Origin of the sequence: Hymenobacter aranciens (genome assembly GCF_030580865.1) — a bacterium.
In the GTDB taxonomy this organism is placed as follows: domain Bacteria; phylum Bacteroidota; class Bacteroidia; order Cytophagales; family Hymenobacteraceae; genus Hymenobacter; species Hymenobacter aranciens.
The window spans coordinates 286,416-517,101 of sequence record NZ_JAUQSY010000001.1; the positions used below are offsets into that span (position 1 = coordinate 286,416).

Genomic DNA, 230,686 nt, shown 5'->3' on the forward strand with positions numbered 1-230,686 from the left:
CGCTGGACCGCTTCCTATTCTTCATGGCCAAGAATGCGCTGCAGTACGAGCCGCCGCTTACGTCCATCCTGCGCAATATCCGCACCTTCACCCAGGGCGACCAGCAGGTGTTCGACCTCAAGCGCGCCATGTCGCCCATCGTCGACGGCGTGCGCGTGTACGCCCTACGCCACCAGGTATTTGCCACCAACACCGGCGAGCGGCTCAGCCGCCTGGCCGCCCTGGGCGTCTTCAGCGACAAGCAGGTGCAGGAGCTGCGCCAAGCCTACTACTACCTCATGGGCATGCGCCTGCACAAGCAGGCCCGCCAGCTCATCGACGACCGCACCGCGCCCACCAACTACCTCGACCCACACTCGCTCACGCAGGTGGAGCAAGTCACGCTAAAGGAGATTTTCAAGGTCATCGCCGATTTTCAGCTCAAAATCAAAGTCGGCTTCACCAAGTCATTGTAGCCGCTAGGCTAAGGTAGTACGAACCGCTGCGCGGAATTTGTACTACCACCTGCCCCAAACGCAAAAAAACCCGAACCATTGGCGCGGGTCTTTCTGAGCTATGAAAACAAACTTAGCCATCGGCCGGCGCGGCAGCCCTAAAGCGGGGCAGTCGAGCGCCTGCGCCAACCGATAACCGTCCGAAAGTTGGGAATTTCTGGTGCGAAGAGAAATTTCTTTCGGCGAAAGCGGCTCTTTTGCCGGTGAATGGCGATTTCAGCCAAGCCACCGAAATAGTACCCTGCCGATTTCGAGCCTTACACCAGGTTCAGGCGGCCTAGTAAGCCGGCCTTGTACGAGCTGCCAATCGGCACCTGCACCGGGGGGCGGTTGGCCCCCGCTTCGCGCACGGCATCAAGCAGGGCCGTGTCGGCCTCGATGCTCATAATGCGGTCCAAGCGCACGATATACTTGCGGTGGATGCGGGCAAAGTCGTGGCTAGGTAGCTTGATTTCCATGTCCTTCATGGTGCTGTACACCGTCAGTCGCTCGCGGGTAGTGTGAATGTTAACGTAGTCGCCGAGCGCCTCGATATACTGAATGTCCGCCGTCAGCACGCGTATCAGGCGCTGCTCCTGCTTCACGAAAATCTCGTTGCGGCTGCCGGTGTAGGTGGCTTCGCCGGCATTGTTGGCCATGCGAATCACCCCTTCCAGCTTCTGCCGCTCCTCATCAAGCTGAATGCGAGCGCGGCGCAGCTCCAGGTGGCTCATCACCTGCCGGGCCAGAATGTTCAGCGCCTCACGCTGCTCCTCGGTGAGCACGCGCGGCACCGTGTCGATGGTGCAGAGCGCGCCCAGCGGCTGGCCCTCGGCCGAGAGCAGCGGCGCCCCAGCGTAAAAGCGGATGTGCGGGTCGCCGGTCACCAACGGGTTGTCGGCAAACAGCGGGTCGCGCTGCGCATCGTTGATTTCGTAGAGGTTGGGCACCAGCATGGCGTGCTGGCAGAAGGCGTTCTGCCGCGGCGATTCGCCGGGCGCGAGGCCAATCTGCGACTTCAGCCATTGCCGGTTTTTATCGATAAACGAAACCGCCGCCATCGGCGTGCCGCAGATGAAAGCTGCCAGCTGCGTCAGTTCGTCGAATATCTGCTCAGGGTCAGTATCGAGGATTTGGTAGGAGCGGAGGGCATCCAGGCGTTCGGTTTCGTTCACGAGCCGGGTGGTGCGGCGGGGGCGGCCAACAGGGCGGGGTGTGTTCACAGCAGAGAGAAAAGAGCTTTTGACCGAGACAAATAAATAATCTCCAGTCGAAACCATGAAAAGGTAAACAAAGCTAAAAAAGTTGACATTGTCACCCGAGGCCCTGCCGTTCAACAGGGCCGGATGCTCGCCGAAAGCCCTTTTCAGCCCAGCGAACCAATGAAACTACCAGCTTTTGCCGAGAAAAAAAAGTTCGCTGGCCGATTCCCTACCAATTCTTCATGTTCTTTAAAAGTGAACACCGGGTATCTTTGTTACTCCGAAAGCACGCCGGTTCCGTATATCCTGCTTTCTCATCCTCTAAAGAGCCGCCCGGCTCCCCGCTTCATGCTCCATTCCCTGTTTCTGATTGGCAGCTTCGGTACCACCGAAATTCTACTCATCATTTTTGTTATCGTGCTGTTGTTCGGCGCTAAGCGTATCCCGGAGCTGTTCCGCGGCATGGGCCAGGGCGTGCGCGAGTTTAAGGACGCCACCAAGGAAAACCAGCCGCAGTATCGCGACCCCGGCACGCCGCCCGCGCCCCAGCCGCCTTACCAGCAACAACCTTACCAACAGCAGCCCCCGCAGGCGCCCTACCAGCAACCCACCAATCCCGGTGAGTCGCAAACGCCCCGTGTCTAATTTTTTATTCGTGATTGTGGGGTAGAAACCAACTGCGGCCCGGTCGCCTAATTTCTGCCAGCCCACACATCCCTAAAATCCTTTCGTTATGCATACTCCTTTCGTGCTTTTCCTGGGCGACATCGGCGGCTCCGAGCTGATGCTCATCATGGTTGTTATCCTGATTTTTTTCGGGGCCAATAAAATTCCGGAGCTGGCCCGGGGCCTCGGCAAAGGTATCCGCGAGTTCAAGGATGCCAGCAACCAGATTCGCAACGAGTTTGAGCAGTCCGGCAACCAGCCCGCCCCGCAGCAGCAATATGCCCAGCCCAACCCCTACGTGCAGCCCCAGCACCTCAGCGCGCCCATCGAGCCGCATCCCGTGGCCCATGCTGCCCCCGAAGCAGAGGTCGCTCCGCCCGTAGCTCCGGCTCTGCCGCCTAACTTAGCCCCCGAAGGCACGCAGCCCCGGCAACCTTACGTTCCCGCTGCCGCCTCGCCATCTCCCGACGCCTAATCAAGTCTTTTTCGTTTGAAGCGTTTTAATTCACTTACCGAAGTTCGCAGCGAGCTGACCACAGGCACTCTAACCTGTCGTCAGCTCGTTGAGTATTACCTGGACAGCATCGAGCGCCAGAACCCCACCCTCAACGCCTTCCTGGAAGTGTGGCCCGAAGAGGCCCGCGCCCAGGCCGAGGCCGTGGATGCCAAGCTGGCTGCCGGTACCGCCGGTCCGCTGGCCGGCATGGTCATCGGCCTCAAGGACGTGCTGGCCTACGCGGGGCACTCGCTGCAAAGCAGCAGCCTGATGCTCGACGGCTTCAAGTCGCTCTACACCGGCACCGCCGTGCAGCGCCTGCTCGATGCCGATGCCATCCTCATCGGCCGCCAGAACTGCGACGAGTTTGCCATGGGCGGCTCCAACGAAACCTCGTATTTCGGCCCCGCCCGCAACGCCGCCGACCCCAGCCGGGTGCCGGGCGGTTCGTCAGGCGGCTCGGCCGTAGCCGTGCAGGCCGATATGTGCCTGGCTTCCATCGGCTCCGATACGGGCGGTTCGGTGCGCCAGCCGGCCGCGTTCTGCGGCGTGGTGGGTTTCAAGCCTACTTACTCACGCATCTCGCGCTACGGGCTGGTGGCCTTCGCCTCGTCGTTCGACCAGATTGGCCCCATCACCCGCTCAGTAGCCGATGCCGCGCTGCTGACCGAAATAATGGCCGGCCCCGACGGCATGGACAGCACCGCCAGCCAGCGCGAAGTGCCCGCCTACAGCCAGCTGCTGCAGCCCGCCGAGCAGTACCGCATTGGTTACATCGCCGACGCCATCGACAACGAGGGGTTGAACCCCGAAATCCGCCAAGCGCTGGAAGCCCAACTCGACGTGCTGCGTGGCCAAGGCCACGTAGTAGAGCCGGTTGATTTTCATTACCTCAATGAAATGATTCCGACTTACTACATCCTCACTACCGCCGAGGCCAGCTCCAACCTCAGCCGCTTCGACGGCGTGAAGTACGGCTACCGCGCCCCCGACGTGACGGACCTGGAATCGCTCTACAAAAAGAGCCGCGCCCAGGGTTTCGGCGCCGAGGTGCAGCGCCGCATCATGCTCGGTACCTTCGTGCTCAGTGCCAGCTACTACGACGCTTATTACACCAAAGCCCAGCGCGTCCGTCGCCTCATCAAGGAGAAAACCGATGAGCTGCTGCGGCAGTACGATTTCTTGGTGCTGCCCACCACACCCACCACGGCTTTCAAAATAGGGGAGAAGCAGGACCCAGTTTCAATGTACCTAGCGGATATTTTCACCGTGCAGGCTTCGCTGGCCGGCGTGCCCGCCATCTCGGTGCCGATGGGTGAGGATGCGATGGGCCTGCCGATTGGCCTGCAGGTAATGGCTGGCGCCTTCCGCGAAGCGGAGCTGCTGGCCTTCGCTAGCACGCTGACGGAAGAGGTAGTAGCCTAACTGTCATGCTGAACGCAGTGAAGCATCCTTTCACGTTGGAACGATTGAGTTAGTGCTCCATTCGACCGCGAGAGGATACTTCACTGCGTTCAGCATGACAGTTTTAGATTAACTGTTTGACTTCCCGACAACCTTCTTGCTACCAAGCCGGTAATACACGCTGAAAATCCTGTCGCTCCGTTGTGAGCGACAGGATTTTTTTGGCTTTTTCCCTCAAACCTCTACAAGTTGTTGAACTAGTCCTTACCTTAGTGCTATGGAGCAACAGTTTAAGAAGTCTGCATCATCCCGTATTGGCCGTTTTTGGCCGGTGCTGGCGCTGCCGTTGGCACTGTTGAAGCCCATTGTCGGGCAGGCGCAGCAGTTGCCGCCGCCCGACTCGGCGGGCACCGCCAGCCCACAGCTGCCTGTGCTTGGCGACAGCCTGCGCGTGCAGCTGGAGTACAAGCTCGACTCGCTGGCCGCCGTGCCGCTGGCCCCGAGCGTAGTTGACTCGGTGCGGCTGGAGTGGCTACGCACGCCGCCCACGCTACGCGACCTTGTGGGCGACCGCATCGGCTGCTTTGAGACGGACGCGCCGCACGCCTTCAACGGCTCGGTGATGGCCTACGTGACGCTCTTCACGGCGCGCAACCGCTCTTACATGCAGCGCGTGCTGGAGCGGGAGCAGTTCTACTTCCCGATTTTTGAGAAATACCTGGCGCAGTACAACCTGCCCATCGATTTGAAGTACCTCGCCGTGGTGGAGTCGGCGCTGATTCCGACGGCCAAGTCGCCGGTGGGTGCGACCGGGCTGTGGCAGTTCATGGGGCCGACGGCCAACGACCTGCGCCTGAAGCGCGACGAATGGCTGGATGAGCGCATGGCGCCCGAAAAAGCTACTGAGGCGGCCTGCAAGCACTTGCGCTACCTCTACGGCGTGTTTCACGACTGGGAGCTGGTGCTGGCGGCCTACAACTGGGGCGCCGGCAACGTGCAGCGCGTGATGAAGCGCACCGGCAAGAAGAACTTCTGGGAGCTGTATCCCAATATGCCCGCCGAAACGCGCAACTACGTGCCTACCTTCACGGCCATCATGTACAGCATGAAGTACGCCCGGGAGCACAACCTGCACTCCGACAAGCTGAAATACCAGTACGCCGAAACCCTGGACACGCTGGGCCTGCGCGGTCAGGCCTTCGACCTGCGCCGTCTCAGCCGCGCCTGCGGCTACGCCGATTCGAGCTTCCTGACACGCTACAACCCGGAGCTGCGCCGGGCGGGCCTGCCCGCCGGCTACCGGCCCTACGTGGTGCGCTTCCCGGCCGCCGCCCGGCCGCACCTGGAGGGCGTAGACCGCGCTACGCTGCTTGGCTTCTGCCAGCCGGCCGCTGCCCTGCCGCAGCCATTGCAGCCGCTGCCCCCGCGCCTGGCCGGGGTCGAGCCGTTCCCGACGCAGCAATACCTGGCCGCTACCGCTGGCCCGCGTGCCGAAGCCGCTGCCGCCGCGCCGCGCTTCCGCCGTGTGAGCCACACCGTGAAGCGGGGCGAAACGCTGGCCGCAGTGGCCGAAAAATTTGAGGTAAGCCAAGCGAAGCTGCGCCGCTGGAATGAGCTGCCGAAAGGCCGCGCCCTGAAACCGGGCCGCAAGCTGGTGGTTTTCGTACCGCTGCCAACCGAGGCTGTCCCTACCAAAGCTTCTATCGAAACGGCCGCTGTTACGGCCGCGCCGGTTCCGGCGTCGGTGCGCCCGGTGGCCAATGACGAAGATGCCGCGGCCCGCCGCGAGCTGGCCGCCGCCAATGCCCGCGAAGCCGCCCGCCTTACGGCGCTGGCCGAGCAGGAAAAGCGCCAGGCGGCTCGCTTGGCAATGCTACAGCAGCGGCAGGAGAGTTTGCGCAAAGCTGCGGCGGCTAAGGAGGCGGTAGCCGCCCGCACCCGGCAGGCGGCCGAAGAAAAAGCGGCCGCGCAGGCGGAGGCTGTGGCGGATAAGGAGGCCAATGTGACCGCCAATGTGACTGCTGCAGCAGAGAGGACCCGCAAAGCTGCGGCCGAGGCTGCGAACGATGCCGATAACGCGCCCGCCGAAAATCCGGCCACTTACGTAGTGCGCAAGGGCGATAACCTGACTAAAATTGCCCGCGAATACGACCTGACCATTACACAAATCACCGCCTGGAATCAGCTCGATTCGGAAAACGTGATACCGGGCCAGAAGCTGCTACTGCACGCGCCGGCTGAAAAAGGAGTTGATGCGGAAGCACCGCATAAAGCGGCGAAGGTGGCGGCGGCGCCTCGGGATACCAAACCAGTAGCCAAAGCCGGCAGCAACCGCGCCCCGGCCGAGAAACCCAGCGCCAAAACTCACCTCGTGCAGCCCGGCGACACACTGTACAACATCTCCCGTCGCTTCAAGGTGAGCGTGGCCGAGCTCCGCCGCCTCAACAACCTCGCCAGCGACGAAGTGAAGCTCGGCCAGAAGCTGCTGCTGCCGCAGGGCTAAGAAACCCGTACATTTGCCAGCGCTGCGCCCCACCGGCCGCGCACGAAGGGCCGACTCGTTTCGTGAGAAACGGCGGCTTTTTGTTTTTCTGGTCGTGCTTTGGGCATGCCGCCTTCCGCTTTCAAAATTCCCATGCTGAAAATCAACACCCAGGACGCGCTCAACTACCACTCGCAGAGCCCCGCCGGCAAAATCGAAGTGGTGCCTACCAAGCCCGTCAGTACCCAACTCGACCTGGCCCTGGCCTACTCGCCGGGCGTGGCCGAGCCCTGCAAAGCCATTGCCGCCAACCCCGACGACGTGTACAAATACACCGCCAAGGGCAACCTGGTGGCCGTTATCAGCAACGGTACGGCCGTGCTGGGACTGGGCAACATCGGACCGGCTGCCAGCAAGCCGGTAATGGAGGGTAAAGGGGTGCTGTTCAAGAAATTCGCTGGTATCGACTGCTTCGACATCGAAATCGACGCCAACGACCCCGACGAGTTTATTCGCATCGTGAAGTCGCTGGAACCCACCTTTGGCGGCATCAACCTCGAAGACATTAAGGCGCCGGAGTGCTTCCGCATCGAAACCGAGCTGCGGCAGAAGATGAACATCCCGCTGATGCACGACGACCAGCACGGCACGGCCATCATCACCTCGGCCGCGCTGCTGAATGCCCTGGAAATCGTTGATAAGAAGATTGACGAAATCAAACTGGTGGTGAGCGGCGCGGGCGCGGCGGCCATTTCCTGCCTGCGGCTGTATCTGGCGCTGGGTTTGAACAAGGATAATGTGGTGGTATTCGACAAGGATGGCATCATCAACGAAGCTCGTACCAACCTGGACCCCATTCAGATGCAGTTTGCCACCAAGCGCAGCATCACCACGCTGGATGAGGCGATGGAAGGGGCCGATATGTTCCTGGGCCTCTCGGCCGCCAAAGTGCTGCCGGCGGGCTTGCTGCTGCGCATGGCCGACAATCCGATAGTATTCGCCCTCGCCAATCCCGAGCCGGAAGTGAGCTACGAACTGGCTACCAGCACCCGCGCCGACCTCATCATGGCTACGGGACGCTCCGACCATCCCAACCAAGTTAACAACGTGCTGGGCTTCCCCTATATTTTCCGGGGCGCGCTCGATGTGCGTGCTACTGAGATAAATGAGGCCATGAAACTGGCGGCCGTGCATGCCTTAGCCGCGCTGAGCAAGGAGGCCGTGCCCGAAATGGTGAACAAAGCCTACGGCGACAACACCCTGGCTTTTGGCCCGAATTACCTGATTCCGAAGCCGCTCGACCCGCGACTCATCACTACCATCAGCCCGGCCGTGGCGAAGGCGGCGATGGAAAGCGGCGTGGCCCGCCAGGCCATCACCGACTGGGCGGCCTACGAAGACCAGCTCCGCGCCCGCCTCGGCGTAAACCAGAAGCTGATGAACCGCATCACCTCGGCTGCCCGCTCGAACCCGAAGCGCGTGGTATTTGCCGAGGCTGATAACTACAAGATTCTCAAGGCTGCCCAGATTCTGCTGGATGAAAACATTGCCCAGCCTATTCTGCTGGGGCCGCACGATAAAATCCACGCCATCGCCCGCGCCAACAGCCTCGACCTGGAGGGCTGCGAAATCATCAACATCCTGCAGGAAGACGCCAAGCGCGATGCCTACGCCCAACTGCTGTACCAGAAGCGCCAGCGCCGCGGCATGACGCTCTACGAAGGCCGACGACTGATGCGCGAGCGTAACTACTACGCCGCTATGATGGTAGAAACCGGTGAAGCCGACGCCTGCATTACCGGTCTCACAAAGGATTACGGCAAGAGCATCATTCCCTCGCTGCAGGTAATCGGCACCGAGGAAGGCACGAAGCGCGTGTCGTCGATGTACATCATTCAGCACAAAAAGGGCCCGTATTTCTTTGCTGATACCACGGTGAACATCAATCCCACGGCCGAAGAAATGGTCGAGATTATCGGCCTCACGGCCAGGGCCGTGCGCTTCTTCGACGCCGAGCCGCGCATTGCGGTGGTCAGCTATTCCAACTTCGGCTCGAACCCGGGCGAGCTGCCGGAAAAAACCCGGCGCGCCACCGAGCTGGCCAAGGCCAAGTACCCCGACCTGCTGATTGACGGCGAGATGCAGGCCAACGTGGCCTTGAGCCCGCACCTGCTACAGGAAAACTACGATTTCTCACCGCTGGCCGAAAAAGGCGCTAACACATTGATTTTTCCCAACGTAGAGTCGGGTAACATTGCTTACAAGGTGTTGCAGGAAATCGGCGGCGCTGAGGTAATCGGACCCATTCTGATGGGCATGCGCAAGCCGGTGCACATTCTGCAGCTGGGGGCCAGTGTGCGCGAAATTGTGAACATGGCTGCCATTGCGGTGGTCGATGCACAGTCGCCTCGCAAGGCGCTGTAACTCGAAACTCGGTTTCCGCGACGAGTGCAGCGAGTTCAATCGTTAGCACTCGTCAGCACGAGGCAGAACCCGCGTTGCTCATCGCAGAAACGGAGTTTCGCACTACAAAACCCTCTCCGGCGCGATTATTGCCCCGAATACTCACAACTTCTTCATAAAACCAAAGAAATTAGCGCCAGAAGCTAGTAGATTTGGGAGTGAAAATGAGGGCCGCCGGTGTTACTTCCGGTCGGCACCTTGCTGGCTGCTACGTTTCCAATATTGAGTTCATGATTGCCTACCTCGACGGTAAACTTGCCTATAAAGACCCCACGCTCGCCATTATGGACGTGCAGGGCGTGGGCTACGAAGTGAAGATTTCGCTGGCCACTTATTCAAAGCTACCCGGCGAAGGGGAAAAGGCAAAAATCTATACGTACCAGCACATTAAGGAGGACGGACAGGCGCTCTACGGCTTCCTCGACCCGAACGAAAAAGTGCTGTTTATGCACCTGATTTCGGTGTCGGGCATCGGGCCGGGCACGGGCATCGTGATGGTGAGCAGCATGAGCGTGGGCGAAATCCGGGAGGCCATTGTGAACGAGAACGTGCGTGCCATCCAGAGCATCAAGGGTGTGGGGCCGAAAACGGCGCAGCGCGTGATTCTGGAGCTGAAGGACAAGCTGCGCAAGGATGAACTGCTGGCCAAAGCCGGCGTGGATACCGTGCCGCTGGCCCGCCAGCACAATACGCAGCGCGCCGAAGCGTTACAGGCACTCGTAACGCTGGGCTTTGCCCGCAATGCGGCCGAGAAAACGCTGGACCAGATTCAGCAAAAGCACGGGAAGGAGCTAAGCGTGGAGGAATTGATTAAATTTGCTTTGAAGTCGCATTGAGTCCAACGCGCAGATTATTACAAGCTGCGCAATGCAAATTCAGGCAAACAGGAGTACGGATGAGCTTGGGGAAAAACCGTGGCGGCCGCCCGTTGGGCGGCGGGCCGGGGTTGGTTTCCAGTCCGATAAAGCAGTTGCACCTTGTTTTAAAACCGAAACTTATTGACCAACAGCTACTAATCTGCTTTAAGTTTTAACTGAATTCTGCTTGAAATCCGGTCAGAAGTTTATTCCTGCGTCCGTAGTGGTAGTGGCCTCCCTGCTCGCGTGGTGGGCCCAGGCGAGTCCGGCTTTGCGCTCGGGCAGCCTGCTGGCCGGATTGCGCCCCAGCCGCCTGCTGCTGGCCGATACCCCGCAGCCTGTCGCGGCCGATACCGGGCGCTACAAGCCCAGCCGCCGGCCCAGTGTGCGGCCGAAGGACCGGCCGGGCAGCCGGTTTTCGACGCAACGGCGGCGCTCACCGCTGGTATTGCCTCTGCCTACTAACGTAAAGGAGAACATAACGTTTGACGACAGCCTGAAATCTTTCAACGTAGAGGAGAAAGTAGGTAAGGAAATCGACTACCGCGACCCCAGTATTCTCACCTACAAGGAGTATGAGGAGTTCCAACGCCGCGAGGCTATTCGCAGCTACTACCGCGAAAAAGCCAACGGCGGCATTGCCGGCCCGGCCGCCGCTGCCGGCACAGGCCAGGCCCAGCGCCTGATTCCCAAGATTTACCTCGGGCCGATGGCTAACCGCATTTTTGGCGGCAGCTACGTGGATATCCGGCCGGCGGGCTCGGTAACTATCAAGCTGGGCTGGCGGCAGAATACCAACGAAAACCCGGCGCTGACGCTACGCCAGCAGAGCGTGGGCGACTTCCTGTTCGAGCAGAACATGAACGTGAACCTGACCGGGCAGATTGGCACCAAGCTCAAGCTGGTGTTCAACTACGACACCAAGGCCTCGTTCGACTTCGAAAACCAGATGAAGTTCGATTACGCGGGCGAGGAAACCGACATCATCCGCAAGCTGGACCTGGGCAACGTGAGCCTGCCGCTGACCAACTCGCTGGTGCAGGGCGCTCAAAACCTGTTCGGTATCAAAACCGACCTGCAGTTTGGCCGTCTGGCCGTGACGGCCGTGGCCGCCACCGTGCGCGGTACCACCGATGAGGTGCGGGTGCAAAACGGGGCGCAAAGCCGTCAGTATGAGCTAAAAGCCAGCCAGTACGAGCGCGACCGGCACTATTTCCTGAGCCAGTTTTTCCGCGACCGCTACGACCAGGCGCTGCGCAACCTGCCCACCATCCAGAGCGGCATCGAGATTCGCAACCTGGAGGTGTACGTGACCAACGACAACCGCACCACCGATAATCTGCGCAACGTGGTGGCTCTGACGGATATCGGCGAGCCTTTCCGGACGTATCAGGGCCGGCTGCTGCGTGCTGGTGCGACCACCCGCACGGCGGCTTCGAACGATGCCAACCTGCTGTATCCCACGCTGTCCACCGCCGGCGACCAGGCCCGCGACAACCTGACCGTGGATACTTATCTGCAGACGGGCAACGCGGCCATTCCGCCGCTGGTGAAAAACGTGGACTTTGAGCGCATCCGGGCGCGCAAGCTGGAGGCCCGTGAGTATACTTACAATGCGCAACTGGGATACATCTCGCTGAATACGGCCCTATTGCCCGACCAGGTGCTGGGCGTCAGCTTCGAGTATCTCTTCAACGGCCGCACCTATAAGGTGGGGGAAATCCAGAACGACTACGCATCGCGGGGGCAGGACCAGGTGATTTTCATGAAGATGCTGAAGGCTACCAACCCCGGCATCGGACTGGCCGACTCGACTAAAAACCGCGCGAATAAAAACCTGCAGACCGGCAACACGCCGACCTGGGATTTGATGATGAAAAACATCTATCCCCTGAATGCCTCGCAGCTGAACCGCGACAATTTTCAGCTGCAAATCATTTATAAAGACGACGTAACCGGCGTCGACTTGATTTCGCTGAAGGAAGGCGGGCCGCTGATTGAGAACCTGCCGCTGGTGCAGGTGCTGAACCTCGACAACGTAAACCCCAACAACGACCGCAACCCGGACGGCAACTTTGACTACTTCCCGGGCATCACTATCGACCCGGAGTTGGGAAAAATCATTTTCCCCAACGTGCAGCCCTTCGGCTCGTTCCTGCGAACGCGCTTTAATAATGCCAATGACGTAGCGAAATACGTTTATTCGGAGCTCTACAACCAAACGCAGAGCGACGCGCAGCAGCTACAGGAAAAAGATAAGTTCTTCCTGCGAGGGCGCTTTCAGGCTACGGCTACGGATGAGATTAACCTGCCGGGTATCGGTATTGCGCAGGGCTCGGTGCGGGTGCGTTCCGGCTCAACGCTGCTGACGGAAGGCGTCGATTATCAGGTGTTTTATGACCAGGCAAAGGTGAAAATCCTGAACCCGGCCTACCTGAACTCGGCCAATGAGCTGCGGGTGGAATTTGAGAAAAACGCGCTGGTGCAGGTGCAGCCCCGCCGCCTGCTGGGCCTGCGCATGGACTACAAGCTGAACAAGGACGTGAACATCGGGGGCACGTTTTTGCAGCTGTTGGAGAGCCCCGCGCCGGGCATCAACCGCGTGAATATCGGCGACGAGCCAGCCAACAACGGCATTGTAGGCCTCGACGGCTCGATTCGGAAAGACAGCCGGGTGCTAACCAAGTACCTCGACAAGCTGCCGCTGATTTCGACCAAGGAAATTTCGACTATTGCCTTCAGCGGCGAGTTTGCGAAGCTGCTGCCGGGCCGTTCGCAGCTGGGCAATGGCGAGAACGGCGTGTCGTACATCGACGACTTCGAGAACTCGCGCACGCCCTACACGCTGGGCGGCCTGACTTCGGTGCAGGCCTGGCGGCTGGCGGCCACGCCGTCGGTTATCTCGAATGCGCCAGGCCTGGGCGTGAACGACCGGCGCGCCAAGCTGGCTTGGTACACCGTGGACCAGACCTACTACACTGGCGGCCCGAGCGTGCCCGGCAACATCGGGGCCAGCGACCTGCTGAACCACTACACCCGCGGCGTGCCACGCAACGAGGTGTTTCCGACCAAAGACCTGGGGGCCACCGGCAACGGCTACGAATACAGCTTCGACCTGGCGTATTTCCCCGGCGAGCGGGGGCCGTACAATTACAGCCCGAATGTATCGGCTGATGGCAAATACCTGACCAATACAGACCTGTTTGCCAATTACGGCGGCATCAGCCGGGCCATCACCTTCGATACCGACTTCGACAACGCCAACGTGGAGTACTTGGAGTTCTGGCTGATGGACCCGTTCATCAAAACCAATAACCCCACTAACAATAATACCAACGCCGACATCAACGACTCGGAGAACCCGGCCCAGCCGACCGACGCCACGGCAACGGGCGGCGACCTCTACATCAACCTCGGCAACGTGAGTGAGGATGTGCTGAAAGACAGCAATCAGCATGAGTTTGAAAATGGGCTGCCCGTGCCGGGCGAAGACCCGGCCGACGTGACATTGCCGACTATCTGGGGCCGGGTGACCAAGCAGCAGTTCCTGACTGACGCCTTCAATGCCTCGAATGGCGCCCGCGAGGCGCAGGACGTGGGCCTGGATGGTTTCAACGACACCGACGAGCAGGCTTTCTTTGCGGGGGTATACGGCGGTTTCAACGACCCTTCGGCCGACGACTTCCGCCACCATCTCGACAGCTTTTACGACACCAACGTGCCGGGCGGCGCCAAAATCCTGGGGCGTTACAAGAACTTTAACGGCTACGAGGGCAACTCCCGCGATGGCGGCACGCTGAGCACAACGCCCTACCCCGACAAGGAAGACCTGAACCGCGACAACGTGGTGCAGGACGTGGAGCGCTACTACGAATACCGCGTGCGGCTCGAAAATCGCCCCGAGAACTTCCAGGTAGGCCAGAATTACATCATCGACCAAGTAACCAATGAGGTGAACGGTGATAAGGTGACCTGGTACCAGTTCCGCATCCCGATTCGGGAAAACTACACGGTACGCGGTAATAACAACCAATCATTTGGCTTCAAGTCGATTCGCTTTATGCGCATGTACCTTACCGGCTGGGAGCAGCCGGCGGTGCTGCGCTTCGTGCAGCCGCAGTTTGTGGCCAACCAGTGGCGCCGCTACCTCTCCAAGATTGTGGACCCCACCAGTGATGCCGGTCTCAACACCCCGACCGATGCTGATGCTTTCAGCATCTCGACGGTGAGCATTGAGGAGAATGGTACGGGCGGGGCGACGAACGAAATCCCGTACGTGTCGCCGCCCGGTATCTCCCGCGACACCGAGTACGGCTCCAGCAGCACCTCGCGCCGCCTGAACGAGCAAAGCCTGCGCCTGTGCGTGACCAACCTGCACGATGGCTACGCCAAAGCAGCATACAAAAACCTTACTCTGAACCTGCTGCGCTACAAGCGGCTGCGCATGTACGTGCACGGCGAATCGGAAGACGGCAGCACCAAGAGCGGCGACGTACGCTACTTCGTGCGCATCGGCACCGACTACACGCAGAACTACTACGAGTACTCGCGGCCGCTGGTGATAACGCCGGTGGGCGTGGCGGGCACCGAGGGCTCGCGCGAAATCTGGCCCCAGGAAAACGACATTGACGTTGAGTTCAGCGAGTTTATCAATGCGAAGTCGGAGCGGAATAAGGCGCAGTGGCCTTTCCTGCAGCCCTACGTTAAGACGCTGGCCAACGGGGCCACCATTACGATTGTGGGCAACCCCGACTTTTCGGCCGTGCAAGGTTGCATGATTGGGGTGCTGAACCCAGTATCGTCGCCGAAGGAAGATAAGAGCTTGTGCATCTGGGCGAATGAGTTTCGGGTATTTGATTTTGAGCAGGACGCCGGCTATGCTGCCACGGCCCGCCTCAATGTGAAGCTGGCCGACCTGGCCAACATCACGGCCACGGGCAGCTTCACCAGCATCGGTTTCGGCGGCTTGCAGGACAAAGCGCAGGCGCGCTCGACCGACGACGTGTTCCGGGGGGATTTGCAGGCGACGGTGGCGGCCGAGAAATTCCTGCCGCCTGCCCTGAACTTGCGCGTACCCGTGCTGCTGCAGTATGGCCGCGAATCCCGCAAGCCGAAGTACGACCCGCTCGACCCCGATACTGAACTGAGCAAAAGTCTGGAAAAATTTGAGGGTAGGGACGATGACCGGGCTGCGTACGAGCAATTAGTAGTGGACCGCACCACCAGCCGCAGCATCTCGGTGCTGAACGTGCGTAAGGAGCGCAGTGCCACCGCTACCGCCAAGCCCAAGCCCTGGGACATCGAAAACGTGGCCCTGAGCTACGCCATCACCGACCGTCTGCACACCGACATTCGCACCCAGCGCGACTACTCCCGGTCCTACACGGCGGCGCTGGCCTACGTCTACCAGACTTCGCCGAAGAACTACACGCCGCTGAGCAAAATCAAGGCTCTGGATAACCCGTACCTCAAGATTTTTCAACAGGTTAATTTCACGCCGCTGCCCTCGCGCTTCTCCTTCCGCACCGACCTCGAGCGGACTTACAACGAGCGATTCCTGCAGCGGGTGCTGGAGCCAGGCCAGCTGCCCAGCACGGCAGGTATTGCCGGCGTGTTCCAGAAGAATTTCATCATCAGTCGGATTTATGATTTGAAATGGGATTTGACCAAGAGCCTGATTTTCGACTACACTGCCAATAACCGCGGCGTGGTTGACGAAGGCGCCGGCTCTTCACTCGACAACAGCCCCGAGGGGGTTCGCAACCGCAAGCTGCTGCGCGATAACCTGCTGCGCGGTGGCCGCACTACCAACTTTACTCAAACGGCGGCCCTGACTTACCGCCTGCCACTCGACAAGTTCCCGCTCACCGACTGGCTGAGCGCCGACACCCGCTACGCGGCCACTTACACCTGGCAGGCCGCCTCCACGGCGCTACGGGCCCCCGCCTATCCGGTGCCGACGGGTATTGAAGAAAAGGACACGGCCACCACCAAGCTGGAGCTGGGCAACACCATTCAGAACAACGCCGAGTTCAGCGCCAACGGCCGCATCGACCTGGTGAAGCTTTATAACAAGGTGAAGTTCCTGAACATCATCAATAATGCGCCTGCGGGTGGTGGGCGTGGCAATGCCGGCCGGGCGTCTGCCCCGCGTAACGAAATATCGGCGGTGGGCCGCAATGGCGAAGCCCAGCGCTCCCGCTCCGAAGCCAAGGCCGACACCGTAAAAGACAAGTTGCGCCTGGTGAAAGCCGTGCTGCGCTCGCTGATGACGGCCCGCTCGCTAAACTTCACCTACACCCGCTCCAACGGCACCCTGATGCCAGGCTACATGCCCAAAACCAAGCTCTTCGGCTTCAACGACGGTTTTACGGCGCCAGGGCTGCCGTTTATCCTGGGGCAGCAGTACGAGTTGGGTGAGCTGTACCAGCTAGCCAACAGCCGCGGCTGGTACACCGACAGCAGCCACTACCTCAACACGCCCTTCAGCTCGCTACTCACCGAGAACCTGACCTTGCGCACGGCGCTGGAGCCATTCCGCGACTTCAACATTCAGCTCGACGCCCGGCGGCAAAAGTCGCAAAGCCAGGAAGCATATTACCGCAACCAGGTGAATGAGAATACGCTCACGGTTGAGCATGACGGTGATGGTCGCACGCTACTGGCCCCCACGCAACAGCTGGGCACGGGCTCGTTCAGCGTGTCCACTATCACCATCCAAACCCTGTTTGGCGACCTGGGGGCCAACGGCGAAACCTCGAAAGCCTTCGACCGCTTCGTGCAGAACCGCCGCGCGGTGCAGGAGCGCCTGGGCGCCGCCAACTACCACCTCGGCAACTACAGCTACAACTCGCAGGAAGTGCTGGTGCAGAGCTTTATCGATGCCTACCACGGCCGTTCCTCCGATAGCTACAAAGCGGAGAAATTTAACCCCTTCAAATCGATACCGCTGCCCAACTGGCGCGTCGATTACAACGGGTTTGCGCAGCTGGCGTTCGTGAAGAAGTATTTCAGCTCATTCACACTCAACCACGCCTATTCGTCCGTGTACAGCGTGGGTAGCTATAGCACTACTTCGCTCTACGACGCTGAGCCGAACTTACCTAATTTGGTCAACGCCGACGGTATTTTCGTGCCCTACTACGTGGTGGGCCAGATAAGCATCGCCGAACACCTGTCGCCGCTGATTGGGGTGAATTTTCAGACTACCAACAAAATCACCGGTCGCGCCGAGTACCGCACCGACCGCGCCCTAGCCCTGAACACCACCAACGCCCAGGTAACCGAGCTGCACACCACCGAGCTGGTCATCGGTTTCGGCTATGCCACCAACAGCCTGAAGCTACCCTTCCGGGTGGGCGGCGAGCAGCGCGTGCTGAAAAACAATCTCACCGCCCGCCTCGACCTCAGCATCCGCGACAACATCACGGTGCAGCGCAGCATTGAGGACGTGGTGAACCCCTACGAGGCTACCGACGCCACCCCGGCATCCGTAGGCCGCGGCACCAGCCAGATTACCAACGGCTCGAAGCAATTCCAGCTGCGCCCCACCATCGACTACCTGCTGAACACCCGCCTGAACCTGCAGCTCTATTATAGCCAGACCATCAGCACGCCACGCATCAGCAACGCCTTCCGCAACTCCACCACCGAGGGGGGCATCCAGCTCCGCTATAGCTTGGCCCAGTAGGGGTAGGCGGCGAGAGGGGAAGTAGGCAGCAGGGATTTCGCCGAAAGTCTGAAAGGCGGTAAACTTCTGCGTATTTTTGACGCACCAACACCCCTCACACCCCAATACTCTTACCCTCGCACCCCATGAACCTCCCCGCTACCCTGCGCTACACCAAAGACCACGAATGGATTCGGGTGGAAGGTGACGTTGCCTACGTTGGCATCACCGACCACGCCCAGAAAGAGCTTGGCGACATCGTGTACGTCGATATCGACACCCTCGATAAGGATGTGGCCCAGCACGAAGTATTCGGCACCGTGGAGGCCGTAAAAACCGTTTCGGACCTCTTCAGCCCCATCACCGGCACGGTGCTGGAAGTAAACGAAAAGCTGGCCGACGCACCCGAAACCGTCAACTCGGACCCCTACGGCGACGGCTGGATGGTGAAAATCTCCATCGCCAACCCCGCCGAGCTCGACGAGCTGCTGACCGCCGAAACCTACGGCGAGCTGGTGGGCGCCTAGTTTTTAGTTGTCAGTTGTTCATTGTTCGTTGTCAGAATAATGCACTTGTTCACAATTCTGCAATGCCAACAACTGACCACGAACAACTGCCAACTAAAGCTAAATCCTACGCCGCCCTGCCGCTTGGCTGGGCGGCGTTGTTGCTTTATCTGACCCTGGCTCCGGCCGACAAGCTGCCCCCGCAGCCCCACTGGCAGCTGCTGAGCTTCGATACCTTCGCCCACGCGGCGTTTTTCGCAGTGCAGGCGGCGCTGACGTGGTTCTCATTGCGCCGGCAGCGGCGCTGGCCTGTGCTGGCCCGCCACGCCGGCTGGGCGGTGCTGCTGGGCTGCACCGCCTTCGGCGCTATCATCGAAGGCCTACAGATGGTGCTGCCCTTCAACCGCCACGGCGAGTGGAGCGACCTCATCAGCGACTCGCTGGGCACGGCCGTGGCGCTGGGGCTGTGCTATGCGGCGGCGCCGGCTTTGCAGCGGCGCGGGTGGGTGCTGGGGTTGGCTGGGCTGCTCATGATTACGGGAGCGCAGGCGCAGGATATGCCGCGGGTGCGGAAGACGATTGAAACGCTGGCGTCGCCCCAGATGCACGGGCGGGGGTATGTGCAGCAGGGTGATAAGGTGGCGGCCGCATATCTGCGCGAGCGATTGAGCAAACTGCAGCTACAGCCGCTGGCGCTGGACTATGCGCAGCCATTCGTGTTGAATGTGAATACTTTTCCTGCAGGAGTAGCTCTAAATCTAAACCATAATCCATTTCCTCAGCTCGGGCCCACGAAGCGGCTGCGGCCTGGCATCGACTTTATTGTTTCTCCCGCTTCGGGCAGTGGATTTTTGACCAAACTTCACCATTTGCTGTACCTCGACAGCATCATAGTGAATAACCAGATTGAGGTTCGGGCCTTTCTCCTAGGCAGTCAGGAACCATGCACGGTGGTGCTGCTCGACCACTATGTGCAAAACGCCGCTAAATTACCCGCGTCAATTGCCTCGCGTCTTGATTCAGTAAGCGCAGTAATCCGAATTGTACCTAAGCTAACGGCTTCGCTATCGCCTACTCAGGTCCGGAAGCAGATGCAATTGGAAGCGCTGCCTCATCCGTTGTTGAATACCAGCAAGGCCGACAATAGCCTGCACGCCTATGGCGCCGAAGTGCGCGTCGACGCCCAACTCCAGCGCAACTACCAAACCCAGAACCTCGCCGCCATCGTGCGCGGCACGGCGCAGCCCGATTCTTTCCTCGTCGTGTCGGCCCACTACGACCACCTCGGCATGATGGGCAAAAACGTGTACTTCCCCGGCGCCAACGACAATGCCAGCGGCGTGGCTATGCTGCTGGAACTCGCTGCTCATTACGCTAAGCCCGAAAACCGGCCCGCCTGCTCTGTAGTGTTCCTGCTTTTCGGGGCTGAGGAGGCCGGGCTGGTGGGCTCGCAATACTTCGTGGCGCACCCGCTGGTGCCGTTGCGCAACATCAAATTCCTGCTGAACCTCGACCTGCTGGGCTCCGGCGAGCAAGGCGCCACGGTGGTCAATGGCCGCATCCACGAAGCCGCTTTCCGCCGCCTCACGGCTCTCAACGATGCTCACCACTACCTGCCCGCCCTCGGGGCTCGCGGCAAAGCCGCCAACTCCGACCACTACCCCTTTTCGGAAGCGGGCGTGCCGGCGTTTTACATGTATCTGCGGGGGGCCAGCAAGGCCTACCACGACGTGAACGACACACCCGCCACGCTGACTTTGGCGGGGTTTCAGGGGGCATTTGGGTTGGTGCGCGACTTTTTGAACGAGTTGGGCGCCCGGCCCGAACGGTAGCCTATAAATGACAACGCACAAAAAAGCCCCGCTTCGGTTGAAGCGGGGCTTTTGTTTGTATTGGATAATCAGCGCTTAGCCGTTGTTGGCTTTCAGCGACAGCATGATTTGCTTGGCCACCGGCTCCCAATCGGGCTTCTGGCGGTCGGCGCAGTTGAAGGTGCAAATCATCAGCTTGCCGTCCACGTCGGTGAAGAACACCAGCGTATAGACCTCGTGGCCCATTTCAGGCTTCATGAACTCAAGGTAGCCCACCTTGCGGTTGTTGATGTGCTTTATGCCATCGCCAAACCAGGTGGCATCCTTGAACTGCTTGTGGTAGGTTTTGGCGAACGAGGCGGCGTAGATTTCTACCATGTCCTGGTCGGCTTCGTTCTCGCTGTAGTTGAAGGCGAGGCTGACGAGGTTATTGTTGGTGAAGATGACGCTGGGGCGGCTCTGGGCTTTCGCGTAGGCGAAGTCCATCTGCTGCTCGCTCATTACTTCGAAGCCTTTGGGAATCAGAATTTCAACCCGCTCGCTGAGTACGCGCTTTTTCACCAGCTCAATCTCAGCCATGGGGCGGGCCGCCATCAGAAACAGGCCCATCAAACAGAGTAGTAAGGTAGATTTCATGTCGATAACGGATAACGTTGTGGGTGGTGGATATGAATTTGATGGGCCCAAGTTAGGTACAATAAACGAAGTACCAAATTTTAGGTGACACGGATTGCAGTTTTTTTTCGACTAATGTCGGAACACTGATTTGGGCGGGGAAATAATGCCTTAATACTCGTTGCTTTACAAATTTACGCCCAATTGCTGAATTGGCTTTTGAAAACTTCGCTCAGCGACTAAAAATTGCCTTTCAACGCGCATAAATTGCCGTTAAAGTCCTAAAAACGGCCAAAAAACTTTCGGAGAAGCCGTAATAGTCGATTACTCGCAGGCTTGGGACTTACCGTAGTCCGCCAGCTAGAGAATATTATTGAGCTGTTCCTTGATTTTTTCCAACTCTTCCTTCATGCCCACCACGAGGTGCTGCACGGTGGCATCGTTGGCCTTCGACCCAATAGTATTGATTTCGCGGCCGATTTCCTGGGCCAGGAATCCGAGCTTCTTACCTACGGCCTCGTCGGGCAGGTGGATTGCCTGCTCGAAGTAATTGAGGTGGGCCGCCAGCCGCACCTTCTCCTCGGCGATGTCGAGCTTCTCAATGTAGTACAGCACCTCCTGCTCGAAGCGCGTGGCATTGAACTGCTCGTGGCTGCTGAGCTCGGCCAGGTGGCCCTGCAGGCGCTGGCGCACGTGCGCGATGCGGGTGGGGTCGTGCTGCTCCACGGCGGCCAGCTGCTGGCGAATGGTGGCCACGTAGCCCAGAATTTCGAGCGTGAGGGCGCGGCCCTCGTCCTGCCGGAACTGCTGGATGGCGGCCTGCGCTTCCAGCAGCAGCGGCAGCAGCTCGGCCCAGGTGACTTCCTCGGCGGGCTCGGCGGCGGCCTCGGGCCCGGTGGGGATGATGCCGGGCAGGCGCAGGGCGGCCAGCAGGGTTTCCTCGCCGGTGGGCAGGTGCAGCGACTCGGCCACGGCCTTCAGTTCGTGGTAGGCGGCCAGCAGGGCTTCCTTATTGATGGGAGCCGCCACGCGGGCGGCGAGGGGCCGGGTGAAGTCGACGTTGAGGTTGATTTTGCCGCGCAGCAGGCCCTTAGCCAGTAGGTTGCGGATTTCGAGCTCCTGCGGCTGCAGAAAGCGCGGCAGGCGCAGGCTGAGGTCGAAGGTTTTGGAATTGACGGATTTCAGCTCGACGCTGGCGGTGTAGGTGTCGGTTTCGCGGTGGGCCTGGCCGTAGCCGGTCATGGAAATGAGCATGGGAAGCAGTTCGAAAATGGTAAGCTGAACGGGCTACAAAGAACGTCATGCTGACCGCAGGGAAGCATCTCGTCTGGGGTAGTAATTCAGACGATTGAAATTACTGCTGCGGGCGAGATGCTTCCCTGCGGTCAGCATGACGTTCTTTTTTGACCTGCCCGCCGGCAAAAAGGGCGCAAAAGTAGCCGCCGCCGCGCAGCCGAAAAACTCATTTTCAGGACCGTAACAATAGCATAATACAGGGGCTATGTTGCCGTAATAGGCCCCGGGTAATTTTGTCGGGTCAAACTAATATGCAGCTTTTATGCGCGTTGCCTTACTCGGGTTCTTTGTATTGTGGATGAATGCTTTTGCCTTCGGGCAGCAAGGCAAGCTGGTGGGAAAGGTGACCGATAAAAAGACCAAAGAGGGCGTTATCGGCGCCACGGTGCTCGTGACGGGCACCACCCAGGCCGCCCCGGTAGACCTCGACGGCAGCTACTCGCTGCCGCTCGATGCCGGCACCTACAGCATCACCATGACCTACGTGGGCTTCAAGCCCCTGACCTTCCCCGGCATCGTCATCCGCAGCGGCCAGACGACCACGCTCGACGCCGCGATGGAGGAAAACGCCACCTCGCTGAACGAAGTGACCGTGACCGGCGTGAAGCAAACCGGCACCGAAGTAGCCCTGATTCAGGACCTCAAGAAGAGCGAAGTGGTGGTGAGCGGCATGAGCAACGACCAGATTGTGAAAACCCTGGACCGCGACGCGGCTGAGGTAGTAAAGCGCATTCCGGGCGTGACGGTGCAGAACAACAACTTCATCGTCATCCGCGGCCTGGCCGAGCGTTACAACACGGTGCTGCTGAACGACGCCCTGACGCCGAGCGCCGAAGTGGATACCCGCTCGTTTTCGTTCGACATCCTGCCGAGCTCGGTGATTGACCGGGTGCTGATTTTCAAATCGGGCGCACCGGAGCTGCCGGGCGAGTTTGGCGGCGGCGTGGTGAAAGTGTACACCAAGAACTCGGTGCTGGAAAACTCGACCAGCCTCTCGGTATCGGGCTGGGCGCGCAGCACCAACACGTTTAAGGGCGACTACCTGAGCACCAACCACAGCTCGACCGACTGGCTGGGCTTCGACAACAACCAGCGGGCCCTGCCGGACGCCCTGGCCGGCCTGGAGCGTAATAAAACCCTGAACGCCGAGCAGATGAACTCGCTGCGCCAGAGCGGGCAGCTGAAGAATGAGTTTCTGCCCACCAGCATCACCTCGCGGCCCGACCTGCGTATCTCGCTGGGTTTGAACCGGAAGTTTGAGGTAGGGAAGGCGTACGTGAGCAACGTAACGTCCATCTCCTACTCCAACACTCAGGAGCAGTACACCTCGCAGCGTCAGCGCTACACGTTCGACTACAAAACGGAAATTGCCAAGCCGGCCGACCAGCGGGCCGCGCCCAGCTCGCTGTATGAGTTCACCGATACGCGCAGCCTGTCGGCGGTGCGCCTGGGCGTGATTCACAACTACCAGGTGCGCCTCAATGACCATAACCGCCTGGAGTTCCGCAACTTTTTCAACCAGTACGGCACCGACGAAGTGGTGAACCGCCGCGGCCTCATCACCGATGGCGGCGACAAGCGCGAGCGCGACGACTACGCCCTGCACTACCAGAGCCGCAGTATCTACTCGGGCCAGCTGGGCGGCAGCCACGAGACCGGCAAAGACGGCCGCACCTCGCTGACCTGGGCCGTGGGCTACAACTACGTGAACCGCAACGAGCCCGACTACCGCCTCAACCAGCAGGAGCGGGTGGTGGACGAGGAAAACCCCCAGCCGTTCCGCGTGATTCGCGGCCAGGGCCTGGTGAGCTCCAGCTCGCGCTTCTACTCGAAGCTGACGGAGGACACCTACATGGCCAGCGGGCAGATTGAGCGCCGCCTGCTGAACCGCCGCGACACCATCAGCGCCAACCAGATAAAGCTGCGGGCCGGCTTCTACGCCGAGGAAAAGCAGCGGGACTACGACAGCCGCTTCTTCAACTACCTGCCGGTGAACGAGGCGACCTACGACCCCAACATCGCCAACCAGCCGCTGAGCACCATCTTCGGCGACAACAACCTGGAGCCGCTAAGCAACCCCCGGCCCATTCCGGGTACCACCAACCGCTACTACAGCGGCCTGAACCTGGTGGAAGGCACCAACCCCCAGGACCGCTACGTGGGCAAAAACCGCCTGGTGGCCGGCTACGTGGGCACCGTGATTCCGTTCTCGGACAAGTTTAACCTCTCGGGCGGGGTGCGCGTCGAGTACAACCGCAAGACCCTGACCTCGGGCGACGCCACGGAAACGCCTTACAAGGAGGCCCGCACGTTTGCGCTGCCGTCGTTCAACGCTACTTATAACTTCAACGACCGTAGCCTGCTGCGGGCCGGCGGCAGTATGTCGGTCAACCGGCCGGAGTTCCGCGAGGTGGCCAGCTTCACGTACTACGACGTGAACAACAACCTGTTTATCTCGGGCGATACTTTGCTGCGCACGGCCAAGATTTACAACGCCGACCTGCGCTACGAGTTCTACCCCACGCGGGCCGAGATGATTTCGGTGGGCGTGTTCTACAAGAACTTCCGCGACGCCATCGAGCAGGTAACGGCCTCGACGGCCAACGGCGAGGTGAACCTGACCTACCAGAACGCCCCCAAAGCCTACGACCTGGGCGTGGAAGTGGAAGTGCGGAAGTCGCTGGTGGGCCTGACCGAAAGCCAGTTCCTGCAGCACTTCAACGTGGTGCTGAATGCCTCGTTCATCCACAGCCGGGTGCAGCTGGATGCCAACGACCCGCGCAACAAGGGCTTTGCCCTGCCCAACCGCGCGCTGCAGGGCCAGTCGCCCTACGTGGTGAATGCCGGCCTGTTCTACCAGGACACCGAGCGCGGCTGGCAGGTGTCGGCGCAGTACAACGTGATGGGGCCGCGCATCACCTTCGCCGGCGACCTGGAGCAGAACCCGACCATCATCGACATGCCGCGCCACGTGGTGGACCTGGCCGTGACCAAAAGCGTGGGCTCGCACCTGGAAATCCGGGCCGGGGTGCAAAACCTGCTCAACCAGGAAGTGCGCATGTACTACGACTTCGACCGCAACGGCAAAATTGACTCTAACGAAGAAGGCAAGGCCTTTGCCCGCTACAAGCGCGGGGTGTACTCGACGCTGGGCCTGACCTACCACTTCTAAAATAACGGGAGGCCGGCTGCCTCATGACGCGCCCCCATTTCTGCGGCCCTGGTCGTGGAAGTGGGGGCGCTGCTTATTCGGTGGGCGGGGGCGTCAAACGGCGGGTGAGGTAATACAAAGTTCACACTCGCGTTGCCCAAACATAACGCAGAAAGCGTCGGACCGGGCCTTCTGATTCTGACCTTTGTACCCGTATTCTACACCCCTCAATACCCATGAAAAAGATTGTACTCTCGGCGCTGGTGGCGGCTATGACTCTGGCAACGGCAACGCCGTCGGCGATGGCGCAAACGGTATGCCCGGCCGCGCCGGCCCCGGTGGTTATTCCGGCCAGCACCATCACTACCAACACCACCTGGACGCGCAATAACATCTATCTGCTCAACGGTTTTGTGTACGTGGAAAGCGGCGCGACGCTCACCATCGAAGCCGGCACCGTTATCAAGGGCGACCTGGCCAACAAGGGCACGCTCATCATCAAGCAGGGCGCCCGCCTCAATGCCATCGGCACGCCCACGCAGCCCATCGTATTCACCTCGAACCAGCCGGCGGGCTCGCGTGCGCCCGGCGACTGGGGCGGCATCATCCTGGTGGGGAATGCGCCTACCAACCGCACGGCCGTGACCAGCGTGGAAGGCGGCGTGGCCGCAACCTTCGGCGGCCCGAACGCCAACCAGCCCAACGACAACTCGGGCACGCTGCAGTACATCCGCATCGAGTTTGGCGGCGTGGCCTTCCAGACCAACAGCGAAATCAACGGCCTGACGATGTGCGGCGTGGGCGCCGGCACTACCATCGACCACATTCAGGTGTCGAGCGGCGGCGACGACTCCTTCGAGTGGTTTGGTGGCACCGTGAACGCGAAGTACCTCATCTCGCTGGGCACGACGGATGACGACTTCGACACCGACTTCGGCTACACCGGCCGGGTGCAGTTTGGCCTGTCGGTGCGCAACCCCGACCGCGCCGATACCGGCCCCAGCGGCGAGTCGAACGGCTTTGAGAGCGACAACGATGGCACCGGCACGGCGGCCACTCCGCTCACGGCCCCCGTGTTCTCCAACATGACCGTGCTGCTGCCCAACACGACCACCCCGGCCTCGCCCTTCAACACCGCCAGCAGCGCCCTGATTCGCCGCAACTCGGCCCAGAGCATCTTCAACACCGTGCTGGCTGGCCGCCCCTACGGCCTGACGCTGAACAGCAACTCGACCAACCTCACGACGGCCAACGCCAATAGCGGCCTGCTGTCGTTCGAGAACAACGTGCTGGCCTCGATGGGCAGCTACGGCCGCCGCGCCGCCCGCGTCACCACCAACAGCGGCACCACGGCCGGCTTCAGCATCAACACCTTTGCCAGCAGCACCGGCAACGACACCACCCGCGCCTACTCGGCCCTGGGGCTGAATGCCGACAACCTGAACTTCAACGGTACCTGCACGAACGCGCCCTGCGCCCCCAGCTTCGCCCTGCCCGCCGGCTCGTTCCTCACCACCGGCGCGGCCTTCACTAATGCCAAGCTGACCGGCGCCGGCAACGGCGGCGCTAACAGCACCTTCACCGTGGTAAACTACCGCGGGGCCTTCGGCCCGGCTGGTACGCCCGAGGGCAACTGGGCCACCGGCTGGACCAATTTCAACCCGCAAATCACCTGCTACAACGTGGCCGGCCAGACCCTGAGCAACCGCGACGTGGTAAGCCTGCCGCTGGAGCGCCTCACCGTGTCGCCGAACCCCACGGCCGGTGCCGCCACGCTCTCCTTCGACCTGCAGCGCAACACGGCCACCACGGTGCGCGTGTTCGACGTAACCGGCCGCGAGGTGGCCGTAGTGGTAGCCAACAAAGTGCTCAACGCCGGCCCGCAGGCCATCAACCTGCCCGCCGACCTGCGCGGCGGCGTGTACGTGGCCCGCATCACCACCGGCGAAACCAGCCAGTCGGTGCGCTTCGTGGTGGCCAAGTAGGCTTCTTTCACTCGATTTTCCGGAAAGCCGGCTCCCGTCGTGGGGGCCGGCTTTTTTGTACCCCACCCCCGGCCCCTCCCCTTCGGGAGAGGGGAGCCAGTCATGCGCAGTCCGGAATCGTCAGGCTCCCCTCTCCCGAAGGGGAGGGGCCGGGGGTGGGGTTGCGCGCTAGTCCCGACCTTTGCCTCTTCACTTAGCCCGCCCGCTTGAACCCGCCCCGCGTTTTAATGCTGCCCAAGTGGTACCCCAACCGCTACGACGACCAGGACGGCGACTTCGTGGGGCGGCACGTGGCGGCCATTGCCGCTCACGGCGGGGCCGAAGTGGCGGTGCTGTTTGCCGCCGTGGCTCGCGGCCCGCTGCCGACGCTTATTGATGAGGAAGCCGACTTCACCGGCCCCTGGCCGGTGCTGCGCTACTACTACCGCGCCGCCCCCACTGGCCTGGCGCTGCTCGATAAGCCGCTGAAACTGCTGCTGTATTGCTGGTGTCTGGCCCGGGGCTACCGGCGGCTGCGGCAGGGGTGGGGGAGGCCCGACTTGGTGCACGTGCATGTGCTGCTACGCACCGGCCTGTTTGCCTGCTGGCTCAAGCTGCGGGAGAAAATCCCCTTCATTATTACGGAGCACTGGACGCTATACCTGCCACCGCGCTCGGCTGGCATCGGCCGCGTACGGCGCTGGCTGACGGCCGCCGTGGTGCGGCGGGCGGCGGCGCTACACACGGTTTCTATCAACCTGCGCGAGGCAATGGCGGAGTTGGGCGCGACTAATAAACACTCGGTCGTGATTCCGAACGTGGTCGATACCGAGCTGTTTCACCCGCCCGCGCAGCCGGTCACGGCGCCCATTTTGCTCAACGTGGCGGCTTTCAACGAAGCAGCCAAGAACCTGCGCGGCCTGCTGCGCGTGGTGGCCGAACTGCGCGCCACCGTGCCGGGGCTGCGGCTGCGCATTGCCGGCTACGGCCCCGATGAAGCGCTGGTGCGCGCCTACGCCGCCGACCTGGGCCTGCTGGCCGATGGCACCGTGACCTTCCTCGGCAAGCTGGACCACGCCGCCGTGGCCGCCGAGATGCGACGCGCCGCCGCCTTCGTGCTGTTTTCTAACTTCGAAAATCTGCCCTGCGTGCTCATCGAAGCCCAGGCCAGCGGGCTGCCGGTGGTGGCCACCGACGTGGGCGGCGTGCACGAGCTGATGCCGCGCCAGAGCAGTTTCGGCCAGCTGGTGCGGGCGGGCGATGAGGCCGCTTTGGCCGCCGCCCTCACCGCCCGGCTCACGCCGCCCATCGTCAGCGCCTTGGCTCTGCGCGAAAGCACAGTGCAGCACTTTGGCTACGTGGGCGTAGGCCGGCAATTCGGCGAACTGTACCGGCGGGTGCTCACGCCCCCAGCCTCCTAAACCATGCTCAAGCGCATTCTCCATCATTTTGCGGCCCGGGTGCTCACGGCGGGGCTCAGCTTCGCGGTGGTGTGGCTTACGGCGCGCTACCTGGGGGCGGCGGGGCGCGGGGCGGTGAGTCTGTTTGTCACCGATGTGTCGGCCCTCATCCTGTTCAGCGGGCTGGTGGGCGGCTCCTCGCTGATATACCTGGTGCCGCGCCGCAACTTCTGGCACCTGCTGCTGCCCGCCTACGCCTGGGCCGGGGTGGTGAGCGTGGTGGGCGCGGGCGCGGTGGCCCTGCTGCGGCCGGTTTCGGCCACCTACGCGCTGCACGTCGGGACCGTCACGCTGGTGCAGATTCTGTTTTCCATCAACACCTTTCTGCTGCTGGGGCGGCAGCGCGAGCGGGCTTTCAACGGACTGATGGCCCTGCAGGCGCTGCTGCTGGCCGGGGCGCTGGCGCTGGCTTTTGGGCCGCTGCACTGGCAGGCGGTGGAGGTGTTTTACTACGCCAACTACCTGGCCTACGGCCTGCCGCTGCTCCTGAGCTTCGGCCTGCTGCTGCGGCTGCCCGATGCCTGGGTGAGCCGCCGGGCGCGCCGCCGGGTGGTGGCCCGCGAGCTGCTGCGCAACAGCCGGGGCGCCCACCTCGCCAACATCCTGTCCTTCGCCAACTACCGCCTCAGCTACTACGCCGTGGCCCATTTCGCCGACATCCGCGCCCTCGGCATCCTCTCCGTGGGCGTGGCACTGGCCGAGGCCATCTGGCTGATTCCGCGCAGCACCGGCCTCATTCAGTACGTGGCCCTCGTCAATGCCCCCGACAAGCGCGAGCAAACCCACGCCGCTTTCCGTAGCAGCCGCCTTACGCTGCTGGCCACGCTGGCCGCCGTCAGCACGCTGGCCGCCGTGCCGGGTGCGTGGCTGGCCGCCATCTTCGGGCCTGAGTTTGGCGCGGCGCGCTGGGTTATTCTGTGCCTGGCCCCCGGCATTCTCATCTACGGGGCCGGCATGCAGGCCAGCACTTACTTCGGCGGCGTGGGCCGCTACGGCATCAACAACCGGGCGGCCCTGCTGGGGCTGGCCGTCACGGTGCCGCTGTGCTTGGTGTTGGTGCCGCGCTGGGGCATCGAGGGTGCGGCGGTGGCCATGTCGCTGTCGTACACGGCCAGCATCGGCTACCTGTTCTGGCACTACCGCCGCGCCACCGGCGCCACCTGGGCCGATTTGCTGCCGGGCTGGAATGATGTGCGCTGGCTGCTGGCAAAAGTGTGAGGTGTATAGGAGTAGGCTACGCCGGGTTTCGGAGACAACTTTTCACGCTTCGGAGCGAGGTGAAAACGCTTCGGAGATGGTTGAAAACGCCCCGGAGCTACCTTAAAACGCTTCGGAGATGGTTGAAAACACCCCGGAACTGCCTTAAAACGCTTCGGAGGCAGGTGAAAACACCCTGGAACTACCCGAAAACGCTTCGGAGGGAATTAAAAACACCCCGGAGTTACCTTAAAACGCCTGCAACCTTGCTTCCAACGCATGTAAGCTGTTTTCAAACGCTTGTGACTTGGCTTTTCACGGGTGCGAGCCGACTTGCCGCGACTGCCAGCCCGTTTATCAACCCTACAGCAGCGTCCCCTTCAGCAGCACCAGCGCCACGGTGAAGTAGATAATCAGCCCCGTCACGTCCACCAGCGTCGCCACGAACGGCGCCGACGACGTGGCCGGGTCCAGGCCCAGGCGCTTGAGAATCAGCGGCAGCATCGAGCCCGCCAGCGAGCCCCACAGCACAATGCCCACCAGCGCCACGCCCACCGTGAGGGCCACCAGCGCCCAGTGCTCGCCATAGACGTGCGAAAACTGCTGCCACACGGCAATGCGCGTGAAGCCCACCACTCCCAGAATCACCCCCAACGCCAGCCCCGAAATAATCTCGCGCCGCAGCACCAGCCACCAGTCGCTCAGGTTAAACTCGCCCAGGCTCATGCCCCGAATAATCAGCGACGTGGCCTGCGAGCCCGAGTTGCCACCCGAGCTGATAATCAGCGGCACAAACTGCACCAGGATAATGGCCTTCTGCAGCTCCCCTTCGAAGAACTGCATGGCCGAAGCCGTCAGCAATTCGCCCAGAAACAGCACTACCAGCCAGCCGGCCCGCTTCTGCACCATGCGCAGCAGGGGTGTGTCGAGGTAAGGTTCGTCGAGCGCCTCGGAGCCCCCCAGCTTCTGAATGTCCTCGGTGTCTTCCTCCTCCCGGATGGTCAGGATGTCGTCCAGCGTCACGATGCCCAGCAGGATACCCTGCGCGCTCACCACCGGCAGGGCCACGCGGTCGTTGCGCCGGAAAATGTCGATGGCCTCTTCCTGGTCCTGGTGCGCCATCAGCTGCACGTAGCGGCGGTCCATGAGCGCGCTCACCGGCGTTTCCGGCTGCGCCAGCAGGAATTCCCGGATGCGGATGTCGTCAATCAGCACGCCGTGGTTGTCGGTCACGTAGAGCACGCTCAACGTTTCCGACTGCCCGCCGTGCTTGCGGATGTAATCGAGCACCTGCTGCACCGTCCAGTGCTCGCGCACGGCGATGTAGTCGGGCGTCATCAGGCGGCCCACCGAGTATTCGGGGTAGCCCAGCAGCTGCAGGGTCACCTTGCGCTCGTCCTCCGAGAGGCTCTGCACCAGCTCGGCCACGAAGTTGGCGGGCAGAAACTCCAGCAGCGCCGTGCGGTCGTCCGGCGACATCTCGTTGAGAATGTCGGCCACCTTGTCCTGGGCCAGGTTTTCCAGAAAGTGCCGCTGCACCTCCAAATCCAGAAACTCGAAGACCTCCGTGGCCAGCCGTAAGGGCAGCAGGCGGAAGATTATCAACTGCTCGCGCTCCTCCTCGTTCTCGATAATCTCGACCAGCTCGGCCGGCTGAAAATCGCGGAGCAGCTGCTTGAGCTTAAAGAATTCGCCCTCCTGAATCAGGGACGTGATGGTTTCCACGGTCTGCGGCTGCATCATGGCAAGAAGGGCGGTTGTGCTTCGCTAGGCAAGCGGGATTGAAGTAGAAATAACGCCCAAAAGTACGGCCAAAGCCGGGCTTTGCCCGTACCCCAACGCCGAAAAACCGCCCGCCAAACCGCATTTAACGGAATAGCAACGGGATTTCCGGCAAAATCCCCCATCTTGCCAGCTCAAGCCCCGCGCCCATGCCCCACGATTCTACCGCGTCCGCCGCTCCGCTCGGTACCCTGTTCATCTTCGGCGGCGGCGACGACGAGCCCATGCTGGCCCGCCTGGCCCGGATGCTGCCCCGGCGCACCGACCCCATCGAAATCCTGACCACCGCCACCCGCCGCCAGCCCGCCCGCACCGCCGGGGCCTACGCCCACTCCTTCCACCAGCAGCGCTGCCCCCACGTCCGGCACCTGCAAGTCGATGAAGACCACCCCGCCGACGACCCCGCCACGCTTGACCGCCTGCGCGAGGCCCGCCTGCTCTTCATCAGCGGCGGCGACCAGGAGCGCCTCACCGATTTCCTGCTGGGCACCGAGTTCCTGCAAATCCTGAAAGAAAAGCACCAGCACGAAGCCGACTTCATCCTGGCCGGCACCAGCGCCGGCGCCTCCGTGATGGCCGAAAGCATGCTCGTGGAGGGCGTGGGCTGGCGCGGCCTGCTGGCTGGCCGCGTGCTCTGCCTGCCCGGCTTCGGCCTCCTGCCCGGCGTCGTGCTCGACCAGCACTTCATCGAGCGCCACCGCTACCCGCGTCTGTTCCACGCCGTGCTGCAGCAGCCGCACCTGCTCGGCATCGGCCTGAGCGAGGAAACCGGCCTCATCATCCGCCCCGGCCAGCCCGCCGAAGTCTTCGGCGACGAAGCCATCGTGGTAGTCGATGGGGGCCAGCTCACCCACATCGGCCTCGCCAACTTGCCCAAAGACGAGATGATTAGCGGCCACGGCTTCCGCCTGCACCTGCTCACCGACGGGCAGGGGCTGGATTTGACGACCCGCCAACCGGTGGTTGCCAATGGGTGAATGGGCGAATGGCTGAATGGATGAATGATGCAGCCGGCTCGGCCAAATTCGCTTTCCATTCACCCATTCAGCCATTCGCCCATTCACCCATTGAAACCGCAGGCACTAAATGGCCCTACCTTTGCGTTGAGGCGGCGATATATTATCTGGTTGATTCATGCTGAATACCCGTTTGTGGCTGCGGCCGCTGCGCTTTTCCGTCATTGCCCTGCTGCTGCTCACGCTCCTGCCGTGGGCCTGCACCCGTAAAACCGTTTCCTTCAACACCACGCCCGAGCCGCCGGTCGCCGTGGTCGTGGCCGATACCCTCACCCGCCTCGCCGACTCGCTCAAGGGCAAGCCCTCGCTGAGCACGGCCCGCAAAGTGGTATTGACCAAGGAAGAGGAGCGCGCTGCCAAGGAAAAAGAGAAGGCCGCCCAGCGCAAGTCGAAGAAAAAGAAGAAGAAGCTGTTTCTCGGCGAGCGTACCAAGAAAGCTTTCGTGAAGAGCGGCCCCAAAGGCCGCAACCAGGTAATCGAGATTTTCTATTACCTGCGCTACTTTCAGCAGCCCAATCCCTACGCCCCGGCCCGCTACTACTACAACTCCAAGAAGCATAAAATCTTCAAGGCTACCGGCGAGATTACGCCGGACATGAAAATTCTGCACGGTCCCTACAAGAAAATGCAGAACAACAAGGTGCTCGAAACCGGCTACTATGCCCTCGGCACCAAGCACCTGCGCTGGGAGCGAATGGACAAAAACGGCATCCTGCTGGCCAAAACGCACTACGAGATGGGCTTCCCGCGCGACGCCAACATCAGCTACTACGGCAACGACCGCAGCCTTATCAACGAGGTGGTGCCCTACATCAACGGCAAGCTGGAGGGCGATTACGCCAAGTTCACCATCGAAGGCCAGCGCGAGTGGACCGGCCAGTTCGAGAACGGCCACAAAGTAGGGGAGTGGACGCACTACTGGGGCTTCCGCAACCGCAAGCAGCACATCTACCAGTACCCCGAGTCGGGCTACGACCCCGAGGTAGAAGAGCCGGAGCTGATAAAGGAGTACAACCGCAACGCCATCCTCATCTACGACAAAGAAACCGGCCTCGACAAGCGCGGCATGACCGAGCAGGAGCAGGCCCCCAAAGGCCGGGCCGTGCCCAAGGCGCCCGCCAAAGTACAGCCCAAACGGGCCAGGCCTTAGTAGAAAGCGTCTTCGAAATGCTCCAGCCGGAAGCCGCTACTGAGCTGCGTCAGGGCAATAATGTCGAAGCGGATATCGCCGCGCCAGTCCAGTTCCTCCTGCAAATGCGTGGCGGCCAGTCGGAATAATTCTTTCTTGCGGGCCGATACAAACGTTTCGGGCGTACCGAACTGGCTGCCCGAGCGGGTTTTTACCTCCACAAATAGCAGCAGTGCCGTGCCCTGCCGGGCCACCACATCCACCTCGGCGCGGCCGTGGCGGTAGCCCCGCGCCAGCACCTCGAAACCCTGGGCCGTGAGGTAGTCGGCCGCCGCGCTTTCGCCAGCCTGGCCTAAGTCGTGCGGGATGTGTGCCATGTGGAAAATCAGGAATGCAACCGGCAAATAAAGCCCGGCAAACGCATTCGGCCGGCAAAGCCTGCTGCTGCTAGTACCTTTGCACCCCCGAAGGCTTTGCGCCCGCTATTTTATGGAACAGTATTCGACCTGCTTTGCTCCCGAGCCCACTCCGGCAGCTAGCGCAATTCCGGCTGCCGGACCCGTCGGGCAGCACCTGCAGGTGCACCGCCTGGGGCTGGTAGAATACGTGCCCACCTGGGACCAGCAGGAAGAGCTGCTGGCCGCCACCGTGGCCATCAAAACCCACAACCGCCAGGCCGAGGCCACCGGCGGCCCCTTCCTGCCCACGCCCAACCACCTGCTGCTCTGCGAGCACCCGCACACCTATACCCTGGGCAAAAGCGGCAAGCCCGAGCACCTGCTGCTCGACGAAGCCGCCCTGGCCGCCCACGGCGCCAGCTACCACCGCATCAACCGCGGTGGCGACATCACCTACCACGGCCCGGGCCAGCTGGTAGGCTACCCCATCCTCGACCTCGACAATTTCCGGCCCGATATCCACTGGTACCTGCGCACGCTGGAGGAGGCCGTCATCCTCACCCTGCGCGAGTACGGCCTGAACCCCGGCCGCATCAGCGGCCTCACCGGTGTGTGGCTCGACTGGGAAGAAAATGCCCCCAACCCCCGCAAAATCTGCGCGATGGGCGTGAAGTGCAGCCGCTGGGTCACCATGCACGGCTTCGCCCTCAACGTCGAGCCCGACCTGAGCTATTTCGGCTACATCGTGCCCTGCGGCATCACCGACAAGACCGTGACCTCGCTGGCGCAGGAGCTGGGCCGCTCGGTGGCCGTGGCCGAAGTGCAGGAGAAGCTGCTCGTACATCTGGCCGCGCAGCTGGGCGCCACGGCGAATTAAATTACTAAATCCGTGAAGCTCAACTTACCCGTAAGCCATGAGTAAGCTCGCGATTCTATGAAAAAAGACATTCCTTTCGAACCCGTAGAAGGCGTTTCCATTGCCATTGTGCCCGACCAGGAGGCGCTCAACCCCGCCGGTCTGCCCATCTGGCAAGTCTACCTGCTCAATCACAACAGCTTCCCGCTCGAAAACGTCATCGTCAACGCTCACGGCTACGGCGAGCAGGAAGACGGCGAGAAAGTGCGCACCAGCACCCTGCGCTACCTTTTCCAGGAAGTGCCGCCGCACGCCGCCGTGCTCGTCGAGCCGCTCGACCCCGGCCTGTTCCACCTCAACAACCAGTACTGGGTAAGCTACTTCCGCGGCTCCCAGATGCTGGATAAAAAGTACATCTTCGTGCCCGATTCCATCGTGCCCGATAATTTCACGCACATTTCCCTGCTCGACCGCATCGGCGTGCTGCATAGCTAAGGGGTTTTTCTTTCGCACCGTTTCCGTTTCTACCCACGGTTTCAGTCATTTATCAACATGAACCATCTTGGTATTCAGCTAGGGCTCTCCGGGATGTGGGCGTTTTTGGTGTCGCTCTTCGCGGTGCCATCCATCATCTACATCGCCCACCTCAAAAACATGCTCGACACGCCCAACGGGCGCACCGTGCATATGTCGCTCACGCCCCGCCTGGGCGGGGTGGCCGTGTTTGCTGGCTTTATGTCGGCCCTCACCATTTTCGCGCCCCTGCACAATGGCGTGAAAGAGCTACTGGCCGGCTGCATTATCCTGTTTTTCGTGGGCTTGAAGGATGACCTCGTCGGCATGTCCGTCGCCAAGAAATTCGTGGGCCAGCTTCTCGCCACCGGCATCGTCATGATAATGGCCGACGTGCGCATCACCAGTTTCCAGGGCATCCTCGGCGTGTACGAGCTGCACATCGGCGTCAGCTACGCCTTCACCCTGGCCATGATTGTGGGCATCACCAACGCCATCAACCTCATCGACGGCCTCGATGGCCTGGCTGGTACCATCGTGCTGATTATCTGCAGCACTTTCGGCTTCTATTTCTACAAATACGGCGGTCCCAGCTTCGGCAACTACGTGTTTGTGGCCGTCTGCCTTGTCGGCGGCATGCTAGGCTTCCTGCGCTACAACTTCCACCGCGCCCCCATTTTCATGGGCGACACGGGCTCGCTCGTCTGCGGCTTCATCGTGTCCATCCTGGCTATTCAATTCATTGAAATGGGCTTGCGCGTGGGCCAGCCGTTCGGCCCCACTTCGCCGGCCGTGGCGCTGGGCATTCTGTTCGTGCCGCTGTTCGATACCCTGCGCGTGTTTACCCTGCGCATGATGGCGGGGCGCTCGCCCTTCTCGCCTGACAAAAACCACGTTCACCACCGCATCCTGGCCATGGGCTTCCAGCAAATCAGTACCGTGATGCTGTTGGGCTTGCTCAATATTCTGGTTATCATGTTTGTTATCAATTTTGCCAACCGACTCGGCAACATGATATTGATTGGCTCTCTGGTTGGCTTCGGGGTGCTGATGAGCATTTTCTTCGGCGTCTATCAAAGCCGGATTTCCCGCCGTCAGCTGGCTGCTTCCAAAAGCAATTAAACTCCCTATGTCGTTACCGGGCCAGCTGCGCACCTTGCTTCTTCTGGCTGGCAGCCTCTGGCTGCTGCTGCGCCCCGCTGCTCTGTACGCTGCCGAGTACCAGCAGCTGCCGCCCGTGCCGCCCACCGGCCTCACCGCCGAGTGGCTCATCCACGATGCGGCCCGCAACCGGCTCATTCTCTACCTACCCGGCTACCACCAGCCCGCCCACGCGTACTACCAGTGGGTGCGCCTGCGTCCCCAGCAGCCGTTCGTGATTTCCTTCACGGCGCGCCCCGGCCTCAGCTTGTTTCTTGACAATCAGCTGATATTCACCGCCACCTCAGCCTCTGCCCACTCCCTTGACCTGAGCCGTCTGCTGCCCGCCCAAATGAAGGCCGGCTCGCACCTGCTCGGCGTTTGGCAGCCCGAAGGCTCCCCGGCGCTATCGTCGTTTTCGTCAGTAACCGCGCCGCCCGCTGCCGCTGGTGGCAGCGTCATTAAATCCACCTGGGCGCAGCCCCGGCTGCCCGGCCCGCAGGGCGAAAGCATTTTTCTGGGCTTCCTGCTGGTACTGGGGCTGCTCTACGGCGGCGTACGCTCCACCTACCAGTCGGGCATGGCGCGCATCTTCCAGGTCGAAGAATTATTTAGCACCGGCAGCGACCAGCAGAGCTTCTTGGTCAAGCCCGCCTTCACGCTGCTCAACCTGCTGCTGGTGCTGCTCTTCGCCCTGTCGGCCGCCCTGCTCCTTACCGCCATCCACACCGACTTGCAAAACCTGCCCCTGCTGCGCCGGTTTATCAACGTGCCGGAGTCCGCTATTGCGGCGCGGGTGCTGCTCTACACCGGCATCATCGCCGCCTTCGTGCTGGGTAAATATCTTTTCCTGGAACTGCTGGCCTACATTTTCGACGTGCAGGAGCTGGTCAACGTACAATACCGCGAGTTCCTGCGCACTACGCTGCTGGCGGGGCTGCTGCTGCCGGTTATCCTGCTGCTATACATTGTGTTCAACGACCGGCTGCCCGGCGTTATCAACGGCGCCGCCAGTGCCGTCATCGCTGGGCTGCTCGTCATTACCGTGCTGCGGGTGGGGCGCACCCTGCACCACTATGCTTCCTTATTCAATCTGCATTTGTTTGCCTATCTTTGCGCTACTGAAGTCCTGCCCTTACTGGTTCTACTTCGGCTTATTGTTTTTACGTACTGATTAGCTCCCGCAATTCCGGCGGTCCGCAGTATCAAATTCGTCTCCTCTATACGTTTCTAGCGTTACCCTTTTTCATCCTGTATGGCCGAAAGTGCAGATAAGCCGGGAACAGGCCGGCACGCCAAGCCCATCCGCAGCATTCTGGTTACCCAGCCCAAGCCCGCCAACGACGTTTCCCCCTACTTTTCGATTGCCGAAAAGTATGGCATCAAGGTTGATTTTCGGGAGTTTATTGAGGTGCAACCGGTGTCTTACAAAGACTTCCGGCGCGAGAAAATTAACATCCTCGAGTACACGGCGGTGATTTTCACCAGCCGCAATGCCGTCGACCACTTCTTTCGCATTTGCCAGGAAGCCAAGCTCGAGATGCCCGCCGAGATGAAGTACTTCTGCATCTCGGAGCAAACCGCCAACTACCTGCAGAAATACATCGTGCTCCGCAAGCGCAAGCTCTTCGTGGGCGAGCGCACGGCCGCCGATTTATTCGACGTCATCAAGAAGCACAAGGGAGAAAAATTTCTCTACCCCTGCTCCGACATTCGCAAGGATGACCTACCGGTATTCATGCGAGCCAACAACCTGAAGTTTTCCGAGGCCGTCATCTACCGCACAGTCGCCGCCGACCTGTCCGATTTGTCCGACGTGAAGTACGACATTCTGGCCTTCTTCAGCCCGTCCGGCATCAGCTCGCTGTTCATCAACTTCCCTGATTTTACGCAGGATGGCACCCGAATAGCCGCCTTCGGCCCCACTACCGCTAAGGCCGTCATCGACGCCGGTCTCATCCTCGATATCGAGGCCCCAATGCCCAACGCGCCCTCCATGACCGGGGCCATCGAGGCCTACATTCGCCGCCACCAGGCGCCCGATGTGGGCAAGGCCGAACCTGCTTCGGACAAGCAAAACGCCTAAATTCGCCAAGCGGCGGGGAACCAAATCAACGGAATTCCTCGCCGTTTTTTTAGCCCCGAATTTTTTGGAAGCTGTTTTTCCACTACATTTGGAAGCTATTCTTGCAACCACCCCCCTCTCCACCCTATTTTCCAACCACCTTAGCCCTTATGAAAGGAACACTACTTGCGACCATGCTGCTGTCTGTAGCGGCTGGCTCGGCCCTCGCCCAGCAACAGCCCCAGTTCACTCACTACGGCCTCAATGGAATGTACTTGAACCCAGCTTACGCTGGTATTAAGGACCGTGGCGAAATCAGCCTGATTGGCCGCTACCAATATTTCAACTACAACGGTACGCTTGACGACGGTGGTTCGCCCCGCACGGGTGTAATCACCGCCTCCATGCCCCTTGCCAACAGCAACGGCGTATTTGGCGGCCTGGGCTTGGCCGTGTTCTACGACCAGGTGGGTGTATCGAAAATGACGAACGCCGCGCTGTCGTACTCGCAACACGTTAAACTGGGCAGCGGTAAGTTGGGCATTGGCTTGCAGGGCTCGTTTACGCGCCTGAGCAAGGGTACCTACCGGGCCATCGACCCCAACGATTCTAACGTGCCTAATGACGGCAGCGACCAGAAATTTGATGCCGGTGCCGGTCTCTGGTACGAGTCGCCGAAGTTCTATGCTGGCGTGAGTATGAACAACTTGCTTCGCTCGGAATACTCCTTCCAGAGCGTTGTGAGCGCTGCTAGCAGCAAATACCTGAGCGAAAACCACGCTTACTTCACCGCCGGATACAATATCGAAGCCTCGTCTTCCGTTGTAGTAACGCCAAACGTGCTCGTGAAAACCGTGCTGCCCGGCAAATTCAGCGACGGCGGCAAATTTGACAACTCCAAAAACTATTCTTACGAAGGCGGCGTTCGCGCCACATTCAACGACCGGTTCTGGGCCGGCCTCAACTACCGCTACGAAGAATCCTTCTCCGGTCTGCTGGGTGCCAGCTTCGCTAAAGACAATGCATTCCGCCTCGGCTACGCCTTCGACTTTGTAGCGTTCAACCAGGATGCTCGTGCCCTCAGCTCGCACGAAATTATGCTCACCTATCGCATGCCGAAGATTAACGTCTTCCGCCCCGCTATCCGTACTCCCCGTTACAGCTTCTAAGCGCTTCTATATTTTGTTAGGCCGCGTCACGGCGTAAAAATTGGGTTTTGGCGGGTCGTCGCCCACCGACTACTTACTCCTAAGAGTAAAGTTGGCCGGGTATATAACGACGTCCGCCGAGCAAAGAAGCTTTTTTGACCGAAAAGCGCCCCCCCAAGCTATTGCATGACAACGCAAAAAAGTGTAGATTTGCCAGCCCATACAAATGCGCTATCGCCGCATCGGCCATTAAACAGACAATTAACCTCTCCCATGAACAAGCTTCTAGCACTATCTCTCTTCGCCCTTAGCGGGGCTCTATTGGGTAGCTGCGCCAGCAAGAGCCCCAGTGGGGACCTTGTAGGTGCAGAAGACCGCCCGGTGTTCAATCCGCAAGAAGTACCCTATGGGATGGTGCCCTGCCCCGGTGGTACGTTCCACATGGGCCAAACCGACCAAGACATTTCGGCCTCGATGGTAAACATGAACAAGCAGGTGACTATCGCCGGCTTCTACATGGACGAAACCGAAATCACCAACAACGAATACCGTCAGTTCGTCGAGGCTATCAAACAAGACTCCATCGACGTGCTCGGCGAAGAGTACGTGATGACTGAACTATACCCTGACACTACGGTATGGGTGCGCGACTTCACTTACCACATGGGTGACCCGCTGCTGGAGTATTACTACACGCACCCCGCATTCGACGAATACCCCGTGGTAGGTGTCGACTGGTTTGCGGCGAAGTATTTCTGCAACTGGCGCACGAAAAATAAAAACCAGGCCAATGAAGAGATTGGCTACGCGGCGATGCCGAACTTCCGTCTGCCCTCCGAGGCTGAGTGGGAATACGCCGCCCGCGGTGGCCGCAACCTGGCTACCTACCCCTGGGGTGGTCCTTACCTGCGCAACAGCAAAGGCTGCATGCTGGGTAACTTCAAGCCCGGCCGCGGCGACTACGCCAGCGACGGCTTCGCCTACACCTCAGAAGTGGGCTCGTTCTTCCCGAACGACTTTGGCCTGTATGATATGGCCGGCAACGTAGCCGAGTGGTGCGATGATGCTTACATGGAAGCTTCGGTGCCGGTGGTATGGGACTTGAACCCCACCAACCCCGACGACAATGAGCCCCGCAAAGTAGTGCGTGGCGGTTCGTGGAAAGATATCGCGTATTTCCTCGAAACCGGCGCCCGCAACTTTGAATACCAGGACTCGTCGCGTTCCTACATCGGGTTCCGCTGCTCGATGATTCAAATCGGCATGGGCACCAACAGTTCGCTGAACTAATCCCTGATAACACACCCAAGCTTTAACCCGCTTCCAACCCTCCTCATTCTTTCACACACCTTCTTCAACCTTCTCTTCTTTTAACCCCCCATGGCCGCTAAATCCAACTTCTTCTATGACTCGGTGATGCCCAAAATCTATGGCATCGGCGCTGCAGTAGTTATCATTGGTGCTCTATTCAAAATTCTTCACTTGGATGGTGCCGACACCATGCTCATCGTGGGTCTGGGCACCGAGGCTGTTATCTTCTTCCTGAGCGCATTCCAGCCCAACCCGACCGAGGTTGACTGGTCGCTGGTGTATCCCGAGCTGAGCGAAGGCTACGAAGGTGGTGCTACCCCTGCCGAAAAAAACACGGGCAAAGGTCTGACCACCAAGCTCGACGACATGATGAAGAATGCTAACATCACGCCGGAATCCATTACCTCGCTGGGCCAGGGCCTGAACCGCCTGAGCACTACCACTTCGCAGCTGTCGCAGCTGGGCGAGGCTACCAACGTAACCGACGAATACACCAAGAAAGTACGCGCTGCTGCCCAATCGCTCGACGGCATCAACAAAGCTTACTCGAACACGGTAGAGGCCATCACCGCTATGTCGAACGCTACCTCGGATGCCAAAGAGTACCACCTGCAAGTGCAGAACGTGACCAAAAACCTGGGCGCTCTGAATGCAGTGTACGAAATGGAGCTCCAGGATGCCAACACCCACCTGAAGTCGATGAACCAGTTCTACGGTACCCTCGGCAAAGCCATGGAGAACATGACCCAAGCTGGCAAAGAAACCGAAAACTTCCAGAAGCAAGTAACCGACCTGACCGGTAACCTGACTTCGCTCAACCGCGTGTACGGCAACATGCTGAACGCCATGCGTACCAGCGCTTCGGCTTAATTGCCGGGCAGCCCAAACATTCCTTCCACCCTTACTTAAGGAAACCTATAAATGGCAGGCGGAAAAGAAACCCCGCGGCAGAAGATGATTGGCATGATGTATCTCGTGCTAACCGCTCTGCTTGCGCTCCAGGTACAATCGGCAGTAATGCTGAAATTTAAGTTCATTGACGACGGTCTGCTGGAAATTAACGGCAAAACGGACGTGGCAGCTAACGGCACCATCAAGAGCATTGAGAAGGCCGTAATCGACAACAAAAACCAGGTAAAAGACCAGGCAATCCTGAAGGAAAGCGAGCAAATCCGGGCTAAAACCAAGGAAATGATTGCTTACCTGCGTGATGTTCGTGACAAGCTGGTGGTAGCAACCAAGAACCCTAAAGGTGCTACCGAATACAAAGACATCAACGCTGACGGCGAGGTGGCTAATACCATGATTGGCGGTACTAAGAAGAACGGCCTTGGCTACCCGCTGAAAGCTAAACTGAATGAGTACTCAACATTCATTCAGAAATACGTGCCCAGTGTAGTTCCGCTGGCACTGGACGGCAAAGAGGATAAGCGTATTCTGAACGCTAAGGACCAGCATACCAAAGAACAGAAGAGCAAAGACTTTGCCGAGCTGAACTTTGAAAGCACCCCGCTGGTAGCAGCCCTTGCCACGCTATCGGAGAAGGAAACCGAAGTGCTGAAATACGAAGCTGAGGCTCTCCAAATTCAGGCTGCCAAAGTAGGTGCTCAGACAGTGAAGTTCGACAAAATCTCGGCCTTTGCCTCGGCTGAATCGAATACTGTAGCCGCTGGTACTAAGTACAAAGCTGAATTGTTCCTAACGGCTTCGGCCTCGGGTCTCAACCCAAAAATGACCCTGAACGGCGGCCCCTTGTCGGTATCGCCCGATGGTAAAGGTAAAGTTGAGTTCACGGCTCGTCCCGGCGGCTTCGATAAAGATGGCAATGCCAAGGCTTCGTGGACGGGTACTATCCGCTTCAACCAAGGTGGTCGCGACACTACTTTCACCGTGAAAGTGCCTTACACCATCACCAAGCCGGTAATGCAGATTCAGTCGGCTTCGGTGCAGGCATTGTACTTCAAGTGCGGCAACAAGCTGAACGTATCGGTGCCTGCATTGGGTGCTCAGTACAAGCCTAGCTTCTCGGCTTCGGGGGCTACGGTGATGGCTGGTGCCAAAGTGGGTGACGTAACGCTGATTCCGAACTCGAAAGAGGTAACGCTGAACGTAAGCAGCGCTGGCAATGCCATCGGTTCGCAGACGTTCCAGGTTCGTCCGATTCCCAAGCCCGACATTCAGTGCTGGGTAGGTGGCCGTCAGGTTAACGAGAAGCAGGGTACTCCTGGTACCGCTGTGCGCAACATGACGCTGAAAGCCGTTCCGGATGCTGGCTTCGCTACCTTCCTGCCGGATGATGCCCGCTACCGGGTATCGCGCTACGAAGTGACGCTGGTGCGTGGTCGTCGTCCGGCCTTGTCGCCCAAAACCGTTTCGGGCCCGAATGTTGACAACACCGACATCGTGAATAACTACCGCGAAGGTGACCGTATCTACGTTGAAGTGAAAGAGGTGCAACGCCAGAACTTCCAAGGCAACGTGGAGAACGTGAACGTTTCGAAAAACTTCAACATTCCGCTGCTGTAACTTCGAGTCTATCACTGTCGAATTACAACCCCCTTCTTTAGCTTATCAGTTATGAAATCCTCTCACATTTTGGCTGCTCTGACGGCGGGACTGACGCTTTCGCTGTCGGCCTCGGCCCAGGAACAAGCCACTACGGCGAGCAGCAATGGCTCGAACCGTCCTATCCCGACTTCCGACCAGATGTTCCGCAAGACCATCTGGCGTCAGATTGACCTGCGTGAAAAGCAGAACAAACCGATGTTCTCGGAAGGCAAGGAAATCAGCCGGGTAATCATCGAAGCTGTGAAGCGCGGTGAACTGCAGGCCTACAAAGGCGATTCGCTGACGTCAACCTACACGCCGCAGGAGGTTTCGGGCCGCATGTCGTATGCCGACAAAGGCAACGAACTGAGCGAGGAAGAAAAGGCAGCCGGCTTTTCGGCTGACGATATGGGAGGTGGTGATGACTGGGGGACCCCGGCTGGTGCTAAAAAGGCCGCCCCTAAGACGGAGCGTCGTCAGAAACTGGATGCCGCTGGCAAGCCAATGAAAGACAAAAAGGGCCGGGCCATCTACGAAACGGTAGCCGTGACCCCGCCGCCCGCCGCTGCCAAGCCGAAGCCTAACTACGAGTACCGCTACAAGGACTTGTATGAAATCGAGCTGAAGGAGGATATGATTTTCGACAAGAAACGGTCGAGAATGTATCACGACATCAAAACCATCACGCTGCACGTGCCGTCGGCTGCTCCGGGCAACGTATCGGGGATTGAATCGCCGATTGCGACGTTCAAGTACAGCGACCTGGTGAAGGTGTTCCGCAACAATCCGCAAAACGCCATCTGGTTCAACGCGCAGAACGATGCGCAGCACAAGAACCTGGCCGATGCGTTTGAGCTGTGGCTGTTCAACTCGTACATCACGAAAGTGTCGAACCCCGGCGACAGCATGCTGTCGGATGTGTACGGCACCGAGCGTGACGGCATTCTGGCCGCTCAGCAGACTGCTTCCGACCTCGTGGAGTATGAATACAACCTGTGGTCGTTCTAAGGCTGTAGTAGCTTAGATTAAGATTAGAAAGGCCCCTGGCGTTATGCCAGGGGCCTTTTTTTGTTTAGCGCTTGGCAGGATAGATTTTTTTTCGCAGTTGATGTGCAGAAAGCAGTGGGGGGGCATCGGGATACTAACGGCGGGAGGCTGCCGTTACCAACACATCACTTAATCCCCCACACCATGCGCCCAATTCATTCTTTCGCTGCCCTTAGTGCAGGAGTTCTTTTCGCACTGGCGGCCACGGCGCAGCCGGGAGCCGAAACCGCTTACACGGTGAACAGCACTGGCTCCGTGAAAAACATTTCCAACTCGGACCAGCTTTTCCGTAAGAGCATCTGGCGGATGATGGACCTGCGGGAAAAGCAGAACCAGCCGATGTTTTCGCAGGGCCGGGAGATTAGCCGGGTGCTGATAGAGGCGGTGAAGCACGGGGAGCTGCAGGCATATCAGAACGACTCGCTGACGTCCACCTTTACTATTAAGCAGGTGGTGGCAAACATGTCGTTTGCGGAAGGTGGCGATGGGCGGAGCCAGGCGGAAATTGATGCCGACATCTCCAGCGACGACAGCGACAACTGGGAGCAGGCCAGCCGCCGGCAGCCGCGGCTGGATGGCCGGGGCCGGCCAATGCGCGACCGCAGCGGGCAGATACTGTACGAAACGGTGGCAAATGCCCGGCCGGTGAAGCCCAAAGCCAGCAGCTACGAGTACCGCTACAAGGACCTGTACCAGCTGGAGCTGAAGGAAGCGTTGGTGTTCGATAAGAAGAAGTCGCGCATGGTGCACGACATTCAGACCCTAACGTTGTTTGTGCCGTCGGCGGCGCCGGGGAACGAGTCGGGGATTGAGAAGCCGATTGCCACGTTTAAGTATGCCGATTTGGTGCGGGTGTTCCGGCAGCACCCGGAGGTGGCGGTGTGGTTTAATGCACAGAATGATGCGCAGCACAAGAACCTGGCCGATGCGTTTGAGCTGGGGCTGTTTCACTCCTACATCACCAAGATTTCGAACCCGCGCAATGAGCGGCTGGCCGATACCTATGGCAGCGAGCAGCAGGGCGTGCTGGCGGCGCAGCAGTCGGCCGCCGACCTGGTAGAGTACGAATACAACCTGTGGTCTTACTAAACCGCAGATTCAGGCAGATTACTTAGGTGGCCAGAGAGAACTGGAAATGAAAAAGCCCTCGCGATTCGCGGGGGCTTTTTTGTTAGGCTTCGGCTTGGGTCTGCGAGTCGAAGTAGGCTTGCAGGACCTTGGTCTTGGCTTTGCCGATTTCGGCGATGAGCTCCTGCTCGCTGAGCTCGCGGATTTTTTTCACCGACTTGAATTTGTTGAGCAGCTTGTCGGCGGTGACGGGGCCGAGGCCTTTGACGTCGGTGAGCTCGGTTTTGAGCGTGGCGTCGTCGCGGGTTTTGCGGTGGAAGGTGATGCCGAAGCGGTGGACTTCGTCGCGCATGCGCTGGATGAGGCGTAGCGTTTCGCTCTTTTTATCGATGTAGAGGGGGAGGGGGTCGTTGGGGACGTAGATTTCTTCGAGGCGCTTGGCGATGCCGACGATGGGAATCTGGCCCCAGAGGTTGAGGTCTTTCAGGGCCTTGACGGCCATGCTGAGCTGGCCCTTGCCGCCGTCTACGATTACCAGCTGCGGGAGGCTCTGGCCTTCATCGACGAGGCGGCGGTAGCGGCGCGTGATGACTTCGTACATCGTGTCGAAGTCGTTGGCCCCGACCACGGTTTTGACGTGGTAGTGGCGGTAGTCTTTCTTGCTGGGGCGGGCGTTGCGGAAGCACACCATGGCCGATACCGGGAAGTCGCCCTGGAAGTTGGAGTTATCGAAGCACTCGATGTGCTTGGGCAGCTCCTTCAGGCGGAGGTCTTTTTTCATGGTTTCCATGATGCGGACCTCGTTCACGTCCTTGCTGCGCTCGTTCATGCTTTCCTTTTCCTTGCGGGCGTAGAGCACGTTTTTGAGGGCTAATTCGAGCAGCTTGCGCTTGTCGCCGATTTGGGGGACGGCCAGGGTGATGCCGGGCAGCGGCAGCTCCAGCGCCACGTTGGTGAGGATTTCGCGCGACTCGCTTTCGAACTCCTGGCGCATCTGCATCACCAGTGGGGCGAGGATTTCGGCGTCGTCTTCGTCCAGCTTCTTAGTTAATTCTACCGATTGGGTGAGGATGATGGAGCCGTTCATGACCTTCAGATAGGTCACGAAGGCGCTTTTTTCGTTCGAAGCGATGGCGAAGACATCGATGTTGGTCAGGCTGGCGTTGACGATGGTGCTCTTGGCCTGGAAGGCTTCGAGCTTGTCGAGCTTCGTCTTGAACTGGTGGGCCAGCTCGTACTGCATGCCTTGGGCGGCGGCCGTCATCTTCTCCCGGAAGTACTGCTTGGGGATGCGCAAATCGCCGCCGAGGATGTTGCGGATTTGCTGGATGTACTGATTGTAAGTGGCCTCGTCTTCGCGGGCTATGCAGGGGGCGTTGCAGTTGCCGATTTGCAACTCCAGGCAGGGCCGGAACTTGCCGGCTTCGATGTTTTCCTCGGTCAGTTTGTAGTTGCAGGTGCGCAGGGGGTAGAGGGCGCGGATAAGCTCAAGCAGGATGTTGAGCGAGGTGCCGTTGGCGTAGGGGCCGTAGTAGCGCGAGCCGTCGTTTATCTTGTTGCGGGTGGGGATGAGGCGCGGAAAACGCTCGTTGGTGATGCAGAGGAAGGGGTAGGTTTTGCCGTCCTTGAGCAGGATGTTGTACTTGGGCTGGTGCTGCTTGATGAGGTTATTCTCGAGCAGAAAGGCGTCGGACTCGCTATCCACAATCGTAAACTCCAGGCGCTTGATGTTCTTGACCAGCTGCTGGGTTTTCTTGTTGTGGTCCTGCTTGGTGAAGTAGCTCGATACGCGCTTGCGCAGGTCGATGGCCTTGCCCACGTAGATGATGCCCTCGTCGTCGAAATACTTGTAGATGCCGGGCTTGTGGGGCAGGGCGCTGATTTGAGCCTGGAGTTCGGGTTTGGCGGCCATAGCGGGCGAGGGAATATCGGGGAGTACGCGGCCCGGCGGCGGGTTGTTGGGCCGGGGCGTGGGGCGTTTTTCTTAACACCAAAAGACCCGCAAAAGTGGCGGGTCTTTTCGAATAATCAGGTGCGGGACGGCGGGAGCGGCGGCCGTTTCGCAGGGTCTTAACGCCGCTTCGCAACGGCCTGACGCCATTTCGCAGCCTCTTAACGCCATTTCGCAGGGTCTTCCCGCCGGCGTTAAGAGGCTGCGAAATGGCGTTAAGCCCCTGCGAAACGGCGGGAAGAAGCTACGAAGCGGCGGCAAGACCCAGCGAAACGGCGTCAGGCCGTTGCGAAGCGGCGGGCACCCCCGGCGGCCTAGATGTCCTTGTCGTCCAGGTCGCCCAGCTCCACCGGGGCCATCTTCTGGTCGTAGGGGATGGTGTCGCGCTGGCCGCCGTAGTACTTCGAGCAGTCGGTTTCGATGGTGAGCGGGGCGGTGGGCTTGGGGAAGGGCGCCGTGCTGATGCCGATGCTCTTGTCCTTGTACACTTTCTGCATGAAGATGCCGTAGAGCGGCAGCGCCAGGCGGGCCCCCTGGCCGTAGGCGCCGGTGCGGAAGTGAATGCTGCGGTCTTCGCCGCCAATCCACATGCCGCACACCAGGTCGGGGGTGATGCCCATAAACCAGGCGTCGGAGTAGTTGGAAGTGGTGCCGGTTTTGGCCCCGATTTCGTAGGGGAATTTGAAGCCGGTGTGCAGGATGGTGCTGGTGCCGCCGCGCTCGGTGGTGCTGGCTTGCAGCATGTAAGTCATCAGGTAAGCAGTTTCCTCGCTCAGCACTTCCTTGGTTTGGGGCACGAATTCGCGGAGGACGTTGCTGTTCTTGTCCTCGATGCGGGTGACCATGATGGGGGAGGTCCAGACGCCCTTGTTGACGAAGGTGGCGTAGGCCGAGCACATCTCGTAAATGCTGCAATCCGACGCCCCGAAGCCCATGGAGGGCACCGGGTCAATGGGCGAGGTGATGCCGAGACGCTTGGCGTAGCCGGCGATGGTTTCGGGCGTGAGCTTCATCACCAGCCAGGCCGTGATGGAGTTCATGGAGCGGGCCAGGGCCTGCCGCAGCGTGAAGGTGCGGCCCGAGAAGCCGCCCTCGAAGTTCTGGGGCGTGTAGGGCGCCCGGCCGGCCACCGGCGGGAAGGTGGTAGCCACGTCGGGCCGCGGGAAGCAGGGCGAATAGCCCTGGTCGATGGCCGCCGTGTACACGATGGGCTTGAACGTGGAGCCCGGCTGGCGCTTGCCCTGCCGCACGTGGTCGAACTTAAAGAACTTGTAATTCGGCCCGCCCACCCAGGCTTTGATTTGACCGTTGAGCGGGTTCAGGGCCATAAAGCCGGCGCGCAGGTAGCGCTTGTAGTACTCCAGCGAGTCCATCGGCGACATCAGCATCTCCTTCTCGCCCTGCCAGGTAAATACCGGCATACGGTACTTCTTGCGCAGGTAGTAATTCACCGAGTCCATGTTGCCGTCGTACTGATTCACGAGCGACTTGTAGCGCTGGGTGCGCTTCATGGCCGTGTTCAGGAAGCCGGGGATGACCTTGCCCTTCTCGTCGCGCCAGGGCAGCTGGCCCTTCCAGTGGGCCGAAAACCACTTCTGCTGGAGCGCGAGGTGCTCGGCCACGGCCTGCTCGGCGTACTTCTGCATGCGCGAGTCGATGGTGGTGTAGATTTTCAGGCCGTCGGAGTAGAGGTCGTGGTCGGTTTCCTTGGCCCAGCCGAGCAGGGTTTTGGCCAGCTCGGTGCGGAAGTAGGGGGCCAGGCCCTTGGTCTGGTTCTCCACGTTGTAGTGCAGGGTAATAGGCTTGGCCGTGTCGGCGGCCAGCTCGGCGGCCGTCACGTAGCCGTACTTGTTCATCTGGCGCAGCACCCAGTTGCGGCGGCGGCGCGAGCGCTGCGGGTGCGCCACGGGGCTGAAGCGGGAGGGCGCGTTCACGATGCCCACCAGCAGGGCGGCCTCGGGCGTCGTCAGGTCCTTGGGCTTCTTGTTGAAGAAGGTGTGGGCCGCCGTGTTCACGCCGAAAGCATTGGAGCCGTAATCGACGGTGTTAAAGTACATGCGGATAATCTCGCGCTTCGTGTAGTTGCGCTCCAGCCGGATGGCCAGAATCCACTCCTTGGTTTTGGTGATGAGCAGGCCGAGCTTGTTCTCGCCGTTGAGGGCGCCGTCGTTGAGGTTGCTGCTTTCGCCCGGCCGGGTTTTGAACAAGACTTTGGCCACCTGCTGCGTGAGCGTCGAGCCGCCGCCGCTGCGCCCCAGCCCCGCCACGGCCCGCATAATGGACTTGAAATCGACGCCCGAGTGCTCTTCGAAGCGCACATCCTCGGTGGCAATGAGGGCGTCAATAAGGTTTTGGGGCAGGTCTTTGAAGTCGGCCGGAGTCCGGTTTTCGCGAAAGTATTTGCCCAGCAGCACGCCATCGGCCGAGTACACTTCCGAAGCCAGCTCGCTGCGCGGGTTCTCCAGCGTTTTCAGGTTCGGCATCTTGCCGAAAAGATTCATGAAGTTGACGCTCACCGCCAGCACGTACAGCAGCAGCGTCACCGTGCCCAGGCCAAACAGCACCCACATGGTGCGCACAAAGGCCGTGAACCGCCCCGGCCGCTGGGGCTTATACACGATTTTGGGACGCGGAGGAACGGGAGCAGACATAAACAGCGAATTCAGAAATAATTGACAAAGTTAGGACTGAGGGCAGCAAACAGAACGTCATCCTGAGCGCAGCGAAAGGACCTCGCCCGCTTCTCTGTGGTAGTAACTTTTGATTACTGCCGCACGAGGCACGGGCGAGGTCCTTTCGGCTGCGCCTCAGGATGACGTTCTGGGTTTTTACTTATACACCTTCTGGTAAAACGCCTGATACCCAGCCAAATCGCCGCTGGCCTGCAGCAGCGCCAGGTTCTCCAGGCTAATCACCACCGTCTGGTAGCCCTGCCCACGCAGGCGCGCCAGCGGCGACTGCGGCCCGCGCAGCTTGGTGGCATAGCCCTGCGCCACCTTCGAGCCGGTGAGCGGGCGAATGATGAGCAGGTCGCTGTCGGCGCCGAGCGGCTGGGGTTGCACCTGCAGGTTGCTGGCTTTGAAAAAGCGGCCATTGTAGGTGCCCAGCTGCGTGGCCAAATCGGCGGCGGCCGGCGTGGCTTTCGGAAACACCAGCACCACCGCGTGCGCCGCGCTGAGCTGCGTGGTGTAGGCCGTAGCGGGTGCGGTAGGCGTGGAGGAAGCCGTGGTGGCGCCCGTTATAGGGGCCGCAGCGGCGCCGGCCGGGGAGGGCGTAGCGCCCGTGGGAGCTGGCGCGGGCGCCGGAGCTGCTGGGCTTGGCTGCAGGCCATTAGCGGGGGCCGGCGCCGGGGCCGGCTGCATCGCCGAAGCCGGCATGGGGCCCGCCGAACCCATCGGGGCCAGCGACTGCGGGGCCGCATCCTTGCCGGCTTCCACGGGCTTAGGGCCCTCGGGCGCCGGGGTAGGCGTGGGCGTCGGCGCCGGCGGAATAGCCTGGTAGGGCGACTCATTCTCGCCGTACATAATCCGCATGCGGTTATCCACCTCGCCGGGGCGGAACATCGACACGCTGGGCTTCTCCGTCGAGGCCAGCGCGCCGGTGATTTTGCCGGCTTCCTGGTTTTTGTAAGTCGCGGCCAGGGCCATTGCCTGCGGCGCCAGCGGGCTCTTGGGGTAGTCTTTGTAGAACTGCTCCACCGAAGCCTTGGCCGTCATCGGCGGCTGGGTGCGGATGACGAGCAAGGTTTTCAGGTAGGCCACCCGGTCCTGCTGGTCGTGCTTGGGGTAGTCCTGCTCGGTTTTCGCCAGCAACTCTTTCGCCTTGGTGAAGCTCTGCTCCTTATACAGCTCAAAGGCCGCGTCAAGCCGGGCAGCCACGGCTTTCGCCAGGGCCCGCTCGTGCTCGCGGTACAGCGGGTCGGCAATGAGCTTGGCGTACACCGTTTCCGGGAACTCGCGCTGCAGGGCGGCCGCGTATTCGGCCATTTTGGCGGCGTCGGGCTTGTCTTTGTAATAGAGGTAGAGCAGGTAGTAGGCCTCCGGCGCATTTTTGCCGCGCACGTAGCGGTGCACCTGCTTCTCGTAGGTTTCGATGCCTTTTTCCTTCTCCTTCAACTGCTCCTTGTAAATGGTGCCCAGCGCGTACATGGCGGCTTCCACCTGCGTGTCGGAGGTTTTGAGTTGGTCGGGCGTGGTGGGAATGTCCTTGCGGTACTGCGTCACCAGCGCCTTGCGCTCGGCCTCGGGGTCCACAGTTTTGGCTTTGGTCGAGTCATTGGCACCCCCCCCGGCTGTCACTGAGTTCTGGTCGTTGCCCGTCACGGTGAGCGGCGCGCCGCCGCCCTGCTGAGTATTGGGCGAGCTGTTGCTCTGGCGGTTGTTCCGCCAGTTATCGGCCAGCTTGCGGTTGCCCCACTTCTTGATAAAGTCGGCCCGCGCCGTGCCCAGCGCCGAGGGATTATCGAAATACCACTTCGCGCCGGTCGTGGCCAAAGGGTCGAAGCTGTCCAGGTCTACGTTGCTAGTGCGGCCCGCCGGCAGCGAGTTCGGCCCGCTGTTGGCCTGCCGGGCGGCAAACTCAGCCGCGTCGGCCTTCTGCTTTTCCTGCTTGGCTTTCTTCTCGGCCTCCGCTTTTTTGCGGGCTATTTCGGCGTCGGCGTAGGTGTTGAGGCGCGTGGTCAGCTCCTCGGGCGCCAGCTGGGCCAGCGCCTGCAAGCTGTCCTGCGTTTCGATGATGGTGTACTGCGCGGCAAAATCCTTCAGAATGCCGGCCCGCTCCTTGATGGCGTCGTAATTCGGCATTTCCTTGGCCATGGACTGCACCGTGCTGTCGTAGTAAGCGGCCGCGAGGCGGTATTTCTGCAGGTTTTCGTAGTAGATGCGGCCGGCCAGCAGGTAAGTGTAGCCCTTCTGCGTCTTGCTGGTCGAGGGCACTTTGGCGGCCTGGCCCAGCAGCTTCAGCGCCTCACCGTATTTCTGCTCCCGGTAGTTGAGCCGCGCCATCTCATAGTAGATTTTGTCGCGGTACTCATTGTTTTTGATGTCCTTGAGCAGCGCCGCGAAGTACTTGTCCAGCCGCGCCCGGTCCTGCAGGTTCAAATCCGATACCTGCGCCAGCATCAGCTTGCTCTGAAAATCCAACTCGTACGGCGGGTTGCGCGCCAAGATAAGGTTGAGCTGCTCGTAGGCCTTCTTGTTCTCGCCCTTGTCCTGATACAGCTGCGCCAGAATGAAGCGTGTGCGCGACCGCTCGTTCTTAAACTCAATCAGCGGAATGGCCTTCTCCAGGTTCGGAATAGCCTTCTCCGGCTCACCGGTGCGAATAAAAAAATCAGCCCGCGTCAGAAACAGCTCGCGGGCGTTGCGCTCCAGGCCTTCCTCCTTGTCCAAGAGGTTCGATACCGACTTGGCATTCTCAAACTCCTTCAAGGCCACAAAGGTCCGCATCAGGCCAATCAGCGACTCGTGCTTGGCATTGGGGTCCTTGCTGGTCGAATTGACGTACTTAAACGTCACGGCCGCGTCGCCAAACTGCATCTGGTAGTAGCGCGACCAGCCCACCAGCAGGTAGGCGTCGTCGGTCCAGTCGGAGCCCGGGCGGTGCTGAATGGGCAGCGAGGCCTTCTTAATAATGTCGATGAGGTCGGTGCGGTTGGCGCGCACCGCCGCGCTGTCGAGCACCGGAAACAGCGGCAGGGTCTGGTTATAGTCGTCGGTGCGGGTGGCGTAGAGCTTGGTTTCCACACCGCGCAGCTTCTCGCGGGCCAGGAAATAGCCGTTGTCGCGCGCCGCCACGTTGTTGAAGGAGTGCGCCACCAGGTTTTTGTCCGAAGCGCAGCCGGTGAGCAGCCAGCCCAGGCCCGCCACCACTGCCAGCAGCGCCGGCCAACGAAAATTCAACGAAGACTGAGTCAAAATCAAAAGCGGTAATAAAACCCGTGCAGTAGCCCGCAAACGCCCGGAAGGCCCCGAAATGTTCGCCAACTCCGACACTTAACGGAGCCTGAACGGTAAAATTACGTTTTTCCGGACGATGCGCGGCCCAAGTTCCTGCCGTAGCTTTGTTGTCCCATTTCGAAAAACGATTGAATGGCCGCCGCTCCCGACTCTCCGCCCCCCGGCTCCGACCGGCTTCGCACCTTTGCGAAGTACTCGGGCATCGCCTTCCAGATGCTGGCCATTATCGGCCTCAGCACCTGGCTGGGCCTCTGGCTCGACGGCCATTACCACACCAAAACCCCGTGGTTTACCATCGGGCTGATGCTCCTCGGCGTGTTCGCCGCCCTCTACCAAACCATCCGCTCGCTCACCAAAGAATCGTAATGGGGAAATTTTTTACCCAGTTTGCCGCCTGCTTCCTTGCCCTGGCCGCCATCCTGGCGGGCCTGCAGGCCGCGTTCGGTCCGGCCGTGGTGCATCCGCTGGCGTTTTACATTCTGGGGTATCTGGCGGCCATCACCTTCGTCACTTATTGGGTTACAGCCAAACTGGTCATCGCCTCGCCCGACAATTTTATGCTGGCCTATTTCGGCAGTATGGTATTTCGCCTATTGCTGTCGCTGGTGCTCGTGCTGGTGCATTTTTACCGTGGCGGGGCCAACGAAGGACACGGCACCTGGACCTTCCTCGGAGCCTTTTTTGCCTTGTACTTTGTGAGTGCTGGTTTTGAAATTTGGGCTATTTTTACTAACTTGCGGCCGTTTTCAAAAAAGCAAGTAACGGAAAAATAGCTACTTATCCGTTCTTTAGGGACTTAATTAACTTTTGATGAAGCGTTTACTAGCGGTCCTATTCTGTATTCTCACGCTGCCCGTTTTTGCGAGCGAGCACGCCGGCATCCCCGCAAAAGAGGAGGCGTTTAACCCCGGCGAAATGATTTTGCACCACATCGGCGATTCGCACGAGTGGCACTGGTTTAGCACCGACAACGGGCATTTCACCTCCTACCTGCCCATCATCGCCTACCGCCCCGGCAAAGGCGTTTCGACCTTCTCGAGCGAGAAACTCGCCCCCAAGCACGGCGAAGCCGAAGGCGCAGAATACGATGGCCTCAAGCTGCACCACGAAAAGCTGGTGACCACCGACGGCAGCCCCGTCTACGACTTCTCCATCACCAAAAACGTGGCTGCTCTGCTCGGCAGCAGCATACTGTTACTGGTGGTATTCACCATCGTAGCCAAAGGCTACAAGACCAACCACGGCCGCGCCCCCAAAGGCATCCAGTCGTTTTTCGAGGTGCTTATCGTCTTCATTCGCGACGAGGTAGCCAAGAAATCCATCGGCCCGAAGTACGAGCGCTACATGCCGTATCTGCTCACGGTGTTCTTCTTCATCTGGTTCAATAACCTGCTGGGCCTCACGCCCGGCGCAGCTAACCTGACCGGCAACATCGCCATCACGCTCACCATGGCGGTGCTCACGCTCATCATCACCCTGGCCAGCTCCAACAAGAACTACTGGGCCCACATTTTCGCCACGCCCGGCGTGCCGGTAGCCCTGCTGCCCATCATGATTCCAGTGGAACTGATTGGTATTGTGGTGAAACCATTCTCGCTCATGATTCGTCTGTTCGCCAACATCACCGCTGGTCACATCGTTATTCTGAGCTTTATCAGCCTGATTTTCATCTTCCGTAGCGCGGCCGTGGCGCCCATTTCGCTGGCTTTCGGCTTGTTCATCAACGTGCTGGAGCTGCTGGTTTCGATTCTGCAGGCCTACATCTTCACGCTGCTCACCGCCATGTACATCGGCGGCGCGGTAGAGGAGCATCACGATGCCGATTACCAGATGGGTGGCGGCGACGGCGCCGACGTAGCGCACGCTCCCCACCACTAATCTTCCCGAGTTCTAATTACTGGCCAGCGCGTTGCCGGCCTCCCTTTTCGTTTTTTTCTTTTTCCCATCTTTTCTTTTTTTTATGCTTCTCTCTTTGTTGTTGCAGGTTGTGAATGCTGCTGGTCTGGCCGTAATGGGCGCCGGCATTGGTGCTGGTCTGGTGGCGTTGGGCGTTGGTCTGGGCATCGGCCGTATCGGTGGTAGCGCAATGGAGGCTATCGGCCGTCAGCCGGAAGCTTCCGGCAAAATCCAAACCGCCATGCTGATTGTAGCCGCTCTCATCGAGGGTCTGGGCCTGTTCGCCGTGGTAGTTTGCTTGCTGATTTCCTTCAAGCTGCAAGGGTAAGAAGCGTTTGGAATCGGGCAGCCCGTTGCGCGTCGCTTCGGCGTGTAGCGCGGCGGGCTGCTTTTCTTTTCTGATTGTCAGGCTTGCTGACCGTCTCCAACCGACAATTACTCCCCAACCATGCAACTTATAACCCCCGAGTTAGGCCTGATTTTCTGGCAACTGGTTATCTTCCTGCTGGTGCTGTTTCTGCTGGCGAAATTCGCCTGGAAACCGATTCTGCTTTCACTCAAAGAGCGTGAAGACAGCATCGAAGGCGCCCTGCGCATGGCCGACGAGGCCAAGCTCGAGATGCAGGCCCTGAAAGCCGGCAACGAGAAGCTCCTCGCCGATGCCCGCCGCGAGCGCGACCAGATGATGAAGGAAGCCAGCACCATGGCCGAGAAGCTCATCGAAACCGCCAAAACGCGCGCCACCGAAGAAGGCGGCCGCATGATTACCCAGGCCCGTGAAGCCATCCAGAACGAGAAAAACGCTGCCCTGGCCGAAGTGAAAAACACGGCCGCCCAGCTCTCGCTCGACATTGCCGAGCGCATCCTGCGCCGCGAGCTCAGCGACCCCGCCGCCCAAAAGCAGCTGGTCGATTCGTATTTGAAAGACGTAAAGCTGAACTAACTGTCGTGCTGACGAAGGAAGCATCTTTTCACGGCTGCTTTCGCCAGAGTTACTAACCCCGACGAAGCGAGCGTGAAAAGATGCTTCCTTCGTCAGCATGACAATTACCCAAAACTATGGCTGACCAACGAGTAGCGGCCCGCTACGCCAAGTCGCTCCTCGACCTAGGCCGGGAGCAGGGCGTGCTGGCTGAAGTAAAGCAGGACATGGATTTGCTGGCGACCACGGTGGCCGGCAGCCGCGACCTGCGCCTGTTGCTGCGCAACCCGATTGTGAAGCACGATAAAAAGCAGGCCATTCTGGAGGCGGTGTTCAAGGGCAAGGTGTCGGACATGACGCTGCGCTTCTTCCTCATCATGACCCAGAAAAACCGCGAAAGCGTGCTGGAGCACGTGGCTCCCGAGTTCCTCATTCAGTACAACCTGCTGCAGGGAATTCAGAAAGCCGAAGTGACCTCCGCGGCGCCCCTCACCCCCGAGCTGCGCGCCCGTATGGAAGCGCTGGTGAAGGAGCGGAGCGGCCTCGAGCACGTCACGCTGACCGAGAAAGTAGACCCGGACCTCATCGGCGGCTTCGTGCTGCGGGTGGGCGACCAGCAAATCGACGACTCGGTTCGCACCGGCCTGCGCAAGCTGCGCACGTCGCTGCAAGACAAAACATTTCAAAATCAACTGGGATAAGGTGAACTGGGTGATTCGAGGTGAGGAGGTAACTGGTTGAGCAGCTTAATGCGCCCAGCCGGATTCCCCACCCAATTACCTCCTCACCCAAGCCTCCTCATCACTTTTATTCCTCATCAAAATGGCAGAAGTACGTCCGGACGAAGTTTCCGCAATCCTGCGGCAGCAACTGTCCAATTTTAAGTCGGAAGCCGAGCTGGAAGAAGTCGGCACCGTGTTGCAAGTCGGCGACGGCGTGGCCCGCATCTACGGGCTGGGCAAGGCCCAGGCCGGCGAGCTGATTGAGTTTGAAAACGGGCTGCAAGCCCTGGTACTGAACCTGGAAGAAGACAACGTAGGTGCCGTAATGCTCGGCGACTACAGCGGCATCCAGGAAGGTGCCACGGTGAAGCGCACCAACAAAATTGCCTCCATCAAGGTGGGCGAGGGCATCGTGGGCCGCGTGGTGAACACGCTGGGCCTGCCCATCGACGGCCGCGGCCCCATCACGGGCGACGTGTACGAGATGCCGCTGGAGCGCAAGGCGCCCGGCGTAATCTACCGTCAGCCGGTGACCGAGCCGATGCAAACTGGCATCAAGTCGATTGACGCCATGATTCCGATTGGCCGGGGCCAGCGCGAGCTGATTATCGGTGACCGCCAGACCGGCAAGTCGGCCGTGGCTATCGATACCATCCTGAACCAGCGCGAGTTCTTCGAGCGCGGTGAGCCTGTGTTCTGCATCTACGTGGCCATCGGGCAGAAAGCCTCGACGGTAGCGCAGGTGGTGAACTCGCTGCAGCGCGGCGGCGCCATGGACTACACCGTAGTGGTGTCGGCTTCGGCCTCGGACCCCGCCCCGATGCAGTTCTACGCCCCCTTCACCGGGGCCGCCATCGGCGAGTACTTCCGCGACACGGGCCGCCCGGCCCTCGTGGTGTATGATGACTTGTCGAAGCAGGCCGTGGCGTACCGCGAGGTGTCGCTGCTGCTCCGTCGCCCCCCGGGCCGCGAAGCTTACCCCGGCGACGTATTCTACCTGCACAGCCGCCTGCTGGAGCGCGCCGCTAAAATCAATGCCTCGGACTCCATCGCCCGCGACATGAACGACTTGCCCGACAGCATCAAGCATTTGGTGAAAGGTGGCGGCTCGCTCACGGCGCTGCCGCTGATTGAGACGCAGGCTGGCGACGTATCGGCGTACATTCCGACCAACGTAATTTCGATTACTGACGGCCAGATTTTCCTCGAAACCAACCTTTTCAACTCCGGTATCCGGCCCGCCATCAACGTGGGCATCTCGGTGAGCCGCGTGGGTGGCAACGCCCAGATTAAGTCGATGAAGAAGGTGGCCGGTACGCTGAAGCTCGACCAGGCCCAGTTCCGCGAGCTGGAAGCCTTCGCCAAGTTCGGCTCCGACCTCGATGCCTCGACCAAGCTCACGATTGAGCGCGGCCGGCGCAACCTGGAGATTCTGAAGCAGGCCCAGTTCTCGCCCGTGAAGGTGGAGGACCAGGTAGCCATCATCTACGCCGCCACCAACGGCCTGCTCGACGGCATCCCGGTGAACCGGGTGCGCGAGTTCGAGAAGGAGTTCGGCCAGGTGATGAACTCGCGTCATCCCGATGTGCTGAAGGCCCTCAAGGCCGGCAAGCTGGAAGACAGCGGCATCGCCGCCATCCGCCAGGTAGCCAAGGACCTGACGGCGAGCTACGCTGCTGCGTAGGTTGAAAGTTATGAGTTATGAGTTATGAGTTATGAGTTGAGGATGTCCAGACAGGGCACCGAAACCCAAACTCATAACTCATAACTCTCAACTCCTAACTCAAAGAAAATGGCAAGCTTAAAAGAAGTTCGCAGCCGCATTCAGTCGGTGTCGAGCACGCAGCAGATTACCAAGGCCATGAAAATGGTGTCGGCGGCGAAGCTGCGGCGGGCCCAGGACGCCATCGTGCGGATGCGGCCCTACGCGCAGCGCCTGAACAGCATTCTGAGCAACCTGACGCGCTCGATGGACGAGGATGTGGAGAACGAGTACGGCATCGTGCGCGAAGTGCGCAAGGTGCTGATTATCGCCGTGACCTCGGACCGGGGCCTGGCGGGCGCGTTCAACTCCAACGTGTTCAAGGGCGTGACGGCTACCGTGCGGGAGCGCTACGCCAACCTGCCGGCCGCCAACATCTCGGTGATGGCCATTGGCAAGAAGGCGCACGATTACTACGGCCGCGGCCGGGGCTTCACGCGGGTGGGCGACTACACGCACGTCTTCGCCAAGCTGTCGTTCGATACCGTGCGGGCGGCGGCCGAGGTCGCGATGGAAGGCTTCCGCGATGGGCTGTACGACGAAGTAGTGGTGGTGTACAACGAGTTCAAGAACGTGGCGACGCAGGTTATCCGCGCCCAGCAGCTGCTGCCGCTGGTGCCGGCCGAGGCGCCCGCCAACGTAAAGGAATCGAACGTGGACTACATCTTCGAGCCCAGCAAAGAAGAAATCATTCAGACGCTCATTCCGCAGTCTATCAAGGTGCAGCTTTTCAAGGCGGTGCTGGAAAGCAACGCTTCGGAGCACGGGGCGCGGATGACGGCCATGGACAAAGCCACGGACAACGCCGGGGAATTGTTGAAGGCCCTGAAATTGACCTATAACCGGACGCGTCAGGCGGCCATCACGACCGAGATTCTCGAAATCGTGGGGGGCGCGGAGGCGCTGGCGGCGGGGTAATTCCTGTTCGCAGTATGGATTGCTGACGGCCAGCTCCCGGTGGGGGCTGGCCGTTTTGCTTATTCAGTGGAGCAAGTAGGCGTGAGGTACTGCCTGCTATGCTTCGTGGCGATGGTACCGGGGGGATGCAGGGGCTGGTGGTGGAGTAAGCGAGAGGCACCGCGTGGCACAGCACAGACCTAGGAGGGCTATACCATACCTTTGCGAGGTTTGCTGCCATTATACGCAAGGGAATGACTAGAATGATTACTGTTTCGGGCTGGCAGGTGGCCGGCTGGGTGCTGGCTTTGTGGCTACCGGCCAGCTTGGCGACGGCCCAGGGCCCGGTACTCACCACCTTGTTCCCCCGCATCAATGCCGCGTCGGCTCCGGCTGCCGGGGGGCTCACGCTCGCCTTCACGCAGGCGCTGACTCCTGCCTCGGCGGCGGGGCTGCACGTGTTCAGCGCGAAGCGGGGCGGGCTGCGCACCCGCACGGCGCCGGCCGTGGTCAGCGGCAACGAGCTGCGCTACACGCTGGGTACGACGCCCTTCGTGGCGGGCGAAACCGTGCAGTACACTGCCACGACGGCCGTGACGGGCCCCGGCGGACCCCTGACCCGGCCCGTGGTGGGGCAGTTCACGGTGGGCACGCGGCCCAGCGCGGCCACCTTTGCGCTTGGCCCGACGGTGAGCTGGACGGCGCCCGACGAACTGCTTGCCCTGGCCGATGTGAACGGCGATGGCCTGATGGATATGCTGGTGTCGTCGTTTACGGTCGATACCGTGAGTGTGCACTTGGGGGTAGGGGGCGGGCAGTTCCGCCACGGCTCGGCCGTGACTACGGACTTTGATAACAACCGGCTGCGCCTGGCTGACATGGATGGCGACGGCGACCTCGACTTGCTGGTGGGCAAGAAGTATACCTACGGCCTGCATCTGTGCCGTAACGATGGTACCGGCCGCTTTGCCCCCGCCCAGCCTACGGCCCTGAATTCTGTGGTGCAGAGCCTGGAGGTGGGCGACGTGGATGGTGACGGCGACCTGGACGTTCTGATACCGTGGTATCAACCTCCGCAGCCCGGCCTGCTGCTGGGCCGCAACGACGGCACGGGTGCCCTGACGCCCGAACTGGTGGTGGCCGCTTCCGATGACTTCCGGGGGCTGGTCCTGGGCGACCTCGACGGCGACCACGACCTTGACGTGGTGGCGACCAGCTACCAGGACAGCACGGTACGCGTGTATCGTAACGATGGCCGGGGCGCCTTTACGCCTACCGCACCCTTGGCCATGGGGCGTTATCCCGACATCATCAAACTGGCTGACTTCAACAACGACGGCGCACTTGACTTGCTGTGCACTCACTCGCAGGTGCCAGCTAATCCGGGCTTTGTGGCCGTGAGCGTGGGGCACAACAACGGCACCGGCACCTTCAGCCGCACGCTGCTGCCCCCTATGGGCACGGTGAGCCAAGCAGTGGCCGATGTGGGCGATGTGGACGGCGACGGCGACCTCGACCTGCTGCTCACCGGTACCACCGATACCAACCTGCGCCTGGCCCTGAACCCCGGCAACGGGCAGTTTGCCACGGCTCAAGTATTCAACCGGCCGTCGCAGTCCTACAATGCCCAACTGGTGGATGCCGACAGCGACGGCGACCTCGACGTCGTCGTGAGCATTCCTTCTACCACCACGGCCGCGCAGGTGCTGCTCAACGACGGCACGGCGCTGGCGGCGGCGCCAGCTGCTACCAGCGCCTTCACCGTGTATCCGAACCCAGCGGCGGGCCGCGCCACTCTGCGCGGGGCCCCGCCCCACACGCCGGTGCTGCTGCTCGATGCGCTGGGCCGCTGCGTGTGGCAGGGCCGCACCACGGCCGCCGGCACTGCTATCATGGCGTTGCCGGCCAGCCTCGCGCCCGGTCTCTACCTGCTGCGGCTGACTACGGGCGGCACCACGGCCACCCAGCGGCTGGTGGTGGAGTAGGCACCCCGGCCGTCCGGCATAATGGCGGGCATCGGAGAATACAAGGTACATTTGAGCAGTTAAATACCTTGTGCCACCCTGCTCTTATTGCTTATGCCCCGGCCTTTTACCGTCGTTCACGCTGCCGTTTTATTGCTCCTGATGGGGCTGCTGGCTACCCCGGCCGCCCGGGCGCAAGCCCCAGCCTGGGGAGCCGTCAGCACCATCGACAATGCCCCGGCCCGCATCTACGCTTCGGCGACCGATGCGGCCGGTAATGTATTCGTAACGGGCGCTTTCTCGGGCGTAGCCCGCCTGGGCAGCATCACGCTGACCAGCAGCGGCGACAGCGACATTTTCGTGGCCAAGTGGAGCCCGGCAACGGGCCGCTACGTGTGGGCGCAGCGCGCCGGGGGCGTGGGCCTCGACGATGCCCGCGCCATTGCCGTGGCCGGCAATGCCGTGTACGTGACGGGTATCTACCGCGACGCGGCTACTTTTGGCACTACCCAGCTGCCGGGCAGCATCAACAACAACGCCTTTGTGTGCAAGCTGGTGGATGCGGGCACGAGTGGCAGCTTCAGCTGGGCCCACTGGATGGGCGGCACCGGCAACCGCGTGACGCTGGCCGAAGCCCTGGCCGTAGTGGGTACTTCGGTGTATGTAGGCGGCCGCTTTAGCAATGCCATCATCACGTTTAGCGGCCTGGCCCTGCAAAATGCCAATGAGGGCAACTACGATGGCTTCGTGGCCAAGCTAACCGATGCCGGGGCGACGGCCAGCTTTACCTGGGCCGAGCGCCTGGGCGGCCCCGACGACGACCGAGTGCGGGCCCTGGCCGTGGCCGGCAATGCCCTGTACGTGGCGGGCGCCTTCGATGGTGCCATGCGGGGAGGCATCTTTCCAACGCTGGTTGGCCCGCTGAACAACACGGAGGGCTTTGTGGGCAAACTCACCGACCAGGGCCCCCGAGCCACCAGCGAGTGGGAGCGCAGCCTGGGGGGTAGCGGGGTAGATGAAGTAACGGCCCTGACCACGCAGGGCGTAGCCGTGTACCTGACCGGCTACTACACCAGCCCGAGCCTCGACGCGTTTCCCTTCACTCTGCGCAACAGCAGCAGCCCCTCCTCCAACCTGCTGGTGGTTCGGCTGCAGGAAGCGGGGGGCAGCCCCATCTTCACCTGGGTGCAGTCGTCGGCGGGTACGGGCGACGAACTGGGCCATGCCATTGCCGTGCGCGGCAACAGCGTGTACGTCGCCGGTTCGTTTGATGGCAGCGCCACCACCTGGGGAGCCTCTACGCTGGTCACTGCCGGCCAGCGCGACGTGCTGGTGATGCGCCTGACCGAAGCCCCCGGCCAGGCTGCGTTCGACTGGGCGGTGGCGGCCGGGGGTAGCGGCAGCGACTCGCCGGCGACGCTCGCCCTGAGTGGCACCCAGGTGCTGGTGGCTGGCAGCGTCGCCTCGCCGGCGGCGTTTGGCAGCACCAGCGTAATAGGGGCCTCGGCGGGCGCGCCGGTAGGCTTCCTGGCCTCGCTTACCGACCTTACGCTGGGCACCCGCCCGGCTACGGCGGCGGCCCTCACCATCTATCCCAACCCGGCCCATGCCCGCACCACCGTGCCGCTGCCCGCCCTGGTTACGGCCAGCCCCGCCCGCCTCACTTTGCTCGACGCCCTGGGCCGCGCGGTGCGCACCGAAACCGTAGCCCTGGCCGCCAGCGCTACCCGCCATGCGCTCGACCTGGCGGGCCTGGCGCCGGGCCTCTACCTCGTGCGCCTCACTGCCAATGGCACCACCGCCACCCAGCGGCTGGTGGTGGAGTAGCACTCCGCTACCTACTAGACTATAAGCCCGGTGGCCGCATGGTCGCCGGGCTTTTTGCTGAGCGTGGGGGCCGAGGCAGGCCGCTGAGGAAGTGGCAGTATCTTTACCGCGTCGGTCAGGTAGAGCGACGGGTAGTCTGCTTTTGGTATGAAACTTCTTGTTACAACTGTTCGCCGGGTGTTGCTGATGCTGGGCGCGATGCTGGGAACTATGGCGGCCAGCCGGGCCCAGGCGCCCACCTGGCAGATGCTGGTAACCAGCACCCAGGTGCCCGGCAACCCCTGCACGATAACCGACACCGCCACCGACAGCCTCGGCAACGTTTTCGTGACCGGCTACTTCGGCTCTACCATGACGCTGGGCGCGTTCTCCCAAACTACGCTGGGCGCCTACGATGCCTTCGTGGCCAAGTGGAGCCCCACGGCGCAGGCCTTTGTGTGGGTGGTGCAGGTGGGCAGCCCCTCGGGCGAGCGGCCCCAGGCGCTGGCCGTGCAGGGCTCGCACGTGTACCTGGCGGGGTATATCGAAAATGCACTTATAGTAGGCACCATGAGCTTTGCCGGCGTGCTGGTACCCATGGGGCGCGACGACCGGACCTTCCTCACCCGCATCGACGACCTGGGCAGCAGCGCCCGCTGCGTATGGGGCCAGCTGATTCCCAGCACCAGCGTGGTCGATGCGTCCCACCTGCTCGTGCAGGGCACCACGCTCTACCTGAGCGGCAGCTTTGGCGGCACGGCCACCTTTGGCAGCCAGCAGCTGACGACGGCCGGCGGCCGCGATATCTTTGTAACCAAAATGCGCGATACGGGCACCGCCGCCGACTACGAGTGGGTGGTGGCCGCCGGCAACACCGGCTATGAAACCTGTACCGGCCTGGCCCGCAATGGCAGCAGCCTGTACCTCGGCGGCTCGTTCAACAGCCCGGCGCTAACCTTAGGGACCACTACCCTGGCGCTCACCGGCGCCTACGATGGCTTCGTGGCCAAGCTCAACGACCTGGGGAGCACGGCCACCTGGCAATGGGCCCGGCCGCTGACTGGCGCGGGCCGCGAAACCATAAACACGCTCACGGCCCAGGGAAATACCATTTACGCCGGGGGCGCTTTCACCGATTTTCCCCTGACGGTAGGGCCCCACACGCTGGCCAATGCGGGCGGCACCCGGGCTTTCCTGCTGAAAATGACCGATACCGGCCCCGGCAGCACCGTGGCCTGGGCCCTGGCCCCCGGCGGCGCCAGCACCGGCGGCGTGCAGGCCCTGCTGGCCACCGACAGCACTCTCTACGTGGCCGGCACCTGCCAGGGCGCGGGCCCGGTAATTGGCCTCGATACCCTGAGCAGCTCGGTGGGCTACAACACCTTCGTAACCCGCCTGCACGATGGCGTGGCCGGCCCTTACTACCAGTGGACGCAGCAGGCGGGCAACCCCACCACGGCCGCCCCCAGCTCCCTGAGCCTGGTGAATAACCAGCTGTACGTGGGGGGCTCCACCCAGGCCGGGGCCCTGTTCGGCCCGCACACCGTGCCCTCGGTGGGCAGTGTCGGCAAGGCCTTTCTGGCGATGCTGGGCGTGGGTACCGTTTTGCAGCCCCGCCTGGCGGCACTACTGCCCAGCCAGGGGGCGGTGGGTAGCTACCTCACCATCGAGGGCAGCAACCTGCAAGGAGCCCTGCGCATTACCTTCGCGGGGCCGGGCAGCCCCAGCGCCGGCCCGGGCTTCGTGGTCAATGCCGCGGGCACCGTCATCCAGAATGTGGAAGTGCCAGCCGGCGCCGCCAGCGGCCCCGTGATGGTGACCACGCCGCGCGGGGTGGTATCGGCCCTGACCTACACGGTGCTGGCGGGCGGCACGGGGCCCCTGGCTACGGCGGCCCCGGCGGCCCCCGCCCACCTGGGCCTGCTGCCCAACCCGGCGCATGGCCGGGCCACGGTGCTGCTACCGGCTACTCCGGGCAGCGACTTTCCCGCTACCATCACCCTGCTCGATGCCCTGGGCCGCATGGTGCGCGCCGAAACCGTAGCGCTGGGCGCCGGTGCTACCCGCCATGCGCTCGATTTGGCGGGCCTCACGCCCGGGCTGTACCTGGTGCGCCTGACGGCCAATGGCACCACCGCCACCCAGCGCCTGGTGGTGGAGTAAGCGGCAGCGCCCGCTGCCGGTAGGCTGGGGACAACAAGAAGCAACAGCCAGCGACGAACAGCTCCATAGGCAAGCTTTTTGCTCAGGCCCGGGCTGGCGGCTGATGGTGGCGGCCCGCCCGCCGATTTGGCTGGCCCTGCCGCGTCATCTTCACGCTCATCTGTACTCATGCAACACCGCATACTTACCCTGTTGGCGGGCCTGCCCCTGCTGGCCCACACGGCTGGCGCCCAAGCGCCCGGCTGGACGGATGCCACTCTGCTCGGCACCCTGAACCCTGCTGCCAGTGTCAACGACAACGGGTTTACGCCCCGCGCCACGGCTACCGATGCGCAGGGCAACGTATGGCTGGCCGGCGGGTTTTACGGCACCGTCAACTTCGGCGCTATCCGCCTGACCAGCGTGGGCCCTACCGATGCCGTGGTGCTGAAGTGGAACCCCGCCACCAACACCGTGGCCTGGGCCCAGCAGATTGGCGGCATCGGGCGGGAAGAGTTTACCGCTCTGACGCTACGGGGCGGCGTGGCGTATCTCACCGGCGCCTTCGCCAGCCCCACCGTGGCCGTGGGCCCTGCCATGCTCACCAACGCGGAGGGCAGCGCCACCTTTGCGCCGCGCAATGTGATGGTGCTGAAGCTGACCGATGCCGGCAACACGGCCCAGCTAAACTGGGCCCAGCAGCTGGGCACTACCGGCGACGAAGCTGCCACCGCCATTGCCGAGCGCAACGGCAGCGTGTACGTGGCCGGGGCCTTTAATAGCACGGCCCTGCAAGTAGGCCCCAGCCAGCTCACTGCCGACCCCAACGGCGATGGCTACGTGGCCCGCCTGACCGATAACGGCAGTAGCGCCGCCTGGGCCTGGGCCCTACCCCTGGGCGGCACCGGCCGCGACGATGTGCTGGCTCTGGCCCTGGGCAGCACGGCGGTGTATGTGGCCGGGCAGTTTGCCAGCCCCAGCCTTCGCGTGGGCGGCCACACGCTCACCAACACCAGCCTGCCCAGCTTCAACCCGGCCTACCTGTACAGCGACGGCTTCGTGCTGCGGCTGACGGATGCGGGCAGCTCCGGCGTGGTCGATTGGGTGCAGCAAACCACCGGCCTCTACGGAGAGCAGTTTGCGGCCTTGGCCGTGCACGGCAATACCCTGTACACGGCCCTCAACTTTGGCCAGGCCGGGGCCACGGTGGGCGCCGTGGCGCTGAGCAGCCCCGCCAATGCCGTCCGGAGCGCGAGCGACGCGGGCGTGGCCGTGGTGAAGCTGACCGATACCGGCACCGCCAGCACTGCCGTGTGGGGCGTGGCGGGCGGCGGGGCGGGCAATCAGTATGCCCGGGGCCTGGCCGTGCGGGGCACCGACGTGTACCTGGCCGGCGACTTCCGCAGCGATACCCTAGCCCTGGGCGGCTTCCGGCTGCCCAACGTGCCGGGGATTATCACCTACTCCAATACGTTTCTGAGCCGCATCACTGACGGTGGCACCACCGGCCGCGTGGCCTGGGCCCAGCAATACGGCGGCTTTGGCTCCGAAGAAGTGGCGGCCGTGGCCCTGGCCGGCAACCGGGTGTACGTGGCCGGCTGGGCCAACTCGCCCAACCTGCAGGTGGGCGCGCGCCCGCTGCCCATTGCCAGCGCCCAGTCGGCGGGTGTGCTGGCCTGGGTGACCGACCCGGCCTTGCTCGGCACTGCTGCCCTGGCGTTGCCGTCGGCCTTCAGCGTGGGGCCCAATCCGGCCCACGGCCGGGCGCTGGTGCAGCTGGCTGCCGCAACGGCCCCGGGTGCCCCCACCACCCTCACCCTGCTCGACGCCCTGGGACGTTCGATGCGAACGGCCACCTTGCCCGCCACTACCACCTCGCACCCGCTCGACCTTGCGGGCCTCACGCCCGGCCTGTACCTGGTGCGCCTGACGGCCAATGGCACCACCGCCACCCAGCGCCTGGTAGTAGAGTAGGGTAGCAGCTGCCCGAGAAGAACAGCCGCCCGCCCGCCCGCCTCCACCCCAACCCCTGGCAATTGCGCCCGCTGGTCCCTGGCCGGCGGGCGCTTTTTGTGCACTTAAGTGACGGGCCCAGGCAATAGAATGAGCCTTGCCAGTGGCCTGATTGGTATCTTCGTAGCTGACTTTTAATCAGCTTCCGCCCCTATGCCAAGACTACTTACTGCGACTACGGCCCGCCTGGCGGGTTTTCTCATGCCTGCGGGCCCGGTGCTGGCCTTGCTGGGGCTGCTGCTGGGAGCGGGATTGCCGGCGGCAGCCCAAACCTTCGGGGTGCGGACGGACTACCCGGTGGAAATATTCCTGGGCGATGCGACCGTGGGCGACCTCAACGGCGACGGCCTGCCCGACCTGGCGGCCGTAAGCGGCACCAACGTCGACGTGGGTACCATCTCGGTGTATTACGGGGTGAGTGGCGGGGGCTTCGGGCCGGCCACGGTGTATAACCTGACCGATGGCAACTCGGTGGAGATAGCCGACGTGAACCGCGACGGCCGCCCCGATATCGTGTCGCTGGGCGCTTCTATCCGGGTGCTGTTTGGGCGGGCGGCGGTGGGGTATGGCGCGCCGGGCGGTGGGGGCGTGGGCTACCTGGAGGACGGCCGCATGGTGCTGGAAGACGTGAACGCCGACGGCAATCTCGACATCGGCTACGGCCTCTACGATTCGCCGTTTCTGGAGGTGAAGTCGGGCAACGGGCTGGGCGGCTTCACCGGCAACACCCGCTACATTGCGGCCGGCCAGGTGACCGATGGTGAAGTAGACGACATCACCGGCGACGGCCTGCCCGACCTCATTCTGACCACCCGCACCGCCCAGAGCCAGTACCTGCAAGCCCGGCTCTCGGTGCTGCCGGGCCTGAGCACCGGCACCTACGGCCCGCGCGTGGACTACCCCTTGCCCACCGCCACCAGCAACCCGCTCGACCTGCTGGTGCAGGACATCAACGCCGATGGGGTGCTCGATGTGCTGACCGCCAACACCGGCTCCGACAACGTGAGCGTGTGGCTGGGCCTGGCCGGCGGCGGCCTGGGGGCCCGCACCGACTACCCCCTCGCCCCCGGCAGCGCCCCCGAGGGCCTGGCCGTGGCCGATGCCACCGGCGACGGCCTGCCCGACCTGGCCGTGACCAACACCGGCGGCGATGCCCTGTACCTCCTACCCGGCCTCGGCAACGGCCTCTTTGGCCCCGGCGTGCAGCACCTCACCGGCAACGAGCCCCACAGCGTGCAGCTGATAGACGTGAACGGCGACGGCCGCCTCGACGCCGTGACGGCCAACACCAGCAGCCACGACGTGAGCGTACTGCTCAACATTGGCGGCCCGGCGGGGGCCGCGCCCGTTATCAGCAGCTTCTCGCCCACCAGCGCACCGGCCGGCACGGTGGTCACCATCGTGGGCACCGGCCTAGCTGGAGCTACCGGCGTGAGCGTGGGTGGGGTGAGCATCAGTCCATTTACGGCTACGGCGGGTAGCCTCACCTTTACGCTGCCGGCAGGCGTGGGCACGGGGACGGTGGTGGTGACCACGCCCAATGGCACGGCCACCAGCGCGGGCGTGCTCACGGTGCCGGGCACTGGCAGCGAATTGTTGATTGGCAGCGGGCCGCTGACTACCTGCGCGGGCACGCTCTACGACTCGGGCGGGGCCGCCGGCAACTATGCCAACGCCGAAACCCTGACCACGGTGCTCACGCCCGCCACCCCGGGGGCCAGCGTGCAGCTCAGCTTTGTGCGCTTCGATACCGAGGCCGGGCACGACCTGCTGCGCATCTACAACGGAGCTTCGGCCAGCGCGGGGCTCATTGGCACGTACTCGGGCAGCACGCTGCCGGGCAGCATCACGGCGTTCAACAGCACGGGGCAGCTCACGCTGGTCTTTACGTCGGATGCCGCTACCACTGGGGCGGGCTTCGCCATCAACGTAGACTGCAGCAGCAGCTCCGCCTTTCGGGTGCTGACGCGCACGCCGGCCAGCAACACCTCCACGGCCGCTCCCAGCACCACGATGGCGGCCTTCTTCACGGCGCAGCCTTTGCTGTCGTCGGCCAATACCATTGCCGTGTTTAGCAGCGTGGCGGGGGGGCGGCGGGGCTTGCAGGCCGCCACCGTGAGCGGCTTCACGGCCACCGTGCGCACCCGCTTCCCCTACCTCAAGCCCGGCGAGCGGGTGCAGGTAACCATTCCGGCCAGCGTGCGCAGCACGGCGGGCGTGGCGGTGCAGCCGTACGTGTATCAGTTTACCACGGCAGCGGGGGCGGGCTCCGGCGTGCTGGCCGGGCACGTCGATTATGACACCCCCGCCACGCCGGGCGGCGTGGCCCTGGGCGACCTCAGCGGCGACAACCTGCTGGACCTGGTGACGGCGCAGGCCAGCGGGGGCATCTCGGTGCGCCCCGCCACCACGGCCGGCGTGCTGGGCACCCGCCTCGACTATGCCACCACCACGCCCTTTGCGGCGCTGGTGCTGGGCGACGTCAACAACGACGGCCGCCTCGATGTGGTGGCCACCCGCGCCGATGCCGCCACCGTGGCCGTGCTGCTCAGCACCGACCGCTACCAGCTGAGTGCCCCCGTGGAGTATGCCTTGGCGGCCCCCGCCCAGGCCCTGGCCCTGGGCGACGTGAACGGCGACGGCTACCTCGATATCGTGACGGCCAACACCGGCACCGCCGCCAGCCCCGGCAGCACGGCCACCGTGCTGCTCAATGCCGGCCGCGAGGGCTTCGGGCCCGGCACCGCCGTGGCCGTGGGCGCCCGCCCCAGCGGCGTGGCCCTGGCCGATATCAACAACGATGGCCGACTGGACCTGCTGACCACCAACGCCGCCGACAACACCCTGAGCCTACTGCTGGGCCAGGGCACCGGCGGCTTCCGCCCCGGCCCCACCTACGCCACCGGCACCGAGCCGCTGGCCCTGGTAGTGGCCGATTTCAACAACGATGCCCTGCTGGACGTGGCCACCGCCAACCGCGGCAGCAACGACCTGACCCTGTGGCTGACCAGTGCCACTAGCAGTGGCACCCTGGCCACCCGCACCGACCTGCCCACCACCGCCCAGCCCGTGGCCCTGGCCGTGGGCGACCTCACCGGCGACGGCCGCCCCGACCTGGTGACCGGCTCGGCCACGCTGGGGGCCGTGGCGGTGCACCTCAACAGCGGCACCGGCACCTTCCCCGGCTTTGTCACTTACGGGGCCGCCGCCGGGGTGCAGGCCCTGGCCGTGGCCGACCTGAACGGCGACGGCCGCCTCGACGTGGCCACCGCCAATGCCGGGGCCGCCACGGCCTCGGTGCTGCTCAACCGGCCCGCGGCCACCATCACCAGCCTCAGCCCGGCGCAGGGGCCGGTGGGCACGTCGGTTACCATCGCGGGCACCAACCTCAGCGGGGCCACCAGCGTGAGCCTCAACGGCACGGCCGTTACCGGCTTTGTGGTGAATGCCGCCGGCACCAGCATCACCTTCGTGGTGCCGGCCGGGGCCATCGGTGGCTACGTCACGGTGCTGACGCCGGTGGGCACGGTGCTCAGCCCGGGCGCGTTCTGCGTGCAGTACCCGGCCACCGCTAGCGGGGCCAGCCGCTGCGGGCCGGGTACGCTCACGCTCACGGCCACCGGCTCGCCCGCCAATACCTACGCCTGGTACACCTCGCCGAGCGGCGGCACGCCCATTGCGGGGGCCACCGGGGCCAGCTTCACTACGCCCAGTCTTAGCGCCACCACCACCTACTACGTGGCCGCTACCACGGGCAGCGGTGCCACCGCCTGCGCCGGCGTGCGCACGGTGGTGCAGGCTACCATCAATACCGTGCCCACCGTGGCGGTGGCGGCCAGTGGTCCGCTCAGCGTGTGCGCGGGCAGCACGGTGAGCCTCACGGCCAGCGGCGCCGCTACCTACCTCTGGAACACCGGGGCCACTACCGCCACCATCGTGGCCGACACCGCCGGCACCTACACCGTGGTGGGCACCAGCACCGCCGGTTGCGCCAGCGCCCCGGTGGCCCGCGTGCTCACGGTGGTGCCGCTGCCCGCGGCTCCCCTGGCTCGCGACACTGCCCGCTGCGGTCCCGGCCCGCTGCTGCTGCAGGCCCGCGCTAGCGGCCCGGGCACCTTCGCCTGGTACATCACGGCCACGGGCGGCACGCCCATCAGCGGGGCTACCGGGGCCAGCTACACCACGCCCAGCCTGGCCGCCACCACCACCTACTACGTGGCCAGCGTGAGTGCCAGCCCCGGCCTGTGCCCGGGCCCGCGCACGGCGGTGGTGGCCACCATCAATGCCCTGCCCGTGGTGACGGTGACGCCCAGCCGCTCGCTCACCATCTGCCCCGGCGACAGCGTGACGCTGACCGCCAGCGGGGCCGCTACCTACGCCTGGAGCACCGGCGCCACCACGGCGGCCATCGTGGTGAAAGCCACCGGCACCTACGCCGTGGCGGGCACCAGCGCCGCCGGCTGCATTGCGGCCGCGCCGGTTACGGCGGTGGTGGTGGCGCCCACGCCGGCCCTGCCCGTCATCACGCAGGCGCCCGTGGGCACCCTCAGCAGCAGCAGCCCCACCGGCAACCAGTGGTACTTCAATGGCACGCCCATTCCGGGCGCCACCGGCGCTACCTACGTGGTGCCCTCGGCTGCCGGCAATGGCAGCTACTCGCTCAGCGTGACTTCGGCGGCGGGCTGCGTATCGGCCCTGGCTACGCCCGTGGCCGTGGTGCTCACCGGCACCAACCCCCGCGCCGCCCTCGCGGCCCTGATGCTGGCCCCCAACCCCGCCCACGCCAGCGTGACGGTGCAGCTGCCCGCCCTGCCGGCCGGCCCCGCCGCCAGCCTCACCCTGCTCGATGCCCTGGGCCGCACGGTGCGAAGCTACCCGGTGGCCCCCGCCCCCGGCTCCCGCAGCCAGGAGCTGCCCCTGAGCGGCGTGGCCGCCGGCGTGTATGCCCTGCGCCTCACGGCGGGCGGCAGCACGGTGGTGCGCCGCCTGGTGGTGGAATAGGCAAGCGCCGGCCCCGGCCCGGTGCCGGGCAGTTGCGATGCGAACGGCCAGCTCCCGGTGGGGGCTGGCCGTTTGGCGTAAGTAGCCCCAGAAGCGGCGAGGAGGTTTTTCGAATAAACTGCTACCTTGCACAGCATGAAGACCCTATTACTCTCGCTTAGCGCTATCGGCGCACTGATTTTGGAAGGGCAGGCCCAGGTGCCGTACGTCGATACCGTGGTGCCGGCGGCGCAGACGGTGGCCGTGAGCCGTCGCGCGCCGGTGGTGGTCAACTTCTCGCATCCCATGAGCAGCACCCCGGCCACCCTGGGCGCCGTGCGCGTGTTCAGCAGTGAGCAGGGGGGACGGCTGGGCGGTAGCGCCAGCCTGAGCGGCCGCACGGTGCGCTTCGTGCCCACGCGCGCATTCAGGCCGGGCGAGGTGCTGCAGCTCTCGGTGAGTGCGCAGGCCCAAAGTGCCGCCGGCGTCGCCATGACCTGGGGCCTGGCCCAGCACTTTCGGGCGGCCGCCGTGGGCGGCACCGGCGTGTTTGGGGGCGGCAGCGAAGTGCCGCTGGCCAGTGCCGTGGCGAGCGTGGTGCTGGGCGACGTGGACAACGACGGCGACCTCGACCTGCTAACCACCACCCAGGACCAGGCGGTGAAAGTGCGCTTGAATGATGGCCGGGCCAACTTCGCGGGCGGCAGCGACTACACCACCTTTCCCCCCACCCCCAATGGCCGAATGGACCTGGGCCTGGGCGACGTAGACAACGACGGCGACCTCGACCTGCTCGTAACCAACTACGACGCCCAGCTGGTGCACGTGCGCCTCAACAACGGGCAGGGCAGCTTCGGCGCGGGCAGCGACATTGCGGCGGATGGCAATCCGTACGCGCTAACCTTGCTGGATGCCAATGCCGACGGCTACCTCGACCTGGTGGTGGCTACCGCCAACTCTACCTCGAATGCGGTGGTGTGGCTGGGCAATGGCACGGGCGCATTTGCCCCGCTCGCCAACCCGAACCGGTTCGACATAGGCGCGCCGCTGACGGTGGCGGATGTGGATAACGACGGCGACCTGGACGTGCTCTACTATGCGTCCGGGGTGATACGGCGGCGCCTCAACGATGGCTTCGGCCACCTGCAGGCCAGCACGGTGGTGGATGCCGCCGGCGCGCCTCGCCACCTGCAGCTGGCCGACCTGAACGGCGACGGCTTCCCCGACCTGGTAAGCGGCGATTCGAACAACGACCGGCTACTGGTAGCGATGAACAACGGGCAGGGCGCCTTCGGAAGTCCCACCACCTATTCCGTCCCCGACTTTACCTCCGGAATAGGCGTGGCCGACGTGGACGGCGATGCCGACCTCGACCTGGTGGTGAGCTCCGATGCCAGCTCGGTAGCTACCACCTACCTCAACAATGGCGGTGGCGGCTTCACGCGGGGCTCGGCCACGGCCACCGGGCGGGTGCCCATGCTGCTGGTAACGGGCGACCTGGATGGCGACGGCGACATAGACTTCGTGACCGGCAACCTCAACGGCCAGTCGGTGAGTGTGCGGCTGAATGGCGGCACCGGCGCCCCGCTGGCTGCCGCTGCCGGCCCATCTCCTACGGCCGCGCTGCAGGCCTTCCCCAACCCTGCGCACGGCCTGGCGCTGGTGCAGCTGCCCGCCGCCGCCACTGCCACCCCCGCCACCCTCACCCTGCTCGACGCCCTGGGCCGCCCGGTGCGCACCGAAACGGCTGCCCTGGCTACCTACGCCACCGCGCACCCGCTCGACCTCACCGGCCTCGCGCCCGGGCTGTACCTCGTGCGCCTCGCCGCCAATGGCACCACGGCCACCCAGCGGCTGGTGGTGGAGTAGGCTCTTGGGGTAAGTCTTTTCTTACCTAACCCTGGTAATGACGACGGCCAGCTCCCGGTGGGGGCTGGCCGTTTGGCTGGTGGGGGTACTGTGGTGGCGGGCGACGGGCCGAATAGGTTTGTAAGCATCTGGCGGCCTATATTTAGGCCAACCAAACCCGCTACGACTATGAAACAACTGTACCGAATGATACGCTGGACCCTGGTAGTGCTGCTGGCACTAGCCGGAATGCGGGCGCAAGCCCAGGCCCCGGGCTGGGCCGATGCGATGCAAGTGGTGAGCCCAGGGACTCCAGGTGGCTTTAGCATGATAGATGCCATGACTACCGACGCCAGTGGCAACATTGTGCTGGCGGGTGTTTACTACGGCACGGTGAAGTTTGGCAGTGTGGAGCACACCAGTGCGGAACGATATACGGTGTTTGTGACCAAGTGGAACATCGTAACCAAGGAGTTCGACTGGGTGGCCGAGGCCCCCACCATGATGAGTCATCATGCGGTAGGGTTGGTGCGCAACGGCAATAGCTATTACCTGTTAGGTGTTATTCTTAACGCATCCGGGTTTAACTCTACCAGCTTCGGCACAACCGAATTAACGCCTCATGGCTATTTAGCGCACTATGTGACGCGCCTGACGGATACCGGCAGTACCCAGCAATTCGATTGGGCCATGCTCATGACCGACGAGAATTGGATTATGGATTATGGTATATGCGTAAGTGGCGGGCATACTTATCTCACAGGTGAATTTTCGGAGTCCGAACTCCAGCTCGACAACCTTGCGCTGCCGTCGGCAGGCGGCTATCCAACCCGTTTTATAGCGCGCCTGAATGACCCTGGGATGGCTGGGGGCGTCGTATGGGCCAAAAGCTTAGGAAGAGCTACCACCAGCCGTGGCGCTGAGATGGGAATAGTGGGCAATGGCCCCAATCTATACCTGACGGGCACTTTCAAGGGCACTACTACCATCGGGACTACTGTGCTCCGGGCCGGACCAGCGGAAGCCGTGTATGTGGCGAAGGTCGTCGACGATGGTACCACCGGCCGGGTAGCGTGGGCCAGGCAATTCGGCTGCAAACCAGGGACAGACTACTCGACGCTGGCAGTGCAGGATAGCACCATATACTTGGCCAGTACTGCGGGAACCGATGCCATAGCATTCGACAACCTTATCTTGCCGGCAGGCGACAGTGGCCGGGCCTACGTAGCCCGCTTAACCGATAGGGGCACCTGCGACTGGGTGCAGGCTACCACTGGCCCCGGCGACGCATTTGTGCTTAGGCTGGCAAAGGGCGCTCAGGTGTACCTGGCGGGCACTATCAACTTTTTTGCCCCGGGCAATGTGCAGTTCGGAGCCACCACTCTGATGGGAAACCCGGCTCCTGTGAGGCGGGGTGATGCCTTCATTGCCCGCCTAACCGATAATGGCAACTACGCCACATTTGATTGGGCCCAGACGGTGGGCGGTACCGAATTCGATATCGTCCAGGGGTTGACATGGGCAGGCAGTGAGCTGTATATGCTGGGGGTGTTTGAATCGCCCAGTATTGACTTCGGCACCCCACCGCTGGGCAGTATTTCTCCCACGGACAGTCCATTTCTGGTGCGTATTCCCGATGCCGGGGCCACTACCACCCTGGTCACCCGCCCCGGCGCCGCGCCGCTCATCTACCCCAATCCAGCTCACACCACGGCCCTGGTGCAGCTGCCGGCCCATGCCACGCTGGGCACCCCCGCCACCCTCACCGTGCTTGATGCCCTGGGCCGCCCAGTGCGCACCGAAACGTTGCGCCTGGCCACCTACGCCACCGCGCACCCGCTCGACCTCACCGGCCTCGCGCCCGGGCTGTACCTCGTGCGCCTCGCCGCCAATGGCCGCACGGCCACCCAGCGGCTGGTGGTGGAGTAGCCAACGCCCACCCGCCTCTGCCCGGCCGCAAGCCCGGCCGTAGATAGCGCTCTAAGCGCTACCTTTGGGGCATGGCTCTGCATCACGTCATCTACTTAAGCACGCCCACCCACCCGTACGGCGAGGCCGAGCTCGGCAACCTGTTGGCCGAATGCCAGGCTAACAACGCCGCGCGCCAGCTCACCGGCATTCTCTTCTATGCCCCGCAGCAGCTACTGCAGGTGCTGGAGGGCGAGGCCGCCGTGGTGCAGGCCACCTACCAGCGCATCGAGGCCGACCCGCGCCACCGCAACCTGCTCAAGCTGGCCGATAAGCCCATCAGCACCCGCGCCTTTCCTGACTGGAGCATGGCCCTGCACGAGCTGCCCGCCAGCTGGCCCATCCGCACCGGCCTGCGCGACCTGGCCCTGCTCGAAGTAACCGCCCTGGCCCTCAATGCCACCGATACCATGCTCCTGCAACTGGTGCAGCAGCAGCTGCTAAGTGCTTAAGGTGGCGGCCTAGGCTGCGGCCACCGTTGCACGGGTAAAAACGGTTATGTTGGCGTCAGCAACGATTATTGCTGCCCTCAACATAACCGTTTCCAACGTCAACATAACCGTTTCCGGCTTCGCCATAACCGTTTCCGGCTTCGCCATAACCGTTTCCGACGTCACCATAACCGTTTTCGACGTCAACATAACCGTTTCCAACGTCAACATAACCGTTTTCGGCACTGCTGCGGGGGAGGCTGACGCAAAACCACTGGCGGCCGTGAGCTGTGCCAGGGTTATCGGATGGGACCGGCCGGCTGTTGCCGGGGCGGGGTGAATGCCGGAAAAATACAATTAGTGGCCGGGGTTGGCACTTGGTTCGCTACCTGCGGGATGGTAATTGGCTGAGGGTTTGCATACGCACGGCGCGCCATACCTACAAGCGTGTTTTTGCCTGATTAGCATTACCCGTAAAAATACCCTTGTGCAATAAGTACTTTCGCTGAGGGGAAATTATTTTCAGAAGCCGGCGGCAAGCTGAACCGGGCCCGGAAGCGCGGAAATGAAGTTTTTGGTTCCGAAACCGCCTGGCTCACCACGTTAGGGGCTAGGCGGGGGGCTTGACAAGGGCGGCGGCATGCTATTACTTGCCCGTCATACCTCAACCCCTTTTTAACCCCACATCACGAAAATGTTCAAACTCATCGAAAGCTACGTCAGCCTGACCAACGATGCCGTGTCGCCCTTTGCTCACAGCGTGGTGCGCCAAACCAGCACTAGTTCCCTCATCACCGATGGCCTCAAGCTGGCGCAGCCGCTGCTGGAAGCCGTCACGGCCTACGACGACTTCATCAACAACCTTGGCTACGGCTCGCCCAGCAATACGACCATTGCCGACACCCTGCGCGACGACGTGAAGCGGCAGCTGGGCCGCCTGGCCAAGCAACTCAACCTGACGTACGAAAACAAGGAGGCCACCCTGCAGTCGTCGGGCCTGAAGATGGCCAACCCCAACACCGCCCAGCGCCCCGATGGCGACGGACAGTTTAACCCCGTCATCGTGCTCACGGATGGCAGCACGCCGGGCTGCCTGCTCATCACCTTCGAGGGCTTTACGGGCAGCGTGCAGCGCCTGGTGCGCTTCACCACCGACCCCACCCTCGACCCCAAGCACTGGGAAGTAGCCGTGGGCAATGGCCGTAGCCGCGAAATCGGGGCCTTTCCCTCGGGCACCAAGGTGTACGTGATGGCCGCGCCCCTCACCAGCACCACCACCGACCCCATCTACTCGCCGGTAGTGAGCCGCATTGTGCAATAACCCTCGGGAGCTATGAAACCGCGCCCCGCTGCCGGCCTGGCCGGCGGCGGGGCGTTTGTGCGCGCGGTCCTGGGGCCGGCCCCGGCTAACGTGGGCAGCGGGCGGGCGGGGGCAGTGAGCGAAAAGGATTTAAGTGCTAGCTTTGGCGCTCATGTTTATACCCGTCCCGTTATGATGCACACCGCTACTCTTCATTGGTCTACCACTGGTGGCCGCGCGGCCGGGCTGGGCCGCCTGCTGCTCGGCCTGGCCCTGGTGCTGGGCGCGCTGGCGGCCCGCGCCCAGGCGCCGGCCTGGCAGCAGGCCTTCACGCTGGAGCAATACTCGCGCAACAGCAGCGCCGAGCCCCGCGCCACCGCCACCGACGCCAACGGCGACGTGCTGATAACCGGCACCTTTAACCAGGAGCTCAAGCTGGGCGGCACCGTGCTGGTGTCGCGCGGGGGCAGCGACGTGTTTCTGGCCAAGTGGCGCACGGCCACCGGCACCTGGGCCTGGGCCACCGCGGCCGGGGGCCTGCACAATGAGCAGGTAACCGGCATTGCCCTCAACGGTAGCAGCGTGTACCTCACCGGGATGTACTTCAACACCCCGGCCGATGGGCTGGGCGTGCGCTTTGGCACTACGCCCCTGCCCGGCCACAGCCCGGCCGTGGCGCCCGGCAGCCTGTACCTGAGCACCAGCGACCTGTTTCTGGCCAAGTACACCGACCAGGGCAGCACCAGCGCCCTGGGCTGGGTGGTGGGCGGCGGCGGCACCGCCGACGACGTGGGCCTGGGTCTGGCCGTGCAGGGCAGCGCGGTGTACGTGACCGGGCAGGTGAACAACAACCAGGCCGATGCCAACCAGGTGCGCATTGGCGGCCTGCCGCTGCCGGGCAAGGGCGCGGCCCTCAACGTGAATGCCCTGCTGGCCCGCTACACCGACCTGGGCGCCACCGCCCGCGCCGACTGGGCCGTGAGCGAAGGCGGCACGGGCACCGACTACGGCACCGGCGTGGCCGTGCAGGGTACCTCGGTGTACATGACCGGGCTGTATGACAACACCACCACCAACGGCAACGCCGTGCAGTTTGGGGCCGTCGTGCTCAATGGGATAAACAACGACACCAACAGCCACGATGCCTTTGTGGTGGCCTACACCGATGCCGGCGCCGCGCCCACCTGCCGCTGGGGCCAGACCGGCGGCGGGCTGCGCTCGCTCACGCCGAATGCCATCGTGTGCCAGGGCCCGGCGGTGTACATCGGGGGCGAATTTCTCAACGATGCGGCCAATAGCTTTCAAACCCGGCTGGGCCCGCTGGCCCTGCCGGGCGAGCGCGCCGATGCCACGCAGAGCGGCTTCATTGCCAAGTGCGTTGACCAGGGCAGTGCCGGCAGCTGGAGCTGGGCCCGGTCGGTGAGCAGCAACAACCTGGATGGCGTGCAGGCGCTGGCCGTGAGCGGCAGCCAGCTCTACGCGGCGGGCTTTCTCTCGCGCAACAACCCGGCCGGGCCCGCCCTGGCCTTTAATGGGGCGGCCTTGCCGGGCGCCCCAGCCACGGCCCTGTGTGCCCTCTTCGTGGCCCGCTACACCGATGCCGGCAGCGCGGCCGCCTTCGACTGGGTGGCCACCGGCACGGCCCCCGGGCTGGTGTTTGCGCTGGGCGTGAGCGTGCACGGCACCCGGGTGTATGCGCCGCTGGCCACGGCCAACACCTACGCCGGCCAGCCCGACGTCACCCACACCGCCACCCTCACCGGCCTGGGCACCTTCAACCGCCTCGCCCTGGGCGAGCTCGACGCTACCACCGGCGCCTGGCTGCGCGTGGCCGAGCACAGCCCGCTGCCGGTGGGCACCTCACTGGTGCGGGCCACTGCCCCGGCCCCCGACGGCACGCTCTACGTGACCGGCAACTTCACCGACCAGGTGCAGTTTGGCAGCACCCTGCTCACCAGCGCCGGGGGGCTCGATGTGTTCGTGGCCAAGTATGACCCCGCCACCGCCACCTGGCTGTGGGCCGTGCGCGGCGGCGGCACCGCCGACGACTACGGCCGCGGCCTGGCCGCTAACGCCAACGGCGTGTACGTGACCGGCAGCTTCACCAACAACAGCACCAACGGCAGCGCCGTGCAGTTTGGCGGCAGTGCCCTGCCCGGGGCCAGCACCAGCACCGGGCTCGATATGTTTCTGCTGAGCTACACCCCCGCCGGCACCCTGGCCTGGGCCCGGGCCGGCGGCGGCACCGCCGACGACTACGGCCGCGGCCTGGCCCTGCTCGGCGGCAGCGTATTCGTGACCGGTCTCTACACCAACACCGCCACCAACGGCAATGCCGTGCAGTTTGGCGGCAGTGCCCTGCCCGGCAGCGGCACCAGCCCCAACACCGACGGCTTCCTGCTGAAATACAGCGAAGCCGGCAGCTTCACGAGCGCCACCAGCTTTGGCGGCACCGGCCCCGACCTGGGCTATGCCATCGCCACCGGCAACGGCGCCATCTACCTCACCGGCACCGTCACCAACAACAGCGCCGACGGCAATGCCGTGCGCGTGAGCGGCATCACCACCTCGGGCGGTGCCAGCAGCACCACCTCGGCCGACGTGCTGGTGCTCAAATACCGCAACACCACCGGCGCGCCGGGAATCAACGTGATTATTGTGCAGGGCGGCAGCGGGACCGACGATGGCCTGGCCATCAGCGTAGTGGGCACCCGGGTGTACGTGGGCGGCTCCTTCACCAACGACGCGGCCAATGGCAGCGGCGTGCGCTTCGCGGGGGTGGCCCTGCCCGGCATGGGCAGCAGCTCCACCACCGATGCCTTCCTGGTGAAGTACCTCGACGAGGGCCTGGGAATGCGCTACCAGTGGGCCACGGCCGCCGGCGGCAGCGGCCCCGACCTGGCCTACAGCGTAGCCGCCACCGGCACCACCGCCTACCTGGCCGGCTATGCCACCAACACGGCCGCCGATGCCAACGCCGTGCGCGCCGCCGGCAGCCCCCTGCCCGGCCACGGCAGCACTCCGAACGCGGATGCGTTTGTGGCTGCCTACACCGATAACGGCACGACCGTGACCCCGCGCTGGGCCAAAGCCGCCGGAGCCGATTACGCCGACCAGGCCCTGGCCCTGACCGTGGCCGGCAGCCGTCTCTATGCGGCCGGCAGCCTGCTGACCCCGGCGGCGTTCGATGCCATCAGCCTGCCCAGTCCCAACCTGCGGACGGTGGGCTTTCTGGCCGCCGTGCAGGCGGGGCCGGCCCTCACAGCCCTGAGCCCGGCCAGCGGCCCGGTGGGCACCACCCTCACCCTCACCGGCACTACCCTGACGGGCGCCACCAGCATCACCTTTGGCGGCGCCAGCGCCAACGTGGTGAGCACCGGCTTCACGGTGAGCGCCGACGGCACCCAGATTACCGGTGTGGTGGTGCCCGCCGGCGCTACCACCGGCCCGGTTACGGTGACGACGCCCGACGGCACCTCGAACGAAGTGACCTTCACGGTGACCCCGCCGCTGGCCATCAGCAGCGTGTCGCCCACGGCCAACACGCGCAACGCGCCCCGCACCAGCCCGGTGCAGGTCACGTTCAACCAGGCCCTCACCCCGGGCTCGACGGCGGCGCTTAAGGTATTTGGCGGCCAGCGCGGGGGGCTGCGGAGCACGGCCAGCGGCAGCACCACGGCCAGCGGCGCCACGCTGGGCTTTGCGCCCGGCTATGCGTTCGGGCCCGGCGAAACGGTGGCTGTCAGCATCACGCCGGCGGCCACGGCCGCCGCGGGCGGCAGCCTGGCCCGGGGACGGGTGCTGCGCTTCACGGCGGCGGCCGGGGTGGGCCCGGGCGTGTTTGGCGGAGGCTCGGAAGTGAGCCTGGCCGGCCGCCCTACCAACCTGACCGTGGCCGACATCGACAACGACGGCGACCTCGACCTGCTGACGCCCGACAACAACACCAGCTCGGTGAGTGTGCGCCTCAATAATGGGGCGGGTGGCTTTTCGGGCACCACCACGCTGCCCATGGCCAGCCAGCCCTACGCCCTCACCACGGCCGACGTGGACGGCGACGGCGACCCCGACCTGCTGGTGGGCAACGTGGCCGGCGGCTCGGTGAGCGTGCGCTTCAATGATGGGGCCGGCAACTTCACCGGCACCACCAACGTGCCCATGCCCGGCGGCCCCGGCAGCCTGGCCGTGGGCGACCTCGACGCCGACGGCGACCTCGACCTGGTGGCCACCAACATGTCGGCCAACACCGTGAACGTGCGCTTCAACGACGGGGCCGGCAACTTCACCGGCACTACCCAGGTGCCGGTGGGCACCCTGCCCGTGACCGTGATAACGGCGGACATTGATGGCGACGGCGACCTGGATATTCTGACCAACAACAACGACCTGGGTACGGTGAGCGTGCGCCTGAACAACGGGGCGGGCGTGTTTTCGGGCACCACCGACCTGCCGCTCAACAGCTATTCGTTCGGGCTGGTGGCCGCCGACCTCGACGGCGACGGCGACCTGGACCTGCTGACGGGCTCCGGCGTGGTCGGCAACACCGTGCAGGTGCACCTCAACAACGGCGCCGGTACCTTTGCCAGCCCCACCAGCGTGGTAACGGACTTCCGGACGCAGGGCATAGTAGCGGCCGACGTGGACGGTGATGGCGACCTCGACCTGCTGACGGCCAACACCCAAAACAGCAGCACGGTGAGCGTGCGCCTGAACAATGGCGCGGCCAGCTTCTCGGGCACCCTGAACGTGCCCACCGGCGACAACACGCTCGCCGTGGCGGCCGCCGACGTGGACGGCGACGGCGACCTCGACATCCTGGCGGCCAACACCTTTAGCAGCTCCGTGAGCGTGCGCTTCAACCAGAGCAGCCCCACCATCAGCGGCTTCACGCCGGCCAGCGGGCCGGTGGGCACCACCGTCACCGTCACCGGCACGGCCCTCACCGGGGCCACTGCGCTTACCCTGAACGGCGTGGCCGTGAGTGGCTTCACCGTGGTTGACGCGGCTACTATTCAGTTCAGCGTACCCGCCGGCGGCACCAGCGGCCCCATTGCCGTGACCACCCCGGGCGGCACGGCCACCAGCGCCACCAGCTTCACGGTGCTGCGCGACCTGGTGGTGAGCACCGGCACGCCCGCCGCGCCGGTGAGCATCGCGGCCGATACTTATCGCAACGTCACCATCACCGGCACCGGCGCGGCCGTGCTGGCCGCCGATGCTAACGTGGCCGGGGCGTTCGAAGTGCAGGCCGGGGGCTTCCTCAGCACCAATTGCCAAGCCGTCACCGGCCCGGGCAGCTTCGCGCTGGCGGCCGGGGCCACCCTAGCCATCTGCGATGCGAATGGACTGCGCGCCACCGGCAACAGCGGCCCGGTGCGCGTGGCAGGCACCCGCTCGTTCTCAACCGGGGCCAATTACGTATACAACGGTACCGCTGCCCAGGAAACCGGCAGCGGCCTGCCCGCCACCGTGCGCAGCCTCACCACGGTTAATAACAGCACCGTAACGCTAAGCCTCCCCGTAAACATCAGCCAAACGCTGACCATCGGCGCGGCCGGCAACCTCAACCTGGGCGGCCTGGCCCTGACGCTGCTCTCCGACGCCACCGGCACGGCCCTGGTGGTGAACGGCGGCGCCGGCGTGGTAACGGGCGGCACCGCCACCGTGCAGCGCTACCTCACGCCCACCAACCCCGGCCTGGGCTACCGCCACTACGCCTCGCCGGTGCGCGGCAACACCCTGGCCGACCTGCAGACCAGCACCTTCGCGCCGGTATTCAACCCCGCCTACAATACTTCGGCCACGCCAAATCTGGTGACGCCCTTCCCCACGGTGTTTGGCTACGACCAGGCGCGGGTGGCGGGCCCGGCCAGCACGTACAGCGGCTTCGATAAGGGTTGGTACTCGCCCGCCACCAGCCCCGGCACGCCCGCGGCCGTTGTGGTAGGGCAGGGCTACGCGGTCAATCTGGCCGGCACGGAAAAGGTGGACTTCACCGGCACGCTGAACACGGGCACGTATGCGGTGAGCCTGGCCCGCACCACCGGCCCCACGGCGGCCGGCGGCTGGGCCCTGGTGGGCAACCCCTACCCGGCCCCGATTGACTGGACGCGCATTGCGGCCAGCGACCGCGCGGGGCTCGATGCGGCGATGTACGTTTTCGAAAGCAGCAGCCAGTACGGCGGCGCCTACCGCGCCTACGTGAACGGCGTGGGCAGCGGCTCGCCGCTCATCGCCACGGCCCAGGGCTTCTGGGTGCAGGTGAGCAGCGGCCAGACCGCCGGCACGCTCACCTTCCGCGACGCGCACCGCCTCACCGACTACGCCACCCAGGTACCCATGCGCCGGGGAGCCGCCGATACCCGCCCCCAGCTGCAGCTGACGCTAACCGGCGCCGGCCTCACGGATGCCGTGTACCTCTACGCCGAAGCCGGCGCCACGGCCGCCGTAGATGCCTCGTTTGATGCCGTGAAAATGCCCAACCCGCACGGGCTGAACGTGGCCACGCTCCCGGCCACCGGCGCGGCGCTGGCCATCGATGGCCGGGCCGAGCTGAGCGCGGCCACTACCATTCCGCTGCAGGTGGGCGTGCCCGCGGCTGGGCGCTACACCTTTACGGCCGCCGCCCTGCAGCACCTGGCCCCCGGCGCCACGCTGGTGCTGGCAGATGCCCTGACCAACACCCGCACCGTGCTGGCGCCGGGCGCGAGCTACGCCTTCGCCACCACGGCCACCACGCTGCCGGGCCGCTTCTTCCTGAACCTGGTGTCGGCCGGCGCTCTGGGCACGGCCCCGGCTGGCGCGGCGCTGGCGGCCCAGGTGCTGCTGTACCCCAACCCCGCCCACGGCACGGCCACGCTGCAGGTGCCCGCCGGCCTGCGCACCGGCCCGGCCGCGCTGCTCAACAGCCTGGGTCAGACGGTGCGCACGCTGCCCCTGGCCGGCCCCAGCACCACCGTAGACCTGCGTGGCCTGGCCGCCGGCGTGTACACGCTGCGCCTGCCGGCCGCTACCGGCACCATTGCCCGGCGCCTGGTGGTGGAGTAGGCGAGTAGCGGCGCCAACAATGCAAAGCCCGGTTGTCGCCTTGCGGCAGCCGGGCTTTGCATTGTTGGCGCTGTAATGTTGCGGTGGCTACCCCGGCCGACCGCTACCTGCGCCATACCCCCGGCCACCACGGCCTCGTCGCCGAAACCTACCTGACGCCGCGCTGGGCCCTGCGCGCTCCGGCCGCCTACAGCCTCACCCGCCGGCTCGAAGTGTATGAGCGCGACGATACGTCGCAGGTCGTCATCGACTTTGTGGGCCTCGGCGCCGACCTTACGCCCCGCGTCGAAAAAAACCTGACCTTTCGGGTGGGCCTGAGCTACCGCGTAGCCATGCCTTAGGCTGCCGTTGCCGCCTGCTTTTGCTGGAAAAGCCCCGCGGCCACCGGTAGCCCCGCTGCCGGCTGGCTCCGTCGTGCCCTGCCGCCAAGCCTAAAGCTCTGACTGCCTAAAACTGACACCAAGCGCCACTTTGAGAAGAAGCCGGGCTTATACGCAGGTCTTAAATAAAAGTTAGGAAAAATGAAATAAATGTGAAGTTTTCGGCGAATGACTTGCTTTTCTGTGAAATAATGCTCAACTAGCCCCAGTGTTACCACGCTGCGGTAGTCGAACCGGGCTTCTAGTATGACAATGGCAAGGCGGTAAGCACGGCATTTCTCACTCTTTACCCTTTCACATTAGTACCATGAGCGAAAACTTACTCAGGAGAAATACCATCCAAGGGCCTCCGGGCGGTGGTGTCTCTCTCCCATCCACCGGGCTGGCGCGCACAAGCCGCTGGCTGGTAACCGCCGCTGTAGCCTTGCTCGGCATTGGGCAGGCCCAGGCGCAGGTACGGCTCTACACCTTCGGGCAATCCAGCGGCACCTACACGCCCATCACGGGCGGCACGGTGGCGGCCGTGAACGTGGTTGCCGCCGCCGACCCCTACCCGGGTCCGACGGACGACGTGGTGACGGCGGCGGCCACGATACCGTTTTCGTTTACCTTCAATGGGGTAGCCTACACGGCGGTCCGCATCAGCAGCAACGGCTTCCTGACTTTCGGCACCACGGCCCCAACTACCACCAACTACCTGCCGATTTCCTCAACCGGCGGGTATGCCGGGGCCGCCTCGGCCCTGGGCAGCGACCTGGCTGGCAACCACGTAGCCGGCAACCTGGGCGAAATTCGCTACGAAACGGTAGGCAGCAGCCCTAACCGCACCTTCGTGGTGCAGTGGAGCAACTTTGCCCGAGTGGACCCCACTACCTTTTTGTACGCCAACGACATCATTAACTTTCAGGTTCGGCTGAATGAGACGAGCAACACGATTGACTTCGTGTATAATGCGGCTGCCGTGGCGGCCGGGCTCACCACCAACCCCCAGGTGGGCCTGCGCGGCTCCACCAATGCCGACTACAACAACCGCAACTCCACCACGTCGTGGGCCAGCACTGTCGCCGGCACTGCCAACACGGCCGGGGTGTTTCTAACGAGTACGGTAAAGCCGGCCAGCGGCCTGACCTTCACCTACACGCCACCGGTGCCATGTACGGCCCCGCCCACGGCCGGCACGGCCGTGGCCACGCTGCCCAACGGCTGCGGCACGGTGTCGTCCACGCTGTCGCTGACGGGTTCGGCCGGCGGCTCGGGCGTTACCTACCAGTGGCAGCGCTCGACGACCGGCATCGGTGGACCCTATACCAATGCGCCGGGTACCAGCACCAACTTTACATATAGCGCCACGGGTATCACGACCGATACCTACTACCAGGCGGTGGTAACTTGCTCGGGGCAGTCGGCTACGTCTACGCCGGCCCTGGTTAGCGTGTATGCCGCCACGCCCGCGCCCTATGCCACGCTGCCCTACACCGAAGGCTTCGAGAGCTGGACGGGCCGCTGCGGCAATCTGGAAGTGCCCGGCACCAACTGGCGGGCCACCCCCATCACGGGCAACAACTCGTGGCGGCGCAACGACCAGGGCTTCACCACGGCCGGCTGGTCGTATCTGGTGAATGACCCCGCCCCGTACCAGACGCCCGCCAGCCAGGGCAGCTATTCGGCCCGCTTCCACACCTTTGGCTCGAACTCGGGTACTCAGGGCAGCCTCAGCCTGTATGCCGACCTGAGTGCGGCCGGCACCAAAACGCTGACCTTTGACTACATCAACCCCACCCGCGACAATACCGTGGAGCGCCTCGAAGTGCTGCTGAGCACCGATGGCGGAGCCACTTTCCCCACCACCCTGCTCACGCTCACCACGTCGTCGTCGTTTAGCGGGCAGTCGGTTACCTTCCCGGCCTCGTCGGCCACCAGCGTTATTCGCTTCCGGGCCACTTCCGACTTCGGCAGCGACGACATCGGCATCGACAACCTGCGGCTGGAAGTGACCCCCGCCTGTCCGGGCGTGGCCTTTGCGCCCACCACGGCCATCACCAGCAGCTCGGCTACCATCAACTTTGCAGCGGTGGGCAGTGCCACCAGCTACACGGTGAACTACAGCCCCGGCGGCACTTCCCAAACGGTGGGCAACGCCAACCCCGTCACCCTGACCGGCCTGGCGCCCTACACCACCTACACCGTCACCGTGACCACCACCTGCGGGGGCGGCCCGGGCGGCACCTCTACCACCAGCTTCCGCACGGCCATCGGCAACGATGACTGCGCCGGGGCCGTGGCCCTGACGCCCGGTGCCGCCGGCGACCCCTGCACCGGCAGCACCTACACCACCACCGGCGCCACTGCCTCGTCGCTCGTGACGTCGCCCTGCACCGGTGAGGCCGACGATGACGTGTGGTTTTCCTTCGTGGCCACCGGCGCGCGCCACTCCGTCACGGTTACGCCCACGTTCAACTTCGATGCCGCGCTGGAGCTGCGCTCGGGCGCCAGCTGCCCCGGCGCCAGCCTGCTGTGCCAGAATGCCAGCGCCAGCGGCGGCCCCACGGGCACTGAAACCATGGTGGCCACGGGCCTCACCACGGGCACCCGCTACTACGTGCGCGTGTACAATGCCCTGACGGGCGCGGGCAGCGCCGACTTCGACATCTGCGTGACCACGCCCGCTGACCTGCCCTGCGAGGAAGTGACCAACCTGACTACTACCAACATCACGGCCACCTCGGCCACGGTCACCTTCGACCCCTCGGGCGGCGCCCTCAACTACTCGGTGACGGCCACGCCCACCACCGGCGCCGCCGTGAGCACCACGGCCGCCGGCAGCCCGGTGAGCCTGACCGGCCTCACGCCCGGCACCAGCTACACGGTGCGCGTCGAAACCACCTGCCTCAACGGCGGCGCCTCGACGGCAGCCGTCACTACCTTCGCAACGGTGGCCGCCGTGAGCAACGACAACTGCGCCACCGCCACCAGCCTGACGCCGGGCGCCGCGGGCGCCGCCTGCGCCTCGCCCACCCTGGGAACCACCGTGAACTCGACGGCCTCGGCCCCGGCCGCCTGCGCCGGCGACGCCGACGATGACGTGTGGTATTCCTTCGTGGCTACCAGCACCGGCCATACCATCACGGTGGTGGGCGCCACCGGCTTCGATGCCGTAGCAGAGCTGCGCTCGGGCTCCTGCGCCGCCGGCACCAGCGTCACCTGCCGCGACAATACCGGCGATGGCGGTACCGAAACCATTGTGGCTTCGGGCCTGACGGTGGGCAGCACTTACTATGTGCGGGTACACGACTACTTCACGGGCGTGTACGGTGGCTTCACCATCTGCGTGACCACGCCCGCCACGCCCCCGGCCGCCCCGGCCAACGACAACTGCGCCACGGCTACCGTGCTGACCCCCGGCGCCGCGGGCGCCGCCTGCGGCACTCCCACCAACGGCACCACCGTGAACGCCACGCCGTCGGGCCAGGCCGCCTGCACGGGCACGGCCGATGACGACGTGTGGTATTCCTTCGTGGCCACGGCTACCAGCCACGTGGTAACGGTAGTGGGTGGCGCCGACTTTGATGCCGTAGTGAACCTGCGCTCGGGCACCTGCGCCGCCAGCACCAGCGTGGTCTGCCGCGATAACACCGGCCTGGCCGGCACCGAAACCCTGACCGCCACCGGCCTGACGGTGGGCAGCACTTACTACGTGCGGGTGTATGACTACGACAGCGGCTTCAGCGACACCTTCACCATCTGCATCACCACGCCGGGCGCCGCCCCGGCCAACGACGAGTGCGCCGGCGCCGTCAGCCTGACGCCCGGCGCCGTGGGCGCGGCCTGCGCCACGCCCACCAGCGGCACCACGGTATCGGCTACGGCTTCGGGCCCGGCCGTGTGCTCGACGGGGGCTACGGCTGATGACGACGTGTGGTACTCCTTCGTGGCCACGGCCACCAGCCACGTGGTAACGGTAACCAGCACCCTCGACATGGTGGTAGACCTGCGTACGGGCACCTGCGCCGCCAGCACCAATGTGGCTTGCCGCGATGAACTCTTCAGCGGAGCGGAAGTATTGACAGCTACTGGCCTGACCGTGGGCAATACCTACTTCGTGCGGGTGTATGACTACGACGCCGGCAACTACGGCGCCTTCACCATCTGCGTGACCACGCCGGGCGCCGCCCCGGCCAACGACAACTGCGCGGGGGCTGTCAGCCTCACGCCCGGCGCGGCCGGCGCGGGCTGCGTGGCCGCTACCAGCGGCACCACGGTATCGGCCACGGCTTCGGGAGCGGCAACGGCCTGCGGCGGCACCCCCGATGACGACGTGTGGTACTCCTTCGTGGCCACGGCCACCAGCCACACCGTCACGGTGGCCGGCGGCACCGGCTTCGATGCCGTGGTGGACCTGCGCTCGGGCACCTGCGCCGCCAGCACCAACCTCGACTGCGCCGATAACACTTTCGGCGGGGACACTGAAAACCTGCTGGCCACTGGCCTGACGGTGGGCAGCACGTACTACGTGCGGGTGTACGATTGGTCTTCGGGCGCTAGCGGCACCTTCACCATCTGCGTAACCACCCCCGGCACGCCGCCCGCCAACGACAACTGCAGCGGCGCCACTGCCCTGACGGTGCAAGCCGGCAGCTGCACCACGCCCACCAGCGGCACCAACGTGGATGCTACCGACTCGGGTGTGGCCGACCCGGCTTGCTCCAGCTACCTCGGCGGCGACGTGTGGTATAGGTTCGTAGTGCCCGCCGGCGGGGCCGTAACGGTAGAAACCGGCCAGGGTAGCGGCACCAGCGTTTCCGATACCGGCCTGGCCCTCTACACCGGCACCTGTGCCAGCCTCACCGAAATTGCCTGCGACGACGATGCCGGCACCGGCGCATTCTCGCTCATCACGGCCACGGGCCTCACGCCCGGCGCCACGGTGTACGCCCGCGTATTTGCGTACGACAATGCCGAAATTGGCACCTTCACCATTTGCGTGAGCACGCCCGGCGACCTGATAGTGAGCACCGCGCAATCGGGCAGCGGCACCTACAACAACGTGACCGTGCAGAACGGTGGCGTGCTGAGCATGAACGGCAACCTGACCGTGACCGGCACCGTGACGGTGCAGAGCGGCGGCACCCTGAACACGAACTGCACCAACACCATCCTCGGCCCCGCCAACTTTGTGCTGGCAGCCGGCGGCACCCTGGAAGTGTGCAGCCCCATTGGGCTGGTAGCGGGCAGCACCACCGGCTTCCTGCGCACCACCGGCACCCGCAGCTTCTCCAACGACGCCAACTACGTGTACGACGGTACCCAGGCCCAGGTAACCGGCGCGGCCCTGCCCGCCCGCGTCCGCAACCTGACGGTAAACAACATCTTCGGCCTGACCTTGTCGCAGGCCCTGAGCGTGGCTCAGGTGGCCCGCCTGCAAAGCGGCAGCCTCGCCACCGGTGGCAACACCTTTACCCTGCTATCGGATGCCAGCGGCACCGCCCTGGTCGATAACAGCGGCGGCGGCAGCGTCACCGGCGCCGGCACCATGCAGCGCGCCATTACGGGCGGCGTGAGCGGCCCGGCGTATCGCCACTTCTCGGCCCCGGTGAGCAACACCACCGTGAACGACCTGAACACGACCGGCTTCGCCCCCGTGGTGAACCCGAACTACAACTCGGCCGCCGAGCCCAACAACGTGACGCCGTTTCCCACCGTGTTTGGCTACGACGAAAGCCGCATTGCCACGGTCACCTCGACCTACGGGGCCTTCGACAAGGGCTGGTTCTCGCCCGCCAACCTGGCAACGGCCATGACGCCCACCCGCGGCTACACCGTGAACGCGCCCGTCACCGCCACGCCCATCGACTTCGTGGGTACCTTCAACAACGCGGCCCAGGCCTCGGGCGCCCTTTCGCGCGGCACCGACCCGCAGGCTGGCTACCACCTGCTCGGTAACCCCTACCCGTCGCCCATCGACTGGAACACCGTCGGCGCCGCCCAGCGCCCCGGCGTGGATGCCACCATGTACGTGTACCAGAGCACGGGCCAGTACACCGGCAACTTCCGCACCTACACCAACGGCGTGGGCAGCGGCTCGCCGCTGATTGATGCCGGCTCGGGCTACTTTGTGCACGTGAGCGCCGCCGGCACCCCTGGCGCCGTGAACCTGACCAACGCCAACCGCATCACCACCTGGGGCCCGCAGCCGGCCTTCGGCCGTGGCACTGCCGACACCCGTCCGCAGCTGCAGCTGCAGGTAGCCGGCACCACCGGCCTCGCCGACCTGGCCTACGTCTACTTCGAGAACGGCGCCACGGCCGACGTGGATGCCGAGTACGACGGCGTGAAGCTGCCCAACACCACGGGCTTCAACCTGGCCTCGCTGGCTGGCGGCGAAGCGCTGGCCATCAACGGCCTGCCCAGCCTGGCCGGCACCCGCGAAACCGTGGTGCCGCTCACGCTGGCCACGCCGGCGGCCGGCACCTACACCTTCACGGTGGCGGGCCTGACCAACTTCGGCACCACCACGGTGTACCTGCGCGACAACCTCACCGGCGCGCAGCAGCAGCTGACGGCCGGCGGCACCTACCGCTTCGCGCTGAGCACGGCCATGGCGGCGCAGCGGCGCTTCGCGCTGGCCTTCCGCCCGGCCGGCGCGCTGGCTACGGCCCCGGCTTTCGAGGCCGGGCTGGTGAGCGTGTATCCGAACCCGGCGCACGGCAAGTTCACGGTGCAGCTGCCGCCGGTGGCGGGCCAGCGCGAGGTGAAAGCCTCCCTGCTGAACGTGCTGGGCCAGACCGTGACCACCCGCACCATCGCCCTGACGGCGGCCGGCGCCTCGGCCGAGTTCGAGACGGCGGCCCTGGCCAAGGGCGTGTACATGCTGCGCCTCACGGCCGGCGCGCACACCGTCACGCAGCGCGTGGTGGTGGAATAAGCCTTCAGGTTTAGGTTTGTGAAGAGGCCCGGTGCAGTCGCACCGGGCCTCTTTTTGTTTGGCGCAGGCCGAACGACGCTCATTGCCGTCGCCAATAACCTCGCAGGGAACCAATACTTTTGTAAACTGCCTTTGAGGCTACCCATCCCGCCTTCCCTTTGCCTGATGATGACACCCCTTACTTCCTGGCTCAACCATAAGCTCGCCTTACTGACAGTGCTGTTGCTGGCCGCCGGCCCCGCGCTGGCCCAGGCGCCGCCCGCCGCCCGCCCCGCCCCCTCGCGGGCCGCCGCCGAGCTAGCCGAAGACGGCACCCCGTTCCTCATTCGGTTGCCGGCCGCCAGCCAGCCGCCGGCGGGCGAGCGGCAGCGCGTGCTGCGGGAGCAGCTGGCGCTGGGCGCGGGCGAGGAGCTGCGCCTGCTGCGCCACGAAACCGACCCGCTGGGCTTCTCGCACGAGCGGTTTCAGCAATACTATAAGGGGGTGAAGGTGGAGCACGGGCAATTCAGCACGCACGAGCGCAACGGGCGCATTGAGCTGCTGAGCGGAGAGCTGAAGCGCCCGGCCGCGGGCCTGCGCGTGCGGCCGGCGCTGAGCGAGGCGGTGGCCCTGCAGCGGGCGCTGGCCATCGTGGGCGCCCGCCGCTACAAGTGGCAGGATGCCGCCGAGGAAGCCGGCCTGCGCGCCCGCACCGGCAACCCCCGCGCCAGCTACCAGCCCAAGGGCGAGTTGGTGCTGGTGGGCGACTTCCGCCAGCCGGCCGCCGGCCGCGCCCTGCGCCTGGCCTGGAAGTTCGACGTGTACGCCCAGGCGCCCATTAGCCGCGACCTGCTGTACGTGGACGCCGCCAGCGGCGAGCTGCTGCTGCGCGATGCCATCATCAAGCACCTCGATGCGCCGGGCACGCTGGCTACGAAGTACCTGGGCACCCGCACCAGCACTACGGAGGCCTTTGCCGGCGGCTACCGGCTGCGCGAAACCACGCGCGGCAAGGGCGTGACCACCCTCAACGCCAAGCGCAGCACCAACCTGGCGGCGGCCGTGGATTTTGTGGACCAGGACAACAACTGGACGGCCGCTGAATACGACAACGCGGCCATGGACAACGTGGCCTTCGACGCGCACATCGGGGCGCAGGCCACGCAGGACTACTGGGTGACGCAGCACGGCCGCGACTCGTATGACGACAAGGGGACGGTGCTGTTGAGCTACGTGCACTACGACGCCAACCTGGCCAACGCCATGTGGGACGGCGCCGAGATGCTCTACGGCGACGGCGGCGGCATCTTCCGGCCGCTGACGGCCGTCGACATCTGCGGGCACGAGATTGGGCACGCCGTGTGCGGCGCCACGGCCGGGCTGATTTACAGCAACGAGTCGGGCGCGCTGAACGAGGGCTTCTCCGACATCTGGGGGGCCTGCGTGGAGCACCACCTCGACCCCACGAAGCAGACCTGGAAAATTGGCGAGGACATCAGCTTTGGCGGCGGGGCCTTGCGCACCATGAGCAACCCCAACGCCGAAAGCAACCCCGATACCTACCTCGGCACGCACTGGTACACCGGCCCCGGCGACAACGGCGGGGTGCACCACAACTCGGGCGTGCTCAACTTCTGGTTTTACCTGCTGAGCCAGGGCGGCAGCGGCAGCAACGACTTTGGCACCGCCTACGCCGTGCCGGGCATCGGCATTACGAAGGCGGCGCATGTGGCTTACCGCGCCGAGCGGCTGTACCTCGGGCCCTCGTCGAACTACGCGGCGGCGAGCAAGGCCACGCTGCAGGCGGCGCTCGATTTGTTCGGCTTCGGCTCGGGGGAGGTGGCGGCGGTGGCGCAGGCCTGGCGGGCGGTGGGCCTGGGGCAAGCGGCGCCCACCATCGGCGGGCTGGCGCCGGGTAGCGGGGCGGTGGGCACGGTGGTGCTCATCACGGGTACCAACCTGAGCAGCGCCACCCAGGTGACCTTTAATGGCGTGCCGGCGGCGGCGGGCACGTTGGTGTCGGCCACGCAGCTGAGCGTGGTGGTGCAGGCCGGCGCCACCACTGGGCCGGTGACCGTGACTACGCCTGGCGGCGCGGCCAGCAGCCCCGGCGTGTTCACGGTGACGGGCACCGGGCCGGCGCCCACCATCAGCAGCTACGCCCCGGCGGCGGGGCAGCGCACCGGGGCCACGGTGGTCATCACGGGCACCAACCTGGCGGCCACCAGCGCCGTGACCATCGGCGGGGTGGGGGCCAGCTTCGTCATCAACAGCCCTACCCAGCTCACCCTGACCGTGCCGGCCACGGCCCCCGGCGGGCCCTTGCGCGTGCTCACGCCGGGCGGCGCGGCGGCGGCGCCGTTTGCGGTGCTGCCGTACCTGAGCGGCTTCGCCCCGGCCAGCGGGGCCGTGGGTGCGGTGGTGACCTTGGCGGGCACCAGCCTGGCGAACGTGCTAAGCGTGAAGTTTGGCGCGCAGTACGCTACGTTTACCAACAACACGGCCACCAGCCTGACGGCCACGGTGCCGGTGGGCGCCGTGACGGCGCCCATCACGGTGCGGACGGCCGTGGCGACGGCTACCAGCCTGACGGATTTCGTGGTGAACCCCTCGCTCACCATCAGCAGCTTTGCGCCGGCGGGCGGAGCGGTGGGCGCCCGCGTGACGGTGCGCGGCGCGGGCTTCACGGGGGCCACGGCATTCACGTTCAACGGCGTGGCGGCGGCCTTTACGGTGGCCAGCGACACCGAAATCTGGGCTACGGTGCCGGCCGGGGCCAGCACCGGGCGCCTGCGCGTGACGGCCCCGCTGGGCCCGGGCACCAGCGGCAGCGACTTCGTGGTGTTTGTGCCGGGCGCGCCGCTCATCAGCAGCTTTGTGCCGGCCTACGGCACCGTGGGGCGCGTGGTGACGCTGACGGGCAGCAACTTCACGGGTAGCACCGAGGTGCGCTTCAATGGCGTGCCGGCGGTTTCCTTTAGCGTGGCCTCGGGCAGCAGCCTCACGGCCACGGTGCCGGCGGGCGCCAGCACCGGGCCCATCAGCGTGCGCAACGCGGCGGGCACGGGGCAGAGCCTGACCGACTTCCGGGTGGTGCCGGTGCCGCCCAACGACCTGTGCACGGCCCCCAACCTGCCGGTGCTGGCCTGCGGCGTACCCCTCGACGGCAGCACGCTCGGGGCCTCGCGCACCGGCGACCCCAGCGGCACCTGCACCGAGAGCATCGACGCGGCGGGCGGCGTGTTTTACCGCTTCGTGGGCACCGGCAACCAGGTCAGCATCAACACCTGCGGCACGGGGCCGAAGTACGACGGCAAGCTGTTCGTGTTTACGGGCACCTGCGGCAGCTACCAGTGCGTGGGCGGCGACGACGACGGCTGCGGCGGCTTCAGCACGGGCGCGGTGGTCACCTTTGCTTCGACGGCGGGCACGAACTACCTGGTGTACGTGGCCGGCTGGAGCGACAAGGAGGGCGACTTCACCATTGAGGCGGTGTGCACGGTGCCGCCGGTCATCCTGAGCTTCGCGCCGGGCAGCGGACCGGTGGGCACGGCCGTGACCCTGCGCGGGCAGGGCCTCGCGGGCACTACCGAAGTCACCTTCAACGGCACGGTGGCCCCGGCCTTCACCGTCACGTCCGACTCGACGCTGACCGTGACCGTGCCCGCCGGCGCCAGCACCGGCCTCGTGCGCCTGAGCACCCCGGTGGGCGCGGCCGTGAGCAGCACGCCTTATACAGTGACGGCCCCCGACCTGACGGTGAGCACGCCGCTGCAATTGCCGGGCGGCACGTTTAACCACGTGACCATCCTGAGCGGCGGCAACCTCGACCTGCGCGCCCCCCTGGTGGTGGAGGGCGTGCTGCGCGTGGCCGATGGCGGACGGCTAAGCCTGGGCTGCCAGCCCATCACCGGCCCCGGCAGCTTCGTGGTCGAAGCCGGCGGCGGCATCATTGGCATCTGCGACGCGGCGGGCCTCACCATGGCCGGCAACGCCGGGGCCGTGCGCGTGGCAGGCCTGCGCACCTATAGCGACGACGCCACCTACCACTACGTCACCGATGGCGTGGCCGACCAGGTCACCGGCCCCGGTTTGCCGGCGCGGGTGCGCCAGCTCATCACCGGCTCCGACGGGCCGCGCATCCTGCTCAGCCAGCCGCTGGCCGTGCGGCAGGTGCTGCGCCTCGCCTCCGACCTGCACACCAACGGCCACGCCCTGACCCTGCTCTCCGACTCGGCCGGCACGGCCCTGGTGGTGAACACCGGCGGCGTGCTGCAGGGCGCGGCCACCGTGCAGCGCTGGATAAGACCCAGCGCCAACGCCGGCCCGGGCTACCGCCACTACGCCTCGCCCGTGGGGGGCGCCACCGTGGCCAGCCTTGCCACGCCGGGCTTTGTGCCGGTGGTGAATGCGGCGTATAACGCGGCGACGGTGCCGGGCCTCATCACGCCCTTCCCCACGGTGTTTGGCTACGACGAAAGCCGCCTCGCCACCTCGCCCGCCACTAGCCTGTCGGCCTTTGATAAGGGCTGGACCTCGCCCGCTGCGGTGGGGGAGGGGCTGACCGTCGGGCGCGGCTACACCGTGCACCTCGCGCCCCCGGCCAAGGTGGCCCTCACCGGCCCGCTGCACAACGGCGACTACACCCTTACGCTGCCACGCAGCGCCGGGCCGCTGGCCGCCGAGGCGGGCTGGCACCTGCTGGGCAACCCCTACCCGGCGCCCCTCGACTGGAGCCTGGTGGCCCCGGCCGACCGCGCCGGGCTCGACGCCAGCATCTACGTCTTCGAGAGCAGCGGGCCCTACACGGGCACCTTCCGCAGCTACCTCAACGGCATCGGCGGCGGCTCGCCGCTGGTGGCCTCGGGGCAGGGCTTCTGGGTGCGGGTGAGCGCGGGGCAACCTGCCGCCAGCCTCACCTTCCGCAACAGCCAGCGCCGTACCACCTTCGCCGACCAGGCTACGTTCCGCCGCCCGGCGGCCGACCTGCGGCCGCAGCTGCACCTGACGGTGCGCGGCGCGGGCACCCATGACGACACCTTCCTCTACGCCGAGGCCGGGGCCACCCTGGCCGCCGAGCCGGCCTTCGATGCCACCAAGCTGCCCAACCCCAGCGGCCTCAACCTGGCCTCGCTGGCCGGCGGGCAGGCGCTGGCTATTCAGGGCCTGCCGCTGGCGCTGGGGGCCGAAACGGTGATTCCGCTGACGCTGGCCGTGCCGGCGGCGGGCAGCTACACCTTCGAGGTGGCGGGGCTGGCCAACTTCGGCGCCACGCGGGTGTACCTGCGCGATGCCGCCACCGGCGCGCAGCAGCTGCTGACGCCCGGCGCCACCTACGCCTGCACCGTGCCCCTGGCGGGGGCGGGCCGCGCCCGCTTTGCGCTGGTGCTGGCCCCGGCGGGCGCGCTGGCCACGGCGGTAAGCCCGGCGGCCGGGGCGGGGCAGGTGTTCCCCAACCCCAGCACGGGCCGCTTCACGGTGCGGCGGCCAGCGGCGGCCGCGGCGGGCCCCCTGCGGGCCGAGCTGCTCAATGGGCTGGGGCAGGTGGTGCTGACGGCCACCATCGACGGTCCGGCGGCCGAGCTCGACGCCCGGCCGCTGGCCCGGGGCGTGTACGTGCTGCGCCTGACGGGCGAGGCGGGCACCCACACGCTGCGCGTGGTGCTGGAGTAGCGCCCCCCGGCCGCGAACTCCCTTGGGATTCGCGGCCGGGGGCCTCTTTGGCTTCGGCTGCTGCCCGGGGCTGGCGTCCCGGCGCCCGGGGCCGCGTATCTTTGCGGAATGCCCTGAGTCAGGGTGTTAGCAAAAGCGACGATAATGACGACTCTTTACGAATGGAAGCGCCCGGTGCTGGCGGCCATGCTGGGGCTGGGCCCCACACTGGCCCTGGCCCAGGGAATGGCCATAACCAGCATGGCGCCCGCGCCCAATACTCCGGCCATGCCCCCCACCAGTAGCCTCACCATTGGCCTGACGCAGGCGCCCACGGCGGCCTCGGCTTCGGAGCTGCGGGTGTATAGCGCACAACGGGGCGGGCAGCGGGCCCGGGGCGCCACGCCGGCCGTGGTGAGCGGCAATACCCTGGTCTTTACGCCCACGGCCTACCCCTACGTGGCTGGCGAAACGGTGCGCTATACCGTTACGCGGGCCGTGGCCGGCGCGGGCGGCTCGCTGCCAGCCCCGCTGGTGGCGCAGTTTACGGTGGCCACGGGCGGCCCGGGGCGCGGGCGCTTCGTGGCGGCCAGCGGGCCGCTGGCCGGCGGCATCACGGGGCTGAACCCGGTGGTGGGCGACCTCGACAACGACGGCGACCAGGACGTGGTGATTGGGCATTCGAACCGCAGCCAGGTGACCGTGCTGCGCAACGACGGCACCGGCACCTTCGTGGCCGACCCCGACCTGCCCCTGGGCAGCTCGTACCAGCACCTGGCCCTGGCCGACGTGGACCAGGACGGCGACCTCGACCTGCTGACCACCGGCAGCGGCAACGGGGTAGCCGTGCGCGTGAACAACGGCACGGGCACCTTCACGGGCTCCCAACTGGTGACGGTGGGGGCGGGCGTGACGTTTGTGGCCGTGGGCGACGTGGACGGCGACGGCGCCCTCGACATGGTGACGGCCAATGCCAACGCGTTTCCGGCCCCCGGCTCGGTGAGCGTGCGCTTCAACGACCGGGCGGGCAACTTCAGCGGCCGCTACGACCTGCCCATCGGCACCGGCGCGCAGAGCGTGGCCCTGGGCGACGTGGACCGCGACGGCGACCTCGACATTGCCGTGCCCGACCCCATGGCCCGCACCGTGATTGTGTTCTTCAACAACGGCTTCGGCGTGTTCCCCACCAGCACCACGGTGCCCGTGGGGCCCTACCCGGTGAGCGTGGCCCTGGCCGACCTCGACGGCGACCTCGACCTCGACCTGGCCGTGCTCAACGACAACAACTCCAGCGTGAGCGTGCGCCTCAACAACGGCGTGGGCACCTTCAGCGGCACCCTGGACGTGGGGGCGGGCGGCGGCGTGCGCCTGGCCGTGGGCGACGTGGATGCCGACGGCGACCTCGACCTGCTGGCGCAGTCGCCCTACGTGCCCGGCATGATAGGCCTGTCGCTGAACAACGGCGACGCCACCTTCGCCTGGGGCGGGATGGTGACCGTGGGCGACGGCCCCCAGGGCCTGGCCCTGGCCGACGTGGACAACGACGGCGACCTCGACCTGCTGACGCCCGGCCGCGCCGGCCTGAGCGTGGGCCTGAACTCGGCCCCGCTGCCCACCGCCCCCGGCACCGCCCCGGCGGCCCTGCGCCTGGCTCCCAACCCCGCCAGCGGGGCCGCCACACTCAGCGGAGCGGCCCCGCTGGCGGCCGTGCAGGTGCTCGATGCCCTGGGCCGCCCGGTGCTGGCCACCCGCACCGATGCCAGCGGCACGGCGCTGCTGGCGCTGCCGGCCGGGCTGGCGCCGGGCCTCTACGTGGTGCGCTGCGCCGGGCAGGTGCGCCGGCTGGTGCGCGAGTAGGCGGCGGCCCCCCGCCCCGATGGCCCGGCTCCCGCCTTGGTGGGGGCCGGGCTTTTTGTTGGCCCCGCGCCGGGTGGCCGGGCCGGCGCATCCGTGCCAGCACCGATGCCACCCCCGTAAAAATACCTGTTTAGCAAATCGGGTGTTTTTACGCTACCGCCGCTCAAAACGGCATTTTACTTTTGTTGTGCTGCCCCGGGTGGGGTGGTATCGGCCTCACGGGGCCGGTGTTAGCTCCCATTGGCGGTATGCACAGCGTAGGTAGTTCGGTAAGCAGTGGCCCTGGCGCGGGGCGGGGTGGGCCGCGGCCGCGGCTCCGTGGCCGTGGTTGCCGGGGCGGTGATGTGGTCGCTGGCAGCGGCGGCAAGGTCGCTGGAAGCGGCTTCGGGGTCGCTAGAAGCGGTTTCGGGGTCGCTGGAAGCGGCTGCAAGGTCGCTGGACACGGCTTCGAGGTCGCTGGAAGCGGCTTCGGGGTCGCTGGAAGCGGCTTCGAGGTCGCTGGAAGCGGCTTCGGGGTCGCTGGAAGCGGCTTCAAGGTCGCTGGAAACGGCTTCGGGGTCGCTTGAAGCGGCTTCAAGGTCGCTGGAAGCGGCTTGCCGGGCGCCCCGAGCTCTCACCGGGGCTACCAAAAAGCCGTGGCGCGGCGCCGGGGCGCGGTATGGTGGCGAAGAAACCGGGTGCCTCACGACTGTATTGTCTTCTCTCTCATGGTTTCTTCTTTTCATTCATCATCTCATGGCAGACCGTCTTCTTCTTACGTTTTTCGAGAACGTTCCCAAACCCCGCATCGGCCCCCTGGCCCAAAACTGCATCGATACCCTCATTACCAGTCCCTTTTTGCCCAACCGCGAGGCGCTGATGATGGAGGTGAAAGAGAGGCTCAGCATCTACCTGCCGCTGGCGGCCCTCACGCGGCGCACCGAAGTGCAGACCATTCAGTTCAACAACGCCCGGCAGGCCCTGAACAACAGCCTGACGGCCGTGGCCAAGTACGCCAACGACCTGGTGCCCGACAACGAGGAGGCCCTGCTGAGCACGGGCCTGCCGCTGGCCAAGCTGCCCGAAAAGCACACCACCCTGCTGCCGCCGGCCGAGTTTAGCCTGCACGATGGCACGGCCCCCGACACCCTTTGCGCCAAAGTGAAGCGCACGAAGCACTCGGCGGCCACCGAAATCCGCTACACCGACGACCCCAGCCTGCCCTGGTACCTGTGGCTGGCCGTCACCACCACCCGCGCCAAGGCCACGCTGCGCGGCTTCAGGAAGAAAACCGAGGTGTTTATGATGTGCCGCGCCGTGGGCGGCGACACCGACGACCAGCCGTTCTCGGCCGTGGTCAGCCGGGTGGTGCAGTAGGGGCGGGGCGGCGGAGCGGGGCCGCCGCGCCCCGCCGCCTGGCCCCGGGTGGTGGGCGGCGCGGCCCCGCCCCGTGCCAAAATCAAGAGCCTCCGGTGCAAACCGGGGGCTTTTGTTGTGAACTATCCAGCCGGTAGTAAAAAATCAAAGCGAAATCACGCAAAAACGACCGGCTTAGTAGCAATAATCCCAATAACCTCTTACCTTGTGCCCGCCGTCGAGGTAGCAGCGCCAGTTACACCTGGTTAGGAGCACCCTGAGCGGACATTTTCCCACCATATTCCTTTTTCAGCAACTCTTTTTATGAAAAGACTCTTACCCTTCGGGAACACCAGCCAGCTGCCTGCGGGCAGCGGTTCCCGCCCCTCCGCCCTGGGCGGCAGCCAGCGCTGGTTGCTGGCCGCCGCCGCGAGCCTGCTGGGGCTGGGCGCGGCCCAGGCCCAGACGCTGAACTTCCGCTCGAACAACGTGCAGAACGTAGCCGGCACCTACACCGACCTGGGCGCGAGCGGCACGGCCATCACGATGGCCAGCAGCGACGACGCCAACTCCAGCGCGCAGAACATCGGCTTTGTGTTTAATTACAACGGCACGGCCTTCAGCCAGTTTGTGATGAGCACCAACGGCCTGGTGCGCCTGGGCGCCACGGCCCCGTCGTCGGCGGCCCTGTACCCCACCTACGCGCAGGATGCCCTCACGGGCAGCCCCGTGACCAGCGCCACCGACACCAACCTGCTGCTGCCCTTCAACGTGGACCTGGAGGCCGGCACCGGCACGCCCGCGTATAGCGTGCTCACCACCGGTACCTCGCCCAACCAGGTGTGCACCATTCAGTGGAAGAACGTGTCGGACAAGGCCAAGTCCGCTTCTTCCACGGTGGCGACGGCTATTCCGAAACTCTACAGCAACATGAGCTTCCAGGTGAAGCTCTACGAAGGCACCAACAACGTGGAGTTTGTGTACGACGCGCCCACGCTCAACACCACCAACGCCAACTTCAAGGCGGCCGTGGTGGGCATCAAGGGCTCGGGCAGTGCCGTCAACCAGGTAATCCTGGGCACCAAGGGCTCGACGCAGCCCGCTTCGGCCACCACCTTCCTCAACGCCAACTACACCGGCAACGGCTTCAACTTCCGCAACAACAACGGGGCGGCGCTCATCGATGCCGGCCGCACGTTCCGCTTCCAGGCCGCGCAGGCGGTGGATGCGGCGGTGCTGGCCATTTACAACAAGGGCAAGCTGCCCATCGGGCCGGCCACGCCCGATACCATCCGGGCCTACATCCAGAACCAGGGCACGAGCCAGTTCTCGGGCCAGCAAATCACGCTTACGGTGCGCGATGCCAGCAACGCCACGGTATTCACCACCACCCGCACGGTGGCGGCCTACCTGGCCGGCGCAGGCGGCGTGGTCACGTTTGCGCCCTGGACGCCCACGGCCGCCGGCACCTACACGGCTACCGTGACCGTGCCCGCCGACGGCATCGCCGGCAACAACAGCCTGGTGGAAACCATCGAGGCCAACGCTACCGGCCTGTTTGGCTACGTGCCCTCCACGGTGAACACGGCCACGCTGGCCAGCATCGGCAATCCGACCGTTCCTGTCACGTTCGCCTCCCGCTTCGTGACCAATACTGCCCGCACCGTCACCGGGGTCAACATGTATGTGACGGCCGCCGGCACCGTAACGGCGCAGCTGTTTGACGCGGCCGGCAACGTGCTGGCCAGCTCGGCGGCTACGGCGTCGGCCGTGGGCTACCGCACGTTCACCTTCCCCACGCCGGTGGTTATCGGCGCGGGCTACTTCCTGGTGGGCGGCCTCATCACGGCCAACACGCGCATCGGCTTCATGCCCGAAACGCCCACCCGCACCAATACCTTCTATCAAATCACGGCCGGCCCGGTGCTGAACGACCTGTCGGCAAATGGCTTTGGCCGCGCCTACATTGAGGCCCAGACCAGCGCGCCGCCCGCCTGCGCCCCGCCCACCGGGCTGACCGTGGGCAGCGTCACGAACACCGGCGCCACGCTGAGCTTCAGCAACTCGGGCTCGGCCACCAGCTACACCGTTACCTACACGCCCACCGGCGGCACCGCCACCACCCTGAACCCCAACCCCACCGGCACGCCCGTGGTGCTGAGCGGCCTCACGCCGGGCACTGCCTACACCGTATCGGTGACGTCGAACTGCTCGGGCAGCACCACCAGCACCTCGGTCACGGGCAGCTTCACCACGCTCTTCAGCAACGAAGCCGCCCTCGATGTGCTGTACACCCAGGGCCAGCTGCCCATTCCCTTCGGCGCGCCCCACGTGGTGCGGGCCGTGGTGCGCAACGCCGGCCAGAACACCCTCACCAACTTCCCAGTGACGCTGACCGTGAGCGGGGCCAACACCTTCAGCAACGTGCAGACCATTGCCTCGCTGGCGCCCGGCGCCAGCGCCACCGTCACGTTTGCGGGCTACACGCCCACGGCTACCGGCACCAACACCGTGGCCGTGACCATCAGCGACGATAACCCGGCCAACAACACCCGCAGCCAGCCCCAGGTGGTGAGCAGCACCACCTTCGGCTACGCCACCACGGGCGCCGGCATTGCGAGCAGCGTGGGCTACAACGCCGGCACCGGCCTGCTGCTGAACCGCTACACCACTTCCGCGCCGCGCGTGGTGACCGCCGTGAACGTGTTCCTGGCCACGGCCGCCGCCACCGCCGGCAAAACCGTGCGCGCCGTGGTAGTGGATGCCAGCGGCACCATCATCGGCTCGTCGGCCGACTACGTGATTCTGGCCGCCGACCTGGGCACGCTGAAAAGCTTCACCATTCCGGGCACGGTGATAGTGCCGGCCGGCGCCTTCTTCGTGGGCCTGGGCCAAACCACCCTCACGGGCTCGGGCTACTTCCCGGTGGGCACGCAGGACGAGCTGCCCACCCGGAGCGGCGCCTACTACACCGCCCCGCTGGCTGGTGGCAGTGCCCCCGGCGATGCCGCTTCCTCTAACCTGGGCCGCTTCTACATCGAGGCCGTGACGGCCGACCTGCCCGCCTGCGGCCCCGTAACCAACCTGGCCACGAGCAGCGTAACCGGCACCAGCGCCAACGTGACCTTCACGCCGGGCAATGCCAACACCAGCTACACCCTCACCTACACGCCCGCCGGCGGCAGCGCCCTCACGGCCACCGGCACGGCTTCGCCCATCAGCCTCACGGGCCTCACGCCCGGCACCACCTACAGCCTGTCGCTGGTGGCCAGCTGCTCGGGCTCGCCCACCACGGCCGTCACCGGCACGCTCTACACCGTGCCCACCAACGACCAGTGCGCCGGCGCCATCGCCGTGGCCTGCGGCGGCACCACCACCGGCACCACCCTCGGCAGCACCAGCACCAACGACCCCTCGGGCACCCACGCGGGCGGCACCATCTTCGCGGCCGCGGGCGGCGTGTGGTATAGCTTCGCGGGCACCGGCGACCGCGTGACGATGAGCCTGTGCTCCTCGGCCAACACCTCGTTCGACTCGCAGCTGTTCGTGTTTAGCGGCAGCTGCGGCAGCCTCACCGACGTGGCCGCCGACGACGACGGCTGCTCGGTGGGCGGCCTCTCGACGGTGACCTTCCTGAGCACCAGCGGCACCACGTACTATGCCTACGTCACGGGCTTCGTGAACGGCGGCGTGCCCTCGCGCAGCGCCTTCACCCTCAGCACCACCTGCACCTCGCCCGACCTGCTCGTGAGCACGGCCCAGGTAGTGAGCGGCACCTACCGCAACGTCACCATTGCCGGCCCCAACGGCGCGGCCGTGCTCACCGACAACCTGACCGTGACCGGCACCATGACGGTGCAGAGCGGCGGCACGCTCACCACCAGCCCCACCTTCTTCGTGCAGGGCCCCGGTAGCTTCGTGCTGCAGGCCGGCGGCACCATCATCGAGCCCAACGCGGCCGGCATCGTCAACGACGGCAACGGCGGCTTCGACCTTAGCGGCACGCTCACGCTGAGCCCCGACGCCAACTTCGTCTTCAACGCCTCCACGGCGCAGGTAACCGGCGCGCTCCTGCCCGCCCGCGTCCGCAACCTGACGGTAAACAACTCGGCCACCCCGCTCAACCGCACCCTCACGCTCAGCAACAGCCTGAGCGTGGCCCAGCTCGTGCGCCTGCAAAGCGGCAACCTCGTGCTCAACGGCCGCTCGCTGGTGCTGCTGTCGGCAGCCAGCGGCACGGCCCTCATCGACAACACCGGCGGCACCGTGAACGGCGCCACCGGCCAGATGCAGCGCGCCATCACCAGCGCGTTCACGAGCGTGGGCTACCGCCACTTCTCGTCGCCGGTAAGCGGCAGCCGCATCGACACCCTGAGCACGGGCGGCGCCATCCCGGTGGTGAACCCGGCCTACAACTCGGCGGCCCAGCCGGGCCTCATCACGCCCTTCCCCACGGTGTACGGCTACGATGAGGCGCGCATTGCCAGCACCACCAACAACTTCTCCGATTTCAACAAGGGCTGGTTCTCGCCCAACGGCGGCAGCGATGCCATGGTGGTAGGCAAAGGCTACACCGTGCAGGCGGCGGCCACGCCCACGCCGGTACACTTCACCGGCACCTTCAACAACGGCACCCAGAACTCGGGCGCCCTCTCGCGCGGCCCCTCGGCCGATGCCGGCTGGCACCTGCTCGGCAACCCCTACCCGAGCCCCCTCGACTGGAGCACGGTGGGCGCCGCCCAGCGCCCGGGCATGGACGCCGCCATGTACGTGTACCAGGCCACCAGCCAGTACAACGGCACGTACCGCGCCTATGCCAACGGCGTGGGCTCCTCGCCGCTGATTGATGCCGGCTCGGGCTACTTCGTGCGCACCGCCGCCGCCGGCACCCCCGGCGCCGTGAACCTGACCAACACCAACCGCGTGACCACCTTCGGCCCGCAGCCGGCCTTCGGCCGCGGTAGCTTCGACACCCGCCCGCAGCTGCAGCTGCAAGTGGCCGGTGCCGGCGTGGCCGACCTGACGCACCTCTACTTCGAAGCCGGCGCCACCACGGGCGTCGATGTGGAATACGACGCCACCAAGCTGGCCAACCCCACCGGCCTCAACCTGGCTTCGCTGGTGGGCCAGCAGGCGCTGGCCATCAACGGCCTGCCCAGCCTGGCCGGCACCCGCGAAACGGTGGTGCCGCTGACCCTGGCCGCCCCGGCTGCCGGCAGCTTCACCTTCACGGTGGGCAGCCTGGCTAACTTCGGCGCCACCACGGTGTACCTGCGCGATGCCCTCACCGGCACCCAGCAGCTGCTCGCCGCCGGCGATACCTACCCGTTCACCCTGGCCACGGCCATGAGCGGCACCGGCCGCTTTGCGCTGGCCTTCCGCCCCAGCGGTGCCCTGGCTTCGGCCACCGCGCTCGACGCGGCCAGCGTGAGCGTGTACCCCAACCCGGCGCACGGCAAGTTTACGGTGCTGCTGCCCCCGGTGGCCGGCGCCAGCGCCGTGCAAGCCGAGCTGCTGAACGTGCTGGGCCAGAGCGTGACCACCCGCACCATTGGCCTGACGGCCGCCGGCGCTTCGGCGGAGTTCGAAACCTCGGCCCTGGCCAAAGGGGTGTACATGCTGCGCCTCACGGCCGGCAGCCTCACCCTCGCCCAGCGCGTGGTGGTGGAGTAGCCCACGCCCGCTCGCGGGCGCCACTGGCGCAAACAAAAAGACCCGGTGCAGCTGCACCGGGTCTTTTTGTTTGCGCCAGTGGCAGCTTCTATTCCACCACCAGCCGCTTGCTGATAGAGGTGCTGCCCAGCTGCGCGCGCACCGCGTACACGCCCGGGGCCAGGCCCGCCAGCGGTAGGGTAAGCGCCGCGCCGGCGGCCGTCTGGCTGAGTACCACCCGGCCCAGCACATCGCGCAGGGTGACGGTGGCGCGGGTGGCCCCGGCCACGACGGGCAGCAGGGTGGCGCTGCCCCGGGCCGGGTTGGGGTAGAGCAGCACGGCCTCGGCCCGCAGGGCGGTGGTGGCCAGGAGCGCGGCGGCGGGTGCTGGGTGTTCGGTATTGGGTGTTTGGGAAAGGGGACGGGTATCTTTGTCCCGTACCTTCCTACCGGAAACTGTATGAAAAAGATGCTGTGGCCCCTGTTGGCCGTGGTGGTGCTGCCGACGGTAGCTCATCCCAACACCCAACACCCAACACCCAACACCAAACACCGGGTCCCGGGTGCCGAAGCCCGAATTGATGCCCACAAACCCGCCCCCGCCCTCAAGCGCCCCCGGCTGGTGGTGGGCATCGTGGTAGACCAGATGCGCTACGACTACCTCTACCGCTACTGGGACAAGTACCCGGCCGGGGGCTTCAAGCGCCTGCTGGGCGAAGGCTTCAGCTACGAGAGCTGCCACTACAACTACGTGCCCACCTACACCGGGCCGGGCCACGCCAGCGTGTACACCGGCACCACGCCGGCCACCCACGGCATCATCGGCAACAACTGGTGGGTGCGGGCGCTGGGCCGGGCCACCTACGTGACCGAGGACAAGACCGTGCAGCCCGTGGGCGGCTCGGTGGCAGCGGGGCAGATGTCGCCGCGCAACATGCTCACCACCACCATCACCGACGAGCTGCGCCTGGCTTCCAACTTCCAGAGCAAGGTCATTGGGGTGTGCATCAAGGACCGCGGCTCCATCCTGCCGGCCGGGCACGCGGCCAACGCGGCCTACTGGTACGACGACTCGAACGAGTCCTTCGTGACCTCTACCTTTTATATGCCCACCCTGCCCGAGTGGGTGGCGAAGTTCAACGCCGAGAAGCGCGCCGACCAGTACCTGAGCAAACCCTGGAACACGCTGCTGCCCATCCAGCAATACACCGAGAGCACCGCCGACGACGTGCCCTGGGAAAGCACCTTCATCGGCGAGACGAAGCCCGTCTTCCCGCACGACCTGCCCACGCTGCTGGGGCCCAGCGCCGGCCAGCAGGCAGCCCTCAAGGCTTCGGGCGAGGCCTCCAAGAATAAGTACGAAAGCCGCAGCCTTATCCGCACCACACCCTTCGGCAACAGCCTGACGGCCGACTTTGCCCTGGCGGCCCTGGCCAACGAGCAAATGGGCCAGCGCCCCAACGTCACCGACTTCCTGGCCCTGAGCTTCAGCAGCACCGACTACGTGGGCCACTCCTTTGGCCCCAATTCCATTGAGGTGGAAGACACCTACCTGCGGCTCGACCGTGACCTGGCCCGCCTCTTTGAGGCCCTCGACAAGCAGGTGGGCCGGGGCCAGAGCCTGGTATTCCTGACGGCCGACCACGCGGCGGCGCACGCGGTGGGCTTTCTGCAGGCGCACCGGCTGCCGGGCGGCGGCGTGGGCACCGGCTACATGCGCGACTCGGTGCAGCGCAGCCTCGTGCGGCGACACGGCGCGGGGGCCTGGGTGCTCAGCTACGAGAACCAGCAGGTGTACCTCAACCGCCCGCTCATCGCCCAGAAGAACCTCAAGCTGGCCGACATCCAGGACGAGGTGGCCGACGTGCTCATCACCCTGCCGGGGGTGACCCAGGCCCTATCGGCCAACGACCTGCAGCGCGGTCACTGGCCCGAAGGCGTGGCCCACTTCCAGACGCTGGGCTTCTACGGCCCCCGCTCGGGCGATGTGATGGCGGTGCTGGCCCCCGGCTGGCTCGAAGCCTACGGCTACCCCGTCATCAAAGGCACCACCCACGGCTCGGCGGGCGCTTACGACACCCACGTCCCCCTGTTGTTCTGGGGCTGGGGCGTGCGCAAGGGCCACTCCGAAACCGAGGTCAAGATTACCGACATCGCGCCCACGCTGGCGCGCTTCCTGCACATCCAGGAGCCCAGTGGCACCATCGGGCGGCCGCTGGTGGAGGTGCTGCCGACGAAATAAGATATTCCGCATCTTTTTAGGGGCAGGCCGGTGAACTGAATTTGTCATTCCAAAAACTACGGGATGGCCTGCGCGACCTGCCGGGCCATCCCGTAGTTTTTAGGGATGGCCTGCGCGACCTGCCGGGCCATCCCGTAGTTTTTAGGGATGACCCGCACAGTCTGGCGATGCACCCCGTAATTTTTAGGGATGGCCCACACAGTTTGGCGATGCACCTCGTAGTTTTTAGGGATGGCCCGCGCAGTCTGGCGATGCATCCCGTAGTTTTTAGGGATGGCTTCCGCGACCTGCCAGACCATCCCGTAGTTTTTAGGGATGGCCCGCGCGACCTGGCGATGCACCCCGTAGTTTTTGGGAGTGGGCTGGCAGGGCGCGGAAGCCATCCCTAAAAACTTTCAGGACGGCCAACAGTAGTAGTTGGCTGGTGGCTATTGCTGCCTCCTGAGCAGCTGAAATATTCTGCCCGGCTCAGGTATTTTCCAGGGCGATGCTAACCCGCCGCCCTGCCGGGCGTATTTTTGCAGCGTTACTTAGTTCTATTACCTACCTCACTCGCATGAGTCATTTTAACCCCTGGCACGACGTGTCGTTGGGCAGCGGAGCGCCGGAAGTCGTCCAGTCCATTATTGAAATCCCCAAAGGCAGCAAGGGCAAGTACGAGCTCGACAAGGAGAGCGGCCTGCTGAAGCTGGACCGCGTGCTGTTCTCGGCCGTGCACTACCCCGCCGCCTACGGCTTTATCCCCCAAACGTACTGCGACGACAAGGACCCGCTGGACATCCTGGTATTGTGCTCGGTGGACATCGTGCCCATGTGTTTGGTCGAGGCCAAAGTCATTGGCGTGATGCAGATGGTGGACCAGGACGAGGAGGATGACAAAATCATCGCCGTGGCCGCCCACGACATCTCCGTAAATCACTACAACGACATCGCCGACCTGCCGCCCCACACCCTGCTCGAAATGCAGCGCTTCTTCGAAGACTACAAGGCGCTGGAGCACAACAAGCACGTCACGGTGGAACGCTTCATGGGCCGCGACGACGCCTACCGCATCATCAACGAAAGCATTGAGCTCTACAAAACCACGTTTCCGAAGCAGGAGGCGTAGGGTGTAGCCAGCAGAATCGAGCAAGCCGCCCCCGGCTTCCGCGTGCGCCCGGTGGCGGCGCCGGAAGCCGGGGGCAGCCTGTTTTTGGCGGGGTAGCTCAGGCCGGTCGTTGGGGCCGGTGGGCGGTTTCGGGCATCGTGAGCAGCACCGGCAGCACCAGCAGGGCCACGCCGGCAATCATGGCGCCGGGCACCAGCGGCCAGCCGGTGTGCGCTATCAGCAGCTCGGCCACGAAGGGCGTAAGGCCCCCGAAGATGGCCGTGGCCGCCGTGGCCCCCAGCGCCAGCCCGCTCAGCCGCCCCTCGCCGGGGAATTGCTCGGCCGTGGCCGCCGCGCCCACGGCACTCACGCCGCCGGCCACGGCGGCCAGCACCACGGCCCCCAGCAGGGCCTGCCCCGCACTGCCGCCCCGCATCAACGAAAACAAGGTGATGGGCAGCAGCGCGCCTGCCCCCGCCAGCACGGCCAGCACCAGCCGCCGCCCCAGCTTATCGGACAGCCAGCCCACCACCGGCGTTACCAGTATAACGACGATGGCCGCCACCGTGGACAGCCCCAGCGCCTCGGCCTCGCCGCGCTGCCCCGTGGTGGCCAGGAAGGTGGGCACGTAGGTGATGCCCACGTAGTACGTAATGGACCCCAGCGCCGAGATGGCAAACGTGCGCCCAATGGCCGCCCGGTGGTGCCGCAGGGTGTAGCCCAGCGGGGCCGTGGGCACGGTGCCCTCGGCCAGCTGCCGCTCGAAGTCGGGCGACTCGCCCATGGTGGAGCGGGCCAGCCACACGCCCCCCGCCAAGGCTGCGCCCAGCAGGAACGGCAGCCGCCAGCCCCAGCTTTCCACGCTGGGAGTGGGCAGCCAGTACACCAGCGCCGCGCACACGCCCACCGCCAGCAGGGCGCCCACCTCGCTGGCCGCCGCCGCCAGCGAGGTGATGAGGCCGCGCCGCTCGGGCGGGGCCCCTTCCAATAGGTAAGCCACCACGCCGGTGTACTCGCCGCCCACCGAGAAAGCCATGAGGCAGCGCAAAGCCAGCAGCAGCCAGCCGGCCGCCGCGCCCCACTGGGCATAGGTGGGCAGCAGGGCCGTGGCCAGCATGGCGGCCGTCATCACGGCCATGCTCAGCAGCATCATGCGCCGCCGTCCCTGCCGGTCGCCGATGTGCCCGAACACCACCGCTCCCAGCGGCCGCAGCAGGTATGATACCGCAAACCCCGCCAGCGCCGTGAGCAGCCCCCCGGCCCCCGGCCCGAAGAACACCCGCGACAGCACCGAGGCGAAGTACAGGCAGAGGGTGAAGTCGTACCACTCCACCACGGTGGAGGCGGCGGCGATGACCATCGAGGCGCGGGAGAGGGTGGGGGAGGACATGATATAGCGCAGTAGCGCGAACTTTGTAGTTCGCGTCCCCGCGCCGGCTCAACGATGCTACCGGCGTGGGGACGCGAACTACAAAGTTCGCGCTACTGCGCGCTACATTCGTCCGTGCCCACCGCCCTGCCCCTGCGCCCCTGGCCCCTGCGCCTGCTCGATGCCCTGCTTTACAGCAGCACCTGGCTGGCCCTGGCCGCCGCCGCCCAGACGTGGGTAACGCTACGGCACTTCGGCCCGCTGCTGCCCGCTGCCCAGCGCCTCGTGCTGCTGGTGCTGGCCGCCACCCTGCTGGTGTACAACCTCGATGCGGCCCTGCCCTTCAAGCACGGGCAGCCCGCCGGCACCTCGGCCCGCAAGGCCTGGCAGCAGCGCCACCGCCGCCTGCTGGCCGGGCTGGCCGCCGGCGCCGCCGTGGGGGGCGGCGCCCTCTTTCTCTGGGACAATTGGTGGCAGTTTGTGCCCCAGTTGCTGCCCCTGGCCGGGCTGGCGCTGCTCTACTCCTGGCCCTTGGCCAGGTGGCGGGGCCGCCCCCGGGCCCTGCGCGACGTGCCGCTGCTCAAGGTGTTCCTTATTGCCGGGGTGTGGACGATGGTAACGGCCGGGCTGCCCACGCTGCTGCTGCACCAGCCCATTGGGGCGGTGGCCGGGCTGCTGGGGCAGCGCTTCTGCCTGGTGCTGGCCCTGGCCATCGTATTCGACATTCGGGACTACTCGCGCGACCGCCGGGCTGGCACCCGCACCTTTCCCGGCTGGCTGGGCGTGGCCGGGGCGCGGGGGGTGGCGCTGGGTTTTCTGGTGCTGTCGGCCGGGTTGGGGCTGGCCTGGGGCGCCCCGGTCCGGGTGCTGCTGCTCACGGTGCCGGCGGCGGCGGCCGTCATCCTGCTGGCCGAGGAATCGCGAGGCGACTACTTCTTTGCCCTGGTGACGGACGGCGTGCTGCTGCTGCCCGTGCTGGGCTACGTGCTGTAGCGCGCACCCCACCCCCGACCCCTCCCCTTCGGGAGAGGGGAGCCTTACGACCTGTAAGGGCTTTGGTTCATATCCACGCATGGCCGGCTCCCCTCTCCCGAAGGGGAGGGGTCGGGGGTGGGGTTACGCCGTCAGGTCACGCAGGGCCGGCCCGATGTGCGCCACCAAATCCCCCGCCACCAGCCCGGCCTCGCCGGTCGTCTGCACGGCCAGGTCGGCGGCGTGGCCGTGGGCCAGCACGGCCAGGCGCACGGCGGGCAAGGGGGCCAGGCGCTGGTCGGCACGCAAGGCCAGCAGCAGGCCGGTGAGTACATCGCCGCTGCCGCCGCTGGCCATGCCCGGGTTGCCGGTGGTGTTGAAGTACAGCTGGCCGTCGCGGTCGGCCACGGCGGTGTAGGCACCCTTAAGCACCACAATGCACCGGTGCTCCCGTGCAAAGGTGCGCAACAGCTCCAGGCGGTGGTAGTCGTCGCGGGCCTTCTCCGTCAGGCGCGCAAACTCGCCCACGTGGGGCGTGAGTACCGTGTCCGGCGGCAGCAGCTTCAGCAGGGTGCGGTGGCTGCCCAGCAGGTTCAGCGCATCGGCGTCGAGCACCAGGGGCACCTTCGCCGTGCGCAGCAACTGGCGCAGCACGGCCAGGCTGGCCGCGTCCTGCCCCAGCCCCGGCCCGATACCCACCGCCTGGTACGGCGCCAGGTCGGGCAGCTCGGTGATGTAGTCGGCGTGCTTGTCGGGCAGGCACATGGCCTCGGGCCGGGTGGTCTGCAGAATGTCGTAGCCGCCGCCCGGCACGGCCACCGTCAGCAGCCCCACGCCACCGCGCAGGCAGGCCCCGGCGGCCAGCACGGCGGCGCCCATCTTGCCCTGGCTGCCCGCCAGCAGCAGCGCGTGGCCGAAGGTGTTCTTGTAAGCAAACTTGTCGCGCCGGGGCAGGCTGACATCATATAACAACCTTGGCGGATTGGTTATAATGGTGGTTTCCTGCGGCAGCCGGGTGAGGTGCCAGGGCGTATCGGCCTGCTCGATGAAGGCGGTGCTCAGGCCGATGTCCTCCACCGTCCACTCCCCCACGAAGGCGGCGTTCTGGGGCAGCAGCATCGCCAGCTTCGGCAAGCCAAAGGTGACGGTGTGGGTGGCCCGCACCACCGGGCTGTCGGCTGGCTGCGGCTGGTCGGCAAAGAGGCCGCTGGGCAGGTCGATGGCCAGCACCGGGGCGTGGGCCTCGTTCAGCCACTGCACCACGGCGGCGGCGGCGCCCGTCAGCGGCCGGCTCAGGCCGGTGCCAAACAGGGCGTCAACCACCACCGTGCCTTTGGTGATGGGGAGCAGGTTGGCGGGGTCGAGCACGGCCACGGGTACGGCCCGGGGCAGGCGCTGGCGGTTGTGCTGCCAGTCGGTCGAGTGCTTGTCGGCCGGCAGCAGCGCCACCCGCACCCGGAAGTTAGCCTCTTGCAACAGGCGGGCCAGGGCCAGGCCGTCGCCGCCGTTGTTGCCCGGCCCGCAGAGCAGCAGGATTTCGGGTATTTCGCCGTAGCCATATTGCTCATAAAACCAGGCAGACAGCGCCTGGGCCGCCCGCTCCATCAGCTCGACTGAGGTGATGCCTTGCTCCTGCATGGTGGCCTGGTCGAGGTCGCGGGTCTGGGCGGCGGAAAGGATTTTCATGATAAACGGCGGTGAGCTTCGGCTGGCACAAGTAAGCACCCGCTATACGCAAGCGGCCAAAACTGTTTTTGCCGCATTCGCGTTTCTAACCGTCACCCCTTGCCTGCTTCGGCAAGCTAAAACTTCCCCATATTTATGCAAACCTGGAACGACGTCATTCGCCTCGCCAACAATCCGCCCACCCCGCCCCGCCGCGTCGAGAAAACCAACGCCGAGTGGAAGGCCGAGCTCACCCCCCAGCAGTACCATGTCACCCGCGAGCACGGCACCGAGCGCGCCTTCACCGGCGAGTACTGCGAGGCCCACGAGGCCGGCCTCTACGCCTGCGTGTGCTGCGGCACCCCGCTCTACGACTCGCGCACCAAGTTCGAGAGCGGCACCGGCTGGCCCAGCTTCACCCAGCCCGTGGAGGACGACGTGCTGAAATACAAGAAAGACACCAGCTACGGCATGGTGCGCGTGGAGGTGCTCTGCAACGTGTGCGATGCCCACCAAGGCCACGTCTTTCCCGACGGACCCGCCCCCAGCGGCCTGCGTTTGTGTATCAACTCGGCCAGTATCAAGCTGGTGGGGGAGGGGCAGCAGGAGCCGGCGTAGCGCCGGGCCTGGGCGGTAGCCCGAATAATAAAGAACGTCATGCTGAGCAAAGCGAAGCATCTCGCTCGCGTAACTAATCCTGACGATTGGGATTACTACCACTGGCGAGATGCTTCACGGCGTTCAGCATGACGTTCTTGTTTTCTTGTTGGCCTTACGTTCTGCTTTCCTGCCGTTCTTTGCGCCCCCATTCTTCCCACCCATCTCCATTTTCCCACCCGCCATGTCCCTTCTCTTCAACGATTTTGCTTCCTGGCAAGCCCATTGCGCCGCTACCGGCGAACCGCTTTACCAGCCCGTGCTGGCTTACGAAATTGAGCAGAAGGGCCGCACCGAAGAGGAAATCTGGACCGGCCTGCAGCGCGCCTACGACGTGATGCGCGATGCCGTGAAAGAAGGCCTGACCGGCAACATGACCTCCCGCTCGGGCATGATTAACAACGGCGCCAAGAAGATTGCCGCCTCGCCCGTCACCGTCCTCTCGCCCGAGTTCAAGCAGCTCATTACCCGCGCCCTTGGGGCTAAGGAAGTGAACTCCTGCATGGGCCGGGTGGTGGCCGCGCCCACGGCCGGGGCCTCGGGCATCCTGCCCGGCGTGCTCGTCACCATCCAGGACTTGCACGGTCTGTCGGACCGCCAGATTCTGGAAGGCCTGCTGGTAGCAGCCGGCATCGCCCTCATCATCGAGCAGAACGCCTCGCTGGCCGGGGCCGTGGGCGGCTGCCAGGCCGAAACCGGCTCGGCCGCTGCCATGGGCAGCGGGGCCATCGTGTACTGCCTCGGCGGCCCGGTGGAACAGGTGTTAGCGGCCGTGGCTATCACCATCCAGTGCATGCTGGGGCTGGTGTGCGACCCCGTGGCCGGGCTGGTCGAAGTGCCCTGCGTGGTGCGCAATGCCTCGGCCGCCGCCATCGCCTTCAGCTCGGCCCAGATTGCCATTGCCGGGGTGGACCCCGTCATCCCCGTCGACCAGTGCGTGGCCGCCCTCGGCGAGGTGGGCCAGAGCATGGAAACCCGCTACAAGGAAACCGCCCTCGGCGGCTTGGCGAATACGAAGCGCGGCCGCGAAATTGAGAAAATGGTGCTGGTGCAGGACGTGAACATCCTGCCCGACGAGGAGTAGCAGAAAGGCAGCATTCAGACCGAAGTGGTCGGGCGAATTCCGCGCAGCGGTTCGTCCGGCCACTTTTCGTTTGGGTCTTTTGATGTCAGGTACTGGGTGTTTGAATTTCGTATGCCACCTAACACTGCCGGGCTATAGCTGCCCCAACTGTCAGCCACAAAAAAAGCCCCCCGGTTTGCACCGGGGGGCTTTGGCGTTCGGCGTGCCGAAGAAGTTTACTTCTTCACCACTTTCACGTGCTGCAGCTGGCCGTCGAGGGTCAGGTGGAGCAGGTACATGCCTACGGGCAGGCGTTCGAGGTCGTTAATCGTCACCTGGCTCTGACCGGCCGGCAGGGCCAGCGTCTGGGTCAGGATGGTGCGGCCGGTGGCGTCGGTCACCGTCAGCAGCGTGGCGGGCGAGGCCGTGCGGGTCTGCACGTTCAGCATTAGCTGCGCGCTGAAGGGGTTGGGCATGGCCGTGAGGCTGGTGCCGTCGAGTTTGCCGAAGTCCACGGTGCGCACGGGCGAGAAGCTGGCCTTGCCGTCGAGGTCAACCTGACGCAGACGGTAGTAGCGCAGGCCGGTTTTGCCGGCTTCCACGTCGTTGTAAACGTAGCTGCGGGGAGAGTTCGAGTTAGCCGAGGCGGGCTCGACGAACTGCAGCTTGCGGAACGAGCTGCCGTTGGTGCTCACCTGCACTTCGAAGCCGGCATTGTTCTTCTCGGTAGCCGTATTCCAGTTCAGGATGGCGTTGCCACCGTTGCGCACGGCCTCGAAGCGGGTCAGCTCCACGGGCAGCGGCTTGGTGTTGTCCTGAACGGCGAAGGGCGAGAAGGTCGTGATGTTCGAACGGCTCAGCGTGTAGGGGTCGCTGCCAGCAGCGGCCGCGTAGCACGTGTAGCACTGGCCATTCCAGGCACCGTTTTCGTAGTGCACGATGGCGGCGCTGGTGCGGTTGAAGGAGCGTTCGTCGGCCGCGTTCCACTGCAGGGTCAGCGTAGCGTTCGAGCCCCCGGCAGTGCCTTCGGCAATGTCCCAGGTTTTGCCCACCACACCGGTGGTCATCGACGTGCCCGTGCCTTGCAGGCTGATGCCGTCCTTCACCGAGCCCACGAAGTAATCGAGGTCGCCTGTGTTGGTCAGCGTAGCCGGGGTATAGGTCGTCGTCGTGCCAATGGGGAAGGTGGCGCTGGCGCGGCCCGTCGGGCCCACGTTGTTGATGCGCACATGGCCGGCGAGGTTGGCGTTGGTCACCACGTAGTGGCTGGTGCCGGCACCCACGAAGCTACCCGTAGTGCTGTTCAGCTGCAGCTCGTGGCCGTTGCTGTCCAGCATGCCGTTGGTCAGGTCGAAGTTGTTGTTCACAACCACGTCACCGCCCAGCGACTTGGCCGTAGCGCCGCTGCCGCTGATGGCTACGTTGTAGTACGTGCCCGAGCCGATGGCTTGCGCCGTGGCACCCGAGAAGCTGGTCATGGTGCCTGTGCCGGCCGTGAACGAAGCCACGCCCGCCGTTACAAAGTTGCCTTTGATGTCGAGCATTGTGCCGCTGTTCGCGGTGGTCAGCGTACCCGTGCCCTGGATGGTCAGGTTGCGTACTGGAGCCGTGCCCGAGGTAATGGTCGGGTAGTTGGCCAGGCCCGTCGGGATGACGGCGTCGATAGTAGCCGACGGCACGCAGGTGGTCCAGTTGCCGGCGTTGTACCAGTTGGTGGTGCTGCCCGAAGCGGCGGCGCCGGTCCAGGTGGTCGTGTTCGTGGTCGTCACCGTCACGTCGTTGCTGGTCGAGCAGCTCACGCTGGCGTAGGTAGCCGTCACGCGGTATACCGAAACGGCATTATCTGCGGGCGATACCGTCAGGCTGGCCGTGTTGGTCGTGGCTGGCAGCGGGCCGGGGCCGCTCACGAGCGTCCAGGCGTAGGTGGCAGCTTCCGAGAAGTTGCCGGTTACCCGCACGTTGTCGATAATCCAATACCAGTCGTAGCTGCCGATGTAGTTGAAACGAATCTTCACGTTAGCCTGACCATTTACGGCTGCTGGCAGCGCCAGCGTCGTCGTAGCCGTGGCAGCCGAAGCCCCCGAAGTAGTGCCAACTGCTGTGCTGGTGAAGCTGCCGCCGGGTACCAGTGTCCAGCTGCTGCCACCGTCAATCGAATATTCTACGTCGGCTTTAGTATCCGTAGGCGAACGCATAAGCTGGTCGAATGTGAGGCTGAGGCCGGATGCATTCAGTGTGCTGAAGCTGGCCGATACCAAGCGCGTATCCGTCGTGCTACCCGAGCCACCAGCGTCTGAGTTGGCAAAGACGAACGGCGTACCATCGGCCCCGTTGAAGTTCGTCAGGTAGGTGCTGGACGTGAACGGTGGCGTTTGCAGGGCCCAGTTAGTAACGGCTGTAGCGCCGCTGGCGTTATCAACCGTGAAGCTGCCCAAGCCGGCATTAAAGTTCTCCGAGAACAACACTTTGTTGCTTACGACGTTGTTCGGCACAGCGGCCGTCAGCGTCGTGCTGGTGTTGTTGCAGATAGTCGGCGAAGCAGGCGTGACAACCGGCGTGGGCGGAGCCACGTTGGTTACCGTCACCACGTTCGACGTTACTACGTTGGCATCGCAGCTGGTCAGCACGCGGAAATAGGTCGTTTGCGTCAGGGCCGCAGCCGGGGTGTATGTAGCCGAGGTAGCGCCCGCGATGTTCGTGAAGCCCGTCGTGGCACTCGTCGTCGACTGCTGGTACTGGATGGTACCGTTGGTCGAGCCGGTGAGCGTCAGAGTAGGCGTGCCGCTGGTGCAGAACGAGCTAATCGAGGAAGCCAGCGTGCCGGCCGTCGGGGCGATTACGTTCACCGTAATCGTGCGTATCGCCTGGCAGCTGCCGGCGCCGGCGGTGCTGTTGCTGGCCGTCAGGGTGTAGATATAAGTACCTACCGTCGTCGGAGCCGTGATGGTGGCAGCCAGCGCGGTGCTGTTGTAGGTCACATCCGAAGCCTGGGCCGGAGCCGTGGCCGAGTACGTGAACGTGTTGTAGTACGCATCAGCCGTGCCCGTTACGGCTACCGGCGCGCCCTGGCACACCGTTACCGGCGTGCTGGGCGTGATGGTTACGCTCGGGGCGGGGGTCACCGTTACTGGTACTGCCGTCCGCAAGCCTTCGCAGGATGTGCTAACTACAAAGTTATAGAAGTAGAAGATGTAGCTCGTAGTGGCAGGGTCCCAGTACGCCGAATTCACTGACAACGCACCACTGGGCGAGTTGTAAGGGTACGAGATACCGGTGGTCTCGTAAACGAGATTAGAGATACCAGAGTAAGCCTTTAGCAACAGACGGTAATTAGTACCGGTAGGCACGGGGAAATTGAGAGGCACTACTACCGGGGTAGTGGCACCTGTTCCCGTTACGCTGATGTTGCCTGTTTCAGCCAGTTGAACACCGGCATTGTTGTAAAGGGCAATATTTACCGTGCCAGTACCAGTTGGGTAGATAGTGGTCGATTGCAGCGTGAAGCTGCTGTTAGCAGTGAACTGCATACCCCACCCATTAGCAATGATATTACTGGGGCTGGTAGGTGCCGGCTTACCACCAACTTCAGTTGCTCCCGAAACGGCGGCTACGTAGTAGTTGGTCGTGCCTGCCGCCAGGGCTGGCGTCGTGTAAGTGTACGTGTTGCCTGCTACCGAAGTCGGCGTCAGCTCCGTGCCACCGGTAGCAGCCGAGTAGAAGCGGATAGCCGACTGGCTGCTCGTTTTCGTGGCCGTGATGGTCGTCGTGTTGCCTTCGCACACCGTCGACGGCGAGGCCGAAGCCGTTACCGGCTGCGGGTTGTCTACCGTGAACGTGCTCAAGTTCGAATTAGCCACGTTGCTGTTGCAACGCACCTGCACGCGGTAGGCTACCACGCCCGGCGTGGCCGTGGCGGTGTAGGTCGTGCCATTGGCCACCGGGCTCACATCTGTGAAGGTGGTGCCGTTGGTCGACTGCTGCCAGTAGATGGTGCCATTGGCCGTGCCGGCCACGGTCAGTACCTGCGTCTGGCCCTGGCAGAGGCTCACCGCGGCGGGCGATACCGTGCCAGCCACCGGAGCAGCTACCGTACGCGTCACCGTCAGTACGTCGTTGCCGGTGCTGCCGTCACCCGATACGTTGGTCGTAATCGTGAAGACATAGTCACCGTAAGCCGTCATGTCTACCGTGCCGGGGATGGTTACCGGCAGCGTGCCGCCGTTACCGGCAATGGTGCCGGTGAGGGTGGCCGTGAACGGCCCAACCGTGCCGCTGGGCGTCAGTACCGATACCGAAACGGTAGCCGGCGTGATGGTGCTTAGGTTGGTGCTGGCAAAGCCAGTGTTGCGGATAGTTACCGACAGCGGTTCAGCCGAGCTGAAGCAGGTCTGACCACTGGGCACCGGGCTTACCAGTACGGCAGGCTCGATGTCGTAAGGTGCAGGCGTAAACTCGTAGGCACCGGGGTCGGTGGGCGAGTTGCGGGTAGCCAGCGTGATGTCGTTCGGTACGCGGGGCAGCAACGGTGCAATGCCGTCGATGCCGGCGTTGGTGGTCGGCTTCAGGTTGCCGGTAGCCGCGTTAGCAAACAGCGGGTCAACTGCCACACTGTTGGCATCGAGGCCGGAGTTAGTCTGCCACAGCGCCAGCGTGGTGCGGGCTGTGCCGTTGTAGCCGGTGTAATAGTTGGTGGCGGTGCCGCTACCCATTACATACAGGTCGTTGTAGTCCGACACGGCAGCCGTAGCAGCTGCCGCAGTGGAGAAGTACAGGCCGTACTGGCTGCCAGTGCTGGTGCGGGTTACTTTGAAGATGTTATTCTTCAGTTCTATACCGGCAGCGTTACCCGACTGGTAATAGCCATAGGTAATCCCGCTGGAGCTGGTCGTGTAGTCGCTGCTTACCGAGTTGTGGTAGAAGCGCTGGTACGCGTAGGCCGAGAAGTTATAGAAGCCTGCTACCGTGCCCGCGCTTTGCAGGTTGTACACAACGTTGTTCACGTAGTCGTTCGGAGCAGCAGCCGTGGCCGATGCTGCGATGTACACGCCGTAAGCGGCAGAAGAGTTGGTCAGCACGGCCGCGTAGGGGTCGTGAATCCGGTTGCGCTCTACGGCAGCGCCGGAGTTACCGGTCGTCATGTAGATACCATTGAACGTGGTAACGGTGGTGGCAGTCGGGCGACTGATGTCGTTGCCAAGAATCTGCGGTGCGTTCTGGTAGGTTGAGTAGATACCATACGTGTAGAAGTCGCGCACGGTATTGTTCAGAATCTGGTTGCCAACAGCTGTCGTAGCCGTGGGGCCAGACATGCTGATACCATAGTAGCCACCGCTGATGGTATTGCCCGAGATAACAGTGTTGGCAGCAGCGTCGCCGCTGCTCGTCATACTGGTCAGGCTGTTGCTGATAGCAATACCGCCAGTAGTGGTGCTCGATACGTTGGCCGGCGCACTCACCACGTTGTTCGTAATCGAGTTATTGTTCGACTGACCACTCAGGATAACCCCAGCGCCATAAGTGGTGCCGGTGGGGTTAATCACGAAGTTGTTCAGGGTGGTGTAGTCAGCCCCCGTGAATGCTACCACCGCAATGTTGGTGCTGGTGGGCGCGAAGGTCAGGGTTTGGCCATTGCCATTGAATGCAACCGTGTTGGTAGCGCTGGTGCCAGCAATAGTTGGCAACAGCACTTGCTCGGTGTAAGCGCCGTTCGATACGGCGAAGGTAACCGCACCATTTACCCCGTAAGCGGCCAGCGACGAAGCGGCGGCGTTTACGGTCGGAGTGCTGGTGTTCATGAAGGCCACGAAGTTGGTGTTGCTAGCTGCCGCTGCCTTGTTGATGGTGTAAGCACCCACCAGCGTCGTGCGGAAGCTCAGTGTCTGCGTATCGTTGGTCGGGTCTTCGTCGGTGCTGCCGTTGGGCAGGCTGCTCGTCACCACCAGGGTGTTGATATCCTGCGCCAGCGTGGGTGAGCCCAGGGCCAGCGGTGTGGTAGCGTTGGGAGCTACCGACAAGCCCGTGAAGCTTTGCGTTACCGGCGAGCCACCGTTGAGGGTGTACGTCAGGCTTACGCTCGTCAGCGGCACGTTGCCCAGGTTGCGAACCGTTGCCGTTACGGGGAGGCTACCGGCATTCACCGGGAAAGTGATACCGTTGATAGTTACCACGGTCACATCTGTGCCAGCCGGACGACCGTCGAACTCATCGGCCCCGATGTCGGGGTTCGAGCCGCCGCCGTTGGTGCTGCCTGCCGGACCCGGCCGGGTATCGTTGTCGTAGTCGGTCGTGAAGCCTGCGATGGCTACGCCACGCGACTCCAGCGGAGCCGAGCGCACGTTCGTCACGTAGTACGGACCAACGTGCAGGTTGGCGGTTGCCGGGTCTACGAACAGGTTGCTCGACGTTACGCTGCTCGTCGTCGAGCTGAGCGAGTTGGGAGCGCCCCCAGAAATGCTCTGGTAGCTGCTCATGCTATACACGGTGCCGTTGTAGCTTACTACTTTGCTGGCATCTACCGTAATGAGATAGTTGTTGTCGGCAGTAGTGGCAGTCCAGCCCGTCGTCGAGCTTACCAGCAGGGCCACGTGAGCCGCGCCGCCACCGGTGCGTTCGTTGTAGAACACGTTGTTGCGCAGCATCAGGGGGCTGGTGCTGCTACGCTGGAAGGCGTAGGAGTTGTTAACCGTGCCCGTTACGGCGCCGTTCACATACACCGAGTTGTAGTAGAAGTTGTTGGTGCCGGTGCCAGCGCTGGCGTTCTCGATACCCGACACGCGGCTTTCGCCCGCCGTGTTGGCGCCCATGCTTACCATGTTGTTGGCGTAGGTGGCCGCGCCACCATTAATACGGATACCTACTGCTAGGCCCGAAGTGCCGCCAGTGGGGGTGAGGCTTGTATTAGCCACATTATACACCCGGTTGCGCTCTACCAAAGTAGCCGTACCCGTCGAATTTACCCCCGTAATGAAGATACCATTGGCGCGGGTGCTTGCGGTAGTCGTGCTGTTGACGATGTTGTACACCGTGTTGTTCGAAACGGTGTTGCCAGCCGTGGCAGCCGAGACGTAGATACCCGAGAGGGCCAGGTCGCTGGTGCTGCTCGAAGCCGTTGTGGTCAGGTTAGCTACCGTGTTGCCGGTGATAGTGTTGGTGCCGGCGCTCGAGAAAATACCCACGTTGAAGTCGCCTCCCGTGCTGGTCATTTTCACCCGGTTTACCACGTTGTTGGTTATTGCTACCGTACCGGTTGCCGTGTTGTAGATGGAGTACGTGTCGTAGTTCGTGCGCACCGTATCGCTGCTCACGCCACCGGTCAGGGCCATACCAATGCGGTTGCCGCTGATAGTGCCACTGCCGGTACCCGTAAACGAGATGCCGTAATTGGTGGAACTACCGGTATTGGCGATGTTAGCCAGCACGTTGTTGGTAATGGTGTGCGTGCTGCTGGCCACCGACGGAATTGCGATACCAATGAAGGCCGCAGAAGACGTCAGTGCCGCACCGCCACGGGTGGCATTGGCACCGCCAATGCTGTTGCCCGTTACGGTGTGCGCCGAGCCCGTCACCAGTTGTACGGCCGTTAGCGCCGTGGTACGGGTGGCCGTCTGGTAGAAGCTGTTGCCCGAAATCGTCCAGTTGTTGCCGTTGCCGGCAGCCGGCACAATCACCCCACCGCTAGTCCAGTCGTAGATGCGGTTGTTGCTGATGGTGATGCCGCTGTTGGTGCCGGTACCAGTGCCCGTTACCGATACAGAGTACACGGCATTGGCGTGGGTGGCGCCACCGGTAGTGCTGAGGCCGCGGATGTCGTTGTCGGTAACGTTGTTATTGTCGTTACCGGTCGACGTTACCGCCGTCGAACTGTTGTAGAACAGCACCGTGCCGCTGCTGGTCGAGGTGTTGCCACTCTCAATTACCGAACGGGTGATGGTGTTGCTCACAGCATCGTTGAGGAACGTGAAGGTGGGGCTAGCCACCGTGTTCAGGTTCTGGAAGCGGAAGTAACGGCTGGCGCCCCCGTCGAAGGTCACGTTGTCGGCACCGTTCAGGCGAATCATGCCGGCGTTGAAGCCTGGGCCGCTGATGAGCAGCTCGCTCGTTACCGAGGCATCGGGCCGGATAGTGATGCTGTAGTTGCTGCCCGTGGCTTGCGCCAGCTGGTTCAGAGCGATGTTGCCGGGCTCCGTCAGGTTGGAGGTTACGTTCACCACGATGTTGCTCTGGGCAATACCGCCGTTCAGCGCGTTGAACAAGCCGGCGGGGCCGGTCAGGTTCGGGTACGGCTGACCGGTGCCCACCGTGTAGGTGCTGGCCAGCACCGGTACGATGAGGTAAGAGTCGTAGCCCGTGGGCAGGTTGGCCGTAGCCAGGTTCACCGTAGTGGGGATGCTGCTGGGCGGGAAGTTGCCATGGCCTACCCCAACGTTGGCCGGAGCCACGCGGTCTTGCGCCACGATGAAGTAGTCGATGGTTTCGCCACCCGTTACGCCCGTGCCGCCATTCAGCAGCGAATAATCCACGTTGAAGCTGTAGGTATAAACCGGCGGCGTCGTGGCAGAAGTATTCGTGAGCGTGCCCACTACGTATTTCCAGCCGTCGGTAGCACTGGTGTTACCGGTGATGACGTTGCCATCGGTGCGGCGACGGAAATATAGACGGGGCGGGAAGGTCGATACGTTCACGTTCACGTTATCGGTGATGGTGATGCCCGACAGCGTGGTCGAGGGAGCAGCGGCCTGGTTGGGGAACGCCGTGAACGTGATAGTGGGGGGCAGCAGGTCGGCCACCAGGAAGGTGCCTTCGTCGGCCCCGATGTCGGGGGCCGTGCCACCACCACCGGCCGGGTAGCCGGGGTTGCCCTGGCGAATGTCGCCTTCGTAGTCAGTCGTGATACCGGCAATGTTGATACCACCGCTTTCCACCTGCGTGGGGTTGGTGGGGTCAATGTGCAGGAAGTTGGCATCCGAGCCCGTCGTCGAGATGAAGTTCGGGAATTCCGTGCCCGAGTTGGCTTCCCGGGGGCTGCCCATGTAGGCTTTGAAGTCAGCAATCGTCTGCTTCGTGTTGGTCAGCGAAGTAGTGCCCTGGGCATACAGCAGGGTGTTGGCCGAAGCCCCACCCGCGTAGTACAGGTTGCGGTCGTTGGTCGTAACGGGCGCATTGGTTACCGAAATCGTGGTGCCGCGGCGGTAGGCTACCGTTGCGTACGTGCCGTTGGGCGACGAGGCGTTCACGAAGATGTTGTTGCGCAGGTTCACCGGGGCATCGGTCGAGATGAAAATGCCCGAGGTGCCGAAGTTCGCACCAGCACTGAAAGCCGCGAGGTACACCGAGTTGAACGAGATGTTGGTAACCGAGCTCGTCGACGAGTTCGACACCAGCATGCCGTTGATGGCCGAAGCGCCGGTTGCGTTCGGTGCCGTCAGGTTGCCGACCAAGTTGTTGTACACGTTCACCGTGTTGGCAATCGAACCGCCAATGCTCAGGCCATTTACCGTTACCCCGGCGTTGTCGCCCGACAGGTCGTAAATCTTGTTGCGGTAAATGTTCACCGTGCTGGCTGCGCTCGTTGAGGTAATCGAGACGCCGTTCACGTTGGCCGCCCCGGTAGTCGAGAGGCCGCTGATGTTGTTCAGGAAGATGTCGCCACCAGCTGCTGCGTTACCCGTAACAATAGTGTTCGGGCCGATGAGAACGCCGGACAGCGCCCCACCACCCGTGCTCGTGAAGCCGGCAATCGTGTTGTTGTTGACGCGCGAAGTGGTAGCACCGTAGGCGTAGTTGATGGCGGAGCCGCCACCGCTACCCGTTGCCAGGTTCGTGAACGTGTTATTCGTAATCGTAATCTTCTGGCTGGCCGAAGTGCCCATGAAAACACCCGTCAGCGTGGACGTGCCAGCTACTGCAATGTTCGTGAACGTGTTCTGGTCAACCGTGATATCGCCAGCCGCGCTGGCGTAGTTGTAATAGCCAAACAGGCCGGCGCCCGTACCCGAGCCGTTGATGTTCTGGAACGTGTTGTTGCTAACCGTCGTCGCGCCAGCAGTCGTGCTGTTGTTGTTTATCAGATAGCTGTTGCTGTTCCAGTTGAAGTAAGCAATACCGTTAGCTGGCCCGAAGGTGTTGTTGCTGATGGTATGCGAGATGCCCGTTGCCGCCGCGTTGTTCACCGCGCCGGTGTTGTACAGCATGTACGTGGCACCGGTGGTCCGATACGAGTTGACGTCGTTCGTGAACAGGTTGTTGCTGTTCATCGTAGCGCCACCCGTAATGGCTGCGGTGTTGTATACGCCATATACTGCGCCGGACAGCGTGCCCGTGCCAGCAAAGGTGTCAGACCCGTTGATATTGTTGGTATTGAAGCTGGCGGCCGTAGCGCCGGTGCCGCTCACGGCGCCGGTGTTATACACCCCGTAGAAACCGCCGGTGTAGCTGCTGGCGCTATACGAGGTAGGCGTGTTCGACACCGTGTTTTGGTTCATGGCCAGCGTGCTGCTGGTGCCACTCACTGCGGCAGCGTTGTACACGCCGTAGAACTGGGCTCCGTAGGAGTTCGTGCTTACGTTGAACGTCGAAGCATTCGACACCGTGTTCTCGTTCATGGTCAGGCCGTTCACGGCCGTACCAGTGCTGGTATTAAACACCCCGTTCACATTCTGGCCAAAGCCGCTGTTGCCGGTGAGAGCATTGAATGCTACCGAAACATTGTTGTTGTTCAGCGCCAGCGTGTTCGAGGCAGCACCCGTGTTGGATACGCCGTTGAAGCTGGCCGTGCCGAAGCCGCCGCCCGCCGTCGCCGAGGGCGAAAGGGTTACGATGTTGTTGTTCAGCGTCAGGCTGCCAGCCGTTGCCGTGGCGGCGCCGGTGTTGTACACGCCGTAGGTGCCAGCGTTATAGCTGCCGGCAGCCGTATTAGCTCCGGCAATCGTGACAGTGTTGCCGTTGAGGGCTACCGAGCCGGTAGCGGCAGCGTTCCACACGCCATAGCTCACGTAGCCGGTCTGGTCCGAAGCCGAGTTGCTGGTGATGCTCAGCACCACCGTGTTTCCCGACATTATTACCGAGTTGGCAGCGGCACCGGCGGCAGCGTTATACACACCGTAGATGGGGTTGTTGCTGCCTTGGCTCAGGGTCACGTTGTTGTTGCTCAGTACGGCGTTGGTAGCCGTGCTGGCGCCCTGGAACACTCCGTAGATGGCGCCGGTAGCGGCGCTGCCGCCACCCGCCGTGTTATTCACGATGTTGTTGTTCAGTAGCGCGCCCGACTGGTAGATGGCGTAGATGCCATAGCTGCTGGCCGTGCTGCCAAAGTTGTTCACCGTGTTGCCCGTCGTAGCACCAGCCGTGCCGCCGAAGTCGTTGTTCAGGTCGTAGAAAGCCGGCGTGTTCGAGCCATTGAAGACGATACCGCTGGTTACGTTGCTGATGATGTTGTTGTAGAACTTATTGCCCGAATTCGCGCCAGCTACGCTGGTCGGAGCGGCTACGGCTACCCCGGCTGCCGTGGTCGTAGCACCGAAGATGCCGGTGCTGTTCACATTGGCTTTGCTCAGGGTAATGTTGCAATTCTGCACCGTGTTGTTCTGGGCACCATTGGTCACTGAAGCCCGGTACAGCGCAATGCCGTATTCGAGGCTGGTCAGGCCCGAGGGCTGCGTGATGTCAAGCCCCGAGAACACGAAGTAGTCGCCCCCGGCCACGGCCAGGGCCGCGTCGTTGGTGCCGCTAGTGCCGGTTACCTGCAGGATGGGGTTGGCGCCGGCACCAGCCGGGTCGCGCTGGAACGTAATCGGGAAGCCCGCAATACCCGTCGTGATGATAACCGGAACGCTGGTTTCATTGAAGGTCTGGCTGCGCGATACGTTGAAGATGACCGGACCCGTGTTAGGCGACGGCGTGTAGGCCGCCGTGTTGATGCCGCGAGCGTTTAGGTCGTTGATAGCTGCCGTGAAGCTGGTGTAGTTACGAGCTCCGCTGCCGCTTTGGTTGATGGTGTAGGTGCCCTGCATGGGGCCCTCGATGCTCAGGTAGCCAGCGGCGCCGCTCAGCGTAATGGCGGGTGTGCTGCTGCCGGTGTAAGGCGTGCCGCCAATGGTTACCGACGAGAAAGCCGACGTAATCTGGTCGCCCGAGGTAGCCGTACCGGCAATATCATATACCAGGAAGAAGTAATTGCTGCCCAGGTCGAGGAGTTGGCTGCCCGTGAAGTTAATCGAGGTGCCGCTTACTGTGCCCGTGGCTACGAGCGTAGCCGAGGCCAGGGAATACGAGCTGGTGTTGCTGCGATACAAGCGGGCGGCTGCAATGTCAGCTACATTACTCGTGCCGGTCAGGTCAACGGTAACGGCAGTCAGGTTGGGTTGAGCGCCCGAGCCCGCCGTGGTTACGGTCAGGCTGGCGGCTACCTGATTGGTAGCACTAGCCCCCGTGTTGGCCGTAGTCTGCGTGTAGGTGAGACTGCTTACGGTAACCGGAACCGACGGCGTGAAGGTGCCTTCGTCGGCCCCGAGGTCGGGCGTAGTCGCATTGCGGGTGTCGCCGTCGAAGTCGGTCGTGTAAGTTGCAATGGCAGCGCCGCCGCTTTCTACCTGCGTAGGCACGGACGGGTTGATGTGCAGGAAAGAGCTGCTGCTGCCCGTGGTGCTGGCGAAGGGCGGGTTTTCCGTCACCGAAGCCTGGTCGCGGGTTGCCATGAACGCCTTATAGGTATCGAGGCGCTGATGCGGGTTGGTGGCCGACGTTGTGCCTTCTACATACAGCAAGTTGGTGCTCGAGGGAGCGCCAGCGTAGAACAGGTTGTTGTTCGAGGCTGCTTGGTAGTTAGCGGGTACAGTGCCATTCGTGCCGCTCACGCGGCGCAGGGCGGCGGTGTAGCCACCCGTGCCAATGGCCGTCGAGGTATTGACGATGATGTTGTTGCGGAGCGTCAGGTTCGGACCGGTGGCGAAATAGATGCCCGAGGTACCGAACGTAGCGGCGCTGCTGCTGGCGTTCAGGTAAATGGTGTTGTAGTACGCATTCACCGTCGTGCTGGCGACCATGTTGATACCCGTTACAGCCAGCAGGCTCGTGGCGGCCGGAGCCGTCAGGGTGCCAATGAGGTTGTTGTGCAGGTTTACCGTGGTGCCAGCCGTGAGGTAAATACCAGCTACTACCGACCCGGCTGCCGTGCCCGACAAACCGTAAATCTTGTTCTGGTAGATGCTGGTGGTCGTGGCCGAGTTATTAATGCCATATACGTTGCTGCCACCGCTGCTCACCAGGTTGCCCACGGTGTTCTGGAACACCGACCCGATGTTGCTGTTCGAGACGATACCGGTCAGGGCAGCGCCACCGTTGAAGCCGGTGATAGTGTTGCCGCTGATTACGGATGCTGCGGCACCCAACGTAGCGTTGATGCCAATGCCTGCGCCCGTACCAGCCGTCAGGTTAGTAAACGTGTTGTTGGTGATGTTCATCACCTGGGTAGCTGCGGTGCTCTGCTGTACGCCAATCAGGCCGGCCGAACCGGCCAGTGTGATGTTGTTGAGTGTATTACCGTTGAAGGTGAACGCACCGGGCGAAGAAGGGGAGCCGTTATCGTAATAGCCGACGAAGCTACCGTTGCCCGTGCTGGTTAGATTACGGAAGTTGTTGTTACTAACCGTAATAGCGCTGGCGGTAGCATTGTTGTTGAAAATCAGATACGAAGCGCTGCCCGTGTTAAACGTAGCCGTGCCGGTGGCCGGGCCACCCGTATTGCTGCTGATAGTCAGCGGGCCTTGTATCACGCCGGTGTTGTACAGTAGGTTAACAGCAGCCGTCGTTACGTAGGTGTTGCCAGTGGCAGTCAGTACGTTGTTGTTGCTCATCGAAGCACTGCCGGCTCCGGATGCACCAACGGCACCGGTATTGTACACGCCATTGAAGGAGCCCGACAGCACCCCGGTGCTGGTCAGGCTGCTCACCGCGTTGATGGTGTTGCCATTGAAGGCGGCGGCCGTAGCGCTATTGCTGCTCACTGCACCAGTGTTATACACACCGAAAAAGCTCGTCGTAATGCTTTGCGTTGAGGTCACCGTTGGCGAGTTCGAGACGGTGTTCGAGTTCATCGCCAGGGCACCCGTTACCGCGCTGACGTTGCCTACACCATAGTAGCTGCCGCCATAGCCACTACCCGTTGTCGAGCTTGTGGGAGTATTGGCTACCGTGTTCGAGCTCATGGTCAGGGCGCCGGCTACGGTGCTGGCGTTATATACGCCGTACACCGAATTGCCCGAGCCAGCCGTGCCGCCTACCGTGTGTACGATAGTGACGTTGTTGCTGCTCAGCGTAGCGGCGGCCGAGGCTGCGCCCGCGTTACCCACGCCATAGAACGGGCCACCGCTGCCGAAACCGCCAGCGGCCGAAGCCGTAGCGGTCAGGTTCACTATGTTGCCAGTCATAGTCAGGGCCCCACCCGAGATGGCCGTGGTGTTGTACACCCCATAGAAGCCCCCGTCGTAGCTGCCCGCACCCGTGTTGGCGGCCGTAGCCGTTACCGAGTTATTGGTGAGCGTTACCGTGCCGTTGGCTGCTGCGTTGTACACCCCGTAAAGTGAGGAGGCGTTTGTAGTAGCAAAGTTGTTGGCCAGCGACAGCGTTACGATGTTGTTGGTCAGCGATGCCGTGTTGGCCGCAGCCCCGGCCGCGAGGTTATACACCCCGTAGGCCAGGTTGGCGCTGCCTTGGCTCAACGTCACCGTGTTGTAGCTCATCGCCACGCTCGTCGCGGTGCTCGTGCCCTGGTACACCCCGTAGATGGGGCCAGCGGCCGCGCTGCCACCAGCGGCGTTGTTGATGGTGTTGTTGTTCAGCAGCGCGCCCGACTGGTAAATGGCATAGATGCCATACCCGCCGGCTGTGCCACCGAAGTTGGTAATGGTGTTGCCGGTGGTAGCACCAGCGGCAGCGGCACCACCCACGTCGTTGCCGGTATCGTAGTTGGCCGCAACGTTGACGCCGTTGAGGTAGATACCTGCGGCGACGTTGCTGATGGTGTTGCTGTAGAACTTATTGTTCGAGAAAGCACCGGCCGCGCTGCTCGTCGTTACGGCGGCACCAGTAACGGTAGTGGCGGCGCTGTAAATACCCGCGCTGCTGGCGTTAGCCGTGCTGAGGGTAATCGTGCAGTTCTGCACCGTGTTGTTCTGCGAGCCATCGGTGGCCGAGGCGCGGTAGAAGGCAATGCCATACTCCAGCGCCGACGAGCCCGTGGGCTGCGTGATGGTCAGGTTCGAGAACGTGAAGTAGTCGCCCCCGGCCACGGCCAGGGCCGCGTCGTTGGTGCCGCTAGTGCCGGTCACCTGCAGGATGGGGTTGGTGGCGCTACCAGCCGGGTCGCGGCGGAACGTAATCGGGAAGCCTGCAATACCCGTGCGGTTGATAGCCGGAACGCCGGTTTCGTTGAAGGTTTGACCACCGGCTACGTTAAACGTCACCGGCACGCCGCTGCCCGTCGTGTTGATGCCGCGGGCATTGAGGTCGGTGATGGCTGCCGTGAAGCTGGTGTAGTTAAGCGGGCCGCTGCCCGTCTGGTCGATGGTGTAAGGTCCGCTCATCGGGCCGGTCACGGTCAGGGCACCGGCTGCTCCGCTCAGGGTGGGCGTGTAGCTGGTGGTATTAATCGTGATGCTCGTGATGGCCGACGTAATTACGTCGCCGGGTGTTGCACCTGGCGCAATGTTGTAGGTCAGGTAATAGTAGTTGTTGCCGATAGCCAAGGTCGAGCCACCGGTTACCGTGATGGTGTAGGTGCCCGCCGGCGTGGCCGTGGTGGGAACCAGGGTAGCCGTAGCCAGTGAGAACGTATTCGACGAGCTCACGTAGAGCTGCACATTCTGAATATCGGCCACCGGCGTCGAGCCCAGGTCAACGGTCAGGCTGTTCAGCTTGGGAGCATTCACCTGGCCAGCCGTAACTATCGTCAGGGCCGCTACGGCCTGGTTGGTAGCCCCAGCCCCGGTAATGCCGGTGTACTGCGTGTAGGTCGGGGTGCCGGTTACGGTGATATAGGGAAGCGACGTGAAGTCACCTTCGTCGGCACCCAGGTCGGGGGCATAGCCACCGCCGTTGGTCTGGGCCACGCCGTTTACCGAATACGGGCCGGTGCCGGTGTAGGGGCCACGAGCGTCGCCGTCGTAGTCCGTCGTCACGCCGCTGATTACAACACCGCCGCTCTCTACGAAGGTGGCCGTGCCGGGGGCAATGTGCAGGAAGTTGGAAGCCGAGCCAGTGGTGCTGGCAAAGGGTACGTCTTCGGTGCGCGAGTTGGTTTCGCGCGGCGCAACGGCCGCTTGCATGGCCGCCAGGGTCTGGTACGAGTTCGTGCCGTCGTAGTAGAGCAGCCGGTTGGTACCCGGGGTACCGGCGAAGTATAGGTTGTTGTTGGAACTGCTGGAGTAACCAGCCAGAGCCGTGGCAGTACGGCGCAGTGCTACCGCGAGGCCGGTGCCATTCGGGGTCGATTTATTAACAACTATGTTGTTGATTAACGTCACCGTCGGCGTCGTGCTGGCCAAAAAGATGCCCGAAGTGCCAAAATTTGTACCTGAACTGCTCGCGTTCAGGTACACAGTGTTGTTGTAGATGTTACTAGCTGAGCCACCGTTCACCAGAATACCCGCTACAGCCGTCGCGCTGGATAGGTCTGGTGTGGTGATGCCACCGATGATGTTGTTGCTGGCGTTTACAGTCGTCCCGCTGTTGATAAACAAGCCGGATGCTGCCGGAGCGCTGGCATTGTAGGAGGTCAGGCCATATACCTTGTTCCGGCTGATATTGACAGTACTACCCGTTGTGTTGTAGATGCCATGCAACGGACCATATACTGAGCCTCCAGCGGTGCCCAGCGTAAGGTTACCCACAGTATTGTTGGCGATGTTTTTGACGCCGGTAGCCTGCGAATAGATGCCGTAAAAGTTATTGCCCGACGTGCCGGTACCACCTACAGAAATGCCAACAATAGTATTGTTAGTTACCGTTTCCGTTGCAACCGACGTGTAGCTGAAGTAAGGGTAGGTCAGAAGCCCCGTGCTGTTGGTGGTAAGCGTCTCGTTCGTAATAGTGTTGTTGTCAGTAACACTAGTAGCAGCAGTGGTGTAAATGGGGTAGTAACGAACAGTAGCTACTGCAATAGAGCTCGTGTTATTGGAAATAACGTTGGCGTTAGAACCCGCGCCTCCAATGTTCGCGGTGGTACCCGTAGCATAGATGGGAATAATAGAAACCCCAGAAAGCCCGGTTACCCCGAAGGTGTTATTCGAAATGGTGTTGCCCGTAATGTTGGCAGTGCCACTAGAGGTAGTGGTCAAGGAGTTGTATACTGCCCGGCTGAGTCCGAACAAATAGAAGTTGCTCGAAACGGAGTTGCCAGTAATCGAGTTGCCGGTGATATTCGAAGTCAGGCCAGTTGCACTGCTGAGGTCCTGAATAAACTGAACGTAGTAGGGGCTATTCGGAATATTCCAACCCGTAAAAGTATTGTTGGTAATATTGACCGTAGTGAGGGCGGTAGTACCTGCCTGCTTAATGCCAATATTGATGCCGCTACCAGAACCGGTAGAAGCAGTAGCAATAGTTACTGCATTCTGGCTGATTGTCAGCGCGCCTACCATGCCCGTGGGGTTCACTGCGCCAGTGCCAATGCCAGTCACGGCAGTAGAGGTGTTGCCGTTAGGGATGCTAACCGTGTTATTTACGATGCTCAGGCCTGCCTGATACTCGGCGTTGATGCCGTACACGGCCGTATTGCTACCGCCCAGGTTGGTCATGGTGTTGCCGTTGCCCGTGCCTGTGGCCCCAATTACGTTATTGGTGTCCATATTGGCAACGGTCGCCGTTGCACCTAATATGTTGACGCCCAAAAATGAGTTAGCAATCACGTTGCCACGGAAGGCGTTGTTGCTGTTTGCCCCAAACGAACTCGAAGCCGTGTACGCCGTACCTGTTGCGCCGGTAGCGGCGCTATAGATACCGATGGTGCTGGTGCTGGTCTTGTCAAGTGTGATAGTTGAGCCAGTCACTACAACGTTCTGGCTGCCATCGGTAGCCGATACCCGGAACAGGGCGTAGCCATACTCCACAGTGTTGCTGGCTGCCGTTACATTGATGTTGGTAAAGGTGACGTAGTCCGTACCAACTACCGATAGGATAGCGTCATTAGCGCCTGCCGTACCAATGCCGGTGATGACCGGATTGGCACCCGCGCCCGCCTTCTTAAAGACGACAGGCCTAGCGACTGTTGCCGGGTTAGTCGAAGCATTGTTGAGGGTGATTTGCCCGGCAGTAGCGCTGGCAAACGTTTCGGTGTAACCCGCCGCAATGTCAAACGTAACACCATTAGGGCCTACACCACCGGAGTTGAGGGCCGTGATGGCCGCTGCTACCGTAGCGTAGTCGCCCGGAATAGTCTTGGTGCCCGAAAGCTGGGCCCAGGCCCCGTTGCTGCCCAGCAGCAACGCGAGCAAAGCCACTGCCCGGGTAAGGTAGCGGCTTCGTGGAGTGGACAATGGTGGCGGTAGGGTGGTCCGCCTGAGTAAGGGTTGTTGCATGGAACTAATAAAGAAGGGTTAGGGAGTGATGTAACTGTAAGCGGGAAAAAAAGGAAAAGGGTGAAGAATGTCGTCTGAAGCAGCCGAAAAGGACCGAAAATAAGACCAGCGCCGTAAAAAACTAAGAACCAATCCCAAAACGGGACGGATTTCGGCGGCCTAAAGTTAATTAATGCAGGCTTAATATCCTAGTCAAAGAAGCTCGCCAAACAGATGTTCGTGTGGAAACACGCTGGCTGAAGGGATAAAAAAAATAGCATTTCATGCTACGCTCATTATCTGGCTGAGCAAAAGACGGCAAGTAAGCGGGATAAGCCTAATCGGTCCAAAAAAGTGCAACGGGGCTTCAGTCAATCTTTTTTATTGACCAGTGAGGGTTTTCCGCTGCCTCGCCAGGTCGGCTTCAGCTTGTTTTCCGCTCCCGTCATTGCCTAAAAAAAGAAGCCTCCGCACCAATGGCGCGGAGGCTTCTTTTTTTAGGTGGCCGAATAGCAGCTGCGCAGCTGCTTATTCTACCATCAGGCGAACCGTGGCCGTGGCGGCACCGGCTTGCACCCGCACCATGTACAGGCCGGTTGCGAGGCCGGTTACGTCCATGGTCGTCTGGGCACCATCCGTATTCAGACCTACGGCCTGGGTGCGGATAATCTGACCAACCGAGTTGACCAGCTCAACCGTTGCCTTCTGCGCGCCGCTCACGGCCGGAATCGACACCGAGAAGGCGGTGTGAGCCGGGTTCGGGAACACGCTCAGGTGGGCCATACCGACGGCATTGCGCGCCCCCAGAATGGTGTTGAAGGTCGTCGAGCTCGTGGGCGCCGGGCCGCTGGCGCAGTTCGGCGTCACGGTCACGGTGTAAGCCGTATTAGGCGTCAGACCGGTCAGAATCACGGGGGCGGCACCAGGGTTCGGCGTTACGGTTACCGGCGGGCTGCCGGCGGCGGCGTAAGTTACCGTGTAGCTGGTGTTGTTGGCTCCCGGCGTGAAGTTCACCGTGGCCGAGGTAGCAGTGATAGAAGCTACGCTGAGGCCGGTCACACCTTCGCAGGGCGAGATGGTGCTGAAGGTGACCGACGAGGTGGGGGCCGTGCCGCTGGCGCAGGTCGGCGTCACGGTCACGGTGTAGGCCGTGCCGGGCGTCAGGTTGCTCAGCACTACGGGCGAGGCCGTCGGAGTGGGCGTTACGGTTACCGGCGGAACGCCGACGGCAGTGTAAGTCACCGTGTAGGCGGTGTTGTTGGTACCCGGCGTGAAGCTCACACTGGCCGAGGTCGTCGTGATGCTGCCCACGGCCAGCGCCGTCACGCCATCGCAGACGGCCACGGTCGTGAAGGTTGCCTGAGCCGGACCAGCTGTGCCACCTGCCGAGCAGGTGGGCGTGATAACTACCGTATACACCACGCCCGGCGTCAGGTTAGTGAGGATATACGGCGAGCCGCCCGTGGTAACGGTGGTGGGCTGGCCGCCAGCCGGCGTGTAGGTAATCTCAAACGAGGTGTTATTGGTGCCCGGCGTGAAAGCAATTTCGGCCGAGGTAGTAGTCAGGTTACCCACCAAGATGTTCGTAACGGCGTTACAAATCGGCGGAGCGGGCGTGCTGAAGGTGGTAGAGACAGTGGTGCCAATTCCAGTGTTGGTGCAGGTCGGCGTTACGGTCACGGTGTACTGGGTAGTGCTGGCCAAGCCGGTCAGGGTGAAGGGCGAACCGCTGATGGCAGGCGTCACGGTTACGGGCGCACCACCGAAGGGGGTGTAAGTAACCACGTAGCTGGCGTTGCTGGCACCCGGCGTGAAGCTGATGTTAGCCGACGTACTTGTCACGTTGCTGGAGGTCAGGTTCGTCACCGGGTCGCAGGGCGGGGCCGTGGTGGCGAAGGTAAACGTCGCAGCCGACGAGGTGCCGCCGCTGGCGCAGGTAGGCGTGATGCTCACCGTGTACACGGTACCGGCCAGCAGGCCGCTCAGGCTGAAGGGCGAGCCCGCCGGGGCGGGCGTCACGGTTACGGGCGAGCCGCCGGCGGCGGTGTAGGTAACTACGTAGCTCGTGTTGTTGACGCCGGGCGTGAAGCTGATGTCAGCCGAGGTGTCGGTGATGTTCGAAGCCGCCAGGTTGGTGGCTACGCCGCAGGGCGCTACCAGCGTCGTGAACGAAGTAGTAGTAGCCGTTGAGGTGCCACCGCTGGTGCAAAGCGGCAGGACGCTTACCGAGTACGACGTCAGCCCCAGCAGACCCGTCAGGGTTACCGGCGAAGCCGTAGCGGTGATGGTAACCGGTGTGCCACCGGCGGCGGTGTAAGTAATCGAGTACGACGTGTTGTTGAGGCCAGGGGTGAAGCTCACTTCGGCCGTCGTGCCGGTTACGTTTGCTACCGTCAGGTTGGTAACCGGGTTGCAGGGCGGGGCAATGAACAGCGGCTGGGCTGCAATGGTGAAGGCACCGTTGGCATCGGAGCTGCCGTAGCCGCTCACGGCCACGTAGTAGGTGCGGCCCGGCACCACGTCCGGCATGGTGAAGGGAGCCGAGAAGCCAACGTTGCTGGCGCCGGCAGCACGGCAGAATACCAGACGGAAAGGCCCGCTGGCGCAGTCAGTGCTTTCGTACACGCGCACCAAGCCGGCGGCGGGGTCCGTCACGTTGAAGACAATGGCATTGTTCGGCGCAGCCGCACCGGTCAGGATGTACCATACGTCGCGCGGGGCCGTAGCCACGCCGCAGGCCGGCAGCGAGGTGTCAATGCCCGGCTGCAGGCTGGTGCTCGAGCCCGTGTTGTTGCCGGCTACCGGCACGTTGGTCAGGGGCAGCGGGTCGGCACCGCAGGGGTCGTCGTTGGTGGGCGACTCCAGGCGCGTCTGGAAGCAAGTGGGGCCCACCAGGGTGCTGTTACCGTTGAGGCCGCCGCAGATGAGGCGAACGTAGAAGCAGTAGTTGGTTTGCGGGGTCAGGCTGGTCAGCTGGTAGTTGGGAGTGGTGATACCCGTGATAGTAGTACCGGCCGTGTTGGGGTTAAAGCCGGGCGGGCCAAGGATAACCGAGTACGAGCTGCCCGAGGGCACGCCGCCCGTGCCCGCCGTCCACGACAGCAGGGCGCTGCTCTTGGTCACGTTCTGGGCCGCGAGGGCCGAAGGAGTGGGGCAGCTTGGGAGCGGCGTAGCGCAGATGGTGAAGTTGCCCAGCGTACTGGCCGAAGTGTAGTTGAACACGCGCACGTAGTAGGTCGTGTTCGGGGTCAGGGTCGACCAGTCGAGCGCCGGGGCGGCAGTGTTGGCCGCCGTGCCTACGCAACGGATGAGCGTGAACGGACCAAGGCAGCTGCTGGCCGAGAACAGCTGCACAGCGCTGGCCGGGCCACCCGTCACGCTGATACGAACCGAAGTGCTGCCGGGGCCGCTGGCATCGGTCGTGAACTTATACCATACGTCCCGGGGCACGTTGTTGGGGCCGCAGCCCGTGCCGGGATTGGTGTAACCGCTGGGGATGGTGGTAGTGGCGCCGAGCAGGGTAGTAGCCAGCGGCACGCAGCCCGACGAGCTCAGCGAAAGCGTCGTCGCTCCGCAGGGGTCGTCGTTGCCAATCACCGTGGTGAAGCTGGTGGGGCCGGCGTAGATGCTGGGGCCCGCCGTGCCGCCGCAGTCGCGCAGTACGTAGAACTGGTAGGCGCTGCCCGATTGCAGGCCCGTTATGCTGGTGGAAGTGGCACCGGCCGCCAGCACCATCTGGTTGCTGGTGGGGGCCAGGGCGGGGTTGAAGCCTTGCAGGCCGTACACGATGGTGTAGGTGCCCGCGCCAGGCGAGGTGAAGCCCAGCGTGGCCGACGTAGCCGTCACGGCCGTAGCCGTGAGCACCGAAGCCGGGGGGCAGGCCGGAGCCGCCCCGATGTTAATGGTGAAATCCTTGGTTTCGCCCGAGAAGAACTGCGTGCAGGCATCGCCCGAACCGTTCGGGTTGCCATTGGCCCGGCTCCGCACCCGCATGCCCGTGGGGCCGGTATAAGCCCCGGCCGCGCCCAGCGGAATGGTGATGTTGGCGGTAACGGCGGTGCCCGCCGTGGTGGTGGTAGCAACCTGCACCCACTCATCGGCGGTGAAAGCCAGGTCGTGGTTCGAGTCAATCCAAACCGACAGGATGCTGTTACCCGAAGTGTTTACCGTAACCGGGTAAGTAATACCGCGCAGTACCGTGCCGGTAGTTGGGCCGGTAGCCGGGTAGTTGGTGTAGGCCGTGCCTGCCACGGGGGTGTTGCAAGTCAGGCCAGTGGCATTAAGGGTAGTGCCCGAAATAGCAACGCTGGTAATGTTGTTGCCGCCGCACACGCCACCCAGCGTAACCCCGCCCACACCGCTGACGCAGTAGCCGTTCGAGGTAGCAAAAGTGAGCGTAACCGGGGTGGAGGCGCCAGTGGCGCAGTTGGCCGTGATGGTGGCGGTGTAGGTGGTGTTCAGCGAAAGGCCGGTCAGCGTCACCGGCGAGGTGGTGGGAGCGGGGCTCACGGTTTGCACCGGACCACCATTGGCCTGGTAAGTAACTGTGTAGCTGGTCGAGGCGCTGCTGCCATTGAAGTTCAGTTGGGCCGAAACACCAGTAATGTTGCCCACGTTGGCGCAACGCACGGCGGCGCAGGTGCCGGTGGTGGGCGGCGGCGGCGAGAAGGCGTACACCTGCCCATCGGCCGGGCGCACGTTGATGGAGCGGGTTTCGGTGCTTGAGCTGGCCGTGGGCGAGGTCGAAGCATCGCTCAGGCTCAGGAAGTCGGCGGCGCAACCGGTGGTGCCGCCGCTGGCAATGCCAATCGAGGCCGAAGCCCCCGAGCTGGGCGCATTGGTTTCGGGATGGTAAATGAACTCGATGCGGTTGCTGCCTTCATAAAGCTTGGCTTGGAAGGTGATAACGGACAGGTTGCCGTTATAAAACCACTCCCAGTTGCGCCACTCAAACGTAAACACCCGGCTGGGGGCCGTGCCCGTCACTTCATAGCCGGCGAAAGCTGTCGCGTCGGTGGGGCGGCCGTCCAGGTCATCCCACAGCGGGGCTACCAGCGGTTTTTCGGTGGCGGCTCCGGTCGAGAGGTTGTTGGTGAGGTTGTTGAGAGCCGACGGGTTGAACGACAGGAAGCCGTTGGAGCTGGCTTTCAACTGCGTATACGTAGCTCCATCGAACACGAAGCTGAAGCCGATGGGCAGCTGGCCCGAGATAATATCGTCGGCCAGAATGGCAACCGGGGTGGCGTTGCTGCTCACCGGTACATAAGTCCCGCTACTAGCCGCGAACGTGTAGTTTGACACCTGTGCCCGGGCACCTAGTGGCCCTAGCAACAGGAAGAATAACAGCATCAGCAGATGCGGGCTATTCGACCCTGTTCGTAATAATTTGGTCATTGGGTTAAGTGAAAAATGAAAAGAGGGAAGAAAAAGGGGGGTGAAATAGATTAGCTAGGCTCGTGATACCCACGAAAACAGCCCATAAATATAAGGGCCGTTTCGGTAATCGGCCCGCTCTTGGTAATGGTATAGTCGACGGCCTGCGTGCAAATCCCGGCCAAACATCGGGCAGGCATCGGCCAAAGCCGGTAGCTGCCTGCTAATGACTGGCAGTAACCCGCGCGCCATGCCGCTGAAACAGACCACCAAAAAGCCCCCCGGTTTGCACCGGGGGGCTTTGGCGTTCGGCGTGGCGCAGCAGCTTACTTCTTCACTACTTTCACGTGCTGCAGCTGGCCGTCGAGGGTCAGGTGGAGCAGGTACATGCCTACGGGCAGGCGTTCGAGGTCGTTAATCGTCACCTGGCTCTGACCGGCCGGCAGGGCCAGCGTCTGGGTCAGGATGGTGCGGCCGGTGGCGTCGGTCACCGTCAGCAGCGTGGCGGGCGAGGCCGTGCGGGTCTGCACGTTCAGCATTAGCTGCGCGCTGAAGGGGTTGGGCATGGCCGTGAGGCTGGTGCCGTCGAGTTTGCCGAAGTCCACGGTGCGCACGGGCGAGAAGCTGGCCTTGCCGTCGAGGTCAACCTGACGCAGACGGTAGTAGCGCAGGCCGGTTTTGCCGGCTTCCACGTCGTTGTAAACGTAGCTGCGGGGAGAGTTCGAGTTAGCCGAGGCGGGCTCGACGAACTGCAGCTTGCGGAACGAGCTGCCGTTGGTGCTTACCTGCACTTCGAAGCCGGCATTGTTCTTCTCGGTAGCCGTGTTCCAGTTCAGCTGGGCATTCTGGCCCACGCGCACGGCCTCAAACTTGGTCAGCTCCACGGGCAGCGGGTTGGCGCTGTTGCCCAGGGTCCAGTCGGAGAGGTGGGTGAGGTTGCTCACCTGCACGGCGGTGGCGTAGCTGGCGTTGCTGGCCGCCACCAGCGCCGAGGCGCGGTAAGGAGCCCAGGGGCCGGCCGGCGCACCACCGTTCGTCGGAATCGGGGCGCTGAAGAGCTGCAGGTTGGCGTTGGCAATGCCGTTGCGCTCGTGCTCGAAGAGGTCCATTTTCAGGGTCACGTTCAGGCCCGCGTCGTTGGTGGGCACAATGCGAAACCAGCGCTTCACGCTCTGGCTGGTGCCGGCGCCGTTGAGCACAATGCCGGTGGTGCGGGTCACCACGGTTTCGTTGGGGAAGGTGGTGCTGGCGGCGTCGGCCGTCAGGGTCAGGCCCAGGTTGCTGAAGGTAGTGGGCGTATTGTCGGCAATGTACTCCTTAGCCCGCACCGCGCCCAGTACGTAGCTGGTGTTGGTTTCGGTAAGGGTGCTTTGGAACATATCGTCGCTGATGACGAGCGTGGTGACGCTGCCCAGGTCGAGCAGGCCGCTGGTCATGGTCAGGGCGTGGCGCACATCGAAGCTGGAGCCGCCATTCTGGGCACTGGTCACGGTTACGGTGTTGTTGCCGGTGGCGCCGGTGTTGGCTACCTCCATCGTATACACGTTCGGCATGCCGGCGGCCGTCTGGGCCGTGGCGCCCACAAAGCGCAGGTTGGTGGCCGTGAAGCAGCCGTCGGTGAACATGAGGTACATGTCGCCGCTGTTGCTCAGGTTGCCGGCCAGGCTCAGGTTGTGGCTGTAGATTTCCAGGTAGGCGCCGCTGGCTACGGTCAGGTTTTTCGCCAGCGCCTGCGGGTTGGCGGGCGTGGTGCAACTGTTGGCGTAGTCGCCGTCGCCGATGGAGCGGGCGGTGCCCGCGGGCACAATGGCATTCACCTGCAGGTTCGGGATGCAGTTGTCCCAGTTGCCGGCGTTGTTCCATTCCGAGTTGGCCGCGCCGGTCCAGGTGCTGCTGCTGTTGATGGCGAGCGCGAGGGTGCTGGTAACCGGGGCGCAGGGGCCGGCGGTGGTCAGGGTCAAGGTTACCGCGCCAGCCGTGATGTCGGCAGCCGAGGGCGAGTAGGTCACGCTGGTAGTGGTGGCGTTAATCACGCCGCCGTTGGAGAACGTGCCGGTGCCCGACGAAGTGTAGGTAGCGCTGGTGGCCGAGCCGCCGTAGCTGCCGGTGGTCGAGTAGGTGTAGCCGGCGCACACTTTGGCCGGGGCCGTGCCCGCGTTGGCCGTGGCCACCGGGGTCACCGTGACGGTGATGGGCGTGGCCGGGCTGGGGCAACCCATGCTGGGGTAGGTAGCCGTAACGCTGTAGCTGGTGGTCGCAGTCGGGTTGAAGGTAATGGTCGAGCCCGACACGCTGGCCCCGGCGGTGGGCGTTACCGTGTAGGTGGGCACCTCGTTGATGGTGCCGGTCACCGCTACGTTATCGAGCGCCCAGTAGTAACCATAGGCATCCACGTAGCTGAAGCGAATCCGCACGTCGGCCTGGTTGAGCGCCGCCGCTGGCAGGGTCAGCGAGGGCCGCGTCACGGTGGGCGTGGTAGTCGTCGGACCGGTGCCCTGGCTGGTCGTGTAGGTAACCAAATCGGTCCAGGTGCCGCCGTTCACGGAGTATTGCACTTTCGCAGTCGTGTTCGAGCCATTCACCCGCAGCAGGTGGTCGAAGGCTACGGCGGCGGCCGTGTAGCCGGTGGTGTTGAAGCTAGGCGAAGTCAGCAGCGTGTTGGTGGCCGAGCCGCTACCCCCGGCATCCGAGTTGGCGAATGCCAGCGGAGTGCCATCGGCGCCGTTCCAGGCCGTCAGGTACGAGGAGTAGGTGTAGGGCGGCGTGATGATGCCCCACACAGTAGCGGCGCCGCCACCGTTGTTGGAAGCCGTCCAGCTGCCCAGGCCGCTGTTGAAATTCTGAGTGAGAATCGTGGGAGTGGTCAGCGCATTCGACGAGGCCGTAACCGTCGTGCTGGTGCCCGCGCAGATGCTGGCGCTGCCGGGAGTCAGCGTGGGGGCATTCGGCGTCGCATTCACCACGATGGTGAGGGTGGTGGTGGCGGTGCAGCCGGTGGGGCCGTTGCCATCGTTGCCGGTGATGGTATAAATCGTGTTGGCGGTGGGGTTAAACGTCACGGTGTGGGCCGCATTGTTCACCGTGGCGCCCGTAGTCGGGCTCACCGTCAGGGTGGCATAAGAGGCGGGGCTGAACGTGAGCGTCGTGCTGCTGCCGCTGCAGATGGTGGTGCTGCCGGTGTAGGTCAGCGCCGGCGGCGTGGTCACGGTTACGGCGAGGGCCGTGCGGGGCGACGATGCGCAGCCCGGGCCGCCCGTGGTGTAAGCCAGGTTGAAGAACGAGTTGTAGGTACTCGTATTATAAGAGCCGCCCGCGGACGTGTTATACGAACCCACCACTGCAATCACGCCGTTCGTAATCGGGTAAGTGCCGGTGTAGGTGGAATAGCGACCCAGGCCGCCCGTGGAGTTGCTCAGCTTATAGCCGCCGGCCGCCAGCGCGTAGTTCAGCGGCAGCGTCACCAGCGTGCCCACCTGGGCCGCCGTGATGGCAAAGGTGCGGTCGGAGCCGCTCACGGCCGTGCCCGCGCCGGGGTTGGTGGCCGTGTAGAGGCGGATGGTCAGCGTGCCGGCCGCCGAGGGGTACACGTCCACCGAGTTCAGCACGCCCGCGCTGGTCACGTTGAAGCCCAGGGCGCGGTCGGCCGTGGTGTTCGTGGGGGTGAAAGTGCTGCCCGTGGCGGCGCTGGTGCTGCTTTGCTCGCCCGTCACGTTGAGGGTGCCGTTGCGGGCTTCCACGTAAAAGGTCTGGGTGGCGGGCGTGGCGGCCACGGTGGCCGTAGCCGAAATGCCCGAGGCAAACGGGGCGCCGCCCATCGGGGTCGTGAAATAGTAAGGCGTGTTGCCGGTGTTGGCCGTGGCCTGCAGCGTCACGGTGCCCGCGCCGCAGCGCGAGGGCGCGTTCACGAAGGTCACCTGCGGGTCGCTCACGGTTACCGTGAGGGTGTTGCTGGTGGCCGAGCTGGTGCCGCAGCTCACCACGGCCTTATAGTAGGTGGTCTGGGCAATGGCCGCCGTGGTATAGGGCGTAGTCGTTGCGCCGCTGATATTGTTGAACAGCAGGTTGTCGGTCGAAGACTGCCACTGGATGCTGCTGGCGCCGACCGTGCCCGTCAGCGTGAGGGTGACGGTGCTGCTGGTGCCGCACACCGTGCTGGCGCTGGCACTGGCCGTGCCGGCCGTGAGGACCACGGGAGTGCGGGTGTTGGTGCCGGCCGGGGTGCTGGGCAGGGCGTCGTTGGTGTTGTCGTAGTCGCCGCCGCTCACGCTGCTCGCAATGGCGAAGGTGTAGGTGCCCGCCGTGCTCATATTGGCCGGCGTCACAAAGGTCACGGCCTGCGTGGCGCCCGCCGCCAGCGTGCCGGTGTTGAGGACGACCGGCGCCAGCGTCGTGTTGATGGGGCCACTGACGCTGCCGCTCACCGTCACGGGGTTGGTCGCAAAGTTGAGCGTCGTGCCGCTGAAGTTGCGCAGCGTCACGGTTACGGTTTCAGCGCTGGTGTAGCACACCTGCGAGGCCGTCGGCGAGGTCAGGGCCGTGATGCCGACGTCGTTCAGCGGGGCGGGGGTGAAGTCGCCTTCGTCGGCGCCCAGGTCGGGCGCGGTGCCGCCGCCGTTCAGCTGCGCGGCCAGCGGATAGGGCCCGCGGGCCTGGTTGTCCACATCGTTGCCGGCGGCGGCAATCAGCACGCCGGTGCTTTCGGCTTTCGAGGCGCCGACGGCAATGTGCAGGTCGGTGGTCGAGGTGAAGTTCGGGTTGCCGGTCACCGAGTTGGCATCCTGGGCGGTGCCGTTGGTGGCATCCTGCAGGGCCGTCAGCGTCGCGCGGTTACCGCCGTTGAAGAATGCCAGCACGCCCTGCGCGCCGCTCACGTAGTAATCGTTGTAGTTAATAGTGGTGTAAGCCGACAGGGGCGCGGCGCTGTAGAAAGCGTACGAGGTGCTGGTGCCGCTGCTGCTGGCCAAAGTGTTGGCGAAGATGTTGTTGCGGATATCCAGGCCGGTGTTGCCCGCCGTCACGGCCAGGGCGGCCGTAATCAGGCCCGTGCTGGTAGTACCGGGCGTGTAGCTGCCGCTCAGGCTCACCGAGTTGTGGTAGAGGCTGATGCCGCTCTGGGCCGTCGAGCCATTCAGCAGAACGCCCACGATGCCGCCATTGGTGATGCCGTTGAAGCCGGTGCCGCGCAGGTCGGCCACGAAGTTGTTGCTGATGCGCAGGTTGGCATTGGCCGCGCCGGGGGCCACGTAAATACCGATGCCGGTGTAGCCGCCGCTGGCCGTGCCGGTCAGCGTCGATACTTTATTGCGGTCGACCACAGTGGCCGTGGCAGTAGTACCCGCCGAGCCGGCGCCCAGGTATAGGCCGTAAGCGTAGTTCGACGTCGAGCTCACGTTGCTCACCGTATTAGCGCTGAGTGTCGCCGCCGAAGCCGTCGAGCTGATACCGTAGGCACTGCCGCCAGCGGAGCTCACGTTGCTCACCGTATTGCCCGAAACAGTGCCGCCGGTGATGCCCGCGTTGTTGTTCGACAGGATGATGCCGTAGTTGGCGGCGGCGCTGTTTACTACGTTTCGCACGGTATTATCCGTCAGGCTGGGCGCCACGGCCCCCTGCACGAAGATGCCGTAGAGCGTGATGTTGTTGGCCGTCGCGGCCGTCGCCGGCCCCACGATGTTGTTGCTGATAACCAGGCCATCGAGCCCGCCGCTGGAGACGGCCGCCGTGCCACCGGCCACAATGCCCATGTAGGTGCCCTGCACGGTATTGTTGCTGATGGTGATGTTGTCGTTGTCGGCCCCGATGTTATTGTAGGAATTGCTGCATACCATCACGCCGGTGCTCAGGTTGGTGCTGGCGTTGGAGGCACCCTGCAGAGTCAGGTTCAGCACTTTGTTGTCGTGGCTGAGGCCGGTGCCCGAGGTGGCAATCCACACCAGCCCCGTGCTGGCGGTGTTGGTGTTGGTCAGGCTCAGGTCGCGCGAGGTGCCGCCCACGAGGTTCGAGCCGTCGATGGTGACGAACGACACGTCGGTGAGCTTGAACAGCGCCGTGGCCGAGCCGTTGGAAATTACCGGGCTCGTGAGCAGGGCCGGCTTGAAGGTCACGGTGTTCGCGGCGCTGAAGCCCGCGTAAGCCGTCACGTTCAGCGGGAAGGTTTCGCCGTTGGCGGTGTTGTAGGGCGTGGTGCCGGGGTTAATCAGCGAGAAGGTAACCGGGCCGCTCACCCCGCGCAGGGTCAGGTCAGCAATGGCCGCCGTGATGGTGGCGTAGCTGGGAACCGGCACCGTGATGGTGGGCTGGCCCACCGTGTACGTGCCATTCAGCGGCCCGATGATGGTGCGCGCCCCGGCCGGGCCGCTCAGCGTGATGGCCGGCGTGGTAGCCGAAGTGTAGGCGGTGCTGCTCACGGTCACCGTCGTCGGCGTCGAGGCCACGGTGTTGCCGCTCGTGGCCGTGCCCGAAATGTCGTAAGTCAGGAAGAAGTAGTTGTCGCCGGCCGCCAGCGTGGCGGGCGTGCTCAGCGTGAGCGTGTAGCTGGGCGAGGCAATGGTGCCCGTGGTGGCTACCAGCGTGGTAGTGGCAAACGTGCTGCTGTTGCCGGCGCTGTAGAGCCGGGCGTTGGTGATGTCGGCCACGTTGGTGCTGCCCAGGTTAAACGTGATGCTGTTCAGCACCCGCGGGCTGGTGGTACCCGTGATGTTGATATTCAGGCCGGTTACCTGCTGGTTGGTGGCGCTACGGGCCGTGTTGGCGCTGCTCTGGGTGTAGCTGATGGCCGTTACCGTGGCTGGGGCCGGCAGGGCGTAGCTGCCCTCGTAGGCGCCCATGTCGGGGTTGGTGTTGGCCGCCGTGACGGGGAAGGTGTTGCCCGTGGCGCGGGTAGTGCCCGGCAGGTCGGTGGTGATGCCGCTGATGGGCGTGGCGCCCGACTCGACCAGCGTGGTGGTGCCGGTCGGAATGCTCAGGTTGGTAGCCGAGGTGAAGGGCACCGCGCCGCTGCTGGCAAACGACAGGTTGTCGTTGGTGCCGGCCGTGCTCAGGGTGCTGGTGTAGCTGCGCAGGTTGGTGGCCGGCGAGGTAGCCGCCGCGTTGAAGTTGGCGGCGGTGTAGGTGGCCGCAGTAGCCGTTCCGGTGAACGTTTGGGCAATGTAGTTACCAGCAGTGGCCGGTGCGTAGTAGGCATTGTTGTTCAGCGTCAGGTTGAATGCACTGGTAAGGCCCGAAGGTATCGAAAGGCAGGTATTAGCGGCCGAAGCAGCCGAAAAGCTGTTGGCGAAGATGTTGTTTCGAACATCCAGGTCGGTTTGGGCAGAGCTGGCAATGGCCAGGCAGCTGCTGTGGCCCGGCTGGGTGGTGCCGGTCGAGGGCGAACCCTGCAGGTAGATGGAGTTGTAATAAATCTTGTGGCCGGTGCCAGTGCTCACCCGGATGCCGAAAGCACCGTACGTCAGGTCGCCATTGGCATTGGAACTCCCAAAGACGGTATTCAAGCCCGAAATAGAGTTATTGTAAATCAGGCAGGGGCTGGTGTTGGAAATCTGAATGCCAACTGCTGAGTAGGCTATGCCCCCCGAGGAATAAGTGCTTTGAATACCGGTAATAATGTTGCCCGAAATAGTAGGTGTAGTAGTACCGGCCTGCACATGGATGCCCAGCCCCGACGTATTGCTGGCCTGTACCGAAACCAGATTCTGGATGGTATTGCCGCTAATGATGGGCGAGGAGGCGTTGGCCACCGACACCCCTGCTGCCGTGAGACGGGCAGCAGTAGCGGTGCCCCCCAGCGTATTGCCGCTTATGACCACATTGCTGGCCGCAGTAGCCGAGCCGCTTATGTAAATGGCCCGGGCACAGGTGGTAATGAGGTTGTTGCTGATAGTCAGGCCGGCGAATGAGCCTGTGCCGGACGTACTGATAGTAGTAGAGGGCACGGCCGTCACGTTGCCGGCATCGGTCCCGGCATAAATGCCATAGGTAGTGTTGGTAGGCGAGGTAGAGTTAACGCCGCTGGTGCCGTTGCCGGTGATAATCGTGTTGCGCACCACAATGTTGCTCGCCGTGATGGCCGGGGTGGTAGCTCCCGCAATACGTAGCAGGGTGGTATTATTCGTGCTGCTGGCCGCCGAGTTAGATAGCGTTAAGTTGCGATTGATGCCTACGGAGTTCGGGTTGTCGCCATCGAGCGTGATATTACTGCCGACGAAGCTGAACAAGCCGGTAGACGACCCGGAAGCACCGGTTACCGTGACCCCATCAATGATTGGCTGAATGGTAACCGAAGTGTAGCTGGCCGCGCCCTGCCCGCTGGGCTTGATGTAGGAAGTAGCCGTCTCCGTAATCGTGGCCGTGTTCAAGAACACGCTGATGTTGCCCTGGTGCGTTCCATCATTGATTTTGGCAAAGGCAGCGCCGACGGTGCCGTAAGAAGTGATGGCCGTGGTGCCACCCGACGACTGCACCAGCACGTTGCCCGTCACGGCCGCATTCACGGCGTAGGTGTAGTTGGCGCCGCCGTTGTTGTTCAGGCGTAGCGTGGCCAGGTCGTAGCCCAGCGCCGTCGAGTACGTTGTATTGTCGTTGTTAATCTGCGCAATAGACTTATTCGACGAGAAGACGTAGTATGTGAGAGTAGTGCCCGCCGCCTGCGACGGAATCTGGGCCACGCCGCTCGTGCCCGAGAAGGTGGCCTGCACCAGGTTGTTGTTGGAAGCGAAGGCGTTGGTCGAGTAGCGCACGTACACGTTTTCGCCCGTGGCCGGCGCGGCGCTCGTCGTGATGTTCACCGTGATGGGTGTGCCGGTCTGGAAGCCCGTGCCCGAGGTAGTCACCGTTGTGATGGACACCGGGTTGAACGTCGTTTCCAGCACCTGCATCGCGTTGTCGGCGCTGGCGTTGTTGGCCACGTTGAAGGTGTAGTAGCGGCCGCTCGTCACGGCGGGCAGGCGCCCCGAGCTACCGCCCGAACCAGTATTGTACTTCGCGCCTTCCGACGCCGAAGTCGGGATGAAGTTGTTGAACCCGCTGAACGTGAGGCCCGCGCTGTAAGGCCGCCACACGAGCGAGTAGTCGGTGCTGGCCGCCGTGCCGCGGGCGTATTCCCACACCCCGGTGCCTGCCCCGATGTTGCCCGTGGCCTGGATGGTGACCTGCCGGAAGCTGGAAACCGCGTTGAGGTTATAAGTGGCGTAAGAGCCCGCTGCGATGCTGGTACCCAGCACGGTAGGTTGGGCCCAGGCCGTCAGGCCGAAAAATGGCAGCAATAGGCCGACCACCAGCGCCGTAAACCACCGGGGGGTGGAGCTACGCCAAATGGGCCATACTCCTGGGAATAAAGTACGTTGCATCCTTAGCAAAGAGGTAATGGTGAGATATGAAAAAAAAATCCTTGAGTTGGGACAAGGAAATTACCACCATCATTCCGACTTCTACATTAAAGGACGGTTAAAGCACGCTTTTTCTCGTTGAACGGTCAGATTTTACCCGTCGAATGGTTTGGGCTATTGCGCCCGTTGCCGCCACAGCTGCCGGAACGACTGCGGCGCGATGGCCAGCGCCGCCCGGCGCTTGCTCCAGCCCACCTGCCCCAGCAAGCGCGCCATGCTCCAGTCCTTGAGGCCGGCCGGCAGCACATCCAGCGCCCAGCGGTGCTGCATGCTCCAGCGCCACACGCCGATGGCCGCCCGCTCCTCCAGCGGCGCGTGGCCTTCGCGCACGCTCTGCTGGCGGTTCAGCAGCAAGAGGTTGTGCAGGTTGATGCGTACCGGGCACACGCTGGTACAGGCGCCGCACAGGCTGCTGGCGTAGCTGAGGTGCTTGTGCTCGGGCAGCCCGCTCAGGTGCGGCGTTATCACCGAGCCGATGGGGCCCGAATACGTGGTTTCGTAGGTGTGGCCGCCGATGTTCTTGTACACCGGGCACACGTTGAGGCAGGCGCCGCAGCGGATGCAGCGCAGCGCCTCGCGCTTGTCGGGTTGGGCCAGCAGGTTGGTGCGGCCGTTATCGAGCAGGACGACCACCATTTCCTCCGGCCCGTCGGTTTCAGTAGCCTGGCGCGGGCCAAAGTAGAGCGTGTTATACACCGTCACCTGCTGGCCAGTGCCGCTGGTGCTCAGCAGCGGCCAGAAGAGGTCGAGGTCGGTGAGCTGCGGAATGACTTTCTCGATGCCGACGATGGCAATGTGCAGCTTCGGAAAAGCGGCCGAGAGGCGCGCATTGCCTTCATTTTCAGTTACCGCGATGGCGCCTTCCTGGGCAATGATGAAGTTGGCGCCGGTCACGCCTACTTCGGCCGAGGTGTATTTATCGCGCAGCAGGTGCCGGGCCGTGAGCACCAGCTTCTGGGCATCGTCGGTGCTTTCGGTGCCGAGGTGCTTCACGAAGATGTCGTTGATGTCGGCCTTGCTCAGGTGCATGGCCGGCGTCACGATATGGTAGGGCCGCTCGCCGTTGAGCTGCACGATGTACTCGCCCAAATCCGTCTCCACCGACTCGATACCCTGCTTCTGCAGGTACTTGTTGAGGTGAATTTCCTCGGTAGTCATGCTCTTGGCCTTCACCACGGTGCGCGTGTTACGCGCCCGCACCAGCTTGCCGATTTCGGCCAGCGCCTCATCCGCATCGCGCGCCCAGATGACGCGGCCGCCCCGCGCCGTAAACTGCGCCTCGAACTGCAGCAGGTACTCGTCCAGCTTTTCCAGCACCGTGGCCTTGAGGTAGGCCCCGCGGCTGCGGGCCAGCTCGTGGTTGGCGTAGTGGTTCAGGCCGACGCTCACGGCCACGTCGTACTTGCCAATGTTGAAGCGGATTTTGCGGCGATGCTCGCGGTCGAAAGCCTTCTTCTCGGCGTCGAGCAGGAATTGTTGTGCTTTCACTTTTAATACAATAGTATTATAAAGAACGTCATGCTGAGCTTGCCGAAGCATCTCCCCTATGGCAGTAATTCTAATCGTTGAAATTAGTTACACGGGCAAGATGCTCCGGCAAGTTCAGCACGACGTTATCGCATACTTAAACAGCCGCTACTCCTTGTCCGAGTCAACCACAATCCGCTCTTTGCGGTTGGCCAACTCCCAGGCCGTATGGAACACCAGCTGGGCCCGTTGCTCGAGCTTATCGAACTGGATTTTTCCGATTTCATCGGTTTCTTCGTGATAGTCGGCGTGCACGCCGTTGAAGAAAAATGCAATCGGTACCCGATTGACAGCGAAATTGTAATGGTCGGAACGGTAGTAAAAGCGGTTGGGGTCGGCCGGGTCGTCGAATTTGTAATCGAGGTTGAGCTTGCTGTATTTCTCGTTCTGCGCTTCCAGTATCACCCGCAGCTGCGACGCCAGCTTGTCGGAGCCGATGACGTAGACGTAGTCGGCCTTGCCTTCGTGCTCCGGGTCGGTGCGGCCCACCATATCCACGTTGAGGTCGGCTACGGTATTGGCCAGCGGAAATACCGGGTGTTTCGTGTAGTATTCGGAGCCATAGAGGCCCTCTTCCTCGCCCGTCACGCTCAAAAACAGCACGCTGCGGCGCGGGCCGTGTCCATCGGCCTTGGCGCGGGCAAATACCTCGGCCATATTGATAATGGCGGCCGTGCCCGAGCCATCGTCGTCGGCGCCATTGTACACCTTGCCGCCCCGCACGCCCAGGTGGTCGTGGTGCGCCGAAATCACCAGCACTTCGTCGGGCTTTTCGTAGCCTTCCACGTAGCCCAGCACGTTTTCAGTAGAGAAGGGTACGTGCTGGCGAATGGCTTTGATTTTCAAGGTGCCGGGTTTAAACGACGGATTGACGGGTTGCCCTTTGGCATTGGTCTGGTTCAGGTATTTCTCCACCGCGGCGGCTTTCGTATTCAGCAGCTGGTAGCCCACGGCGGGCGAAATGAAGACGCTCGGGATGGCGTCTTCCTGCTCACCGGGCATCACCATGCGGGTTTTGTTGATGGTGGGGGCCAGGCGGCCGGCCAGCTTGGCAAAGTTGCTGTTGGGATTGAAGTTGACGAAAAACACGCTCCGCGCGCCTTTGCGAATGGCCAGCTGCAGCTTGGCCCGGTGGTCAGCGCCCCATTTGGTGGGGTTGCCAACGGGGTTCAGGCGCGCACCTCCCTTTTCGTCGGTGGGCTCGCCCAGCATTATCAGCAGGTCTTTGCCTTTGACCTCTAGGTTTTTGTAATCAGAGTAGTCGCCCTGCTCGATACCGTAGCCCACAAATACTGGCTTTACCTCCGTCTCCTTGTCGAAGCTGACATCGCTGAGACTGTAAAAATCGGCTATCCACTTGTAAGTCGTACTGCCGATTTTCAGCGTCGCATCGGGCGCCCAGCTCACCCGTTCCAGCGAAAAATTCTGTAAATAAGAATTAAGCGTTGGAGTGGTGTTGAGTCCGGCGGTTTTGAATTGTTCAGCAACGTACTCGGCAGCCATGTGTTGGCCGGGCTCGCCGGTTTCACGGCCTTCAAACTTATCCGAGGCCAGCACCTCCAGGTGAGTACGCAGCCGGGCGGCGGTCACCTGCCCGGCATAGTGGTCGTTCCAGTCGGCCTCCACGGGAGCCTGTCGCGTGGGTGGCGCCTGCACCGCCGGGGCGGGCTTGGTTTTGATTTTCGTTTTCTTCTGCGCCTGAGCGGTGAAAGCACCGGCCAGTGCCGCAAGCAATAATAGTTTCTTCATAAAGATAGAAGGGGGTTAGTTTTTGACGATGAGCACGCTGGCGTAGGCCGCCACGCCCTCCTGCCGGCCCACAAAACCCAGTTTTTCGGTCGTGGTTGCTTTGATGGAAATCAGGTCGGCGTCGACGCCCATCACCTCAGCCAGCACGCGCTGCATCTCGGGGATGTGCGGGTTCACCTTGGGGCGCTCCAGGCAGATGGTCGAGTCCACGTTGCCCAGCTCGTAGCCGCGCTCGCGGAGCAGCTTCATCACCCCGGCTAGTAGCTTTTTCGAGTCGATGCCCTTGTACTGCGCATCGGTGTCGGGGAAATGAAAGCCGATGTCGCGCAGGTTGGCCGCGCCCAGCAGGGCATCGCAGATAACGTGGATGAGCACGTCGGCATCGGAGTGGCCAAGCGCGCCGTGAGTATGCGGCACCACGATGCCGCCGAGCCAGAAGGGCAGGCCCTCTTGCAGTTGATGAACGTCGTAGCCGAAGCCGGTGCGAATGGTAAGCACGAAGGATAGTGAATTTTTTGGTTTCAGAAAGAGGAAGTTGGCCGTAGCCAGCGCACAAAAGTACCCCGCCGGTAAAATATGCGCGGGGTAGCTGCGTCAGGGGAGGCGGGCATCCCGGTTTTCAGGGCTTCAGCGATGGTAACAGAAAAAACGTTGGAAACTTTGAACACAACAAAAGTTTCCGTTGTATCTTTGCGGTCTGAAAACACTATGGACATCAAAGACAGAATCCTGAGCCGCAGCAGTGCCTTGTTTCTCCAGAACGGCATCAAGAGCGTGAGCATGGACGACATCGCGACCGAGCTCGGCATCTCGAAGAAGACGCTCTACAAGTGGTTTGCCAACAAAGACGAGCTGGTGCACGCCGTGGTGGACACCCGCATGTGCGAAAACCAGAGCGAGTGCATTGCCGTGTCGGCCCCCGCCGTGGATGCCATCGACGAGATGCTGCGCCTCTCGCGCTGGGCCGACGAGCAGTTTACCGGCATTCACCCGAGCATCTTCCACGACATGCGCAAGTTTTATCCCAGCGCCTGGCAGCTGTTTAAGGGCCACAAAAACACCTTCATCCTGCAGCGCATTGAGGAAAACCTGCGCCGCGGCGTGGCCGAAGGCCTCTTCCGCGCCGACCTTGACGTGGACGTGCTGGCCCGCTACAACCTGGCCCACATCGACCTGGTGTTTGATACCGAGCTGTTTCCGGCCAACCGGTTCAGCCCGCAGCGCGTCAACCATGTGCTCGACGAGCACTTTCTGCTGGGCATCGTGACCCCGCGTGGCCTGCAGCAACTGCAGCAGTACCGCGCCAACCCTTCCGCTTAATACCCTTTTTCTTTTTCGCTGTTTTTTATGAACAAGCTGTTTCGAAGCCCGCTCCTGCTGGCCGCGGCCCTGGCCGGGGCCGCGCCGCAGGTGGCGCTGGCCCAGAATGCCCCCTCGGCCATGCCCCAGGCCCCCGTGCAGGGCCCCATGTCGCTGAGCCTGCAACAGGCCGTGACGTACGCCGTGCAGAACAAGTCGAGCCTGCTGGCCACCCGCCTGGGCGAGGCCACGGCCGCCGCCAAAGTGGGCGAAATCAAGAGCGCCGGCCTGCCGCAGGTGAACGTGGCGGCCACGCTCTCCAACAACTTCAAGCTCCAGAAGAGCCTGGTGGACGTGGGTTCTTTCAGTGGGGGCATGACCTCCAGCACCACCCTGACGGCCGCCGACATCAACGCCGCCCAGAACGGCCAGACGGTGAGCCTGGGCACCGTATTTACCCCCGCCGAGCCGGTGCCGCCCACGGCTATTGCCTTCGGCCTGCAGTACGCCGGCAACGCCAGCGCCTCGGTGTCGCAGCTGCTGTTCGACGGCTCGTACCTCATTGGCCTGAAAGCCGCTAAGGTTTATACCGAGCTGGCCAAGAAGCAAACCCAGCAGGCCGAAATCGACGTGGCCGAGCAGGTGAGCAAGGCCTACTACAGCACGCTGGTGGCCCGCTCGCGCTTGTCGCTGCTCTCGCGCAACGTGCAGCGGCTCGACACCGTGCTCAGCCAGACCGACAAGACCTACAAAGCCGGTTTTGCCGAGAAGCTCGACGTGGACCGCCTGCGCGTGCAGCGCAACAACCTGGTGGTGGAGCGCCAGAAAGCCGAGCGCCTCACCGAGCTGAGCCTGGGCCTCCTGAAGTTCCAGATGGGCTTGTCGCAGGCCCAGGGCATTATCCTGACGGACTCGCTCGGCGCGGCCGTGGTGGATGCCGGCAGCCTGCGCCAGCGCCTGAGCGTGGCCGACTTCACCAACGGCGGGGGCGTGGCCGGCCAGGCTCCGGTGCCCAATGCCCCGGCCCTCGGCACGGGTAATACCGCCGCCCAGAACCGCCTCGACCAGCAGAACGCTCTCTCGGGCGGGCAGGGCTCGATGGCCCGCGGCGCCATCAACTATAATAACCGCATTGAGTTCTCGACCCTCGAAACCCAGCAGGCGCTGGCGGGCCTCGACCTGCGCAACCGCCAGGCCGGCGCCTACCCGCGCCTCGTGCTGACGGGCGCCTACGGTTTCCTGGGTTCCTCGAACCAGCTGGGCGAGCTGTTTGCCTTCCGCGGGCCCGACTCGCGTAACTCGGCCGGCCTGCTGAACCAGAACTGGTTCGGGTTCGGCAACGTGGGCCTTTCGCTGAACGTGCCAGTGTTCGATGGCTTCCGCCGCAAATACCTGGTGCAGCAAAGCAAGCTGCAGCAGCAGACCATCGAGAAGGGCTTCGAAACCCTGCGCCAGAGCATCGATTTGCAGGATGCCCAGAGCCGCACCACGCTCATCAACGCCCTCGACGTGCTCGACAACCAGAAGGCCAACCTCGACCTGGCCACCGACGTGGCCCGCGTCACCCGCATCAAGTTCAACGCCGGCGTGGGCTCCAACCTGGAGGTCATCACGGCCGAGACGGACCTGCGCACGGCCCAGACCAACTACTACGGCGCCATCTACGACGTGCTGGTAGCTAAAGTGGACCGCGACAAGGCTACTGGCGAACTGTACAGCCAGGTCAAAAAATAATGTAGCGCGGACTTTGTAGTCCGCGAGTCAGAACGTTCGCACTCGCGGACTACAAAGTCTGCGCTACTCCTCAATCTTAAAAACTCCCGCTTCCCATGCGTTTCAATAACCCCTACACCGCTGCCGTCCTGCTAGCCGGCAACATGCTGCTCGCCTCGTGCGGCGGCGACAACAAAGACCCCAAGGCCGAGCTTGAAAAGCTCAAGAAAGAGCAGGCCGCTACGCAGGCCAAAATCGCCGAGCTGGAAACCAAAACCGGCGCCAGTGCCGAAGCCGCTGCCGCCAACATCACCCCCGTATCGGTGATGAAGGTGCAGCCCGAAAACTTCAAGAGCTTCCTCGAAGTGCAGGGCCGCGTCGACTTCGACCAGAACGCCACCGTGGGCGCCCGCGCCGCCGGCACCCTCACCAACATCCGCGTGCAGCGCGGCGACCGCGTGAGCAAGGGCCAGGTGCTGGCCACCGTGGATGCCTCGGTGCTCGACGCCAACATTGCCGAGCTGCGCACCCGCATGGAGCTGGCCAAAACCATCTACGACAAGCAGAAAGGTCTCTGGGCGCAGCAAATTGGCACCGAAGTGCAGTACCTGCAAGCCAAGAACAACTACGAAGCCCTGCAGCGTAACCTGAGCACGCTCAACCAGCAGCGTTCCTTGTATAATGTAGTGGCGCCCTTCGCCGGCACGGTGGAGGAAGTGGTACCCAAGCTGGGCGAGGTAACCGCTCCGGGCGCGCCGGTGGTGCGCCTGGCCAGCGGCACGGGCGGCAAAATCCTGGTGGACGTAAGCGAGGCCTACGGCAACAGCATCAAGAAGGGCGACAAGGCCGTGGTGACCATCCCCGACCTGGGCGGCGAGGAGCTGCCGGCCACCGTGCGCGTGGTCACGCGCACCATCAACGCCACCAGCCGCACCTTCACCGTGGAGCTGGCCCTGGCCAACGGCCGCGCCGCCGACCTGCGCCCCAACATGGTGGCCACGGTGCGCATCCAGAACTACGCCCGCCAGAACGCCACCGTCATCCCGGTTGACCTGGTGCAGAAGGATGAGCAGAACAGCTACGTGTACGTGGTGGGCCAGGCCGACGGCAAGTCCGTCGCCCAGAAGCGCATCGTGCAAATCGGCAATACCTACAACGGCAAAGTTGAAATCACCAGCGGCCTGAAAAACGACGACCAGGTGATTTCGGGTGGCTACCAGAACCTCAACGATGGCCAAACGGTGAAGGTGCAGGGCGCCGCCAGCTAGACAGGCACAGCCGGTTTTGCCGTTGTCGGCTCCGATATTGGCAAAACCGACTCCGACGGCGGCAACATCGGTCTCGACAGTAGCAAAGTCGGGCCCGACTTTGGCAAAGTTGAACCCAACATTGCCATTATCGAACCCGATTTTGCCAAAGTTGAATCCGATAATGCTAAAACCGAGGCCGACTTTATCAAAGTTGACTCCAATGTTGCCAGAATCAAGTCCGACTTTACCAACGTCGGGCCCGGTTTTGCCGCCGCTGCTTCCCTTTTGTAGATAGTTTCCTTAGCAATACCCAATATGCAGGACTTAGAAAAAGAATTTGGACCTACGAGTTGGTCCATTAATAACAAAACCAGCATTTACATCATCACGGTGCTGCTGTGCGTGGCGGGGATTTTTGCCTACATCAAGCTGGGCAAAGAGAAATTCCCCGACATCGTCATTCCCCGCATCATCGTGGCCACGGTGTACCCCGGTACCTCGCCGGCTGACATCGAAAACCTGGTGACGCGCCAATTGGAGAAAGAAATCAAGGGCGTGAACGGGGTGAAGAAAATCAACTCCACCTCGAACCAGGACTATTGCATCGTGGACGTGGAGTTTAACTCCGGCGTGGACGTGCAGTACGCCAAGCAGCTCATTAAGGACGCCGTGGACAAGGCGGCCACCGAGCTGCCCAACGACCTGCCCACCGCCCCCACGGTGAAGGAGATTAACATCTCCGAGCAGCCCATCATGTACGTCAACCTGAGCGGCAACCTGCCCGCCGTGCAGCTCAAGAAGTACGCCGACGACTTCCAGGACAAGATTGAGGCCCTGCCCGAAATCACCCGCGTGGATATCATCGGCGCCCTCGACCAGCAAGTGAACGTGGACGTGGACCTGAACAAGCTCCGCGCCTCGCGCCTCGGCTTCTCCGACATCACCCGCGCCATCGGCGGCGAAAACCTCACCGTGTCGGGCGGCTCCATCGACGTGGGGCAGCAGAAACGCGCCGTGCGCGTGGCCGGTCAGTACGTGCGCGCCGCCGACATTGCCGACATCCAGGTGAAGAACCTCAACGGCGCCGCCGTGCGCCTCGGCGACATCGCCACCGTGGCCGACGGCTTCAAGGACCGCGAAAGCTTCGCCCGCCTCGACGGCAAGCCCGCCATCACCCTCAACGTGGTGAAGCGCCAGGGCGAAAACCTCATCGACGCCTCCGATAAAATTAAGGCCCTGGTGAAAGAATCGGAGAAGACCCTGCCGAAGGAGTTGAACATCACCATCACCGGTGATACTTCCAACGATACCCGCGTTACGCTCCATGACCTCATCAACACCATCGTTATTGGCTTTTTGCTCGTGACGTTCATCCTGATGTTCTTCATGGGCACTACCAACGCCATGTTCGTGGGCCTCTCGGTGCCGATTTCGATGTTCCTAGCCTTCCTCATCATACCGGGCTTCGATTTCTCGCTCAACATGATTGTGCTCTTCGCCTTCCTGCTGGCGCTGGGTATTGTGGTGGACGATGCCATTGTGGTCATCGAAAACACTCACCGCCTTCTGCACGAGCACCCCAACCTGAGCACCGAGAAAGCCGCCAAGTTCGCGGCGGGCGAAGTATTCGTGCCCGTACTGGCCGGCACTCTGACCACGGTGGCCCCGTTCGTGCCCCTGCTGTTCTGGCCCGGCATCGTGGGCTCGTTCATGTACTACCTGCCCGTCACGCTCATCATCACCCTGATGTCGTCGCTGGTCGTAGCCTTTATCATGAACCCGGTGTTTGCCGTGAGCTTCATGGAGCGCGAGGAGCATTTTGAGGAAGACCTGCACGGCAAGCCGAAGTTCTCGCGCGGCCTGCTCATCGCCGTGGGCGTGCTGGTGGTATTGGGTGTTTTATTTAACGTAATGGCCCTGGGCGGCACGCACGACGTATCACCCGAAGGCGAAGTGAGCGGCCTGATGGGCCACTTCCTCGGCAACGTCTGCCTGGCCCTGGCCGGCTTCATCCTGCTCGACAAGTTCTTGCTTGTGAAAATGATTGCCTGGTTCCAGACCCGCGCCCTGCCCCGCTTCCAGAACGGCTACGCCAACCTGGTACGCTGGGCCATCAGCCACCCCGCCTTGGTGATGATTGGCGTGTTCGTCATCTTCATCGGCTCGTTCTTCGCTGTAGGTGCCCGCAGCCCCAAAGTGGACTTCTTCCCCAAAGGCGACCCCAAGTTCATCTACACCTACCTGCGCATGCCCGTCGGCACCCGCGTGGAAGTGACGGACTCTATCACCAAAGTGCTCGAAAAGCGCATCTACGGCGTCATCGGCGAGAAGAACCCCGACGTGGAATCGGTGATTACCAACGTGGCCATTGGTGCCGGCGACCCTTCGGAGGCTACGGCTTCGGGCGTGTCGCAGTCGCACATGGGCAAGGTGGGCGTGGCCTTCAAGGAGCTCAGCGACCGCACCGGCCCCGCCACCAGCACCTACATGGATAAAATCCGCGAGGTAGTGAAAGGCATCCCCGGCGCCGAAGTATCGGTAGACCAAGAGGCCAGCGGCCCGCCCCAGCAGAAGCCCATCGCCATCGAGGTAATCGGCGACGACTACCCCGCCCTGGCCAAGCTCTCCAAAAACGTAGAGCGCTACGTCGATTCGCTGCACATCGGCGGCATCGAAGACCTGCGCTCGAACCTCGAAGACCGCAACCCCGAAATCGCCGTCAACATCGACCGTGTACGGGCCAACCGCGAAGGCATCAGCACCGGCCAGATTGGCCTCGAAGTGCGCACCGCCATCTACGGCTCGGAGGCCAGCAAATTCAAGACCCCCGACGACGAGTATCCCATCCAGGTGCGCTACGCCCAGCCCTACCGCTCCGACGTGGACGCCATCGTCAACGCTCCGCTCACCTTCCGCGACGCCACCGGCGCCGTGCGTCAGGTGCCGATTTCCGCCATTGCTGATGTGAGCTACGGCTCTACCTACGGCGGCATCAAGCGCAAGGACACCAAGCGCGTGATTACCATCAGCTCGAACGTGCTCAACGGCTTCACCGGCCCCGACGTAGCTGCCCAGGTCAAGCAGGCCCTCAAAGCCTACCCCGTGCCAAACGGCTACACCATCAAGATGGGCGGCGCCGAAGAAGACCAGAAGGAAACCACCGACTTCCTGCCGATGGCCGGCCTCGGTGCTCTGGCCCTCATCTTCCTCATCCTGGTGGCGCAGTTCAACTCGCTCAGCAAGCCCATCATCATCCTATCCGAGGTGCTGTTCTCCATCGCCGGCGTGTTCTGGGGCCTCGCCATCACCGGCATGAACATCAGCATCGTGATGACGGGCGTCGGCATCATCGCCCTCGCCGGCATCGTGGTGAAAAACGGCATCCTGCTGGTCGAATTCACCGATATCCTTCGTGCCCAGGGCATGCCGCTGCGCGAGGCCATCGTGCTGGCCGGCCGCACCCGCCTCAACCCGGTAATCCTGACGGCCACCGCTGCCACGCTGGGCCTCATCCCGCTGGCCATCGGCCTGAACATCGACTTCTATGAGCTCTTCGCCTCCGGCAACGCCCACTTCTTCATCGGCGGCGAGTCGGTCACGTTCTGGGGCCCCCTGGCCTGGACCATCATCTTCGGTCTGGTATTCGCTACGGCCATCACCCTGCTGGTGGTGCCGGTGATGTACCTGCTGAGCGAAACGCTCAAAGGAAAAATTTTCGGAAAAAATCCCGACCACGTTGCAACCGTTTCGAAAGAAGTGGACTCTGAAGAAGTGAATGCGGCTACGCCGCCGGTGCTGGCATAGCCAGCCGGCACTGCTAAGTTGTTGGTTGCCCGCTCCGAAAAGGTTGAAGAAGCGGAGCGGGCGGCCAGCAATTTTTTCCTCACTTCACCGTTTTCCGTCAGTTAAATAATTACCCTTTTTTCGCCTGCTATCATGTACGTATCCACTACTACGGCCCACCACGCGCCCACTATCGAGCAACAAGTTTTCCGCATCATCAGCAAGCGCAAGGCCATCCGGGCCAGCCGCGTTCGCAAAACCGCCAGCCTCGCCCGCGACCTGCGCTTCGAAACCCTCGACGTAGTGGACATCATCCTGGCTCTGGAAAACCAGTTCCATATCACCATTCCCGACGAAGTGCCCCTGAATACCGTGGGCGACTTCGTGCGCTACGTGCGCGACCACGCCGCCGCTGCGTAGGCGGCTTTTTCCGTCCATTTTCCAATAAAAAGCCCCCGCAATTCCGATTGCGGGGGCTTTTTGTGTTATCGGCGTTTGGCTTAACGCACGTTGCCGCCGGTATCGACGGCACCCGTGTTGGGCTCGCGGCTGCTGTCGGTGGTGAGGGCCGTTGCATCCGGCTTCACATCGGAAGAAGGCTGCGTACCGGCGTTTTTGGCCGATTCATTCGAGCGCTTCAATTCATCCGAGCCTGAAGCCGCTTCAGCGGCGATAGGAGCGGCCGGCTTGGCTTCGGCAGCGGCCGGAGTGCTGATATCCTTTAGGGCGGCTTCGGCGGCTGCCGCGTGGCCGTGGCGGGCGGCGGCGCTGTAGTGCGTAGGTTGGGCGGCTTCTTCGGCCGTGGCCTCCGATTTAGCGGCGGGCGCGGCTTCGGCCAGCTGCGGGCGCGTCAGCTCCCACTCGTGAAATTTGTCGAGCTCGGTTTTCAGCGTCGTCGAGAACCAGGCTACGAGGGCCACGTCATCGAGCAGGCCCAGCACGGGGATGAAATCGGGAATGAGGTCAATCGGGCTCAGAAAGTAAATGAGTACGGCTACGGCCGCCATTATGGTAGGCGTAGGCACACCCGTGTACTCGCCCGACACGGCAGCTTTGATGAGCCGGAACAGCGTTTGCAGAGTTTCCCAGGCCTCCTGCGCAAGAGTGCCGACTTCGTTTTTCTCGCTGGCTTTTTTGTAGGCGTCGGTCAGTAGCTCCTTCAGGCGGGTAGGCTGCTTAATGTAGCCCTCGGCCTTGCCGAGGAATTTCTTAAAAATGGTAGAGCCGGCTACGTCGTCGCCGGTGGGCGGAGTCTGTTGGTACTGGGCCACGGGATGGTTGGTTTTTGCAGTTGAAAATAAAACGCGGGCGTAATTACCACGAGCCGCAAGCCTGATACTGATTTGCGGCGGGTAAAGTTGTCAGCAAAAAGCCCGTTCCAGGAATGAAACGGGCTTTTTATCAATTGGAAACCAGGAAGGAGAAGTTTTATTCGGAAGCCTTGGCGAAGACTTTCACGACGAACACGTAATCCTGCAGCTTTTTCAGCTGCTGCGGGCGGGCGGCGCCGGTCAGCTGGTTGGTTTTGGGCAGGTGGTAGGGCGTGGCGGGCTGGGTATTACGCAGCGAATCCACGAGCTTCACCAGGTACGACGACTTGGTGGCGAAAGCGGCGCTTTCCAAATCGTTCTGCCGGGCGCTGATGACGCCAATCAGGTTGCCCTGCCCATCGAGCAGCGGGCCGCCCGAGTTGCCGGGGTTCACCGGGATGCTGATTTGGTAAGCTGCCGTGTCGCCCTCGAAACCGGAGCGGGCGCTCAGCGAGCCTTCGCCATACACCACGTCTTCGCGCGGGTAGCCCAGCGTAAACACCCGCTCGCCCAGGTCTGCCTGACCCGATTTGAAGGTGTAGGGCAGGCGGCCGAAGCCGTTGAATTTCTTATCGATAATTCGCAGAATGGCCAGGTCGTGCGCTTTGTCCGAGTACACTGTTTCGGCGTGATAGCGCTGGCGGTCGCGGCCCTCGATGAGCAGCGAATCGGCCCCGCGGATAACGTGGTAGCTCGTCACCAAGTAGCCTTCCGAAGTCAGGGCAAAGCCCGTACCGCCGAATTTGCCGTTGTTGACGGGCGGCGTCGGCAGGGCGCTGGTCCCGTCAATGCGCTTGATAGTGCGGTTGAGGGCGCGTTGGTTTTGCTTGAGGCTGTTGATTTCGCGGCGCATCCACTGGTACGAAGCGGGCACCTGCACCTTCGAGTTGCGCCACATTTCCAAACCCAGCAGGGTGGCAAATACGGCCATCACGGCCACCGAGGCGGCCACGCCCACCGTGGCACGGTAGCCGCTCCAGAACTCACGCAGGCGGCGCTCGGTGCGCGAAATGCGCAGCATGGGCGCGGGCGCTGAGGTTTCGGCTTTCACCGCGTCCACGTCGGCCTTGAGGCTGGTCTGGTCCTTGGTCATGTCGGCGTGGATGCTGCGCAGCTGCTGGCGCAGGGCACGGCGGCGGCTTTGGGCCTGCAGAGTGCCGGTGAGCTCAGCGAAGTCGGCGTAGCGCAGGGCCAGGGCCGGGTCGGCGGCTAGGCGCGCCTCCAGGTCGGCCCGGGCGGGCGCGGCCAGCTCGCCCCGGTCGTAGGCTTCAAATAGAGCGTAGTAATCAGCTTCAGTCATCATAGCGGAAAACCTCGGGGCGCTTAGCGGGCCTGTTCTTCTTTATAGTGGGCGAAAAACAGTTTCTTTAAACGCACCAGGCACTTGTATTTCTGGTTCTTGGCATTGTCGGCGTTGGTGTAGCCGAATTCTGCCGTCAAATCCTGCATCGACTTATCGAGCAGGTAAAAGCCTTCTAAAAGTGAACGACAGGGCTCGCCCAGGTGGTTCAGGGCCTCGCTCATGGTTGCGAAGCGGCGGTCCTGCTCCTCGGCGGCAAGGAGGTCGTCCTCGGCGCCGGTGTGGAGGTAGGGGCCGTGCTCCTCGTCGTCGAGCAAGCGCACGCCGAAGCGGCTTTTACTGGTGAGGCGCTTGAGCCACAGCCGGCGGCAGACGGCGTAGAGGTAGGTTTTAATCTGGCAGCTTAGCTCTAAAGAGTTGTCGCGCACCTTTTCATAAAACACCATTACGCCTTCCTGGTACACGTCCTGGGCGTCGTCGTCGGTGCCGCTGTTTTGCAGCACGAAGTGCGACACCATGGGCCAGTGCATGCGGTAGAGCTGGCTGAGCGCCCGCTCGTCGCCGCGCCGGATGGCCGCGATGAGCTGCTCATCGGTAGTCCCAGAAGAAGAAAGGTTGCCCTTGCTCATTCACTTTGTGTGTTAATACTCGTGGAGGGCGGAAGTAACCCGCAAAAAATATTTTTTTCCCGCCGGGTTACCTTTTACGAAACCCGGGATAAAGGGCGCTTTTTAGTTAAACCCTTTTTCAAACTTACCCCTAAAATGAACAACCTGTTCAAAGCCGCCGCCCTCGCTTTCGCTATCACCGCTGGTCTGACCTCGTGCGAGTCGAAAACCACCGAGTCGACGACCGTGGAAACCGCTCCCGCCACCACCGAAACCACGGTTGTTGCTGACACCACGATGGCTGCTCCCGCTGCTGCTGCTCCTGCTGCTGACACCACGGTTAGCACCACCACCACTACCACGACTGCTCCTGCCCAGTAGTGACGCGCTGGCCGCGAGCCAGCCGTTCCTCTAAGCACCAGTTGCTTAACCGCCCGGATTTCCTCGAGAGGAAGTTCGGGCGGTTTTTTTGTTGCCAGTCATGCCCCGTATCCGTCATGCTGACGAAGGAAGCATCCTCTCACGCCAGAGGGGATTTTACTGCCTCGTTCGGCCCTGATAAGATGCTTTCTTCGTCAGCATGACAGACGGCGCGAGGCATAACCGTTACTCTATCAACGCCAGCAGCGCCGCCGCAATGCCGGGCCAGGGCTGCTGCAAATCGAGCGTGACGACGCGCACCGGGTGGACGCCCAGCGTATAGCGCAAATCGACGGACTGGGCGGCGGCGGGATAGAGCAAAATGCCTTCCAGCGCCTGTTCAGGCTGGCTTTGTTGGTTTTGCAGGTAGGCGTAGAGCTGGTAGAGGTGGGGCGCGATGAGGCGCTGTCGGTCGTAGCGCGGGCGCAGGGCGGCGGCGTAGTATTTGGTGTCGAGGATGATTTTGCGGTCGGCGGCCTCCAGCGTGGTGTCGGTGAGCATGGTGGGCAGCAGGGCGAGGTCGTCGGGCTGCGTGGCTTCGGCCTGCCAGGCAATGGTTTCGGTGAAAACGCGGTAGCGGCGCTGCTCGCGGCGGAAGAAATTGCGCACGAACTGCTCGAAAATGCGCGCCATCAAGGTTTCATCACGCCGAAAATCGACGAAGCGACTGCGGCCCCGGGCGGTGGGCGTGGGCAAGGCCATGAGCCAAATCAGCTCGCAGATGTGCAGTAAAAAGGCTTCTTCGCCCGCCGGGCGCTGGCGGCGCAGCTCGCGGAAGGTGGCAGCAGTAGGAGCGGGCCGGCTGGCCTCGGCCGCAATGGGCAGGCGATGGCGCAGCTGACTCAGCTCGCGCCGCACGGCCAGCGGCAGGGTGCTGGCTCGTGCCAGGGCCGCCAGCGTATCGGCCAGCAGGCGGTGCAGTGGCCTATCGGGGCTCAGTTCATCAAACGAGCAAACGGCGCGGCCCTGCGGCAGCAGGCCCTGCGCCAGCGAGGGCGTCAGCTCGATGCGGCCGCGCAGGCTGCCCAGCACTTCTTCGCGGGTCACGTAGGCCTGGGGCAGGCCGGTGCGCAACAGGCGGCGCGTGGCGTGCAGCAGCACCTGGGCCAGCAGCTCCAGCGGGCGGTGGAAGCTTTGGGCTTCGGTGGCGCGGAGCAGGGCGGGCTCGGGCAGGCGGTTCCAGGCGTAGCAGAGGAAGTAGTAGAGGGTGGCGAGGGGAATCATACGCTCAGACCAGCAGCTTTTTAAGCTGGGCGGCGGCCGTGGCGGGCTGCTCGCGCCAGTAGTCGGCCAGCAGCGGGCCAATTTCCTGCTCCACAATCTGCTGGTACCAGATTTCGGCTTCGGCCGGGTTGGCGGGCGGCTGGCAAAAGTAGCTGTGGCCGATGGCGAAGTCGGGCCCCAGTTCGGGGTCGTCGGCAATGGTTTGGTTGAGAGCGTTCAGGCGCGCGCAGAGTTTGGCAGCCAGCTCCGGGGGCACCTGCCGCGCCGTCAGAAACTCACGTAGAGTTTCACCAAACTGCGGGCGCAGCTCCACGAAGGCAAAGCGGCGGCGCAGGGCGTAATCGAGCACCGTGAGGGAGCGGTCGGCCAGGTTGAGCGTGCCGATGACGTACAGGTTTTCGGGCACTAAAAAGCGCGGGGCCTCGGGCGGCGCGTAGGGCAGGCGCAGGGCGTGGGCGGGACCCCGCTTATCGGCTTCGAGCAGCAACAGCAACTCGCCAAAAATGCGCGGGACGTTGCCCCGATTGACTTCGTCAATCAGCAGAAAATAAGACCGCTCGGGGTCGGCGGCGGCGCGCTGGCAGAGCAGCGGCAGCACGCCGGGCACGAGGTGAAACTGCCCTTCGGCATTGGGCCGGAAGCCGAGGATAAAATCCTCGTAGCCGTAGCTGGGGTGAAACTGCACGAGCTCGATACGGTGCTCGTCGCGGGCACCCAGCAGCAGCCAGGCCAGCCGCCGGGCCAGGAAGGTTTTGCCGGTGCCGGGCGGGCCCTGCAGCAGCAGGTTGCGGCGCCGGTGCAGGCCGGATAGCGCGGCATCCAGCTCGGTTTCCGAGATAAACAGCTCGGCCAGCGCCTCGGCGCGGGAGTATGGCGCGGGCGTGTAGGCCACGGCAGGCTCGGCTACGACGGGCGCGGCCGGAGTCGGCCTGGTCAGCGGAGTGGCCGTCATTTCTGGCAAACCCGTGTACAGTTCCTCGGCCTGCTGCTGGGCGCTTTCCTCGGCATCGTGGGCCGAGCCGGGAGCCAGCACGGGGCGCTTGGTGCTAATGGTGAAGTCGAGGCGCTCGAATATGGCGTTGGTGGGGGCGCCGGCGGAGAGCGGCCAACGGGCCTCCGGGTTGCGGGTGGCGAGGCGGTAGGCCAGCTCGGCCAGCGGGCGCGGGGGGTAGCGCCGGCCGCGGTACACCAGCTCGTACACCGTGCTGGGCGGCAGCGGCAGGTGCTCTCGCTCTACGCGGCGTAGCGCACGCAACACCTGCTCGCGGGTGAGCAGCGGCGCCGGAGCAGCAGAAGCATCGGGAGGAATGGCGGGCATGAGTGGCAGAGCAGAACTGGGCGACAAAGAAAAGGGAGCGGTAAGGAGTAAAGAGCCGTGGTCTGATTAGAAACGACTTTTTACTTCTTACCGCTCCCTTTTCGGCCGGTTGCAGCAAAAAACTATTGCTGCGGCGTGACGACGAACGTGCGCGTGACGGAGTTATAAGCGCCCGGCAGCAGCTTGCCATCCGCATCTACCAGCTCCAGCTTGATGGTGTTTTCGCCGGTAGGCAGGCCTTCCATTTGGTACGGCAGCCACTTGTCGAGCATAAACTCGGTGCCGTTGATGGTAGCCCGCACCTTGTTGCCGTCGGGGTCGAGGGTAGTGTTAGCAAGGTAAAAATCGAGCATAATGCGCTTGGCATCATCACCGATGTACTCGTCTTTGGGGCGGCTGTAGAACAGCGTGGGCTGCTTAATGTCGATGGGTGGCGCGGCGGCGGACGCAGGGCCTACGTTAATAACGCGCAGGTCGTAAGCGCCGGGCTGCTTGAGGCTTTCGTGGTAGGAGCGCGACAGAAACGAGAGTACCACGTGGGGGCCGTCGGGCAGGGGTTTGGTGAAGGTGGTTTCGTAGTGCGCGGTGTAGGGCTGGTTGTCAACGATGTTGTGAATGTGCTGGCCCTTCATCGAGCGGGCCAGCTGCTCATCGTGGCGGCCGCCGGTCATGTCGGTGAGCTTGAAATTGCTCAGGGCATATTCAAACTTCACTTCGCCGCTGGGCACGGTGGCATTGGGGGCCGGCGATTTCAGCTGAAGCCGGGCGTCGGCAAACTTGGGCGAATCATCGAACGGAATCAGGCGAATGCCATTCTTCTCGATGCTGTTGCCCATGATGTTGACGCCGGAGCCCGGGCTGTCGGCGGGCGGGCGACTCGATTCACAACTGGTCAGCACGGCCATCGCCAAAGCGATACTGCCCAGTAAACAGGTAGTTTGTTGCATAAAATAAGGTAACGGGGGAGAAAATACGGGGCACGAATGTGGCCGATGCGGGGTTTTGCCTAACTTGCACTATTCCCGCCACGGCACACACCCGCACCCAAAGTAAACCGTAAAATTTCGTATGGAAGACAAGCTCCTGGAACAAATCCCCTCCCTCGACCTCGCCGACTTCCGCTCCGGCGACCCTGCCCGCAAAGCCAAATTCGTGCAGGAGCTGGGCGAAGCCTACCAGAATATCGGCTTCGTAGCCCTCAAAAACCACGGCCTTAGCGACGAGCAAACCAAGCAGCTCTACGCTGATGTTCAGGCCTTTTTTCAGCTGCCCGACGCGGCTAAGCAGCGCTACGAAAACCCCGAGCTGGCTGGCCAGCGCGGCTACATCAGTAAGGGCAAGGAGCACGCCAAAGGCCGCAACACCGGCGACCTGAAAGAATTTTTTCACGTGGGGCAGGAGGTCGAAGATGACACCGACCCGGTGAAAAATGACTACCCCGCCAACATCTGGCCCGCCGAGGTGCCCAGCTTCCAGAAAAGCACTTTCACGGCCTACCGCACCCTCGAAGCAGCCGGGCAGGACGTGCTCCGCGCCATCGCGCTGTACCTGCAGCTGCCCGAAAACTATTTCGACGCCAAAGTGAAGGCCGGCAACAGCATTCTGCGCCCCATTCACTACTTCCCCATCGAAGACCCCGACGCGGTGCCCTCCGACGCCGTGCGCGCCGCCGAGCACGGCGACATCAACCTCATTACCTTGCTGATGGGCGCCAGCGCCGACGGCCTGCAGGTGAAGCGCCGCGATGGCAAGTGGATTCCCATCACCGCCCTGCCCGACCAGATTGTGGTGAACGTGGGCGACATGCTGCAGCGCCTCACCAACGGCGTGCTCAAGAGCACCATCCACCGCGTGGTAAACCCGCCGCGCGAGAAAATGAATACCTCGCGCTACAGCATCCCGTTCTTCATGCACCCGCGCTCCGAAATGAGCCTGGCGGCCCTGGAACACTGCGTGACGCCCGACAACCCCAAAAAAGAAGCCGACATCACGGCCGGCGAATTCCTCAACGAGCGACTGATTGAGCTGGGCCTGAAGAAAAAATAATTTCTCCAAGCCGCTCATTGCGCTTATCTTAGCACGTCGTCCAGCGCCAAGGCCTGGGCGGCGTGCTTTTTTGTTCCCCGTGCAGCCCTCCACCATCCCACCCACCCCGCAACTGGCCCCGCCGCCCCCCAAGCGGCGCAAAGGCGAGCGCACGCGGCAGGTGCGGAGCCTGATATTTCTGCGCGACGTGGCGGTGCTGGCCTTCACGGCTTTCGGCGGCCCGCAGGCCCACGTGGCCATGATGCTGCGCCTGCTGGTGGAAAAGCGCCGCTACATCTCGGCCAACGAGCTACTGGAGCTGCAGGCGCTGTGCGCGCTGCTGCCGGGCCCTACTTCTACCCAGACCATCACCGTGATAGGCTACCGCCTCGGCGGGCCCAATCTGGCCTACCTCACGCTCATCGTGTGGGCCGCGCCGGCCGTCACGCTGATGACCGTGGCGGCCCTCACCCTCAGCTACCTCAACCCGGTGCACATGCAGCACCTGGTGCAGTTTGTGCAGCCGGTGGCGGTGGGCTTCGTGGCGTTTTCGGCCTACAAGATTTCGGAGAAAGTCATTCGCACCAAAACGGCCGTGGGGCTGACGGTAGCCTCGGCCATGGTGGCGTACTTCTTTCAGCTGCCGTGGGTGTTGCCGGTGCTGCTGGTGGCGGGCGGGGCCATTACCACGGTGCGCTACCGCCGCCACGCCATCATCGAGAATAAGCAGCCGGTTCGCATTGAGTGGGCCAATTTTGTGCTGTGGCTGGGCATTCTGATTGGGGCGGCCGTGCTGGGCTCCTACACGCAGCTGCTGCCGGTGCGGCTGTTCGAGAATTTCTACCGCAACGGCTCCCTCGTGTTTGGTGGTGGGCAGGTGCTGGCGCCGCTGCTGTATGCTGAATTCGTGGAATTTAAGCAGTACCTGACGGGGCCGGAGTTTCTGTCGGGCCTGGGGCTGGTGCAGGCAGTGCCGGGGCCTAATTTCTCGCTGGCGGCTTACATCGGCGCGCTGGCGATGCGGCCGCAGGGCGGCGGCACCGCCGGGCAGCTGCTGGGCGCGGTGGTGGGCACCACGGCTATTTTTCTGCCGGGTACTTTCCTGATTTTCTTTGCTATCCGTTTCTGGGACCGGCTGCGGCAATACCGCGTGGTGCAGGCCTCGCTGGAAGGCGTGAATGCCGTGAGCGCCGGACTGGTGTGCGCGGCAGCGGCACTGCTCTACCACCCGCTGCCGTACCGGCTGCTGGCCCTGCCCTTCAAGGCCGGCCCTATCGACAGCATTCCGCTGAACCCCTTGCTGGTAGGGCTGACTTTCCTGCTGCTGCTGTGGGACAAAGTGCCCTCGGCCGCCATCGTGCTGACGGCGCTGGTGGCGGGGGCGGTGGTGGGGTAGATTTTCAATTAACAATGAGCAATTAACAATTAGTCGGCCGTAATTGCTCATTGCTCATTGAAATTCATCCGTGCCAGCCCGGATAGTAAAATGCACGGTAGCACGGATTGACGAGCGGTAGGGGTGAGGTATTCCTTTGTGGTCATCAAACCACCTCGGATTTCACCTCCTCTTTCCAAGCTCGCCCCATGAAAAATTACGCCTTCCCCTGGTTATCGGCCAGCATGTTAGCTGCCATCCTGTTGCCGTCGTCGCTGCTGGCGCAGCGGCTCGATGCCGAGAAATTCTGCGACGTATCGGGCAAAGCCAAGCGCGGCTACCTGTCCGACGTGACCGTGGACAACAAAGCAGGTAAGATTGACTTGCTGTTCTGCACCAAGTCGACTGACAAGCAAGTGGCTACCCAGACTTACCACTTTGATACGAAGTATAATCTGCTGGGAGTGGATGAAAACTCGATTCCGGTGGAGAAAGTGAAAGGCTACCGGGGCGAGAATTTCAGCAAAAACTCGGTGACGCTGGAAACCAGTGCCCCGGCAACGGGCGCGGGCGTGGTCGGGATGATGGGCGCCCTTGAGGCTTTTAAGAACCCGGCCGGCACGCTGCTCATCCGCCACCGCCGCACCGACTACAAGTGGAGCTGGCTGGGCGGCGGCTACCGCAAGAAAGTGAAGCTGCTGCACACCGAAAAGCCCAAGGCCGAGAGCGGCGCTGGCTACCGCCTCATCGACCACGTCGATGATGATGCCAATGGCGGCACCCTGGCCCTGGTGCAGGAAAACATGAAGCTCAGCAACATGAAAGCCATGAAAGTCGGCTATCACCTGCTGTATTTCAACGATAAAGCCGAGTTGACCAGCGACGTGTACCTCGATACCGACGTGGCCCAGACCTTCGTGCAGATGGCGCCCATCGGCCTCGACCAGGACGAGGAAGCCGACGACAGCCAGCTGCCCGCCCGCGACGTGGCCATTATGCTGGCCTACACCAAAGGCGCCGGCGCCACCAAAGACAAACACCCCACCACCGAATACCAGTACCTGCGGGTGAGCGCCACCGGCCAGGTGAAGGAGAAAATTCGCGTCGACTCGCCGGTAAGTGCCTGGCTGGTCAGCGGATTTATCCCGATGAACGACGGCGGCGTGCTGGCCTACGGCCCGGCCAACGACGACACCAAGAAGCACTACGCCGAAGCCCTGCCCGACGCCAAGCCCGGCATGACGGTTGAGGAGTCCTTCAAAGCCAAGAACTTCCAGCTTGGTAAAATCATGAACGGCCAGGTAGCCTGGATTACCACGACCGACCTGAAGGAATTTGAGGACAAGCAGAAAGTGCCTGCCGGCCAGAAACGCACGCCCGACTACACGGGCAAACGCTTTTTCGTGCGGCAGTCGATGGAAGCTCCGAATGGCGACCTGCTCATTGGCGGCCAGAATTTTAAGATGAAAGGCGGCAACCCCGGCAACAGCAAATTCTTGGACAAAATGACCGGCGGCGACGGCAACTACAAGGAGCCCGACCATGTGTACGGCGACCTCCTGCTATTTCACTTCGACAAAACCGGCCACCTGCGGGCGCAGTACGGCGTGCGGCGCGCCGAGAACAACGCCACTACTTCCGTGGCTCCCAATCCGCAGTATTTTCACCCGTCGGTGGACGGTAAGAGCCTGTACTGGAACATATTGGAAATCGACGGCTGGCGCACGGTGAATGGCCTGACGGAGGATGGCAAGATGGGGGGCATCTTCGAGCCCACTATGCGCGAAACCATCTCCTACCCCAGCGTGACGCGCATCAGCCTGGCCGATGCCAGCATCGGCGCGCAGAAAACCTTTGGTGTGACCAAGGAAGGCAAATACTACGTGAGCAATAAGTACACGACGCTACCCGTGGGCGACGAGAACAAGCAAGTGGTGTACTTTGGCGAAAACAAATCCGGTAAAACCTTGTGGTTCGGCCAGATGCCGCTGGAATAACGGGTTGATGAGGTAATGAGGTGCTGCCGTGACGCATAACCCGTCACGGCAGCACCTCATTATTTGCTTAGGTAAGCCGTCCGGGCTTCTTCCAACAGCGCCACCACGGCGGCCCGCTGCCGTAGCAGCTCCTGCCCCACGGCGGGCTGGCGACGGAACAGGTTGGCCGCCCGCAGGCGGCGCAGGCGCCCGGCCAGCGACTCCCAGTAGCCCAGGGCATAGAAGCCGCTGATGGGCAGGCTCAGCGCGTACAGTGCCGTCAGCCAGCCGTTGTGCGTCAGCCAGTGATGCACGGCAATGGTTTGCAGCGCGTAGGCCAGCGGGAAAGTAATCATGCCCACTACCAGCATGATAGGCGCCACGAATTCAGCTTCTTTGGTGGCGCGCTTGGCTACCAGCGAGGGCAAAATGTAAGGCAGGTAATTGTTAATGACACCATAAAGCCACAGCGGCGTGCCCAGAATCAGATTCAGCAGGCCGCCGATGGTGCCGCGGCGCTGGTCGTCGAGCGCAGCGTCGCCGAGGCGGTGGCGCTGCAGGGAGGCCTGGTATTCCTCAAATTGCACGCGGGCAGCGGCCAGCCGCTCGGGGAAGTGCTGCTCAATCCAGGCCAGGGCCTGAAACAGCGTGCGGCTGAGGTGGAAGTTGTCGTAGAGCGTGTTGGGGTCGTCGTCGGGGTTGAGGTGGTCGCCAAAGGTGCGCTCCACCTGCTGCACCAGCGCGTCGTCGGCCGCGTCGCGGCTGATAACGAGGCGCTGCTCCAGGGCCTGCCGGATGGTTTCGGTGAGGGCATCGACGGTGGCCTCGGGGTCCTGGGCGTAGGCTTCGGCGTAATGGGCCACCACTATGGGCGGGGCCGGGTTCAGCAACACATCGGAGCGAAAGCGTTGCGGGTCGAAATAGTTGATAGCCAGCGGGACGATTTGCAGGCCAAGCTTAAAGCCATTGCGCGCCTCGGCGCCCAGCGCAATGCGGGCCACGCCGGTTTTGAGCGGCCGGAGCTTGCGCTCGCTCACGCTGGTACCTTCCGGAAAAATCATCACTGTGCCGCCCTTGCCCAGGTAATCGAAGCAGCGGCCGAAAGTGGCCTCGTTCTGCGCGGCGCGCTGCTGGGCCGAAGACGTCCCGCCCGTGCCCGCATCCTGGGCGCGGTAGATGGGAATCGAGTTACCCGACTTCATAATGGCCCCGAGAATGGGGTTTTTGAAAAAGGTGCTCTTGGCCAGAAACGCAATGGGCTGGCGCCGGTTGACGGCCGCCAACAGCGGGTCCATCAGCGTGTTAGGGTGGTTGGCGGCGATGAGCAGCGGGCCGGGCAGGTGCAGCCGCTCGCGGTGCCGCACCTCCACCCGCCGGAAAAAGATGCGCAGTGCCACCTGCACCAGGGGCTTCATGACGGTGTAAAAAAGCATAGGCCCGAACAGGTTAGACGTGCTAAATGTAGGGCTTGGCGCGCCAGTCGGCCGCTCGCAGGCTCCTACCGCAGCACCACCGGCAGTACGATATTCACCGCCACGGGTTTGCCGCCGTGCATGCCGGGCTTCCAGGGAGCGGGTACTACCTCGCGCACCGCCACCCACAGCGCCTGGCTGGCCAGCTTGCCCTCGGGCGAGTTGGCTGACAAACGGTTATTAGGGCTGGGGCTCACGCTGGTGGCCCGTACCACGCCATCGGTGCCCACCGTGAAGCGGAGCATCCAGCAGCCGGCATCGTGCACGGGCTGGCCTTTGGCGGGGGCTTTCAGGGTGCCTTCCAGGTCATCGAGCAGCTTGTTGAAGCCGCCCGGATACTCGGGCATCTGCTCGGGCAACTCTAATGCGGTTTCCAGGTTTTTATCGAGCAGGTGCTGGGCATCAGCATTTTCCTGGGCCCGGGCAACCCGCGTCGAGAAAACCAACAAAACCAACAGCAGCAGGCCCGATAGCCGCATCCGGGCCGGAGAAGAGTACAAGAGTTGCTTCATAACCAATACGTGTAGAACGAAACGCGCTGACCGCTACCTGCCGCCGTAGAATTACGCCGCCAAACTTACGGCTATAAATACACTATTGGTTGTTGAAGTAGAAAATAAAATTGTCGCTGGTTATGAAACTTGCAGGAATGTGATAAGTCCCCGGCGAAATTATCGCAAATAAATTGCTGATGTCTGAAAAAAGAGCAGATAAAAATGGTTTTAGAATTTTATCATAGTGTTAATTAAGCTGGTCAACTCATAGAAACAGGCTTGATACCGCCGCTCGCACGAAAGCCCGACGCTATGGCCGGGCCTTCTTTCCCTCACCCAATGAAGGATTTACAAAGCAAATTGCACGGGTAGAATGAGGCTCACGGCCACCGGCTTGCCGGCGGTGCGGCCGGGCTGCCACTGCTTAGTGAGGCTTTGCAGGGCGCGCAGGGCCTCGGTTTCGAGGGCGCGGGCGGCGGGCGCCTGCGCGGGAGACGGCTGAGTGTTTCTCACCTCCACGCTGGTCTGGCTGCCGTCGGGCAGGCTTATGTTGTAGCTCGGAGTCAGGCCTTTCTTGAGGGCGGCATCGTACATCCGGCCATCGGCGCCCACCGTGAAGCTGATGAACAGGCGGCCCTGCAGCTTCTCGGCTTTGGCCTCGGCCGGGTACTTGATGGCGGCGTTGAGGTCGGCCACGAGCTGGCCCATGCCACCGGGATATTCCGGCTGCTGTTCAGCGGTTTCGACGGGGTTGGCATTGGGCGGAGCGACCATGGGCGGCGGGGGCGGTAGCAGCTGCATGGCCTCGGCAGAAGCGACGACCGGGGCAGTGGTAGGAGCCACTAGCTGCCGTTCGCAGGCAGTGGCAACGAGCACGGCCGCGAGGGCCGGCAGCACCAGCGCCTGCTTCCAGCGGCGCACGGGCAAGGAGTTTTTCAACATGGCTAAACGGGTTAAAATGGGTGAGTGGGTGAAGGAATGCGTAAGGGGAAAGGCCACCCCTGGGACGGGCAGCGCGCCGAGCTGCGCCGCCGCGTAGCGGGCCAGCAATTGCGCGTAGGAAGGGCCCGCAGGGTGGCGGCTGGCCAGCGGGGCAGCGGCATCAGCATCGGCCTGAAACTCGTGCGTCATTTCCAGCGCCCGGCCGAAGAGATACACGAATGGATTGAACCACAGTGCTGATTTTAGCCCACCAAATAACAGGCGGTCAGTCGTGTGCCGGCGACTTACGTGGGCCAGCTCATGGCGGAGTAGGGCGTTTTCGGACGTGGGCGTGCCCGCCGCTTCCTGCCAGTACACCCAGCGCCCGAAGGAGCTGACGGGGCATTGGCCGGCGGTATGCACCAGCGTGTAATTGGCGTGAGTGGTGCGTGGCAGGCGGCGCGTGAGGCGGGCTAGCTGCCACAGGTGCCGGCCGAGTCGGACTAAGCCCCAGGCTACGCCGCTGGTATAAATTGCGACCAGCAGCCAAAAGGTTAAATCGAAGCTGTGATTGGCCGGGGCCGACAACTGCAGCGTCGGCAGCCACACGCTGGCCGGCGATGCCGCCAGTGGGACCAGCGCCTCGCTGGGCCAGAATGAAGCGGGCAGTAGCGGTAGCCCCGCCGCCAGCAGCGGCGCCAGCACCAGGTAGGCCCGGTTGAACGCGAAAAACCGCTCCGAGCGCAGAGCCAGCCGGTAGGGCAGCCACAGCAGGCCGAGCAACACGGTGCTGGCCAGCATCCAGTTAAGCAGCGGGAGCGTCGTCATGTTCGGGCGCGTTGAGGTCCTGTTTGGCGTGGTGCAGCAGCTCGTCAAGCTGGGCGGCGTCGAGGTTTTCTTCCTGAGCGAAGAAAGAGAGCAGGCGGCCGAAGGAATTGCCGAAGTGCCCGCCCAGCAGCTTGCGCAGCGAGAAGCGGCGGTAATCGTCCTGCGCCACCAGCGCGAAATAGCGGTGCGTGCGCCCAAAGGCCTCGTGCCCGGCAAAGCCCTTCTGCTCCAGAATACGGATGATGGTGGACACCGTGGTGTAGGCCGGCTGCGGGGCCGGCAACTCGGCCAGCACGTCCTTCACGAAGGAAGGGCCGAGGCGCCAGAGCACCTGCATCACCTGCTCTTCGGCACGGGTGAGCTCGGGGAAAGATGGGTTCGACATATTGAGTATAAGGTTGTTTTATCGTTGAGCTTACTGCTTAATCACCAATTGTTGGCGCCAACAGCATTTGCCATGTTCGTCATGAACTTCAGCCACGTAGCGGCCGGGCTGCAGCGTTAGTTGAATGGAGGTGCTGACTCCGGCTGGTAGCCATTGCGTAGCCACCGGTACCGGATTGGGCACCGCCTGGGCTTCCGCTTGCCGATACACCAGCAAGGCGTAGGCGGCTCCAGGAGCCAGACTATCAGCCGGAATAGTCAAGCGGCTGATAGTTTGGCTGGCGGCGGCAAACGCCTTGCCGTCGCGTAGAGAGAGGTGGTTGATAACGTACACATCGTTGAGCATCGGAGCCTTCTGCGGCTGCCAGCGGGCATCGCTGACCACCCAGGCGCCCGTAGCCGGCGCCAGCTGGCTGATGGCGGCCTGGTCAAGGTCAGTCTGATTGATGGTAAGCGGGTCGATACCGCTTAACTCGCGCAGCCACTGCGCCATGCTCTTAAATTCGGTATCGGGCCGCTCGTTGATATGAGCGTGGCCAGCCAGCACGAGCACCCGCGCCCGGGGCTGCCGTTGCAGCGTGGCCGTCCACAGATTGCGGGCCTGGTCGTGTTCCCGGCTGCTGCTCATTGCGTCGTACGCCACCAGCCGGAAACCCAGCTTCTGCGCCTCGCGCACCAGGTTGGCCATGTGCGGCTCGGCTACATAGTAGCCTGAGGCAAGCGTTGGAAAACCCCGTTGCCGTAGGTGGGCAGTATCCTCGGCTGCCAGCGCTTCCAGCGCCAGGTAGCGAAAGCCCTGACGGTACAGCGCCGGCAACAGACTGCTTACCAGCTGCCGGCCTTTGGGCTGGGTGTGGGCCTCATTAAACAGCACCATCTGCTGGGTGCTGGTGCGCGCCAGGATGGCCGAAGCGGCCGGCTGCACCACCAGCGGCGTCCCGGTAATGGGTGCCAGCGGCGGTACCCCGAGCTGTTGCCACCGGTAGGCGGCGCTGTCGGTTTCTCCCACCAGCGTCTCGTAGTTGCTGAGGGCCTGTAGATAGTTACCCCATTCGGCGGGCCCGGCCGCGGCGTAACTGACCCGTAGCTGGCGCAGGCGCACTACTGGCAGAACGTAATTGGCGCGCCCTTTCAGGTCGCCCATCGCCTGGGAAGCCAGCAGGAAAGGGTTGGTAGGGGGCGCCGTCAGGGCCAGCAACAGCCCTGTTGAGGCCAGGCCGAGGCAAGCAGCAAGTCGTTTCATGAAAGCAGAGAGTATGGCCTGAAGGAAGCAACAGGGGGATGACTCTGGCAAACGTAAAACTAAAATTTTAGTTAACGAACTAAGTTTTTAGAAATAAAAACCCGATTATGCGTAACAGTTATGATTGCAGTGCTTTAAAGGGGGAAATATTTTTCAAAAATAGATGTGTCCGCTTCTGAAGTGCTTTACCGGCTGCGTTCGGGCAGCGGCCAGGTAGTAGCCCGCAAATAGGCGCCCGCCAGCGCGGCCCAGCCGCCCACCAGCCCCGCCACCACGGCCGTCACCAATACCAGCGCTACGGCCGAGCCACCCAGCGGCAACAGCTGCGCCACGCGGTGCGCCAGCAGGCCGTCGTTGCGCATATTGAGCCACGCGGCGGGCAGCAGCCAGCTCAGGGCCGCCCCGCCAAAGCCGATTCGGAATGCCTGGCCAGCGAAGCGCGCGACAGCAAATCCAACTACATAGCACACTACCGCCAGGCTCCACCACGGCAGGAATAGCTGCACCGCCGAAGCAAGCAGAAACGTCAGGGGCAGCAGGAGCCAAGGGTTGCGCAGGTTCATGAGGCCAAAGTAAGCGAAAGTTTCGGACGACTTTCACCGCAGAGGACGCAGAGGGTGGCGCAGAGGACGCAGAACTTAGGCGGCCGTTAACACCTCCGGGTTGTTGTTGGCGGGCGAGTTTACCAGCTTGCTCACTGCGTATTCGCGCATGGCGGCGGCATCGTAGGGCACGAGTAGCTGCTGGTGGGCGGTGGGGGAGAGGTCGTCGGCCAGCCAGGCCTGCTCGGCGGCACGGTCGGGCAGGATGACGGGCATGCGGTTGTGTAGTTTCGCCATCAGCGCGTTGGGTTCGGTGGTGATGATGGTGAAGGTGGGGTGCAGCTCACCGGTGCTACGGTCCAGCCATTCATCCCAGAGGCCGGCAAAGGCGAATGGCTGCTCGTCTTTCAGCAGAATGCGGTGGGGCACTTTGCCGGCCGGCGTGGCCTGCCACTCATAAAAACTATCGGCCAGCACCAGGCAGCGCCGCCGCGCCAGCAGCTGCCGGAAGCTGGGCTTCTCGGCCAGTGTTTCGGCGCGGGCGTTGATGGGCTTGGGGCCAGTGGCGGGGTCGCGGCTCCAGGACGGTATCAGACCCCAGCTCACGAGCTGAATTTGCCCGGGCGCGGCGTTGGTAATGATGGGCAGCGCCTGCGAAGGCGCGGCGTTGAAATTCGGCTTCGCTTCGGCGGGTTCCTTGGCATTGAAGCGCTTGGCTAAGCCCGAGGCGGGCGTGACGACAGTATAACGACCACACATAATTGTCTGAACCACGGATTTTTCGGATTAAACGGATTTCGCGGATTTTGTGGACGATTGAGCATAAAAAAAGCCGCCCGGGCTGGGCGGCTTCTCTCGCTAATTGATAAGCTAAACAATTACTCTGCAGATGGGATGAATAATCGTCCACAAAATCCGTGGAATCCGAAAAATCCGGGTCAATCCGTGGTTCAGATTTTATACAACTGCTCGTAATATTCCTTGGCCATGCGGCCGCTCTCGAACTCCGGCTCCACGTCCTTCATGCCGGCTTTCACCACTTTGAGGAAGTTTTTGGGCTGGTCGTAGTACATCGGCAGCACCTGCTGCTCCAGCACGTCGAGGATGGCGGTGGCTTCCTGGTCGTCGCGCTGGCCGTCGGGTGTACCTTCGGCTACGTGGGGGATGATAAAGCCGTTTTCGCCGGGGCGGATGAACTCCGGAATCCAGCCGTCGGCAATGCTCAGGTTCACCGAGCCGTTCATGGCGGCGGTCATGCCGCTGGTGCCGCTGGCCTCGCGGGGGTAAATGGGCGTGTTCAGCCAGATGTCGGAACCCTTTTTCATGGCGGCGCTCAGGCCCAGCTCATAGCCGGTCAGCACGGCGCAGTTGGGCAGGTTTTTGGTGCGCTGGATGAGGCTGTTGAAGATGTTGATGGCGCCGTAGTCGAGCGGGTAGGGTTTGCCCGCCCAGATGACCTGCACTGGGTGCTTGCTATTAGTGGCAATTTCCACGAAACGCTCGAAGTCGCGCAGAATCAAATCGGCCCGCTTATAGGCGGCAAAACGACGGGCCCACACGATAGTAATCACGTTGGGGTCGAAGAGGTTGCCGGTTTGGTCGGCCACGATTTTGAACAGTTCCTGCTTCAACTCCTTCTTGCGGGCCAGCAGGGCCTCGTCGTTTTTGGCTTTGAAGGCTGCCAGCAGTTGCGCATCGTGCCAGTAGAGGCCGTTTTGCGAGTTGGTGATGGCGATGATGGGGCAGATGCCCTCGTTGTGCCCCCACATGTCGTTCGACACGATACCGTGTACCTTGCTCACGCCGTTGGCTTTGCGGGCAAAGCGCAGAGCCGTGAGCGTGTAGTTCAGCGAGTCGCCGGTGCCGAGGCGGGCGGTGCTGCGCACTTCTTCGTCGGTCATGCCGCCGAAGAACGTCATTTCGGTGAGCAGCTTCATCGGGCGTTCCTCGTTGCCGGCCAGCTCGGGCGTGTGGGTGGTGAATACCAGGCGCTTCTGCACTTCTTCGAGGCTGCGGCCGTGCTTTTCGTAGAGGAAGAAAGCCAGCGGCAGGCCGTGGCCCTCGTTGAGGTGGTACACCTCGGTCTGGCGGTTCAGAATGTCGAGCAGCTTGCCGCCGCCCACGCCCAGCACGATGGACTGCGCCACGCGGGCCGCGTTATCCGAGTCGTACAGATGGTGCGAAATGGTGCGCGAGATGTAGTCGTTTTCGGCGATGTCGGTGGTCAGGAAGAACATCGGCACGGTACCGAACACTTCGGGGGCCAGGTACATCGCTTTCACCTGCACTTCGGCGCCGTGAATGGTGACCGGGAAGATGATGCCCGTGTCTTCGAGGAAGGAGTAGGACTTGCGGCGGAAGTCGGCGCGCATGGTCTGGTCCTCGTTGCGGCCTTGGTCGTAGTAGCCGAAGCTCCACAGCATACCGATGCCGATGAGGTTCTGCTTCAGCTCGTAGGCCGAACGCATGTGCGAGCCCGCCAGGAAGCCGAGGCCGCCCGAGTAGGTTTTCAGCGATTGGTCGATGGCAAACTCCATCGAGAAGTAGGCGGCGGCCGTCTTGTACTTGGGCGACGGCGTGTAGGGTTTAAAGGTAAAAGCCATGTAAAAAGGCGCTTGGGGAAACGGCGCGGTGGGGTAAAGGGACTTGTGAAAAGGTGCGGGAATGACCGGATTTTACAATTCAGCCATAGCGGTTTGGCCTGCAAGGTCGTAACTTTTCCGCTAAACTGGCGCCCCGAAATGAGCTTGGAAAATAAGTCTGGAGCCCTTGGAAGGGCGAAAAACGCGGCTCCCGTAGCATTTAAATCGTTTGTGGAAGCTCGCCGCTGGACTCCGAAAAAAATGCTATTTCGACCCGGCGCAAGGTCCAAACGCAGGCCCGGCCGTTACTTTGGGGCTGGCATTCCCGCCCGCTACCCGCAATCTGTATTGCTTCGATGAAAAAACGCTCGTTCCTGCCAGCCGTGCTGGCGCTGGCCAGCCTGCTAGCCAGCTCGTCCGCCGTGGCCCAGTCCGGCCTGGGCATCAGCCCCGCCGTTGAGAAAGCCAACGCCAAAGCCGCCCCCGGCCTGCGCGCCGACCCGCTATTCTGGTGGGTGGGTATGGTTAATCCTAAATTACAGGTGCTTATCCACGCGCCCGGCATTGCCGGCAGCACGGCCGCGCTGGCCGCCTACCCCGGGGTCACGCTCGACGGCCAGCAGAAGCTCGAAAGCCCCAACTATCTAGTGCTGAACCTCACCATCAGCCCCAGCGCCAAGCCGGGCCAGCTGAAATTCACCTTCGGCGGCGCCAAAAAGCAAACCTTCAGCTACGAGCTGCGCGCCCGCGGCACCGAGGCCGGCCGCGTGCAGGGCCTGACGACGGCGGACATGATTTACTTCGTCATGCCCGACCGGTTCTCGAACGGCGACCCCAAGAACGACGTGATAAAAGGCACGCAGGTGAGCCGTGTGGCGCGCGACTCGATGTATGCCCGCCACGGCGGCGACCTTCGGGGCATTGCCAACCACTTCGACTACATCAAGCAACTGGGTGCCACCGCCATTTGGTCGGCCCCGCTGGTGGAGAATGACATGCCCAAGGCCAGCTACCACGGTTATGCCGTGACCGACTGCTACCGCACTGACCCGCGCTACGGCTCGAACGAGGAGTATGCGCAGTACGTGAAAAGCGCCCACGGCCAGGGCCTGAAAATCGTGCAGGATATCGTGCTCAACCACTGGGGCAGCCGGCACTACCTGTTTCTGGACCAGCCGGCCAAGGACTGGTTTCACCAGTTTCCGACGTTCTTCCGCAGCAATTTCCGCGACGCGGCCTTCAACGACCCGCACGGCTCGGAGTACGATTTCAACCAGTTCAACCGCGGCTGGTTCGATACCACGATGCCCGACGTGAACCAGGACAACCCGCTGGTGGCGACGTATATCATTCAGAACTTCCTGTGGTGGGTGGAGTACACCGGGCTTGATGCCTACCGCATTGATACTTACTCGTATTCGGCACCGAAATTCCTGATGCAGTTTGGCGAGGCGATGGCGGCGCAATACCCGTCGCTGAGCATGTTTGGCGAAACCTGGGTGCAGGGCACAGCCCAGCAGGCCTATTTCGCCAAGAACATCCTGCCGCCCGTTGATGGCTTCAAATCGAACCTGCCGGGCGTGACGGACTTCCAGATGCAGTACGCCATCAACGAGGCGCTGACCAAGGACGCGGGCTGGACCGAGGGCATCAACAAAATCTACTACACCGCGCAGGCCGACTGGCTCTACCAGGACCCCATGCGCAACGTCCTGTTCCTCGATAACCACGACGTGAGCCGCTTCTATTCCGTTATCGGTGAAGATTTAGCGAAATACAAGATGGGCATTGCCTGGCTGCTGACGTACCGTGGCATTCCGCAGCTGTACTACGGCACCGAGGTGCTGATGAAGAACTTTTCGAACCCAGACGGCAAGGTGCGTGAGGACTTCCCCGGCGGCTGGGCGGGCGACAAGGAGAACTTCTTCACTACTCGCAACGGGGCCCGCGCCGAGGCCTTCGACTTCGTGAGCAAGCTGGCCAACTACCGCAAAACCCACCCGGTGGTGCACGCCGGCAAGCTCATGCACTTCATCCCGCAGGATGGCGTGTACACCTACTTCCGGTATGATGAAACTGGTACGGTGATGGTGATGATGAATTCGGGTAAGGATGAGAAAACCGTGGACATGGCGCGCTTTGCGGAGCGGCTGCGTGGGTTCTCCTCAGGGGTGGATGTGATGACCGGCGCGGTAGTTTCGGATTTGAAATCGGTGAAGGTGCCGGGGCGTACGGCCTGGGTGGTGGAGTTGCGGAAATAATTGTGTTATTTGCTTTTGAGGTTCTCTCGTCGCCTCCCGCAAAGGGCGCAGTGTGTACGCAGAGGACGCAGAAGCTATATGCACGAGAACGATATTTCGTACCTCATTCGCAAAGCGGCGTTTGAGATTCATTCCACGCTGGGACCTGGAATGCTGGAGTCAGTTTATGAAACGCTAATGGTGCATGAACTGAAAAAGACAGGCTTGGATGTGAAAACCCAGGTAAGTCTGCCGGTTGTTTATGATGGTCTGGTGCTTAACAACGCCTATCGACTCGATATGCTGGTTGAGAATAAAGTGATTGTCGAGTTGAAGTCGGTAGAAAATATTCTGGAAGTTCATCATAAACAGCTGCTCACCTACCTCAAGCTCACCGGTCACAAGCTGGGACTGCTGATTAACTTCAAAGTTCCCTCAATTAAAGAAGGTATTTACCGCAAAGTGAACGGGCTATAAGAATCTGCGTCCTCTGCGCAAACACTGCGCCCTCTGCGGGAGGCAGCAAAAGGCCCCAAGAAAACCATGACCGACCTAACCAACCAAGTAGCCATCGTCACCGGGGCCAGCCGGGGCATCGGCCGCGCCACCGCCTTATTATTAGCGCTACAAGGCGCCAAAGTAGTGGCTGTGTCCCGCTCCGAAGCCGAACTCACCGACCTGACCCAGAAAACGCAGGGCCTGAGCATCGTAGCCGATGTGTGCGACGAGGCCGACGCCCAGCACATAGTCGAAGAAACCCTGCGCTACTACGGCCGCCTCGACATCCTCATCTGCAACGCCGGCGTAGGCTCCTTCAACGAGCTCGAAAACTACGCCGTCGAGGAGTGGGACCGGATTTTCGACACCAACGTGAAAGGCACTTTCCTACTCTGCAAGGTTGCCGTGCCGCACTTCAAACAGGAGAGAAAAGGCCACATCGTGGGCATTGCCTCCGACGTGAGCAAGCGCACCTTCGCCCACGGCACCATCTACGGCGCCAGCAAGTTTGCCCAGGACGCCCTGCTCGGCAGCCTGCGCAAGGAAGTGCGCCCCCACGGCGTGAAAGTGAGCGTGATATATCCCGGCCTGGTCGACACTTACTTCGACGACTCGAAGCCCGGTGGAGCCGAGGCCGAGAAAACCCACATGCGCCCCGCCGACATTGCCCAGGCGGTACGCTACGTGCTCGAAGCCCCGGCTCACGTGGTGGTGGATGAACTGATGCTGCACCCCGTGACGCAGGAGTGGTAGCGGCGGTGAATGCGTAACTTGCGTTCCCATGAAAAAACTGCTGCTGGCCGCCAGCCTGCTCACGCTGGCCGCTTCCACCCCGCACACCCCGCCTGTGGCTCAAAAAACTGCTGCCGACCCCAACACGACCAACGAAGTTCCGCAGGACAACAAGCTCATTATCTACCAGATGATGACGCGTCTATTCGGCAATAAGGTTGCTTTGAACAAGCCCTACGGTAGCATCACCGAAAACGGCTGCGGCAAGTTCAACGACATCACCGATACGGCGCTGGACGAAATCAAGAAGCTGGGCGTGAGCCACGTGTGGTACACCGGCGTCATCGAGCACGCCAGCATGACGGACTACACCAGCAGCGGCATGCCCGCCGACGATGCCGACGTGGTGAAGGGCCGGGCGGGCTCGCCCTACGCCATCCGCGACTACTACGACGTGGCCCCCGACCTGGCCGTGAACGTGAAAAACCGCATGGCCGAGTATGAAGCCCTCATCCAGCGCACCCACACCCACGGCCTGAAGGTGCTCATGGACTTCATTCCCAACCATGTAGCACGCTCGTATAAGTCGGATGCCAAGCCGGTTGGCGTGGTCGATTTGGGGGCTAAGGACGACAAAACCAAGGCCTTCGCGCCCAATAACAACTTCTATTATATCCCCGGGCAGCCCTTCGTGGTGCCGGCCGGCTATAATCCTTTGGGTGGTTTCAAAGGCCCGCGTGAGGACGGCAAATACGCCGAAAACCCCGCCAAAGCCACCGGCAACGACGTGTTTAAGGCCGCGCCGAGCATCGACGACTGGTTTGAGACGGTGAAGCTGAACTACGGGGTGGACTACCAGGACAACCGCGCCCCACACTTCACGCCGGTGCCCGACACCTGGCTGAAAATGCGCGATATCCTGCTATTCTGGGCGGCGAAAAACGTGGATGGCTTCCGCTGCGACATGGCCGAGATGGTGCCCGTCGAGTTCTGGGCCTGGGTGATTCCCGAAGTGAAAAAGGTGAAGCCGGACATCGTCTTCATCGGCGAGGCCTACGACGCCAAAACCTACAAGATGTACATCGAGCAGGGCCACTTCGACTACCTGTATGACAAAGTGGGCCTCTACGACGGCCTGCGTCGCCTCATGACCGGCAGCGGCACCACCGACGACATCACCCACGTCTGGAAAGAAGAAAGCCGCGGCTTCTCCTCGCACATGCTGCGCTTCCTGGAAAACCACGACGAGCAACGCATTGCCTCCAAGCAGTTTGCCGGCGACCCGCAGCGCGCCATTCCGGCCATGACCGTGACGGCCACCCTGGCCAGCGGACCCATCATGCTCTACTTCGGGCAGGAGGTGGGCGAGCCCGCCCACGGCGCCGAAGGCTTCAGCAGCGAAGACGGCCGCAGCTCGATTTTCGACTACTGGGGCGTGCCCGAGCACCAGAAATGGATGAACCAGGGCAAGTTCGACGGTGCCAAGCTAAGCCCGGCCCAGCAGGATTTGCGCGATTTTTACAGCCGCTTGCTTAACCTCAGCGCCACCAGCGACGCCATCCGGCAGGGTAAGTTCTACGAGTTGCAGGACGCCAACAACCTCGGCAAGGAGTACAACCAGCGTCACCTCTATACCTTCCTGCGCTACACCGGCAAGCAGCAGCTGCTCATCGTGGTAAACTTCAGCGCCGACAAAACCTACCGGCCCACGCTCAACATTCCGGCCGAGGCGCTGACGGCCATGGGGCTCAACCCCAAAAAGTTCTACACCTATACCGACCTGCTCAACAACGGCACGCCGCGCAACGACTTATACGTGAAGCTGGAGCCGCTGTCAGCCCACGTTTTTGAGCTCAAAGCAAAATAAGCTGGCGGTAAAGCGCCGCTTACTTCGTAAGTTTGGAGGCTGCGTCGCAATCGATTTCGAGTAGCGGCGCAGCTTTCTTTTTTATCATTATCCCACCCGTTTTATATGGCCTCCGTCGCAGCGGCACCCAGCACCGACACCCAGCAGAAGCCCCGCCTGAGCTTCTGGCAAATCTGGAACATGAGCTTCGGCTTTCTGGGCATTCAGTTCGGCTTTGCCCTCCAGAATGCCAACGTCAGCCGCATTTTTGAAACGCTGGGCGGCACCGAAATCGCGCTCTACTGGCTGGCGGCGCCGCTGACGGGGCTGCTGGTGCAGCCCGTCATCGGCTATTTGTCGGACCGCACCTGGAGCCCGCGCTGGGGACGGCGGCGGCCGTTTTTCCTGATTGGGGCGGTGCTGGCTTCGCTGGCACTGCTGGTAATGCCCAACGTGACAGCCCTGTGGATGGCCGTGGGCATGCTCTGGATAATGGACTCCAGCATCAATATTTCGATGGAGCCATTCCGGGCGCTGGTCGGCGACCTGCTGCCCTCGGAGCAGCGCACGACCGGCTTCGCGGCGCAAACGTTTTTTATTGGGGTGGGGGCCGTGGTGGCCTCGTCGCTGCCGTGGATGTTCACCAACTGGTTTGGCATTGCCAATACGGCCCCGGCGGGCGAGATTCCGCCCTCGGTGCGGTATTCTTTCTATCTGGGCGGCGTGGCGTTCTTCGGAGCCGTGCTGTGGACGGTGCTACGCACCCGCGAGTATCCGCCCCACGACCTGGCCGAGTTTGAGGCTGAAAAGCAGCGTAGCGCGGGCTTCATGAATGGCGTGCGTGAGTCGTTTGCCGGTATCCTCCACATGCCCAAAACGATGCGCCAACTGGCCGTAGTACAGTTCTTCTCCTGGCTGGCGCTGTTTTCGATGTGGATTTATGCCACGCCGGCCATCACCAGCCACATCTACCACACCACCGATGCCACCTCGAAGCTCTACAATGAGGGCGCCGACTGGGTGGGCATCTGCTTTGCCGTATACAACGGCGTATCGGCGCTGGCGGCGCTTATTCTGCCCGTCATTGCCCGGGCTACCAGCCGCCGCGTCACGCACTTGCTGTGCCTGGTAGTGGGCGGACTGGGGCTCATTTCCATCTACTTTATTCAGAATCCCAATCTGCTGCTGGTGTCGATGGTGGGCGTGGGCTTTGCCTGGGCTTCTATTCTGTCGGTGCCCTACGCGATGCTGGCCGGCGCGTTGCCTGCCAACAAGATGGGCTACTACATGGGCGTGTTCAACTTCTTTATCGTTATTCCGCAGGTGGTAGCCGGGTTGATTCTGGGCTACTTCACGACGCACGTTTTCGGTGGGCAAAGTGTGTACACCCTCATGCTGGGCGGCGCATCGATGATTTTGTCGGGCTTCCTGACGCTCTTAGTGCACGATTCTGACGAGGTGCGGCTGACGGACGATGCGACGGCCGACCGCCCTGGCTACGACGACCTGGCCCCGGCCAATCCGCAGCTCTAGCGCTAAGGTCATTTCAGTATGCATAAAGAAAGGCCACCCATCAGGGTGGCCTTTCTTTTACGTCAGCTTCCCTCGAAACAACCTACGCGGGAAGTTTTTCTAGCAGCATCTCCGCCACCTGCCGCCCCGTGCCCAGCGCCGCATTCGACGACGGGTAGCTGGCCCAGTCGCCGCAGCGGTAGAGCCCTTCGGCCAGCATCAGCGGCTGCTGCACGGGCGCACCGGCCAGGTATTCGGGCAGTGCGTTCATTAGCTCGCTTTTATACGTGCGCAGGTGCCGCCATTCCTTCACCTGCGGACCAAACCACGCCGTCAGCTCCGAGCGCAGCCGCTCGGTGAGTTCGTCTTCGCTCAGGTCATAATCCCCGTGCGTACTCACCGAGATGAGCGACTGCCCGGTGGGCGCGTAGGCGCTGCTCACGTCGGAGGGGAAGGCCACGTTGTGCGCCAGGCTGCTGGGAATGGAATTGAGCCGCAGCAATTGGTCGCCCTTGCCGGGACTGGGGCCTTCGGTGGCAAAATACGTGCAGGTGGTTCGGCGGGAGCCGGCAATGCGCCCGGCCTCGGGCAGCTCCAGACCAAGCACCAGAGCGGCTGGTACTGAGCCATCCACGGCCAGCACGACGGCACTGGCCGTGAGCGTTTCGCCGCCGGCCAGGCGTATCAGATTGCCTTCCACGGTTTCCACCCGGGTATTGAGCCGGATACTGCCTTTGGGCAGGCGGGCGGCTAGCTGCTCGGGCAATTGCTGCATGCCCAGCGCCGGGATAGCGGCCTCGCCCTTCACGAACTGCTGAAACACGAACTCGAAGAAATTGCTGGCCGTGCTCAAGCTGCGGTCCAGAAACACGCCGCCGAAAAATGGGCGAAAGAACGAGTTGATAATGTGCTCGCTCCAGCCGTAGCGGCGCAGGAAGCTCAGCGTATCGGTGGCGGGGCGGGCCAGCAGAGCCTCGGGCGTGTGCTGCTGCACGTGTCGCGCCAGGCTCAGAATACGCAGCTTATCAGGTAGGTCGCCAATGGGAGAGCGTAGCGCCCCGGCCATGGCCAGCTTGCGCTGCAAAGGGTTTTCGATGGTGGTTTCCTGACCATTGGCCAGGCGGATGACGGCCCCGGAGCGGAAGTTCTTCAAATCCAGCGCGCCGTAGTCGAACATGCGCCGGGCTTCGGGATAATCGGTGAGCAGCACCTGAAAGCCGCGGTCGAGGCGGAAGCCGTCGACCACGTCGGTGCGCACGCGGCCGCCCACGGCGTCCTTGGCTTCGAGCACCAGCACGGAGCGGCCGGCGCGGTGCAGCCAGTTGGCACAGGCGAGGCCAGCCAGGCCCGCGCCGATGATAATAATAGGATTTTCAGCCATGAGAGAAGGCAGTGTGTTTGCACCGCAGAGGACGCAGAGGGTTACGCGGAGGAAACGCAGAAGTTAGAATTTATGCGGCTTCCACTTCTTGCGCGTCTTCATCGTGTAAAACTCCGCCACGCCGGGGCGCCTGAAACTGAGTTGCCAGCGGCCAATGGTTTGCCCCAATGCGTAACCCGTTGGCACTCGGCCAGGGTAGTTTTTCTGCAAAAAAGCGGCATCAGTCGTCGCCAAGCTGCTGCCGTGGCAGTGTAGACAAAGACTATTATTCAGCGTGATGCTGCGCTCATAGACGAACTGTTCATTGCTGGGGCGGCTCGCCTGACGCGCCGTGTCGGCCGGGGCGGCGGGCAGAGCGCGGCGGCTGGCTGTAGCCTGCATCACCCGCGCCAGCGAATCAACCAGCGGGAATTGCTCGGGCCGGCAGAAGGCCGCCGCCCGCGCCACGCCGCCGGCCGCCAGCTCGCGGGCCAGGGTGCGGCGCAGCAGCGTGTCGGCGGTGGCGGTGAGGGAGTCACCGGCCCAGCGGGCGGCGCGCAGCAGGTCGGCGGGCATGATGCGCTTCACCTCCCAGTTGGCCGTTTCGATGCCGATGCGCTTGCTGTCCTTGAGGTGCTCGACCTGGTCGGGGCGGCAGGCGGCCAGCAGGAGCAGGCCCGTTGTGAAGCTGGCGAGTCGGCCAGGTAAATAACTGATTGTTTTATTCATTGACGGCGTAGATGTTGCCCAGCACGCGGTAAAAGTCGCCCTGCGCGGCGGGCTCGATGCGGTCCACCATGTACAGCTGGCCATCCTGGCGCAGGTTTTTGGGGAACTGCACGTGCCAGTCGTGGTAGCCCGCCTGGGCCACCTTGATGCGCAGCTTGCCGTGCTCGCGCACGCAGCGCAGCAGCACGCCCGTGGCATTGGCCGGGGCGGCTTCCAGCAGGTCGCTACGTACCTCCGTTACCGCGCCGTTGGGGGCTTTGATAACCTGGGCAGGCGTTGCCTGGCCCTGCTCGGCCTGGGCAATAGCGGCCTCGCTCACGTCGAGGCAGGCGAAGGTGCCGCTGGTGGTCACCAGGTACAGCTTCTCCTGGAAGTATTGCATCGAAAGCGCGGAGCCGCAGCCAGTGGCTAGTTTCCACAGCCGCTGCCCGTCTTCGCCGAAGCAGTACACCGTGGAGGAGCTGTCGGCCGCAAAAACGTAGTGCCCGCCTGGCGAGGTGGCGCAGGACAGCACCGAGCTGTCGGCCTTATATGTCTGGAGCTTCTGGCCGTCCTGGCCGAATTTCAGCACCTGCCCCGAGCCGGTGCCCGCGTAGGCATTGCCGCCGTCGAGCCAGCCAAACAGCACGTAGCTAGTGGTTTGCTGCCACACCAGCGTCTCCTTTTCCCAGCCGTAGTAGCAGCGCACGCCCTGCGAGTCGCCGTAGAAAATGCGGCCGACCGGGTCGCAGCGCACCATCCAGGCCGAGTCGCCGCCGGTGTCCACGGCCCACTGCTCCTCATCTTCGTAGTTGACGGTGGTGAGGCGGCCGCCGGCGTCCGACACGGCCAGCAAACCGTTGGCAATGTCGAGCCAGAAAATGTCGATGCTGGGGTTGATTTCGTACGCCAGGCGCGGGGTTTTGCCAGTGATGTTGTACACGTTACCGTCGTCGCAGCCCACGTACATCCACTCGCCGTCCGACACCATGCACTTCACGCCCTCGCTCAGCTGGTACTGCATCTGCACCTCGGCGTCGTGGCTCAGGCGGTACACGCGGCCGTCCTGGTTGCCCACCCAGCAGCCCTGCTCGTTCACAAACACCCCGAAGGCCGACGAGCCCGTCTCGAAGCGCCAGATGGTCGGGGCGGTGCGCTTGGCCGTCGAGGGTCGGCTTTCGCCGCCGCGCCGCGTGATGGTGCGCTTCTGGCGCACGCCCTTCACGGCTTCCTGGTAGCCCTTGCGCTTTTTCTCGTCTATCTTCTTCTGGGCCAGCTTCTCGGCCTCCTCGGGCGAGCTGCACTGCTGGGTGCTGCTGGTGCCCAGCGTGCCGATGCGGCCGTAGCTGAGCGTTACCGCCGCGCCTTCCACCTTGGCTTCGTAGAACTTATGAGAGGTGCCGGTGGCTTCGTCTTCGGAAAACTCGAGGTAATAAGTCGACATATCGGGGAACGAATGGGTGAGACAAACAGCCCTTACGCAAAGCCGCCCCGAAGGTAAGCGTCCCGCCCATTTCGTGCCGGTTTAGCGGCTCCGCTGCAGCAGAAAATCCTGCAGCGCCGCGTAGTCAACCGCCAGCGGCACCGCTTGCTTCTTGCGGCCCTGCAAGTAGCGCACGGCCTCCGGCAGCGGCACCGGCTGGCCGGTGATTTCCTCCACCACATCGGGGAATTTCACCGGGTGCGCCGTGGCCAGGAAAAAGCCTTTTTCGGCTGGATGCTGGTCGAGGTAGCGCCGCAAAGCCGTGTACGCCACCGCGCCGTGCGGGTCGAGCAGGTAGTGGTGCTCCTGCCACACTTGGCCGATGGTGGCGCGGGTACCATTGTCGCTCACCGTGTCGGCACTCAGCGCGGTTTGCAGGCGGCTGAAATCGTTATTAAACAGCTCCAGAATCCTCACAAAATTACTGGGGTTGCCCACGTCCATGGCGTTGGAGATAGTAGGCACGGCCGTTTGGGCCGCGTACTGCCCGCTGCGGAAGTAGCTCGGCACCGGGTCGTTGGCATTGCAGGCGGCGATGAAATGGCCCACCGGCAGCCCTGAGGCCCGCGCCAGCAGCCCGGCGCAGAGGTTGCCGAAGTTGCCGCTGGGCACGGCCACCACGGGCGGCGCGGCTTCGGCCGACCATTGTTGCAGCGCTAGGCAGTAGTACAGTTGCTGCGGCAGCCAGCGCGCCACGTTGATGGAGTTGGCCGAAGTCAGAAACAACCGCTCCGTCAGCTGCTTATCCTGAAATGCCTGCTTCACCAGCGCCTGGCAGTCGTCGAAGGTGCCACTGATTTCCAGTGCCGTAATGTTCTGGCCCAGCGTGGTAAGCTGCTGTTCCTGCACCGGGCTCACTTTGCCCGAGGGGTAGAGAATCACCACCTCCACGCCCTCCACGCCCAGGAAGCCGCTGGCCACCGCTCCGCCGGTATCGCCGGAGGTGGCCACCAGCACCGTCACGGGCGGCGTATTGCCCTGCCGGGCGAAGTAGCCCAGGCAGCGGCTCATAAACCGGGCGCCTACATCCTTGAAAGCCAGCGTCGGCCCATGAAAAAGCTCCAGCGCCGCAATGCCATCGGCCACCGGCACCAGCGGAAACTCAAAGCCAATGGCATCGGCACAGATGCGGCGCAGGTGGTCGTCGGGAATGCTCTCGCCCACGTAGGGCCGCATCACTTCCACGGCCAGCTCAACCTTGCTCATTTGCCGGAAAGTATGCCGGAAATCAACTGAGAACTGCGGGATGGTTTCGGGAAAATACAGGCCGCCGTCGGGCGCCTGGCCGGTGATGGCAGCAGTCTGGAAATCGACGGTGGGGGAGTTGCCTTTCAGGCTGTAGTAGTTCATTGCTTAATGTCTGTCATGCTGAGCGGAGCGAAGCATCCTCTCGCGCCAGCCGGAAATCGTTCAAACGCGAGAGGATGCTTCGCTCCGCTCAGCATGACAGTTCTTTTTGTCTTCGTTCTTTTAAAATTCCTCAACCACCCGCGCCCCTTGCGTTGCAATTGGGCCCACGTACACCCGAAAATCAATCCCCAGCGCCGCAAACACCCGGCCCATCGCTGCACCCACTTCCTGCGCCGTGACTTCCGTCACATTCAGCATAAACACCGACGGCCCCGAACCCGAAATGCCACCGCCCAGTGCCCCGGCCGCCAGCGCCTGCCGCCGCGCCTCGGCCAGGCCGGGAATGAGCGGCTGCCGGGCCGGCTCCACAATGTAGTCTTCCAACGAGCGGCCAATCAGCTCGTAATCTGCAGTCAGAAAGCCCGCTACCAGCCCACCCACGTTGGCCCACTGGCGCACAGCGCGGTTTAGCGGAACGCTGGTGGGCAGCACCTTGCGGGCGTCGGCGGTTTTTACTTCGATTTGCGGATGCACCACCGTCACCCACAGCGGCGGGGCGGCCAAGGGCACTACATCCAGCGTCGGCGCCACCGAGCGCACCAGCGTGAAGCCGCCGTAGATGGCGGGCGCGATGTTGTCGGCGTGGCGGGCGCCGGAGGCTACGGCTTCGCCGTCCATCGCAAAATCCACTAGCTGCATCGGGGTAAACATATTGCCGAGCAAGGCATTGGCGCCCACCACCGCGCCGGCGGCGCTGGCCGCGCTGCTGCCCACGCCGCTGCCCGGCATGATGCCTTTGGTTATTTCCACCGCAAAGCCGGTGCCGGCGGGCGCGTGCCTAAGCAGCGTGAGCAGCGCCCCGCCGGCCACGTTGCGGGCCGGGTCGGTAGGCAGTTTGTAGTGGTCGAGGTGGCGAATCTGCACGCCCGGCGTGGCCGAGCGGCTGACGCGCACCACGTCATACGGCGCGGTGAGGGCCAGGCCCAGCACATCGAAGCCGCAGCCGAGGTTGGCAATGGTGGCGGGGGCGTGAACGAGAACAGAATCTAGCATTAGCAGTAGCGCGGACTTTGTAGTCCGCGTTTCAAGGCGAAACAATTTTTAACGATGCACTCGCGGACTACAAAGTCCGCGCTACAACCTTGCCGCCCGCATAATATCCGCAAATACCCCCGACGCCGTCACGTCGCCGCCCGCGCCGGCGCCTTTGATTACCAAGGGCTGGTCCACGTAACGGTCGGTGTAGAACAGCACGGCGTTGTCCTTGCCGCGCAGGTCGTAGAGGTTGTGGTCGGGGGCCAGCTGCTGCAAGCCCACTGCCGCGCGCCCATCCTTGTACTGTGCCACGAACTTCAGCTTTTTACCCGTCGCTGCCGCTTCGTCATACAGCGCCCGGAAGTGCGGCTCATGCACCAGCATTTGGGCGTAAAACGCTTCCACGTCGCCCTCGAAGCACGATTCCGGCAAAAAGCCTTGAATTTGCACTTCATTCATTTCCATGATTTCGCCGGCCTCGCGGGCCAGAATCAGGGTTTTGCGGGCCACGTCCGAGCCGTTGAGGTCGAGGCGCGGGTCGGGCTCGGTATAGCCTTCGGCCTGGGCCTGGCGCACCACTTCGGCGAAGGGCCGCGAGCCATCGTAGTTGTTAAACACGAAGTTGAGCGTGCCTGACAGCACCGCCTCAAAGCGTCGCACCGTGTCGCCGGTGCGCACCAAGTCCTGGATGGTGCTGATGACCGGCAGGGCCGCGCCCACGTTGGTTTCGAACAAAAACGGCGCGTTGAACTCCTGCGCTAGACTTTTGAGCTGGGCGTAGAAAGCGTATTCCGACGACGCGGCTACCTTGTTGCACGCCACCACCCCCACGCTTTTGGCCAGCAGCGGCGCGTAGCAGGCAGTGGTTTCGGAGTTGGCTGTCACGTCTACCAGCACCGAGTTGCGCAGGTTTTTGTCGATGACAAGCTGGGTGAATTCTGCTAGGCTTTGGGCTGGGGCGGCGGCCAGCGCGGCGGGCCAGTTGGCGAGGTTGAGGCCGTCGTCGTCCACGGCGCAGTTCCGGCTGCTGGCCAGCGCCACTACGCGTACCTGTAAGCCCAGCTTTTCGAGCAGGTATTGCTGCTGGCGGGCCAACTGGTCGAGCAGTTTACCGCCCACGTTGCCCGCGCCCAGCACAAAGAGGTTCAATTGCTTGTAAGCCGTTTCGAAAAACGCCTCGTGCACCACGTTGATGGCCTTGCGCACATCAGCCGCCTGAATCACGGTCGAAATGTTCTTCTCCGACGAGCCCTGCGCGATGGCCCGGATATTCACCCCATTCTGCCCCAGCGCGCTAAACAGCTTGCCGCTGATGCCCGGGTGGTCCTTCATATTCTCGCCCACCAGCGCCACAATGGCCAGGTCAAACTCCGGCCGTAGCGGGTCGATGCGCCCGGCCGCGATTTCCGTGGCAAACTCCTCGTCCACCACCGCCCGGGCCCGCTCCACATCAGCCGAGTTAACGCCCACGCAGATGGAATGCTCCGACGAGCTTTGCGTAATCAGCACCACGTTCACCCGCTCCCGTGCCAGAGCCTCAAACAGCCGCTTCGAGAAGCCTGGGATACCCACCATACCGCTGCCCTCCAGGTTGAGCAAGGCCAGGTTGCCGATGCTGGAAATGCCCCGCACCACCGCCGCCGTGCGCGGCGGCTCCACCTCCACCAGCGTGCCGTAGTCGGCCGGAGAGAAAGTGTTTTTAATCCACAGCGGAATACCGCGCTGCATTACCGGCTGAATGGTAGGCGGATATAGCACCTTGGCGCCGAAGTGCGACAGCTCCATCGCCTCCTGGTAGCTGATGTGCGGGATGGGCCGCGCCCCACGCACCAGGCGCGGGTCGGCAGTCATCATGCCGCTCACGTCGGTCCAGATTTCCAGCACCTCGGCATCCAGCGCGGCGGCCACGATGGCGGCCGTGTAGTCGGAGCCGCCGCGGCCCAGCGTGGTGGTGTTGCCCTGCGCATCGGCTGCGATGAAGCCGGGTACTACCCACAATTTGGCCGGGTTGTCGGCTTGAAACTGCTTGAAACTGGCAGTAGTCGTTTTAAAGTCAACCTCCGCCATACCGAAGCGCGAGTTGCTGCGGATGAGCTGCCGGGCATCGGCCCAAGTAGCCGACTGGCCCCGCGCCACCAGCGCCGCCGCAATAAGCTGTGATGACAGCAGCTCGCCGTAGCTCATGAGCCGGTCCAGGGTGCGGTTCGACAACTCACCCAGCGCAAAAATGCCGTCGCAAAGCCGGGTCAGCTTCACGAAATGCTTTTCCAGCCGGGCAAAGGCTTCAGCGGCCGAGTCGGCCAGCAGCAGGGTGGCGGTGGTTTGGTGGCGCTCGTGCAGCCGGGCCAGCGCCGTGCGGTATTCAACATTGCCCGCCGCGGCCGCGCGCCCGGCATTAATGAGCGCATCGGTGGTGCCGCCCAGGGCCGATACCACCATCACTACCGGGCCTTGCGCCAGCGCGGCCGTAGCGACGGCCAGCGACTTCTCAATATTCTCCGCGGAGGCTACCGACGTGCCTCCGAATTTCAACACTTGCATGTAGGGAATTACTTATTTCGCGCCGCTTGTTCTGCATTTCCCGCGCCTGCTTCCCACCTCTGCCACCGCCGCTTTGCGCTGGCGGCCCCGATTCATCAAATCAGCAACAAGCAATTAGAAACAAGCACGCGGAAACCAGAAACGCCAACCGCCGTGTTTGATTTCAGTACCTTTGCAAACTACTGACTATTTTCTGAACTCTCCATGCTGGATAAATTAGAAGCCATCCGCGAGCGCTACGACAACGTGAACAACGAGCTGATGCAGCCCGATGTGATGTCGGACCTCAAGCGCTTCAAAACCCTTAATAAGGAATACAAGGACCTCGGCAAAATCGTGACGGAGTACCGCAATTATCAGCAGGTACTCAGTAACATCGAGAATGCCCGCCAGGTTATTGCCACTGAAAAAGACGAAGACTTCCGCGAAATGGCCAAGGCCGAGCTCGACGAGCTGATGCCCGAGCAGGAGCGCCTGGAAGATGTTATCAAAGATTTGCTGATTCCGAAAGACCCCAACGATTCGAAGGACGTCATTATGGAAATCCGGGCCGGCGCCGGGGGCGACGAAGCCGCTATTTTCGCCGGCGACCTGCAGCGCATGTACATGCGCTATGCCGAAAAGCAGGGCTGGAAAATGGAGCTGGTCGATGCCATGGAGGGCACTTCGGGCGGCTACAAGGAAATTATCCTGGCCGTGAAGGGTGAGGACGTGTACGCCAAGCTCAAGTTTGAGAGCGGCGTACACCGTGTGCAGCGCGTGCCGGCCACCGAAACCCAGGGCCGCATCCACACCTCAGTAGCTACCATCGTGGTGATGCCCGAAGCCGAGGAGCTGGACATTGCTTTGGATATGAACGACATTCGCAAGGACTTGTTCATGTCGAGCGGCCCCGGTGGGCAGTCGGTAAACACGACTTACTCGGCCGTGCGCCTCACGCACATTCCCACCGGCCTTGTGGCCCAGTGCCAGGACCAGAAATCGCAGCTCAAAAACTTCGATAAAGCGCTGCAGGTGTTGCGTTCACGCATCTACGAAATCGAGCTGGCCAAGAAGAACGCCGCCGAAGGCGCCACTCGCAAAAGCATGATTGGGGGCGGCGACCGTAGCGACAAAATCCGCACCTACAACTACCCGCAGGGCCGCGTCACCGACCACCGCATCGGCTACACCGTTTACAACCTGGCGGCGGTGATGGAAGGCAGCATCGACGATTTTGTGGAGCAGCTCCGCATCGCCGAAAGTGCCGAGCGTCTGAAGGAAGGCGTAGCTTAAGCGCACTAGAAAACGCCTTCCCTCGTTGGGGGAAGGCGTTTCATTATCCCCCCGATTCATGCGGCATTTCCTCGCGCTATTTATCCTGCTAAGCTGCCTTGCCACCTTCCTGCCCGGCTGCGAGCCCAAGGAAGACCTGGTACAAACGGCCGGCAGCCTGACTATCGAGCAGGATACGGTGCTCTTCGACACCGTTTTCACCACCGTGGGCACCGTCACGAAGCGCCTCTGGGTGTACAACCGCAACAGCGGCGCCGTGAAAACCGACGTGAGTCTGGCCGGTCTGGCAGGTGGTACCTACTCGTTGATTATCAACGGTGACCAGGCCACTTCCGCCAGTGGCGTGCTTATTCGTGGCAACGACAGCATGCAGGTGCTGGTGAAAGCCAAGCTGGGCCCCACCGGCTACACTGGCGCGGCCAAGGACTTTCTGGTGCGCGACGACCTGCATTTCCGCACCAATGGCAACGACCAGCTGGTGCGCCTCATTGCCTACGGGCAGAATGCCTACTTCCACCGTGCCCGCATCATCAGCGGCAACGTGACCTGGCCCACCGATAAGCCTCACGTTATCATTAATAAAGATACGCTGATAGGTAATGATTTGGTGCCCATCGGCGTGTACGTCCTCAGCGGCAGTACGCTCAATATCCCGCCCGGCGCCCGCATCTATTGCCACGCCGGCGCCACCCTGCAGGTCGATGGTACGCTGCTGGTTGGACAGGGGCTGAATCCGCCCGCGGGCACTGAAGTGCCCGATTCCAGCGCCTCCATCGTGCGCTTCCGCGGCGACCGGCTCGAAAAATTCTACGACGACATTCCCGGTCAGTGGGCTGGTATCATATTCAGTCCCAACAGTTCCGGCAACCGCATCAGCTACACCGAAATCAAGAATGCTAACTTCGGCGTGTCGATTCTGAACTATGGCCCGGATGCTGACTACACCACGCCGCCCGATGTGACGCTGGAAAATACTACCATCCGTAACATCTCCGGCTCCAACCCGGCCTACGTGAGCAATAATTTACCGCCGGGCGGCATCGTCAGTCTGTCGGGGCGGGTGACGGCCAGGAACTGCCTGTTTACCAATTGCGGCGAGTACGCCGTGCTGGGCGTTGGGCAGAGTGCTATCAATCTGAATTTCTGCACGGTGGCCAACTATACACCGTCGTTTAATCGCAAGTCGTCTTCGCTCACATTTGATGGTAGCAAGCCCGATGAAACTGGCGTAATACTGCCATTAACGGTGCGAGTGAGTAATTCCATCATCTGGGGCTCTATTGAAGACGAACTGTATTGGGAAGGCTTTGCCGACCCGCGCTTCAATTATACTATCAGCATCAACAACAGTATTCTGCGCACGAAGGACTACGCTGATAACCCCAGCCAGTTCAACAATTCCGGTAATACCAACCAAACGAACGTCGCCGACCCAAAATTCAAGCGCACGCCACTTAATGCGTTCAATCGTTTCGACTACCGTCTGGATACCTTGTCGCCTGCTAGCAACCGGCCGCGTTTTGGCGCCGTTGTTGCTACCGATTTGGTGAATAAAACCCGCGACCTGACCCTGCCTGACCTAGGGGCTTATGAGCGGGTTAATCCATAAATAAGCGACGCAATGATAAAGAGCAAAGGGGCTGGCTGCTGCTACGTGCAATGGCCAGCCCTTTGCTTTGTTAGCGGTCTGACTTATTGAATGTTCACATTGCCTACGGCCGCGTATTCCTTCACGAAGGCATAAGGCTTGCCGCCCTGCGTCACCACGACGTAGCGAAACGGAATGACCTCAATTAGCGCCGTATTATTGGTCACCGTGGGCAATGTGCCAAGCTCGGCGGCGGTGAAGGTGACCGCTGCCTCGCGGCCTGTCCGCTTCAGCAACTGCTTGTTGCCGGCGGCAATCATTACATAAATCGAGTCGGCATTGCTGACGCTGTTCAGCGCCACCGTCAGATTCGTCGATTTGGTGATGCTTGTGGGCAGCGTGCCGTTATAGTCGGGCATCGAGCTGGTGTGGTTGTAGGTGAAAGCCGGGACGCTGCTGCTGCCCGCCACATTCCAGCTCGAGCCGTTTTCGAAGCCCAGGCTGGTGCCGGTCTGGCCGGTGGTGGTGGCCGAGAAATTGCCCGCTTTCACGTAGGCATTGTTCGAGGCCTTATCCAGCGCATTCTTGTTCACCGACACCGCGCCGGCATCGACCAGCGTGCTGGCCGAGCTGCCGAAAAAGGTTGCTACGGCGCTTTCAATCTCAACCGGTACCGCCATGTTTATCTGCGGCACAGTATACTGGTAGCTCATTCGAATACTGGCTAAAGTGCCGGCCATTACCGTGCTACCCACCCGCGTGATGGTGGGCGAAGGCGGGGTTGGCGTGGTGTTGGCAGGCGTGGCCGTCGATTCATCTTTTTTGCAGGAGCCTAGAGCCAAGACCAGGCCGGCGGCCAGAAACAGTGCAGAAGCGGAGAGCTTTTTCATGGGAAAATGGAGATTTACAAACGCCGCCAGCTGCGTGCCAACGACCTTGCAAAGGTGAGTCTCATGTTAAGAGGCTCACAATACCCAACTTCCCGTATTTTTCTGTCCGTGCCAGCCCGGAGACCAAGGCTCACTCCACTTGCCCGCTGACGGCGTAAGGCAAATCGTCGAAGAAAATAAGCTTCTGACGGCCCCTCACTTCGTAGCTTCGCAAGTGCCCTTGTTGCAACACCAGTTGCACATGTTTGTGCGTGTCAAACAGTGTATTGTGCTGCTCAATGTCGGCTTCCAGCAATCGCGTCTCCGTTCCGGCGCTCACCACCACCAACTCCTTGACCGGCGCGTTAGGCGGCGTGCCCTGGCGGGTGTAGCGCCGCCGCATCAGGCCGCCCGGCAGGGCGGTTGAATCAACCTTGTACACGCCCCGCAGAGCCGCTTTATTGATGTCGGCCTGGTAAAAAATCTGCAGTTCGTCGGCCCATTTCACCTTCGGCACCCGCACTGTTTCGGCCGCGCCGTCGCGTAGCGCCGCGTGCTTCTCCACGGCCGGGCTGTTCGCGCTCAGTTGCTTCACCTGCTGGTCAAGCAGGCCTTTCACGTCGAAATACAGCGGCACCCGGCTACCGGCCGGCCCCGCCGGGTCGGCAGAGTTGCAGCCGGCCAGCAAGCTGGTCAGCAGCACGGCTCCCCCGAGCTGGTAGCATCTATACAAGAGGTTGTCCGGCTTTAGCTTAGGCATTGGCCGGTTGCAGCAGGTTGTGGCCCGTCATCTCGGCGGGCTGGGGCACGCCCATCAGCGCGAGGATGGTGGGGGCCAGGTCGGCCAGCTTGCCGTCGGCAATGCCGCCGTGGTAATTATTATCGGCCAGAATGCAGGGTACCAGGTTGGTAGTGTGCGCCGTGTTGGGCGAGCCGTCGGCGTTGCGCATGAATTCGGCGTTGCCGTGGTCGGCAATGACGATGCAGGCGTAGTCGGCCGCCAGGGCGGTTTCAATCACGGCCTGGGCGCAGGCGTCGGTGGTTTCCACCGCCTTCACCACGGCCTCAAACACGCCGGTGTGGCCCACCATGTCGGGGTTGGCGAAGTTCAGCACCACGAAATCAGCCGATTTAGCCTGCAGCTCAGGTATCAGCGCGTCGCGCAGCTCGGCGGCGCTCATTTCAGGCTGCAGGTCGTAGGTAGCCACCTTGGGCGAGTTGCGCAGGATGCGGCGCTCGCCCGGGAATTCCACCTCCCGACCGCCCGAGAAGAAAAATGTCACGTGCGGATACTTTTCCGTCTCGGCAATACGAATCTGCGTCTTGCCGTAAGCCGCCAGCACTTCGCCCAGCGTATTGTTCAGATTGTCCTTATCGAAAATGGCCTCTACTCCCGCGAACGTGTCGTCGTAGTTCGTCATCGTGAGGTAGTGCAGGTTCAGCCGGTGCATCTGGTAGGCGTTGAAGTCTTGCTGCGTCAGCGCCTCCGTGATTTCGCGGCCCCGGTCGGTGCGGAAGTTGAAGCAAATCACCACGTCGCCTTCCTGAATGGTGGCCAGCGGCTGCCCGTCGGTGCCGGTTTTCACGATGGGCTTCAGAAACTCGTCCGTAACGCCTTCTTTATAAGACTCCTGAATGGTTTGAATCAGGTTCTGCGAGGCGTTGCCCACGCCGTTTACCAGCAGGTCGTAGGCCACTTTCACCCGCTCCCAGCGCTTGTCGCGGTCCATGGCGTAGTAGCGGCCCACCACCGAGGCGATTTTGGCGCCGGTGCGCTCGTTGTGCTGCTCCAGCTCGTTGATGAAATGCACGCCACTCTTGGGGTCGGTGTCGCGCCCATCGGTGAAGGCGTGCACGAAAGTATGCCGGATGCCAGCCTCGTGCGTGATGGTACACAACGCTTTGGCGTGGTCGATGTGCGAATGCACGCCACCATCCGACAGCAGGCCAATCAGGTGAACGGGTTTGTCGTTGGCTTTGGCGTAGTCGATGGCCTTGGCCAGCACGGGCATCTGGGCCAGCTTGCGCTCGCGGGCCGATTTGCTGATGCGAACCAGCTCCTGGTCCACCACGCGGCCGGCACCGATGTTCATGTGGCCCACTTCCGAGTTGCCCATCTGGCCCTCGGGCAGGCCCACCGCCTCGCCCGAAGCCTGTAATTTACTGTGCGGAAACCGCTGCAACAGCCCGTGGAAAAAGGGCGTACTAGCCGCATCCACGGCCGAAACCTTCGGGTCGGGCGCAATGCCCCACCCATCCAAAATCACCAATAAAACCTGCTTGTTCATGGGGCGAAGATACGGCCCGCCTTGCGAGCCGGGCATCGTTAATTATATTTCGCCTCTAACACTGCTTCTAGGGTCTTGGTTATGGCCTAGGCAGTGAAATCGTCCGTAAATTTGCCGGTCGCCGAGCATCAATTTCCATTTCTTGCCCTTACTGGCACCATTTTGGCTTGCAAAAATTCGCGCATGACGCACTATCTACCCCGATAATGAAACGCTATCTATTTCGAACGCTACTATTTGGCTGGCTATTGATGCTAGGGACGGTGGCCGCCCACGCCCAGACGGATAACCTGGCGGCCGTGCGCCTGGCCTTGCGCAACGGCTCCTCGCGCGAGCTGGCGCAGTACCTGGCCCCCACCGTAAAAGTCGGTTTCAGCGGCGACGAGCAAAGCTACAGCTCGACGCAAGCAGAGCTGGTAATGAAGGACTTCTTCGCCAAAACTGCTCCCAGTAGCTTTGAGTACATCCACCAGGGCGGTACCACCGAAGGCCAGATTCAATACGCCATTGGCCGCTACACCGGCCGCGGCGGCGTGTACCGGGTGTTCGTGAAGCTCAAGCCCGCCCGTGGAGCGTTGCTCATCGAAACCATTGATTTTACCAAAGAATAAAACGACGACTTGCCTTGTCTTTGTAAACCCCGGTCTGAGCAAGACCGGGGTTTTTCTTTTGTTAAGGTTGCTGGTGCGCGCCAGCCCCATATTGCCGCCATTTCCCTTTTTGCACTTTATTAAAAGGAAGAACCGTAATTTTGCCACGTGCAAACCCCACCCTACCTCACGCCCGAAGCTCTGACCACCTTTATCCGCACGGCCCTGGCCGAGGATGTCGGCGACGGCGACCACTCGGCCCTGGCGGCCATCCCGGCCGAGGCCCACAACCGGGCCCACCTGCTGGTGAAGGGCGAAGGTATTCTGGCCGGGGTAGAGTTGGCCCCACTTATCTTCCACGCCGTGGACCCGAGCTTGCGCCTCGACGTGCGCCTGACCGACGGCACGCCCGTGAAACACGGCGACATCGCCTTCACGGTGGAAGGGCCGGCCCGCAGTATTCTTACGGCCGAGCGGCTGGTGCTCAATTGCATGCAGCGCATGAGCGGCATTGCCACCTACACCGCCCACCTGACCAGCCTGCTGGCCGGCACCAAAACCAAGCTGCTCGACACTCGCAAAACCACGCCTAACTTCCGCCTTTGCGAAAAATGGGCCGTGCTCATCGGCGGCGGCGTCAATCACCGCTTCGGGCTGTTTGACATGATAATGCTCAAGGACAACCACATCGACTACGCCGGTGGGGTAGGGGCAGCCATCGCCGCCACGCATGACTACCTGCGCCGCACCGGCCGCCAGTTGCCCATTGAAGTCGAAACCCGCAACCTGACCGAAGTGCAGCAGGCCCTCGACGCGGGCGGCATCGACCGCATCATGCTCGACAACATGAAGCCCGCCCAGCTGCGCGAAGCCGTGGCCCTGATTGCCGGCCGCGTGCCCACCGAGGCCAGCGGCGGCATCACCGAGCAAACCCTGGCTGAGGTCGGTGCCACGGGCGTCGATTACATCTCCGTGGGCGCGCTCACACACTCGGCCCCGATTATCGACCTGAGTCTCAAAGCATATTAGTTTAATGGTTAGTGGTTAATGATTAATGGTTAATTGGGTTAACCCGCTTTGCCCTGAATTCATCATTAATCATTCACCATTAATCATTCACCATTAAAAAACATGAATCAACCCAACCAACGCGGGGGCGGTGGCTTCCGGCAGGCCCAGCAGCCGACGCCGCTCGCCATCCGCACCAAGAAAACGCAGCTCGACACCAATACCTACACCCGCATAGCCATGGCCGAGGTGTGGAAAAAAGACTGGCCTTACGCGCTGATTCCGTTTGCTATCGGCTTACTGCCGGCCATTTTCCTGCCCTCGTGGTGGTGGATTGCGCTGGCCGTGCTGCTCACGGTGCTGTTTGTGCTGCTGCGCTCGGCCCAGGTGACGGGCGTGACGCAGATGCAGGACAGCAAGCCGCTGTTTGAGCGCATGAGCTACGAGATGGACAACCGCATGCTGCTGCTGCGCGTGAGCGCCGAAAAAGCCATGCAGGTAGGCTGGGATAACATTGAGCGTGCCCGCCGAACCGACGACGGCTACCAGCTTTACCTCAAAGCCGGCACCCCGCCGGCGGGCCTGGCTGCGTGGCGCCTGTGGGTGGCGCGCACGTTTGCTGTGCCGGTGTTTTTACTTTTGCCCCAGCGCATCTTCAATTCTCCCAACGACGTGAAGCTGTTTGAGGCCCTGCTGCGCCGCAAAAACCTGCTGCCCGCCGAAGCCGGTGCGCCGCAGGCCGCGTAGCAAACCGCTTGAAATCTGAAAATTATAATCCGACAACTCTTTGCAATGAAGCTGACTACTGTTCGTCTGCTGGCCCTGGCCACCGCCGTTATCGCCCTGAATGCCTGCTCGAGCGAGCCCTCCGACTGGCGCCCCGATGAAAAAGTGTCGATTGACACCGTGGACCCCGGCCACCGCACTTCCGATAATTTCGACCTCGATACGGAGCACGGCCACGCCCACAACCACGACGCCAACGGCGCCGAAATGCACGGTGAAGGCCACGAGAGCCACGCCGTAGACAGCCACGGCGAAAGCACCACCGAAGAAAACACCGACCACGTGCACGCCCCCGGTGGCCCCGGCGCCCCGGCCGCCGAAGCCACCATCTCGGCCAATGCCGAAGAAGGCATGCGCAAGCGCGGCGAGATGCACGACCAGGGCAAATCGAGCCAGGACGACACCACGGCCGACGGCCACGAGGTACAACGCTAAGCCACTTCCGCCAGCTTTCCGGCTATTGACGGCCGGAAAACCGGAAATGATTTACAGCGCAACTTTGTTGCAATTATTATTGCAACAAAGTTGCGCTTTTGTGATTTGATGTGAATGCCAGCGCCATAAGCTGCGCAGTTTCACGGATTGTTATTGAGTATGTGGTTTGCTATTTTCCTGCTATTGGTCACGGTGTTGGGGGCGGGCTGGGCGGCGGCGCTGGTGCCGGCGGCCCACGGCGGCCGCTGGCTGAAGCCGTTGCTGGCCTTTAGCGGGGCGTATTTGTTTACCCTCACGGTGACGCACCTGCTGCCGGAGGCGCTGCACCTGCTGCCCGATGAGCCGCACACGGTGGGCTACTGGGTGCTGGGCGGTTTTTTCGGGCAGCTGCTGCTGGAGGTTTTCTCGCAGGGCGTCGAGCACGGGCACGTGCATCACGAGCCTTCGCACGGGCCGCACGGTGTGGTGGGGCGGGTGCCGTTTATGCTGCTGGGCTCGCTGGTGCTACACTCGTTTTTGGAGGGCACCATTCTGGTGCGCACGCCGGAGGCGCAGGAAATCAGCCAGAATTTTTACGCCATTGTGGTGGGCGTGGCCTTGCACCACATTCCGGCGGCGTTTGCGCTGGCTACGCTGCTGCGGCTGCGTTTGGGCAGCTTTGCGCGCATGTGGCCGCTGCTGCTGGTGTTTGCGCTGGCCTCGCCGGCAGGCATTGTGTTCAGCAATTACGTGGCGCTGGACTCGCTGCTGCAGGGTGGCATGTACGCGGCGCTGCTGGGGCTGGTGGCCGGTAATTTCCTGCACGTTTCAACTACTATTTTGTTTGAAACCAGCCCCGAGCACCGGCTGAACTGGCCGAAGCTGGCGGCTACGCTGGGCGGGCTGGTGCTCGCGCTGGCGGTGGCGTAAGCAGGGAATAGCATCGAAAAAGAACGTCATCCTGAGCGGCGCAGCCGCGAAAGGACCTCGCCCGCGCCGGTCGGAGTAGTGATTTCAATCGTTCAGCCGAAAGACGTTACTACCACAACGAAGCAGATGAGGTCCTTTCGCGGCTGCGCCGCTCAGGATGACGTTCTTTTTGCTCTTATTCTCCCTCTACCACCCGCCCACTGCCCCGCACAAACACCTCCAGCTGCCGGGCCCGCGCCGTTTCCTGCGCCAGCGCTGCCTGCAGCCGCTCCAGCCGCTGGCGCATAGCCAGGATAATGTCAACCGCCTCGGGCGGCAACCCCAACTCGTGGTGCAGGCGGGCCAGACGGGGCAGTACCACGTCGGGCTCCTCTACCGCCACGGCATCGGGCGCGGCCGCCGCATCGAGCAGCCCAAAATCAACAAACGTGCGCAGGTCATTGGCATCGAGGCCGTAGCGCGAGTGGCACTCCTGGAAAGTGAGGGTGATGATATGCGTTTCCATAGGGCAGGCTAGGTAGTGGGCCGCAGGGCCGCCAATTGCTGGAACAGTTCTTTTTCCTGGTCGGTAAGGTTTTGGGGGAGGGTCAGGTTGAGGCGCAGGTAGAGGTCGCCGAACTGGCCGTCCTGCTTGTACACTGGGAAGCCTTTGCCGCGCAGGCGCAGGCGAGTGCTGTTGGCGGTTTCAGGTTTGATTTTGATTTTTACCGGGCCGCTCAGCGTGTCCACGGTTTGCTCGCCGCCGAGCAGGGCGGTGTAGATGCTCACGGGCACATCCTGGGTGAGGTCGTTACCGGTGCGCACGTAGCGGGCGTCGGACGCGATGCGGAACGTGATGAGCAGCGAGCCGTTGGGCCCGCCGTGGCGGCCGGGCCCGCCCTGGTCGCGCAGCCGGATGGTCTGGCCATCGGCGATACCGGGGGAGATGTTCAGGCGCAGGCTTTTGCCGTTCACGGTGATGGTGCGCGGGCCGCCGTGGTAGGCTTCTTCCAGCGGGATTTCCAGCTCGGCCTGCAAATCCTGGCCGGCGCCGGGGCGGCTGCCACCCGCACCGCGCCCACCGCCGCCCATGTTGCCGAAGAGCGAGCCGAAAAAGTCGGAGAAATCGCCACCGTCGCCAAAGGGGCTGCCGCCGCCACCGCCAAAGTCACCGCCCTGGGTGTACTGGCTCCAGTCGAAGCCACCGCCGGGTTGGCCACTACGGCCCGCGCCCCCACCGGGCTGCTGCTGGTAGCGCTGCCAGTCGGCCCCGAACTGGTCGTATTTCTTGCGTTTGTCGGGGTCGCTAAGCACTTCGTTGGCCTCGTTGGCCTCTTTGAACCTGCGCTCCGCCTCGGCGTCATTGGGGTTCACGTCGGGGTGGTGCTGGCGGGCCAGCTTGCGGTAGGCTTTCTTGATTTGCTCGGTGGTAGCGTTTTTGTCCACGCCCAGCACTTTGTAATAGTCCTTGTAATCCATGCGATAAGTTGCTTGGCACAATGTGTGCCTTATTGAACGCAAGCGGCCGGTGCAATGTTGGCGCGCCAGAACCTGCAAAAATGGCCCCGGTTTTGTACTTATAGATTACGGCAGTATTAGCTAACGGCCGCAACGTCGTATCTTGCGCCGGTTTACGTTATCGTATATCCGTTTCCCCTCACCCCAAATTACACTTTTTCATGTCTATCAAGACCCTGGTTTGCAGTCTGAGTGCTGTACTACTACTGTCGGGTGCCGCCCAAGCCCAAACTACCCCGGCGAAGGGCCGCGTGCAGCCCAAACCCCGCGCCGCCACCGCGCAGCCCGGCGCTGCCGTGAAGGACGGCCTGACTATGAAAGGCGGCCGTGTGGTGCTCACCGAGCTGGGCATCACCAACCCGATAACGGCCGATAAAACCCTCATCAACGGCACGGTTATCAGCACGACCGGCCTGGTGACGGCCAAAGACGGCACCACCACCCAGATGGGCGAGGGCGACCAGGTGTCGCTGACGGGCCGCGTGACCAGCCGGGCCGCCATTATGGAGGCGGACAGCCTGCTGAAAATAAAGCAGTTTGACCAGAAATATCCGGGCAAGCGCAAGAAGATGGAGGAGGAGCGTGCTAAGAAGGAGAAAGACAAAAAGGAGCGCGAAGAAGCGAAGGCCAAAGCCGCCGCCAAGCGCGAGAAAGACAAGGCTAAGTCGAAAAAATAGCCTTCGACAACCACCCAATAAAGCGGCCGCCGGACATTGTCCGGCGGCCGCTTGTTATTTAGACAGTAGATGTTAGATATGAGACTTTCCGTCTGACGATAAGTCTCATGTCTCGTTACTTGTACGTGTACCAGTTCAGGACCTCCAGGCCCGCCGCGTCGTCGGCGGCTTCTACCACCTCATCGATAACGTATTGCACTTCGGCCTCGCTCCAGCCTTCGTCTTCGGCGGCGGGCACAAACAGGTCGAGGGCGGCGTAGCGGTTGGTATTGGGCGGCAGGGTCCAGCGCACTTTTTTGCGGATGTTCATGGAAGCCATGGCGGAGCGGGATTTTAGCGTTTGGAGGAGGAAGTGGGGGCGGCTTTGATGACTTTGAGCTGCACGGGCACCACGCCGGCCTCAACGAGGTCGAGCTTGCGGGCGGCCTTGCGCGACACGTCCACGATGCGGCCCTTCACGTGCGGGCCGCGGTCGTTGACGACGACTTTTACGGAGCGGCCGTTTTTGACGTTGGTGACTTTGATGCGGGTGCCGAAGGGCAGGGTGTTGTGGGCGGCCGTCATCTGGCCGGGGCGGTAGGGGGCGCCGCTGGCCGTGGGCCGGCCGTTGAACTTATCAGCGTAGTAGGAGCCCTGGCCCGATTGGGTGAAGGCGTTTTTGCTGCCGCCGCAGGCCGATAACATGCCTAAAATTAACATGGTAAATAACCGGGCAGCGTTAGCAAGCAAGGTGGCGGCGGGACGTTCTTTCGGGTGCTTCATCGCGTATGGTAGCGTAGTTGACCGCCTTTTTGTTTGGCTTATTTCGCTTTTTCGGGCACGCGCATGGCTTGCAGGGCTTCATAATTGCCCTGGAAAACGTTGAAGTCGACTACGCCGCGGATGCCGGGCACGTAGGCTTCGTCGGAATGCTGCCAGATTATCCACTTGCTCTTGGGCATCACGGGCTTCTCGACCTCGTAGTGGGCCAGCCAGAGCGGATATTTGTCGAAGTGCCCGGCCAGGTGGCGGCGGTAGAAACCGTGGTTGGAATAGATGATGGGACGCACGCCGTAGTTCGCCTCCACGAGGCGCAGCCAGCGGGCCACTTCGCGGCGCATCACGGCCACGTCGTGAAAGTTAGCGGCTTCGACGTCGAGCACTGGGGGCAGGTCGCCGGGCTCGATGGGCACGTAGCGGGTGAACAGGTCAGCCTGGGTTTTGCCGTCGCGGTTGGGCTGGAAGTAGTGGTAGGCGCCGCGCAGGATGCCGGCCTTGTGGGCCTCACGCCAGTTGCGCTGGAAGCGCGGGTCGCGTAGCGTGGCCCCTTCGCTGGCCTTGATGAAGGCGAAGCGCACGTTGTGCTTGGCCACTTCGGGCCAGTCGATTTTGCCCTGGTAGGCCGATACGTCGATGCCGTGAACGGAATAACCGGACAGCAGCGGCGTTTTTTCGCGCCCCGTGAGGCCGCCGCTGGTGAAAGTGGCCCAGGCCCGCCGGATGTAGCGATTGAGCTGCCGCTGGTTGCGTTGGTAGATGTAGCCACCCACGAGGCCCAGCACCAGCAGCGCAGTCAGCAGCCAGCGCCCCCAGGGAAACCCCAGGCGACGGGCAGCAGGCTTGCGGGAGGAGGGGCGGGGAGTGGGCGGCATGCAGGAGAACTGGTCAAAAATAACGCACGCCCGCGCTCCAATCGTGCCCCGCACCGTCTTTTTCGCCAACTTTACGCGTATTCCCGCATTATTTCGCCCATGTCTTTCCTCCTGAACTCCGAAGCCCGCGACGAATCCGGCCACCTCATCCGCGAGTTGCACGGGGTGAAGCTGGCCGATATTCTCACCTACCTCGTGGCTGCCTACGACTGGCCCGGCCTCGACGAGCGGCTGCGCATGAACTGCTTTGCCGTGAACCCCAGCATCAAATCGAGCCTGAGCTTCCTGCGCCGCACACCCTGGGCCCGGGCCAAAGTGGAGGAGCTCTACATCAAAGCCCGCACGGCCGACGTGACGGGCCGCAAACGCCCCTAGCGCATGGCCGGCTCCGCTCCTAAATCTTCGGGAAGCGCGCTACTGGCTGGTTTGGCGGGCTTTGTGGTGTTCGAAACGCTGGCGTTTTTCCTGCTGCGCTTCCTTACCTCCGGCCTGGGCGAGGCCGACCAGTACCAGCCCGACAACACCATCGTCAGCAACTGGGTGAAGACGATGGTGTTCGTACTACTGCACCTGACGCTGGTGATTGTGGCCGTGCTGGTGCTGAGCAACCGGCTGCCGCGCCATTATCGCGGGCAGGTGATGGGGTGGTTTTATCTATCGCTGCTGATGAGCTTTGTGCTGCTGATTCCGCTGTTCGGGTAACGTGAACTACAGCTGAGTTAAAAGTTGAGGGTTAAAAGTTAAAACCAGTTCATCACTGCTTTTAACTTTTAACCCTCAACTTTTAATTTGTAAAAAGGAGGCTCTTACGACAGCACTTCCTTCTCTGCGCTGCCCTTTTCCTTGCCTTTGAGCACTTCGTGCGCTTTCGCCACCACGTTTTCCACGGTGAAGCCAAACTCCGCCATCACTTCCTCACCCGGGCCCGATTCGCCAAAGCGATTCATCGCAAGGCTGAAGCCTTCGTCGGTGGCGTACTTGTGCCAGCCGATGGGCGAGCCGGCCTCAATGGTAATGCGCTTTTTCAGGCTGGGCGGCAGTATTTTGTGTTGGTATGTTTCGTCCTGCTGCTCAAACAATTCCCAGCTGGGCATGCTCACTACGCGGGCCGGTACGCCTTCCTTCGCCAGGGCTTCCTGCGCCTTCAGCGCCAACGAAACCTCGGAGCCGGTGGCGATGAGAATGAGCTTCGCCTGACCTTCGGCTTCTTTCAGAATGTAAGCGCCTTTGGCCACGCCCTCGCGGGCCGAGCCGAGCACGGTCTGGTCGAAAACCGGCAGCTTCTGGCGGCTGAGAATCAGCAGCACCGGCGACTTGGGCTTGGTGAGGGCCACGCGCCACGATTCGACGGTTTCGTTGGCATCGCCGGGGCGCAGCACAATGATATTGGGGATGGTGCGCAGCGATACCACCTGCTCGATGGGCTGGTGGGTGGGGCCGTCTTCGCCCAGCCCGATGCTGTCGTGGGTGAAGACGAACGTAACGGCCGACTCGGCCAACGCCGTGAGACGGATGGCCCCGCGCATGTAGTCGCTGAACGTGAGGAAGGTACCGCCGTACACGCGCAGGCCGCCGTGGTGGCTCAGGCCGTTGAGGGCGCCGCCCATGGCGTGCTCGCGCACCCCAAACCAGACGTTGTTGTGGGCATAATTACCTGGCTGAAAGCTCACGTCGCCGCTCGTCGGCATGTCGTTGGAGCTGGCCAAATCGGCCGAGCCGCCGAAGAGGTAGGGGATGCTTTTCTTCAACGCTTCCAGCGCTTTGCCCGAAGCTTGGCGGGTGGCCAGCTCTTTATCAGCAGGCGTGAAGACGGGCAGGTCCTTGTCCCAGTCCTTCGGCAACTCGCCTTTAAAGGAAATCTGAAACTGCTTGGCTTCGGCTTCAAATTCCTTCGCGAATTTCGCAAACTGCTCATCCCATTCCTGTTGCAGCTTGGCGCCGCGCTTCCCGGGCTCCAGCAGGTGCGGCTTCACTTCGGCGGGCACTACGAAGGATTTTTCGGGGTCGAAGCCGAAAAACGCCTTGGCTTTCTTGAGGTTTTCCTCACCCAGCGGCGAGCCGTGCACTTTACTGGTGCCTTCCTGGGGGCTGCCAAAGCCGATGATGGTTTTGACCGAAATCAGCGACGGGCGTTCGGTTTCGGCCTGCGCGGCTTTGATAGCAGCTTCAATGGCATCCAGGTCGTTGCCGTCGGCCACGCGCTGGGTGTGCCAGCCGTAGGCGTCGAAGCGTTTCAACACGTCCTCGGTGTAGGCCAGCTTGGTGGGGCCGTCGAGGCTGATGTCGTTGTCGTCGTAGAGGTAAATGAGCTTACCCAGCTTGAGGTGGCCGGCCAGCGAAGCGGCCTCGGCCGAAATACCTTCCATTAGGTCGCCATCGCTCACAATGGCGTAGGTGTGGTGGTCTACTACATTGTGCCCGGGCTTGTTATAGAGCGCAGCTAAGTGCGCTTCGCCCATCGCCATACCCACTCCGTTGGCAAAACCCTGGCCCAGCGGGCCGGTGGTCACCTCCACGCCGGGCGTGATGTGCGACTCGGGGTGGCCCGGCGTGCGCGAGTGCAGCTTGCGAAACTGCTTGAGGTCGTCGAGCGACAAATCGTAGCCATATAAATGCAACAGGCTGTACAGCAGTGCCGAGCCGTGCCCGGCCGAGAGCACAAACCGGTCGCGGTTGGGCCACTTGGGGTCTTGCGGATTAAAGCGCAGGAAGCGCGACCACAGCACGTAGGCCATGGGCGCGGCGCCCAGCGGCAGGCCCGGGTGGCCCGAGTTGGCCGCCTGCACGGCATCGACGGATAGTAGGCGAATGGTGGAAACACTCAGGTCATCAAGCGAATGAGAAGCAGCCATAGGAAAGAAAATGGTTATGAAGAAAACCGTGTACGGGATTTGAGCGCCGCAAGTGGCATCTTCATAAGCTGATTTCCGGCGCACTTGTTACGCTCAATGCGCCCAATAGCACGCCCACTGGCATCGGAGTCTGTTCAATTCGTCAAATCCGTTTGAAACGAAGTTCGGGGTAGCCAATCTGTGGTCCAAAACAAAACCACCGCTGTGGGCGGTGGCTCAATGAGTAACACAAAGACAATGGTACGCTCCCGGTCGGTCCCGGGGTTATCAGCAGACGGCGGTGCCGGTCGGTCCCGGCGTTATGGGTTGGTAGTCGGATTGCCGACTAATTTACTTTATTCGACCAGCTTATTCCTCGTCGGCCGGGCGCACGTCGATTTCGCGCTGCGTGGGACGTTTGAAGGGAATGCGGACCAGCAACTCGTCGTCTTCCTGCACAGCGTCGATGCGGGCGAGGTCGAGGTTGGTGGGCATGTCGAGCGTTTGCACGAAGAGCGGGGCGGTTACCGAGTCGGAGGGCTCGTTGCGATGCTCACCGTACACGGTCAGGCGCTGGTTGTTAAGCACTACGCGAAAGGTGTCGGGCGATACCGAGGGCATGGCTACACGCAGAATTACGCCCTTTTCGCGCTGGTCGACGCGCAGGCGGGGCTGGGCCACGCCGCCGCCGATGGTGTTCATCAGGTCGAGCTGCGGGGCGATGTTACGGATAAATTCAGGGCTGATAAATTTCATGGCAAAGAGCCTGTTTCAGGTCGGCTTCGCCGCAGGTATTTCAAATAGTGTACCAACTTGAATCAGGGGCTAATCATCGTGACCATCAGTCAAATTGGCGGCTATTTGCTGCCACAAATCAGTGTTGTCGGCCATAGTGACTGAAAGTAACTATTGGCAGCCTTGCACCTCGCCGAAATGGCAGTTTTCGGTCCTAGAACCGGCTGGTGAGCCCGAAGTGGACTTTGGAATTGCCCAGCGCAAAGCTTTGCCGGGCCTCCTTCGACTGCCCCACTGAGTACACAAACTGGAACAAGCCGGCCGGGGTGCGGAAGCTCAGGCCCGCGCCCATGCCGGTAGGAAAATCATCGTAGCGCTCGGTCGGAATGTCCTGGCGTAGATACGCTTGGTCAACAAACAGAAAGACGTACGAATCGGCCCCGGTAAACTGCCGGAACTCGGCCGTAGTGACGGCGTAGGTACTGGCATAAAACAGGTTTTCGGCGAAGCCGCGCAAAGAGTTCAGGCCGCCCACGCGGAATAAGTCGTTCTTAAACAATCGCTCATTAATCAAGCTTTCGCCTCGGGCGCGCAGCAGCAGCACGCCATTGCGGCCCACCGGTGCGTAGCGCTCGGCGCGCAGGCCAAAGCTGTATTGGGTAGTGCGCAGCTTCACGCCATCGTAGAGCTCCGGGGCCAGAGCCGAGTTCTGCAAAATGGTTTTGGTGCCCACCGCGCCCTGCCCGGTGATGAGATAGCCGCGGTGTGGGAAATACAAATCATCAAGGCTGTTCCAGTTGTAAGCCAGGCCGTAAGAGTTGTAGCGGGAGTCAATGTTTTCGGGTAGGGTGGAGCGCGGTCTGGCCAGCGTGGTATCAAGCAGCCGTGAGCCGCGCTGCTCAAAAAAGAAGCTGACCCGCCCCGCCCGCGCCGTCGGGTAGGCCACTTCCACGCGAGGCTTAATGTTGAGAAAGTCGTAACTCTGGCGGTAAAGGTTGAACGTAGCGCTAACTTCCAGTGGTGTGCCAAAAAAGCTGGGGTGCAGGTACTGCATGTCGAGCAGCTGCGAGAAGGCGTCGGTTTTGCGGAATTGCAGGCCCGCACCCTTGCCGCCGCCCTTGATGTTGCGCAACGTCACGTTGACATCGCCGGTGAAAATAACGCCGCTGCCATCGGTATCGGGAATCACGCCAACGATGGCATCGAACTGGTTGCTGGGTCGCTCATCGAGCAGCAGATACACCCGCGCCCGACCCCGCGAGAAGCGCACTTCCGGCTCGGCCTTGAGGCGCACGTAGGGCAGCTGGCGCAGTAGCTGGGCGGCGGCCACCACGCGCTGCTGGCTGAAGGGCTGACCGGGCGTGATTTGCAGATACTTGGTGAGGAAGCGCTTCTTGGTTTTGGTGGTGCCCAGGATTTCCAGCGAGTCGAACACGATGAGCGGGCCGCGCTTGAGCACCACGCGTCCGGCAATGTCATGCCCGCTGAGCTGCACCGAATCGAGCCCGACGGTGGCGAAGGGAAAGCCCTGGTTTTCGGCTTCGGTGAGCACGCGCTCCTGCAGCTTGGTCCAGTCGGCGGGTACCCAGGGCTGGTTGCGGAAAAACCGCTCGCGGTAGCCGGCGCGGGTGAGTAGGGCGTCGCCGAGGTTGCCGTTGCGCAGGCGCGCCCAGCGGAATTTCTCGCCCACGTAGAGGCGCACCCGCACGGTGTCGCGGCGCCAGCGCATCTCGTCGGCCGAGGCAGTGAGGTAGGAATCGGCCTGCAAAGCCAGCACCAGCTCGCGCACCTCGCGCAGGGCGCTGAGCGAGTCGGGGACGGTGTTTTTAATCTTGATTCGACGCAGAATAGCCTTGTCAGCAACTTCGGCATCGATGCGCAGGAAGCGCGGGTGGGCCAGCGGGCGCGGCGCGGCTACGGGCGGCGGAGTGACCGCGCTGGGCGGTAGGGGAGGGGAGGCAATGCCGCCCTGGGCCGGAGCCGCCGGATTGAGCGTTTGCGCCCACGCCCTTACGCCAGGCAGACTCAAGCTCAGGCTTAGCAGCAGAAAGAAAAAACGCGTAAAATTCCGGGCGTACATTCGGGGAGGATAACGCAAATTCCCGCGTTTAATTTCAAAAGTAGCGCATGCTCTCGCTTGCGCCCTATTCTACTGCGCAAGCTGAAGCATGCGCTACTTATGTCCGGCCTCTACCTCCATATTCCGTTCTGCAAGCAGGCCTGCCACTACTGCGACTTCCATTTCAGCACCTCGCTGGCTGCGAAGCCGCAGATGGTGGCGGCTATTAGCAAGGAGCTGGAACTGCGGCGCAACTATTTAGTAGCAAATGAGCCGCTGCAAACCATCTACTTCGGTGGCGGTACCCCGTCGCTGCTGACGAGCGACGAGCTGAACCGCATTTTCGAGGCCATCCACGCGCATTTCACCGTAGCGCCCCAGGCCGAAATCACGCTCGAAGCCAACCCGGATGACCTCAGCGCCACTAAGCTGGCCGAGCTGGCGGCTTCGCCCATCAACCGCATCAGCATCGGCCTGCAAAGCTTCCACGAGCCGCATTTGCGACTGATGAACCGCGCCCACTCGGCCGAGGAATCGACTACCGCCGTGCGCCGGGCACAGGACGCGGGCTTTGAGAATATCTCGGTGGACTTGATTTACGGCGTGCCCGCGCCCGGGCATCATATCTGGGAAGCGGACCTGGCCAATGTGCTGAATTTAAAGGTGCCGCACATCTCGGCGTATGCCCTGACCATCGAGCCCGGCACGGCGCTGGGCCACCGCACGAAGAAGGGAACGTTCATCCCGCCACCCGATGATTTCGTGGCCACGCAATTCGAAATGCTGCTAGCCGAGCTGCGCCGGCACGGCTACGAGCAGTACGAAATCAGCAACTTCTGCCAGCCCGGCCGCGAAAGCCGCCACAACAGCAACTACTGGCGCGGCGTGCCCTACCTGGGCCTCGGCCCCAGCGCCCACAGCTACGACGGCCTCAACCGCCAGTTTAACCTGGCCAACAACCCCCAGTACCTGCGCGCCATTCTGGAGCAGGGTACCGTGCCCGCTACCTTCGAAGAGCTCACACCCACCGACCGCGCCAACGACTATATCCTCACTACTTTGCGCACCGCCCGGGGCTGCGACCTAGCCCACCTGCGCAACCACCTGGGCGTCGACCTGCCCGCCCGGCACGCCGCCTACCTCACCGAACTGCAAGCCAAAGGCTGGGCCACCATTCGCCACGAGGTGCTTACCTTGACCGACGCTGGCAAACTGCTGGCCGACCACATTACCCTGGAGCTGTTTCAGGAAGCCCCCGCCGCATGAACCTTCTCAGCGACACCCTTGCCAGCGACGCCGACTTCTTCGTAGAGCAGGTCGAAATCGTGGCCATCGTCTTCGACAACACCGACGACGTGACCGTGTGGGCCACTACGGCTATCGACGACGAGCTGCATTTCTTCCACCTGGCGCTGCCCTTTAAGTCGCTCGACACGCTCATCAGCCTCGCCGCCGACCGCGCCGAAGCGATTCAGGAAGAAGTGGCCGACGCCCTGGCCGCCGGCGAGTGGCCCGTCCTGCTCGAATACCGCTCCGAAGAAAAGCCACCCCTGCCGCTCCCCAGCGTGGCCCTGAAGCTTTCGGTAACATACCCTGCGCCTGACCCAGAGGCTGGTGAGGAGGAAGCTGAAGACCCGGAGGACGCCATCCCGCATAACATCTTTTATCTCGAAGGCATCTACGCGCGCCTGGATTCGTGATGGCTGGGCCGGTATTCTACCTCATCCCCGGTTTGGGCGCCGATGAGCGGGTGTTCCGCCGCCTGCACCTCGTCGGCACCGTCCGCGTGCTGGATTGGCTGCCGCCCCAATCGACCACCGAGCCGCTGGCGCACTACGCCGCTCGTCTGGCTGAGGCCGTGCCGGTGGGGGAGGAGTGCTGGCTGGTGGGTGTTTCTTTTGGCGGCATTCTGGCGCAGGAAGTAGCGCGGCTGCGACCCCTGGCGCGAGTGGTGTTGATTTCCAGTCTTGCCAGCCCAGTTGAGTTGCCATTCACGCTGCGCTTGGCACGGGCCACATGGCTCTACCGGCTGTTCCCGCCGCAGCTGCTGAAACTGATGCCGCGCGTGGCGCAATGGTTTTTCGGGGCGCGCAACGGGACTGAATACAAGCTGCTGCACCAGATTATTCAGGATACCGACCCGGTTTTTGCACAGTGGGCCATTCGGCAACTGCTGCAGTGGCCGGGCGTGGCCGCCGCCCGGCCCGCCGTGCGCCTGCACGGCACCCGCGACCGGCTGCTGCCCGCCCGGGGCGTGGCCGTTGAATACCGCTTAACTCGTGGCGGCCACTTCATGATTGTCAGCCACGCCGCCGAAATCAGCCGCATCCTTAACCAACTGGCCGCGACCCAACCCTAACTTTGCGTATGCTCCCCACTTTCCCCCACGCCGGAAAACTTTACTCCTACGAACCCGCCGCGCCGCTCGACATCTCGCTGCCGCTGGCGCCCGGCCCCGGGCAAGTCAATTGCTTCTGGGCCGAGCCGGTGCAATTCGACACCATCCGCGTCGGCTCCTTTGTGGGCAGCGTGGCGCTGGGCGGCAGCACCAACTACCAGCGCATCCACGTCACCCCGCACGGCAACGGCACCCACACCGAGTGCTACGGCCACATCTCGCCCGACCCGGCCGTGACGCTCAATCAGTGCCTGCGCCGCTTCCTCTTCGTGGCCCGGCTGGTAAGCGTCACTCCCCAGAAGCAGGAAAACGGCGACCTCGTGGTGATGCTGGCTGACGTGCAAGCTGCCTTAGCTGCCCAGGCACCCGGCGAAGCTTTGCCGGAAGCTTTTGTCCTGCGGACCTTACCCAACGAAGCGGCCAAGCGCCAGCGCCAGTACTCTGGCACCAACCCTACTTATATAGAGCCCGCGTTGGCGCAGTTTCTGGTCGATAACAACGTGCAGCATTTCCTGCTCGACCTGCCCAGCGTCGACCGTGAGGAAGATGCTGGGCAACTGCTGGCGCACCACGCCTTTTGGCGCTACCCACAGCAGCCGCGTTGCGGCGCTACTATCACGGAGTTGATTTTCGTGCCTAATGAAGTAAAGGACGGCTTGTATCTGCTCAATATTCAGGTGACGAGTCTGGAAATCGACGCCAGCCCCAGCAAGCCTGTTTTATACGCCCTTACCCTGGTCGACTAAACTATAGACTAGCCGCAAAGCGGCGACACGTTGGTAGCTCAAGTGTAGGAATAATTTCAGAGCCGCAAAGCGGCGACACTTTTCGCCTGGGGAGTGCCGCCGCTTTGCGGCTCTGTGGTCCCTTTGTGTTATTTCTACCAACATGCCGCCGCTTTGCGGCTAGTAATGTGTTGTGCGGAAACACGAAAAGGGCTGCCCCACGGGAGGCAGCCCTTTTAATGCTTTGGGAACGAGCAGCTACTTACGCAGCAATCGTCACCACTTCGGCCGGCACCACGCTCACGTACGAGCGGTCGTTGCGGCCTTTGCGGAACTGCACGCGGCCGTCCACCAGGGCAAACAGCGTGTGGTCCTTGCCGATACCCACGTTTTCACCCGGGTGGTGCTTGGTACCGCGCTGACGCACGATGATGTTGCCAGCGATGAGGGGCTGACCACCGAAAATTTTAACGCCGAGACGTTTGGAATGCGATTCGCGGCCGTTGTTGGATGAGCCGACACCTTTCTTGTGAGCCATGGTTGGTTTAGCTTTTAGCTAATAGCTGTTAGCTGTTAGCCTGTTGGGTAATGCAATAGCCAGTAGAACAAAAAGCTAACAGCTAAGGGCCGCATTAAGGCCCCCGCTGTCAGCTAAAAGCTCACAACCTAGCCGATGCTGTTAATCATTACTTTGGTGTAGTCCTGACGGTGACCGTTCATTTTCTTGTAGCCCTTGCGGCGCTTCTTTTTGAAAACGAGAACTTTGTCGCCTTTTACGTGGGCCAGGATGGTGCCAGTTACTTTCACGTTCAGCGTCGGCGAGCCGATGCTGATGCTGCCGTTGTCGTCCGTCAGCAGGGCGTTGCCCAGCTCTACGGAGTCACCGACGTTGCCAGCTAGTTTGTGAGCGTAAACGAATTTATTGGCCTCAACCTTAGTCTGCTGGCCGGCGATATTGACAATTGCGTACATCAGCTTGCGCGGTATTTTCTGAAATGGGATTGCAAAAGTACGGCTTCGCTTTCAGAAAACCAAACCTAAGTCATTAATCGTCATTTGCTGCCTGCCCGGCCCCGCGCCGCCGGGGCCCCAAAGCCCGTGTTACGGCCGCGTGAAGCCTCATTTCAAGGAATTGCGCCGGAGCGCCCGCGAATACGCTTTTTTGTGGACAACTTGCCCATTTATTCGGTTATCCACAGCTTAAATGTGGATAACTACGAAAAAAGCGCCTGATTTTGAGCGAAAAAAGATTAAGGCCAGATTAAGAAGGCCGCCGGCGCGAAGGCCAATTCAGGCTCTGAAGGTACCGAAAAATTAGCCGGAAAAAAACCAAAATCTCGTACCCGAACAGGGCCGGGGGCGGCCTATCTTTGAAGTCCCAACCGCTGGCGCCGGGCCGAAACAACTCCCGCCCGCGTTGGTTGGCTTACCCTGCCCGACTACGCTAACCGCAACAAAAACGCTATTCTCTATGGAGCCACTCCTCGCCGAAAACCCCAACCGCTTCGTGCTTTTCCCGATTCAGAACGATGAGGTGTGGCAGTACTACAAGAAGTCGCAGGCCTCGTTCTGGACCGCCGAGGAAATCGACCTCTCGCAAGACCAGAAGGACTGGAATGGCCTCAACGACAACGAGCGTCACTTCATCAAGCATGTGCTGGCCTTCTTCGCCGCCTCCGATGGCATCGTGAACGAAAACCTGGCCGTCAACTTCATGCAGGAAGTGCAGATGCCCGAGGCCCGTTGCTTCTACGGCTTCCAGATTATGATGGAAAACATTCACAGCGAGACCTATTCGCTGCTGATTGATACGTACATCAAAGACCCCAAGGAGAAAGACTACCTCTTCAACGCCCTCGAAACCGTGCCCGCCGTGCAGAAAAAAGGCGAGTGGGCGCTGAAGTGGATTAACTCCGAAAACTTCGCCGAGCGGCTCATCGCCTTCGCCGCCGTGGAGGGCATCTTCTTCTCGGGCTCGTTCTGCTCCATCTTCTGGCTGAAAAAGCGCGGTCTGATGCCGGGTCTAACTTTCTCCAACGAGCTGATTTCGCGCGACGAAGGTCTGCACTGCGACTTTGCCTGCCTGCTCTATAGCTACCTCGTGAATAAGCTGCCCGAGGAGCGCGTGCAGGGCATCATCCGCGATGCGGTGACCATCGAGCAGGAATTCGTGACCGACGCGCTGCCGGTGAGCCTCATTGGGATGAATGCCAAGGCCATGTCGCAGTACATCGAGTTTGTGGCCGACCGGCTACTGGTGTCGCTGGGCTGCGGCAAGATTTACAACACGGCCAACCCCTTCGATTTCATGGAAATGATTTCGGTGCAGGGCAAAACCAACTTCTTCGAGAAGCGCGTGGCCGAGTACCAGAAAGCCGGCGTAATGAGCGAGCGGACGGAAAACCTGTTCTCGCTGGACGAGGATTTCTAGGAGGTTACCAACGCAAGACTGTAAGCCCCAACTCCCCACCGGAGTTGGGGCTTTTTGTTGGTTCAGCTTAGGCCGCGAAGAGACGTTTAACCGTACAGAGGCTACTCACGAGCTTACTGCCATGACTGACTTTCGCGAACAATGGCCTTTGCCGGGCCAGATTGACCCCAACATTACCCCCTGCGCCTTCTGCCGCCGCCGCATCCGAGTGCAGGGTCAGCCCATCTTCCAGACCTGCTCCTGCAAAGCCTTCGGGCCACCCGTAACTATCGGGGCACTGGTGGCGGGGGCGGTGCTGGCCCTGGCCGGGCTGTGGTGGCTGGCCAAGTGCGGCAAAGCAAATCAGTAAAGCCGTGTAGCTAAACCAGGAGGCTGCTGCGCGGTTGAGGGAATCCAGTCCTCTAAAACCAGGCGGTTTTCTGTTGGTCAGGCAACCTTTTCACCACATTCTGGGAGTTGTCGTATGTGAGCCGTTGGTAACTGGGTTGAACAATCGTCCTTTTCCATTTCTATTCCATGAAATACGTCTTACTCCTGTTCGCTTTCTTTGCGGCTTTCACTGTTCAGGCCCAGAAAACCGACAAATACCCGCGCTACAGCACGGCTGGCGGCCAGATTACCTTCTTTTCCTCCACGCCCATCGAGGACATTGAGGCCCTGAACCAGCAGGTGGCCGCCATTTTCGACCTCAACGCGGGCAAGCTGGCGTTTTCGACGCTCATGCGCGGCTTCGTCTTCAAAAGCTCGCTGATGCAGGACCACTTCAACGAGAACTACGCCGAATCGGAGAAGTACCCGCGGGCCCGGTTCAGCGGCGAAATTAAGAACATGCCCAGCGACGAGCTGCTGCGCTCGGGCCCGCAGCCGGTGGAGGTGCAGGGCCACCTCACCATCCACGGCGTGAAGCGCAAAGTCAAAGTGCCCGGCACGCTCTTCCTGCGCGGCGACGAGCTGGTGGCAACTTCTAAATTCGTGGTGCAGCCGGAGGATTACAAAATCAAAATCCCGGCCCTGGTGCGCAACAACATCGCCAAGGACATCGACGTGAGCATCATCCTCTCGTGCCGCCCGGGCTCGGCCGTGGCTTCGCTGAAATAGCGTAGCTTGCCGGGATGAAAATTCCCCGGCTTAGCTCTGCCCTCATTTTCGGAATCCTGGCTGTCGGCTGGCTGCTGGTGTGGCTGGGCCACGCCTACGTGGTACCGCAGCTGCGCCGGCCGCTGCTCATCGGCCTGGCCGACCCGGCGGTGCACGGCCTCGTCTCGCTGCTGCTGGTGCTGCCGCTGTGGCTGCGCCGGGTGGTCGATACGCCGGTGGCCTTGATTGCCGTGCTGGTGGGCGTGCTCATCGACGTGGACCACGCCATTGCGGCGGGCTCGTTCGATTTCAAAGCCATGCTGTCGCTGCCGGGGCGGCCGCTGGGGCACAGCTTCGTGGTGAGCATGCTGGTGGCGGCGGGGCTGGCGCTGGCCTTGCGGCTGGGGTGGCGGCGCTATGCTTCGTGGGGGCCGTTTTATCTGTTCTGGGTGTCGCTGGCTTCGCACATTGCGCGCGATGGGGTGACGCCCTGGGCCTGGCCGTGGGTGGCGCCGGCTATTCCGGCGGCGGTGTTTTTCGGGATATTCGTGCCGTTGAGCTTTGGGCACTTACTTTTCGCCGAGCGCCTGCGCCCCGTCTGTCATGCTGAACGCAGTGAAGCATCCTCCCGCGCCTGACCGCTCGGAACCGCCTACGCGGCTGTCATGCTGAGTAAAGCGAAGCATCCTATCACGCAGGGATGAGTAAGTTAGCGGCCGGGCGAGATAAGATGCTTCGCTCTGCTCAGCATGACAGGACATGGCGTACTACGTCTACATCACGACTAATCCGGCCAAAATCGTCCTCTATATCGGTGTGACAGCTGATATGGTGCGACGGCTGGGTCTGCATTACGATAACCGGGGCTCGGCGAAGACTTTTGCGGGACGGTATTTCTGCTATAATCTGCTGTATTGGGAGCTGTTCACGGATATTCGGTCGGCTATTGCGCGGGAGAAGGAGTTGAAGGGTTGGACGCGGGCGAAGAAGGAAGTGCTGATTGCGACGATGAACCCGGAATGGGAGTTCTTGCGGATGTGATGCTGTGCGTTCGCGCCGTCTGTCATGCTGAGCGCAGCGAAGCATCCTCTCACGCCGAAACGACGCAGTAAATCAATCGTTGAGGCGCGATAGGATGCTTCCTTCGTCAGCATGACAGACGGCGCGCGAGAGCATAGCTGGGCGAGATGGGTGGTCAGGCGTGAGAGGATGCTTCCTTCGTCAGCATGACAGTTCCGGCGCGGGCGGCTGCCGGAATGCAAAAACGCCTTCCTGAATACGTTTGAGTGGTATGTGGAAAACTTCTAAAGTTTTTCCTTGTCCTCCTTAAAACCCGGCGGTAACTTCCGGTATTGATAGACGCGGCCGCTCCACAGCGGCCCTACTTTTCTCCTGCTTTCACAACTCGCCCGGCCCCCGCCGGGTGGTTCCAACATAGTAAAAACACCTAACCCCTCTCCACTAGGTATGCTCGTTATTAAACGCGATGGCCGCCGCGAATCGGTCAAATTTGACAAGGTTACGGCCCGGATTGAAAAGCTCTGCTACGGGCTGAACATGAACTTCGTCTCGCCCATCGAAGTGGCGAAGAAGGTGATTGACGGCATCTACGACGGCGTGACCACCGTGGAGCTGGATAACCTGGCGGCTGAGACTGCCGCCTCGCTCACCACCAAGCACCCCGACTACGCCATCCTGGCGGCCCGCATCGCGGTGAGCAACCTGCACAAGGTGACCTCGAAGTCGTTTTCGAGCACCATGAAGCGGCTCTATACCTACGAGGACCCCAAGAACGGCGAAAACGCCTCGCTGCTGGCCAAGGACGTGTGGGAAGTCATCCACAAGCACGCCGCTACGCTGGACTCGGCCATCATCTACGACCGCGACTACAACTACGACTTCTTCGGCTTCAAAACGCTGGAGCGGAGCTACCTGCTGCGCCTCGATGGCAAGGTGGTGGAGCGCCCGCAGCACATGCTGATGCGCGTGTCGGTGGGTATTCACAAGGAGGATATCGACTCGGCCATCAAGACCTACAACCTGATGTCGGAGCGCTGGATGACCCACGCTACGCCGACCCTGTTCAACGCCGGCACGCCCAAGCCGCAGATGTCGAGCTGCTTCCTGCTCACGATGAAGGACGACTCCATCGAGGGCATTTACGACACGCTGAAGAACTGCGCCCTGATTTCGCAGTCGGCCGGCGGCATCGGGCTTTCGGTGAGCAACGTGCGCGGCACGGGCTCCTACATCAAGGGCACCAACGGCAACTCCAACGGCCTGGTGCCGATGCTGAAGGTGTTCAACGACACGGCCCGCTACGTGGACCAGGGCGGCGGCAAGCGCAAGGGCGCCTTCGCCATCTACCTGGAGCCCTGGCACTCCGACATCTTCGAGTTTCTGGACCTGAAGAAAAACCACGGCAAGGAGGAGATGCGCGCCCGCGACCTCTTTTACGCCATGTGGACGCCCGACCTGTTCATGAAGCGCGTGGAGGAAAATGGCGACTGGACCCTGATGTGCCCCCACGAGTGCCCCGGCCTCGACACGAGCTGGGGCCCGGAGTTCGAGAAGCTCTACACCAAGTATGAGCGCGAAGGCCGCGGCCGCCGCACCATCAAGGCGCAGGAGCTGTGGTTTGCCATTCTGGAAAGCCAGACCGAAACCGGCACGCCCTACATGCTCTACAAGGACGCCGCCAACGGCAAGAGCAACCAGCAGAACCTGGGCACGATTAAGTCGTCGAACCTGTGCACCGAAATCATGGAGTACACCGACAAGGACGAAATCGCGGTGTGCAACCTGGCCTCGCTGGCTTTGCCCCGCTACCTCGTGACCGACGCGCAGGGCAACACCACCTTCGACCACCAGAAGCTCTACGACGTCACCTACCAGACGACCATCAACCTCAACCGGGTGATTGACGTGAACTACTACCCGGTGCCCGAAACGCAGCGCTCCAACTTCCGCCACCGCCCCATCGGGCTGGGCGTGCAGGGGCTGGCCGATACGTTCATTCACCTGCGCATGCCCTTCGAGAGCGACGAGGCGGCGGGCCTGAACAAGGACATCTTCGAAACCATCTACTTCGCGGCCATGACGGCCTCGAAGGACCTCGCCATCAAGGACGGGGCCTACGAAACCTTCCCCGGCTCGCCCCTGAGCCAGGGCAAGTTCCAGTTCGACCTCTGGGGCGTGACGCCCGACTCGGGCCGCTGGGACTGGGACAGCCTGCGCGCCGAGGTAGTACAGCACGGCGTGCGCAACTCGCTGCTGGTGGCCCCCATGCCCACCGCCAGCACCGCCCAGGTGCTCGGCAACAACGAGTCGTTCGAGCCCTACACGTCTAACATTTACGTGCGCCGCGTGCTCAGCGGGGAGTTTATGGTGGTGAACAAGCACCTGCTGCACGACCTGGTGGCCCTGGGCCTCTGGAACGAGCAGATGAAGCAGGAAATCATCGCCGCCAACGGCTCGGTGCAGGGCATCGCCCGCATCCCGCAGCACATCAAGGACCTCTACAAGACGGTGTGGGAAATCTCGCAGCGCCGCATCATCGACATGTCGGCCGACCGCGGGGCCTACATCTGCCAAAGCCAGAGCCTGAACCTGCACGTGCAAAACGTGAACTTCGGCAAGCTCACCAGCATGCACTTCCACGCCTGGAAGCGCGGCCTGAAAACCGGCATGTACTACCTGCGCACCAAGGCCGCCGCCGACGCCATCAAGTTCACGGTGGAAAAGCAGGCCGCCGAAACCCTGGAGCCCATGCTCGTCGCCGCCCAGAACCAGTCCGACATGGCCTGCTCGCTGGATAATCCGGAGGCTTGCGAGGCTTGCGGGTCGTAAGGGATATATCTTAAAGAGAGAGGGCCTAAGATGCAAGTAAAATACTTGTTCTTAGGCCCTCTTAATCAAGAAAAATTATGAAACTGTTTAAGGCGCGTATCAAAAACTTTCGGGGAATTTCTGGAGAGGCAGAAATACATTTTGACTCTTACAATGTGATTGTTGGGCAGAATGATGCTGGTAAGTCTACTGTGTTGAAAGCACTGAACGCTTTTATCAATGACAAAGACATTGATAAGGACTCGGCTAATGTCAGTGCAGAAAATGGAGTTGTGGAGATTGAACTCTATTTCGACCCGCAGAACGCTCCAATTATTATAGATGAGCAAGTAGAAACCACTTTTGAAGCTGAAGGGCTGACCACATCTGAGGGATATGTAGTACTTAAAAAAGTATGGAATACTTCCTCATCGAGAATTGCGTCTGAGTTTAGCTTTCTGCGCAAAAAATATGGAGCAGATGATTTCCTTTTGCTGACTGAAGCTCAGTTGATGGCTTTATGTAAGAAGAAAAGCATCGACACTTCAAAGGGAAATGGAGCAGAATTTAACAATGTTGAGAAGAGAGCGAAGCTAAGAGAACTGCTCCAAATGGATGAGGCTGCTTTCACTTACGAGTTTGAGAAACCTCCGGCATCAGGTGCTTCGCGTGCTAAGAACATAGCCGATGTTATGAAGGGCATGATGCCCCGATTTGAGTATTTTAAAGCAGATTCTTCGTTAGAGGAAACCGACACTTCAATACAGAACTACTTCAAAAAGATTGCTCTGCAGGAAATAGAGCAATGTGAAACCGAGTTAATTCAAAGCCGTGTCGCAGAAAAGCTTTCTGCGGTGATGAGAAGTATTTCTGGGAAAATCAACCAAGTTGTTACGCAAACTGAAAGCGTTGAACCTGAAATCAAATTCGATTGGACCAAACTGGTTCAAACCGCATTCAGGAGCAAGGCGGATGAAGGCGATATTCCGCTAAAAAATCGTGGCGACGGTTTCAGACGGATAACAATGATGGCCTACTTCGAGCATCTCGCAGATGAAGGAAGCAAAGGCGACGCTGAGAATGTAATCTATGGTTTCGAGGAACCAGAGACTTTTTTGCATCCATCTGCTCAAGAGCAACTGTTCTTGCGATTGAAGACAGTAAGCGAAGACAACGCTCAAGTTCTTGTTACAACTCACTCACCTGTTATTGTTGCGCATTCTGATAAGGATAAACTAATCCACGTCACTAAACAAACTGGTGGAGCTGTCTATGAACAAAACATAGAGGATTGTTCAGGCATCATAAAGGACTTGGGTATAAGTCCTAATAGGATGCTGTTGGACCATCTGGATTCAGCAAAACTATTGCTGTTGGTTGAAGGACCGGATGACATCATAGCATTTGACCACTTGGCTACTTGCTACAAGCGTGCAGGTTTGATAAATGCTGACTTCGTGGATATGGGAATCGTGTTAGTTCCAATCGGCGGTTGTGATTCCATTCAGCATTGGATAAATTTCAAGGTTGTAAAATCCCTGAACAAGCCGTTCTTCATCATTTTGGACTCTGATAAGGATTCTGAACTCGCCGTGTCAAAAAATCTAACATTCCTCGTTGCAAATGGAATGATAGATGGTAAGGACTTCCATGTTCTCAGAAAGAGAGCACTAGAAAACTACATTGACCTTGGCTACTTTGCCAGACGTTTTCCTGCGTTCAATGTGAGTTTTGGGCCATTTGACCAAGTTAAGGACTACTCCAAGAATCATTCTGAATGCATTAAGCTAGGCGGCGGGAAAATAGCGAATAGGCATTTTTGCAATCAAAACATAAATGAGCTACGAGTAGCGATGCATTTTGGCGGCAGCGATGAGTTTATCCATATCGTCGATTGCTTGAACAAGCAATTGGATGATGCACGTAAAGCTAAAGTGCATGACATTTGGGAGGGATTTGTTCTCGAAGAAGATTTCATAGACGACGTAGAAAACGCGTGAATTCTATAGCTGTTTGAATAGGTCGTCATAGAATCACCCCAGCCGCTGCCGCCCCGGGAGCGGCTGGTTGGGTTGAGGGGTAGCTTGTGCGCGCTCCATAAGCAGCAAAAGGAGTCCCTTCAGCGCTTGTGGAGCTCCCATAAGGCCGGAAGGGACTCCCTGCGGGCCTTGTGGAGCTCCCATAAGCGCGGAAGGGAAATGGGGGAGGGCTTGTGGAGCTCCCACAGGCATGGAAGGGAAACTTTCCGGCCTTGTGGAACGGGGAGTTGCTGGAATGAAAAAATACTTATACATTGGCAGCGCCAATCGGCATTTGTTTCACTTCATTCCAATTACTTATGTCGCCAGATACCCCCGGGGGCAACACCCCCGCCCCGCCCGCCACTTCGGCCGGGCGCAGCAAAGACAACCTGCCCCAGGGGCAGCTAGAGCTGGCCACACTGGCCGTGGCCGCCGCCACCGAGTGGCAGGCCTCGCCGCTGGGCGACCTGCTCTGGAAAACCAAGGCGCAGTTTCTGACCCAGGCCACGGCCTACCGTGCGAGCCTCGACACGGCCGATGAGGCCGACGACACCATCGGGCCCAACGCCAAGCGCTACCGCGAACTGGATAAGCTGATAAACAAAAAGCTGAAGTTTGTGAAGGGCTACCTGGCCGAGGAAAGCGAGGAAGACGACGGCAAGTCGCTCTACGAGGCGTTTGGCATTGTGCGCGAGGGCAGCAACTGGATGCTGCCCATCGCCCAAACCGACCGCAGCCGCAAGCTGCAGAAGCTGCTGCTGGCCCTCAAGGCCCACGGCCACGACAAGAAGAAGTTTGGGGTGGCCTTCTGGCAGCCCATCGCCGACGAATACGCCGCCCTGGTGGCCGACAGCGGCAAAACCCGGGGCGCCGCTTCGGATGCCGTGGGTACCAAGAATGCGCAGGAAGAGCCGCTACGCGAGGTGTTGCGGGCGCTGATTCACGCCATCAAGGCGAATTATCCCGACGAGAAGGTGTGCAAGGGGGTGTTGCGGAAGTTCGGCTTCCAGAAGGAAGTGTACTAGTAGTTTGAGTGGATTAAGTGCGCCAGCCGCTGCCCCTGGGGGTGGCGGCTGGTTTGCGTTTGGGGGGGGGGGCGTCAGGCCGCATCCAAAGCAGGATGCGGCCTCGAGCCCCGACGAGACCCGGGCAAAAAAATGCCCCCTCCGGCCAGGCCAGAGGGGGCGCTTTGCAGCTTAGTAGCCGGGGCGGGGCCGCCCGCCGGAGCTAGTAGGTGACGTTGGTGAAAACGCCGTTGGTGATGACGGCGGGCACGTAGGTGCCCGCATTGGTGGAGCCGTAGGCGGTGAAGCTGAACGTGCCCGAGAAGCGGCGCGCCGTGGCGTTGACGTTGGTGATGGTGAAGGTGCCGCCGACGCCCGGGCTGCTGCCATCAACGCCCATATCCGAGTAGTAGTTTTGGTAGTTGGGGGCCAGGTAGCTGGCGTCGTAGTCGCCGTTGCCATTGATGAGGGAGTAAGAGCCCACTACCGGCAGCGCGCCATCCATGTGAATGAAAAGCGTGGGGCCGGGGGCCCCGCCCGGGCTCACGGTAAACGTGAGGCGACGGTCGCCGGAGAAAACCTGCGAGAAGATGTAGGTGGCCGTGACGGGCGTGCCATCGGCCACGAACGACGCCGACGCCGGGGCCAGGGTGATGGTGGTGGAGGGGGCGGTGGTGCCCCCGGCTGCCAGGGTCACCTGCTGCGGGGCCGGGGCGGTGTAGCCGGGGGCCGCCGTGAAGCTGAGGGTGTAGGCGCCCACCGTCAGGCTGGGGAAGGAATACGCCCCGGTGCTGCTGGGGGTAGCCGTGAAGGTTTGGCCGCCGGCCGTGGTGGCCGTTACGGTGCTCACGGAGCCGGCCGGGGTAATCTGGCCGCTCAGGGCAGCCTTGGCGGGCTCGGGCTCGGAGCTGCTGCAGGAGGTGGTGAGCACGGCCGCACCGCTGCCCAGGGCCAGCGAAAGCGCGAGTACGAAGTGTTTCATTTTAAAAAAGGGATAGGTGGACAATTCTTCAAAGGTAAATGTCATTTCCGGAACCGCGATGGTGGCGCGCGCTGCCCGCTGCGTAGCCCCGGTAGGCGGCCGTGGGTGCAGCCTACCGGGGCCGGCCGTTACTTTGGGGAGAATTCTACCCCCTGTACCTCGTCGCCCATGAAGCTATTTGGCCGCCCCGCCCAGTGGAACTCTGCCCGCCTGGGCCTGCTGCTGGCCCTCGGGGCCTGCACCGCCAGCCAAACGCCGGCCACCACTACCCCGCCCGCCGACATCCTGCTGCTGGGCTGCAACCACCTGACCCAGCTCTACAAGGCCGACCAGCCCGCTTCCGACGTGCTCACCCCACGCCGCCAGACCGAGCTGGCCCAGGCCCGCGCCGGCCTGCTGCGCTACCGCCCCGAGGCCATCATGGTGGAGGTGCTGCCCGAGCGCCAGCCGCAAATCGACAGCCTCTACCAGCTCTACCGCCAGGATAAGCTTGACCTCAGCACCCTGCCCGATGGCCGCTCCGAGGTGTACCAGCTGGGCTTCGCGCTGGGCAAGCAGCTGGGGCTGCCGCGCATCCTGTGCGTGAATGCGCCGGGCGGCACTTCCCAAAGCATTCTGCACGAAGGCAAAAACATCGAGCTTTACCAGGAAGGCACCACCCGCCTGCGCGAAGTAGTGCGGCCCGTCGACCAGGAATTTGTGGCCGGCAGCCTCACCCTGCCGCAATACCTGCGCCGCCTCAACGACCCGGCCCTGCTGCGGCAGCTGCACACGCTGGTGTACCGCACCCCCGCCCGCGTGACCGACGGCCGCCTCAAGCCCGACCCGATGGTGGACGCTGCCTTCATCAACCCGCACTACGTGGGGGCCGAGTTCATATCGGTGTTCTACAACCGGGATTTGAAAATCTACTCCAACAT

147 protein-coding genes and 1 pseudogene (2 of these 148 only partly in view) are annotated in these 230,686 nt (G+C 62.6%); 95 read left to right on the forward strand and 53 right to left on the reverse strand.

Going from position 1 to position 230,686, the window contains the following annotated elements:
- On the forward strand, positions 1-455 hold the end of the coding sequence (locus tag Q5H93_RS01155; protein WP_305004636.1) for a DUF294 nucleotidyltransferase-like domain-containing protein. Its footprint begins 1,453 nt before the window's first position; only the last 455 of its 1,908 coding nucleotides appear in the window; the start codon falls outside the window, past its left edge; the stop codon is at positions 453-455.
- Between the two features lie 296 nt (positions 456-751).
- Here Q5H93_RS01155 and Q5H93_RS01160 read toward each other — a convergent pair whose 3' ends face one another.
- Positions 752-1,696 carry a GAF domain-containing DNA-binding protein gene (locus Q5H93_RS01160; protein ID WP_305004637.1) on the reverse strand — a complete coding sequence of 315 codons (945 nt, stop codon included), beginning with the start codon at positions 1,694-1,696 and terminating at the stop codon, positions 752-754.
- 327 nt (positions 1,697-2,023) lie between these two features.
- Between Q5H93_RS01160 and Q5H93_RS24100 the strand changes: the two genes are divergently transcribed.
- From Q5H93_RS24100 to Q5H93_RS01205, 9 genes are all read left to right on the forward strand, one after another.
- Complete coding sequence (locus tag Q5H93_RS24100) at positions 2,024-2,320, forward strand: Sec-independent protein translocase subunit TatA/TatB (RefSeq protein ID WP_369810972.1); 297 nt, start codon at positions 2,024-2,026, stop codon at positions 2,318-2,320.
- An 88-nt stretch (positions 2,321-2,408) separates the two neighbouring features.
- A complete protein-coding gene (locus Q5H93_RS24105; RefSeq protein ID WP_369810973.1) occupies positions 2,409-2,816 on the forward strand; it encodes a Sec-independent protein translocase subunit TatA/TatB in 408 nt (135 codons plus the stop codon).
- A 15-nt stretch (positions 2,817-2,831) separates the two neighbouring features.
- Complete coding sequence (gene gatA, locus Q5H93_RS01175; protein WP_305004639.1) at positions 2,832-4,262, forward strand: Asp-tRNA(Asn)/Glu-tRNA(Gln) amidotransferase subunit GatA; 1,431 nt, start codon at positions 2,832-2,834, stop codon at positions 4,260-4,262.
- Between the two features lie 256 nt (positions 4,263-4,518).
- Positions 4,519-6,744 (forward strand): LysM peptidoglycan-binding domain-containing protein, encoded by a 2,226-nt coding sequence (locus tag Q5H93_RS01180; protein WP_305004640.1) that lies wholly within the window; start codon positions 4,519-4,521, stop codon positions 6,742-6,744.
- Positions 6,745-6,876: 132 nt separating this feature from the next.
- Entirely contained in the window at positions 6,877-9,147 is a 2,271-nt protein-coding gene (locus tag Q5H93_RS01185; RefSeq protein WP_305004641.1) for an NADP-dependent malic enzyme, read from the forward strand.
- A 269-nt stretch (positions 9,148-9,416) separates the two neighbouring features.
- On the forward strand, positions 9,417-10,022 hold the full coding sequence (ruvA, locus tag Q5H93_RS01190; protein WP_305004642.1) for a Holliday junction branch migration protein RuvA: 606 nt from the start codon (positions 9,417-9,419) through the stop codon (positions 10,020-10,022).
- A 250-nt stretch (positions 10,023-10,272) separates the two neighbouring features.
- Positions 10,273-17,733 (forward strand): T9SS outer membrane translocon Sov/SprA, encoded by a 7,461-nt coding sequence (sov, locus tag Q5H93_RS01195; RefSeq protein WP_305004643.1) that lies wholly within the window; start codon positions 10,273-10,275, stop codon positions 17,731-17,733.
- A gap of 125 nt (positions 17,734-17,858) precedes the next feature.
- A complete protein-coding gene (gcvH, locus tag Q5H93_RS01200) occupies positions 17,859-18,239 on the forward strand; it encodes a glycine cleavage system protein GcvH (RefSeq protein ID WP_305004644.1) in 381 nt (126 codons plus the stop codon).
- A 62-nt stretch (positions 18,240-18,301) separates the two neighbouring features.
- Positions 18,302-20,050: a M28 family peptidase gene (locus tag Q5H93_RS01205; protein WP_305004645.1), complete on the forward strand. Its 1,749-nt coding sequence runs from the start codon at positions 18,302-18,304 to the stop codon at positions 20,048-20,050.
- A 75-nt stretch (positions 20,051-20,125) separates the two neighbouring features.
- Here the strand turns inward: Q5H93_RS01205 and Q5H93_RS01210 are convergent, their stop codons facing one another.
- Together Q5H93_RS01210 and Q5H93_RS01215 are read right to left on the reverse strand one after the other, a co-directional pair.
- Positions 20,126-20,665 (reverse strand): hypothetical protein, encoded by a 540-nt coding sequence (locus Q5H93_RS01210; protein ID WP_305004646.1) that lies wholly within the window; start codon positions 20,663-20,665, stop codon positions 20,126-20,128.
- A 339-nt stretch (positions 20,666-21,004) separates the two neighbouring features.
- Positions 21,005-21,898: a YicC/YloC family endoribonuclease gene (locus Q5H93_RS01215; RefSeq protein ID WP_305004647.1), complete on the reverse strand. Its 894-nt coding sequence runs from the start codon at positions 21,896-21,898 to the stop codon at positions 21,005-21,007.
- Between the two features lie 94 nt (positions 21,899-21,992).
- Between Q5H93_RS01215 and Q5H93_RS01220 the strand changes: the two genes are divergently transcribed.
- From Q5H93_RS01220 to Q5H93_RS01240, 5 genes are all read left to right on the forward strand, one after another.
- Complete coding sequence (locus Q5H93_RS01220; protein ID WP_305004648.1) at positions 21,993-22,124, forward strand: hypothetical protein; 132 nt, start codon at positions 21,993-21,995, stop codon at positions 22,122-22,124.
- 114 nt (positions 22,125-22,238) lie between these two features.
- On the forward strand, positions 22,239-25,112 hold the full coding sequence (locus tag Q5H93_RS01225; protein ID WP_305004649.1) for a TonB-dependent receptor: 2,874 nt from the start codon (positions 22,239-22,241) through the stop codon (positions 25,110-25,112).
- A 215-nt stretch (positions 25,113-25,327) separates the two neighbouring features.
- The gene (locus Q5H93_RS01230; protein WP_305004650.1) at positions 25,328-27,076 is read left to right on the forward strand and encodes a beta-helix domain-containing protein; all 1,749 of its coding nucleotides are present in this window, start codon (positions 25,328-25,330) and stop codon (positions 27,074-27,076) included.
- Between the two features lie 227 nt (positions 27,077-27,303).
- Positions 27,304-28,476, forward strand: coding sequence for a glycosyltransferase (locus Q5H93_RS01235; RefSeq protein ID WP_305004651.1), 1,173 nt, complete (start codon positions 27,304-27,306; stop codon positions 28,474-28,476).
- A 3-nt stretch (positions 28,477-28,479) separates the two neighbouring features.
- A complete protein-coding gene (locus Q5H93_RS01240; RefSeq protein ID WP_305004652.1) occupies positions 28,480-29,733 on the forward strand; it encodes a lipopolysaccharide biosynthesis protein in 1,254 nt (417 codons plus the stop codon).
- A 342-nt stretch (positions 29,734-30,075) separates the two neighbouring features.
- Here Q5H93_RS01240 and mgtE read toward each other — a convergent pair whose 3' ends face one another.
- Positions 30,076-31,455, reverse strand: coding sequence for a magnesium transporter (gene mgtE, locus Q5H93_RS01245; protein ID WP_305004653.1), 1,380 nt, complete (start codon positions 31,453-31,455; stop codon positions 30,076-30,078).
- A gap of 188 nt (positions 31,456-31,643) precedes the next feature.
- Here mgtE and Q5H93_RS01250 point away from each other — a divergent pair, with 188 nt between their 5' ends.
- Together Q5H93_RS01250 and Q5H93_RS01255 are read left to right on the forward strand one after the other, a co-directional pair.
- The gene (locus Q5H93_RS01250; RefSeq protein WP_305004654.1) at positions 31,644-32,471 is read left to right on the forward strand and encodes a cyanophycinase; all 828 of its coding nucleotides are present in this window, start codon (positions 31,644-31,646) and stop codon (positions 32,469-32,471) included.
- Between the two features lie 157 nt (positions 32,472-32,628).
- Entirely contained in the window at positions 32,629-33,660 is a 1,032-nt protein-coding gene (locus Q5H93_RS01255; RefSeq protein ID WP_305004655.1) for a toxin-antitoxin system YwqK family antitoxin, read from the forward strand.
- Here Q5H93_RS01255 and Q5H93_RS01260 read toward each other — a convergent pair.
- Positions 33,657-34,016, reverse strand: a complete 360-nt coding sequence (locus Q5H93_RS01260; protein ID WP_305004656.1) for a YraN family protein — start codon at positions 34,014-34,016, stop codon at positions 33,657-33,659. The genes Q5H93_RS01255 and Q5H93_RS01260 overlap by 4 nt on opposite strands.
- A gap of 112 nt (positions 34,017-34,128) precedes the next feature.
- On the opposite strand from Q5H93_RS01260, the gene lipB reads away from it, so the two are divergent.
- The 11 genes from lipB to porN (Q5H93_RS01315) all read left to right on the forward strand — a co-directional run bounded on the left by lipB (position 34,129) and on the right by porN (Q5H93_RS01315) (position 45,753).
- Positions 34,129-34,914: a lipoyl(octanoyl) transferase LipB gene (gene lipB / locus Q5H93_RS01265; RefSeq protein ID WP_305004657.1), complete on the forward strand. Its 786-nt coding sequence runs from the start codon at positions 34,129-34,131 to the stop codon at positions 34,912-34,914.
- A 57-nt stretch (positions 34,915-34,971) separates the two neighbouring features.
- Positions 34,972-35,388, forward strand: coding sequence for a hypothetical protein (locus Q5H93_RS01270; protein ID WP_305004658.1), 417 nt, complete (start codon positions 34,972-34,974; stop codon positions 35,386-35,388).
- 57 nt (positions 35,389-35,445) lie between these two features.
- Complete coding sequence (locus Q5H93_RS01275) at positions 35,446-36,528, forward strand: MraY family glycosyltransferase (protein ID WP_305004659.1); 1,083 nt, start codon at positions 35,446-35,448, stop codon at positions 36,526-36,528.
- Positions 36,529-36,535: 7 nt separating this feature from the next.
- On the forward strand, positions 36,536-37,720 hold the full coding sequence (locus Q5H93_RS01280) for a DUF4271 domain-containing protein (RefSeq protein WP_305004660.1): 1,185 nt from the start codon (positions 36,536-36,538) through the stop codon (positions 37,718-37,720).
- Between the two features lie 81 nt (positions 37,721-37,801).
- Positions 37,802-38,632 (forward strand): uroporphyrinogen-III synthase, encoded by an 831-nt coding sequence (locus Q5H93_RS01285; RefSeq protein WP_305004661.1) that lies wholly within the window; start codon positions 37,802-37,804, stop codon positions 38,630-38,632.
- Positions 38,633-38,781: 149 nt separating this feature from the next.
- Positions 38,782-39,780, forward strand: coding sequence for a PorP/SprF family type IX secretion system membrane protein (locus Q5H93_RS01290; protein WP_305004662.1), 999 nt, complete (start codon positions 38,782-38,784; stop codon positions 39,778-39,780).
- Between the two features lie 252 nt (positions 39,781-40,032).
- Positions 40,033-41,049 (forward strand): T9SS ring complex lipoprotein PorK/GldK, encoded by a 1,017-nt coding sequence (porK, locus tag Q5H93_RS01295; RefSeq protein WP_305004663.1) that lies wholly within the window; start codon positions 40,033-40,035, stop codon positions 41,047-41,049.
- A gap of 90 nt (positions 41,050-41,139) precedes the next feature.
- Positions 41,140-41,940, forward strand: coding sequence for a type IX secretion system motor protein PorL/GldL (gene porL, locus Q5H93_RS01300; RefSeq protein WP_305004664.1), 801 nt, complete (start codon positions 41,140-41,142; stop codon positions 41,938-41,940).
- Between the two features lie 51 nt (positions 41,941-41,991).
- Complete coding sequence (porM, locus tag Q5H93_RS01305) at positions 41,992-43,596, forward strand: type IX secretion system motor protein PorM/GldM (protein WP_305004665.1); 1,605 nt, start codon at positions 41,992-41,994, stop codon at positions 43,594-43,596.
- A gap of 51 nt (positions 43,597-43,647) precedes the next feature.
- Positions 43,648-44,625 (forward strand): type IX secretion system ring subunit PorN/GldN, encoded by a 978-nt coding sequence (porN, locus tag Q5H93_RS01310; protein WP_305004666.1) that lies wholly within the window; start codon positions 43,648-43,650, stop codon positions 44,623-44,625.
- Between the two features lie 183 nt (positions 44,626-44,808).
- Positions 44,809-45,753: a type IX secretion system ring subunit PorN/GldN gene (gene porN / locus Q5H93_RS01315; RefSeq protein WP_305004667.1), complete on the forward strand. Its 945-nt coding sequence runs from the start codon at positions 44,809-44,811 to the stop codon at positions 45,751-45,753.
- A gap of 82 nt (positions 45,754-45,835) precedes the next feature.
- Here porN (Q5H93_RS01315) and uvrC read toward each other — a convergent pair whose 3' ends face one another.
- The 3 genes from uvrC to porW all read right to left on the reverse strand — a co-directional run bounded on the left by uvrC (position 45,836) and on the right by porW (position 53,583).
- Positions 45,836-47,644 (reverse strand): excinuclease ABC subunit UvrC, encoded by a 1,809-nt coding sequence (gene uvrC / locus Q5H93_RS01320; protein ID WP_305004668.1) that lies wholly within the window; start codon positions 47,642-47,644, stop codon positions 45,836-45,838.
- Between the two features lie 353 nt (positions 47,645-47,997).
- A complete protein-coding gene (locus Q5H93_RS01325; protein WP_369810974.1) occupies positions 47,998-50,334 on the reverse strand; it encodes a penicillin-binding protein 1A in 2,337 nt (778 codons plus the stop codon).
- Between the two features lie 177 nt (positions 50,335-50,511).
- Complete coding sequence (porW, locus tag Q5H93_RS01330) at positions 50,512-53,583, reverse strand: type IX secretion system periplasmic lipoprotein PorW/SprE (protein WP_305004669.1); 3,072 nt, start codon at positions 53,581-53,583, stop codon at positions 50,512-50,514.
- 189 nt (positions 53,584-53,772) lie between these two features.
- On the opposite strand from porW, the gene Q5H93_RS01335 reads away from it, so the two are divergent.
- From Q5H93_RS01335 to Q5H93_RS01445, 23 genes are all read left to right on the forward strand, one after another.
- Entirely contained in the window at positions 53,773-54,006 is a 234-nt protein-coding gene (locus Q5H93_RS01335; RefSeq protein WP_305004670.1) for an AtpZ/AtpI family protein, read from the forward strand.
- A complete protein-coding gene (locus Q5H93_RS01340) occupies positions 53,925-54,413 on the forward strand; it encodes a hypothetical protein (protein WP_305004671.1) in 489 nt (162 codons plus the stop codon). The genes Q5H93_RS01335 and Q5H93_RS01340 overlap by 82 nt, the downstream gene beginning before the upstream one ends.
- A gap of 37 nt (positions 54,414-54,450) precedes the next feature.
- Complete coding sequence (gene atpB, locus Q5H93_RS01345) at positions 54,451-55,518, forward strand: F0F1 ATP synthase subunit A (RefSeq protein ID WP_305004672.1); 1,068 nt, start codon at positions 54,451-54,453, stop codon at positions 55,516-55,518.
- An 82-nt stretch (positions 55,519-55,600) separates the two neighbouring features.
- Positions 55,601-55,864 (forward strand): ATP synthase F0 subunit C, encoded by a 264-nt coding sequence (gene atpE / locus Q5H93_RS01350; protein WP_305004673.1) that lies wholly within the window; start codon positions 55,601-55,603, stop codon positions 55,862-55,864.
- A gap of 120 nt (positions 55,865-55,984) precedes the next feature.
- On the forward strand, positions 55,985-56,479 hold the full coding sequence (locus Q5H93_RS01355) for a F0F1 ATP synthase subunit B (protein ID WP_305004674.1): 495 nt from the start codon (positions 55,985-55,987) through the stop codon (positions 56,477-56,479).
- 116 nt (positions 56,480-56,595) lie between these two features.
- The gene (atpH, locus tag Q5H93_RS01360) at positions 56,596-57,159 is read left to right on the forward strand and encodes an ATP synthase F1 subunit delta (RefSeq protein WP_305004675.1); all 564 of its coding nucleotides are present in this window, start codon (positions 56,596-56,598) and stop codon (positions 57,157-57,159) included.
- Between the two features lie 121 nt (positions 57,160-57,280).
- Positions 57,281-58,864 carry a F0F1 ATP synthase subunit alpha gene (atpA, locus tag Q5H93_RS01365; protein ID WP_305004676.1) on the forward strand — a complete coding sequence of 528 codons (1,584 nt, stop codon included), beginning with the start codon at positions 57,281-57,283 and terminating at the stop codon, positions 58,862-58,864.
- A 108-nt stretch (positions 58,865-58,972) separates the two neighbouring features.
- Positions 58,973-59,860, forward strand: a complete 888-nt coding sequence (gene atpG / locus Q5H93_RS01370) for an ATP synthase F1 subunit gamma (protein WP_305004677.1) — start codon at positions 58,973-58,975, stop codon at positions 59,858-59,860.
- Positions 59,861-60,102: 242 nt separating this feature from the next.
- The gene (locus tag Q5H93_RS01375) at positions 60,103-61,824 is read left to right on the forward strand and encodes a T9SS type A sorting domain-containing protein (protein ID WP_305004678.1); all 1,722 of its coding nucleotides are present in this window, start codon (positions 60,103-60,105) and stop codon (positions 61,822-61,824) included.
- A gap of 93 nt (positions 61,825-61,917) precedes the next feature.
- On the forward strand, positions 61,918-63,630 hold the full coding sequence (locus Q5H93_RS01380) for a T9SS type A sorting domain-containing protein (RefSeq protein WP_305004679.1): 1,713 nt from the start codon (positions 61,918-61,920) through the stop codon (positions 63,628-63,630).
- A 147-nt stretch (positions 63,631-63,777) separates the two neighbouring features.
- Positions 63,778-65,772, forward strand: a complete 1,995-nt coding sequence (locus Q5H93_RS01385; RefSeq protein ID WP_305004680.1) for a T9SS type A sorting domain-containing protein — start codon at positions 63,778-63,780, stop codon at positions 65,770-65,772.
- Positions 65,773-65,940: 168 nt separating this feature from the next.
- On the forward strand, positions 65,941-67,725 hold the full coding sequence (locus Q5H93_RS01390) for a T9SS type A sorting domain-containing protein (RefSeq protein WP_305004681.1): 1,785 nt from the start codon (positions 65,941-65,943) through the stop codon (positions 67,723-67,725).
- Positions 67,726-67,917: 192 nt separating this feature from the next.
- The gene (locus tag Q5H93_RS01395) at positions 67,918-72,765 is read left to right on the forward strand and encodes an FG-GAP-like repeat-containing protein (protein WP_305004682.1); all 4,848 of its coding nucleotides are present in this window, start codon (positions 67,918-67,920) and stop codon (positions 72,763-72,765) included.
- A gap of 135 nt (positions 72,766-72,900) precedes the next feature.
- Positions 72,901-74,613, forward strand: a complete 1,713-nt coding sequence (locus Q5H93_RS01400; protein WP_305004683.1) for an FG-GAP-like repeat-containing protein — start codon at positions 72,901-72,903, stop codon at positions 74,611-74,613.
- 168 nt (positions 74,614-74,781) lie between these two features.
- Positions 74,782-76,521 carry a T9SS type A sorting domain-containing protein gene (locus Q5H93_RS01405; RefSeq protein WP_305004684.1) on the forward strand — a complete coding sequence of 580 codons (1,740 nt, stop codon included), beginning with the start codon at positions 74,782-74,784 and terminating at the stop codon, positions 76,519-76,521.
- 71 nt (positions 76,522-76,592) lie between these two features.
- Entirely contained in the window at positions 76,593-77,012 is a 420-nt protein-coding gene (locus Q5H93_RS01410; protein WP_305004685.1) for a BLUF domain-containing protein, read from the forward strand.
- A gap of 46 nt (positions 77,013-77,058) precedes the next feature.
- Positions 77,059-77,331: a hypothetical protein gene (locus Q5H93_RS01415; protein WP_305004686.1), complete on the forward strand. Its 273-nt coding sequence runs from the start codon at positions 77,059-77,061 to the stop codon at positions 77,329-77,331.
- Between the two features lie 354 nt (positions 77,332-77,685).
- Positions 77,686-78,312 (forward strand): hypothetical protein, encoded by a 627-nt coding sequence (locus Q5H93_RS01420; protein ID WP_305004687.1) that lies wholly within the window; start codon positions 77,686-77,688, stop codon positions 78,310-78,312.
- A 12-nt stretch (positions 78,313-78,324) separates the two neighbouring features.
- Complete coding sequence (locus Q5H93_RS01425; RefSeq protein WP_305004688.1) at positions 78,325-85,338, forward strand: FG-GAP-like repeat-containing protein; 7,014 nt, start codon at positions 78,325-78,327, stop codon at positions 85,336-85,338.
- Between the two features lie 83 nt (positions 85,339-85,421).
- Positions 85,422-85,679 carry a hypothetical protein gene (locus tag Q5H93_RS01430; RefSeq protein ID WP_305004689.1) on the forward strand — a complete coding sequence of 86 codons (258 nt, stop codon included), beginning with the start codon at positions 85,422-85,424 and terminating at the stop codon, positions 85,677-85,679.
- Positions 85,680-86,025: 346 nt separating this feature from the next.
- Positions 86,026-92,640: an NIDO-like domain-containing protein gene (locus Q5H93_RS01435; RefSeq protein WP_305004690.1), complete on the forward strand. Its 6,615-nt coding sequence runs from the start codon at positions 86,026-86,028 to the stop codon at positions 92,638-92,640.
- Positions 92,641-92,805: 165 nt separating this feature from the next.
- Positions 92,806-98,292, forward strand: coding sequence for a M4 family metallopeptidase (locus Q5H93_RS01440; RefSeq protein WP_305004691.1), 5,487 nt, complete (start codon positions 92,806-92,808; stop codon positions 98,290-98,292).
- Between the two features lie 144 nt (positions 98,293-98,436).
- Positions 98,437-100,128, forward strand: a complete 1,692-nt coding sequence (locus Q5H93_RS01445) for an FG-GAP repeat domain-containing protein (protein WP_305004692.1) — start codon at positions 98,437-98,439, stop codon at positions 100,126-100,128.
- A gap of 230 nt (positions 100,129-100,358) precedes the next feature.
- Here the strand turns inward: Q5H93_RS01445 and Q5H93_RS01450 are convergent, their stop codons facing one another.
- Positions 100,359-100,745: a hypothetical protein gene (locus Q5H93_RS01450; protein WP_305004693.1), complete on the reverse strand. Its 387-nt coding sequence runs from the start codon at positions 100,743-100,745 to the stop codon at positions 100,359-100,361.
- A gap of 118 nt (positions 100,746-100,863) precedes the next feature.
- On the opposite strand from Q5H93_RS01450, the gene Q5H93_RS01455 reads away from it, so the two are divergent.
- Together Q5H93_RS01455 and Q5H93_RS01460 are read left to right on the forward strand one after the other, a co-directional pair.
- The gene (locus Q5H93_RS01455) at positions 100,864-101,484 is read left to right on the forward strand and encodes a hypothetical protein (RefSeq protein WP_305004694.1); all 621 of its coding nucleotides are present in this window, start codon (positions 100,864-100,866) and stop codon (positions 101,482-101,484) included.
- Positions 101,485-101,787: 303 nt separating this feature from the next.
- Positions 101,788-107,136, forward strand: a complete 5,349-nt coding sequence (locus tag Q5H93_RS01460) for a T9SS type A sorting domain-containing protein (RefSeq protein WP_305004695.1) — start codon at positions 101,788-101,790, stop codon at positions 107,134-107,136.
- A gap of 88 nt (positions 107,137-107,224) precedes the next feature.
- On the opposite strand, the gene Q5H93_RS01465 is transcribed toward Q5H93_RS01460, so the two are convergent.
- Entirely contained in the window at positions 107,225-107,455 is a 231-nt protein-coding gene (locus tag Q5H93_RS01465; RefSeq protein ID WP_305004696.1) for a T9SS type A sorting domain-containing protein, read from the reverse strand.
- 120 nt (positions 107,456-107,575) lie between these two features.
- Here Q5H93_RS01465 and pafA point away from each other — a divergent pair, with 120 nt between their 5' ends.
- Positions 107,576-109,357 (forward strand): alkaline phosphatase PafA, encoded by a 1,782-nt coding sequence (pafA, locus tag Q5H93_RS01470; protein WP_305004697.1) that lies wholly within the window; start codon positions 107,576-107,578, stop codon positions 109,355-109,357.
- A 56-nt stretch (positions 109,358-109,413) separates the two neighbouring features.
- Here pafA and Q5H93_RS01475 read toward each other — a convergent pair whose 3' ends face one another.
- Positions 109,414-109,740 (reverse strand): hypothetical protein, encoded by a 327-nt coding sequence (locus Q5H93_RS01475; protein ID WP_305004698.1) that lies wholly within the window; start codon positions 109,738-109,740, stop codon positions 109,414-109,416.
- A gap of 173 nt (positions 109,741-109,913) precedes the next feature.
- Here Q5H93_RS01475 and Q5H93_RS01480 point away from each other — a divergent pair, with 173 nt between their 5' ends.
- On the forward strand, positions 109,914-110,465 hold the full coding sequence (locus Q5H93_RS01480; RefSeq protein WP_305004699.1) for an inorganic diphosphatase: 552 nt from the start codon (positions 109,914-109,916) through the stop codon (positions 110,463-110,465).
- A gap of 97 nt (positions 110,466-110,562) precedes the next feature.
- Here the strand turns inward: Q5H93_RS01480 and Q5H93_RS01485 are convergent, their stop codons facing one another.
- Complete coding sequence (locus Q5H93_RS01485) at positions 110,563-111,834, reverse strand: MFS transporter (RefSeq protein ID WP_305004700.1); 1,272 nt, start codon at positions 111,832-111,834, stop codon at positions 110,563-110,565.
- 114 nt (positions 111,835-111,948) lie between these two features.
- Between Q5H93_RS01485 and Q5H93_RS01490 the strand changes: the two genes are divergently transcribed.
- Complete coding sequence (locus tag Q5H93_RS01490; protein WP_305004701.1) at positions 111,949-112,806, forward strand: UbiA prenyltransferase family protein; 858 nt, start codon at positions 111,949-111,951, stop codon at positions 112,804-112,806.
- A gap of 123 nt (positions 112,807-112,929) precedes the next feature.
- Here the strand turns inward: Q5H93_RS01490 and Q5H93_RS01495 are convergent, their stop codons facing one another.
- On the reverse strand, positions 112,930-114,471 hold the full coding sequence (locus Q5H93_RS01495) for an NAD(P)H-hydrate dehydratase (RefSeq protein WP_305004702.1): 1,542 nt from the start codon (positions 114,469-114,471) through the stop codon (positions 112,930-112,932).
- Positions 114,472-114,606: 135 nt separating this feature from the next.
- On the opposite strand from Q5H93_RS01495, the gene msrB reads away from it, so the two are divergent.
- Both msrB and sdaAA read left to right on the forward strand, forming a co-directional pair.
- The gene (msrB, locus tag Q5H93_RS01500; RefSeq protein ID WP_305004703.1) at positions 114,607-115,068 is read left to right on the forward strand and encodes a peptide-methionine (R)-S-oxide reductase MsrB; all 462 of its coding nucleotides are present in this window, start codon (positions 114,607-114,609) and stop codon (positions 115,066-115,068) included.
- A gap of 223 nt (positions 115,069-115,291) precedes the next feature.
- A complete protein-coding gene (gene sdaAA, locus Q5H93_RS01505; RefSeq protein ID WP_305004704.1) occupies positions 115,292-116,191 on the forward strand; it encodes an L-serine ammonia-lyase, iron-sulfur-dependent, subunit alpha in 900 nt (299 codons plus the stop codon).
- A gap of 215 nt (positions 116,192-116,406) precedes the next feature.
- Here the strand turns inward: sdaAA and Q5H93_RS01510 are convergent, their stop codons facing one another.
- From Q5H93_RS01510 to ispF, 6 genes are all read right to left on the reverse strand, one after another.
- The gene (locus Q5H93_RS01510; RefSeq protein WP_305004705.1) at positions 116,407-134,697 is read right to left on the reverse strand and encodes an Ig-like domain-containing protein; all 18,291 of its coding nucleotides are present in this window, start codon (positions 134,695-134,697) and stop codon (positions 116,407-116,409) included.
- A 549-nt stretch (positions 134,698-135,246) separates the two neighbouring features.
- Positions 135,247-140,112, reverse strand: coding sequence for a T9SS type A sorting domain-containing protein (locus Q5H93_RS01515; protein WP_305004706.1), 4,866 nt, complete (start codon positions 140,110-140,112; stop codon positions 135,247-135,249).
- A 305-nt stretch (positions 140,113-140,417) separates the two neighbouring features.
- Positions 140,418-149,435, reverse strand: a complete 9,018-nt coding sequence (locus tag Q5H93_RS01520) for a DUF8696 domain-containing protein (RefSeq protein ID WP_305004707.1) — start codon at positions 149,433-149,435, stop codon at positions 140,418-140,420.
- 153 nt (positions 149,436-149,588) lie between these two features.
- Complete coding sequence (locus Q5H93_RS01525; RefSeq protein ID WP_305004708.1) at positions 149,589-150,962, reverse strand: LutB/LldF family L-lactate oxidation iron-sulfur protein; 1,374 nt, start codon at positions 150,960-150,962, stop codon at positions 149,589-149,591.
- A 147-nt stretch (positions 150,963-151,109) separates the two neighbouring features.
- Positions 151,110-152,750: a M28 family peptidase gene (locus Q5H93_RS01530; protein ID WP_305004709.1), complete on the reverse strand. Its 1,641-nt coding sequence runs from the start codon at positions 152,748-152,750 to the stop codon at positions 151,110-151,112.
- 15 nt (positions 152,751-152,765) lie between these two features.
- On the reverse strand, positions 152,766-153,248 hold the full coding sequence (ispF, locus tag Q5H93_RS01535) for a 2-C-methyl-D-erythritol 2,4-cyclodiphosphate synthase (protein ID WP_305004710.1): 483 nt from the start codon (positions 153,246-153,248) through the stop codon (positions 152,766-152,768).
- Positions 153,249-153,458: 210 nt separating this feature from the next.
- Between ispF and Q5H93_RS01540 the strand changes: the two genes are divergently transcribed.
- From Q5H93_RS01540 to Q5H93_RS01560, 5 genes are all read left to right on the forward strand, one after another.
- The gene (locus tag Q5H93_RS01540; RefSeq protein ID WP_305004711.1) at positions 153,459-154,070 is read left to right on the forward strand and encodes a TetR/AcrR family transcriptional regulator; all 612 of its coding nucleotides are present in this window, start codon (positions 153,459-153,461) and stop codon (positions 154,068-154,070) included.
- 27 nt (positions 154,071-154,097) lie between these two features.
- A complete protein-coding gene (locus tag Q5H93_RS01545) occupies positions 154,098-155,783 on the forward strand; it encodes a TolC family protein (protein ID WP_305004712.1) in 1,686 nt (561 codons plus the stop codon).
- A 95-nt stretch (positions 155,784-155,878) separates the two neighbouring features.
- Entirely contained in the window at positions 155,879-157,030 is a 1,152-nt protein-coding gene (locus Q5H93_RS01550) for an efflux RND transporter periplasmic adaptor subunit (protein ID WP_305004713.1), read from the forward strand.
- Between the two features lie 297 nt (positions 157,031-157,327).
- Positions 157,328-160,816, forward strand: coding sequence for an efflux RND transporter permease subunit (locus Q5H93_RS01555; protein WP_305004714.1), 3,489 nt, complete (start codon positions 157,328-157,330; stop codon positions 160,814-160,816).
- Between the two features lie 132 nt (positions 160,817-160,948).
- Complete coding sequence (locus Q5H93_RS01560) at positions 160,949-161,215, forward strand: acyl carrier protein (RefSeq protein WP_305004715.1); 267 nt, start codon at positions 160,949-160,951, stop codon at positions 161,213-161,215.
- A 488-nt stretch (positions 161,216-161,703) separates the two neighbouring features.
- Here the strand turns inward: Q5H93_RS01560 and Q5H93_RS01565 are convergent.
- The 3 genes and pseudogenes from Q5H93_RS01565 to Q5H93_RS01575 form a co-directional block, all read right to left on the reverse strand.
- Positions 161,704-161,805, reverse strand: a pseudogene (locus tag Q5H93_RS01565) (YkvA family protein); the annotation flags it as partial.
- Positions 161,806-162,223: 418 nt separating this feature from the next.
- Positions 162,224-163,408, reverse strand: coding sequence for a trypsin-like peptidase domain-containing protein (locus Q5H93_RS01570; protein ID WP_305004716.1), 1,185 nt, complete (start codon positions 163,406-163,408; stop codon positions 162,224-162,226).
- A 20-nt stretch (positions 163,409-163,428) separates the two neighbouring features.
- On the reverse strand, positions 163,429-164,034 hold the full coding sequence (locus tag Q5H93_RS01575) for an RNA polymerase sigma factor (protein ID WP_305004717.1): 606 nt from the start codon (positions 164,032-164,034) through the stop codon (positions 163,429-163,431).
- Positions 164,035-164,169: 135 nt separating this feature from the next.
- Here Q5H93_RS01575 and Q5H93_RS01580 point away from each other — a divergent pair, with 135 nt between their 5' ends.
- Complete coding sequence (locus tag Q5H93_RS01580; RefSeq protein WP_305004718.1) at positions 164,170-164,394, forward strand: hypothetical protein; 225 nt, start codon at positions 164,170-164,172, stop codon at positions 164,392-164,394.
- A 225-nt stretch (positions 164,395-164,619) separates the two neighbouring features.
- Here the strand turns inward: Q5H93_RS01580 and Q5H93_RS01585 are convergent, their stop codons facing one another.
- The 3 genes from Q5H93_RS01585 to Q5H93_RS01595 form a co-directional block, all read right to left on the reverse strand.
- A complete protein-coding gene (locus tag Q5H93_RS01585; RefSeq protein ID WP_305004719.1) occupies positions 164,620-165,657 on the reverse strand; it encodes a 5-methylcytosine restriction system specificity protein McrC in 1,038 nt (345 codons plus the stop codon).
- A gap of 4 nt (positions 165,658-165,661) precedes the next feature.
- Complete coding sequence (locus Q5H93_RS01590) at positions 165,662-166,975, reverse strand: AAA family ATPase (protein WP_305004720.1); 1,314 nt, start codon at positions 166,973-166,975, stop codon at positions 165,662-165,664.
- 122 nt (positions 166,976-167,097) lie between these two features.
- Positions 167,098-167,922 (reverse strand): hypothetical protein, encoded by an 825-nt coding sequence (locus tag Q5H93_RS01595; RefSeq protein ID WP_305004721.1) that lies wholly within the window; start codon positions 167,920-167,922, stop codon positions 167,098-167,100.
- Between the two features lie 121 nt (positions 167,923-168,043).
- Here Q5H93_RS01595 and Q5H93_RS01600 point away from each other — a divergent pair, with 121 nt between their 5' ends.
- The 3 genes from Q5H93_RS01600 to Q5H93_RS01610 all read left to right on the forward strand — a co-directional run bounded on the left by Q5H93_RS01600 (position 168,044) and on the right by Q5H93_RS01610 (position 172,372).
- Positions 168,044-169,021 (forward strand): isopenicillin N synthase family dioxygenase, encoded by a 978-nt coding sequence (locus tag Q5H93_RS01600; protein ID WP_305004722.1) that lies wholly within the window; start codon positions 168,044-168,046, stop codon positions 169,019-169,021.
- A 79-nt stretch (positions 169,022-169,100) separates the two neighbouring features.
- Positions 169,101-170,396 (forward strand): chromate efflux transporter, encoded by a 1,296-nt coding sequence (gene chrA / locus Q5H93_RS01605; protein ID WP_369810975.1) that lies wholly within the window; start codon positions 169,101-169,103, stop codon positions 170,394-170,396.
- Positions 170,397-170,584: 188 nt separating this feature from the next.
- On the forward strand, positions 170,585-172,372 hold the full coding sequence (locus tag Q5H93_RS01610; RefSeq protein WP_305004723.1) for a hypothetical protein: 1,788 nt from the start codon (positions 170,585-170,587) through the stop codon (positions 172,370-172,372).
- Positions 172,373-172,431: 59 nt separating this feature from the next.
- Here the strand turns inward: Q5H93_RS01610 and Q5H93_RS01615 are convergent, their stop codons facing one another.
- From Q5H93_RS01615 to glgP, 8 genes are all read right to left on the reverse strand, one after another.
- A complete protein-coding gene (locus tag Q5H93_RS01615; protein ID WP_305004724.1) occupies positions 172,432-173,784 on the reverse strand; it encodes a lysophospholipid acyltransferase family protein in 1,353 nt (450 codons plus the stop codon).
- 65 nt (positions 173,785-173,849) lie between these two features.
- A complete protein-coding gene (locus Q5H93_RS01620; RefSeq protein ID WP_305004725.1) occupies positions 173,850-174,335 on the reverse strand; it encodes an energy transducer TonB in 486 nt (161 codons plus the stop codon).
- 330 nt (positions 174,336-174,665) lie between these two features.
- A complete protein-coding gene (locus Q5H93_RS01625) occupies positions 174,666-176,066 on the reverse strand; it encodes a M56 family metallopeptidase (protein ID WP_305004726.1) in 1,401 nt (466 codons plus the stop codon).
- Positions 176,044-176,451 (reverse strand): BlaI/MecI/CopY family transcriptional regulator, encoded by a 408-nt coding sequence (locus Q5H93_RS01630; RefSeq protein ID WP_305004727.1) that lies wholly within the window; start codon positions 176,449-176,451, stop codon positions 176,044-176,046. The genes Q5H93_RS01625 and Q5H93_RS01630 overlap by 23 nt, the downstream gene beginning before the upstream one ends.
- A gap of 30 nt (positions 176,452-176,481) precedes the next feature.
- Positions 176,482-177,693 carry a TraB/GumN family protein gene (locus Q5H93_RS01635; RefSeq protein ID WP_305004728.1) on the reverse strand — a complete coding sequence of 404 codons (1,212 nt, stop codon included), beginning with the start codon at positions 177,691-177,693 and terminating at the stop codon, positions 176,482-176,484.
- A 185-nt stretch (positions 177,694-177,878) separates the two neighbouring features.
- Positions 177,879-178,256: a hypothetical protein gene (locus Q5H93_RS01640; protein WP_305004729.1), complete on the reverse strand. Its 378-nt coding sequence runs from the start codon at positions 178,254-178,256 to the stop codon at positions 177,879-177,881.
- 75 nt (positions 178,257-178,331) lie between these two features.
- Positions 178,332-178,994: an SOS response-associated peptidase gene (locus Q5H93_RS01645; protein ID WP_305004730.1), complete on the reverse strand. Its 663-nt coding sequence runs from the start codon at positions 178,992-178,994 to the stop codon at positions 178,332-178,334.
- Between the two features lie 191 nt (positions 178,995-179,185).
- Entirely contained in the window at positions 179,186-180,838 is a 1,653-nt protein-coding gene (gene glgP, locus Q5H93_RS01650; RefSeq protein ID WP_305004731.1) for an alpha-glucan family phosphorylase, read from the reverse strand.
- A gap of 335 nt (positions 180,839-181,173) precedes the next feature.
- On the opposite strand from glgP, the gene Q5H93_RS01655 reads away from it, so the two are divergent.
- The 5 genes from Q5H93_RS01655 to Q5H93_RS01675 all read left to right on the forward strand — a co-directional run bounded on the left by Q5H93_RS01655 (position 181,174) and on the right by Q5H93_RS01675 (position 187,666).
- Positions 181,174-183,078 (forward strand): glycoside hydrolase family 13 protein, encoded by a 1,905-nt coding sequence (locus Q5H93_RS01655; protein ID WP_305004732.1) that lies wholly within the window; start codon positions 181,174-181,176, stop codon positions 183,076-183,078.
- Positions 183,079-183,156: 78 nt separating this feature from the next.
- Entirely contained in the window at positions 183,157-183,534 is a 378-nt protein-coding gene (locus Q5H93_RS01660; RefSeq protein WP_305004733.1) for a GxxExxY protein, read from the forward strand.
- 66 nt (positions 183,535-183,600) lie between these two features.
- The gene (locus tag Q5H93_RS01665; RefSeq protein ID WP_305004734.1) at positions 183,601-184,308 is read left to right on the forward strand and encodes an SDR family oxidoreductase; all 708 of its coding nucleotides are present in this window, start codon (positions 183,601-183,603) and stop codon (positions 184,306-184,308) included.
- 28 nt (positions 184,309-184,336) lie between these two features.
- Positions 184,337-186,154, forward strand: coding sequence for an alpha-amylase family protein (locus Q5H93_RS01670; protein ID WP_305004735.1), 1,818 nt, complete (start codon positions 184,337-184,339; stop codon positions 186,152-186,154).
- A 105-nt stretch (positions 186,155-186,259) separates the two neighbouring features.
- Positions 186,260-187,666 (forward strand): MFS transporter, encoded by a 1,407-nt coding sequence (locus Q5H93_RS01675; RefSeq protein ID WP_305004736.1) that lies wholly within the window; start codon positions 186,260-186,262, stop codon positions 187,664-187,666.
- Positions 187,667-187,748: 82 nt separating this feature from the next.
- Here the strand turns inward: Q5H93_RS01675 and Q5H93_RS01680 are convergent, their stop codons facing one another.
- The 6 genes from Q5H93_RS01680 to thrA all read right to left on the reverse strand — a co-directional run bounded on the left by Q5H93_RS01680 (position 187,749) and on the right by thrA (position 196,122).
- The gene (locus Q5H93_RS01680; protein ID WP_305004737.1) at positions 187,749-189,026 is read right to left on the reverse strand and encodes an NAD(P)/FAD-dependent oxidoreductase; all 1,278 of its coding nucleotides are present in this window, start codon (positions 189,024-189,026) and stop codon (positions 187,749-187,751) included.
- A gap of 63 nt (positions 189,027-189,089) precedes the next feature.
- Positions 189,090-189,734: a c-type heme family protein gene (locus Q5H93_RS01685; RefSeq protein WP_305004738.1), complete on the reverse strand. Its 645-nt coding sequence runs from the start codon at positions 189,732-189,734 to the stop codon at positions 189,090-189,092.
- Complete coding sequence (locus tag Q5H93_RS01690; protein WP_305004739.1) at positions 189,727-191,157, reverse strand: WGR domain-containing protein; 1,431 nt, start codon at positions 191,155-191,157, stop codon at positions 189,727-189,729. The genes Q5H93_RS01685 and Q5H93_RS01690 overlap by 8 nt, the downstream gene beginning before the upstream one ends.
- Positions 191,158-191,238: 81 nt before the next feature.
- Entirely contained in the window at positions 191,239-192,546 is a 1,308-nt protein-coding gene (gene thrC / locus Q5H93_RS01695) for a threonine synthase (RefSeq protein WP_305004740.1), read from the reverse strand.
- A 120-nt stretch (positions 192,547-192,666) separates the two neighbouring features.
- Positions 192,667-193,599 carry a homoserine kinase gene (locus tag Q5H93_RS01700; protein WP_305004741.1) on the reverse strand — a complete coding sequence of 311 codons (933 nt, stop codon included), beginning with the start codon at positions 193,597-193,599 and terminating at the stop codon, positions 192,667-192,669.
- Positions 193,600-193,680: 81 nt separating this feature from the next.
- The gene (thrA, locus tag Q5H93_RS01705) at positions 193,681-196,122 is read right to left on the reverse strand and encodes a bifunctional aspartate kinase/homoserine dehydrogenase I (protein WP_305004742.1); all 2,442 of its coding nucleotides are present in this window, start codon (positions 196,120-196,122) and stop codon (positions 193,681-193,683) included.
- 204 nt (positions 196,123-196,326) lie between these two features.
- Between thrA and prfA the strand changes: the two genes are divergently transcribed.
- Together prfA and Q5H93_RS01715 are read left to right on the forward strand one after the other, a co-directional pair.
- Complete coding sequence (gene prfA, locus Q5H93_RS01710; protein ID WP_305004743.1) at positions 196,327-197,397, forward strand: peptide chain release factor 1; 1,071 nt, start codon at positions 196,327-196,329, stop codon at positions 197,395-197,397.
- Positions 197,398-197,455: 58 nt separating this feature from the next.
- Positions 197,456-199,006: a hypothetical protein gene (locus Q5H93_RS01715; RefSeq protein WP_305004744.1), complete on the forward strand. Its 1,551-nt coding sequence runs from the start codon at positions 197,456-197,458 to the stop codon at positions 199,004-199,006.
- 83 nt (positions 199,007-199,089) lie between these two features.
- On the opposite strand, the gene Q5H93_RS01720 is transcribed toward Q5H93_RS01715, so the two are convergent.
- The 3 genes from Q5H93_RS01720 to gpmI form a co-directional block, all read right to left on the reverse strand.
- Complete coding sequence (locus tag Q5H93_RS01720) at positions 199,090-199,875, reverse strand: hypothetical protein (protein WP_305004745.1); 786 nt, start codon at positions 199,873-199,875, stop codon at positions 199,090-199,092.
- Positions 199,876-200,005: 130 nt separating this feature from the next.
- Positions 200,006-200,614, reverse strand: a complete 609-nt coding sequence (locus tag Q5H93_RS01725) for a hypothetical protein (RefSeq protein WP_305004746.1) — start codon at positions 200,612-200,614, stop codon at positions 200,006-200,008.
- The gene (gene gpmI / locus Q5H93_RS01730; protein WP_305004747.1) at positions 200,607-202,142 is read right to left on the reverse strand and encodes a 2,3-bisphosphoglycerate-independent phosphoglycerate mutase; all 1,536 of its coding nucleotides are present in this window, start codon (positions 202,140-202,142) and stop codon (positions 200,607-200,609) included. Before gpmI ends, Q5H93_RS01725 begins: the two co-directional genes overlap by 8 nt.
- A 206-nt stretch (positions 202,143-202,348) precedes the next feature.
- Between gpmI and Q5H93_RS01735 the strand changes: the two genes are divergently transcribed.
- The 5 genes from Q5H93_RS01735 to Q5H93_RS01755 all read left to right on the forward strand — a co-directional run bounded on the left by Q5H93_RS01735 (position 202,349) and on the right by Q5H93_RS01755 (position 205,870).
- Complete coding sequence (locus tag Q5H93_RS01735) at positions 202,349-202,753, forward strand: DUF4783 domain-containing protein (protein WP_305004748.1); 405 nt, start codon at positions 202,349-202,351, stop codon at positions 202,751-202,753.
- A 147-nt stretch (positions 202,754-202,900) separates the two neighbouring features.
- Positions 202,901-203,761, forward strand: a complete 861-nt coding sequence (gene nadC / locus Q5H93_RS01740) for a carboxylating nicotinate-nucleotide diphosphorylase (RefSeq protein ID WP_305004749.1) — start codon at positions 202,901-202,903, stop codon at positions 203,759-203,761.
- Between the two features lie 102 nt (positions 203,762-203,863).
- Positions 203,864-204,487: a YcxB family protein gene (locus Q5H93_RS01745; RefSeq protein ID WP_305004750.1), complete on the forward strand. Its 624-nt coding sequence runs from the start codon at positions 203,864-203,866 to the stop codon at positions 204,485-204,487.
- A gap of 45 nt (positions 204,488-204,532) precedes the next feature.
- Positions 204,533-204,961, forward strand: a complete 429-nt coding sequence (locus Q5H93_RS01750) for a hypothetical protein (protein WP_305004751.1) — start codon at positions 204,533-204,535, stop codon at positions 204,959-204,961.
- Positions 204,962-205,120: 159 nt separating this feature from the next.
- Positions 205,121-205,870 carry a ZIP family metal transporter gene (locus Q5H93_RS01755; RefSeq protein WP_305004752.1) on the forward strand — a complete coding sequence of 250 codons (750 nt, stop codon included), beginning with the start codon at positions 205,121-205,123 and terminating at the stop codon, positions 205,868-205,870.
- Between the two features lie 175 nt (positions 205,871-206,045).
- Here Q5H93_RS01755 and Q5H93_RS01760 read toward each other — a convergent pair whose 3' ends face one another.
- On the reverse strand, positions 206,046-206,375 hold the full coding sequence (locus tag Q5H93_RS01760; RefSeq protein ID WP_305004753.1) for a chaperone modulator CbpM: 330 nt from the start codon (positions 206,373-206,375) through the stop codon (positions 206,046-206,048).
- An 8-nt stretch (positions 206,376-206,383) separates the two neighbouring features.
- A complete protein-coding gene (locus Q5H93_RS01765) occupies positions 206,384-207,328 on the reverse strand; it encodes a DnaJ C-terminal domain-containing protein (protein WP_305004754.1) in 945 nt (314 codons plus the stop codon).
- Between the two features lie 200 nt (positions 207,329-207,528).
- On the opposite strand from Q5H93_RS01765, the gene Q5H93_RS01770 reads away from it, so the two are divergent.
- Positions 207,529-208,044, forward strand: coding sequence for a DUF6799 domain-containing protein (locus Q5H93_RS01770; RefSeq protein WP_305004755.1), 516 nt, complete (start codon positions 207,529-207,531; stop codon positions 208,042-208,044).
- Between the two features lie 115 nt (positions 208,045-208,159).
- Here the strand turns inward: Q5H93_RS01770 and Q5H93_RS01775 are convergent, their stop codons facing one another.
- The 3 genes from Q5H93_RS01775 to Q5H93_RS01785 all read right to left on the reverse strand — a co-directional run bounded on the left by Q5H93_RS01775 (position 208,160) and on the right by Q5H93_RS01785 (position 209,675).
- Positions 208,160-208,363, reverse strand: a complete 204-nt coding sequence (locus Q5H93_RS01775) for a hypothetical protein (protein ID WP_305004756.1) — start codon at positions 208,361-208,363, stop codon at positions 208,160-208,162.
- A gap of 14 nt (positions 208,364-208,377) precedes the next feature.
- Positions 208,378-208,728, reverse strand: a complete 351-nt coding sequence (locus tag Q5H93_RS01780) for a septal ring lytic transglycosylase RlpA family protein (RefSeq protein ID WP_305004757.1) — start codon at positions 208,726-208,728, stop codon at positions 208,378-208,380.
- Positions 208,729-208,844: 116 nt separating this feature from the next.
- Positions 208,845-209,675 carry a glycoside hydrolase family 25 protein gene (locus Q5H93_RS01785; RefSeq protein WP_305004758.1) on the reverse strand — a complete coding sequence of 277 codons (831 nt, stop codon included), beginning with the start codon at positions 209,673-209,675 and terminating at the stop codon, positions 208,845-208,847.
- A gap of 99 nt (positions 209,676-209,774) precedes the next feature.
- On the opposite strand from Q5H93_RS01785, the gene Q5H93_RS01790 reads away from it, so the two are divergent.
- Positions 209,775-210,050, forward strand: coding sequence for a VF530 family protein (locus Q5H93_RS01790; protein WP_305004759.1), 276 nt, complete (start codon positions 209,775-209,777; stop codon positions 210,048-210,050).
- Positions 210,051-210,053: 3 nt separating this feature from the next.
- Positions 210,054-210,377 carry a hypothetical protein gene (locus Q5H93_RS01795; protein WP_305004760.1) on the forward strand — a complete coding sequence of 108 codons (324 nt, stop codon included), beginning with the start codon at positions 210,054-210,056 and terminating at the stop codon, positions 210,375-210,377.
- Between the two features lie 104 nt (positions 210,378-210,481).
- Here the strand turns inward: Q5H93_RS01795 and tkt are convergent, their stop codons facing one another.
- The 3 genes from tkt to Q5H93_RS01810 all read right to left on the reverse strand — a co-directional run bounded on the left by tkt (position 210,482) and on the right by Q5H93_RS01810 (position 215,321).
- Entirely contained in the window at positions 210,482-212,527 is a 2,046-nt protein-coding gene (gene tkt / locus Q5H93_RS01800; RefSeq protein ID WP_305004761.1) for a transketolase, read from the reverse strand.
- 348 nt (positions 212,528-212,875) lie between these two features.
- Complete coding sequence (locus Q5H93_RS01805) at positions 212,876-213,262, reverse strand: Hsp20/alpha crystallin family protein (RefSeq protein ID WP_305004762.1); 387 nt, start codon at positions 213,260-213,262, stop codon at positions 212,876-212,878.
- Between the two features lie 193 nt (positions 213,263-213,455).
- The gene (locus Q5H93_RS01810) at positions 213,456-215,321 is read right to left on the reverse strand and encodes a BamA/TamA family outer membrane protein (protein ID WP_305004763.1); all 1,866 of its coding nucleotides are present in this window, start codon (positions 215,319-215,321) and stop codon (positions 213,456-213,458) included.
- Between the two features lie 99 nt (positions 215,322-215,420).
- Here Q5H93_RS01810 and hemW point away from each other — a divergent pair, with 99 nt between their 5' ends.
- The 4 genes from hemW to Q5H93_RS01830 are packed head-to-tail and all read left to right on the forward strand — an operon-like array spanning position 215,421 to position 218,444.
- Positions 215,421-216,566: a radical SAM family heme chaperone HemW gene (hemW, locus tag Q5H93_RS01815; RefSeq protein ID WP_305004764.1), complete on the forward strand. Its 1,146-nt coding sequence runs from the start codon at positions 215,421-215,423 to the stop codon at positions 216,564-216,566.
- On the forward strand, positions 216,563-217,000 hold the full coding sequence (locus Q5H93_RS01820) for a hypothetical protein (protein ID WP_305004765.1): 438 nt from the start codon (positions 216,563-216,565) through the stop codon (positions 216,998-217,000). The genes hemW and Q5H93_RS01820 overlap by 4 nt, the downstream gene beginning before the upstream one ends.
- Positions 217,000-217,659 carry an alpha/beta fold hydrolase gene (locus tag Q5H93_RS01825; RefSeq protein WP_305004766.1) on the forward strand — a complete coding sequence of 220 codons (660 nt, stop codon included), beginning with the start codon at positions 217,000-217,002 and terminating at the stop codon, positions 217,657-217,659. Before Q5H93_RS01820 ends, Q5H93_RS01825 begins: the two co-directional genes overlap by 1 nt.
- 8 nt (positions 217,660-217,667) lie before the next feature.
- Positions 217,668-218,444, forward strand: a complete 777-nt coding sequence (locus tag Q5H93_RS01830; protein ID WP_305004767.1) for a cyclase family protein — start codon at positions 217,668-217,670, stop codon at positions 218,442-218,444.
- Positions 218,445-218,685: 241 nt separating this feature from the next.
- Here Q5H93_RS01830 and rpmA read toward each other — a convergent pair whose 3' ends face one another.
- Together rpmA and rplU are read right to left on the reverse strand one after the other, a co-directional pair.
- The gene (gene rpmA / locus Q5H93_RS01835) at positions 218,686-218,961 is read right to left on the reverse strand and encodes a 50S ribosomal protein L27 (protein ID WP_305004768.1); all 276 of its coding nucleotides are present in this window, start codon (positions 218,959-218,961) and stop codon (positions 218,686-218,688) included.
- Between the two features lie 128 nt (positions 218,962-219,089).
- Positions 219,090-219,395, reverse strand: coding sequence for a 50S ribosomal protein L21 (gene rplU, locus Q5H93_RS01840; protein ID WP_305004769.1), 306 nt, complete (start codon positions 219,393-219,395; stop codon positions 219,090-219,092).
- Between the two features lie 499 nt (positions 219,396-219,894).
- Between rplU and Q5H93_RS01845 the strand changes: the two genes are divergently transcribed.
- From Q5H93_RS01845 to Q5H93_RS01880, 8 genes are all read left to right on the forward strand, one after another.
- A complete protein-coding gene (locus tag Q5H93_RS01845; RefSeq protein ID WP_305004770.1) occupies positions 219,895-220,854 on the forward strand; it encodes a ribonucleoside-diphosphate reductase small subunit in 960 nt (319 codons plus the stop codon).
- Positions 220,855-220,975: 121 nt separating this feature from the next.
- Positions 220,976-221,203 (forward strand): hypothetical protein, encoded by a 228-nt coding sequence (locus tag Q5H93_RS01850; RefSeq protein WP_305004771.1) that lies wholly within the window; start codon positions 220,976-220,978, stop codon positions 221,201-221,203.
- A 167-nt stretch (positions 221,204-221,370) separates the two neighbouring features.
- Positions 221,371-221,952 carry a YceI family protein gene (locus Q5H93_RS01855; RefSeq protein ID WP_305004772.1) on the forward strand — a complete coding sequence of 194 codons (582 nt, stop codon included), beginning with the start codon at positions 221,371-221,373 and terminating at the stop codon, positions 221,950-221,952.
- A gap of 14 nt (positions 221,953-221,966) precedes the next feature.
- Complete coding sequence (locus Q5H93_RS01860; RefSeq protein ID WP_305004773.1) at positions 221,967-222,569, forward strand: metal-dependent hydrolase; 603 nt, start codon at positions 221,967-221,969, stop codon at positions 222,567-222,569.
- Between the two features lie 121 nt (positions 222,570-222,690).
- Positions 222,691-222,972 (forward strand): GIY-YIG nuclease family protein, encoded by a 282-nt coding sequence (locus tag Q5H93_RS01865; RefSeq protein WP_305004774.1) that lies wholly within the window; start codon positions 222,691-222,693, stop codon positions 222,970-222,972.
- A 426-nt stretch (positions 222,973-223,398) separates the two neighbouring features.
- The gene (locus Q5H93_RS01870; RefSeq protein WP_305004775.1) at positions 223,399-225,780 is read left to right on the forward strand and encodes a ribonucleoside-diphosphate reductase subunit alpha; all 2,382 of its coding nucleotides are present in this window, start codon (positions 223,399-223,401) and stop codon (positions 225,778-225,780) included.
- Between the two features lie 77 nt (positions 225,781-225,857).
- Positions 225,858-227,759 (forward strand): ATP-dependent nuclease, encoded by a 1,902-nt coding sequence (locus Q5H93_RS01875; RefSeq protein ID WP_305004776.1) that lies wholly within the window; start codon positions 225,858-225,860, stop codon positions 227,757-227,759.
- Positions 227,760-228,097: 338 nt separating this feature from the next.
- Positions 228,098-228,805 (forward strand): hypothetical protein, encoded by a 708-nt coding sequence (locus Q5H93_RS01880; protein WP_305004777.1) that lies wholly within the window; start codon positions 228,098-228,100, stop codon positions 228,803-228,805.
- A 202-nt stretch (positions 228,806-229,007) separates the two neighbouring features.
- Here Q5H93_RS01880 and Q5H93_RS01885 read toward each other — a convergent pair whose 3' ends face one another.
- Positions 229,008-229,766 carry a carboxypeptidase-like regulatory domain-containing protein gene (locus Q5H93_RS01885; RefSeq protein WP_305004778.1) on the reverse strand — a complete coding sequence of 253 codons (759 nt, stop codon included), beginning with the start codon at positions 229,764-229,766 and terminating at the stop codon, positions 229,008-229,010.
- A 168-nt stretch (positions 229,767-229,934) separates the two neighbouring features.
- Here Q5H93_RS01885 and Q5H93_RS01890 point away from each other — a divergent pair, with 168 nt between their 5' ends.
- Positions 229,935-230,686, forward strand: partial view of a DUF5694 domain-containing protein gene (locus Q5H93_RS01890; RefSeq protein WP_305004780.1) — the 5' portion only. The gene runs 142 nt beyond the window's last position; 752 of the gene's 894 nt are visible here — the first part of the coding sequence; the start codon lies at positions 229,935-229,937; the stop codon falls past the right edge of the window.

Coding starts and splice junctions, on each gene's coding strand:
- Q5H93_RS01270 (WP_305004658.1), top strand. CDS start 34,972: ATGAAAAAAGACATTCCTTTCGAACCCGTAGAAGGCGTTTCCATTGCC.
- atpE (WP_305004673.1), top strand. CDS start 55,601: ATGCTTCTCTCTTTGTTGTTGCAGGTTGTGAATGCTGCTGGTCTGGCC.
- Q5H93_RS01855 (WP_305004772.1), top strand. CDS start 221,371: ATGAAATACGTCTTACTCCTGTTCGCTTTCTTTGCGGCTTTCACTGTT.
- Q5H93_RS01785 (WP_305004758.1), bottom strand. CDS start 209,675: ATGCCGCCCACTCCCCGCCCCTCCTCCCGCAAGCCTGCTGCCCGTCGC.
- Q5H93_RS01395 (WP_305004682.1), top strand. CDS start 67,918: ATGCCAAGACTACTTACTGCGACTACGGCCCGCCTGGCGGGTTTTCTC.
- Q5H93_RS01875 (WP_305004776.1), top strand. CDS start 225,858: ATGAAACTGTTTAAGGCGCGTATCAAAAACTTTCGGGGAATTTCTGGA.
- porL (WP_305004664.1), top strand. CDS start 41,140: ATGGCCGCTAAATCCAACTTCTTCTATGACTCGGTGATGCCCAAAATC.
- porM (WP_305004665.1), top strand. CDS start 41,992: ATGGCAGGCGGAAAAGAAACCCCGCGGCAGAAGATGATTGGCATGATG.
- ruvA (WP_305004642.1), top strand. CDS start 9,417: ATGATTGCCTACCTCGACGGTAAACTTGCCTATAAAGACCCCACGCTC.
- Q5H93_RS01790 (WP_305004759.1), top strand. CDS start 209,775: ATGTCTTTCCTCCTGAACTCCGAAGCCCGCGACGAATCCGGCCACCTC.
- Q5H93_RS01460 (WP_305004695.1), top strand. CDS start 101,788: ATGAAAAGACTCTTACCCTTCGGGAACACCAGCCAGCTGCCTGCGGGC.
- Q5H93_RS01410 (WP_305004685.1), top strand. CDS start 76,593: ATGGCTCTGCATCACGTCATCTACTTAAGCACGCCCACCCACCCGTAC.
- Q5H93_RS01615 (WP_305004724.1), bottom strand. CDS start 173,784: ATGCTTTTTTACACCGTCATGAAGCCCCTGGTGCAGGTGGCACTGCGC.
- Q5H93_RS01805 (WP_305004762.1), bottom strand. CDS start 213,262: ATGAAATTTATCAGCCCTGAATTTATCCGTAACATCGCCCCGCAGCTC.
- Q5H93_RS01285 (WP_305004661.1), top strand. CDS start 37,802: ATGGCCGAAAGTGCAGATAAGCCGGGAACAGGCCGGCACGCCAAGCCC.
- sdaAA (WP_305004704.1), top strand. CDS start 115,292: ATGTCCCTTCTCTTCAACGATTTTGCTTCCTGGCAAGCCCATTGCGCC.
- Q5H93_RS01185 (WP_305004641.1), top strand. CDS start 6,877: ATGCTGAAAATCAACACCCAGGACGCGCTCAACTACCACTCGCAGAGC.
- Q5H93_RS01515 (WP_305004706.1), bottom strand. CDS start 140,112: ATGACCAAATTATTACGAACAGGGTCGAATAGCCCGCATCTGCTGATG.
- Q5H93_RS01405 (WP_305004684.1), top strand. CDS start 74,782: ATGAAACAACTGTACCGAATGATACGCTGGACCCTGGTAGTGCTGCTG.
- Q5H93_RS01590 (WP_305004720.1), bottom strand. CDS start 166,975: ATGCCCGCCATTCCTCCCGATGCTTCTGCTGCTCCGGCGCCGCTGCTC.
- Q5H93_RS01550 (WP_305004713.1), top strand. CDS start 155,879: ATGCGTTTCAATAACCCCTACACCGCTGCCGTCCTGCTAGCCGGCAAC.
- Q5H93_RS01210 (WP_305004646.1), bottom strand. CDS start 20,665: ATGAAATCTACCTTACTACTCTGTTTGATGGGCCTGTTTCTGATGGCG.
- Q5H93_RS01230 (WP_305004650.1), top strand. CDS start 25,328: ATGAAAAAGATTGTACTCTCGGCGCTGGTGGCGGCTATGACTCTGGCA.
- Q5H93_RS01575 (WP_305004717.1), bottom strand. CDS start 164,034: ATGAGCAAGGGCAACCTTTCTTCTTCTGGGACTACCGATGAGCAGCTC.
- Q5H93_RS01770 (WP_305004755.1), top strand. CDS start 207,529: ATGTCTATCAAGACCCTGGTTTGCAGTCTGAGTGCTGTACTACTACTG.
- Q5H93_RS01520 (WP_305004707.1), bottom strand. CDS start 149,435: ATGCAACGTACTTTATTCCCAGGAGTATGGCCCATTTGGCGTAGCTCC.
- Q5H93_RS01390 (WP_305004681.1), top strand. CDS start 65,941: ATGCAACACCGCATACTTACCCTGTTGGCGGGCCTGCCCCTGCTGGCC.
- Q5H93_RS01860 (WP_305004773.1), top strand. CDS start 221,967: ATGAAAATTCCCCGGCTTAGCTCTGCCCTCATTTTCGGAATCCTGGCT.
- Q5H93_RS01720 (WP_305004745.1), bottom strand. CDS start 199,875: ATGAAAAAGCTCTCCGCTTCTGCACTGTTTCTGGCCGCCGGCCTGGTC.
- Q5H93_RS01540 (WP_305004711.1), top strand. CDS start 153,459: ATGGACATCAAAGACAGAATCCTGAGCCGCAGCAGTGCCTTGTTTCTC.
- Q5H93_RS01715 (WP_305004744.1), top strand. CDS start 197,456: ATGCGGCATTTCCTCGCGCTATTTATCCTGCTAAGCTGCCTTGCCACC.
- Q5H93_RS01735 (WP_305004748.1), top strand. CDS start 202,349: ATGAAACGCTATCTATTTCGAACGCTACTATTTGGCTGGCTATTGATG.
- Q5H93_RS01780 (WP_305004757.1), bottom strand. CDS start 208,728: ATGTTATCGGCCTGCGGCGGCAGCAAAAACGCCTTCACCCAATCGGGC.
- glgP (WP_305004731.1), bottom strand. CDS start 180,838: ATGGCTTTTACCTTTAAACCCTACACGCCGTCGCCCAAGTACAAGACG.
- Q5H93_RS01725 (WP_305004746.1), bottom strand. CDS start 200,614: ATGCCTAAGCTAAAGCCGGACAACCTCTTGTATAGATGCTACCAGCTC.
- Q5H93_RS01240 (WP_305004652.1), top strand. CDS start 28,480: ATGCTCAAGCGCATTCTCCATCATTTTGCGGCCCGGGTGCTCACGGCG.
- porN (WP_305004667.1), top strand. CDS start 44,809: ATGCGCCCAATTCATTCTTTCGCTGCCCTTAGTGCAGGAGTTCTTTTC.
- Q5H93_RS01750 (WP_305004751.1), top strand. CDS start 204,533: ATGAAGCTGACTACTGTTCGTCTGCTGGCCCTGGCCACCGCCGTTATC.
- atpA (WP_305004676.1), top strand. CDS start 57,281: ATGGCAGAAGTACGTCCGGACGAAGTTTCCGCAATCCTGCGGCAGCAA.
- uvrC (WP_305004668.1), bottom strand. CDS start 47,644: ATGGCCGCCAAACCCGAACTCCAGGCTCAAATCAGCGCCCTGCCCCAC.
- Q5H93_RS01380 (WP_305004679.1), top strand. CDS start 61,918: ATGCCCCGGCCTTTTACCGTCGTTCACGCTGCCGTTTTATTGCTCCTG.
- Q5H93_RS01235 (WP_305004651.1), top strand. CDS start 27,304: ATGCTGCCCAAGTGGTACCCCAACCGCTACGACGACCAGGACGGCGAC.
- Q5H93_RS01415 (WP_305004686.1), top strand. CDS start 77,059: ATGTTGGCGTCAGCAACGATTATTGCTGCCCTCAACATAACCGTTTCC.
- thrC (WP_305004740.1), bottom strand. CDS start 192,546: ATGAACTACTACAGCCTGAAAGGCAACTCCCCCACCGTCGATTTCCAG.
- gpmI (WP_305004747.1), bottom strand. CDS start 202,142: ATGAACAAGCAGGTTTTATTGGTGATTTTGGATGGGTGGGGCATTGCG.
- porK (WP_305004663.1), top strand. CDS start 40,033: ATGAACAAGCTTCTAGCACTATCTCTCTTCGCCCTTAGCGGGGCTCTA.
- Q5H93_RS01665 (WP_305004734.1), top strand. CDS start 183,601: ATGACCGACCTAACCAACCAAGTAGCCATCGTCACCGGGGCCAGCCGG.
- Q5H93_RS01290 (WP_305004662.1), top strand. CDS start 38,782: ATGAAAGGAACACTACTTGCGACCATGCTGCTGTCTGTAGCGGCTGGC.
- Q5H93_RS01570 (WP_305004716.1), bottom strand. CDS start 163,408: ATGATGACTGAAGCTGATTACTACGCTCTATTTGAAGCCTACGACCGG.
- Q5H93_RS01580 (WP_305004718.1), top strand. CDS start 164,170: ATGAACAACCTGTTCAAAGCCGCCGCCCTCGCTTTCGCTATCACCGCT.
- Q5H93_RS01250 (WP_305004654.1), top strand. CDS start 31,644: ATGCCCCACGATTCTACCGCGTCCGCCGCTCCGCTCGGTACCCTGTTC.
- gcvH (WP_305004644.1), top strand. CDS start 17,859: ATGAACCTCCCCGCTACCCTGCGCTACACCAAAGACCACGAATGGATT.
- pafA (WP_305004697.1), top strand. CDS start 107,576: ATGAAAAAGATGCTGTGGCCCCTGTTGGCCGTGGTGGTGCTGCCGACG.
- Q5H93_RS01495 (WP_305004702.1), bottom strand. CDS start 114,471: ATGAAAATCCTTTCCGCCGCCCAGACCCGCGACCTCGACCAGGCCACC.
- Q5H93_RS01600 (WP_305004722.1), top strand. CDS start 168,044: ATGGAAGACAAGCTCCTGGAACAAATCCCCTCCCTCGACCTCGCCGAC.
- Q5H93_RS01475 (WP_305004698.1), bottom strand. CDS start 109,740: ATGGCTTCCGCGCCCTGCCAGCCCACTCCCAAAAACTACGGGGTGCAT.
- Q5H93_RS01420 (WP_305004687.1), top strand. CDS start 77,686: ATGTTCAAACTCATCGAAAGCTACGTCAGCCTGACCAACGATGCCGTG.
- Q5H93_RS01545 (WP_305004712.1), top strand. CDS start 154,098: ATGAACAAGCTGTTTCGAAGCCCGCTCCTGCTGGCCGCGGCCCTGGCC.
- Q5H93_RS01440 (WP_305004691.1), top strand. CDS start 92,806: ATGATGACACCCCTTACTTCCTGGCTCAACCATAAGCTCGCCTTACTG.
- mgtE (WP_305004653.1), bottom strand. CDS start 31,455: ATGATGCAGCCGCAGACCGTGGAAACCATCACGTCCCTGATTCAGGAG.
- hemW (WP_305004764.1), top strand. CDS start 215,421: ATGTCCGGCCTCTACCTCCATATTCCGTTCTGCAAGCAGGCCTGCCAC.
- Q5H93_RS01375 (WP_305004678.1), top strand. CDS start 60,103: ATGATTACTGTTTCGGGCTGGCAGGTGGCCGGCTGGGTGCTGGCTTTG.
- atpH (WP_305004675.1), top strand. CDS start 56,596: ATGGCTGACCAACGAGTAGCGGCCCGCTACGCCAAGTCGCTCCTCGAC.
- Q5H93_RS01335 (WP_305004670.1), top strand. CDS start 53,773: ATGGCCGCCGCTCCCGACTCTCCGCCCCCCGGCTCCGACCGGCTTCGC.
- Q5H93_RS01435 (WP_305004690.1), top strand. CDS start 86,026: ATGAGCGAAAACTTACTCAGGAGAAATACCATCCAAGGGCCTCCGGGC.
- Q5H93_RS01325 (WP_369810974.1), bottom strand. CDS start 50,334: ATGTCTGCTCCCGTTCCTCCGCGTCCCAAAATCGTGTATAAGCCCCAG.
- Q5H93_RS01655 (WP_305004732.1), top strand. CDS start 181,174: ATGAAAAAACGCTCGTTCCTGCCAGCCGTGCTGGCGCTGGCCAGCCTG.
- Q5H93_RS01660 (WP_305004733.1), top strand. CDS start 183,157: ATGCACGAGAACGATATTTCGTACCTCATTCGCAAAGCGGCGTTTGAG.
- Q5H93_RS01680 (WP_305004737.1), bottom strand. CDS start 189,026: ATGGCTGAAAATCCTATTATTATCATCGGCGCGGGCCTGGCTGGCCTC.
- Q5H93_RS01635 (WP_305004728.1), bottom strand. CDS start 177,693: ATGAAACGACTTGCTGCTTGCCTCGGCCTGGCCTCAACAGGGCTGTTG.
- Q5H93_RS01670 (WP_305004735.1), top strand. CDS start 184,337: ATGAAAAAACTGCTGCTGGCCGCCAGCCTGCTCACGCTGGCCGCTTCC.
- Q5H93_RS01400 (WP_305004683.1), top strand. CDS start 72,901: ATGAAGACCCTATTACTCTCGCTTAGCGCTATCGGCGCACTGATTTTG.
- Q5H93_RS01595 (WP_305004721.1), bottom strand. CDS start 167,922: ATGCAACAAACTACCTGTTTACTGGGCAGTATCGCTTTGGCGATGGCC.
- Q5H93_RS01870 (WP_305004775.1), top strand. CDS start 223,399: ATGCTCGTTATTAAACGCGATGGCCGCCGCGAATCGGTCAAATTTGAC.
- Q5H93_RS01765 (WP_305004754.1), bottom strand. CDS start 207,328: ATGGATTACAAGGACTATTACAAAGTGCTGGGCGTGGACAAAAACGCT.
- Q5H93_RS01610 (WP_305004723.1), top strand. CDS start 170,585: ATGAAAAATTACGCCTTCCCCTGGTTATCGGCCAGCATGTTAGCTGCC.
- atpG (WP_305004677.1), top strand. CDS start 58,973: ATGGCAAGCTTAAAAGAAGTTCGCAGCCGCATTCAGTCGGTGTCGAGC.
- Q5H93_RS01675 (WP_305004736.1), top strand. CDS start 186,260: ATGGCCTCCGTCGCAGCGGCACCCAGCACCGACACCCAGCAGAAGCCC.
- Q5H93_RS01845 (WP_305004770.1), top strand. CDS start 219,895: ATGGAGCCACTCCTCGCCGAAAACCCCAACCGCTTCGTGCTTTTCCCG.
- Q5H93_RS01260 (WP_305004656.1), bottom strand. CDS start 34,016: ATGGCACACATCCCGCACGACTTAGGCCAGGCTGGCGAAAGCGCGGCG.
- Q5H93_RS01830 (WP_305004767.1), top strand. CDS start 217,668: ATGCTCCCCACTTTCCCCCACGCCGGAAAACTTTACTCCTACGAACCC.
- Q5H93_RS01825 (WP_305004766.1), top strand. CDS start 217,000: ATGGCTGGGCCGGTATTCTACCTCATCCCCGGTTTGGGCGCCGATGAG.
- Q5H93_RS01685 (WP_305004738.1), bottom strand. CDS start 189,734: ATGAATAAAACAATCAGTTATTTACCTGGCCGACTCGCCAGCTTCACA.
- Q5H93_RS01205 (WP_305004645.1), top strand. CDS start 18,302: ATGCCAACAACTGACCACGAACAACTGCCAACTAAAGCTAAATCCTAC.
- Q5H93_RS01225 (WP_305004649.1), top strand. CDS start 22,239: ATGAATGCTTTTGCCTTCGGGCAGCAAGGCAAGCTGGTGGGAAAGGTG.
- lipB (WP_305004657.1), top strand. CDS start 34,129: ATGGAACAGTATTCGACCTGCTTTGCTCCCGAGCCCACTCCGGCAGCT.
- atpB (WP_305004672.1), top strand. CDS start 54,451: ATGAAGCGTTTACTAGCGGTCCTATTCTGTATTCTCACGCTGCCCGTT.
- Q5H93_RS01585 (WP_305004719.1), bottom strand. CDS start 165,657: ATGATTCCCCTCGCCACCCTCTACTACTTCCTCTGCTACGCCTGGAAC.
- msrB (WP_305004703.1), top strand. CDS start 114,607: ATGCAAACCTGGAACGACGTCATTCGCCTCGCCAACAATCCGCCCACC.
- Q5H93_RS01820 (WP_305004765.1), top strand. CDS start 216,563: ATGAACCTTCTCAGCGACACCCTTGCCAGCGACGCCGACTTCTTCGTA.
- prfA (WP_305004743.1), top strand. CDS start 196,327: ATGCTGGATAAATTAGAAGCCATCCGCGAGCGCTACGACAACGTGAAC.
- Q5H93_RS01745 (WP_305004750.1), top strand. CDS start 203,864: ATGAATCAACCCAACCAACGCGGGGGCGGTGGCTTCCGGCAGGCCCAG.
- Q5H93_RS01485 (WP_305004700.1), bottom strand. CDS start 111,834: ATGTCCTCCCCCACCCTCTCCCGCGCCTCGATGGTCATCGCCGCCGCC.
- Q5H93_RS01180 (WP_305004640.1), top strand. CDS start 4,519: ATGGAGCAACAGTTTAAGAAGTCTGCATCATCCCGTATTGGCCGTTTT.
- Q5H93_RS01480 (WP_305004699.1), top strand. CDS start 109,914: ATGAGTCATTTTAACCCCTGGCACGACGTGTCGTTGGGCAGCGGAGCG.
- Q5H93_RS01275 (WP_305004659.1), top strand. CDS start 35,446: ATGAACCATCTTGGTATTCAGCTAGGGCTCTCCGGGATGTGGGCGTTT.
- rplU (WP_305004769.1), bottom strand. CDS start 219,395: ATGTACGCAATTGTCAATATCGCCGGCCAGCAGACTAAGGTTGAGGCC.
- Q5H93_RS24100 (WP_369810972.1), top strand. CDS start 2,024: ATGCTCCATTCCCTGTTTCTGATTGGCAGCTTCGGTACCACCGAAATT.
- Q5H93_RS01885 (WP_305004778.1), bottom strand. CDS start 229,766: ATGAAACACTTCGTACTCGCGCTTTCGCTGGCCCTGGGCAGCGGTGCG.
- Q5H93_RS01865 (WP_305004774.1), top strand. CDS start 222,691: ATGGCGTACTACGTCTACATCACGACTAATCCGGCCAAAATCGTCCTC.
- rpmA (WP_305004768.1), bottom strand. CDS start 218,961: ATGGCTCACAAGAAAGGTGTCGGCTCATCCAACAACGGCCGCGAATCG.
- Q5H93_RS01385 (WP_305004680.1), top strand. CDS start 63,778: ATGAAACTTCTTGTTACAACTGTTCGCCGGGTGTTGCTGATGCTGGGC.
- Q5H93_RS01810 (WP_305004763.1), bottom strand. CDS start 215,321: ATGTACGCCCGGAATTTTACGCGTTTTTTCTTTCTGCTGCTAAGCCTG.
- Q5H93_RS01760 (WP_305004753.1), bottom strand. CDS start 206,375: ATGGAAACGCATATCATCACCCTCACTTTCCAGGAGTGCCACTCGCGC.
- Q5H93_RS01425 (WP_305004688.1), top strand. CDS start 78,325: ATGAAACCGCGCCCCGCTGCCGGCCTGGCCGGCGGCGGGGCGTTTGTG.
- Q5H93_RS01690 (WP_305004739.1), bottom strand. CDS start 191,157: ATGTCGACTTATTACCTCGAGTTTTCCGAAGACGAAGCCACCGGCACC.
- Q5H93_RS01445 (WP_305004692.1), top strand. CDS start 98,437: ATGACGACTCTTTACGAATGGAAGCGCCCGGTGCTGGCGGCCATGCTG.
- Q5H93_RS01215 (WP_305004647.1), bottom strand. CDS start 21,898: ATGCTCATTTCCATGACCGGCTACGGCCAGGCCCACCGCGAAACCGAC.
- Q5H93_RS01620 (WP_305004725.1), bottom strand. CDS start 174,335: ATGAAGCAACTCTTGTACTCTTCTCCGGCCCGGATGCGGCTATCGGGC.
- Q5H93_RS24105 (WP_369810973.1), top strand. CDS start 2,409: ATGCATACTCCTTTCGTGCTTTTCCTGGGCGACATCGGCGGCTCCGAG.
- Q5H93_RS01530 (WP_305004709.1), bottom strand. CDS start 152,750: ATGAAGAAACTATTATTGCTTGCGGCACTGGCCGGTGCTTTCACCGCT.
- Q5H93_RS01560 (WP_305004715.1), top strand. CDS start 160,949: ATGTACGTATCCACTACTACGGCCCACCACGCGCCCACTATCGAGCAA.
- tkt (WP_305004761.1), bottom strand. CDS start 212,527: ATGGCTGCTTCTCATTCGCTTGATGACCTGAGTGTTTCCACCATTCGC.
- Q5H93_RS01700 (WP_305004741.1), bottom strand. CDS start 193,599: ATGCTAGATTCTGTTCTCGTTCACGCCCCCGCCACCATTGCCAACCTC.
- thrA (WP_305004742.1), bottom strand. CDS start 196,122: ATGCAAGTGTTGAAATTCGGAGGCACGTCGGTAGCCTCCGCGGAGAAT.
- Q5H93_RS01355 (WP_305004674.1), top strand. CDS start 55,985: ATGCAACTTATAACCCCCGAGTTAGGCCTGATTTTCTGGCAACTGGTT.
- Q5H93_RS01625 (WP_305004726.1), bottom strand. CDS start 176,066: ATGACGACGCTCCCGCTGCTTAACTGGATGCTGGCCAGCACCGTGTTG.
- Q5H93_RS01255 (WP_305004655.1), top strand. CDS start 32,629: ATGCTGAATACCCGTTTGTGGCTGCGGCCGCTGCGCTTTTCCGTCATT.
- porN (WP_305004666.1), top strand. CDS start 43,648: ATGAAATCCTCTCACATTTTGGCTGCTCTGACGGCGGGACTGACGCTT.
- Q5H93_RS01645 (WP_305004730.1), bottom strand. CDS start 178,994: ATGTGTGGTCGTTATACTGTCGTCACGCCCGCCTCGGGCTTAGCCAAG.
- Q5H93_RS01555 (WP_305004714.1), top strand. CDS start 157,328: ATGCAGGACTTAGAAAAAGAATTTGGACCTACGAGTTGGTCCATTAAT.
- Q5H93_RS01280 (WP_305004660.1), top strand. CDS start 36,536: ATGTCGTTACCGGGCCAGCTGCGCACCTTGCTTCTTCTGGCTGGCAGC.
- Q5H93_RS01795 (WP_305004760.1), top strand. CDS start 210,054: ATGGCCGGCTCCGCTCCTAAATCTTCGGGAAGCGCGCTACTGGCTGGT.
- Q5H93_RS01640 (WP_305004729.1), bottom strand. CDS start 178,256: ATGAACCTGCGCAACCCTTGGCTCCTGCTGCCCCTGACGTTTCTGCTT.
- Q5H93_RS01630 (WP_305004727.1), bottom strand. CDS start 176,451: ATGTCGAACCCATCTTTCCCCGAGCTCACCCGTGCCGAAGAGCAGGTG.
- Q5H93_RS01775 (WP_305004756.1), bottom strand. CDS start 208,363: ATGGCTTCCATGAACATCCGCAAAAAAGTGCGCTGGACCCTGCCGCCC.
- Q5H93_RS01880 (WP_305004777.1), top strand. CDS start 228,098: ATGTCGCCAGATACCCCCGGGGGCAACACCCCCGCCCCGCCCGCCACT.
- Q5H93_RS01755 (WP_305004752.1), top strand. CDS start 205,121: ATGTGGTTTGCTATTTTCCTGCTATTGGTCACGGTGTTGGGGGCGGGC.
- Q5H93_RS01850 (WP_305004771.1), top strand. CDS start 220,976: ATGACTGACTTTCGCGAACAATGGCCTTTGCCGGGCCAGATTGACCCC.
- Q5H93_RS01455 (WP_305004694.1), top strand. CDS start 100,864: ATGGCAGACCGTCTTCTTCTTACGTTTTTCGAGAACGTTCCCAAACCC.